Source organism: Xanthomonas sp. 1678 (assembly GCF_031455575.1).
GTDB lineage: Bacteria > Pseudomonadota > Gammaproteobacteria > Xanthomonadales > Xanthomonadaceae > Xanthomonas_A.
The window spans coordinates 112,100-340,598 of sequence record NZ_JAVDSZ010000003.1 but is presented as its reverse complement, the minus strand read 5'-3'; the positions used below and the strand labels follow the sequence as shown (position 1 = coordinate 340,598).

Genomic DNA, 228,499 nt, shown 5'->3' with positions numbered 1-228,499 from the left:
TGGGCGCCAGCGATGCCTACGCCCACGCGCAGCTGACGCCGGCGCATCTTCGCTGGCTGGCAGAGCTGCCGCCGACCCTCGCGCTGGACCAGGCCCTGCTGTGCCACGGCACGCCGCACGACGATCTGTGCTGGCTGCTCGACGAACTGGACCCGCCCCGCTTGCTGGCCGCCGACGCACGCCGCGTAAGCGAACGCCTCGGCGCCACGCCGCAGGCGACGCTGGTGCTGTGCGGACACAGCCACGTGCCGCGCACGCTGCGCCTGGACGACGGGCGGCTGCTGTGCAATCCGGGCAGCGTCGGCCTGCCCGCCTACGCCGAGACGCATCCGCGGCCGTACCGGGTCGAGACCGGCACGCCGCAGGCGCGCTACGCGATCCTGGAACACCGCGACGGCCATTGGCAGGCGCAGCTGCTGGCGGTCGACTATGACCATGCCAGCGCCGCGGCGCAGGCCGAACGCAACGGCCAACCGCTGTGGGCGCACGCGCTGCGCCACGGACGCATGCCCGGATGAGCGACGCACGGCGCGCACGCTTCTGGGATAATTCACGCATCGCGCACGCCGCGATGCCCGCCAGGCGAATGCCGCCCTCCACCTCACGAGGATCCGCAGATGAACGCCGTCCGTGAAACCAATTCGCTCGCCGTGGTCAGCCTGATCGCCGGCATCCTCGGCTGGACCCTGATGCCCGTGCTCGGCAGCCTCGGCGCGATCATCGCCGGGCACCTGGCGCGCGCCGAGATCCGGCGCCAGCCGCAGCGCTTCCAGGGCGACGGGCTGGCGGTCGGCGGGCTGCTCCTCGGCTGGCTGGCGGTGATCGTCGCCGTCGTGGTGGTGCTGGCGTTCGTGGCGTTCTTCGGCGGGCTGGCGTGGCTCGCCAGCATCCAGGGCTGAGCCGATGGACGCCTCCGCTCCGCGCGAACGCTTCAGCGACCGCGTCGCCGACTACGTCCGCTACCGCCCCGACTATCCGCCGGCACTGCTGGACTGGGTGCACGGGGAACTGGGCGTGGCGCGCGACGCGCAGGTCGCCGACATCGGCGCCGGCACCGGCATCTCCACCCGCATGTTCCTGCAGGCCGGGCATCCGGTGCTGGCGGTGGAACCGAACGCGGCGATGCGTGCGGCCGCCGAGACGCTGCTGCACGACCTCCCCGGCTTCGCCGCGGTCGACGGCAGCGCCGAGGCCACCACCCTGCCCGCCGCCAGCGTCGACCTGATCAGCGCCGCGCAGGCCTTCCATTGGTTCGACCTGGAGGCGGTGCGGCGCGAATGGGCGCGGGTGCTGCGCCCCGGCGGGCTGGCGCTGGTGTACTGGAACTCGCGGCTGCTGGAGGGCACGCCATTCCTGCACGACTACGAGCAGTTGCTGCTCGACTACGGCACCGACTACAGCGCGGTGGCCGAGCGCTACCACGACGATGCGACGATGCAGCGCTGGTTCGGCGCCGGCCTGCGCGGCACGGCCCAGTTCCCGAACGTGCAGCAGCTGGACTACGACGGCCTGCGCGGGCGCCTGCTGTCCTCCTCGTACGCGCCGCTGGCCGGGCACCCGCGCCACGAGGCGATGCTGGCCGCGCTGCGCGCGCTGTTCGATCGCCACCAGGTCGATGGCCTGGTCGATGTCCACTACCGTACCCGTGCCTTCGCCGGCACGTTGAACTGAGCTGCGCCGCATGTATTCCCTCGCCCGCCCATTCCTGTTCGCCTTCGACGCCGAGCGCGCCCATGCACTGGGCCTGCGCGCGATCGAGATGGCCTACCGCACCGGCACCAATCCGCTGCTGGCCAAGGCCATCGCGCCGATGCCCACGCGCGCTTTTGGCCTGGAGTTCCCCAATCCGGTCGGGCTGGGCGCCGGCCTGGACAAGAACGGCGAGCACATCGACGCGCTGCTGGCGCTGGGTTTCGGCTTCGTCGAGATCGGCACCATCACCCCGCGGCCGCAGCAGGGCAATCCGAAGCCGCGCATGTTCCGGCTGCCGCGCGAGCAGGCGGTGATCAACCGCATGGGCTTCAACAACCTCGGCGTGGATGCGCTGGTGCGCAACGTCGAGCGCGCGCGCCGCCGCCACGGCCTGCTCGGCATCAACATCGGCAAGAACAAGGACACGCCGAACGAGGACGCCGCGTCGGACTACCTGCATTGCCTGGAAAAGGTCTACGCGCTGGCCGACTACGTCACCGTCAACATTTCCTCGCCCAACACCGCCGGCCTGCGCGAGCTGCAGGAGGAACAGGCGCTGCGGCAGCTGGTGTCGCAGTTGCGCGAGGCGCAGGAAGCGCTGGCCGCGCGCCACGGCAAGCGCGTGCCGATGCTGGTCAAGGTCGCGCCGGATCTGAGCGACAGCGATATCGACGCGGCGGCGCGGGTGCTGTCGGACCTGCAGGTGGACGGGGTCATCGCCACCAACACCACCATCGCCCGCCCCGGCCTGGAGCGCAACCCACTGGGCGCCGAAGCCGGCGGCCTGTCCGGCGCGCCGCTGCTGGGCCAGTCCACGCTGGTGCTGCGCCGGCTGCGCGCGCGCCTGCCCGAGGCGATCCCGTTGATCGGGGTCGGCGGCATTCTTTCCGGCGCCGACGCGGTGGCGAAGATGGCCGCCGGCGCGGCGCTGGTGCAGTGCTACAGCGGGCTGGTGTTCCGCGGACCGGAACTGATCGGCGAATGCGTCGAGGCGATGCGCCGGCGCCGCGAGGCGCCCAGCCGCGGCGCGGTCGCCGCGCTATGAGCAATGCCTGGTCGCTGACCGCCAACGCGCCGCTGCAGGCGCTGAACACCTTCCATGTCGCCTCGCAGGCGCCGTGGCTGCTGCAGATCTTCGCGCCCGAGGCGCTGCCCGAGGCGCTGCTGGCGCCGGAACTGGCCGGCGCCGCGCTGCTGCCGCTGGGCAGCGGCAGCAACATGCTGTTCGCCGGCGATGCGCCCGGCGTGGTGCTGGCCTTCGCCAACCGCAGCATCGACACGCTGGAGCATCGCGCCGACTACGCCATCGTCCGCGCCGGCGCCGGCGTGGGCTGGCACGAACTGGTGATGTGGTCGCTGGCGCAGGGCCTGTCGGGCCTGGAGAACCTGGCGCTGATCCCGGGCACGGTCGGCGCCGCGCCGATCCAGAACATCGGCGCCTATGGCGCGCAGGTCGGCGAGTTCGTGCACGTGGTCGAGGCCTACGACCGCGCCGACGCGCGCTTCGTGCGGCTGGACGCGGCGGCCTGCGAATTCGGCTACCGCGACAGCCTGTTCAAGCGCCAGCCCGACCGCCATCTGATCGCCGCGGTCGAATTCAACCTGCCGCGGTTGCATGCGCTGCGCCTGGACTACGCCGGCATCGGCGAGGAACTGGAGGCGCTCGGCATCGCCATGCCCGGCGCGCCGGACGTGGCGCAGGCGGTGATCAACATCCGCCGCCGCAAGCTGCCGGACCCGGACGTGCTCGGCAACGCCGGCAGCTTCTTCAAGAACCCGCTGCTGCCGGCCGAACAGGCGCAGGCGCTGCAGCACGCCTACCCGGCGCTGCCGGTGTTTCCCGGCGACGCCGAGGACCAGCGCAAGCTCTCGGCGGCATGGCTGATCGAGGCCTGCGGCTGGAAGGGCCATCGCGACGGCGACGCCGGCGTGTCCGCCGCGCACGCGCTGGTGCTGGTCAACCACGGCCAGGCCAGCGGCGCCGAGCTGCTGGCATTGGCGCGGCGCATTTCCGCGTCGGTGCTGGAACGTTTCGGCGTGATCCTCGAACCGGAGCCGCGCATCGTCGGCGCGCAGTGGTGAACGAGGCGATGTCGCTGCGCGCGGCCATGCTGATGCTGGCCAGCACGCTGGCGTTCGGGCTGATGGTGGTGGCGATCCGGCTGGCGTCCGCGCACCTGTCCACGGTGGAGATCGCCTTCTTCCGCAACCTGTTCGGCCTGCTGTTCCTGCTGCCGATGCTGCTGCGTCCGGGCCAGCCGCAGCCGCGCACCGCGCAGCTGCCGCGCTACCTGCTGCGCACCGCGGTCGGCCTGGTGTCGATGCTGGCCGGGTTCTGGGCGATCGGCCACCTGCCGCTGTCGCAGGCGATCGCGCTGTCCTACTCCACACCGCTGTTCGTGACCCTGGCCGCGGCGTTCTGGCTGGGCGAGAACGTGCGCCTGCGGCGCTGGATGGCGGTGCTGTGCGGGTTCGCCGGCGTGCTGATCATTGTGCGCCCCGGCGCGGCCACGTTCAGCACCGGCACCCTGGTCGCGCTGCTGGCGGCGGTGATGAGCGCGCTGGTGGCGATCCAGATCAAGCAGCTGGCACGGGCGGACTCGGCCAACACGGTGGTGTTCTACACCTACGTGTTCTGGGTGCCGATGTCGTTGCTGCCGGCGCTGTTCGCCTGGACCTGGCCGCAGGGCATCGACTGGCTGTGGCTGCTCGCCACCGGCCTGTTCGGCACGCTGGGGCAATTGCTGTGGACGCGTGCATTGCGTATCGGCGAGGTCTCGGCGCTGACCCCGATCAGCTTCATCCAGCTGCCGTTCGTGGCGCTGCTGGGCTGGTGGCTGTTCGGCGAGGCGATCGCGCCGCACACCCTGCTCGGCGCGGCCATCATCATCGCCGCCAACGTCTACATCGCGCATCGCGAATCGGTGCTGGCCAAGCGCGCCGCCACGCACGCGCCGATGGAAGGCGCCAAGCCCGGGGAATGAGCGCAGCCGCACCGCGCCTGGCGGCCGCCATAATGGCCGCACGATCCACCTCGGCCCACGCCATGCGCGCCTTTCGCCTGCTCGCCATCGCCACGCTCGCCCTGCTGCTGTGGCCGGCGCTCGCCGCGCTCGCCATCGAGATTCCCGCGTACACGCCGGACGTGGTCGATCCCAGCGGCCAGTTGAGCGCGTCGGACCGGCAGCGGGTGAACGCGTCCCTGCAGCGGCTGCGCACCGACCAGGGGATCTGGGGCGCGGTCTACATCGTGCCCGCGCTCGACGGCGACAACCTCGAAAGCCTGTCCGAGCGCGCGTTCAAGACCTGGCAACTGGGCCAGAAGGACGTCGACAACGGTCTGCTGCTGGTCCTGTCGATCCAGGACCGCCGCTCGCGCTTCGAAGTCGGCTACGGACTGGAAGGCCGCCTGCCGGACGTGGTCAGCAAGCACGCGCTGGACGACTACCTGACGCCCAGGATGCGCCAGGGCGATACCGCCGGCGCCATCATCGACGCCTTCGGTTTCATGGCGCGCGTCGTTGCGCAGGACCCGGCCAGCCTCGAAGAACTGTCGCGGCCGTCGGCCGCGCCCGCCGCCGAACCGCGCCACTGGGAACGCGGCATGATCGCGTGGGCCGGGCTGGCGGCGCTGATCTGGCTGCTGCCGCTGCTGCGCCGGCTGTGGATGCGGCGCCTGCGCGCGCGGTTGCTGCGCGAGCACCCGCAACTGGCCGGCCAGGCCGAGGACATCGCCGAATCGACCCGCCGCTCGTGGTTCCTCGCGGCGTTCATCAGATTGTTCCTGACCGTCAACCCCGGCGTGTTCGTGCTGGTGCTGTCGGCGCTGTTCCCGGTGGCGTTCGCGCTTTCGCTGGCCATCGAGCTGCTGGTGCTGGGACTGGCGCTGGCGCTGGCCGGCCGCCGCTATTCCTCGCCCGAGTATTTCCGCGATTTCCTGCACGAGCAGGCGCGCGAGCGCCAGGCGCTGATGCGCAAGGGCCATGTGGTCGCGACCACGTCCGGCGGCTACGCCTATACCCCGGCGTACTACGCCAGCCGGAAATCGGCCTCGTCCTCATCTTCGTCCTCGTCGTCCTCCTCCTCGTCCAGCAGTTCGAGCGGTTCGTCCTCCTCCGGCTCCTCCGGCGGCGGCAGCTCCGGCGGCGGCGGCGCCAGTTCGAGCTGGTAGCGCTGCATCACGGAGAAGGCAGGTTCGCGGAGAAGATCCATGTGGCCTTGGCGGAGGTACGCGCGCGCCTGCAGGCCGCATGAGCGCAGAGCCGATGCCGAAGCGAGTGTCGTGACCGGCGCGGACCGGTCGCTGCGCGCGGGTATGCTTGCCGCATGCGCATCCATTTCGGGTGCCGTATGGAAAGCGGAATGAAGACCATCGGCCTGATCGGCGGCATGAGCTGGGAATCCACCGTGCCCTACTACCGGCACATCAACGAGACGATCCGCACGCAGTTGGGCGGGCTGCATTCGGCGAAGATCCTGCTGTACAGCGTGGACTTCCACGAGATCGAGCAGTTGCAGCAGGCCGGCGACTGGGACGCGGCCGGCGCGGCGATGGCCGCCGCGGCGCGCGCGCTGCACGCCTGCGGCGCCGATTTCCTGGTGCTGTGCACCAACACCATGCACTGCGTCGCCGATGCGATCACCGCCGCGGTGCCGTTGCCGCTGCTGCATATCGCCGATGCCACGGCCGCCGCCCTGCACAACGCCGGGATCCGCAGGGTGGGCCTGCTGGGCACGCGCTTCACCATGGAACAGGCCTTCTACCGCGAGCGGCTGCAGCGCCACGGCTTCGATGTGCTGGTGCCGGCGGCGGAGCAGCGCGACGAGGTGCACCGCATCATCTACGAGGAGCTGTGCCAGGGGACGATCCGCGATGCATCGCGGGCGCGCTACCGCGACGTGATCGGCGCGCTGCAGGCGCAAGGCGCCGAGGCGGTGATCCTGGGCTGTACCGAGATCTCGCTGCTGGTCGGCGCCGCCGACGCGCAGCTGCCGCTGTTCGATACCGCCGCGCTGCATGCGCATGCGGCGGCGTTGCACAGCCTGGCGTAGCGGCGCGGCAGCACACGGCCGATCGCCGGTCTTCGCTGGCCGGATCGGGTCCGGCGAGCGGCCCGCAACGCCTGCGCCGAAAGGGGATCAGCCTCGCTGAAGCGGTGTCGGCAACGAGCCGGGAATGGACTCCCTGCACACGCACGCAAGACGCTGCCGTGCAAAAAAAGCCATGTGGCCGAAACCGCACGCGGCGGCGCCAGTTCGAGTTGGCAGCCGCGGCTCGCTTCCGCTCAGGAAGCGCGGCGCTGCCGCCAGCGCGGGCGCCGTTCGCCGCGGAACATCAGCAGGTACAGCCCGACCACCCACACCAGCGCCGCGCACCAGCCGCCGAGGATGTCAGACGGGTAATGCACGCCCAGGTAGATCCGCGACACGCCGACCAGCAGCGCAAAGCTGCCGGCCAGCAGCAGCACCGGCCAGCGCCAGCGGGTGCGCCAGGCCAGCGCGACCAGCACCGCGGCCAGGGTCATCGAGCCCATCGCGTGGCCGCTGGGAAAACTGAAGGTGTGCTCGGGCGCGATCGACTCCCACAGGCTGGGCCGGTCGCGCTGGAAGAACTGCTTGGCGCCCATGTTCAGCAGCGCCGAGCCGACGAACGAAAACGCGGCGAACATGGCCTCGCGCCAGCGCCGCAGGCCCAGCAGCACCAGCACGATTACCGTATCCAGCGGGATCACGCCGTACTGGTAGCCGGCCTCGGTGACGACGGTGAAGAACCGGTCCCAGCCGGGCGCGGCCAGCGCGCGCATGCTCCACAGCAGCGGTTCGTCGAAGTAGAAGTTCTCCAGTTCGTGGACTTCGTCGGCCAGCTCGACGAACACGCCCATCGGCAGCAGCACCCCGGCAAACAGCAGGCCGATGCGCCAGGCGTTGCTGCGCAACCAATGGCGCACGCCGGCGGCGCGCTCGGCCGGAACCTCACCCGGCACGGCGGACGTACTTGGTTTCGACGTAGTCGTCGATCAGCGCGACGAATTCGTGGGCGATGTTCTCGCCACGCAGGGTGATCTTCTTCTCGCCATCGACGAACACCGGCGCCGACGGCGCCTCGCCGGTGCCCGGCAGCGAGATGCCGATGTTGGCGTGGCGCGACTCGCCCGGCCCGTTGACCACGCAGCCCATCACCGCCAGGGTCATGTTCTCGGCGCCGGGATGGGTCACCTTCCACTCCGGCATCTTCGCGCGGACGTGGTTCTGCACCACCTTGGCCAGTTCCTGGAAGAATTCGGAGGTGGTGCGGCCGCAGCCCGGGCAGGCGGTGACCAGCGGGGTGAAGGCGCGCTGGCCGGTGGTCTGCAGCAGCTCCTGGGCGACGATCACCTCCTGCGTGCGCGACTGGCCCGGCTCGGGGGTCAGCGAGATGCGGATGGTGTCGCCGATGCCTTCCTGCATCAGCACCGCCAGCGCCGCGCTGGAGGCGACGATGCCCTTGCTGCCGATGCCGGCCTCGGTCAGGCCCAGGTGCAGCGCGAAATCCGAGCGCTGCGCCAGGTCGCGGTACACCGCGATCAGCTCCTGCACGCCGCTGACCTTGCAGCTGAGCACGATGCGGTCGCGGCCCAGGCCCAGTTCCACCGCGCGCTCGGCCGAATCCAGCGCCGAACGGATCAGCGCCTCGCGCAGCACGCGGCCGGCGTCCCATGGCGTGTCGCGGCGCGAGTTCTCGTCCATCATCTGCGCCGCCAGCGCCTGGTCCAGCGAGCCCCAGTTGGCGCCGATGCGCACCGGCTTGTCGTACTTCAGCGCGAACTCAATCAGCTGCGCGAACTGGGTGTCCTTCTTCTTGCCGAAGCCGACGTTGCCGGGATTGATCCGGTACTTGGCCAGCGCCTGCGCGCAAGCCGGCTCGGCCGCCAGCAGTTGGTGCCCGTTGTAGTGGAAGTCGCCGATCAGCGGCACCTCGATGCCCATCATCCGCAGCTTGTCGACGATGCGCGGGATCGCCGCGGCCGATTCGGCGTTGTTGACGGTCAGCCGCACCAGCTCCGAACCGGCGCGCCACAGTTCGGCGACCTGCTTGACCGAGGAGGCCACGTCGGCGGTGTCGGTGTTGGTCATCGACTGCACCACGATCGGCTTGCCGCCGCCCACGACGACGCCTCCGACACGGACCGGCTGGGTGGAACGGCGCGCCCAGGGCGCGGCGTCGCTGGGGGGGGTGGGTCGGCTGACGGCGTCGTACATGCGCGCATTTTAGCGTGTGCGGCGGCCCTGCCCCACTCCCCGGCGGCACCGGTTCAGCCGAACGGCCGGCGCTGCGACGGTTTGTCGCAGACAGCCGCCGGCGCCAGCGCATACGATGCGCGCCATGACTTCCACCGACGCCTCGTTCCTGCGCACCCTGTGCAGCCTGCGCTGGCTGGCCACCGCCGGGCAGGCGGCGACGATCCTGGTCGCGACCTGGGCGATGCGGCTGCCGCTGCCGCAGGCGCCGCTGTGGTCCGGCGTGGCCGCACTGGCCCTGTTCAACCTGTATGCGCAGCTGCGCCTGCGCCATGCCGACACCGCGGCGCCGGCCACCGCCTTCGGCCACATCCTGGTCGACGTGACCGTGCTGACCTGGATGGTCGGCTGGAGCGGCGGCATCGGCAACGCCTTCGGGTCGCTGTTCCTGGTGCTGATCGCGCTGGCGGTGCTGGCCCTGCCGCTGCGCTGGGCGCTGGCGGTGGCGGTGGCCTGCGTGGCCGGTTACGCGGTCAGCGCGCTGTTCGGCCTGCCGCTGCCGCGCGGCCCGCACCAGGCGCTGGACCTGCAGCGCTGGGGCATGGCCGCCAACTTCCTGCTGTCCACCATCGTGGTGCTGGTGTTCTCCACCCGCCTGGCGCTGGCGCTGCGCGAACGCGAGCGCGAGCTGGCGCTGCTGCGCGAGCGCTTCACCCGCAACGAGGGCATCGTCGCCCTGGCCACCCACGCCGCCTCGGTCGCGCACGAACTGAACACGCCGCTGGCGACGATGACCCTGCTCACCGACGACATCGTCGAGCAGATCGAGCAGCCGGAGCTGCGCGAGGACCTGGAAACCCTGCGCGAACTGCTGGTGCAATGCCGCGAACGGGTGCTGGCGCTGGCCGCGCCGGCGCAGCGCGCCGGCGGCGGCACGGTGTCGCTGGCGCACGTGCTGCACCAGTGGCAATTGGTGCGGCCGACGGTGCAGCTGCGCCGCAACGTCGACGCGCCGCTGCAGCTGCGCCTGGAAAGCGCGATCGGGCACCTGCTGCAGGTGCTGCTCAACAACGCCGCCGATGCCGGCGAACGCGCCGGCCATCCGCAGGTGGACCTGAGCGTGCGGGTCACCGGCAGCGAACTGGTCGGCGAGGTGCGCGACTACGGCGGCGGCTTCGACGCCAACCAGGTCGCGCTGCCGGCCACCCTGTTCCGCAGCGGCAAGCCCGACAGCATGGGCGTGGGCCTGGCGCTGTCGCATGCGACCATCGAACGCCTGGGCGGCGAACTGTGGACCCAGCCCGCGCCCGGCCATGGTGCGCGGGTCGGCTTCCGCCTGCCGCTGCTCGCCCTGGAGACCCCCGCATGAACACCGACGCCCCGCTGGGCCTGCTGGTCGACGACGACCCGCTGTACCTGCGCACCCTGCAGCGCACCCTCGCCCGCCGCGGGCTGGAGACGCTCACCGCCGACAGCGGCGCCGCGGCATTGGCGCTGGCCACGGCGACGCCGCCGGACTACGCGTTGATCGACCTCAAGCTCGGCGACGAATCCGGCTTGGCCCTGATCCAGCCGCTGCGCGCGATCCGCGCCGACATGCGCATCCTGCTGGTCACCGGCTACGCCAGCATCGCCACCGCGGTGGAGGCGATCAAGCTCGGCGCCGACGACTACCTGCCCAAGCCGGCCACGGTGCAGATGATCCTGCGCGCCTTGAACCTGGACGCGGACAGCGCCGAGGACGAGGACGGCGTCGAACTGCCGGACGCGATGACCCCGCTCAGCCGCCTGCAGTGGGAGCACATCCAGCAGGCCATGCACGAGACCGGCGGCAATGTCTCGGCGGCCGCGCGCCTGCTCGGCATGCACCGCCGCTCGCTGCAGCGCAAGCTGGCCAAGCGCCCCAGCCCGCAGCGCGACCCGCCGCGCTGACGGTCTCCCTGGCAGCGCCATGCGCCGCCACCACGGCGGGCGGGCGCCGCGCCGCTGCATCCCAGCACACGCGGTCGTTCATCTTCCGCGCCGCCACCCGCACCGCGCCCCTCAAGTCGCCCATCCGCACGCCGCTACCGTGGCATGCATTCCTCTTCCCCTCCCCCGCCGCCGCCCGACGAATCGCGCAGGCTGGCCAGTCTGCGCCAGCTGTGCCTGCTCGACACGCCCGCCGATCGCGTGTTCGACCTGATCACCCAGCTGGCCGCGCGCACCCTGCACGCGCCGATCGCGCTGGTCTCGCTGATCGACGAGCAGCGCCAATGGTTCAAGGCCAGGGTCGGCCTGGATGTGCCGCAGACGCCACGCGACCAGGCCTTCTGCGCGCATGCGTTGCACAGCCCGGAGCTGCTGGTGGTGGCCGATGCGCAGCAGGATCCGCGCTTCCGCGACAACCCGCTGGTCACCGGACCGCCGTTCATCCGCTTCTACGCCGGCGCGCCGCTGCTGCTGGCCGACGGCAGCGGCCTGGGCACGCTGTGCGTGATCGACACCGAACCGCGCAGCACGTTCGACGCGCAATCGCGCCGCACCCTGCAGGACCTGCGCGATCTGCTGCTGATGCGGATCGAGACCCTGCGCAACACCAGCTTCGTCGATGCGTTGACCGGCCTGCCCAACCGCAGCCGCTTCAACGAAGACCTGACCATGTGGCTGTCGCTGCAGAGCGCCGACCATCACGATACCGGCGTGGCGATCGACGTGTGCGGCACCGAGTACTTCCGCGACATGGTCAAGGCCTTGGGCTGGGAATACGCCGAGGGCTACCTGCTGGCCGCGCGCGATCGCCTGCTCGCGGCGCTGGACGGGCCGCCCGCCTACCGCATCGACACCACCAGTTTCGCCTTCGTCGTGGAAGGCAACGACCCCGCGCGCCTGGCGCAGCGTTGCGAACACGTGTGCAGCGCCTTCGCCGAGGCGATCGAGCACCAGGGCATCCCGCACGCGGCGACGCCGTCGATCGGCGCGGTGCGCCTGGACGGCACGCTGAGCGCCAACCACACGCTGCGCTCGCTGACCACCGCGGTGGACATGGCGCGCCAGCGCGGGCTGCCGTGGAGCCTGTACGAACGCAGCCACGACGCCACCCAGCGCAACGCCTTCCGCATCCTGGCCGCGCTGCCGGAGGCGCTGGACGCGCGCGAGCAACTGAGCCTGCACTACCAGCCGCGGGTCAGCCTGCGCGACGGCGCATGCGTCGGCGTGGAAGCGCTGCTGCGCTGGCAGCATCCGCTGCTCGGCACGGTCGCGCCGAACGAATTCATCCCGCTGGCGGAAAAGACCGCGCTGATGAGCCGGATCACCGCCTGGGTCCTGCAGGCCGGCATCGCCCAGGCCGCGCTGTGGCAGCGGCAGGGGCATCATTTCAGCGTCTCGTTGAACGTCTCGGCGGTGGACCTGGAACAGGCCGACTTCATCGCCACGCTGCGCGAGCTGCTGGCGCGGCACGCGCTGGAACCGGGTCGCATCGAGATCGAATTCACCGAGAGCGCGATGATCCGGCATCCGCAACGCGTGGCCGAACAGCTGCAGGAGATCAGCGCGCTGGGGGTGAAGATCGCCATCGACGATTTCGGCACCGGCTACAGCAACCTCAGCTACCTCAAGCGCATCCCCGCCAACGCGCTGAAGATCGACCAGTCGTTCATCCGCACGCTGCCGAGCAGCCGCACCGACTGCATGATCGTGCCGTCGATGATCCGGCTCGGCCACGACTTCGGCCAGCAGGTGGTGGCCGAAGGCATCGAGACCGAAGAGATCTACGCCATGCTGCGCGAATGGGGCTGCGACGAGGGCCAGGGCTACTGGATCGCGCGGCCGATGCCGGCTGCGGCGCTGGACGCCTGGCTGGCCACGCCCTGGCGCGGCGCCTGAGGCGCGTCCGCGCCAGCGCCGGCAGCAGCCGCCGAACCCGCGGCGACCGCGGGCGCGCGGTCGCCGCCACTGCTCAGCGGTGGCTCACCAGAACACCGCGTACAGCGCGATCAGGATCGCGACCACGCCGACCGCGCCGATCTTGAAGCCGAGCGTGGTGCCGTAGCCGACGTCGTCGGTGCGGATCAGGTCGTGCGCCTGCCGGGCCGGGGTCGCCAGCGACACCGCCACCGCCAGCACCAGCGCCGCCACGAACACCACGCCGATGCGGTCCATGAACGGCAGTTCCGGCCAGGCGAACTTGAGCGCGAACGACAGCACCACCGAGCCGATCGCCGCGGTCAGCGCGCCGGCTTCGTTGGCGCGTTTCCAGAACAGGCCGAGCATGAAGATCACCACCACGCCCGGGGTGAAGAAGCCGGTGAATTCCTGGATGAACTGGAACCCCTGGTCGAAGTTGCCGAGCAGCGGCCGCGCGGTGAGGATGCCCACCAGCACCGACGCCACCGCGGCGATGCGGCCCACGCGCACCAGCTGCTTCTGTTCGGTCTGCGGGCGGAACTTGGCGTAGAAGTCCAGGGTGAAGATCGTCGCCACCGAATTGATCTTCGACGCCAGCGAGGCCACGATCGCCGCCACCAGCGCGGCGAACACCAGGCCGAGCACGCCGGTGGGCAGCAGTTGCATCATCGTCGGATACGCCTGGTCGGGCTTGGCCAGGTCCGGCGCCAGCACCACCGCGGCGATGCCCGGCACCACGATCACCAACGGCATCAGCAGCTTCAGGAACGCGGCGAACACGATGCCCTTCTGCGCCTCGCCGATGTCCTTGGCGGCCAGCGCGCGCTGGATGATGTACTGGTTGAAGCCCCAGTAGCTGATGTTCATCACCCACAGCCCGCCCAGCAGCACGCTCAGGCCCGGCAGGTCCTTGTAGAACGGGTTGTCCTTGGACAGGATCATGTGGAAGTGTTCGGGGTGCGCGTTCCACAGGTGCTTGAAGCCGGCCAGCACGCCGGCGCCGTCGCCGATGCGCGACAGCGTCAGCCCGGCCACCAGCAGGCCGCCCAGCACCAGCAGGGTGACCTGCACGATGTCGGTCAGCGCCACCGCCTTGAGCCCGCCGTACAGCTGGTAGACCAGCGCGAACACGCCGATCAGGGCCAGCGCCAGGGTCTGGTCCATGCCGGTGACCTGGCTCACCGCGATCGAACCCAGCCACAGGATCGAGGTCAGGTTGACGAACACGTACAGCAGCAGCCAGAACACCGCCATCAACGTGCGGATCCACTTGCCGTAACGCTGCTCCAGGAACTGCGGCATGGTGTAGATGCCGTTGCGCAGGAAGATCGGCAGGAAGAACTTGCCGACGATCAGCAGGGTCAGCGCCGCCATCCATTCGTAGGAGGCGATCGCCAGGCCGATCGCATAGCCGGAACCGGCCATGCCGATGATCTGCTCGGCGGAGATGTTGGCCGCGATCAGCGAGGCGCCGATCGCCCACCACGGCAGGGTCTTGCCGGCCAGGAAGTAGTCCTCGGCGCTCTTGCTGTGCCCGGCCTTTTCCCGCGATACCCACTGCGCGAGCACGAAGATGCCCGTCAGGTAGACCAATACGATCGCCACATCCAACGTCGCCAGACCCACTGCACTTTCTCCCACGGGCCGCGGCCCTTCGCCTGTGTATCGATGAACCCGTCCCGGCGGGACGGCGCGTGCTTGCACCCGATACGCCGCGACCTTCGGCGATCAGGCGATAGAGACAGGCCTGCTTCGGAGGCAGGCTGTCGTGGGAGGGGCTTCAGTGCCGACTGACCTTGTCGGTGTACTGTCGGGGCTGAAGCCCCTCCCACAGGGGATTGCCGAGTTCTTGCCAATCGGGTGCCTGAAGGCAGGAGCGCAGCCGTGGGCGGTGCGGCCGCGCGGCTTACCTGCTCCGGCGGATCCGTCTACAGCGCTGGTGTTCCTGTCTTGCCACGCTTGCGTGCGTTTCAGCAAGCGACGACGCCGTTCGACAGGAACAGCGCCGCCAGTGCTCGCTCGGCGCGCGGCTCAGCGCACCGGGCAGTCGACCACGCTCTGCGCGTCGTTGCTGGCGCCCAGCGCGATCCGCGACAGCGACAGGTCCAGCGCGCCGTCGCTCTCGATCACCGGCAGCCGCTCCAGCTTGGCCACGTCGGCACCGGCGACGCTGAAGCACTTCAACGGCACGCCCAGCGCGCGCCACTCGCCCTTGGGCAGCGCCGCCAATGCCTTGCCCAGATCGACCTGCGCCGCACAGCCGGTGCCGCAACCCACGCCGATGGTCGTGCTGCCGCTCGTCGCCGCATCCACCTTCAAGGTCAGGATCAGCTGCACGTCGCCGTTGCTCTCGCGCGACACGTCCACCGGCTTGGGCAGCACCAGCGCCATCCCCGCCTTGCCCTTGCCCGACCACTCCAGACGGCGCGCATCCTCCTGCGCCTTGTGGTCGACCGCGGTCATCCTGAGCGACCCGTCGGCCAGCGCCGCCGGCGTGGTCACCGCCGGCAGGTTGGCCTGGCTGGCGCCCTGCAGGATCAGGTTGATGCCCGCCGCCGGCTTGCCGCGCTCGAAGTACACCCCGCCCACCGCCTGCGCGCCGGACACGCCCGAGACCTCGGACAGGCGGCTCAGATCGCCCTTGTCGGCATAGCGCAGGCCGTAGCCGAACGCGAACTGCGGGTTGTAGTTCTTCTGCCCGACGTTGTTGGCGTACTGGGTCGCGCTGCGCGGCCAGGAGAAGCTGAGCTTGCCGTGGAAATCGTACTGGACGCCGCCATCGGGCTTGCGCAGCAGCACGTCGGCGATGCCGCCGCCTTCCGAGCCCGGCAGCCACGCGGCGACGAAGGCGTCGGCGGCGTTGATCTCGCGGTTCACCCACAGCGGGCGCCCGCTCAGGAACACCGCCACCACCGGAATGCCCTCGGCCTTGAGCTTCTTGATCAGTTGCAGGTCGCTGTCGTCGCCGGGCTTGTACAGCAGCGTGGCGATGTCGCCCTGGAACTCGGCGTACGGGTTCTCGCCGAACACCACCACCGCCACGTCCGGCTTGGCCTGGTACTTGCCGTCGATCGCCAGTTCGGCGCTGCCGCCGGCGGCCTTGACCTGCTCCTGCAGGCCTTCCCAGATGGTGTTGCCGTTCGGGTAGTCGGCGCGCTTGGTGCCGGTGCCCTGCCAGTTCAGCGTCCAGCCGCCGGACTGCTTGCCCATGTCGTTGGCGCCGTCGCCGGCGACCAGCACCTTGCTCTGCGGCTTCAGCGGCAGCAGCTGCTTCTGGTTCTTCAGCAGCACCAGCGACTCGCGTACCGCCTGCCGCGCCACCGCGCGGTGCTCGGGCGCGCCTAACAGTTCGAACTTGCCGCCGAGCGGGCGCTGCGACGGCTTGCCGGCCTCGAACAGCCCCAGCCGCAGCTTCACCCGCAGGATCCGCCGCACCGCCTCGTCCAGCCGCGTCATCGGGATCTCGCCCGACTTGACCGCCTTCAGCGTGCTCTCGTAGTAGCCCTTCCAGCTGTCCGGCGCCATCAGCATGTCCACGCCGGCATTGAACGAGGCCGGGCAGTCGTCGTTGCTGCAACCGGCGACCTGGCCATGGCCGTTCCAGTCGCCGACCACGAAGCCGCCGAAATGCATCTGCCCCTTCAGCACGTCGGTCAGCATCGGCTTGTTGCCGTGCATCTTGACGCCGTTGAAGCTGTTGAACGACGCCATCACCGTCTGCGCCCCGGCGGCGATCGCCGGCGGATAGCCGGCACCGTGGATGTCGCGCAGCTGCTGTTCGCTGACCCGGGTGTCGCCCTGGTCCTTGCCGTCGGTGGTGCCGCCGTCGCCGAGGAAATGCTTGACCGAGGCGATCACGTGCGAGCCGTCGAGGAAGCCGGGCTGCCCGGGCACGCCCTGCAGGCCTTCGACCACCTTGCCGGCGAAGCTGGCGACCACCTCGGGCGATTCGGAATAGCCCTCGTAGGTGCGGCCCCAGCGGTCGTCCTGCGGCACCGCCACGGTCGGCGCGAAGGTCCACTCCATGCCGGTGGTGCGGGTCTCGGCGGCGGTGACCGCGCCGATCCTGCGCATCAGCTCCGGGTTGCGGGTGGCGCCCAGGCCGATGTTGTGCGGGAACAGCGTGGCGCCGACGATGTTGCTCTGCCCGTGCACCGCATCGATGCCGAAGATGATCGGGATCGCCGGGCCGTCCTTGCTTTTCTGCATCGACGCTTCGTAGTAGGCGTCGGCCAGCTTCAACCATTCCGCGGGACTGGCGTCGTACTTGCCGCCGGGATCGGAATTGCCGCCGGCCAGCACCGAACCGATGTGGTACTTGCGCACGTCGTCCGGGGTCATGCTGGCGATGTCGCCCTGCACGATCTGCCCGACCTTCTGCTCCACCGACATCTGCGCCATCAGCTTGGAAATGCGCGCCTCCAGCGCCGCATCCTCGGCCAGCGGCCAGGCCGGCGACGGCCACAGTTGCGGATGGATCGCCGGCGGCGCGGCGGACGCGGCCGCCGTTGCCGGAGCCGATTGGCCGGGACCGGCCGCGGCCAAGGCGAGCAGGCCCAGCGCAGCGGCAGTGGCCAGCGCATTGCGAATCGGCGCGGACACGCCAGCGGACTGTTTTTGCAAGGTCTTCCCTCCCAGGAACGATGAGTGCGGCGCCCGCCGCGCCACGGCCGGAGCGGTCCGGCACGCGATCAGGCGCCTACGCTTTCGTAATCGGCGAACGGTGTCAACCGACGGCGGGCATATGCCATGAACGCACTGGCATATCGGATTGCGCTATAGCGACGGAATACCTTCTTAGCAACAGCCTCTGCGCTAGGCCGCCTGTGGGGGCCTCACTCGCGCCCAACCGGCCCGGCAAAATTGCTGCAGCACAGCATCGCAAGGGCTCTCCATTGCGCAAACCCGGGCACATGCACCGTACCGTTCCGAAGGCGTTGCGGCCCGCGAGAAACCGGGCCGCAACGCCTGCAGCACGCTCTCGATCGTGGACGCACAGAACGCGAGGAACACGGACACGGCCGGCCAAGAGGGCTATCCGGCATTCCCGACGTTGCCGCTCAATAGAGCGCGAACAGGTTCCAAGGCCTGTCGCAGCACTCAAACGACTTCAGCCGGATCGAACCACACACCTCCCGCTTGCAACCGGCCTTGTGCGTGACGTCCGCCCAGACGATCACCGGCCCGCTCAGCAGACTAGAACTGCGCTTCCTTGCTCGTTGGCTTCAACGTTTGCCAACCCAAGTCGTTACCGATGCTGAGAAATCCTGTCCCACCAGACAGTCCTTGCGCCTGCATACCCTGTGCCTGCACGACCGAAGAATACTCCGCAAAGAAATCCGGTTTGCGCCATTGCGCGGAAATCGATTCGCGGCTGCCACCCAAGTCGTTATTCCAAGCAATGGCCTTTTGCGAATTTGGCGGACCGAATTTGCGCTTGAGCAGTTCCATCACGCGCTGCTGCGCCTCAAACCCGGTCGTATTGAAGCGCAAGGCGATCACGCGCCCATTGCGCAACAAAACCAGGCCACCCGCACCTTCCAAGGAAAAGGCGTCACCTGCGCCCGCACCTATCGACAGGCCGATGGGCGCAATCCACGCCGGGAACTCGGCCTCGGCGAACACCAGGTAGCCGTATTCGCCTGGTCCGAACTCGGTGTTGCCCACTGCCATGTTCGTCGTACCGGGCGCCACGCACAGACCTGTTGCGGGCAGAACGGCCTTTGCTGGCTCGGGTGGCGGGGTCGTCAGCTTGTTGAATGCCCTAGCACCCAATCCTATGTTGCGAGGGCGAGCAGGCGGGGATGGCAAGGAAATCTGGCAAACGGGAAGCGCGAGCGGCGCTCCCAACTTGATGCCGAAGATGTCAGGTTCCGCTGCCAACACCGGCGTGCAAGAAAGAGCGGACAGGAATACGGCAAGCGAACCGATGACCGAAGAGAAACGCATATGGCAGGCATCCATGCAGCGGCAGGGTAGATGCTGTCGAGTATAGAGGGCCGTTATGATCCTGACAGACTTGGCTGATTTCGAAAGCGCGCTGGCCAGCATGGCTGGACCCCGTGATGAGCGACTTCCAGCATCCCTGCGGTCGGGAAAGCCCACCGCACTACAAGATCAAGGCACAGCTCGACCCACTGGTATGCGCCAACTACAAGAACCGCTTCGGCGCGGCAGCGAGCTATAGCGCCTGCGATCTGGCGGGCTGCGATGGGCTGAGCTGGAATCGCCTGAAACGCAGCGGGGACGCAAGTCTCCGCCGCCGAGACGCCCTGTTGCGGTGGTGCGCCTCAGCCGCGCAACCGAGCCAGCACCGCGCGCGTCACTGGGTCGGCGACCTCGGTGGTTTCGCTTTGCAGCGCAGGCAGCAGCTGGCTGGCCAGTTGCTTGCCCAGCTCCACGCCGAACTGGTCGAAGGCGTAGATGCCCCAGATCACCGACTGCACGTAGACGCTGTGCTCGGGCGGCCGCCCGGATAATCGCAGTGCGGGTCGTCGCTGCCCTACCCGTTCGCCAGCGCCTCAATATGCGCCAGATAGCTAACCAGCGATTCATCGTGTTGCAAGCTCTTGATTCGGTTTGGCTCCGTGATCCCGCCAAAGCCCCTCCACCACACATTAATAATTAATTTAAATTAATTAAATTGAATTATTCTAGAAGCATTCATCCACCGTTGCGGGAAAATATTTCATTTCCTCCCTCGCCTGGGCACTACCATTCAATGCAGCAATTCTCAGCCAAACTAGCGCCTCAACCTTAGAACTACAATCCTCCTTGTCCTTGAGATCAAACCATAAATTATACTGTGCAGCAGGAAATTCCCTGGCCGCCGCAAACAGCTGCCAATACTGCGACCGTCTGCTGTCTTGTATAGAGATGAAATGAGACGCTAACCTATATGCTGCCGCCCCATCTCCAGCTTCAGCCTTTCCCATAAATTTACTCAATTGCCTAGCATCAAGAACCGCACCATTATCTAAGGCCCTCGCATTTTCATCCACTATGACTGGCTGCGGAGGTGGCGGAGGCAATACCTTTTCCTGACAATGCCCATTTACACTAAAGGCCACCACCAAGAGCAAAAATGATCGTCTAATTCCAAACATCACTTTCCTACCGGATAAAAATATATCCATTTCCCAGGCTTGGTTTTATCTCTTTTTCCATCAAGCGTTTTTTCATAACTCCCTTGATACGGAGAAGTTGGATTTTTAGCTGTCCACACATACGAATCAGTAGCCGGCACTGGGCGTTTCAAAACTTAGCCCTACTGTAGACCAGATTCAGCTCTTTATCGTACATAACCCATCGCTCACCGCCTATCTCAGGACACAAATAAAAAATCCCAACTCTGCCCGATGCGCGAGACCAAGCATCTTGAGCGAATCGGGGAAACCGACGCATCATATATTCACTTGACTTCTCCGGCACACTTATGGGCTTACAGGTCACCGGCAAGGCCAAACTCCCACTTCTTGGATTAAAAACCAGCCAAGACTCATTTGTATCAACGTCATGCGTCTCGCGGATATTTACCGCATCTTCAGGCAACCATGTCGGCAACCACTTGGATTCACCGATTGCCTTCCTCGATTCAGCATCATGGCGGTCAATATATTCCACACTACTAACCTCAAAGCAACCAGAAACCATGGCCACTAAAAATGTCAGCAGTAAAATTTTGCGGATATTCATAAATTCCAGCCCATCAAAAGGGAAAGTCACCGCCAGGCTTATAGACGCCACACATCCTTGAACAATTCCCGCCAGGATTTTCCCTTCCCGATGACCTGCCGAGCAGATTTGCCATTTGATCATCTGCCGAATCAGAGGGCTTGTCCCCTTTTACATTCTGATCAAACCACTCTCGACCGTCGCTTATACACTGCGCAGCAGCAGATCCACCCATGCCTTTTTGTGCCGCCTGGCAATTTGCCATACAGTGAAAGTACTTGTCTTGTCCTATCCATCCATTATGCCCCCCGCCTACCACATGAGTAGCTGACCACTGCTTGGCGTATTGCGAGCCAAAATCACCAGAACCTACAATATAAGCACCAGAAAAACCAAGCGCCTCCAAGGTTCTATTCACATAATAACGCCAATTTACAGTATACCCGCCAGTTTCCGTCGCAGTTATTCCTGGCTGAGAGTTTTGCAACCCAAGGGGGTCAATATAGCCCAACGGATTTCCATTCACATAAACATATGAATTGATGCCTGCGGCCAAGCCAATAGGGTCTTCACTTATGAATCGCCCCAACGTCGGATGGTAGTAGCGAGCGCGATAGTAATAGAGTCCGCTTACGTCGTGCTCTCGACCTGTATATTGATACGGATTACTGATACCTGTAGTTGTTTGGCTGGTCTGGCCGTAGGGGCTGTAGTCGTAGCGCTGGATCAGGGCACCGCTAGTATTGGTCAAGGCACGGGTGCTGCCAAGCGCATCGCTCAGGAAATATGTACGACCACTCGCCTCATTGCGTGAATAGCGTTTATCGATACCTGGACCGGTCAGAATTGGATTGACCGTACTGCCCTGTGTCTCCTGTACCGTGTCCAGTCCATCGTACAGGTACACGCTAGTTTGACCTGCTTCAGTCTTGCCAACACGTCGACTGAGTGCATCGTAGGCGAAGCTGGCGATGCTCGCCGCGCCCTGCTTGATCTCGACAAGTTGGTTGCGGGTATTCCAGACGTAAGTCCGCACCCCATCCGAAACCAAATTGCCGTTGGCATCGTAGCTCAGCGCTTGGCCATCAGCCTGGGTCTGGCGCTGGTTGTCGTCGAAGACACCGGTGCGCGCATTCGGCAGCATCTGCGGGGCGAAGCTGCCGGTCTGGGTGACCAGACGCCCGACGCGATCATAGCCGTACCCCAAATCCCCAAGCTCCGACCCGTCAGGCTTCAGCCAGGCGATGCCGGTGGTTTGATCGGCATTGTTGTAGGCATAGCCGGTCTTGACGCCGTTCGGCAACGTGGTTTCGGTCAGGCGATCGGCATCGTCGTACTCGAAGGATACCGTCTCGCTGCCCTGCAGCAGGGCGCTCAGGCGATCAACGACGTCATAGCGGTACTCCAATGCCGCCTGGCTGGCCGCGATCATCTTGGTGCGTCGGCCGACCGCATCGTACTCATAAATGATATTGCCTTGCGGGGTTGAGGCCTTGGTCACCTGATCGAACAGGTCGTACTCCCAGCCCAGGCTTCCCGATACCGAATCGACCAGCGAGATACGGCGATTGCCGGCGTCGTAAGTGGAGGTCTGAGTGCTTCCGTCTGCCTCGGTCACCACGGCCAATCGCCCAAGTACATCATAGGTGAAGGTCTTCTTCTGGCCCTTGCGGTCGGTGTAGCTGTCCACACGATCCATCGTGTCGTAGGTCCACGATTCGGATTGGCCCAGCGCATCGGTGCGGGTCAACGGACGATTGCGGTCGTCGTAGGTGTAGGTGATGCCGTTGCCGTGCGGCAACAGGACCGCCAGGACATTGCCGTTCTTGTCGTAGCCGATTTCGGTGACCTGGCCGGATGGGTCGTAGGCTTTGCTGACCCTGCCCAGCGCGTCGTATTCCTGTCGCGACGCATTGCCCAAGTCGTCCCGTGTACCGACCACGCGCCCCAGGATGTCGTAGCGCAGCCTCGTACTGCGGCCGAGCGGATCCACCATCCTGGACAGATCGTAGCCTTCGTACTCGAATGCGACCGTCTGTCCTATTGCGTTGGTTGCGCTTAGCGGGAGCCCCGCACCATCGCAGGTGAAGTGGGCACTACGGCCGCCGGGGTCGGTGACCGACGCCAGACAACGATTGGCATCGTAGGTCATCCGCGCGACCCGCCCCAGGGCATCCGTTGCCGAAAGAACATCGCCATCGCTGCTGTAACTGAACCGGGAAACGCGCGCCTGCGTGGTTCCTGCCAAAACGGTGATTTGAACTACCCTTCCGTCCGAGTCATACAGGTATTCGGTGCGCCGCCCGAGCGGATCAACGCTGGCCGTGGTCTGACCATAGGCGTTGCGCTCGAAGCTATGCGTCTGCTGCTTCTCGGTACCAAAGGCAAGGGTGTCGGTCTTCGGATAGAGACTGTTGGTATCGAAGACGACCCTGCGCTTGCTTCCGTCGGGGCTGGTGACCAGCACTCCGGTCGTGCCGCCGTCGACGTGTGCGTAATTGATGGTGAATACGCCGCCATCTGCCTGGGTCTGCTTGATCACCCTGCCGGTAGAGACGCCATTGACGATCTCGAACTCGTTCAGCAGCACGCGTTTGCCGCGGGCATCGGTGATGGACTGCATCCGATGCTGGGCCAGCGCATTGCTTTGGATCCGGGTCTGGTAGGCATAGGACTTGCTGCCGCCATCCGGATACCCCACCGTGGCCAAAAGGCCATTGCTGTCATAGGCATAGGTCCAGGTGTTGCCGGCATTGTCGGTCGCGGCCTTGATGCGGTTGCCGGCATCGTACTCAAGACTGAAATAGCGTCCGCTGGGCGACACGATGCGCGAGACCATGCCCGCGTCGTAGAGCAATGTGGTCCGGTTGCCATACCGGTCCTCCATCCAACGCAGACGGGTGTCCATGTAGCTGGAGAACTGCATGCGGCTGCCATCGCGCAAGGTCAGACGGAAACCTCGCCCCCACGGTTGCAGCGGATCCGGATCGTAGACCGACTGCAGGACGGCACCGGAAAATTGCGTGGTGGACCCCGCTTGCCGCCACTCGCCGCGTGGACCGGTGCCTGACGCACGATCGAAACGGATCGAGGCCCCGGTCGGCAGTACCAACTCGAGCGTATTGTAGGTTCCGCCAGGATTGTGGAGGTAATAGCTCCAGTTCGAGGCGGTACCGATACCGAAATCGCGCAGCTTCATGTCGTGCGGGCGGTAGCTGCGCGACAGGCTCAGCGGTACGACGTCGGCGATACTCAGGTCGGTTTCGGAATGGACGAACTCGCCGGTCTTCAGATCGATCGGATCTGCTGCGTTGGCGATGCCGCCACTGCCGGGTGTGCCGCAACAGTGCCCGTCGGGCGGCAGGCCTGGCTCGCTGGGCGGATCGTTGCTGGGAACGCTGTACATGCCGCCCATCGTCTGATGCAACGCAACGCCGGCTTCCGGGACGAAGTGCTTGCCGTCCGCGGACACCGTGCCCTTGCCGTAGACGCGCCATCCGTCAGTGGGGTCGTACATCCAGAAATTGGCCTGCGTCCCCGCCGCGTAACCGTCGTAGTTGGGGTAATAGACCTTGATGCCGTTGTCGGCCTTGGCATTCAGGCCGCGGATCTGTGCACCGCCAGGTTCGACAGTGAATGCCATCGGGTGGTTTTCGGTCACCGGGAATGGGGCGCGGTTGACCGGGGTCGGCACGATGGCCAGTTCGGTGACCAGGCGTCCTTTGCGATCGAGGACGACGGTGCCCTTGGGGATATGCAGCTGCAGGCCGGGAATATCCGGGTGGCCTACCACGATGTCCTGCTGGGTCGGCGATGCGATCCGGATCTTGTCGCGCGCGGCGATACGCGGCAGGTGCATCAGGTAACCCAGTTCGTTCAAGCGACCAGCCGCCACCTCGGTGCCGACCACGAACTGGCCGTACTCGACGCCCGCCGCGTTGGCGGAACTGCCATCGACGTAGATTTCCTGATGGCCTGCCGGCACGTCGAACAGGGTGAACCAGCCGTTGGCATCGGTGACGGCCAGTTCCTTGCCGATGCTGACCTCCACCCCGGCCACGGGTTGCTGGTCCACGCGCACCACGCGTCCACGCACCATCGTGACATGGTAGGTCGCGGCGATATGGGCGATACGCGCGTTGTGCTCGGGCTGCTGCGAGGCGCCGTAGATCCGCCAGCGGCTGTCGGTATTGTCTTGGCCGGGGTACCAGATGCCGTCGGCGAGCAGGCCGTGGGGGCGGCAAGGCCGGTCGCCGTTCGCGCATGCTGCCGCAGCCGTTCCGGTGCCGGTCGTCTGCACGACGGGCGCAGCGGCAGCGTCCTGGGCCGGCGCGGCCAGCATGGGCGCCGCGAGCCGTCCGTTCTCGTCGTAGGCGGCGGTGCGGAAATCCAGTGCGATCAGAGGAACGGCGTCCCCCGACGCACCACGGGCACCATCGATCATCAGGGTGTAGCGGGAATCCGGGAACAATGTCTGCCGCGGTTGCACGAACAGCAAACGGCCCTGCTCCACTGGCGCGATGCGCACCGCCACCCGCCCTTCGGGGCCGATCAAGGTGACCGTGCGCTCAGACAGGGTCGGCATGTGCAGCGAACGCGAGAAGCGCAGCGCGAGCCGTGTGCTCGGCGCCACACCGTCGGCCCCCTGCGTCGGCACGCTACCGGCAAGCCGTGGCGCTCCTGGTGGATCGGACAAATTGGCCGGATACGGAAGAAACCCACCGGCTAGGGGATCGAAGACCGCAGCGGTGGCGATACGCTGCGTGTTGGTGGACGCCGGCAACGCTACACGGCCATCGGCGAGTAGACGCGATTGCCCGTTGCCACCGCCCGGCAGATCCCCCGGCAAGGTGATGGCGCGACCGCTCGCTTCATCCCATACCTGCGCACCAGCGCCGCCACCGACGCCGCCGGCGAGCAACACGCGACCGTCGGTGAGTACCGTGGCGGTATGCCCGTAGCGCGCACGCAAGCCCAGCCCCGTCGCCGGCTCCAGAGAGGCGTTGGTCGGATCGAACCACTCGCCGTCGTCCTGCAAGCGGCCCTGGGCATCGCGACCTCCCCAGACGAGCACGCGTCCGCTCGGCAGCAACGTCACGCTGGCGTCGATGCGCGCGGACGGCAGCGCGATCTGGCGCGCTTGCTGGCCAGGCTGGCGATGCCGCAGCAAGCGTCCATCGGCTGCCAGCGTCAGTTCGCTCCCGTCGGCCAGCGTGATCGCACGCGATTGCCCCACCAAGACGGGAACCGTGCCGACACCGACCGCAGGAGTGATCGCCACCGACCAGACCGGTTGCTGGGATGCCGCCGTCGACGCCAGCGCGCCCAGCACCCCACCCAGGATCACGCTCTTCCATGCGTTGCTTAACCGCGTCATATGCTCGCTCCGCTCCATGCCTGCTGCCGATCTGCGTCCTTTCATCGGGATCGCGACGGTGTTCTAGGGCGTACTGTCCAAAGTGATGTCCATCGTTGCGGCGACGCCGTCGTCGGGGACGATCCGCAATTGATAGGTTCCGGTCGTCGGCAGCGCTGGAAAACTCAGATTGCTGGAGCCGGCGCTGGCGCTGAAGGATCTGTAGAACTGGCCGTCGGGCCGGTAGAGCGCGTAGGACACCGACCGGCCAACGGGCGTGGTCACCTGATTGGCGACACGCAGCAATACACCCTGTCCGGCTGTACCGCTGAAAGACAGCCCAGCTGTCTTGCCGTGCCGGTCCAACGCTATCGACTGCGTGACATCCCAGGCCAGCGACCCGACGACCCTGCTGGAGACCGAGGCAGTCAGCGAAAACGACTGATAGTCATCCGAGGGCACGACCACGACGCCGTAGCGTCCCGCCTGAGCATTGTCGATGGAGAACCCGCAGCCATACGTGTAGAAGCAATTCGTGCCGGTGGCGATTCTGCTGCCATCCGGGCGATAGAACGTCACATAGACCCAACCAAAGCCACTGCCTGCCAGCGCGATCTGGTTGAGCCCCAAGTCGAGTTTCTGCCCCGCCTGCGCATCGAACCAGAAGAAGCGGCCTGCACCGGGCTGACCCGCAGCGAACGGTTGGCTGCTATCCACGGCCACTGCAGTACCAGTGGACAAGGTGACGGAGGTGTCGACCGTCTGCCCATACTGGGGATCGACCACCACGCTGTACTTGCCGGCCGCCGGCAGGCTGCCCAGGCCGATCGCGGTGCCGGTAAGCGTCGACCCTGAAGTGAACAGGGTTCCGTTGGGCTGATAGACGCTGTAGTAGCTGATGCCGTCCACAGGCCTGGTCGCCTGGCCCTGCACCAGCACCGCGAGCTTGTCGCCAGCCTGACCCTGGAAGCTCAGCCGTGCATTCTGTCCGCGTCGTGCAACGGAGACGACAAGCGGCGTATCGCGCTGCAGATCCAGCGGAAGATCATTGGACAGCGTCACGTCGTAAGTCGCCGCTTGGTCTTCGCCTTGGCCGATCAACACCGCGTACTTGCCGGCGGCTAGGTTGCTCAGGTCGAAGTCGCAGCCGCCGCGTTCGACGTCGCAGTATGTGCCGCTTGCCAACGCGCTGCCGTCGGCTTTGTAGATGGACACAACCACACGTTGTCCCCCCGAGCCGACGATCTGCATGTCGCTGATGCCAAGTCCAAGGTTCTGCCCCTGACTGGCGATAAAAGAGAAGTGCTTGTACTGCGCCGGCAACCGGGTCACGACGTGCGAGGCAGGCCCATCGATCGGAAGCGGGCTTCCTGTGGAAAGCGTGATCTCCGATTCCAGCGGGCTTCCTGTCTGGCTGTAGACCTGGACGATGTACTCGCCGGACGTCGGCACGTTGATCAGATTGATGGCATCGCCGACCTTCATCGTCAGCGACCTCCACACAGAGCCATCCGGCCGCAACACGCTATAGCTCACATCGCGACCCACAGGCAGCGTCGTCTGCGCGGCGATTAGCAGCATCAGCGACTCGCCGGCCTGTGCCTGGAAGCGCAACCGCGCATTCTGGCCGTATCTGGGCAGCGCCAGATGCAATGGCTGATCGCGCGACAGTTGCTCCAGCAGCTCGGACGACAGCACCGCGCGGAACTTGATCGTCTGGCCCGCCGACGCCGGCGTCACCACGACGCTGTAGCGTCCGGCCAGCGTATTTCTCAGAGGGAACGAGCAGCCGTCTTGGACGAAGCAATTGCTGCTGTACAGCGTCGTGCCATTTGGACTGAAGATCGCAATATTGATGTAGTTCGCCGAATTGACTGCGATCTCCGTGATTCCCAGACCCAGATTCTGACCGGCCTGCGTCTCGATGGAGAAATGCACGCCTTGCCCTGCGGATGTCTGGTAAGTGCCGCCCGTGCCATCCAGTTCGACATTGCCATCCTGACCCGTGGACAGCTTCAGCTTGACCGACAGCAAGGCGCCCCCGGCCGGATCGACGAACACACGGTAATTTCCGGTCTCGGGGAGATTCGGCAAAGCCAAAATGGCGCTACCACCCGACGTCACCGTTTTCCACAGCGCCCCGTTCGGCCGATACACGGAATAAACCACATCGCGCCCTGCCGGGGTGGTCGCCGTTTCTGAGACGAGCAAGGCGAGACTCTCGCCGGCGCTACCGGCGAACGTCAGGCGCGCGTTCTGGGCAAAGCGTTGGATAGCCAGCGAACTCAACGCATCCTTCTGCAGGAACCCCGACACCTCGGTGGACAGCGTCGCCTTGAACGCCATGCTCTGCGAACCCGACTGCGGGGTCACCGTTACTCCGTAGTTGCCTGCGGCAAGATTCAGGAGATTGAACGCGCAACCGCCGGCGGCATAGCAAGTGGCCGTCGTGAGCGTGGAACCGTTGGGGTTGGCGATCTTGACGCTGACGTAGGTGCCGCTGCTCAGCGTGAGCTCGCCGATGCCCAATCCCAGGTTCTGCGAGGCCGACGCGCTGAAACTGAAGAACGTGCTCTGACCGGCAGCGGCCGTGTACTCGCCGCTGCTGGCATCCAACTGCAGCCCGCCCGCGGTTCCCGCCGTCACCAGCACTTTGGAGGACACGGTTGCGCCATGGCGCGGATCCATGACCAGGCGGTACGTGCCGGCGACCGGCATGTTCATCGTCAGGGTGCCCGAAGCGGAGACCGCCATCGACGACAAGGCTGTGCCGTCGGGTCTGTACACCCGGTAGTAGACCGAGCCGTTCGCCGGCACGGTGACCTGATCCGACACCTGCAACGCCAACGCATCACCGGCGTTGGCCTGGAACGACAGGACCGCGTTCTGCCCGCGCCGGTCGATGGCCACCTGACTGACCACGTCCCGCGTCAAAGCGAGCGCCATATCGCTGGACAGCGTCGCCTTGAAGCGCACCGTCTGCGTCACGGTAGCCGGCGCGACCACCACGCCGTAATGGCCGGCCACCAGATCCGGCAGATTCACATCGCATCCGTCATTGGCGATCTCGCATACCGCACCGGCTATCGGAGTTCCGTTGGGGCCGTAGATCGTGAGGTTGAGCGGGCCGCTCTCGTTCGACTGCAGCTCGCTCATGCCAAGCCCCAGATTCTGGCCGGCGGCTGCGGAGAAGGCGAAATAAACGCTGTCACCAGGCAGTTGCGTCTCGAATGCGCTAGCGTTGCCGTCGACGCCGCCACCGGCAGTCTGTCCGGCGTTCAAGCGCGCCTGCAGCCGCACGGTTTCGCCGAATCCGGGATCGACCAGAACCTGATACGTTCCGCTGGTCTTCGCCGTCACATAGGCCGTTCCCGCCGCGCGCACCGCCATCGAAGCGACACTGGTGCCATCGGGGGCGTAAACGCGATAGTACACATCGCGCCCTGCCGGCACGGTGACCTGGTTGGCCACCTGCAACGCGAAGGCATCTCCGGCCACGGCATCGAACGACAGGCGCAGGTTCTGCCCTCTGCGTAGCGTTTCGGCCACCACGTCCTGGTCCTTCGGCAGCGCCTGAAACAGATCCGACGACAGCAGCAGATTCAGGCGCATCGTACGTGCGCCGCTCGCGGCGGGCGTCAGCAGAACCTGATACATCGCCGATCGGGGAGCGGCGATGTTGAGCGCGCACCCGCTGTTGGCCTGATGGCAGTATTGATAGCCAAGGCTGACGCCGTCGGCATCGAACACCTGCAGCAGAACAGTACCCCAGCCAGCGGCGACCGGCGCCTGCTCGGTCACCGCCAGCCCCAGCTTGCTGCCGGCCTGCGCAAAAAAGGTGTACCGCTTGGCCTGCGCAGCCACCGCGGTGGCGACCGCCGTCTCGGCACCATCCAACATCAGCGCCTTGGCGCGTTCCACCGCCATTTTCCAGCTCGCCGAAGCCGTGCTTGGCGCAAGCAACAGCAGATATGTACCGCCGGCCTTCAATCGCGGCAGGTGCAGCGTCGGCTGGTCCGCGTTCACCGAGCCGCTGGCGATCTGCGTGTTGTCGGTACCAAACACACGATAGTTCACGGTCGCCGAGCCCAGCGACTGAAACTGCACGCTGAGGTAGTCGCCGGCCATGCCGGTGACGAGGACCGCGGCATATCTACCCGTGGCGGCCACATCGACCGCCGCGGCTTCCACGGCCAGGCGCGTCACGCTGGAGACATCGGCCGACGACACGCCCGCCGGCAACACCAGCACATCCTGGCTGCTCATCGCAGTGCCGTAGGGCGTGGTGACGGTGACCGGACCGCTGCCGCTTCTATCCGGCACCGGGAAAACGACGCTGGTGCCAGTCACACTTGAGAGGGGGACGGTCCTACGATCCAGCTTGGCGGCTGTCTGCCCAGCGACAGGCGACAGGTTCTGCCCATCGACGGTGATCGGCACGCCGGCGCTGGCGACCAACGGCGACACGCCGAGGATCAACGGCTGCCTGGCATTCGCATCCACCACGAAGCGTTGCGCGCTGCTCGCGCTCTGTCCGGCGACAGCGACCGAGACGGGGCCGGTGCTGGCGCCGGCGGGCACGAGTACCGTCAATTCGCGCGTGCTGGCCGCCACCACCGTGGCCGCTTGCCCGTTGAACGCCACGCTGTTGTTTGCCGGAACCGTGGCGAACCCCTGCCCCTGGATGAGCACGCGATCGCCCGCGGCGCCGCGCGCAGGGCTGAAGCCCAGCACCGCCAGGGTTCCGCTGGCCACACGCTCGACGGCGACGATATTGCCCATCGCATCGTAGCGGTAGCGCGCACTCTCCCCGGCGTCATTGCTTGCCGCAATCAAGCGCCCTTGCGCGTCATAGACATAGGAGGTGGCGATCGCGGCACAAGACAGGGACAGCAGGAAAAATGCCAGCAGCACCCTGCGAACGACCGGTTCCCGCCAGAAAAAGATGCATGAGCGCGTCAACCTCGCGCGCAAACCCACCGCCAAGCACGTCCTTGCGCTGCGACTTCCCATCGTCTCTTCCCTGAAAGACTGGCCACGTTGGCCGGCTGTCCCTTATGCTGAGCGGGCATCGCGCACTCGGCGATGGATAAATATCCAACTATTGGAATGGAGTCAATAGTGCTATGCCAGGGACGCACCGTCATCGCTCGGCAACATTGATGTGCGTGTTACTGGCCGTCTTATTGCTGTCCACCGGATGCAGCCCCCGCCAGGAGCAATCCGAACGCGCGAGGATCGCATTAGGCGCGGTGCTGTTCCACGATACGGATCTGAGTGCCGATGGCAGGACCAGTTGCGCCAGTTGCCATCGTGCCGATCGTGCCTATACCGATGGCGCATCGGTCTCCACGGGCACCGGCGGCCGTAAAGGCACACGCAATGCAACGAGCCTGCTCGACAGCCGCTTCATGTCGCGCTTTTTCTGGGATGGACGATCGGAAACGCTGGAAGCAGCTGTCGTCCAGCCACTGACCAATTCATTGGAAATGGGAATGCCAGACGACCAGGCCGTTCTGGCCACGATCGCGCGTAAAGCGGAATATTCTCCGCTAGTGAAAGCTGCGTCTCCCGGTCGCAAACCGGACATGAACACAGTCGCCGCCTCGCTCTCGGCATATATCCGCTCGCTGCCGGCACCGCCTACTCGCTTCGAAAAATATGCTGTGTCCGAAGGCGCTTCGGCTTACATGACCGAGGATGAAGTCGAGGGCCTGAAATTATTCTCTGGAAAAGCAGGCTGCACCGATTGCCATAAGCTCGGCACTTCCCCTGCCACGACGAGCGACAATCGCTTTCACCATGCAGGCATTGGCTTCAACCAGGTCGCCGGCAACGTCTCCGCCCTGCTCGACGCATTGGAGCAGCAGAAAAAGAACGGGAAAACACTGGGAGAATCCATCCTTTCCGACGTCAAGTTCGCCGAGCTTGGACGATTCGCGATCACCCAAGAGCCACAGGACCTAGGTGCTTTTCGCACGCCCTCGTTACGAACGGTAGCGCTCACCGCTCCCTACATGCACGATGGCAGCATCGCGGACCTGGCATCGGCGGTGGAGCACGAGGTGTATTACCGTAATCTCGCGCGCGACAAACTCATCAGCCTGACAGCGGAAGAGAAGCACAAGCTGGTTCTCTTCCTGACCGCCCTCTCCAGCACCGATGACCCGCCGGACTAGGAACCAGCATTCGCCGGGCTTGTTTCTGCCCCCACCACATCCACGTCCTGCTGGGATGCGAGTTTCCCATCCAAGGTCACTTCCAGCATGTAGCGTCCGGGCTTCCAGCCTTGCGCATTCTCGAAGCGGAATGACTGCACATGCGCGGACTCGTCGATAGATCGCTCGGCCACGCCCACCTGCTGCCCATCGCGCAGGTCGAGCAGTTTCGCCCTCAGCACTTGTCCGCGCGCGGCGCCTTGTAGCTTGACGTCCGCCAATATCGGCGCATCTGCCGTCTGCGGCTTGGGCATGCCGTTTTCCGCAGTGCCGAGCCTGACTTCGACGACGCTCAGCGGCGAGACCGTGCTCGCCGATTTTGATTCAGGCTCCTTCTTTTGGCAGGCCGCCGACAGCGCACCTGCCAGCAGAATTGCGACAACCGCTACAGCTTTTGGCTTGTTCATCCATTCACTCCCGTCGGACCGATTCCCGATACCACTTCCATGCGATAGGCCAATCATAAAGGCGGCACCCCGGCTTACGCCATCGACAAGATCGCCATGGCGTTCGCAACTCCGCTTGGGATGCCGCTTCGATCCGTCTCAGCCGCGCAACCGCGCCAGCACCGCGCGCGTCACCGGGTCGGCGACCTCGGTGCCCTCGCCCTGCAGCGCCGGCAGCAGCTGGCTGGCCAGCTGCTTGCCCAGTTCCACGCCGAACTGGTCGAAGGCGTTGATGCCCCAGATCACCGACTGCACGTAGACGCTGTGCTCGTACATCGCGATCAGCGCGCCCAGCGCCTGCGGGGTCAGCGCGTCGAGCAGGATCAGCGTGCTCGGGCGGCCGCCCGGGTAGTCGCGGTGCGGGTCGTCGCTGCCCTGCCCGTTCGCCAGCGCTTCGGTCTGCGCCAGCAGGTTGGCCAGCAGCGCCTGGTGGTTGATCGTGTACGGGTCGTCGTTGCGGATGCAGCCGATGAAATCGGCCGGCACCACGCTGGTGCCCTGGTGCAGCGCCTGGAAGAAGCTGTGCTGCACGTCGGTGCCGGCGCCGCCCCACCACACCGGCACGGTATCGGCCTGCACCGGCGTGCCGTCCAGCTGCACGCGCTTGCCCAGGCTCTCCATCACCAACTGCTGCAGGTAGGCCGGCAGCAGCGCCAGGCGCTGGTCGTAGGTCATCACCGCCTGCGTGGCATAGCCGAGCACGTTGCGGTTCCACAGCGTGGTCAGCGCGTGAAGCACCGCGACGTTGCGCTGCAGCGGCGCGGTCAGCGCGTGTTCGTCGAACTGCGCGGCGCCGGCCAGCAACTGCTCGAAGCCGTCGGCGCCGATCGCCAGCGCGATCGGGAAGCCCACCGCCGACCACAGCGAATAGCGCCCACCGACCCAGTCCCACATCGGCAGCACGCGGCTGGCGGCGATGTCGAAGGCCTTGGCGGCACGCTCGGGATTGGCGCTGACCGCGTACAGGCGCTCGCTGCCGCCGAGCCAGTCGCGCAGGATCTGGCCGTTGAGCAGGGTTTCCTGGGTGCCGAAGGTCTTGGAGATCAGCACGCCGGCGGTGCGCGCCGGATCCAGCGTGGCCAGCGTGCGCTGCATCGCCGCGCCGTCGACGTTGGAGACGAAATGCACGCGGAAGCGCGCGCCGTCGACCGGACGCAGCGCGTCGGCGACCAGGCGCGGGCCCAGGTCGGAACCGCCGATGCCGACGCTGACGATGTCGGTGACCTCGGTCTGCGCCAGCGCGTCGATCAGCGCGCGCATGCGCTGCTGCACTTCGCGCGCGCTGGCGTTGGCTGCGGCCGCGACCGGCGCGCCGCTGAGATCGCCGCGCAAGGCGGTATGCAACGCGGCGCGGCCTTCGGTGACGTTGACCGTCTCGCCGCGGAACAGGCGCTGGAACGCGCCGGCCACGTCGTGTTCGGCGGCCAGCGCGAGCAGCGCGTCGAGCGCGGCGCGGTCGTACTTCTGCCGCGCGAAGTTGAAGTACAACGGCCCGACCTGCAGCGCCAGGTCGTCGACCCGGCCGGGCTCGGCGGCCAGCAGTTCGGGAAGGCGCGCCCCGCGCAGGCGCTGGGCGTGGGAATGCAGTGCGTCGAAACCGTTGGACTGTGTCATGCGGCCTGCTTCGGGATGCTGTGGTTGGTATGGGTGATCTTGTTGGCGCCGTCCACGTAGACCAGGGTCGGCTGGAAGCGCGCGGCTTCCTCTTCGCTCATGCCGGCGAAGGCGGCGATGATGATCAGGTCGCCGACCTGCACGTGGCGCGCGGCGCCGCCGTTGAGCGAGACGATGCCGCTGCCTTCGTCGGCGCGGATCGCGTAGGTGCTGAAGCGCGCACCGTTGGTGACGTCCCAGATGTGCACCTGCTCGAACTCGCGGATGCCGGTGGCGTCCAGCAGCAGCCCGTCGATGGCGATCGACCCTTCGTAGTTGAGCTCCGAATGGGTGACGGTGGCGCGGTGGATCTTGGTCTTCAACAGGCTCAGTTGCATGCTTGCGGTGCTGCGGTGGGGAAAGGTGCGCAGTTTAGCAGCCGGGGGGTTAAGCGGCAGTGGCAGCAAGGCTTGGCGGCAGGTGTATGCGTTGTCCGCTGCGCGTCCCGGCATGCCGGCCGCAGGACATGATTTGGCTGCTCGATGCGGCAATGCGCGATGCGGGCGACGCCAACCGCGGCCGGCCGAGCGGCGGCTCCCGCGGCGTGGATAGCGTCGCCAAGCGGCGTGCCTGACGGCTTCGGACAGCGTCGGGGCTGAAGCCCCTCCCACAGTGCACCCAGCTGGCTCGCCGCACGCCCCTGCAAGAGCGGCTTCAGCCGCGACAAACGAAGCGGAAGGCGCGACGGCTTCGGACACATCGGGGCTGAAACCCCCTCCTACAGCGCACCCAGCTGGCTCGCCGCAAGTCCCGTAGGAGCGGCTTCAGCCGCGACGAACGAAGCGGCAGGCGCGACGGCTCCGGACACAGTCGGGGCTGAAGCCCCTCCTACAGCGCACCCAGCTGGCTCGCCGCACGCCCCTGCAGGAGCGGCTTCAGCCGCGACGAACGAAGCGGAAGGCGCGACGGCTTCGGACACGGCCTTGGCTGAAGCCCCTCCTACAGTGCACCCAGCCGATTCACAGCAACCCCCTGTAGGAGCGGCTTCACGAAGCGGCGCGCTCGACAGCCCCCTGTGGGAGCGACTTCAGTCGCGACGCGCGAAGCCTGCCGGCGATCCACCACCTCGACCGCATTCGACGCGGTGCCGACACCGACGCCGCGGCAGCCGCACCAGCCGCCGCTCAGAACTCCAGATTGTCGATCAACCGGGTACGCCCCAGGCGCGCGGCGATCAGCGCCACGCGCGGACCGGCCTCGTCCTGCGGCTCGCTCAGATCGGGCAGGCGCAGCACGGTGTAGTCGACGTCGAAGCCGGCGTCCTGCAACTGCCTGGTCGCCGCCGCCTCGGTCTCGGCGCGCGGGTTGCCGGCCAGGTGGCCGTCGCGCATCGCCAGCAGGGTCTGGCGGATCTGCGCCGCGCGCGGCCGTTCCTCGGCCGACAGGTACTGGTTGCGCGAGCTCATCGCCAAGCCGTCGGCCTCGCGCACGATGCTGCCGCCCAGGATCTCGATCGGGAACGCCAGGTCGGCGACCATCTGCCGGATCACCGCCAACTGCTGGTAGTCCTTCTTGCCGAAGGCGGCCAGGTCCGGCTGCACCTGGTTGAACAGGCGCGCGACCACGGTGCAGACGCCGTCGAAATGGCCGGGCCGGCAGGCGCCCTCCAGCACTTCGCTGACCCCGGGCGTGTGCATGCGCAACGCCAGCTCCACGCCCAGCGGGTACATGCTCTCCACCGTCGGCAGCCACAGCGCGTCGCAGCCGGCGTCCTCCAGGCCGCTGGTGTCGGCTTCGGGGGTGCGCGGGTAGCGGGTGAAGTCCTCGTTCGGTCCGAACTGGGTCGGGTTGACGAACACGCTGGATACCACCCGGTCGGCGTATTGCCGGGCCAGCATCACCAGCGAGAAATGCCCGGCATGCAGGTTGCCCATGGTCGGCACGAAGGCCACGCGCAGGCCCTGCCGCTTCCAGCCGGAAACGACGGCGCGCAGCCGGGCCAGGTCGGTGATGGTTTCGATCATTTGGCGTAGGCGTGTTCGGCGTCGGGGAAGGTGCCGGCGCGCACGGCGTCGGCGTAGGCGCGCACGGCGCCGGCGATGGAGCCGCCTTCGGCCAGGAAATCCTTGACGAAGCGCGGGCGGCGATGACCGCTGTCCAGGCCCAGGAAGTCGTGCAGCACCAGCACCTGGCCATCGCAGTCGGGACCGGCGCCGATGCCGATGGTGGGGATGTCGACCTCGGCGGTGATCCGCGCGGCCAGCGGCGACGGCACGCACTCGAGCACCAGCAGCGTGGCGCCGGCCGCGGCCACCGCCTTGGCATCGGCCAGCAGCTTGGCCGCGGCGGCCTCCTCGCGGCCCTGGATCTTGTAGCCGCCGAAGGTCAGCACCGACTGCGGGGTCAGGCCCAGGTGCGAACACACCGGGATGTCGCGCTCGCTGAGGAAGCGGATCACCTCCAGCTTGTGCCCGGCGCCCTCCAGCTTGACCATCTCCGCGCCGGCCTGCAGCAACCGGGTCGATGCGTCCAGCGCGCGCTCGGGGGTGGCGTCGGACTGGAACGGCAGGTCGGCCACCAGCAGCGCGCGCTGCAGCACCCGCGCCACCGCGGCGGTGTGGTAGGCGATGTCGTCCACGGTCACCGGCAGGGTCGAGTCGTGGCCCTGCACCACCATGCCCAGCGAATCGCCGATCAGGATCAGGTCCACCCCGTTGGCGTCGAACGCGCGCGCGAAACCGGCGTCGTAGGCGGTCAGCATCACCAGTTTCTGCCCGCGGCGCTTGGCCTCGGCCAGGGCGGGGACGGTCCAGGGTTTGCTGTCGGCGTGGCTGCTCATAAGCTCATGCGGTGCGGTGATAAGCCGGGCATTATCTACCGATTGGCACGATCCCGTCGGTTTCGATGCGGTCGCGTATGTCACGCACCGTTCCATGGCCGGGAATGGTCGCGTCCGCCGCGATCTCGGCCAGCGGCAGCAGCACGAAACCGCGCTGGTGCAGGTAGGGATGCGGCACCTGCAGCCCGGGCAGGTCGATCACCGCGTCGGCGTACAACAGCAGGTCCAGGTCCAGGGTGCGCGGGCCCCAGCGCTCGCCGGGGGCGCGCTGGCGGCCGTGGCGCCCTTCCAGCGCCAGCAGCGCCTGCAGCAGTTCGGGCGCCGGCAGCGCGGTGCTCAGCACGGCGGCGGCGTTGATGAAGTCCGGCTGCGCCTCATTGCCCCAGGCCGGGCTGCGGTACAGCTGCGAGGCGCGCAGCAGGCGGGTGTGCGGCAGCGTGTCGAGCGCGGCGATGGCCGCGCGCAGGGTCGCGGCCGCATCGCCGAGGTTGCCGCCCAGGCCGATGCAGGCCTGCACCGGCGCGGCGGAAAGCGGCTCGCTCACTCGGCCGGGGCGGCGGCATCCGGACGCCGGCGCCGGCGCCGGCGGCGCTTGGGGGTTTCCTCGCTGTCGGCCGGGGCCATCGCCACCTCGTCGCCGACGTAGTCGATTTCCGGGTCGAAGCCGCGCGGCGGCGGCGCGTAGCCGGGCTGCTGCTGCAGTTCGCGCCAGTAGGCGATATCGGCTTCGTGCTCGGCCGAGGCCGACTGGCGCAGGATCAGGAAGTCGAACGCGGCGCGGAAGCGCGGGTGCGACAAGGTCCGCACCACCCGCTTGCGCTGGCGCGAGGTGAAGCGCGACTGCAGCAACCAGATCTCCTGCATCGGCAGCGAGAACCGCCGCGGCAACGCGACCGTGCTCAGCTGGTGCAGGGTCACCCGGTCGGCGGCGCGGCGCTGCGCCTCCTCCAGCTGCATGCCCTGCTTCTGCAGCGCCATCAGCGCGCGGCAGTAGGCCGGCCACAGCAGCAGCGCGAACAGGAACGCCGGCGACACCGGCTCGTCGTTGGCCACCCGCGCATCGGTGTTGCGCAGGCCCTCGATCAGCATCCGCCGCAGCGCGCCGCTGCGGTTGGAGGCGAGCGCCGCCGCGCTCTCCGGGAACAGCGCGGCGAGCAGGCCGTAGCGCTCCAGGCCTTCGAAGCTGGCCACGCCGTCGCCGGACAGGAACAGCTTCAGCACTTCCTCGAACAGCCGTGCCGGCGCCGCTTCGGCCAGCAGCCCGGCCAGGCGCGGGATCGGTTCGGCGGTGGTCGGCTCGATCTCGAAATCCAGCTTGGCGGCCAGGCGCACCGCGCGCAGCATGCGCACCGGGTCTTCGCGGTAGCGCTGCTCGGGGTCGCCGATCATGCGCATCAGCCGCGCCTGCACGTCGGCGAAGCCGCCGGTGTAGTCGCGCACCGAGAAGTCCTCGATCGCGTAGTACAGCGCGTTGCAGGTGAAGTCGCGGCGCACCGCATCGTCCTCGATGCTGCCGTAGACGTTGTCGCGGACCAGGCGGCCGTTGTCGAGCTCGCGGTCGCCGCTGCCGTCGTCGACGTTGGCGCGGAACGTGGCCACCTCGATGATCTCGCGGCCGTAGACCACGTGCGCCAGGCGGAAGCGGCGGCCGATCAGGCGGCAGTTGCGGAACAGCTGCTTGACCTGTTCGGGGGTGGCGTCGGTGGCGACGTCGAAGTCCTTGGGCTGCAGCTCGACCAGCAGGTCGCGGACCGCGCCGCCGACCAGGTACGCGCCGAAGCCGGCTTCGCGCAGCCGGTACAGCACGCGCAGCGCATTGGGACTGATGTCCTTGCGCGAGACGTTGTGCTGATCGCGCGGGATCAGCTGCAGAGTGAACGGCACAGGAACTGGCGGGTTGATGATGGCGCTTCCGTATCGAGTTGCGGGATTGCCGGCGAGCGGCTAGCCCCATATACTAGCGCCCTGCAATCGATGCGACCAACCTGCTCCCTTCGTCTAATGGTTAGGACGTGGCCCTCTCAAGGCTAAAACAGGGGTTCGAGCCCCCTAGGGAGCACCATCGCCGCTTCGCCTGCAGTGAAAACCACAAAAGCCCCGCATCTGCGGGGCTTTTGCGTTGTGGGACCGTCCGAGGCGGCGCCCCGCACTGGGCGAGGCACCGCGCGCTGCGAAACCGGCCGTGGCCGCGATCCGCCCCGCCGACGGCCGTCTCGCCCGGAACCGGCGCGGCCTGGGCCGCGCCGGCATGGACTCAGCCTTGCATCTGCTCCAGCTCGCGGCCCTTGGTCTCGTAGACGTACTTGAGCACGAAGAACACCGAGATGAACGCGGCCACGGTGTAGATGCCGTAGGCGCCGGCCAGGCCGATGCTGCCGAGCAGGACCGGGAACGACACGGTGATGAGGAAGTTCGAGGTCCACTGCGCCGCGCCCGCCACCGCCAGGCCGGAGCCGCGGATCTGGTTGGGGAACATCTCGCCCAGCATCACCCACATCACCGGGCCCCAGGACATGTTGAAGAAGATCACGTAGACGTTGGCCGCGATCAGCGCCAGCCGGCCCATGCCCGGCGACATCGCCAGCTTGCCGGCTTCGTCCAGCGAGGCGCTGGCGAAGGCCAGCGTGACCAGCGCCAGCGACACCGCCATGCCCGCCGAGCCGACCCACAGCAGCGGTTTGCGCCCGATCTTGTCGATCAGCATCACCGTGATCAGGCAGGCGCCGATGCTCAGCGCGCCGGACAGCACGTTGATCAGCAGCGAGTCGCTTTCGGAGAAACCCACCGCCTGCCACAGCACCGCGCCGTAGTAGAACACCACGTTGATGCCGACCAGTTGCTGGAAGGTGGCCAGGCCGATGCCGATCCACACGATTGGGCGCACCTTGCCGGTGACCTTGCTGACCAGGTCCGACAGCTTCGGCTTGTGCTGGTCGGCCGCCAGCGAGGCGGAGATCTCGGTCAGCTTGGCCTGCGCTTCGCGCGGGCCGTAGAGCTTGGTCAACACCACCAGCGCGGCGTCGCGGCGGCCCTTGACCACCAGGTAGCGCGGGCTCTCCGGGATCGCCAGCAACAGCAGCAGGAACACCAGCGAGGGGAAGGCCTGCATCCAGAACATCCAGCGCCACGCGGCCTGGCCCAGCCACAGCGGCTCGGTCGAGGCGCTGGCCAGCTTGACCAGCAGGTAGTTGCTCAGGAACGCGCTGAACAGGCCGCTGATGATGGCGATCTGCTGCACCGTGGCCAGCCGGCCGCGGTAACGCGCCGGGGCGACCTCGGCGATGTACGCCGGCGACATCACGCTGGCCGCGCCGACCGCGAAGCCGCCCATGACCCGGGCGAAGACGAAGAACAGGGAGCTGTGCGCGGCGCCGGCGCCGATCGCCGACAGCAGGAACAGCACCGCGGAAATGATCAGCACCGCGCGGCGGCCGAGCCGGTCGGCCAGCCAGCCGGCGAAGAACGCGCCGAACGCGCAGCCCAGCAGCATCGAGGCGACCTCGAAGCCGGTGCCGGCGGCGCTGGAATGGAAGGTCTGCTTGAGGCCGTCGACGGTGCCGTTGATCACGCCGCTGTCGAAGCCGAACAGGAAGCCACCGATGGTGGCGACGCAACTGATGAGGATGATGAGACGCGTGTTCTCGCCTGCGCCATCGGCGTGGCGGTCTAGGGATACGCTGGACATTGAGTCACCTGGTGTCGTGCAGAAAGGAGAACGGCCATCGCGGGAAGAGACGGCACGGCCGGCGGTCGCGCGACCGCCGGCCGTCGCGCATCAGCGGATCAGGTACTGGTTGATCAGGTTCTCGTAGGCTTCCTGGCGGCCGCTGACCTGGGTCGGTTCACCGGCCTTGGCCGCGTGCGCCGCCAGGTCCGCCAGGGTGCTGCTGCCGGCGGCGAACGCCGCGCCGGCGCCGCTGTCGAAGCTGCTGTAACGCTCTGCGCGCCACTGCTCCAGCGGCGAGGACGTCAGCAGCGCATGCGCAACCTCCAGCCCGCGCGCGAACGCGTCCATGCCGCCGATGTGCGCCAGGAACAGGTCCTGCGGATCGGACGACTCGCGCCGCACCTTGGCGTCGAAGTTCAGCCCGCCCGGCGCCAGCCCGCCCTGCCGCAGCACCACCAGCATCGCCCCCACCGTATCGTACAGGTCGGTCGGGAACTGGTCGGTGTCCCAGCCGTTCTGCGGATTGCCGCGGTTGGCGTCGATGCTGCCCAGCAGGCCCGCATCGGACGCCACCTGCAGGTCGTGCTCGAAGCTGTGGCCCGACAGCGTGGCGTGGTTGGCCTCGATGTTGAGCTTGAAGTCCTGGTCCAGCCCGTGCTGGCGCAGGAAGCCGATCACCGTGGCGCTGTCGAAATCGTACTGGTGCTTCATCGGCTCCATCGGCTTGGGCTCGATCAGGAAATTGCCGGTGAAGCCGATGCTGCGGCCGTAGTCGCGCGCGATGGTCAAAAAGCGCGCCATGTTGTCCTGCTCGCGCTTCATCTGCGTGTTGTGCAGGCTGGCATAGCCTTCGCGGCCACCCCAGAACACGTAGTTCTCCCCGCCCAGCTCCACCGTGGCGTCGAGCGCGGCCTTGACCTGCACCGCCGCGCGCGCGACCACGTTGAAGTCCGGGTTGGTCGAGGCGCCGTTCATGTAGCGCGGGTGCGAGAACAGGTTTGCGGTGCCCCACAGCAGCTTGATGCCGGTGTCGGCCTGGCGCTGCTTGGCGATGCCGACCATGTGCTGCAGATTCTTCTCGTACTGGCCGACATCGTCGGCGTCCGGCGCCAGGTCGATGTCGTGGAAGCAGTAGTACGGCACGCCGAGCTTGGTGAAGAACTCGAACGCCGCATCGGCCTTGGCTTCGGCGCGGCCCAGCGCATCGCTGCCCGCGTCCCACGGATAGGCGCGCGTGCCCGGCCCGAACGGATCGGCGCCGTTGCCGCAGAAGCTGTGCCAGTACGCCACCGCGAAGCGCAGGTGCTCGGCCATGGTCTTGTCGCCGATGCGCTTGTTCGCATCGTAGACCTTGAACGCCAGCGGGTTGTCCGAGGCCTTGCCTTCGAACGCGATGCGGCCGATGCCCGGGAAGTATTCCTTGGCGCCGATGTAGACGGAGTTGCTCATGACGAAATCCTGGTGTGCGTTTGCGGGGGAAAGTGTGGGTCAGCCGGCGTAGAGCGGGCCAATGGCGTGCAAGTGTTTCAGGAAGGTCTGGTAGTGCGCCTGGTACTGCGCGCCGCGTTGCGGATCCGGCTGCGCCGACAGCGCGGCCTCGTCCTGCTGGTGCTGCAGCACCACCTCGGCCAGGCTGGCGCGGTCGCCCTGCGCGTGGCCGTCGGCCCACAGCGCCTGCAGCGCGGCGCCGAACGCGGCGCCCTCGGCCTGCGCCGGCACGTGCACCGGCAAGCCGAACAGGTCGGCGATGAGTTGCCGCCACCCTGCGCTCTTGCTGCCGCCGCCGGTGACGTAGATCGAATCGAACGCCAGCCCGGCGTCGACGAAGGCGTCGTAGCCGTTGCGCAGGCTGTAGGTCGCGCCTTCCATCGCCGCACGGTAGAAATGCGCCGGGGTGGTGTTGTGCAGGTCCATGCCGGTCATGCAGCCACGCGCGGCCGGCAGGTTCGGGGTGCGCTCGCCGTTGAAGAACGGCAGCAGCACCAGCCCGCCGGCGCCGGGCGCGGTGGCGTCGAGCAAGGCCTCGCCCTGCCCGGTCTTGATCCCGAACAGGCGCGAGATGGTCTCGGTGGCCACGGTGCAGTTCATCGTGCAGATCAGCGGCAGCCAGCCGCCGCTGGACGAGCAGAACGCGGCCCAGCGCGCGGCATCGTCGACCACCGGCCGGTCGGCGTACGCGAACAGCGTGCCGGAGGTACCCAGGCTCATCGTCAGCCGCCCGGGCACCACGTTGCCGGTGCCGATCGCGGCCATCATGTTGTCGCCGCCGCCGGTGGCCACGCGCACGTCGCCCGGCAGCCCCAGGGTCTGCGCCGCGGCCGCGGACAGGGCGAAGGTGGTCTCGGTCGGCACCAGCGGCGGCAGCGCCGCGGCCAGGTCGCGCTGCGGATCGATCGCCTGCAGCAGCGGCGCCGACCATTGCCGTGTGCGCACGTCCAGCCAGCCGCTGCCGGAGGCGTCGCCGAACTCGGTGTAGCGCTCGCCGGTCAGCCAGAAATTGACGTAATCGTGCGGCAGCAGCACCGAGGTCATGCTGGCGTAGGCCTCGCTGCGGTGCTTGCGCGTCCACGGCAGTTTGGAAGCGGTGTAGCCGGCCAGGATCGGGTTGCCGGCCAGTTCCACGCAGCGCTGTTCGCCGCCGGCGGCCTGCATGATCTCCTCGCACTCGCGCTGGGTGCTGGTGTCGCACCACAGCTTGACCGGCGCGGTCACCTGCCCTTGCGCGTCCACCGGCACGAAGCCGTGCTGCTGGCCGGAGACCGAAATCGCGCGCACCTGCGCGCGTTGCTCGGCGCTCAGCGCGGCGAAGCAGGCGACGATGCCGTCGATCCACCACTGCGCCTGCTGCTCGCGGGTGCCGTCGTCGCGGCTGATCAGTTCCAGCGCGTGGCCGTGCGTGGCGACCACGCGGCGGCTGTCCGCATCGTAGGCCAGCAGCTTGACGCTCTGCGTGCCGACGTCCAGGCCGATGTACAGACTCATTGCCGCACCAGCCGATCGTTGCGCAAACCCAGTTCCATCGTCGCTCCAGGGGAAAGATCGGCGGTCAGGGTCTGCCCGCCGTAGACCAGAGTGTAGTGCCCGCCGCGGTCGCTGCTCAGCCGCGCATGCTGCAGGCGGCCATCGCGCCACGCCAGATCGACCCCGGCCGCGCCGCGCACGCGCAATCCGCGCACCTCGCCGCGCGGCCAGGCCTGCGGCAGCGCCGGCAACAGCCAGATGCTGTCGCCCCAACTCTGCAGCAGCATCTCGGTGATGCCGGCAGTGCCGCCGAAGTTGCCGTCGATCTGGAACGGCGGATGCGCGTCGAACAGATTCGGGTAGGTGCGCTCGGGCGACAGCAGCATCGCCAGAATACGATGCGCGTGCTCGCCGTCGTGCAACCGCGCCCACAGGTTCAGGCGCCAACCGATGCCCCAGCCGGTAGCGCTATCACCGCGGATCTGCAAAGAGCGCCGCGCCGCGGCGGCCAGCTCCGGGGTGTCGCGCAGATTGATCTGGCTGGAGGGATGCAGCGCATACAGGTGCGAGACGTGGCGATGGTGGATTTCCGGGGCCTGCATGTCCCAGTCCTGCTGCCATTCCTGCAGCTGCCCGGCACGGCCGATCCGGTCCGGCGGCAGCTGCGCGCGCAGTTCGGCCAGGCGCGCGCCGAAGGCCGCATCCACGCCCAGCAGCTCGCCCATTTTGATGCACTGCGCAAAAAGATCGCGCAACAATTGCGCATCCATCGCCGGGCCGGCGCACAGTGCGGCACCGAACGGATGCTGGTTCTCCGGCGACAGCGACGGGTTGGTCACCATCGCACCGGTGTGCGGATCGCGCACCAGGGTGGCGACGAAGAACTCGGCCGCGCCCTTGAACAGCGGATAGATGCGTCGCAGGTAGGCGCGGTCGCGGCCGTAGTCCCAGCGGTCCCACAGCTGCTGCAGCAGCCACACCCCGCCCATCGGCCACAGGCTCCACTTCACGCCGTCGATCGGCCCGGCCTGGCGCCACAGGTCGGTGTTGTTGTGCACCACCCAGCCCGGCGCGGCGTACATCGCCCGCGCGGTGCGGGCACCGGTTTCTGCCAGATCGAACAACATGGATTCCAGCGGTTCCACGCATTCGTGCAAGGCGTTGGCTTCGCTGGGCCAGTAGTTCATCTGCGTATTGATGTTGATCGTGTACTTGCTCTCCCACGGCGGCTGCATCAGGTCGTTCCAGATGCCCTGCAGGTTGGCCGGCTGGCTGCCCGGCCGCGAGCTGCTGATCAACAGGTAGCGGCCGTACTGGTGGTAGAGCGCGGCCAGCGCCGGATCGTTGCCGTCGGCGAAGCGCTGCACGCGTTCGTCGGTGGGCAGCTGCGCGGCGTCGCTGCTGCCCAGGTCGATCGCGACCCGGCGGAACAGCCGCCGGTGCGCGGCCAGGTGCCGCTCCAGCAATCGCGCGTAGGGCAATGCGGCCGCCTTGCGCAGCTGCGCGGCGCTGAGCGCGAGCGGATCGCCGCCGACGTCGTCGTAGCGGCGGTAGCTGGTGGCCGCGGTCAGCAGCAGCACCACTTCGTCGGCGCCTTCGATGCGGATCCGCCCGCGCTCGACGCGGGTCTGGCCGCCAGTGGCCTGCGGCAACACACGCAACGCAAAGCGCAGCCCGCCCTCGATGCCGGCGAATCCGGCATTGCGCCCGGCGTACAGCAGCGCGCCCTGCTCGTCGCTGACCTCGCCCGCCTGCGGACTGTCGATGCCGATGCGCAGCGAGATGCGGCCGGGTTTGTCGCAGGACAGCCGCACCACGATGCACTGCTCGGTCGACGAGACGAACACCTCGCGCAGGTGGGTGGCGCCGCCGGACGCGAAGCGGGTGCTGGCCAGCGCCGTGTCCAGGTCCAGTTCGCGCCGATAGCCGTCGATGCCGTCGGCACGGTCGTAGTCCAGCAGCAGGTCGGCCAGCGGCTGGTACGGCATCTGCTTGCGCGGGCGCGACAGCATCTTCGCGTCGGCCAATGCCTCGGCCTCGGCATAGCGGCCAGAGAAGATCAACGCACGCACCTGCGGCAGCGCCGCCAACGCCTCCGGCGAGGTCGCATCGTAGGGCTGGCCCGCATACAGCGTGTCTTCGTTCAACTGCAGGCGTTCGTGGGCGATGCCGCCCCACACCATCGCACCGAGCCGGCCGTTGCCGACCGGCAGCGCCTCCACCCACTGCGTGGCCGGGCGCGGGTACCACAGGGTCAGCGCGGCCGGATCCGCAGGCGCTGCCGCAGTCGCGGCCGCGTCCGCGGCCGCCGACGGTGTGCGCTCGGCGGCCGCGGCTGCGCCGGCCGCGACCGGCACGGACAGCCCGGTCACCAGGCCGGCGCCGATCGCCTTGCACAGTTCGCGGCGGGTCAGCGCGATGCTCATCCTGCCTCCCCGCGCGGATGGGCGTACGCCGCGGGCATCACTTCGCCTTGCCCTTGCGCTTGGCGCCCTTCGCCGCCTTGCGCGCCACGCTCAGGCTCTTGCCGCTGTACTGCACGCTGGCGTCGGCCTTGGGCTCCAGCGCGCCGGTCTCCTCGCGCACGCCGTCGACGAAGCGCACGTTGATGGTGCGCTTGGCCTGCATGCCCGGCCAGTTGCCCTGGCGTGCGCCGATGGTCAGTACGCCCTTGGCCTGGTTCCAGCTCAGCGGAATGCGGCTGAACTCGCCCTTCTCGTAGCCATAGCCCTTGCCGTCGTCCTCGTACAGCGAGAACTGGCCGTCGGCGCCGGTGTAGACGACCACGGTCAGCGGCGCGTTCGGCACCTCGTCCACGTATTGCTGCACGGTGGTGGTGGGCACGATGGAACCGGCGCGCACGAACAGCGGCATGCGCTGCAGCGGCGCGGCGGCGTCGATGCGCTGGCCGCCTTCGTAGCGCTTGCCGCTGTTGAAGTCGATCCACGAGGTACCGGCCGGCAGGTAGACCTGGCGCGAGGTGGCGCCGAAGCGGGTCACCGGCGCGACCAGGAACGCCGGCCCGAACAGGTACTGGTCGTTGATGTCGGCGACCTTGGGATCGTTGGGGAAATCCATCGGCAGGCCGCGCATCATGCTGCCGTCGCGATGGTAGGTGTCGCCGGCCAGCGTGTAGACGTACGGCAGCAACGCATAGCGCAGGCGGCTGTAGTACGCCATGCTCGCGTAGTACGGGGTGCCTTCCGGGGCGATGTTCCAGATCTCGCGGAACGGGAACTGGCCGTGCGAGCGGAACAGCGGCACGAACGCGCCGAACTGGAACCAGCGCGTGTTGAGTTCGCGCCATTCCGCCTGGTGCGCCGGCTCCTGGTCCTCGTAGCGCTTCTCCACCGCGAAGCCGCCGATGTCGAAGGTCCAGTTCGGCAGGCCCGACATGGAGACGTTGACGCCGGCGGAGATCTGGTCGCGCATGTCGTCCCAGCGCGAGACGATGTCGCCGCTCCACACCGCCACCGCGTTGCGCTGGGTGCCGGCATAGCCCTTGCGCGAGAGGATGAACACGCGCTTGCCGTCGGCGGCGCGGTCGCCCTCGTAGACGCCGTGGGTATGCGGCAACGGGTAGGAATTGAAGAACTCGGTGGACGGCCCCAGCGCGGTCGGCGTGGTGCGCGCCTTGCGCTCGCCGATGTCCAGGTTGGAATGCACGTCCGGCTCGTCGGCGTCCATCCACCACGCGTCGAAGCCCTTGCTGTTGAGCTTGTCGTTGATCTGCCGCCAGTAGATCGCCTGCGCGTCGTCGGAGTACGGGTCGTAGAACGAGTTCTTGTAGCCCTTGCCGATCCAGTCCAGCTCGCCGACCTCGACGTTGCGCTTGTACATGTGCCCGGCGGCGTCGAGTTCCTTGTAGTTGGCGGTGGTCGGATAGAACTTGGGCCAGATCGAGATCATGATCTGCGCGTGCATGTCGTGCACCGACTTGACCATGCCGTCCGGGTCCGGGAAATGGGTCTTGTCGAAGTCGTGCGAACCCCACGCGTTCTCCGGCCAGTACGACCAGTCGAGCACGATGTTGTCGATCGGCAGCTTGCGCTTGCGGTACTCGGCAAGCGCGCCGACCAGTTCGTCCTGGCTCTTGTAGCGCTCGCGGCTCTGCCAGAAACCGTAGGCCCACTTCGGCAACAGCACCGCCTTGCCGGTCAGTTCGCGGTAGCCGGCGATGACCTGATCGGCGTCGGCGCCGGCGACGAAGTAGTAGTCGATCATCTGCCCGGCCTCGGACCACAGCGACAGGTCCTTGGCTTCGGCCGCCGGCAACGGGTCGCGGTGCAGCAGCGCGATGTAGCTGGGGTCGATCAGGTCCCATTCGACCTTGACCTTGTGGCGCTGGCCCGGCTGCAGCGCGAGGGTGAATTCGTTGTGCCACGGGTTCCAGTTCTGGCGCCAGCGGTCGACCACCAGCTTGCCGTCCACGTACAGCTTGGCGTACTCGCTGGCGTACAGCGAGAAGCTGTGCTCGCCGCCGCTCTTGGCTTCGATCTCGCCTTCCCAGGTGACCTGCATGCGGCTCTTGTCGCTGGGCTTGGCCTTCTTCGGGAACTTGCCCAGGTCCTTCAGGTACTGGTAGTTGAGCTCTTTTTCGCGGCGTTCCAGCACCTGCTTGCCGTTGACCGAATAGCGCGCGGTCAGCGCGCCCGGCTTGCCCTTGGCGTCGTACAGCTTCAGCGACGCCGGCAACGGCTGCAGGCCGCGCGGGTCGCCCATGCGGGTGATCGAATTGTTGTCCCACAGGATGCCGTAGTTGCGGCTGGACACCAGGTACGGCACCGCCAGGTCGATATTGCTCTGCAGCAGCTCGACGTTGCGGCCTTTCTGGTTCATCCAGCCCTGCTGGTGCTGGCCGAAGCCGTAGAAGGCCTCGTCGTCGGGCGAGGCGAAGCGCTGGCGCGTGCTCAGGTAGGACTTGCCCTCCACCTTCAGCGGCGCGAAGCTGCGCCCGCCCGCCACTTCCGCCAGCAGCGGCTTGCCGCTGGCATCGGCGAAGCTGACGTGGCCGTCGACGGTGGACACCTGCGCGGTGACCTTGGCGGTCTTGACCCGCACCGTGCCGCCCTGCTCGTCCAGCTGGAACGCGGTATCGCCCTGCACCGGCACCCGCATCAGGCTCGGGGTGCGCTTGAAGTCGCCGTCCGGATCGGCGCTGACGCGGATGATGCCGCTGTCCACCACCTGCAGGCGCACCGGCGCGGCGCCCTTGGCGCTGGGACGCACGGTGACGCCGTCGGCGTCCTTCTTCACTTCCTGCGCGTAGGCGCCGGCGGCGAGCACCGCCAGCGACAGGGCCAGCAGGCGCGGCAGCGGCTTCAGCGCCAGGCGGACGGGACGGTTCGAGTTGTGCATGTTCACTCCCTCTGTAGCGGATGACGGCGCCGCACGCTGGCGGCGCCGAGGTGTCAGTAGGTGGCCAGCTTGATCTTCAGCAATTGCGGCCTGTCGGAGAAATTGACCCCGTAGTCGGTCTGGTCGCCGTTCCAGTTGCGCTGGAACCGCCACTGCTCGCCATCGTAGAAGCCTTCCTCGACGCGGTCGTAGACCATGTTGGCGGTGGCCTCGCTGGCCGGATGCAGGGTCACCCGCACGTGGTAGCCGGTGACCAGGAATTCGTCCGGGCCCAGCTCGGCGATCAGCGCCGCACCGCTCGGCTCGGGATTGCCGGGCGGCGTGCCCTTGAACCAGAACTGCGGCACGCCGTAGGTGATGGTCGCGCTCCAGCGCTCGTTGAGCCGCAGCTCCTGCACCGGCTGGCCCGGCTCCTCGGCGGTGCCGTGCAGCTTGCCCTGCGAGGCGGCCTTGGCGAACGGGCGCATGCCCAGGCTCACCGACTTGAAGCCCAGCGCGAACGGCGCCATGGTCGGCTCGTCCACAGTCTTGGCGCCCAACGGCCAGTTGGAATACCCGCTGTAGTCGATGCCGAAGGTCGACCAGCCGATGCCGTCATGGCCCAGCGTCGGGTACAGGTAGCGCGCGTACTCCGGGCGGTTGCCGGTCTCGGCCACGAACAGCGCGTTGTCCGGGCGCGCGTAGCGGTCCAGCACCGTGGTGTACATGCGGTACTCGGGCATGTAGATGTCCGGGGCCAGCAGGTCGATGTGCGGCGCGGCCGCCTTCCAGACGTCGAGCACGTTGTCGGTGGGGCCGCCGCTGGCGTACTGGCCCGGCTGGCCGGGATTGAACGGACCGCGCAGCGCGGCGTTGACGTACATCGGCAGCGGGTATTCGGCCTTGCCGGCCGCGGCCACCTGGTCGATGAAGCGGCCGATGTGCCAGGCATGGAAGAACTCGTCGGCATCGGCGCCGAACACCTGCGCCCAGGTGCCGGGCTGCCGGCCCAGTTTCTGCAGCAGCGCCTCGGGCACAGGACCGTCGAAGGCCTGCTGCGCCAGCGGCGAGAAGTCGCGCACGCTGCCGTAGGTGCCGGGTTCGTTCTCCGGCTGCACCATGATCACGGTGCGCTGCGGGTCGGCCTGCTTGAGGTGCTTCATGAAGGCGACGAAGGCCTTGCGGTCGGCCTCCAGCGTGGCCGGCGCCAGCGGCGACAGCGAGCCGATGTGCTTGCCGTCGCGGGTGACCACGCGCGGGAAGCGCGCGTTGTCGGTCTTGACCCAGTGCGGCGTGTAGGCCGGGCCGTTGTTCTTCCAGGTGCCGAACCACAGCAGCACCAGCCGCACCTTGCGCTCACGCGCCTGCGCCAGCAGCGTGTCGACGAAGGAAAAGTCGAACGTGCCCTCCTCCGGCTCCACCTGCTCCCAGGCGATCGGCACCTGCACGGTATTGGGACCGAGGAACTGCATCGCCGGCCATACCTGTTCCAGCGCCGCCGGGTAGTTGCTGGAATTGTTGACCTGCGCGCCGAGGATCAGGAACGGCGCGCCGTCGACCAGCAGCGTGTGCTTGCCGTCCTTGCTGACGAACTGCGGGATCGGCGCCTGTTGGGCCGGCGCAGGCGCAGGTGCCGGCGCGGCGCCGGGCTTGGCCGTGGGCGCGCCGGCGGCAGCATTGGCGGCGGGCGGCGCGGGCTGGTCGGACTGGCACGCGGCCAGCGCCAGCGACAGCGCGCAGGCCAGCAGCGGACGCCAGCGCGGGGCGGCTGCGCGAGTGCGCGGAACAGGAAATCTCATGCGGTCAGCACTCCGTGTCACCAGGTGTCGGTTCGGAAGGGGGAAACAGGCAATTGTTCGCGGTTGACCAGGTTGGCCTCGGCAGGGTTCTCGCTCCAGGCGTAGCGCAAGGCCTGCGGCTGCGCCACCTCGGCGCTCTCGACCAGCACGCGGTCGCCGTCGATGCGCGCCTGCGCCGGATGGAAGCGGCGATCGGCCCCGGCGACGCTGAAGCCCAGCAGCGGGCCGCCGCCGCGCACCGCCAGCGCGCTGCCCATCGGATCGAACTGCAGCCTCGCCGTGCGCCCATCGAACTCGGCGCGGCGCAGCGTCGGCGCGCTGTAGACCAGCGCGTCGCCGTAGGCGACGTGGCGCGCGGCCAGCGCCAGGCGATGGCCGACGTCCTGCTTGTTGGTCGGATGGATGTCGCCGGGCTCGCCGATGTCGATGGTCACCGCCTGCGCGGTCGCCGGCAGCGCCAGGGTCTTGGACTGCGACTCGCGCAGCAGCGCCCACGGACTGAGATCGCCCTTGTCGGCGCCGGCGCGGAAGTTGGCCAGCTGCACCCACAGGAACGGCAGCTGCGGCTGTCCGCGTTCGGTGCGCCAGTGCCGGATCATCGCCGCGAACTGCTCGCGGTAGCGCAGCGCGCCGCCCGCGTTGGCGTTGCTCTCGCCCTGGTACCAGATCACCCCCTTGAGCGGGAACGGCTGCAGCGGATGGATCATGCGGTTGTACAGCAGCGTCGGCTGCTGGTTGCGGCTGTCGTCCAGCGCCACCACCACCTTGGCCGGACGGAATGTCCAGCCCTGCAACGGGCGCCGCGCGCCCTCGCCCGCCTGCACGAAGCGCTCGGCGTCGTCGCCATGCAGGCCGCCGCCGCCGCTGAGGTCGGTGACCCGCACCGCGACGTGATTGACGCCGGCCTGCAGCGCCGCCGCCGGTACGCGATACACGCGCGGCAGGTTCCATTGCTTTTCGGTCTGCCCGACCGGCTGGCCGTTGACGTAGGTGACATCCGAATCGTCGATCTGGCCGACGCCCAGGGTGACGCCGGCCTTGGCCTCGGCGGCGCTGAGGGTGAACGAGGTGCGGTACCAGGCGATGCCGTCCATGCCGTCGTAGCCGCTGGCTTCCCAGTTGCGGTCGACCGGGATGCGGTCCCAGTCGCTGTCGTCGAGGTCGGCCGCGCGCCATGCCTCGGCGCCGTCCTGCACCGCCGGCCAGCGCGCGATGCGCTGCCGCACCGCGGCCAGGGTGCGCGCATCCCTGGCCTTCATTTCGGCGACGCTGCGCGCGGTCTGCGTCGCATCCATGCCCAGTGCGGACGCGTCCATCCACGCCTCGATCGCGCTGCCGCCCCAACTGCTGTCGACGATGCCGATCGGCACGCCGGTGCGCTGGCGCAGTTCGCGCGCGAAGAAATAGCCCACCGCGGAGAACGCGCCGGCGTTGTCCGGCGTGGCGGCTTTCCACTCGCCGCCGGCCAGTTGCCGTTCCGGCTGCGCCGACCACGACTTGGGGATCTTGAAATGGCGCAGTTGCGGATCGGCGGCCGCGGCCACTTCGCGCGCGCCGTCGCGCGCCTGCGCCAGCGGCCACTCCATGTTGGACTGGCCGCTGGCCAGCCACACGTCGCCGACCAGCACGTCGCCGATGCGGCGCCGCGCACCGTCGCCCTCTACTTCCAGCACGTACGGGCCGCCGGCCGCATGCGTCGGCAGTTGCGCCTGCCAGCGCCCGTCGCCGTCGGCGACGGCGCTCGCCGCGGCGCCGTCCAGGCGTACCTGGATGCGCGCGCCGGGCGTGGCCCAGCCCCACACGCGCATCGGCACATCGCGCTGCAGCACCGCGCCGTCGGCGAACAGCAACGGCAGTTCCAGCTTCGCCCAGGCCGATGCGGGCAGCATCGCCAGCGCCAGCGCGGCCAGCCATTTCGCGGTGGGAGGCAGAGGGAGGGTCATGGCGTCGATCCTGTGCTGTTCGAGACGGAGGGATGCGGACGCGGCATCGCCACGCCCGCGCGCCGGCAGGCGTCGTTGCTCGCCGGCCGCGCCATCAGGCCGCTGTGCCGCCGACTATCGCGCATCGCCATAGAAGATGCCTCGGCCACCGGTGGCGAAGTAGACGCGGCCGATCACGCGCGGGTCGCCGGTGACGGCATAGGGACGGCCGAAGCGGTGCGCGTCGTCGTCGATGCGCCGCCAGCGCCGGCCCTCGTCCTCGGAGCGGAACAGCCCGCTGACGCCATCGACGCTGCCGGCGAGGAACAGCATCGGCGGCGTGCCGTCGCGCGGCGCGCGACCCAGGCCCAGCGAACGCGCATCCACCTTCGCCAGCACCGCGAGCGTGCCGTGTTGCCAGCGCATCACGCCGCGGCTGGGGCTGGCCAGGTACACCACGCCGGCGCGCAACGGGTCCGGGCGCAGCTGCGGGCGGGTGCGCTCGGCGTCCGCCGGCACGCCGATCCCGACGCCGCTGTCGCGGAACCGGCGACCGCCGTCCTCGCTCAGATAGAAGCGCCCGCTGGCCGCATCGACCGCGTACCAGCGCTGCGCATCGACCCGGTCGGCCTCGATCAGCAGCGTGCCGGAGGAACCTTCCACCCGTTCCCAGTGCCGGCCCCAGTCGTCGCTGGCCCAGGCGCTGCCGCCGTTGCGCGGCGACCAGATCACGCGGCTGCCGTCGGCGTTGATGGCGATATGCCCGGCGCCCTCGCCCGCCGGCGGTTCGCTGGCGAATGCGCTCCAGCTGGCGCCGCCATCGCGCGACCAGGCGGCGCGGACCTCGCCGTCGCGCCGCTCGCGCAGCGTGCCGCTGCGCACCACCAGCTGCGGCGCCTGGCCAGCGGCATCGATGCTCTCGCCGTTGGTCAGCCGCGGCCCGGCGAACTGCGACTGCGCGCGGTCCAGCGTATCGTGGCGGAAACCGTCGATGTCGCCGAGCGCGCTGAGCAACGGTGCGCCCTGCGCCGGGCTCAGCAGGTCCAGCGGCACCGTCTCCTCCAGCCCCGCGTCGGCGAACCACCACTGCACCACGCCCTCGGCCGCATCGAACGCGCGCAGGTTGCGCGAGGCCCAGACCCCGTAACCGGTGACGAACCAGGCGCGGTCGCTGTCGAACGGATCGATGGCCAGCGACGCCATCCAGTGCGGGCGGGCCTGCGCGGTCCACGGGGCGGTGTCGTGGGCGAAACGCGAGCGCGGGAACATCGGCGCCCAGCGGCGTCCGCCGTCGGTGCTGCGGTAGATGTCGTCGCCCGGCGTGTAGCGGCGGAAGGTGCTGGCGATCAGCGTCTGCGGCTGGCGCGGATCCACCGCCACCGCACCCCAACCGAAGCCCGGGCCGGCATGCGGCTGCGGCACCGGGCTGATGTCGGTCCAGCGCTGCGCGGCTGGCTCGTATTTCCAGACCGCGCCGTCGGCCATCAGGTCCGGGCCCGGCTGGTCGCCGTAGCTGAGGTAGTAGATGCCGTCGCTGGAGCGCACCATGTGGCTGGGACGCAATCCAGTGGGCTGCCCAGGCACCGGCTGCCAGCTACGCCCGCCGTCCTCGGACACGAACACGCTGCGCTCCTGCGTGGACACGCCGACGTAGATCCGCTGCGAAGCGCCGCCGCCGGCGGCGCTGGCAGGGTCGAACACGACGAAGGCGATACCGACCTGCTGGCGGCGCCCGGCGTGGTTGACCGCGCTGGCGGCCGCGCTGGTGGCGACTGCCGGAAAGGACGTCACCCGCTGCCAGTGCACACCGCGGTCGTCGCTGCGCCACAGCCCGGCATCGCGCGAACCGAGCAGCAGCACGCGGCCATCGTTCGGATCCACCGCCAGCCGTTCGCCATTGCCGCGGCCCAGTTCGTTGCCGCCCAGCTTGAACGGCAGCTCGGTGCGCGCGAAGCTGCGCCCCTGGTCGTGCGAACGCAGCAACGCGGCATTGCCGGCGCGCGGGTGCAGGTAGGTGCCCGCGGCCAGGTACAGCGCCTGCGGATCGTGCGGATCGATCGCGAACGCGTCGATGCCCATCAGGTTCTGGTCGTCGGCACCGAGCCAGTCGGTCAACGCGACCCAGTGCGCGGCCGCCGCATCCCAGCGGTACGCGCCGCCGACGTCGGTGCGCGCATACAGCAGGCCCTGCTGCGCCGGATGGAACAGCAGGCCGGAGACGAAACCGCCGCCGCCGATGGCGACGCTGCGGAACTGGTACGGCAGCGGCGCCGCGGCGAGCGCCGGCAAGGCGCTCCACAACAGCGCCAACAGCAGCAGCGTCGGCCATGCCGAGCACGGCCGCACCGAGCGCTGCAACGTGCCCGGCAACGCATCAGGTTTCAGCACGCGATGTTGCCGCATCGTGCGTTGCGCTCCGATTGCAGCCGACGGCGAGGCCATCGGCAGGAACTCCCCCGCCCCGGGCGCGCGCGGCGCCGGAGCGGAGGACCGTGCCTGCGCCGTCCTCAGAAGCTGGCGCGCAGGGTCAGGCCGTAGCGACGGTCGTTGATGACGAAGTCGCGGTAGCGCGATTCCACGCCCAGGTAGCTCTCGTTGCGGGTATCGAGCAGGTTGACCCCGTCCACCGACACCGACCACACATCGTCGATGTTGTAGCGCACCGACGCGTCCAGCTGGCCGAAGCCCTTGTTGTAGACCGGCAGGTTGCCGGTGCCGTTGCCGGCCGTGGTCACCAGCCAGTCGCTGCGCCAGTTGTAGGCCACGCGCGCCTGGAAGCGCGACAGCTCGTAGCTGAGGATCAGGTTGTAGCTGTTCTTGGACAGCCCCTGCAGCGGCACCGTCAGCGCCTGGCCGTTGGTGTCGGTGGCGGTCGGGCTCGGCGCCTCGCTGTCGACGTAGGTGTAGTTGGCCTGCAGGCCGAAGCCGCTCATCCAGCCCGGCAGGAAATCGAAGAACTGCGTATAGCCCAGTTCCGCGCCCTTGATCCGGCCGTCCTTGCCGTTGACCGGGCGGGTGATCTCCCAGGTCTGGCCGCCATAGACTTCCTCGAACACAGCCTCGGCGATGAAGCCTTCGACCTTCTTGTAGAAGACCGTGCCGTACATCATCGAGCCCTTGCCGAAGTACCACTCCAGCGCGGTGTCGAACTGGTCGGCCTTCATCGGCGCCAGGTCCGGATTGCCGGCCGACCCGGTGCGCCGGGTCACGCCGTCGCCGCCGGTGGCTGTACCCAGGCTCAGGTTCGGGTTGAGCCGGTTGAGGTCCGGGCGCGAGATGCCGCGCGAGGCGGCGAAGCGCCACTGCAGGGTGTCGGTGAGCATCCAACGCAGGTTCAGGCTCGGCAGCACGTCGGTGTAGGTCTGCTGCACGTCCACCGGCAGCAGCCCGCCACCCTCGGCGTCGGTGCCGGTGCGCACGCCCTGCGAATCGACCTTGGTGCGCACGATGCGGATGCCGATGTTGCCGTCGAACGGGATCGCGCCATCGTCCACGCCGAAGCGCAGCACGCCATAGGCGGCGTAGGTCTTCTCGCCCTGGCTGTTGATGTTGTTCGGCGCGAACACCAGCGGCGAGGCGCCGAACAGCGCCAGTGTCTGCTCGTAGTTGCCGACCAGTGCATCGGAAGCGGTCAGCGTCGGGCCGAACGCGCGCGAATCGCCGCGGAAGAAGTCGGTGATCGGGTTCTGCACCAGCTCCGCGTCCGGATACTGCGAGAACGGCGCACCGATCGGCATCCAGCGCCATACGTTGCCCTTGTTCTCCGCATCGCGGTCGGTGTAGCGCACGCCGGCCTTGAAACTGCGCGCGAAGCTGTCGTCGAACGCCAGGTCCATGTCCGAGCGCCAGGCGAACTCGGTGGCCTCGTTGTCGTCCTGGTTGTCCAGGTGGAACTTCCAGCCGCTGTAGTTGGCCGCGTCGGCCAGGTAGCCCTGGTTGCCGCTGGCGTCGGTCACCGACAGCCGCGGCAGGTCGCCGCGGAAGTCGATGGTGTAGAGCGGCACGCTGGCCATGCCGGTGCCGACGATGTAGCGGGTACCCTTGGTGGTGGCGTCGATGTACTGGAAATCGGTGCTCAGGGTCAGGTTCGGGGTCACCGTCCACTTGGCGCCCAGCGAATAGTCGGTGGTCACCGACTTGCGCCGGGTCAGGCTGGTGTTGGAATCGGCCGGGGTGTTCTGGAAGGTGCCGCTGACGAACTCGTTGCGGTCGTTGACCACGATGTCGTCGAAGCCCTCCATCGCACTCTGCCCGCTGTAGGCGAAGAACGAATAGTCGTGCCAGCTGAAGTCGTAGTCCGAGCGCAGCACCTGCGCGGTGACCTCGACGTCGTCGTTCGGCCGCCACTGCAGCGCGAACGCGCCGGTCTTGCGCTTGCGCTCGCCGACCGTGGTGTTGATGCCGGCGCCGTGCGGCACCGAGATCTCCTGGCCTTCGTAGCCCGGCAAGTCTTCAGTCTGCGTGTACCACGGCTCGACCGAGATCGTGTCCTGGCGGAACGGGCTGGTCTGCTGCGAATAGTTCACCAGCAGGCCGATCTCGCCGATGCCGGTCTGCCAGCGGTCGCTGTACATGCCCGAGAACGCCGGCTTGCTGTCGTCGGCCAGGTCGTAGTGGTTGTACTGCACGCTGCCGGCGATCTTGCGTGCGTCGTAGTCGAACGGCAGGCGCGTGCGCAGGTCGACGGTGCCGCCCAGGCCGCCTTCGATCATGTCGGCGGACGGGTTCTTGTAGACGTTGACGCCGGCCAGCAGTTCGGCCGAGACGTCCTCGAAGCTCAGCCCGCGGCCGTCGTTGGCGGTGAAGATGTCGCGGCCGTTGAGCTCGGTGCGGACCTGGGTCAGGCCGCGGATGGCGATGCTGCTGCCCTCGCCGTAGTTGCGGGCGATCTGCACGCCGGAGATGCGTTGCAGCGCCTCGGCGACGTTGTTGTCGGGCAGCTTGCCGATGTCCTCGGCCACGATCGAATCGACCAGTTGCTCGGAATTCTGCTTGACCAGCTGCGCCTTGGTCACGCTGCTGCGGGTACCGCTGACCTGCACCGTGTCCAGCTGCGTGGTGGCATCGTCGGCCTGCGCAGGCGGGGCCTGCTCGGCTTGCTGGGCCTGCGCGGCGGATGCGGCGACCAGCGCGGCGACGGCCAGGGCGATCGCGGAACGGCGCACGCCGCGGTCGGAAACAACACGGGTAGAACGGAGCGCCACGGTCCGCGCAAGCGGACAATGGCTATGAGACGCTGACATGGTGCTTCCCTCCCAGGACACATGTGCAAACGGGTTCGGCGATCGCGCCAAGGGCGACGTCGCCGTGTCTGATTGTGCGGACGCACCTGCTTGATGGGTGCTGGCCGCAAGTCCGGCGCGACGGGGTGCCGCAGCGCGCATGCGATCCAAGAAGATCACGACTCGGTCACGAGAATAGGGGCCCGTAGACATGCCATCCAATGAAATATTCACAGTTAGCTATACGTTTTCCACATACGAAACGCCGGTGCGTCTGTGAATCGCGGCATCCGCCGCTGCGCCGGCGTCTCCCGCCGGCTGCGACGCCGGCGCCGCCACAAAAAAGCCCGCATGCTCAGCGCATGCGGGCCTAGGGAAACGCCTTGGGCGGCGCCGCTTACCAGTTGGCGCGCAGCACCAGCGAATAGCGGCGGTCGTTGACGAACCAACTGCGCGTGTACAGGTGGGTGTCGACTTCGCCGTCGGCATAGGAAGTCGGCCCCATCAACACCTTGGTCACCGTATTGGTCAGGTTGTTGGCCTGGATACCGAGCTGCAGGTGCGGGGTGAAACGATAGAACGCCGAGGCGTCGAGCTGGCCGTAGTCGTCCGACCAGGTCGGCAGCTTGGTCGCCACGTCGCTGGCGGTCAGCAGGTAGCGCGAACGCCAGTTGTAGGCCAGGCGCACCGACAGCGGTCCCTTCTCGTAGATGCCGGCGAAGTTGTAGCTGCGCCGCGACAGCCCTTCCAGCGGCAGGCTCACCCCGGTGACGGTGGTCTGGGTATAGGGATCGGTCGCGGAATTGACCCCGCCGCTGCTGTCGACGAAGGTGAAGTTGGCATTGACGCCGAAGCCGCTCAGCCAGCCTGGCCACGAGTCGAAGAACTGCGTGTAGCCGTATTCGAACCCGCGGATGCGGCCCTTGGCCATGTTGTACGGCCGCGTCACCAGCCAGTCCTGGCCACCGTAGCTCTCGGTGGTGGTCTGGGTGGAGAAGTAGTCCTTGACGCTCTTGTAGAACAATGTCAGGTACATCATGTCGCTGGTGTCGAAATACCATTCCAGCGCGGTGTCGTACTGGTTGGCCTTCATCGGCTTGAGGTTCGGATTGCCCGCGGTGCCGGTCCATCTGGACACCGTGCCGTCGTCCTCGGTGGTCGCTTCAAGCAGCAGATACGGCTGCAGCTGGGTGTAGTCCGGCCGCGCCATCGCCTTGGATGCGGCGATGCGCCACTGCAGCGCATCGGAGAACTTGAAGCGCATGTTGAAGCTCGGCAACACGTTGGTGTAGCTGCCCTGCGCGTTGTTGGGGAAGAACTGGCCGGTGTACTGCGCCTTGAGCGCGTCCGACGCTGCGGTGGCCGACAGGTCGGGGAACTGGCCGTAGCCGGTCGCCTCGGTCTTGGTCTGCACGATGCGCACGCCGACGTTGCCGTCCACCGGCACGCCCAGCGCTTCGTCGTTGCCGAAGTACAGCACCGCGTAGGCGGCCTGGGTACGCTCGAACTGGCGGTTGGTGTCCTGCAACTGGTACTGGTCCGGCGCCCAGCCCCAGCCGCGCAGCGCCACCAGTTGCTCGATCAGCTTGGAGGTGCCGGCATAGTCCTTGACCGCGGCATTGGTGGGGAAGTACAGGCTGTTGGGCACGCTGATCTTGCCGCGGAACAGGTTCGAGTACGAATACAGCTGCGAGGACGCGGGCGAGTAGCTGGCCAGGTCGGCCAGGCCGGTCCCGTTCGCGGTACCGGGAATCATCGCCCAGTTGTCGCTGATCACGCCCCAGTTGTAGCCGGAATTCTTGTTGGTCTGGGTGCGGTCGGTGGCGCGGATGCCGGCGCGGAAGCTGCGCAGCCACGGATTGTCGTCGTAGGTGTATTCCAGGTCGAAGCGCGTGGCCAGTTCGCGGCCGCGGTTCTTCGCCAGGTGGTCCATCGCCGCGCTCCAGAAATAGTTGGAGGGGTCGGAGGTATAGCCGGTGTCGGCGATCGACACCGCCGGGTACTTGCCGCTCAGGTCGAAGTTCAGGCCCGGCAGGTAGATCGAGCTGAACAGAGTGAAATCCAGTGCATCGCTTTCCGACCGCACCAGCTGCATGTCGCCGCGCACGGTGAGGTTGCTGGTGAGCTTGTGGCTGAAGCCGCCGGACAGATCCGAAGTGGTGGTGCTCTGCTGCGCGTAGCGGTTGTCGGTGTAGAAGCGCACGCCATCGTTGCCGGTGATGTTGCCGCGCCAGGAACTGGACACCGGCGAGCCGCTGACGAAACGGCCATCGGCGTCGTAGGTGAAGGTGCTGCCGGGCGCGGGACTGACCGCGTTGGTGTCGTCGTTGAAGAACGCCGCGCGCTCCTGCCAGTTCATGTCGTAGGTGGAGCGCATGTACTGCACGTAGATCTCGGTGTCGTCGCTGGGCCGCCACTGGAACGCCCCGGCCACGCCCTTGCGCTTGCGTTCGAAATCCAGCTGCCGCCAGTTGACGCCGCCGGGCACGTAGACCTTGTCGAAATCGGTGCCGGCCAGCAGCGCCGGATCGGTACGGCGCACGAACGGCTCCACCTGGATGCCGTCGCTGCGGGTGGCCAGTTCCGAATAGGCCAGGTCCAGCATCAGTCCCATCTCGCCGACGCCGGTGTTCCAGCGATCGCTGATCAGGAACGAACCGGACGGCTTGTAGGTCTTGCTGAAGTCGCCGTAGTTCTCGTCGGCGGTGAAGCCGATCACCCGGCCCGGCTGGTCGAACGGCATGCGCGTGCGCAGGTTGACCGTGCCGCCGAGGCCGCCTTCGATGATCTCGGCCGACGGGTTCTTGTACACGTCCACGCCGGCCATCAGTTCGGCCGGCACGTCCTCGAAGCTGAGTCCGCGGCCGCTGGCGGCGCTGAAGCTGTCGCGGCCGTTGAGTTCGCCGCGCACCTGGGTCATGCCGCGGATCATCACGCCGCTGCCTTCGGCGGAGAAATGGTCCGGGTCGTTACGCGCCATGAAGTGGTCGATGGTCACGCCGCTGACCCGCTGCAGGGTCTCGGTGACGCTGCGGTCGGGCAGCGCGCCGATGTCCTCGGCGCTGACCGAGTCGACGATCTGCTCGGCATCGTGCTTGATCGTCTGCGACTTGATCAGGCTGGCGCGCACGCCCTTGACCTCGACCGCGTCGAGCTGGATCACCGGATCGGCGCCCTGCTTCCTGGTGGCATTGTCGGCGTCCTGCGCCAGCGCTTGCGCGCTCAGCAGCACGCAGATGCTCAGCGCCATGGCCGAGCGACGCAACACGCGGGTACTGCGAACCGCTGCGGTCGGCGAGGCCGGACCACGGTAATGACGCGATGACATGACGCTTCCCTCCCAGGAGACATGCATACACGGATGACGGCCGCGCAAGCGCGACGTCCTTCAGGTTGTGACGGCGGCGCGCCATGGCCCGCTGCCGTATCGCTGGCGCGCCGGCGCGCCCCCGGTAAATGGGTGACGCGACACGGTCTGGTCACGATCGGCCGAGCCTAGGAGTGGCTTCTGCGTCAAGCAAATGAAATATTCACGCCAAGCTATGTCTTTTTCGACTAGCTGAAGACATGAATTTGATAGCACGGCGGTCAGCGATGCACGCCATGGTTGCCGTGTCCGTCATTGCCGCCGGCCATGGCGCCTTCCGATGGACGCGTCCTCGCCGCGATCGGTCGAACGACCCTGGCCCTGTTCGGGTTGCGACGGGCGACCGTCATCGCGCAACGCCGCCCGGCCGCTCAGCCCGGCGCGCGCTCCGGATACAGCCGCTTGGCCGCATTGCGCAGCGCCAGCAGGATGCGTTCGGCGCCCGGCGGCAGCATGTAGTCGCGGCGGCGGATGATGCCGAACGACTCCATCCGCACCCCCAGCGCGATCGGCAGCACGGTCAGCAGCTTGGCCTGCACGTACGGCGCCACCGCGTCGGCCGGCAGCGCCGCGAGCAGGTCGCTGCCGCGCAGCAGGCTGGTCATCACCGGCAGCGACGAGGTCTCGATGACGTTCTGCGGCGTGGGCACGCCGTGCTCCAGGAACATCGCGTCCAGCCGCGCACGCAGCACGCTGTCCACCGGCGGCAGCACCCAGCCGTAGCGCGCCAGGTCGGCATGGCGCAGGTCGGTGCGCGCCGACAGCGGATGCCCGGCGCGCGCCACCGCCGAATGCGGCTCGTCGGCCAGCGGCTCGAACTCCAGTTCGTCGCCGCCGTACGGGCCGAGGATGCGCCCGATCACGATGTCGAGCTGGCCGTCCAGCAGCTTGGCCACCAGCGGCCGGCTGTAGTCCATCTCCACCCGCACCAGAATGCCGGGGAACTCGCGCTTGACCTCGGCGATCGCCTGCGGCACCAGGTTGGTGCCGGGATTGACCACGGTGCCGATCGAGACCTGGCCCATGCGCCCCTCGCGCAGCGCGGCGATCTCCTCCTGCGCGCGGCCGATCTCCGACATCGCCGAACGCGCGCGGCGGATCAGCACCTGTCCGTACCAGGTCGGCTCCACCCCGCGCGCATGCCGCTCGAACAGCTTGACCCCGAGCAGATCCTCCATTTCCGCCAGCAGCTTGGAGGCCGCCGGCTGGGTCATGCTCGCCGCCTCGGCCGCGCGCAGCACCGAGCGGTGCTCGTGCAGCTGCAACAGCAGCAACAGGTGCCGGGTCTTCAGGCGTGCGGCGTTGAACCAGGGATTGGCGGAAGCGGTCATAGCGGAGCGAGATCCTGGGGGAAGATGCGTATTCACCAACGGAATAGCATATGTCTAAAATTTCATTTGCCGAGCATATCTCACACGCGCAGGCTATCGAACAGTCGCAGCTCCGGCCGCGATCCGTCCCACCGCCACACCCGCCTCGTGAAGGCGCCGGCGCGCCGCGCCAGCGTAGATGAGCAGGACGATCGGCCAGCGCAACGGCCGATGGCGCCCGCCAGTTCGTCGCCAACGGGACGGCCGCTCGACTGCGCGCCGCTGCGGCCGTGCGATGACGGCGTCGCGGTGGACGCCCTCCGCTCCACGCCCGTTGCCAGGTAAGCCGATGTCCGCCGTCTCCCCGTTCCAGTTCCCCCTGATCGCGATCCTGCGCGGCATCGCCCCCGACGCCGCGCTGGAGCATGTCGGCGCGCTGGCCGACGCCGGCTACGACGCGATCGAGATCCCGCTCAATTCGCCGCGCTGGGAAACCAGCATCGGCGCGGCCGCGCAGGCGTTCGGCCAGCGCTGCTGGATCGGCGGCGGCACGGTGCTGAAGATCGCCGACGTCGATACCCTCGCCGACCTCGGCGCGCGCTTCATCGTCACCCCTAACACGCGCCCGCCGGTGATCCGCCATGCGGTCGCGCGCGGCCTGCAGGTGGTGGCCGGCTTCGCCACCGCCACCGAGGCGTTCGACGCGCTCGATGCCGGCGCGCAGATGCTCAAGCTGTTCCCCGCCGCCACCTACGGACCCGGCCACCTGCGCGCGCTGCGCGCGGTGCTGCCGGCGACGGTGCCGCTGTTCGTGGTCGGCGGGGTCAGCATCGACACCCTCGGCGATTACCTGGCCGCCGGCGCGATCGGCGCCGGCATCGGCGGCGAACTGTACCGGCCCGGCCAGGCGCTCGCGCAGACCCAGGCGCAGGCCGCCGCCTTCCGCCAAGCCTACTTGGACCACGCATGAAGATCGTTCGCCTCACCACCTATCACGCCGCGCCGCGCTGGCTGTTTCTGAAGATCGAGACCGACGAGGGCATCACCGGCTGGGGCGAGCCGGTCATCGAAGGCCGCGCGCGCAGCGTCGACGCCGCGGTGCACGAGCTGGGCGGCTACCTGATCGGCAAGGATCCGTCGCGGATCAACGACATCTGGCAACTGCTGTACCGCAGCGGCTTCTACCGCGGCGGGCCGATCCTGATGAGCGCCATCGCCGGCATCGACCAGGCGCTGTGGGACATCAAGGGCAAGGCGCTGGGCGTGCCGGTGTACGAACTGCTCGGCGGGCTGGTGCGCGACCGCATGAAGACCTACCGCTGGGTCGGCGGCGACCGCCCGTCGGCGATCATCGCCCAGATCCAGGGCTACCGCGAGCTGGGCTTCGACACCTTCAAGTTCAACGGCACCGAGGAGATGAAGCTGATCGACGGGCCGCGCGCGGTGGACGCGGCGGTGGCCAAGGTCGCGCAGATCCGCGAGGCGTTCGGCAACAGCATCGACTTCGGCATCGACTTCCACGGCCGCGTCTCCGCGCCGATGGCGCGCGTGCTGCTGCGCGAACTGGAGCCGTTCAAGCCGCTGTTCGTCGAGGAGCCGGTGCTGCCGGAACTGGCCGAATACTATCCGCGCCTGGCCGCGGCCACGCCGATCCCGCTGGCCGCCGGCGAACGCATGTTCTCGCGCTTCGACTTCAAGCCGGTGCTGCAGGCCGGCGGCCTGTCGCTGCTGCAGCCGGACCTGTCACATGCCGGCGGCATCACCGAGTGCCTGAAGATCGCCAGCATGGCCGACGCCTACGACGTCGGCCTGGCCCCGCACTGCCCGCTCGGCCCGGTCGCGCTGGCCGCCTGCCTGCAGGTGGATTTCGTCTCGCACAACGCGGTGCTGCAGGAACAGAGCATCGGCATCCACTACAACGAAGGCGCCGACCTGCTCGACTACGTGATCAACAAGGACGACTTCGCCTGCGACAATGGCGGCAGTATCGCCGCGTTGCCCAAGCCCGGCCTCGGCGTGGAAATCGACGAGGAGCGCCTGCGCCATGCCAACCAGAACCCGCCCGACTGGCACAACCCCGTCTGGCGCCATGCCGACGGCAGCATCGCCGAATGGTGAACCCATGAGTGCAACCCGATCGCCCGCGCACACCGCCACGCTGGCGGTGGACAGCCGCTGCATCCACGGCGAAGGCGTGGTCTGGTGCGAGCGCCGGCAGGTGCTGTTCTGGGTCGACATCAGTGCGCGCCAGCTGTGGCGGCACGATCCGGCCAGCGGCGCCACCCGCCACTGGAACCTACCCGACCGTCCCGGCTGCCTGGGCCTGTACGACGATGGGCGCCTGCTGCTGGCGCTGGCCAAGGGCGTGTACGCGGCCGATCCCGATGCCAGCCCCGCCGACGCCACCGAACTGCCGCTGCACAAGCTCGCCGAGCTGGAGCCGGAGCGCGACGACACCCGCAGCAACGACGGCCGCGCCGACCGCCACGGCAACTTCGTGTTCGGCACCATGAGCGAACGCGCCGACCAGGCGCCGGTCGGCAGTTTCTACCAGTGGTCCACGCGCCACGGCCTGCGCCGCCTGCCGCTGCCCGGCGTGGCCATCCCCAACGCGATCTGCTTCAGCGCCGACGGCCGCACCATGTACTACTGCGACTCGGTGCGCCCGCAGATCCTGTGCTGCGACTACGACGCCGCCAACGCGCAGACCAGCAACAGCCGCGTCTTCGCCGAACTCGAACATCCCGACGCCGAACCCGACGGCGCCATCATCGATGCCGACGGCCACCTGTGGAACGCGCAATGGCGCGCCTGGCGCGTGGTCCGCTACCGGCCCGACGGCAGCGTCGAGCGCAGCGTCGCGCTGCCGGTCAAGCACCCCACCTGCCCCACGCTGGGCGGCGCCGACGGCAGCACGCTGTACCTGAGCACCTCGCGGATGGACCACAGCGACGACGAATTGGCGCGCACCCCGCAGGCCGGCGGCCTGTTCGTGGCCGCGGTCGGCGTCGCCGGGCTGCCCGAAGGACGCGTCGCCAGCGCATGATCGCCATCGATTGGGGCACCAGCAGCCTGCGCGGCTACCGGCTCGCGGCCGATGGCCGAGCACTCGAACAACGCCGCAGCGACCAGGGCATCAGCGCCTGCCAGGGCCGCTACGCCGCAACCCTGGCGGCGCTGGTCGACGACTGGCCCGGCGACGTGGTGCTGTGCGGCATGATCGGCAGCCGCAACGGCTGGATCGAACTGCCGTACGCGCCCTGCCCGGCCGACGCCGACGCGCTCGCCGCGGCCATGCAGCCGCTGCAGGATCCGGCGCTGCCCGGGCGCACGCTGTGGTTCGTGCCCGGCGTGGCCAGCAGCGCCGAGGCGGTGCCGGACGTGATGCGCGGCGAGGAGACCCAGCTGATCGGCCTGCTCGACGCGTTGGCGCAACAGGCCCAGGACGCGCACCGGCACAGCGTGTGCCTGCCCGGCACCCACAGCAAATGGGTCGACTTGGAACACGGCCGCATCGCCGCCCTGGCCACGATGATGACCGGCGAGCTGTACGCGCTGCTGCGCCAGCACAGCCTGCTGGCGCGCCTGATGGACGCCGACGACGCACATTTCGACGCGGCCGGTTTCGATGCCGGCCTGCAGCGCAGCGGCGAGCCCGGCGGCCTGCTGCACCATCTGTTCGGCGTGCGCAGCCTGGGCCTGTTCGAGCGGCTGAGCGCGGCCGCCGCGCCTTCCTACCTGTCCGGCCTGCTGATCGGCCACGAACTGCGCGCGCGCCTGCCGCTGGCGCCGCAGGTGCACCTGATCGGCGGCAGCGGTCTGCTGGACCGCTACGCGCATGCGCTGCGCGCGCTGGGCAGCCAGGTCCACACCCACCCCGAAGACCTGGCCGCGCGCGGTTTGTACCGCCTGGCGCAACGCCGCGGCGGCATCGGCGATTGATCTTGGCGCGGCCTGGGCCGCGTACCGGACCTGCGGCACAGGCTGCCGCGCCGCGGCCTGGCAAGCCGCTCCGGCGCCGGCCAACGCGCATTCTCCACGCACCGACGCCGACTGCTTTAGAATTGCGCGGTTAATCGCCGGATCGAACCATGCCTTTTGTCGTCACCGAAAACTGCATCAAGTGCAAATACACCGACTGCGTGGAAGTGTGCCCCGTGGACTGTTTCCACGCCGGCCCCAACTTCCTGGTGATCGATCCGGACGAGTGCATCGACTGCACCCTGTGCGAGCCGGAGTGCCCGGCCAACGCGATCTACCCCGAGGACGACGTGCCGGCCGGCCAGGAAGGCTTCGTCGCGCTCAACGCGGAACTGGCCAAGGCCTGGCCGGTGCTGACCACGCGCCAGGAACCGCTGCCCGACGCCGCCGACTGGGACGGCAAGCCGAACAAGCTGCCGCTGCTGCTGAAGTAACGTTCCACATCCCGCCCGGCCTCGGCCGCGCACAGCGCGCTGCCCTGCCCCGCGCACACGCTGCCGGGCCGCTCCGGCCGTTACCGCGGGACTCGCGTTACCCGCACCGCCATCGAGTCGCTTCAGCCATCACCGCGGCGCTTCGGCCGCCGATACAGGCCGGCGCATTTCCCCATCGACGCCACTAGCGCTTGTTGTGGGAGCGACTTCAGTCGCGACGGGCCTTCCCGGTAAAGCCCGTCGCGACTGAAGTCGCTCCCACAGTCTCGCGGTCAAGCACCAGCGCCGTCTGCGCAACGCTTTTACCTGTCCCCAAACGAAAACGGGCGCCCTGCGGCGCCCATTTCGTGTCACTCGTCGCAACGGCCGGCGCGAACGCCGGCCGGCGACGTCGGCTCAATGGCCGAGCTTGGCCTTCAGCGCCGCGATCAGCTTGACCGGCGCTTCGCCGCTGGCCGGCATGCCGCGCGGATCGACCGCCGACACGTAAACGCCGGATTCGACCGCGACCACACGGACCAGGAAGTTGCTGCCTTCGTAGGCCACGTCGTAGGAACCCAGCACCTGCGCGCGACTGGCGATGGTGACGCCCTCGATGCCGCCCAGCGCGTCGCCGACCTGGCCGAACACCTGGTCGCGCGCGCCCGGCACCACGAAGCCGCTGTTCGACGCCGCCGGCGCCTGGCCCGGCGCGCTGCTGGCGCCTGGGCGCGGCGCGGCAGACGCCAGCGCCGGCACCTTCATCGCCGCCGAGGTATCCGGCGTGGTCAGGTCCGGCGGCACTTCCAGCGGACGCATCTCGGGGGCCAACGCATAGTCGCCGCGCGGCTTGCCCTTGTGGAACCAGCTGCAACCGCTGGTGGCCGCGACCATGGTGGTCGCCAGCACGGCGGCCGACAGCACGCGGACGTAGGGAACGGAAGCACGCATCGATAAATCTCCTGAGGTCAGGCCGCGAGCGTTTCGCGGCTGGATAGTTCTTCCAACGCGGCTGCGTCGGTGGCGAGACGGTCGGCCGTGGCCTGGTGCGCCGCGGACAGCGGCAGCAGCGGCAGCCGCAGCCCGTGGCCGATGCCGGCGCGCTGCAGCAGCGCCTTGACCGGGATCGGGTTGGATTCGATGCCGCAGAACGCGTGGAACGGCTGCAGCCGCGCGTCCCAGGCCTGCGCCGGCTCGGTCTGGCGTGCGCGCGCCAGGTCGCACAGGCGCCGGTAGGCGGCCGGCAAGGCGTTGGAGGCGACCGAGATCAGCCCGTCGTAGCCGCCGAGCATGGCCTGCGCGGCGCTGCCGTCGTCGCCGCTGAGCACGGCGAAGCGGTCGCTGCGCAGCGCGACCAGCGCGGCGATGCGCTGCGGATCGCTGCTGGCTTCCTTGATGCCGACGATGTTCGGATGCTGCGCCAGTTGCGCCACCGTCTCCGGCAGCAGGTCGCAGCCGGTGCGCCCGGGCACGTTGTACAGCACCACCGGCAGGCCGCCGTGCTCGGCCACCTGCAGGTAGTGCGCGAGCAGGCCGGCCTGGGTCGGGCGCACGTACGGCGGCGTCACCACCAGCGCGTACTGCGCGCCGTTGGCCGCGGCGCGGCGGGTCAGCGCGACCGTCTTGGCGGTGCCGGACAGGCCGGTGCCGGCCAGCAGCGGCACGCGCCCGCCCAGCGCCTGCGCCGCTTCGCGCAGGATCAGGTCGTACTCTTCGTCCAGCAGCGTGGCCGCCTCGCCGGTCGATCCCGCCACCACCACGCCCTGCACGCCGCCGTCCAGCTGCCGTTTGAGCAGCCGCTGCCAGGCGTCGAGGTCGAGGTCGCCATTGCCCTGGAAGGGCGTGGCCAGGGCGGTGATGATGCCGGAGAGGGACAAGATGCCTGATGCTCGCTGTGAGAGAGGGCCGCGTGCGGCCTGCACGGACGGGATTCGTCCCGCATGTTACTTGCGGCCCGAAAGCGCGGGCAAGTATGCTGCATACTGCGCCGAGCGACCGCCCGGACGCCGTTCAGCCTTACGCAATCCTACGCAATGCCGGAAGCCCCTTTGACCGACACCACGCCCCGGCCCGCGCCGACCGAAAACCACCTCCTGATCAACGCCTATACGACGCATCCGGAGTCGCCGCTGTTGCCGGTGACGCGCCGTATCGCCGACAGTGGCTGCAATCTCGTCGATGCGCGCCTGGCCACGGTCGGTCGCGACGTGTCGGTGACCGCACTGGCGACCGGCTCCTGGGACGCGGTGGCCAAGCTCGAGGCCATGCTGACCCGGCTCGACCGCGAGGAAGGCATGAAGCTGGTGTGGTACCGCACCGGCGCCAAGCAGGCGCAATCCAACCTGCTGCCCTACATCGTCGAGGTCATCGCCGCCGACAAGCCGGGCATCCTGTTCCAGCTGGCGGACTTCTTCGACCGCCAGGGCATCACCATCGAGAACCTGCAGAGCACCCGCTACCGCGCGATGCAGACCGGCGCGGAGATGTTCTCGGCGCAGGTGACGATCGGGGTGCCGGCGAACATGCACATCGCCGCGCTGCGCGACGATTTCCTCGAGTTCTGCGACCACCTGAACCTGGACGCGATCATGGACCCGATGAAGTTCTGAGCCGCGCTGGACATCGACGCAGGCGAACGCAGATGATGGCGATGCACGCGGAGGACACCCGATGAAGGACGGCGACACCCTGGACCGCACCACGCTGGCGTTGCCGCTGGCGTTGTCCGGCGGCGCCAGCGCCACGCTCGGCGACTACGCCGGCCGCTGGCTGGTGCTGTATTTCTATCCGAAGGACAGCACCCCCGGCTGCACCACCGAGGGCATCGACTTCAACGCGCTGCTGCCGCAGTTCGAGCAGGCCAACGCCGCCGTGCTCGGCGTCTCGCGCGATTCGCTGAAGTCGCACGACACCTTCTGCGCCAAGCAGGGTTTCCGCTTCCCGCTGGTCAGCGACGCCGACGAGGCCCTGTGCCGCGCCTTCGACGTGATCAAGGAAAAGAACATGTACGGCCGCCAGGTGCTCGGCATCGAGCGCAGCACCTTCCTGATCTCGCCCTCGGGCCGGCTGCTGCGCAGCTGGCGCAAGGTCAAGGTTCCCGGCCACGCCCAGGCCGTGTACGACGCACTGCAGGCCGCCGCCCAGCAGTGATCATTCGCGCTTCCCGCACGCCGCATCCCCCTGCCCCGCGCAGGCGGTGATGGTCTGTCCCTGTCCCCTTCCCAGGAATCCACGATGACCCGAGGCAAGCGCATCTACGTGCTGGATACCAACGTGCTGATGCACGATCCGACCGCGCTGTTCAAGTTCGAGGAACACGACGTGTTCCTGCCGATGCAGGTGATCGAGGAGCTGGACAACGCCAAGAAGGGCATGTCCGAGGTCAGCCGCAACGCGCGCCAGGTCAGCCGTTTCCTCAACGAGCTGATCGAAGGCGCCGGCGCCGAGCAGATCGAGTCGGGCATCCCGCTCAGCCATCCGCAGGGCATCCAGCTCAAGAGCAGCGGCAGCATCGGCCGGCTGTACTTCCAGACCCGCCCGGTCGAGCCCGGGCGCAGCTTCGGCACCGTGGCGCCGGACAACAAGATCCTGGCCGCGGTGCTGGCGCTGCGCGAGGACGGCCCGGAAACGCCGGTGATCCTGGTGTCCAAGGACATCAACCTGCGGATCAAGGCGGCGATCAGCGGCCTGATCGCCGAGGATTACGAGAACGACCGCGCGCTGGACGATTTCAGCCTGCTGTACACCGGCGCGATCGAACTGCCGGAGGACTTCTGGCAGAAGCACAACCAGGACCTGCGCAGCTGGAGCGACAAGGGCCGCACCTGCTACGAGATCGCGCTGGCCGACGACGAGGACTGGTATCCGAACCAGTACCTGTACCTGCCCGGCGACGACGAGGTCGAGCTGCGCGTGGTCAAGGTCAGCGGCGAGCGCAAGGCGACGCTGGCGCTGGTCGACGATTTCCGCAGCGGCCAGCACGCGGTGTGGGGCATCGCCGCGCGCAACCGCGAACAGAACTTCGCGCTCAACGCGCTGATGGACCCGGAGATCGACTTCGTCACCCTGCTCGGCACCGCCGGCACCGGCAAGACCCTGCTGGCGCTGGCCGCCGGCCTGGCGCAGACCATGGACCAGCAGCGCTACCGCGAGATCATCATGACCCGCGCCACGGTCAGCGTCGGCGAGGACATCGGCTTCCTGCCCGGCACCGAGGAAGAGAAGATGACGCCGTGGATGGGCGCGCTGACCGACAACCTGGAAGTGCTGACCCACAACCAGGAAGGCGGCGCCTGGGGCCGCGCGGCGACCAACGACCTGCTCGCCAGCCGGATCAAGATCCGCTCGATGAACTTCATGCGCGGGCGCACCTTCCTGTCGCGCTACCTGATCCTGGACGAAGCGCAGAACCTGACCCCGAAGCAGATGAAGACGCTGATCACCCGTGCCGGCCCCGGCACCAAGATCGTGTGCCTGGGCAACGTCGAGCAGATCGACACCCCGTACCTGACCGAAACCACCTCGGGCCTGACCTACGCGGTGGATCGCTTCAAGGCCTGGCCGCACAGCGCGCACGTGACCCTGCGCCGCGGCGAGCGCTCGCGCCTGGCCGATTACGCCTCGGAGGTGCTGTGAGCGCCGCCGGCGCGCGCCTGGGCGGCGCGGCGCTGGCGCTGGCGCTGGCGCTGCTCGGCGCGTGCACCACCACGCGCGGACCGGCCAGCGTGCCGACCGCGATCAAGGCCGGGCAGTCGTGGGTCGTCACCCGCAACAGCACCGCCGCGCAGGTGCTCGACACCTGTTCGCGCGACAGCCCGGCGCGCCACGACGGCGCGGTGAGCGGTTACTGGGCGCCGAGCCTGGAGCAGATCGCGCAGCTGGAAACGCGGCTGGCGCAACTGCAGCCGAGCATCGCCGAGCCGGCCAGCTACGACCGCCAGTACGTCGGCATCCTCTACCGCGGCCAGCAGGCGATCTACGTCAACGCGTTCAAGCCGAACGACGACAGCGATCTCGACCCCAGCGTCGATGCGGTGCGCGTATGCGGCGGCGGCAGCGGCTTCTGGGGCGCGGTGTTCGACCCGGCCAGCGGCAGCTTCTCCGAGATCGCCGTCAACGGCGCGAAGTAGGCCACAGCGCATGCGCCGGCCGCCTCCGTCCAGCCCGTCGCGCGCGGCGCGCCGGTGCGGCGCCGGCGCATGAACTTCGAGCTGCCGCGCTGGGCCTGGGCGTTCGCCGGCGCGCTGGCCTGCGTGGCCGGCATGGTCAACGTGGTCGGCTATCTGGGCTTCGAACACCAGGCGGTGACCCACCTGACCGGCACCACCACCCTGCTCGGCGCGGCGCTGGCTGACGGCGACATGCGGGTGATCGGCAACCTGCTCGGCGTGGTGCTGGCCTTCCTCGGCGGCGCGGTGCTCAGCGGCATCGTGGTGCAGGACAGCCGGCTGCGGCTGGGCCGCCGCTACGGCGTGGCGCTGGCGCTGGAAGCGCTGCTGCTGCTGGCGGCGATGCAGGCGTTCAAGCAGCAACAACTGGTCGGCGCGCTGCTCGCCGCCGCGGCCTGCGGCCTGCAGAACGCGATGACCACCACCTACAGCGGCGCGGTGGTGCGCACCACCCACCTGACCGGCATGTTCACCGACCTGGGCATCGGCCTGGGCCAGGCGCTGCGCGGCCTGCCGCTGCCGCGCCGGCGCATCCGCCTGAGCCTGCTGATCATCGGCGGCTTCCTGCTCGGCGGCGTGCTCGGCGCCTGGGCCTATCGCCGCATCGGCTTCGATGCGCTGCTGGCGCCGGCGCTGCTGACCGGGCTGGTCGGCACCACCTATGCGCTGCAGGCCCATTACCGGCGCCAGCAGCGCTGAACGCGCGGTCGCCAAGCCGCGGCCGACGCTGCACAATCGGCGCATGAGCGAACCATCCGTCGTCTCCGCATTGAGCATCGCCGGCACCGACTCGGGCGGCGGCGCCGGCATCCAGGCGGACCTGAAGACCTTCGCCGCGCATCGCGTGCACGGCGTGTCGGCGATCGCCGCACTGACCGCGCAGCACACCCGCGGGGTCAGCGCCGTGCACGTGCCGCCGCTGGCGTTCCTGCGCGCGCAGATCGACGCCTGCTTCGCCGATTTCGACATCGCCGCGGTCAAGCTCGGCATGCTCGCCAATGCCGCGGTGATCCATCTGGTCGCCGACGCGCTGGAGCAGTACCGCCCGCCGTTCGTGGTGCTGGACCCGGTGATGGTCGCGACCAGCGGTGCCAAGCTGCTCGAAGACGATGCGCTGGATGCGCTGCGCAGCCGCCTGTTGCCGCTGGCGACGCTGGTCACCCCGAACACGCCGGAAGCGCAGCTGCTGCTGGGCCGCACGATCGAGAACGCCGACGATGCCGAGCACGCCACCGCCGCGCTGCTGCAGGCCGGCGCGCAGGCGGTGCTGCTCAAGGGCGGCCACCTGGCCGAAGGCCACCGGGTGATCGACCGCTACGACGACGGCGTCAGCCGCAGCGAATTCAGCCATGCGCGGCTGGCGCTGCAGGCGCACGGCACCGGCTGCACCCTCGCCTCGGCGATCGCCGCGCAGCTGTGCCAGGGCCTGGCGTTGCCGGTGGCCTGCGAAGCGGCGATCGACTACGTCGCCCGCGCGCTGCAGGGCGGCTACCGCCCCGGCCGCGGCGATGTGGTGGTGCTGGACCACTTCGGCGCAGCGCGCGGCGCATGAGCGTGCAGGCGATGACGGACCAGGCGCTGCCGGCCAGCGCCGGCGACGGCCATCGCTGGAGCGTGCTGACGCGCATTCCCGCCGCGCCGCGCCAGGCGCTGCTGTGGCTGCCTGCGCTGGGCGTGGCCGCGCGCCACTACCTGCCGTTGGCCGAGGCGCTGGCCGCACGCGGCGTGGCCGTGTTCCTGCACGAATGGCGCGGCAACGGCAGCAGCACGCTGCGCCCGTCGCGCGCCTGCGACTGGGGCTACCGGCAACTGCTGTGCGAGGACCTGCCGGCCAGCCACGCGGCGCTGGCGCAGCACAGCGCGCTGCCGCTGACCGTCGGCGGCCACAGCCTCGGCGGGCAGCTCGCCTGCTGCTACGCCGCGCTGCATCCGCAGGCCTTCGCGCAGCTGTGGCTGGTCGCCAGCGGCACGCCGTACTGGCGCCATTTCGCCGCGCCGCGTCGCTATCTGCTGCCGTTGGCGTACCGCCTGATGGCATGGCTGGCGCAGCGCCAGGGCGTGCTGCACGGACGCCGACTCGGCTTCGGCGGCACCGAGGCGCGCGGCCTGATCGCGGACTGGACGCGCGTGGGCCTGAGCGGTCGCTATGCGGCCGCGGGCATGAGCGCCGATCTGGAAGCGCGGCTGGCGCAACTCACCGCACCGGTGCGCGGCGTGCTGCTGCAGGACGACTGGATGGGACCGGAAACCTCGCTGCGCGCCTTTGTGCGCAAGCTGGCGCCGCGCAAGCTCGAGGTGCAGTCGCTGGATGCGGCGCAACTGGGCGCCACGGCCGACCATTTCGCCTGGATGCGGCGGCCGGCGGCGGTGGCGCAGGCCCTGCTCGGCGCCGCAGGATGAATTTTTTCCGCGAAGGGCATTGACGGGTCCGGGGGACTCGGTAATAATTCCGCTCCTGACGACGCGCCCGTAGCTCAGTTGGATAGAGTACCTGGCTACGAACCAGGCGGTCGGGAGTTCGAATCTCTCCGGGCGCACCAGTCAGATGAAAAACGACAAACTCGGTTTGTCGTTTTTTTTGCGTGTCCGCCGGCCATTCGCGAGCATGCGACCTACATCGCCGCGCACGGCCATCGGCCTTTCCGCGCATCGGCGCACGCCGGTGTAGACGGATCGGCAGAACTCGGGAATAATCCCGCGCCTGACGACGCGCCCGTAGCTCAGTTGGATAGAGTACCTGGCTACGAACCAGGCGGTCGGGAGTTCGAATCTCTCCGGGCGCACCAGTCAGATCAAAAACGACAAGCCTGCGCTTGTCGTTTTTTTTTGCCTTTCGATTCGCTGGTGCCCGCACTGCAAGCGCTTGCGCGCAGCCGCTTACGCAGCGACCTTGCCGCCGATGCCCGGCGCCGGCGCTGCCGTCCCGCCACCCAGCTCGATCACCGCGTAACCCGCCGCGCGCCATGCATCCAGGCCGCCGCGCAGCGGCACCACGTCCTCGTAGTGATGCTGGCGCAGGCGCGTGGCCAGCACCGCCGCCGATACTTCGTTCGGACAGGCGCAGTAGATGACGATCTTGCGATCGCGCGGCAGCGCCGCGACGATGGCGTCGATGCGGCGATCGTCCACTTCCATCGCGCCGGGAATCGCATACGGCTCGAGCGTGCGATAGCCCGGTGCGCGGATGTCCAGCACCATCGGCGTGGCCTCGCCCTGCATCAGCGCATACAGCTCGTCCACGTCAATGCGCAGCGTCTCCATCGACTTCAGCAGCGTATGCCGGCGCCACGCGCGATAGCCGATGTAGAGCACCAGCAGGCCCGCCAGCAGCAGCACCGCGCGCGTGCCGAGCAGGCTCAACCAGTCCAGCACGTCCTCCACCTGGTCGGCGAACGCCAGGCCGAGCAGCAAACCGCAGCCGGCCCACAGCGCCGCGCCCAGCGCGTCGTAGCGCAGGAACGCGCCCGGCCGCGCCCGCATCGCCCCGGCCATCGGCACCGACACCATCGACAGGCCGGGCACGAACTTGGCCACCGCCAGCACGCGCACGCCCCAGCGGGTGTAGAAGCGCTCGGTCCGCTTCATGCAGGTATCGCGCGACAGCGACAGGCGGCACAGCGACTGCAGCGTGCGGTTGCCGTAGCGGCGCCCGGCGCCGAACCAGACCAGATCACCGATCAGGCTGGCCGCGATCGACACCGACAACGCGGCCAGCAGGCTGCTCCAGACCGCGCTGCCATCGAGCAGTGCATAGGTCGCACCGACCAGGATCAGGGTCGGCAATGCCGGCACCGGCAGGCCCAGCGACAACGCCAGCACGTTGACGAAGACCAGGCCCAGGCCGTAACGCGCGATCAGTTCCTGCATGGCCATGCCCGCGCCGGGGAGAAGAAGGGATGCGGCATTATCCTCCGGTCATCGGCGTGCGGCGCGCACGACGGCGCATCACCGGCGGAACAGACCCGCCCATCGGGCGCTCACTCCAGCCGCGACTGCAGCCGCGCCAGCCACGCCTCGAACACCCCGGGCTGGCGCATGCGCGCGCGCCACCACGCCAGCGCCGCGCCCTCCTCGCCGCTGCGCCACGCCAGCTGGAACACCTCGTCCGGCTTCGGCTCCTCGACCTGCTTGCGTACCAGCGCGCCGCGCGCCAGCGCCGCCCGCGCGTAGGGCTCGGGCAGGAACCCGAAGCCCAGCCCGGCCAGCTGCAGGCGGTACTTGCTGGGCATATCCGGCACGGTCAGCGTGTCCTGGCCGAACAGCAGCCCGACCGTGCGCGGCAGCAGCCGCCGCGCCGAATCGGCGACCGCGACCGCACGGTGCTCGGCCAACTGGCTGCGGCCGAGCGGCTCGACCGCCTGCGCCAGCGGATGCGCGGGCGCGACCACGAACACGAACGGCAACGTGCCGAACGGCTCGGCGACATAGCCGCCGCCGCTGGGCCCCTCCCCGGCCGCGCCGACCAGCAGGTCCACGCGCCGGTCCAGCAGCGCCTCCCAGGTGCCGGACAGCGATTCCTGCACGATCCGCAGCCGGGTCTGGTCGGCGACCGCGTAGAACGCGGCCACGTCCTCTGCCAGGCAGTCCGGCGCGAACACCGAGTCCAGGCCCAGCGCGAACTCGGTCTCCCAGCCGGAGGCGACGCGGCGCACACGCAGTTCCAGATCGCTGGCCGCGCGCAGCAGGTGCCGGCCCTCGCGCAGCAGCTCGGCCCCGGCCGCGGTGAGCGCCACCTTCGGCCCCAGCCGCGCGAACAGCTGCACACCCAGGTCCTCCTCCAGCTTGGCCACCGTGTAGGAAATGGTCGACGGCACCTTGTACAGCGCCTTGCCGGCCGCCGAGAACGAGCCGCGGCGGTCGATGGCGTCGAGGATCTGCAAGGCGTCGAGGCTGATCTTGAGCATTCGAATTTTTCGATGATAGAGACCGAATCTATCCGTTTTTCAAATCCGGGACCAGTGCGGATACTTGTCCTCACCGCAAGGCAGCCACGAAATCCAACCGATATCGCCGCCGCCCTGCCTATCGATCCACTTGCACATACCGCCACTATCAGGAGCTTCTCATGCTGCAGATCCGCCCCAGCGACACCCGCGGCCGCGCCGAGCACGGCTGGCTGTCCTCGCGCCACACCTTCTCCTTCGGCCACTACCACGACCCGCGCCACATGGGCTTCGGCCCGCTGCGGGTGATCAACGAAGACCGGGTGCAGCCGGGCCAGGGCTTCGGCACCCATGCGCACAGCAACATGGAGATCCTGTCCTACGTGCTCGACGGCGCGCTGGAACACAAGGACAGCATGGGCAACGGCTCGGTGCTGCGCTACGGCGACGTGCAGCGCATGAGCGCCGGCTCCGGGGTCAGCCACAGCGAGTTCAATCACTCGGCCAGCGAGCCGGTGCACTTCCTGCAGATCTGGCTGATGCCGGAACGCGCCGGGATCGAACCTGGCTACGAGGAAAAGCACTTCGCGCCGGAGACCAAGCGCGGCCAGCTGCGCCTGATCGCCGCGCCGCAGGGCGAGGACGGCGCCGTGCGGATCCACCAGGATGCGCGCATCTACGCGGCGATCCTGGACGGCGACGAGCGCGTCGACTACCCGCTGGCCGACGGACGCGGCGCCTACGTGCAGGTCATCCGCGGCGCGCTCACGGTCAATGGCCAGGCACTGAAAGCCGGCGACGCGGCGCAGGCCGTGGACGAGGCGCAGCTGCACTTCGCCGATGCGCAGGACACGGAATTCCTGCTGTTCGACCTGCCGCGCTGAGCTCCGTAACGCGCGCCTTTCCGCAAGGCGAGGCGCGCAACGGAACAGACCCGCCCTCGCGGCGGGTTTGTCCGTGCGCGTGATGCGCCGGCGACGCGCTCGCCGGCGCCCGCGCAGCCCTACCCGCCTGGCGCCAGATCGGCACCACGCTGCCCAGTGCGCCGCCATGCCATAAACAAAAAGGGAGACGCCAAGCGCCTCCCCACCATGAATTTATATAACGCATGGGGGCTTGCGGCAAGGCCCTGCGCTTCATGCAGCATCGCCGACCTGTCGATACGGCAGGGAACCGGAGCAACGATGATGGACACGCAGACGTACTACCACGGCACCAAGGCCGACCTGCAGTTGGGCGATCTGATCGAGCCCGGTTACGCCTCCAACTACGGCAAAAGGAAGCCGGCCGCTTTCGTCTACCTGACCGCCACGCTGGACGCGGCCATCTGGGGAGCCGAACTGGCCATGGGCGAAGGTCGCGGCAGGATCTACCTCGTGGAACCCACAGGACCGATGGAAGACGATCCGAACCTGACCGACAAGCGCTTCCCGGGCAACCCCACCAAGTCCTATCGCTGCCGGCAACCGTTGCGCGTCCTGGGCGAGGTCGCGCAATGGGAGGGCCATTCCCCCGACAGGCTCAAGGAGATGCACGATCACCTTGAGCAACTCAAGCAACAAGGGATCGAGGCGATCGACTAGCTCAGCGCTGTTCGGCCACGGGCACTTTGCCCAGGCCGACGCGGTTCGCGGCGCGGCTTGCCCTGGCAAGCTGCAAGGCCGGCGCCCCTGGCGCCTGCAGGATCGACGCTTGAAGCGCCTGCATTCGGCGCCCTGAGTTGGAAGTGACCAGTATTCCATCCAGTCACAATTTGCCAGCCCGACTGCCCGCCGATAAAGTGCCCGCATGAGCATCGATACCGATAACCCGGCGCCCACGCGCGGTCCCGGGGACCATGAGGTCCGCGACCAGATCGTCGCCGCCGCGACCGAGCACTTCAGCCACTACGGCTACGAGAAAACGACCGTGTCCGACCTGGCACGGGCGATCGGCTTCTCCAAGGCCTACATCTACAAGTTCTTCGCTTCAAAACAGTCGATCGGAGAAGCCATCTGCGGCACCTGCCTGCGCGGCATCGAGCAGCAGATCGAGGCGGCCATCGCCAGTACCGACAGCGCACCGGAGCAGCTGCGGCGCATGTTCCGCGTCGCCGTGGAAGCGAGCGTGGAGCTGTTCAATGAGGACCGGAAGCTCTACGAGATCGCCGTCGCGGCGGCCTCCGAGGGCTGGCCCACGGCGGTGGCCTACGAGGCCCGCGTGGGTGCGCACCTGCAGAAGATCCTGGAGCGGGGCCGGGCCGCGGGCGACTTCGAGCGCAAGACACCGCTGGACGAGGCGTCTCACGCCATCTATCTGGTCATGCGCCCATACCTGAATCCATTGCTGCTGCGTCACAGCCTGCAGTACAGCGAAGAGGCGCCGACGCGGCTCTCCAGCCTGATCCTGAGAAGCCTGTCGCCTTGATCGCAAGTTAGTGACTATTGACAATATTGGTCACTAGGAACAACATTCCGGCATCGATAGTTCCTCTTCGGGTTCTTCCATGCCGCGGCACCGTTCTCCAGGCCTGCTGTCACTTTCCCTACTCTCCCTGGCCCTGGCCGCCTGCAGTGGCAAGCCGCCGCCGGATCCCAGGACCGAGCCGCCACTGGTGCGGGTCGAGGCCGTGCGTGCCGGATCCACCGAGACCCGTTCCTTCACCGGCACCATCCAGGCACGGGTGCAAAGCGACCTAGGCTTCCGCGTCTCCGGCAAGGTGCTGGAGCGGTTGGTGGATGCGGGGAAAGACGTAAAACGCGGCCAGCCGCTGATGCGCATGGACCCGGCCGATCTGGACCTGGCCACCAGTGCGCAGCGCCAAGCGGTCGCTGCCGCCAGGGCGCGCGCGACGCAGGCCGGCCAGGACGAGGTGCGGTACCGGAAGCTGGCCGCGAGCCAGGTGGTTTCGCAGTCCGCGTATGACCAGATCAAGGCCGCGGCGGACACCGCGCAGGCGGAACTGCATGCCGCACAGGCGCAGGCGGCGGTGGCCGCCAACGCCAGTGGCTATGCGACGCTGCTTGCCGATAGCGATGGCGTGGTCGCCCAGACCCTGGCCGAGCCGGGCCAGGTCGTTGCCGCCGGACAGGTGGTGGTGCGCCTGGCCCGTTCCGGTCCGCGCGAAGCGGTCGTGCAGTTGCCGGAGACAGTGCGTCCAGCGCTGGGTTCCACCGCCACGGCCAGCATCTATGGCCGCTCCGGCGCCCCGGAGACTGCGCGCCTGCGGGTGCTGTCCAGCGCGGCCGATCCGCTGTCGCGCACCTTCGAAGCGCGTTACGTGCTGGATGCGCAAGAGCAGCCGCCGCCGCTGGGCGCCACGGTGACGCTGCAGCTGCCCAACCAGGGCGCGGCGGCCGGGGCCAGCGGCGTGCTCGTCCCGCTGGCCGGGCTGAGCGACAGCGGCAAGGGCCCGGGCGTCTGGCTCATCGACGGTCAGCCGGCGAAGGCGCGCTGGCGGCCGGTAAAGGTATTGCGCATCGGCGATGACAGCGCATACGTGTCCGGCAACCTCAAGGACGGCGACCGCGTCGCCGCGCTGGGTGCGCACCTGCTGCGCGAAGGCCAGCCGGTGCGGATTCTGGAACGCGCGGCCGCCGCCCGTGCCGGAGTGCCCGCACCGTGAGCGGCTTCAATCTTTCCGCGCTGGCGGTGCGGGAACGTTCCATCACCGTGTTCCTGATCCTGCTGGTGTCGCTGGCCGGCATCGTCTCGTTCTTCAAGCTCGGCCGCGCCGAGGATCCGGCCTTCACGGTGAAGGTGATGACCGTCGTCACCGCCTGGCCGGGCGCCACGGCCCAGGAAATGCAGGACCAGGTGGCCGAGAAGCTGGAGAAGCGGCTGCAGGAACTGCGCTGGTACGACCGCAGCGAGACCTTCACCCGCCCCGGCCTGGCATTCACCACGCTGAGCCTGCTGGACAGCACGCCGCCTTCGCAGGTGCAGGACGAGTTCTACCAGGCGCGCAAGAAAATGCAGGACGAGGCGGCGAACCTGCCGGCCGGCGTGATCGGGCCGATGGTCAACGACGAATATGCCGACGTCACCTTCGCCCTGTTCGCGCTGAAGGCCAAGGGCGAGCCGCACCGTGTCCTGACCCGCGATGCGGAGACGCTGCGCCAGCGGATCCTGCACGTGCCCGGCGTCAAGAAGGTCAACATCATTGGCGAACAGCCCGAGCGCATCTTCGTCGAGTTCTCCCACGAGCGTCTGGCCACCCTGGGCATCGGCCCGCAGGACGTGTTCGCCGCGCTGAACGGGCAGAACGCGCTGACTCCGTCCGGCTCGGTGGACACCAAAGGATCGACGGTATTCGTCAGGCTCGATGGCGCCCTGGACGAGCTGGACAAGATCCGCAACACGCCGATCGTGTCTGGCGGCAAGACGGTCAAGCTGGCCGACATCGCCACCGTCAAGCGTGGCTATGAAGACCCTGCCACCTTCCTCATCCGCAACGGTGGCGAGCCTGCGCTGCTGCTTGGCGTGGTCATGCGCGATGGCTGGAATGGACTCGACCTCGGCAAGGCGCTGGACGGCGAAATGGCGGCGATCAACGGCGAGCTGCCGCTGGGCATGGCGCTGAACAAGGTGACCGACCAGTCCGACAACATCAGCGCGTCGGTCGACGAATTCATGGTGAAGTTCTTCGTGGCGCTGGTGGTGGTGATGCTGGTCTGCTTCGTCAGCATGGGCTGGCGGGTCGGCGTGGTGGTGGCCGCCGCGGTACCGCTGACGTTGGCGGCGGTGTTCTTGATCATGGCCGCCACCGGCAAGAACTTCGACCGCATCACCCTGGGCTCGCTGATCCTTGCGCTGGGCTTGCTGGTGGACGATGCCATCATCGCCATCGAGATGATGGTGGTGAAGATGGAAGAAGGCTTCAGCCGCGTGGCCGCCTCGGCCTACGCGTGGAGCCATACCGCCGCACCGATGCTGTCCGGCACGCTGGTCACCGCGGTCGGCTTCATGCCCAATGGCTTCGCCCGTTCCACGGCCGGCGAGTACACCAGCAACATGTTCTGGATCGTCGGCATTGCGCTGATCGCGTCGTGGGTGGTCGCGGTGGTGTTCACGCCGTACCTGGGCGTGAAGCTGCTGCCGCAGCTGAAACAGGTGGAAGGCGGCCACCAGGCGATGTACGACACGCCGCGCTACAACCGCTTCCGCCGCCTGCTGAACGGGGTGATCGCACGCAAGTGGCTGGTGGCGGGTTCGGTGGTGGTGCTGTTCGCGCTGGCGATCCTCGGCATGGGCGCGGTGAAGAAGCAGTTCTTCCCGATCTCCGATCGCCCGGAAGTGCTGGTGGAAGTGCAGATGCCGTATGGCACCGCGATCGCGCAGACCAGCGCGGCCACGGCCAAGGTCGAGGCCTGGCTGGCCAGGCAGAAGGAGGCCCGCATCGTTACCGCCTACATCGGCCAGGGCGCTCCGCGCTTCTTCCTGGCCATGTCGCCGGAACTGCCCGACCCCGCGTTCGCCAAGATCGTCATCCGCACCGACAGCCAGGAAGAGCGCGAAGCATTGAAGCACCGGCTGCGCACGGCAGTGGCCGCAGGCCTGGCACCGGAAGCGCAGGTGCGCGTGAGCCAGCTGGTGTTCGGCCCGTACTCGCCGTTCCCGGTGGCTTACCGGGTGAGCGGCCCGGACCCGGACGTGCTGCGCGGCATCGCCAGCCAGGTCGAAGCGCAGCTGCGTGCCAGCCCGACGATGCGCACGGTCAACAGCGACTGGGGCGCGCGCACGCCAGCGCTGCACTTCAGCCTGGACCAGGACCGCCTGCAGGCGGTCGGGCTGAGCTCCAGCAGTGCCGCCCAGCAGCTGCAGTTCCTACTGAACGGCGTGCCGGTGACCACCGTGCGCGAGGACATCCGCACCGTGCAGGTGCTGGCGCGTTCGTCCGGCACGACCCGCCTGGACCCAGCCAAGATGCAGGATTTCACCTTGACCGGTGCAGCGGGGCAGCGCATTCCGCTATCGCAGATCGGCACGGTGGACATGCGCATGGAAGAACCGTTGATGCGCCGCCGCGATCGCGTTCCCACCATCACCGTGCGCGGCGACATTGCCGAGGGCCTGCAGCCGCCGGATGTTTCCAAGGCGATGACCGCCGCGCTCGCGCCGCTGCGTGAAACGCTGCCCAAGGGCTACAGCATCACCGAGGCCGGCGCGATCGAGGAATCCGGCAAGGCGATGGCGGCGATGCTGCCGCTGTTCCCGATCATGCTGGCGCTGACCCTGCTGATCATCGTGCTGCAGGTCCGCTCGATGTCGGCGATGATCATGGTGTTCCTGACCAGCCCGCTTGGCCTGATCGGCGTGGTGCCGACCCTGCTGCTGTTCCAGCAACCGTTCGGCATCAACGCGCTGGTCGGCCTGATCGCGTTGTCCGGCATCCTGATGCGCAACACGCTGATCCTGATCGGGCAGATCCACCACAACGAACATGAAGGCATGAACGCGCGCCAGGCGCTGGTGGAGGCCACCGTGCAACGTGCGCGGCCAGTGATCCTGACCGCGCTGGCAGCCGTGCTCGCCTTCATCCCGCTCACCCACTCGGTGTTCTGGGGAACCCTGGCCTACACCCTGATCGGCGGCACGATCGCCGGCACGGTGCTGACCCTGGTGTTCCTGCCGGCCATGTATTCCATCTGGTTCAAGATCCGCGCCGATGCGGTGCAGGAAGCGAAGTGATGCGCACGGCCAACAATGCGCGAACGCGGGTAACCGGCATGAGCGGGAGCAATCGCGCCGCATCCTCTGTAGTCACAGCGCGGCTCGACGAAGCATGAATCCACATACCATTAAACCAACACAACAATCGCCAATTCCCTGCACCAATCTTAAGCGCCAATCGACTTTGGTTAGGCTATTTACCGCAAAACGGCATATCCCTTGGGACAGCGACCATGGAAAAAGCCGTTGACCAGCTGTAGTCATGAAGATTTGTCTGGGCAATCACGTCATAGCCTGCTTTTTCGAGTTCCGCTGCCCAGGCGTCTGCGGGTTGCTCATAATTTGACGGAACAATGGACCGAAGTTGCCCCAGCAGCATTGGCGCAAGAAAGCCTCCGGCTACAAGCGCAGCGTTCTGGCCATACTCAGATGCAGCGCGCTCATAGCGCTGAGCGAGCGACTTGTAATAGACCAGGCTTCCAGATGTAAGCGCCGGAACATCGAATTCAACAATGACAAGCCTTGCCACATGCCCGGCCAAGGTTGCCAATGCCTGCTCACGCGCCTTCGTCTCGATTGATTGGAGCGCGAATGTGGATTGAGCCAGATCCCAGCGATCTTCCGCACGGATATCTCCGACAAACTTCTCCAATGTCATACGATGCCCGCGTGCAAAAGGCAGAGATGCAGTGAGATTGCCCAAAAGCACGTCGTTGGGCTCAACAACGTCAAGCCGACCAAGCACGTGCACGCTGGAAGTGATCGCAGGGATCAGCGCCATGCCGTCACCCGCGCCGATATCCAGCAACGTGCTTGGCCGAACAGCGTCGTAAAGCTTGGCCAGATCGGCGCTGACCGCTGCGTACAGCGCCAGGTTGCCCCCACCGCGAATGAATACTTCAAAGGCGCGCGGTTCGTCGTAGGCGTTGCGGGAGCCCCCATGATTGAGAACATCGCTTAACGCACGACCCATGATGGATCCTTGCTGCGCAGCGCGCTCAAGAAGGCGCTTACTCTCTGCGACGTCTTTGGAACCGATGGCAAGCAACGCATCGGCAAGATCGTCACCAGAGGCAACGTCATTCATACTTTCCCACCTGATTTTTGGCCTGAAGGGAGGCGTGGCTTGGGGCAACAAAGGCAAGCTGGGTCATGGGTTGGATCGGCGGATACACAACTCGGCCTGCCCGACGCGCTGCTGACCTGCTCCGTGTTCCTACGAGCGACAGCGCCAGGGCAACGCCTCTTCTAAAACGTGATGCGTGAGCTGGGGAAGTTGCCGAAGCCTACCATGCTGGCACGTAGCCGCTCGACCCGTGGATGCGCGTGGAGACGTGGCAAACCCTTTCATCGCTGGGCGCGCAACGCCTGCAGTTTGAGACCGCAATGCTGGCGCTCGCGAGAGCACCATGGTGAAGTGATGCTGCATCACATTGAGGCGATCCATACATGAGCACAGTTTGCCGAGGCCATCGGCTTCTATCTCCACAACACGCGAGCATGACCACCGCCATGGAACGTATCCATTCCATCCGAACTCTGGTGCTTGCCTCGCTTGTGGCCATCTCGCTTGCAGGATGCGCGGCAGGTGATCCCGTCGCGAGCCGGCCTATCGAAGGCCCTGTGCGTCTGGGAGAAATTGCAGCGGTCGATGGGCCCAGGGTGCGTCCCGAACGCGTCATCGAGGACAGCCGCTGTCCGGCCGACGTTCAATGCATTCACGCTGGACGGCTGATCGTCAAGGTAACCGTGCTCGGTGGCGGCTGGTCCAAGCAGATTGACCTCACGCTGGGCGTCCCGATCCCCGTTGCCGATGGCACGTTGACGTTGGTGGACGCTACCCCCAAGCCCATCGAGGGGAACGCCGCGGCATCTGCCGCTCGCTTCACCTTCAAGTTTCAGGGCGGCCGCTAGCCAAAGCGATCGACTGTTCTGAACACGACTTTTAGTCAACGCGGGTGACTCGCTATCGCAATCCTCCTTCGTGCAGCGTGCCTGTCTGCGGCAAACTGAAAGCATGGATACGATTCGGACCTACCGTCCTGACGACTTCGGCGCCTGCCTGTCGCTGTTCGATGGCAATGTGCCGGCGTTCTTCAGCGCTGAGGAACGCCCTGACTTCGTGCGATTTCTAACGCACCATGCCACTGTCTGGCACTACCAAGTCATTGAGCGCGCGGATGAAGTGATTGCATGCGCGGGCTACTCAATCAGCACGGACGGCACGACGGCCAGCCTCTGCTGGGGCATGGTCCATCCGAAGCTGCATCGGCAAGGCTTGGGGACAATGCTGCTCTTGGCTCGGCTGGAAGCCCTGCGCCTGAGGCCGGACGTCGCGCAAGTCGTGCTGGACACCAGCCAACACACACAGGCCTTCTACGCTCGCTTTGGCTTTGTGGTGAAGCAAGTAGTGCTAGATGGCTATGGTGCGGGCCTGGACCGGTGGGATATGGCGCTCGACCTGAAGGCGCCGGCATAGCGCTGCTCAGAGGACTGATGACAGCTAGATGTGAAACGCCGGAACTGCCGAGAGCGCGGGCGAGTTCACCCTGACTCGGAACGCAATGAGCAGGCTAGCGAGGAGCATCACTGCCGCGGCAACAATGAGCACTGCAACGATGCCCCCCAGCCCGAACACCAGACCGCCCAAGGCGGCCCCCGCCGCGATGGAGGACTGCACCGCGGCGACCACCATCCCGCCGGCACTCTCGGCCTGATCGGGCACCGCACGCGCGACCCAGCTCGACCAGGCAACGGGCACACCACCGAAGGCCAGGCCCCAGAGCGCGACAAGGATCGATAGCCCGCCAACGCCCACCGGCAACAGGACCATGCCGAGCGCGGCTACGCCCACCAAGGCAGGCATGATCACCAAGGTGACTTTCAAACTGCGCTCCATGAGCCAGCCGGCCAATAGTGTGCCGACGAAGTTCGCCACGCCGAATCCGAGCAGAATCAGCGCCAGGCCGTCAGCGCTCATCTGCCCCAGGCTCTCCAACGTTGGGCGGATATAGGTAAAGAGCGAATACTGACCGGTGTGCGCCAGGACGCAGCCCAGCATTCCGACCGCAACGCCTGGCCGGCGCAAGAGTCCCACCACCGACTCTGGGAGTGCCGCCTTGCGCGGGGCCATTCGGGGCAAGGTGAACCACTGGAATACAAAAGTGAGGCCCCCCACCGCCGTCGCAGCCCAAAAGGCGCTGCGCCAGCCCAGCAGGCCTCCCAGGTAGCTCCCCAAAGGAACGGATACCACCGTGCCGACCGCAATCCCGCTGAAGATGATGGAAAGCGCGCGAGGCACGCGCTGTGGCGGCACCAACCGCATGGCCACGGCCGCTGCCATGCTCCAGAAACCGCCCAGCGCCACGCCCAGAAGGACGCGCATCATCAGCAGGACGCCCATGCTGGACGACAACGCCACCAACGCGTTGGAGAGGATCATCAGGCCCGTGAAACTCAACAGCACCAGGCGCCTGTCTATCGAACGGGTCAGCCGAGGCACAAGCAAGCCAGCGAACAGGGCCACCACAGCAGTGACCGTCACCGCTTGACCGGCCAGCGCCTCCGACACACCCAGATCCGCCGCCATGGGCGTCAACAGACTGGCAGGCAGATATTCGGCCGTGAGCAGCCCAAAGACACCCATGGCCAGCGAAAACACGGCCACCCATGCCGATGAAGATGGCTCCCCGCTACCCCATGCCACGGAATCAGGCGTGTCTGCGGCATCAACTACGTCATTCCTCATCAAAGATCCCAGTGCAATCGTGCAGCCGAGAGTCTATGGAGCCGAGTCAGGATGATCTATGATTGTCTGACCTGTATTTTTGATCGAAACCCCTGTCCGCCTCAATAAGCCACGCTCCACCCCAGCCCACCGATCTGATCAGTCAGCTGCTGACCGGCATGCGGTTACATGGCGTCCAATACCGACGCATTCAGACCGGGCCGACCTTCGGGCTTGGATTTCCCCTGAAGCCAGGGCATGCCTACTTCCACTACTTGGCGGTGGGCAATGCGATTCTTCGTGGCGCGGACGGCAGCCAACACCGTCTATCCGCCGGGGATGTCGTGCTTGTTCCCCGCGGAGAAGGCCACGCGTTGTTGTCTGGCGAGGACCATCCAGTCCAATGCTTGGAAACGATAGACGCAGCCCCACTAGGCGACGCGGTGAGCGGGATAGACACCTGCCCGAGCACACATGCCGTACCAAGCGCTGTGCTCTTCCATGGATGCATGGTGTTCGATCTAGGTGGCATGCATGGGTTGAGCAAGTTGATGCCGACCGTGATGTTGGCCGATGGCAACGCCGCTCAGTTTCCTGGGCTGTTGCCGATGGTCGACGCGATGAAGCGCGAAGTGTGCTCCGGACGTATTGGATTTGCCGGAATACTCGCCCGGCTGGCGGACGCAGTCGCCGCCATGATCGTCCGTGACTGGGTCGAGCGCGGTTGCGAAGGAGCATCAGGCTTGGTCATGGCCATGCGCGACCCTCGTCTATCGCTGTCGTTGCTTGCCCTACACAGAGATCCCGGGCGCGATTGGACCGTCGAAGCACTGGCTGCAGAATCAAACGTCTCACGATCCGTGTTTGCCGATCGGTTCCAGAGCGTCATTGGAACCGCGCCCCTGCGTTACGTGACTGAGCTGCGAATGCAGTTGGCAAGTCAGTGGCTGACCCACCAAAGCCTATCAATAGAGGTCGTGGCAGAGCGTCTTGGCTATGCGTCGCAGGCAGCATTCAGTCGCGCCTACAAGCGCGTCATGGGGCACTCTCCTGGCGCGACTCGGCGGGAGCGCCGCTTGGCCTCGCCATAGGAGGCCGCCGCACTGCCTTCGAACCATCGCCTCCCGCTTCGCGGCTCATCGCCGCTGCGCCGTCGGTGCTTGACCAGCCTTGAGCGTGGGCACGTCACTATCCGAGCCAGGGCCACCCTAACCCCAGACCAGTGTTCGTTCCACGCCCTCAACCGAGCCAGGAGCGAAGGCGCCCGGGCTGCACAGGTGATCTCGCAGAGGTAGCCGGCCCGCTCCTTGAAGCTCACGGCCAAAGCGTCGCAATACCATGCGAGCCGCTAGTGCCGGGTTGGCACCCTCGTTGAGCAGCTCAAGCGACGACTGCCCTCCAAGCTCCTTAAGAGCTCATCCAGCTCCGACCCCATGCTGCCGTTCCTGATGACTGCAAAGGACTGAGCTACGCGCTGCTGCACCAGCAGCGCGTAGCCAAGCGCGGCGCGATCGCACGTCGTCCCAGTGCTCCGTTTGACGACCTTGCGCCCGAAGCGCGCCTGCAAACCGGCCGGATGCGCAAACGAACGTAGTAGCGGCCGGTCTCGCCGCGGGTGAGGTAGTGCGCGACTCGCATGGAAGTGTCCAAGCGAGTGTCCAAGGTCGGGAAAAAGAAAAACGCCCGCAAATCGTTGATTTGCGGGCGTTTCCTTGACACTGGCGGAGTGAGAGGGACACAATTTAGATTCCTCTAACCCATTGATGCCGATCGTCTTTTCCCACCTAGACACCCGCAAATTGTGTCCAAGGGATGGTCCTGCGTCCGGGATCCTAGCCGAGGCGGAATGCAATGTGGATCCCCAGAAGTCTCATCTGAAGCGCGATGCCATGACGGCATGGTTCGTCCGTGGCATCAGCACGGCTGGTCTGAGGTGCGGTCTCCGTCCTTGAGACCAGCCGCAGGCAGCCTTGGGCTTCACAGGAGATAGCCATGACTCGCGACGACGATTTGATCCGGACCCTCATGCTGGTGCTTGAACAGGCAAGCGGCTATGTCAACGACAGCTTGGTGGTCGAGGGCTATACGAGGGACCAAGTTGCTTACCACCTGGGCCTGATAGTCAGGGCAGGCTTTGCCGAGGGGCCACAACCCCACTACTCATCTACCGGAAGTGATCCCACCATTCCTACGAGTGTGGTTGTTCTGCGCCTCTCTCCCGCTGGACATGACTTCATTGCAACCCTGCGCGATGACACCGTGTGGGCGAAGGTCAAGGACCGCTTAGCGAAGGTGGGCGGGTCAGCGAGCCTGGAAGTCATTGGCCAAGTGGGAGCTTCCGTTGCCAAGCAGATGCTTGGCCTTTCATAAGAAGCAGGAGTTGCTATGACGCAACCAGCGCGCCGCACCGGCGATGCCGATCCTTGACCGTCATCTGACCCCTTCTAGGCATCCATGGACATAGGAAAGCCAACTTTGTGGCACCTATTAATATTTGTGAAACAGCGCAGGAATTTGCGCTTGCGGTATGGCGGCTTGGTGCTTGGATGAGGGCTCCCCCACAGGCTCCAAGGAGCAACAATGCAATCCGAACTGACCCTTCATATCGCCAGTCGTCTCATCACCGGGCTCCTTTGCCAGGAGCGGCATTGCCGCCTGCCCGACCGCATCGACGACATCCGGCACGCGCTGGACGTGGCCGCCGAAATGCTGCGCCAGCACGGCGGAGGCAACGCCACGCCTTCCGTCCACGACTATGCCCCGCCCAAACCCGCGCCGACGCTGCCACCATCATCGCCACCGCAAGCACCGCGCCTGCAAGAGATTCGAACCCGGGAGGCGATCGTGGTGCGCGACATGCCGTCCGTAGAAGAGTGGCGCAAGAACCGCCGGCGCAAGGAAGCCCCGGATCCGGTGGCGAACAAGAAGAAGCCGACGCTTCACTGAAGCTCAGATCCGCCCCAACAACAAAGTGCCCCGCAAGCGGGGCACCGTTGTTTCAGTGGAGGCGTGGGCGCGGTGGACGGGGCCCACTCGGCGCACGGTCCAGGGCCGGCGGGTCGTAGAGCGGATCCGGTTGGGTGTCCTGCCCGCCAAAGACCAACGGTCGGTCGAGCTCAAGGGGATAGCGCTCAAGCATCTCCTGGCTCCAGGCTTCCAGATGGCGGCCACTCTCTCCTGCCTCCTGCTCACAGAAGGCTTGCTGCTCCGGTGTTACCCGAGCCCGCGCCGCGGCCAGCTCGGCGGTCCGACTTTCCAGGGCGCTCAAGCGCCGGCCCCGCCTCTGTTTCCAGTCCTTCTCCGTCCAAGACGTGCCTGGCTGAGGATGGTTGACGGTGAACTCCTCCCAGGCCCGCTCTGCCATGTGATGGAGCCTGGAGGCTCGCCGCTCGGCCTGCAGCCGGCGCGCGAACTTCGCCAGGCTTGCTTTGAAGCGGCGCAGTCGCTGGACCAGCTCCCGCAGGTCCGAGCGGAGCCGGGTGCTATCGGCAAAGGCGGCGGCCCGCTCCGTCGCCCAGGCCATCAGCTGCCGGGTCGCATGGAGGGTCCGTGCCAGGCTGTGGTCGACATGCTCGGCCCACTCGTTGGCCGCTTCGGCGAAGAGGGCCTGGACGGAGACCGGCTCACGGCGCGACGCCGCCCCGTCTGCCTCGTCCATCAGCCCCAGGCCCCGGGCGATGGGCGCCATGCTGCGGGGCATCTCGATGTGCCCTGCCCCTCGGCCCAGCGACAGGGAGAGCACCGCCGGAGGACGGCGAGCCTCGCGCTCGGCATGCGCCTGGCTGTGGCCGTCGGGCACCGGCATGGCGCGCCCTTCCTCTTCGAACACCGCGATGAGCTTCTGGAACGTCTCTTCGTTGGATTCTTCAATCCGACGGTTGGCGGCCGCGCGATCGGAGACACCGCCCCGCCGCTGCAAGGCGGTGCCGTTCTTCCCGACGTGCCGAGTGGGCTCGCGGGAAAAGACGGCGGCCGCCGTCACGTCACCCCGAGCAAGCGCATCGTCGGCCTGTTCCTTCAGGCTGCGGTGGTCTACCTGGATATCCAGGTCGGCGGCCTTGAGGTGAGCGTTGATGCTGGAAGCAATCAGCTCGCGCACCCACTCGATTTCTGCCCTGCCCGACGGCCCGCCGTCCAACTCGCGTGTTTTGTCTACGAGACCGTCCGGCCCGATGCGGCGCGTCGTGGCCAAGACGTGGACGTGGTAGTTCAGGCCATCCCGCGAACCGGGGCTGTGGATGCTGGCCTGGGCCGCGAAGCCATAGCGGCCGACCAGGGCACGGGTAACCTCCATGGCCAGCGCCGATCGCTGCACCTCGTCGAGCTCGTGGGGCAAGGCGAACTCGAACTCACGCGCGACCGTGGCGTCCTTGCGGCGCTCGGCCGCCTCGGCCGCCGGCCAGAGCTGAGCGGGGACGACGGCCCAGTCCGGCGCGTCCTCGGGGGCGATGCAGCGCGTTTCGACCACGCCGTCCCGGCGGCGGTAGTCGTGCCGCTGCCCTGTCTTCTCGTCCTCGAGAAGCAGGCCGGCACGGTAGGCAGCGGCAGCAATGGACGAATGTCCCTTGGCGCGGCTGAACGTCTTGATGTTGGCGTGGTAGATGGCCATGAGGCGGCGGCTCCGAAGCAGTGGGGTTGCTTGGTTTATGCCTCGGCTTTGGATTTTCGCAAGCGCCGCCGGCGCTTGGGGTTCAAGGGGCAACGCCCTTTGCGCACGCGTTCCGTAGGAACGCCTAGGTGCGCTCTTGCTTCTTTCTTTTAAGTCTTGTTTTTCAGATCTTTTCGATTTCGAGGGAGCCCAAATTTTCAAGCCGGCACGAACTTGACGCGAGCCATTTCTTTGGTTGACTCGTAAGCACGCAGAGGAGAAATCAGATGAGCGCGACAAATCAATACCACGACCGAATCCATCGAGCTACAGAGCGGCTAGCGCAGCTTCAGGCGCGCGAACTTTTAGCGAGTCAACGTCAAGCGGTGAAGGCGAAGGAAACGCAACGACGCGAAGAAGCCAAGAGACGCACGCGGGTCGCAGAGCTTGTGTTTTTAGCCGGTGCCGAAACGCTGGAGGATGCTGAGTTGGTCGGCGCGCTGTTGAGCCATGTAGAAAGCCGCAATGACCATGATGTCCGCAACCAAGCACGCTCGCGCGGGACCTTGCGGCTGACAATGGCAGACGCAGAAGACAGCCCAATCAGGCACTGACTTGGCTCTTCAGTGTTCGCACTTGCTGGCGGTCTCCGAGTTGCAGCCGTCTGAAAGTTGAGCTAAAACATGTTTGCCGGTCGCTGAGCGTCGGTGTTGTGCCCGCATGCCAAACGGCTCCGGGTGCCCGAGGTCCACCCAATGGGGGCGCGGGAATCGTCTTTTGATTCCGGAGCCTCCCATGAGCAACAAACGCCTCAAATCCCTTCGCGCCAAGGCCTTCCAATCCCAGTCCGGCCGCTGCTACTACTGCGACCTGCCGATGTGGCGTTCCTCTCCACACGAGTTGGGCCTTCGACCACGCTCTGCTGGCCCGTTCCGATGCACGGCCGAGCATCTCGTGGCTCGCCAAGACGGCGGGAAAGACGTGGTCGGCAACGTCGTGGCTGCCCACGCGGCTTGCAACCGCCGCCGGCACAAGCGGTCTGCGCCTGTGCCTTCAGCTACTGACTACCGAACATTGGTGCAACGTCAGCTGGCGAAGGGAAAATGGTGGCCGCAATGGATTCACGGGCTAGGCATCGGTGCCCCATGACGTCGAGCCCTCACCTGAGACGCCCTTTCTCCAATCAATAGGTGTCAAAAGTGAGCCGATCCATACGGGCGGTGCGTTGACGCATATAGCGGGCCATGGCAGCGGCAGCACAGGCAACCAAGTCGCTGTCTTCCCATGCCCCAACCCCCACTGCGCTCAGGGCGGTGATGACGCAGAGGTTCGTCGTCGCCACCGAATTGACTGTGGCCTGAAACAAAATGCCTGCCGGCACGTGGGCGCCGATCTGACCATTAGGATCCTGATACATAGCCCGGATTGCCTGTTCGCCATGGACCAACCCGCAAAGCGGATCCCACACATTGCTTACGGTGTGGGCCAGCTTTTGGGGCTCCTCGTCCTGACCTATCCGTGCAAGAGTCGTTTCGACGTCGGCGGCCAAGTCCTTCAATAAGATGGCCACCCACTTTCCTTTTTCATTCTTTTTCCGGGGCCCTCGGTCTTCCTGAAGAAAGTCTTGAAACTGATCCTCGTCGGCGAGGAACTGGACAAACACCGCTCGCAGGAACTGCTCAATCTGCGAGCGATGCATCCCCAACGCCACGGCCGGCAGATCGATGGGATGGGTTTCTAACAAGAAGAGCAATGCGCGGCCGTAGTCCATCGATGCCCGCAGCAACTGAAAGGCCGCCCGGTGACGCTCGCTGCCCGTCGGGATGCCGATCCGCGAGATGCACCCCATGTTGGTCTCTAAGCTTTCCCTGGCCTCCATTGCTTCTTGAGCAATGTCTTGCGCTGTGGGCGATCTCCGCTGTCGAACGGATGACAGCACGGCTTGAATCCCGCTTGTTAAAGGGTGCTCGGTCATGCCATTGGCTTGTCGTGTGGACACTCCAGCAGGTGCCTCAACGCTGCGGCCCGGTCCTCCCAGCGATCCACATTCCACGAGGGGTGGTAAACCCAAGTCATCCACGCCACACCATTGCCGTAATCAAGTGCCCACACATGCCGCTCCTCCAAGTAGCGCCGCCGGCGCCCTTCTGAGTTGACATGGCGTGCATGGAAGACGGGCTGATCGGAGCGCTCACCATGCTCGAACATGCGCCAAGCGGTCCGGCCGAGCACCAGGATCACCTCTGGCTGGAGGATCGGAAGAATGGCGCTTACCAGAACTTTCCCGCCGTCCTTGAAGTCAGAGCCCGGCGGGCGATGTCCTGCTGCGGTGCCAGCGAAACGCTGGGACAAGTTGCAGAAGGCGACGCGCTCCCAAGCCTGCGCTGCATCGGAAAGCGCTGGTGTGCCCTTGCCCGTCAGCAAACGATCCAGCTCGTCGAAGAACTTTCCCCCGCCCTTCCGTTCGCAGGTCTCCATGTCCCCGAACGTGTCACGGGTGAAAGGCCGAGTGAGGGCGGGGTCGTCGGTCCACCCGTCTTCGCGGTAGTGGGACTCGCCCAACAGCAGCACACGGCGCCCCCCAAAGCCCTCTAGATACCGGCTGCCCACGTAGGGCACAAAGGCCACCGCGTCTGGCCAGTCTTCAAATTTCAACGATGCGCTGTCTTCCATGATGGAGTCTCCTCGGTCCTCAGATCCTGCTTAGTCGTAGTCAATGCGGTCTTCGCCACTTGCCCAGGTTCTGCGGCCCACAAGCGCGCGACTTCGGGGAATAGGCGGACCAAGAGCGCGTCCCAGGATCGATCAGGCGCGAACGTGCTTTCGCCCTTGGCTAGGCTGGCGAGCACGCTTTTCATTTTGCCTTGAAGCTTTGCGGTCCGATCCTGCGGCAATACAGTCTTCAACTGGCCATGCGCCCGGAGCATGCAGCGGTAGAACCATAGGCTTTTAGGCCAAACCTTGTGGGCATGGTGTCCTAACTCGGCCAGCGTCTCAAAGCCAATGCCAATGGGCCGTCCCTGACCGTGCTTGATCGAGTAGCCGATCACCAACAAGCGCTCCAAGTCGCCGTTCCCCTTGGCATAGAGCGGCAGCGCGATCCCGACTTGAGCAAATGAGCAGCGCAACTCCCCCCATCTGCGATCCCGTTCTTTGTAGTCGACGAGCTCGCCTCGGAGCATGGCCACGTAGAACGTTTCGAAAGTCTCCCGTCGACGGCCCCACACCTGCTCCTCCTGCCAAGCCAACCGATCCGTCTGTGCTTGGGCTCTATGCCGTTCGTAGTCGAAGGCGTAGGCCCGGGGGATGCCGCGGCTGCAGGTGTCGAATATGAGCTTTTCGAACGGGATTTCATGACGCACCTCCACGTCGCGGATCGTGCCGTTCTCCAGGCGCGGCTCCAACCAAACGCCTTCAAGGTAGAAGCGACCCTCGCGTTGGGAGCGGGCCACGGTGGCGGGGGTGACCCGAAACGCGTTGCGGTTGTTGGCGAAGAACAGGTCGTCTTCGGACAGCCGGAACTGCTCCAGATTCAACTCCTTGAAGATCCAGAGCATGCGCCCCCCGTTCTTCCGGTAATGCCTCATCCGCTCGGCGATGACGTGAACGAACGTCGTGGAGAGCTGGATCTCAATGGCCCACTTCTGGCCGTCACGCTGCGTCTGCACGTCGGGCTGGCGCCACTTCACGCCGTCGATGTCCCACCACCGTTCTTCCAGTTTGGTCTCTTGGAAGGACGGGTCAGCTTCCAAGCTCTCACGCACCCATCCCTTGAACGCCTTGTGGAGCGCGCCCTCCTTACACAACCCGAACCTACGCGCCACGATGGCTTGGGGCGAGTGCCCCTTGCGACCGGTGCACGTTTCCCGATGGCGGGCCGTGAGGTGATCGAAGTAGAAGCGAAACTCGCTTCGGGCACGGATGGCTTTGGACCTCACACCCATGGCGTCCTGGCAATGAGGGCACGTGAACCGCGGGGTGCCGTCGAGCACCTCCAACTCCGCCGCCAGTCGCCCATCCCGAATAACTTCCCCGTAGTCCCGACCGTCCATGAAAGCATCCAAAGTCAGGCACTCGCCACTGTCCCGATCCCAGACCAAATCATGGGAGCGCTTTGAAGCTGGCACGTAAAGGACGGTCTTTTCCATGCAGCCACTTTACCCGTGCAGCGTATCGCGAGGGGAGCCGTGGCTACGGCTACAACCGAAACTGATAGCGACAAAGGCCAGGGTGAGCCCGGCCAACGGATCATGGACGCGGAGGACACACCTACGCCACTCACACAGCAGCAGTATCCCTGATCGCCACCAGCGCCAAGTCATGTCCCGCGAATGCATTTTAGAACGCTGGCGCTCATAAGGTCGGCATAGCAACGAAGGCAGCGGACCTCTTTTGATAGAGGTCTTCCGCCACCTGGGGCCACTCAATAAAGTCGTGCACCGGAACGCCAACCCACGCATGGTAGACGCACGGCATTGCGGGGATGGCTAAAACCAGCCAAGGCGTCCATGCATGCCATTGCGCAAGGGCCGCGATGCCGGAGCCGGCCATGTTCCAGTCCAACGCCACCAACGCCACACCGACCCAGCCCGCTGCCACCAGGGCGTGCCACCTCCCCTCGTCAATCGCGCGCTCCGCGAGTTGCTTCTCCACCGCCTTCGAGCCGGCCGACTCGGCCACTTGGGCCAACGCCTTCTCGGCCTCCCACCGATGGACATACCGCAGCGGGTCTGGGTTCTGCGGTGTGTCGCCCCCCCCCAGCCAGTGCTGAATCTTGGGCACAAACAGTTCCAGCACGGCCATTGCGGAGGAAGAAATCAACCCAGCGCCCACGGTCATCATCACGCTATAAGCAAGGACCAATAACAACCAGGGACCTGGGCGCGAGGCAATGTCGTTCCACTCAAAGGCCCACAGGTTGGATCCCGTCATCAACACCAGGAACACATCCGCGAGCGCAGCAAACGCCAACAATGCGAGAGCAAAGCGAAAATCGCGCACCTTCTCTAACAGGTTCAACTTTTCAACATCGAAAGCCATGGCAACAACTCCAAGGGTAGCCCACCCACCATGCCCCAGCGATGTCTCAATAGCCGCGACACCTTGCGCTTATGGGAGCGTCCACACCCACTCTGGGATGCCGTCGACAATGCGTCCTGTGGGGGCTGCTCCCACTCGCACAAACAGCTTTTTTCATAAGCCAAGGAGTGCTTGCGGACTCGGAAGACGATCTTCACCACCCCAAGTTCGCGCTGGGCTGCCTCAGCGAAGCCACGCAGAAGCGGTTCGCCGAACCCCTTCCCCTCCAGCTCTTTCACCACTGCAAAGTGCCCGACAATTGCGGTCGTACCTTCAACCACCCACTCGTGGACGTAGCCGGCGTGCCGCCTAGCGAAATAAACGTAGAGGTTGGGCGATTGTTCGGTGGCATTTCGGAAGTGCTTCAGCCCACGCCCCCCCGAAAGACACGAGCGTAGTTCAAGAACCGCTCCTCTAGCTCTTGCCGCATCTTCTTGGTTCCCCATGCTCGCCGCTGGCGCCACTCCCACATTCTTAGATCCCTCCCCGCATCCGCTCGGCAATCCAGTCCATCCAGCCCGACTGCGCGGCCGAGGAGTTGGCCGCCAGGGGCCCACGGCCAGGGATGACCTGAAGTGCGTCAGCCTGGGCACGGGTCTGCGGAAAGAACGGGCCGTTGACGCCGAGCACAAAGTGATCGCCTTGGATGGCAGCACACATCCCGCAGTGGTTAGCCCAGTAGATAGTGTTAGCGGTCCCCGAGCGCCCGGGCTTGAGCCACGGGGCCACATCTCGCACGTGTGCCGCCACCTGATCTTCCAGGGCATGGATGTAGCGCAGCGTCGACGTCCCACCCGCCTCAGGCTCGTCCTCGGGCTTCTTTATGTCCCCGGTATCAATGAAGGAAGGCACCCACACGGTGATGACGGACGTGGCTTGACTGCACTTCCAGCACGGCATGGTGGACAGCAGGAAGGCATAGCTGGGTGCGGTGAACGTGAGCTCGGTCATACCTGGCCTGCGGCCACGTGACGTTCCAGCTCAGCTGCGAAGTCCACACCGTTCAGGCATGCAGCTAGGTCACTTGCACACAGCGCTCGCCCGTCGCTACGAAGGTTTGCCACGGTGTGTGCCGCCAACAAAGAGGCAGACAGCATCTGCAGGCGATTACGCCCTCCTTGCTCCCAACCAGGCGGCAGCGCCTGAAAGACCGCCAGCGCTTCCTTGCCCGATAGGTATTGCATGCAAGAAAGCCAAGTCCATTGAAGGCCGATTTCCTCGCGCAAGCGGCGCCCCATATCTTGCGGGTCGATCCTCTCCTCCACCAAGTCGAGGAAGAGTTGTCCGGCCACGATGGCCTTCTTCTGCGGTGGGATCTTGGCTTTCCGCTTTGCGGGCCATGGGCTTCTCATGCGGCTTTCCTATGCTCGTAAAAGGTATGCTGCTCGTCGTCCAGCAATTCGAACAGTTCTTCCTTGCCGCCCCATTTTTTAGTTTAGCGACGCTTGCGCATTCTCGGGCTTGAGGTTGGCGACGGTTCGGTCATCTCCAGCAGAGGCTACTTCAGGCCAGTCTCGTCCTAAATTTTAACAACATATATAACGGAATTTTCCGGAATTTATTCCGGTATCAAGCATGGAATGGTGAAATGGCCGCATCAGCATCCCCAAAATGAATCGTGAAGTAGTCGTCGTCCAAGCCATCCATCTCTTCTATCTCTATCCCGACAATCATCCTCCCTTGAGCCAAAGCATCGGAGAAATAGCTTGCTATGCTTGGTGATCCTGGACGTTCATGCGCGATGATGAATTCCTTTTGCGTCACGGCACCAGAAATAAGACCCATTAAACCACGCGAAGAAATACTTACTTTACTCACATTACCACCCTCTACTGTCAATTGATACGCCCCCATTTGACTGTGACCAACACCAGGCTCTAGGCATCTCCGAATTGCGTTATAAGGCGCCTTCTGCGGCGCAGGAAAGTGCTTCATAGCCCCGCGCATCAACCCATCCAAAAGAGCATAGTTCTTTGAAAATTTGTCGCCGGGCAGCTCCCTACCCTTCACACTGACGTTGAACCTTAGCTTCCGATACGTCTTTGGATCCAGGGCCGTTCTACGCTCCTCTACACTTATCAAGGCGACAGCGTCTATGCCAGAGTGCTTCGAAAGGAAGTGATCGACGATTTGAAGTGCACTATAGGTTCCGGGCGTCCGTGACGAGGAAGAAATATTGTGCAAAAGGGCCGAGTCACCATCGCAAGCGACCAAAAGTTTAAGCGCCTGCTCTGGCGCGCCAATGAGCTGATCCTTTTTAGCCTTCAGCGCCTTATAAAGCGGATTCTTCTCCCGAGAAGCCGCAACGTCGTAGCTTAGATAACTGCCTGTTACGGAAGATGCACTCGGATCATATGCAATCGAAAACCTCAAGCTCTCGTCTACTGGCTTGTAAACGTGCTGCTCTTCTGGCGCTTGGCGCACGCCATAAAGCCAAGCGGCAACTTCAGCGCGGAGAAGTTCGATCAACTCACCGCGTTTTGGAAGAGCCAGTTGCATCCTGCCATCCCCATAGCGGCCAATACGTTCTCCTTCGACCTTATAGCTTAGCTTTACCGGGTCGACGCCATGCTTTCGCGCGATTTCGGGGACCGTCTCAAATAGAACATCCACCGGATTTTGCTCATCCAGCCCCTTGTCAGAGACAGCTAAGACATCTCCAGAAACAAGCAACACTTCTCCGTTCGGAGAAGAGTATGTCAACTCAAGGTCAGGCCTCCTGCCACTTGGAAGCGGGACTTCGTGCCTAAGCTTAGCCTCTTGGGAGAACGCGTCCAAAACGACTACCTCCCACATCGCTGGCAGCCGGTTCCAACCGGGCGCATTCAGCCGGCTTACAATTTCCACAATTTGGTTTTCGGACAAGACTCCCTTAAGGCGATCGATCCGCTTTTGTAAGTCGCGTCGGGCGAAGACGAAGTTAGTCATTGCGTGATCTTCCCCTTCAAAGCCAAAAAGTTCGATTGATAGGTCCTGCAGTCATCATTTTGCCAGTGTCATCCAAAGGGCCCGCCCCTGTTCTGAGCTGATATCAGAGAACTGATTGGGATCCCAAGAGTGATGGGTCAGCAGGAGGCCGAGCTCCGAAAGAAGCTTCAGGCATCGGTCGCCAAAATCAAAGATTCCTTGGTATGTCAGGTTCAGAGTGCTGATGTCGAATGGTTTGGGCTCTTCACCCAACTTCTGCATCTCCCAGTGCGCATGATGCTTGTCTCTAAAGGTCCTGACGCTAATGGCTACAGGATCTATCTCCAGTTCCTTCATGGCTTGACTGACCGCGCTCCATCTCTCATCGAACTGGGCCATGTTTTCGTCACGATCTCGCTGGCGCCACTCCTCCCTGGTCCCCTCGCTGACGTATTCCGTGGGGCTATCCTGAAAGGAGTCAAACATGCCGCCATAACTTGTGCGGTAGTGCTCCCGTATCCCGGGCACCTGCAGTTTGCGCCAGATGTTGGTGAGGCTGCCAGTCTTGTCCCCCTTATCAAGGAACAAACGAGCCAACTCGCGGATGAGATCTTGGCCAAGCAAAGGCGTCAAGTGGTTCCAAAGACCTGCGCCTAGGGTCTTATCAAGCTTGGTCTTCATCGCCGCCTTCACCTCTTCATCGAGAACCAAAGGCTTGAGCAAGTATGCTCTCTCGTCTAGGAAATGCGCCTCACTGGTCAGAGCCCGAATGAACCCATCGATCTGTCGGATGCGGTTCTCCAGCGTGTCTACGTTCGTCATCGCCGCCTCAAAATTTTCTTTTCAGCATCCACAGGCACCCTGTGGAAGTTCACATTCAAGCGTTTGATGAGCGCCTTGGTCTTCCTGCCAGGTGCCCTTGGGCACACAAGCACGGCCTCACCGTTGGGTATCTGGCGTGTCGCCAACTGCTCGGCGCGCAGGAGGGCCCGGTATTTCACGCACTGGTAAACGCCACGCATGAGCTCATCCTCCGAGCACTTGCTGGTCTTCACTTCTACGGCCAAACGCCGACGAGTATTGTCGAACAACACGTCCAGCCGGTCGCCACTGCTCAACACCGCTTCGTTTGTGCCAGCCTCAAAGACACCGAAGTCAAGCAGTTCCTCGGGATGCTCTCGCACCCAGAGCTTCAGCGCCTGGTGCTCGGCACTCTCTGGGCCGCCGCCGGCCTGGACTCGTGGTAGCGGCAGCACCTCGCCCTGGTCCGCCTGGACTTCGCCAGCCGCGGGTTCCAACCGGGCCACACCCAGGGCCGCAGCGATCTGATCCCATTTGCCGTAGTGGTAGACCGCATTCATGGCGGCATCGAGGTAAGAGAGCCGGTCCGCGGCCATGCCGGCGCCGTTGTCCCCGAAGAAATAATAGGCAATTTCATCGGCCCCTGTGCTGGGATAGCCGGTTTCCTTGCTCACCACGATGGTGTTGATCGGAGGAATACGCTCCCCGTGCCACTCGGGCTGCTGACCGAGTAGTTCGATGGCCTGGCCAACGGCGCCAATGGCTGGGCCGTATACCGTCTTGCGAGCCTTTGGCTCGTGCCTGAACTCCGACTCCAGTTGCTCGGCCAACTCGCCGTAGAAGATAGGCCGGCCTTCCTTCGCTCGGCGAATCAGGATCGGGAGGATGTCGGCCACGACCTGGATGCGCCAAGGGGTATTGGCGAGGGGAAGCTGGGACCAATCGAATTCCATGAGTGTCCATCCTCTAAGGTCTGAAGCACGCTCTACCAACGCGCAAGGTCTCTCTGTAAGCGACCTACCCCGCAACAAGTCGCCACAGGAGCAACAGGCCTCCCAGGATCAACAGGGAGAGGCATCCACTTTTGGAAGAAGACGCCGGGCGTGCTGCCGGCGGCGAGGGACGGGGAGGCAAGGAACGTGTAGGCGCGTGCCGCGGAGGCGCAGAGACCTGCGGGGTTTGACGCTGCATCCCGGTTAGAAGTTGCTGGTTGCGTGATTGAACGGGAGGTGGAGAGCGTGGTTGAGGCGGCGGCAACTTTGTTCCGGAAGATCCCTTAACCCCCATATCGACGAGGATGTCGCTATTGCGGGTGTTGCTGGCCGGCACACCACCAGCAACTGGTCTTCCAGCCACGGCAAGACGGAACCTGGCGTCCTTCTCGGGTAACTGCTGAAGCTGGCCAGGTGCCGTGATAGTGATGGATAGGCTGGGGTAACCACTCTTGTTGTAGGGAGGATTCACCAAGCCCGCCACGGACACCCAGCGCCCTACCCACGATGCGTCAGGAACATGCGGTTTAATTGCATCAATGCCGTCCACCCAAATTGTCAATCTAACCGATTCCCCTCTCCAATCCGAGAAATTAACGAAGACGTATGGCCTCTTGTTCTTAGTATTGGTCCATCCATTTTTAACCGAATGGATCTTTCCCACTAACTCGACGCGATTGCCCACCATACCCAGCACCTGAGCATAGTTGGTGGCATCGCAAACCACGTAGGGCCCCTGATAAACCACCACCGCATTGTTGGGACGGATGGTGATTGGTCCGATCGGGATTCCCTTGCCTTGTAGGAAATCCGCCAGTGACGGAATGCCTGCAAAAATGCCCGCTGCGACCTTTCCCAGGTTCTCAACGTGTGACTTGAGTCCAGCAATAGCCACCGCTTCTTGGAACACAGCGGAAGCGCCGGGGTTGATAAAATCATTGCGGCGAAACACTACAGCACTGGGCTCGGATCGGGACGTAGCCCAGATCTTCGGCGAAGCCATCAGCGCTTGAAGTGCGACGTCTAGTGTGAGGAACGAAAATCGATCCAGCGTGGGACTGAAGTTATTTGCTGAACGCTGAGGATGCTGGAAATTTAGCTGTCCCAACTCGGTTGCTTTAGCCCCGTTGAGGGGCTCAACGAACATACCATCGTAGTCAATCAGCTGGACGGTGGCCCCATCTGCACTGACCATGACGTTTTCCGGCTGAATGTCGCCGTGAGCAAGGTTGTTGTTCTCAAGAAATGCGGCCAAAGCCGCTAAGGCGCTACGCAACTTCCGGAGCGCTTCGATGTTGCGATGCTCGGCTTCGAGGAACTCGGCCAGCGTGCGCCCGCTGGCCCAAGCCATCTTGACGATGGGATACGCATTGCCCTGGATACGAATGCCGTTGGGGTTGAACTCAAACGGCAAGAAGTAAGGGCTATTGAGCTGCTTCAGACGAGCCGAAATCGCCTGGTAACGACGTTCCAGTTCGCGCGATTCCTTGTGAAAGCAGCGCAGCGCGAACTTCTTGGTGCCCACTGTCACTGTGTAGGTCAGCGCAAACCCGCCGCAAAGTGCCAACGGTAGTCCCAGGCCTGTGGTTTTCAGCTTTCCTTGCTTCAGCTCTGGGTCTTGCAGGACAAACTGCGGCGACTGAAGGGCCTCGTTGTATTGCTCCAAGGATGGGTAAACCATCGTCAAACACCCTAAGACCGGGTAACGGAAACGATGACCAATGTAGAGTCATCGCGTCGAAGGCGTCCGGCGCCGCGCTCCCGATCCACCAGTTCCACAAGCTCCTCAACCTCTCGGATTCCACAAAGCGCTTCCAGTGCAGATTGGTCTTCTTTTTCTTGATGGGCCAAGAGCCAAGCACCCAATGCATCGGTCATGCACAGCAGCAACCGGTAACCTTGCTCTTCGTAACCCCATTGCCAAATGCTGGCTTGCTCGTCGCCCGCAGCGTTCAAGGAGAGGCGAGTCGCTAAAAGCAAGGGCTTCTCTTGGAACTGCTCGGAATGTATATACGGAGCAGAAGCCAGCAATTGCCCCCCATCAACCCACACCGCCAAGCTGTCGCCCGCCGCGGTGATTTGAACCACGTTCCGTTCGGGATGGTCCTGGGCGATAAGGAGCGTCGCAAAGCTGCCGCGCTCGTAGGCAGCCGCTTTGGACCAAGAAAGGCGGCTAGCGTCATGCAAAGCTTCATAGCCCTCCAAGCAACTGGCTACAGCCTCCGGTGACAGCTCTTCTTCCATCATCCGGTCTACGAGCAACCGAGCCCAGTTCCGAGCGTCGAACGACTCTGATGCTCCATCGGACACCACCACACGGCCCCGCTCTGGGTCCGCGAGATAGGCATCCTCGTTGTCGTCAGGCGACTCAACGTGCTTGGGCACAGTCCCCTGAAAGAGGAAGGTCAGTGCCATAATCAGCGCAGCTGCGCAGCCCGGGTTCCAATGTCGAAGAAGTCCACGATCTCGGTAATCTCGCCGTTGAACACAAACCCCCTGGACTCCATCGTGGCCTTGATGCCCTTCTCCTCCGCGACCCTCTGCAAGTGTGGCGGCAAGGCGCTAGACATACGGAACAGCAGCTTGGCATAGGCGTCGCCCAAAGCCGCATCAGAGGTCGGGAACTTGACCGGATCGCTGCCGCTGGTGCTGACATGAAGATTGAACAGCAGCACATTGCCATCGTTCGTGCTGATCTGCTGGAGTTGCTTCGCCAGCGCCTCCGGATCGCCATCTGTCGACTCGCCGTCGGTGACATGCAAGACGGTCGGAGGATAGCTGTCAGGGTGCGCATCGCACCAAGCCACCAGTTGCTCCGCCGCGGCCGTGATGGCCGTGCACATGGGGGTGCCGCCCGATGCCTTGGCTTCAAACCATACCGGGAACTTGATGGATTGGTCGACCAAGCCGCCGGCACCATCGTCCACCCGCTTGGTGCGATTTTCCACCCGAAGCGGGTTGGCTTCGATCTGGGAGATGGGATGGAGCACGGCTGAGGCAAGGCCGCCTGTCAACCCATTCTCCGCGGAGCTGCCCATGTAACCCAGCACGCCGACCTCAAAATAGTCACGGGTGCCTTCGGACTTGGTGCATCGCGTGATCAGGGTAGCGAGGGTCCGATTGAGCACGTCTGCCACGAATTGGGCCTTTGACTTTCCATTTCCCATCGTTTCCTGCATTGAGCCGGACTGGTCGACCAGGAAAAGAAAAGCGGTCGGACTTGTTCTGCTGATCTCGGCGGTGTAGCTCATGGATATCCTCTACGCTGGGAAGATGGGGTATGGACCACCTCACGCCGATAGCGCGAAGTCCTTCCCCTTGAGCCATCATGCCGTGCGACGAATCAAATCTCCATAGCTCACTCGAAAGTCATAGGTCAGATTTTCCCCACCCTTAGTCCTATAAAATTTGTCTACAAAATTTTCTTGCCTTTGGATATGCAATGCCTTAAAGGGACGCGGAGCCGATCAAATTTTTTTCTCTGACCGTCCCCAGCCGCAATACGAAGATAGCGACACACCACCATCCGGAACCGGCATCAAGGTCTCCATTGTGAAGTTCCTATGGAACGATTGGTTCAAGGATCGACATCCACGCCGATTCAAAAGGGGCGGATAAGATGATGCGCGACCTCATCAAGCTCTACCCGAGCAAGCACGACCAAGAGTTAATACAGGCTTTTAAGGGAAGTAAGAGCGTCACGAAAGCGCGCGTCCATTCTCTTCCCACTGATCAGGCAACGCGTCGATCGCAGCCTACGCCTCCTGCCAGGGCAGGTATTGAATGCACGTCATGCAGGACCATTGGAGCGCCACTTCCTCGCGCAGACGCCTGTCGGCAGCCCTCTCGTCGAGGCCTCCCTGGGCACTGTCTAGCAACACATGAGCGGCCGCGATGGCCTCTTCCTATGGGGACAGGCGCCCCTTCTTCTTCGTAAACAATGCCTGCATATTCAAGCCTTCGGTTGTGGAGAGCGCCAGTGTTCGAGCGCCTCTAGGAAACTTATGACACCGTCCTTGCCCATGGAAAACGCTTGGGCCAAGGGCATGGTGACGCCCGACTGGGCAATGCGGTCGCGAAGCGACTGAACCCTTTTTGCCCATACAGTATCCAACAGCGCCAGGTCGCAGTAGTCCACCGCATCCACAGCATGCATTAGGTCGATAGCGTCGTTGCGCGTGAACTTTGCCTTTGGGTCGAGCACTACAACTCGCAGCAGTTCCCCGGAAATAATCTGCTTGCGGCTGCGGCCATCCTTGGGATGCGCTGCCTTTGCTCGGCTCCGGTAGGTAAGAAGCTGCCGGCTTTGAGTCATGGTCACCACCAACTTATCAGCGATTTCGTCCAAGGCCTCCGCCATTTCCATTCGTCGTTCGTGGGCCAACTGGAAGACTCCACTGAAGGCGCCAATGAACGACTGCGCCTGCGCCCACCGGCGCGAGAAGTAATCCATGTTCCGATGATCGGCCGGTGGTGTCGCGCGCTTGGCGGGGTCAGTCTCTCCCCGACGATCTCGCATATCAGCCGGATCGCTCCAAAAGAAGTAGACGTGAGGCACTACCTGAGCAAGCAGCCTTTCCGCCCGCTCAACGTGACGGGGATCGGCGAAGTGCGCGAATTCGCTTATTGATAAGGACGAGAGCAACCAAGTGCCACCGTGCGCTTTGAGGCTTTCCGCGAACCTTGCGGAGAGTTCGTCGCTCTTTGCAATCTCGCGCACACCGCATGTATCGAGGTAAATGGTCGGCGACTCAAAGCGCTGCGTCCAGGCAACGTCATCGCCGTCGAAAGAAAACGAGATTGGCATATTCCATATTCCCTATAATTAGCATCCCAGCCCATAAAATCAGATCCAACGAGATGCTCGACCGTCTCTAAGAACGGCATTGAAAGCCTCACCGATTGCTTGTTCAGTCTCTTTTATTTGAACAAGCGCATGCTTTAGTTTTTCATGCATTTCATCGTCGCCGGCCTGATCGGATGTTTCTGCGAAGAGCCTCCACATTGTATGTAAACGAGTGGTTTGCGAAAAAGCCCAAGCCAGTCGATTTGATGTGAACTGCCCGAACACATCGGCCTTATCGAAGAACTGCGTGGGAAGCTCAAATTTAACTTGAAAAGCCTTTTTTGCAAAATCTCTACGCGCCTCCTGGCTATTTATAAGCCCTAAGAGTATCGACTGATCTTCAGCTGATGGAACAACCAGCGTTCTGAACTGAGCGATTTCGATTTGAGCTACGCCAACCGGCGTGGTCATGATCTGCGCGAGAAGGCGACGAGTAGCAGTCCTTTCCTTGCGACGACGCCAACCATCGACCATCCATATCATCAGTGCGATTATGGCGGCCACAGCGGTCCAGTCGATTCTTGAGCCTTCGCAAATCCACATGACGCCGCCGCTCCCATTTATCTATATGACCGATTTTTCAAAAAGACCTGCTAGGTCCTATTTGAACTTGTGTATTTTGTTGTTGACTCATCTCTAGCTGCTGCTGGCGCACCTGATCCTGCTTAATGACCTCCGCCTGCTGCAGGCTCTGTTCCGCCGGCTGCTGCGCCGCCTCGCGTCCATCAACCCGGGCATGGAACATCGGCAGCTTGTCGCCAAACGGCGCGTAGACCGCCAGCACGTTCTCGGCCCCGTCCTTGCCCAGCGCGCCGGTGACCCGGTCCACCCGCTTCACCAATGGGTCTTCGGTTTGCTGCTTGTAGAGCGCAGCCGTGACGTTCCGGCTCTCCTCCTCGTTCCAGTTCCCTGTTCCGCTGACCCAGGAATGGATGGTCTGGTAGGTGGGATGGTCAGGGTGCGCGGGGTTGTCGGCCAGCATCGGACCCTGCGCCCTCTTCTCCTGAGCCGGTTCGGCCTCCTGCTCCTTGCTGCGGCCTGGCGCGGTGACCGATACCGCGCCCAGCGTCGGCACGCGCGCCATGGCGGGCTGGCCCAACTCGGCCTTGGCTTGGCGCAGTTCCTCGGAGGTGGTCACCGCGACCTGGTGGGCCATCCCGTCCTGGCCGACCTGGTAATGGGCAATCGGGCTGTCGTAGCCGTATTGCCCCTGCTCGTTCGGCTTCAGCTGCTGCATCGTAGGACCGGTCAGGCCTTCCGCCTCCTTCGTTCGCTGGGTGGCGAGCTCCACGGCCTGCAGGTTGTTCTCCTGGGCGTTGAGGTCGATGCCGGCGGCCCGGTAGCGATGCAGGAGCTCGTTGTGCTCCATCTGCGCCGATGTAGGCGCGGGGCGAGCCTCAATGGCCGCCAGGGTTTCCTGGGCGCGCTCCAGCGACGGCTGGCGCATCTGGTTCGTGAGCTCCAGCTCCACCGCCAGGTTGCCGGCGGCCACTCCGCCCTTGCCCGCCCACTGTCCCTCAGCAGTGCGCTGGTAGATCTGGCCGTCGTGTCCCTGCACATGATCCTGTTTGGCCCGAGCGCTCTCCACTGCCGCCGGCATCCCCACGCCGTAGTCCTGCCCGCACTGGGCGGCATGGCTTTCCAGGTAGGCCTGGGCGATGGCCTCGCGGCCGGTGGCGATGTTGTTCTCGATGCACCCCAGGGCTTCCTGGTTCAGGCGCAGCGCCTGCGCCGGGGTAGCGGTCTGCGGTGCATAGACCCCCTGATCGTTGGCGCCCGTCACGCCGGTCTTGACCTGGCGCTCCCAGGACTCGGTGGTCGGATTGCGATGCCAGTTCTGGTTGTCCAACCCAGTTCGATCGCCAGGCTGGGCCGGCAGGTTAAACGGATCCTGCGGTGGAGGCGCTTTGCCCAGCGCGAACTCGGCAGCCTTGGCATTTGCCATGGCGCCCAGCTCCTGAGACTTGATGTAGCTGGCTCCTACAGGTGCCTGTGCGGGCCTGTCGCGCCCGTCGGGCGTGCGGTCGAATGCGCCTTGGCGCTCCCAATCCCGTCCGTTGAACTGCCAGTCCACCCCCGCCTTGTCGGTCTGGTGGAAAATGTCGCGGTTGTCTTTGAGGTCGACGGCCTTGTCGAAGGCCTTGCTCATCAAGACAGCGTCGCCCACCACCAACGCCGCGGGCACAAACCCACTGCTGCTGCCCAGCGCGGCCGCGGTGGCCGCGCCGCCGGCCCAGCCGCCCGCGTTGCGCGCAATGGCGTGCTGAACCTCCGACTGCGCGGCGGTGGTGTTGCCCTGCTCCATCAACGCCGAGGCGGTGCGTGCCGTCATCACCGCATCCGCGCCCGTGGCCAGGAGACCGCCGGCACGGGTCAGGCCGCGGGCGGACGCCTCGCCCATCAACAGTTGCATCGCGACTTCGCCACGCTGTCCGCGCGGCACACGGAGGTTGCGTGCGGCTTCTTCGCCCAAGGTGTTCTCGACCACAGCAACGCCGCCCGGCGACATGGTCAAGCGGCCGTCGTGGTAAGCGCTCGAAATGGCCTGGGACAGCCCATGGCGCTGAAGATCGAGGTTGCCGCCTCCCAGCAGCGGCTGTCCCGAGCCGTGTAAGTGCTGCAAGGTAGAAACGATGCGGCCTTCGTTGTGTGTCACCCCGCTCCACTGGCGCGCATTGGCGCTGGCCTGGCCGTATGCGTCCAACTGCGTCGCGTTTTGGACGGCGTAGCCGTTCGGGTCACCGAAGAATGCCTGGGTGACAGCCCGCGTTTGGTCCATCGTCTGCCCCAGCGCAATGTTCGTGCGCAGGTCGCCATTGATGAGCGCCACCTGCGCGGTGTCGCTCAATCGCTGAACCTTGAGGGCCACTCGATCTAAGGCGTCCGGATCTGCCCTCAACGCCGCCTGGCCATCCTTCGTGGCAGCCAAGTCCTCCAGGGCATCCTTCAAACCAAGGCCATATTCCTTGATGGGGCGGCCCGTATGCGGCGTAACCCCGATGGCGTGAGCAAGTGCCTTGTCGTTGGGCAAATTGATCAGGTTGGTGGCCGCATCCTTATTGAACCGCCCGGAGTCCACAAGCGCCTGCAGCAGAGGATCACGAGTAAACGCCTGCTGCTCGATGGCGTGGTGCGGTTGGAAGAGGGGCTTGTCCGGCATGGCCTAGGATCCTTCCTTGTCGCCTGGTGGAATCAGATATCCGATACGTCAATGAAGGAGATGCCGCTGGCTTCTGCGTCGTCGGGTATCCCGGCATCGTGAACCGCCTCCTTGAACTCTCGATCGCAGAACACGGACGGGTTGAATGGCACCCGGAACACGTGCGACTCCCCCAACACCTCATGCCGGAAGGCAAGGCTGGCTCCCCCACCCAGAGAATAGAACTTCCCACGCACATACTCGTCATCGACCTTGACCTTCAGCCGCGATGACTCTTCGTCCAAAGCATCCAGCTCTCGAATCACGTCGCACAGGAAGTGACGTGGGCCCTTGATGCCATCGACCAAGCGGTAATCCACCTCGGTGAACGCAAAGGCACTGGGATCAACCGAGCACATGACGTCATGGAGTCGCTCGGACACCAACCAGTAACCGCCGAACCCTGGCTCCAGATCACGAGGTTCGGGGCCTGCGCTGGGGTCATAGGTCATCTGCGGTTGTTCGAGCATTGAAGGAAAGCCGCCTTCTTCTGGACGCAGGATCACACGCGGTGGTGACAGCACCTGACGGAGGTTGTCGAATCTCACGCCGCAGGGCTGCCTGTTGCTCTCCATGTCCGATACGACCATGTAGAAGGCACCCGGCCTGGGCTGATTGGTCATCGTTGTGTCCATGCGTTGCGTCCCATCCACCTGGGTATGGTCTCCACCTCAATCGGGCAGAGTCTACCGCCCCCCCCACCTTGCATCGGCAGCCGATTCAGTATAACAGTGACCTTGCACCGCGCCAGGGGCAGCCCGATCGCCCCACACAATTTTTCCGATGGCGCTTGCGACTTGCCTTAGTGTTCCCAGCATACGCAAATACCACCGCCAACAAAAAAGGTCGATGTCGATCATCTGTCTTGTTCGGGGATTCAAGGGCAGGCAAAAAGCAGGAACCACTCATGCGATCCGCACCACCCAAGCACTCAAGACAATCAGTGCCAACAAACATCAGTGAGGAGCATAAGCATGACTCGCAAGAACGATCTGAGGAGCGCATTGGATACCGGCGAGCAACTGGCGTCGGAAATCTTGAAACGACGCAAACCGGCAACAGCCCGGCGCAAGGCGGCCATTAAATCCGCTGACGTCAGTGCCTATGCCAAGGAAGCCTCTGCCTCAATCCGGTCCGGCATCAGCATCGGCACTTTGATCGCAGAAGGCGACTCCTGGTTTGACTACCCCTTCAATGACATCTTAAAAGGCCTGGAAGATGACTTCGGCTATGACGTAGAGTCCGTGGCCAAAGCAGGCGACCGGGTCGAAGACATGGCCTATTCCGGATCTCAGCTGAACGATCTGGTGCGTCGTATCGAAAAGGTAATTCGTCGCGGAGATACCCCCAAAGCCATCCTGCTCTCCGGCGGCGGCAACGACATCGCCGGGGAGATCGAATTGGGCATGCTGCTCAACCACGCAAACTCAAACATCGCAGGACTCAACAACAAGGTCATCGATGGGGTGATCAATGAGCGCCTGCATTACGCCTATGTCAGCATTCTCTCAGCCATTACCAAGGTTTGCACCGATATGCTGGGCAGCCCTGTGCCCATCGTGCTGCACGGCTACGACTACCCCGTGCCCGATGGGCGTGGATTTGCCGGTGGATTCTGGTTCCTACCCGGCCCGTGGCTCGAGCCCGGCTTTCGCTTGAAAGGCTATATGGCCATGCCCCAACGCCTGACCCTCATGCAGGAGATAATCGATCGATTCAATGCCATGCTCCAATCGGTAGCCAAAAGCCGCGAATTTCCGCATGTGCACTACTTGAACTTGCGTACGACCTTACAACCCAACGAAAAATGGTGGGCCAACGAGCTACACCCGACCAAAAAAGGATTTGCTGCGGTTACAGCCTTGTTCGCGGCCAAGATTGCGCCACTCTGAGCGTTCGCACTCAGCGGGAGCCAAGACCACCACATTCAAGGAAGGATTGCCGCCATGCCGATTGACTATGTTCCAAACGACCCGCGTGCGTCCAAGTTCAATACTGCACGCACGCAACCCGCTATAGCAAACCGTCCCGCCAAGTCGGCGCAGTTGCGCATCGCCAACCTACCCAAACAGAGCCCCTACCCAGTCGGCACCAAGGAGTGGTTGGCATGGCAGGTGCGCGAGTCCTCTTATCGGGCCTTGGCGGTGTTCGAAAAGATAGATGGCCCTCTGGCGAAGTGGCCTAGGTCCAGCGACTTCAAAACCCTGGAAGTGGTATTGGTGCTGGGTAACCAGGCCAATGCTTACTACGATGGCCATAAGCTGGTGTTCTGCCAAGTTAGGAAGGCAGGTAAGCTCCACTACACTGGCGCAAGCACCGATGTCGTAGCCCATGAAACAGGACACGCCATCCTTGATGCGTTGCGACCGGACCTATGGAGTTCGAAGTATCTGGAAGTGGCGGCTTTCCACGAATCCTTCGCCGACTGCATCGCCCTGCTTGCCGCTCTGGCCGATACCGATATCCGACGCGATCTCGCCCGCCCCAAGGTGCTGGATAAGCTCAACTATGTTGAAACCTGGGGCGAGCAGTTAGCATGGCTGGCCGGTCCGGGCAATTCACCCCGACACGCCCTCAATAAGCTGACTTGGCACATGCCAACCGCGAACGACGAATTTCACGATTTTGGGCAGATTTTCACCGGCTGCTTCTACGATCTGATCCGCCTTCTGTTCGCGGCTGCTAAGACCAAGAATGAAAAGACGCTGTGGAATGCAACTAAAAAGGCCGCACAGCTGCTGTTCTCCGCGGTTCGCAAGGCACCGGACACACCGCGCTACTTTCAGGCGTTAGGCCGAGTGATGGATATCGAATCTGCCGGCGATGCTAGCCTGCAGGCGGCAACGCGGGCTGCATTCGCCGCGCATGGCTTCATGTTGGGCAGTGCCGCCATTCTCAGTCCCAAGTCGCGGTTAGCCGGAGCCATTGTAAGTGCCCCCAGGAATCGTTGGGTGCCCAGCGATGATGCCATAACGGATCTGCGAGGTCGAACCGGCTTAAAGACGTCTGTGCCGATCGAGCTGCGCGCATTGCAACTAGGCGGCCGTGAATTGATCGAGGCCAGCTACCCACGCACCATCAACATCACCGGCCTTGGAGCGGACTACCTTGAAGGCGTTCAAGCCATCACACCCGAAGGCGTGCTGCTGGGACGCCTTTCGATGGCACCCGCGATACGCGCTCTAACGCCTGCCGATAAAGAGAGCGTAGCCATCATGAGTGCGTTACCGGACTCGGTGGCTACCGAGAATGAAGTAATGGAATTTGTCGGCAGCCTTGTCCGAAGCAACCAGATCGCTCCAGCTCCTAATCGCGCTCGTCATTTCTCGGCTATCTCAGCTATCGCTACAGACCTTTCGCCGGAAGAGGATGACGAGGCGCTGGCTCACGTAACCCATCAAGTAGTAGAAACTCCCGACGGTGGACGCGTGTTGGAGCGCTTACGCTTTGCTTGCCAGTGTCGTGCGCATAAAAAACTCGGCGCCTAAGGGCGCTGAGTTGTCAAATGGCTGAAAAACGACGACGAACTAGAACCTCGCCGTCCACGCCTTCGACGACAACATGTGTCACGCCGGGCTTGAGAGGCTCCGCTCCTATCTGGAGCTGGCCAGCCTTCTCCAAGGACCGCCTGAATAGATCCAGTTCCTGCTTCTTGGGCAGCTTGGCGACGGCTCGTTTTTTTGTCGGCTTGGTGACCATGGCAAGAAGTTACCTCTATCGCTGAGCAGCAAATTTCCGCTATTGACAATATAGCACAATTTGTGCTTTAAGGCAACAACCTCACTCGTGTTTACCTTCAAATGGCGGCATTGACTCCGTCAATGGACTTGAGGCTCAAGCTGGCAAAGCATAAAGCCCCTCATAACTATGCATCGACACTAAAGCTGGTCCGTTTTCCATTGGCTTAACGCTTTGCCGGCTGCCACCCTGCCCGAGCTGCCTCCTCGGGACTACAGAACATGCGCTCGCCGCGGCTCAGGTCGATGCTCGTGCGCTCATAGTCCCGCTGCCCAGGCACGTGGTAGATCTTCTTGCCCTGACGGGAGATGTTGCCTTTGATGCGGCATCCGCTCGGCGCCGGCTGCGTGGCTACCGGCTCTTGGCGTGCGACCTGCTCCCGCTTGCTGCGGCGGTAGTCCGCGGGCATCTGGAAAGGCCCTTGCCAGAGGTTGCGCCGCTGCTGGCGCGCCTCGGCTTCGTCTGCGATGAATGCCGTCGCGTATTGGCGATACGCGACCGCCCAACCGGAGTTCACCATCCAGCGGTTGACCGACTGCCCTTGGACGAAGCACTCGGCTACCACTCGGCCGTAGCGGTCCGTGTCCTTGGGTTGGCAACGAACGGTCTTGTCCAGCACATAGCCGTCCAGCGCGGCCGCAGACCGCCGGCCACAAGGCCAAGAGCGCCCTTCCTTGGTGGTGCATTGCTGGGCGCTTTCCGGGGCATCGACGCCCCACAGGCGGATGCGCTGCTTCGCCACCGTGAGGGTATCGCCGTCCGTGACGGTCGCACGCCCAACCCACTCTGCAGCCACACCAGAAACAGAGAAAAAAGCCAACAGCAGAACCACCAGACCGTTCAACACCATCAACAACGACTTCCTCTAAGCGAACGCTCGGGCTCCGAGCGCCAGTTCAAACAGGGTCCGACACTTTAGCGGAAGTGGCAAAGGGGCACCGACCAACTCGCCATCCTTCAATCCCGACTTGCGTTCCTGATGTGGTCACCGTCGGTCTCCTTTACGACAACGAAGGTGCTCACCAGCCAGCCGTATGCATCGCTGAGCGCGTCAGCAATGTGCTCTTCGCTCTCGCATTCGACCGTGGCTTCCATCGGCAACGCGGGACGCTTGCCATCGGTCTCCCAGACAATCCCTCGCACGTGAAACGCTTTCATTCCTGCTCCATGGATGTGCATCTGCCTTGGCAGTCTAGCCTCGGCAGACCGCATAGGTGAAGAGGTGGGCTATGCCCACCCCCTGCTGAGCAAACTGGTGTGCTGCCGACCACCGATGACCAGATGGTCGAGGACTCGGATGTCCAGCAGACCCAAGGCTTTCTTCAGGCGCTCGGTGACCTGGCGGTCGGCTTCGCTGGGCTCCGGATTCCCGCTCGGATGGTTGTGGAAGAGGATGACGGCGACCGCATTGAGGTCCAGGGCACGCTTGGCGACGACCCGGCTATGGACTTCGCAGCCGTCGACGGTTCCAGTGAACAGGTGCTCGGTGGCCAAGATGTGGTGCTTGGTGTCGAGGAAGATGCACCCGAAGGCCTCGTGCGACAGGTGGGCGCAGCGGGCGACCAAGTAGCTGCCGGCTTGCTCCGGGCTGCGGATCTGGCCCTGGCGCTGCAGGCGCTGCTCAAGGATGTGGGCTGCTGCGAGCAAGATGCCCTCCTCGTCCATCTGGAGTTGGTATTGGGCCTTCCGGTCTTGGGTGCGCTTCATCGGTTCTTCTCCACCAGCGCGTTGTGCGCCTCGTGGGAACCGGCAGGCGAAGCGTCCGGCCCTACCGCACCCGGGAGTGAGCACCGCGGCAGCGGCGCGCAGCGAAGGGCCGGAACAGAGCGCCAGCGTCGAGGAGGAGGCCTGTCCTTGCGGTCGGGACAGCGAAGCTAAGGTCCCTTTAAGAGGCCCAGCGCTGGTGAGAGCAAGCACGCTGCGCCAGCCCTGCCGGGGGGCCTTGGACCATGCAGTGGATGGGTGTGCGCTGACAGGAGTGCTGCCGTGCGGATGCGGACGTCGGCACTCAAACCGCCCCGTGCCTAAACGGCATTGCCAAGCCAGCCCAATCTTCACCCAAGCCATACCGGTCTGCGCGCAGCGTGGCGGTGCCCACTCACGGGCACTCACTTACTGGTGGAGTTGAACATGGACAAGAATCGCACCGAAGGCGCCAAGAACCAGGTCAAGGGCACCATCAAAGAAGTCACCGGCAAGGTCACCGGCAGCAAGACGCAGGAAGTCGAAGGCAAGCTCCAGAAGGGCGTCGGCAAGGTGCAAAGCGAAGTCGGCAAGGCGCGGGACAATGCCCGCGACTGAGGTAGGTATTCGACTCTCCCGACCAAAGTCGGGGGAGCCTTAAGTGATGGGCCGGAGCGAACCGCTCCGCACCATTAAAAAATAAACTCACACAATGTCATTGCTCCCCGGATTTCGTTCCTGCCACCCAATCAATCGGGGTAGAACTGCGCAATGTATTGAAGGCAAACCGTGCGGTAGACGTCCTGCTCGATGTTGTTGAGCTGACTCATGTTCGGCGCACTACGCGTGGGAACGATGGCGTGGTGAGGGCCGACCTTCCCGTCGTCGAACGCCCGGCAGTGGATCCTCGGGTCCGCTTGACTGGTCAGCCCAATCAGGTCCGGCATGGCCCTGGCAATGGCCCAAAGAATTTCCGAGGCGTCACTGTGCTGGCTAACGGGAAGGTAAGAGCACTTGGAGAGTGGGTAGGTGATAAAGCCTTTTTCGTAAAGCCCCTTGGTGACCTTCTGCACTTCCGGCACGCCGATGCCGTGGCGGTTGCTGATGATCGCCTGGAGCGCTGTGGCATTAAACGGGAGAGTGGCATCTCCTTTGGCAGGCTCGTCTGAGGTTGAGACGGATGGCCGGCCACGCTTTTGGAGGGAGTTCCCCACTTCAACGAGAAGCTTGCCAAGGCTGCTCAAGTTCGCATCATCAACCAGCACCGAAATAGCCACAAGATTTCCAGCTGTCACAAGGGGGATCAATTAAAGCAATATTCAAGCACCTGTCAATTTTTAAGCTAACAAATGCGCAGAATGCTTGGGCAGCACCGTAGTTATTCCAAAAATACTAACAACCATGGTGAGCCTTCGCACAAGCAATTTATAAAACTAGTTTTTGACTCGTGGATGTTCCGGTAGAGCAAGCGCCCCGTCATGGCGCTTCCGCAAGAGCACCATGGTAAAGTGATGCTGCATCCCATTAAGTCGATCGATATGCGCTTGGCTCGCTAGGCGTTAGCTCTATCCCCACAACACGCGAGCATGACCACCGCCATGAAACGAATCCATCTCGTCCGAACACTGGTGCTTGCCTCGCTTGTGGCCATCTCGCTTGGAGGATGCGCAGCAGGTGGTCCAGTCGCGAGCCGGCCCATCGAAGGCGCCGTGCGGCTGGGAGAAATTGCGGCGGTCGACGGACCCAGGGTGCGTCCCGACCGCGTCATCGAGGACAGCCGTTGCCCAGCCGACGTCCAATGCATTCAGGCCGGACGGCTGATCGTCCGGGCGACCGTGCTCGGTGGTGGCTGGTCCAAGGAGATTGACCTCACACTGGGCGTCCCGGTCCCTGTTGCCGATGGCATGTTGACCCTGGTGGATGCTACCCCCGTGCCCGTCGGCAGCGAGACCGCCGCATCCGCCGCTCGCTTCACCTTCAAGTTTCAGGGCGGCCGTTAGGGTTCCCGTCGGATGCGCCAAAGGGGCAAGCCCAGGAGAAGCCGGACTCCTCATTGCTCGGCTGGGTCTTCGTAAGCGCCTCGATCCCAAGAGCGATAGCGCCAGGGCACCACATCTTCTAAAAACGTGATGCGGGGACTTGGGAGGTTGCCGAGCCCTGCCAGGCTGGCACGCAGCCGCTCGGCATGAGCATCGGGGACAAAGAGCCAAGGCCTGACTACCCAGTCCAGCGGCACACCGCTATCCCGAGCCAATGCCGCCCTAACCCCAGGCCAGTGTTCGTTCCACGACTTCAACCGAGCCAGGAGCGAAGGCGCCCGAGCTGCATAGGTGATCTCGCAGAGGTAGCCAGCCCGCTCCTTGAAGCTCACGGCCACAGCGTCGCAATACCAATGCGGGCCGCTAGTGTCCGGGTTAGCGCCCTCGTTGAGCTGGATGCAGCACTGGCTGTTGACGAACAACGCACGGTCCGCCCGGAGGAAGTCCAATACCACGCCTTCAAAGTGATCCATGCTTTAGTTTTCTATCAGACATAGGCTCAATCCTACGTCTCATCTTGGCATGGAGACAGCTCGAGGCGCTCCGACGCGGGGCAGCCCTCACTGCATCTCAATTCCAGCACCGCCAAGTAACTAAAACAGAATAAACTAACCAATATTAGCTAACATTTAACTGGCGTTCATTTTAAAATTGAGCTATTTTCAGTTTTTAGCTAACTAATTAATTTTAAACACTACAGTAAAGTCTCAACGAAGAGCCACCCTCGCCTGTCTGAAACCCTTGCCGCATATACGAGCAAGAGTAATTTGTGAGGTTAAGTTGGGCCATCAGCCATGGCTTAATTTGACCCCGCTCCGGCAATGCCTGAGGTGATGATTGGAGGCGCAGAAAAACTCCGATTTTGGATTGACGAATTTTGAGGCCGACGTATCAAGCTTCCATCTACCGATGGAAGCACAGCAATGGCAAACGACCTCACCAATGAGCTACAGAAATACAACGACCACCCCTTCGGCGAATTGACGTTTGGCAGCGTCCGAGTCGGCCGCGTCACGTTCAACAACGTGCGCCTCCGAGGACGCGAGGCCCTCATCGGCCTGGAAGAACTTCTCCAAGCCGCCTGCGAGAAAACGCAGCGCATCCGAGTCCGGAAGGACGGCACCCGATATCCAGAACCTCTGCCCATAGCCACGCCCGGCCGGCAGCTGTCGGAAGAGATCGCCGACTACCTGCGCGACATGACCCGCCGCAACCTGCGGCCGCGCACCATCGAGGCCACCGCCCGCACGCTGGGCCTTCTGCAACGCGTCTGCGGCGACATTCGGGTCTCTCGCATCGACCACCAGCACATCTACCGCCTGTGGGATCTCATCCGCTGGGCTCCCCCAGGCGCGGCTTCGGATGCAGAGCTCAAGTCCTTGTCCGCCGAAGACCTGATCGTGCGCGGCCAAGCCATCAAGGTCGAGCCGCCGGCGCCCGCGACTCTGGAACTGCACCGCCGCTTCCTCGCCACGTTCTTCAGCATGCTGGTCAAAGCCAAGGCCATTCCCGTCTCACCGATGGAGCCCTTCCGCGAAATAAAGAAGGACTTGCTCCAGGACACCAGCAAGCCCGACCGCCTCTTCAGCGACGAGGAACTGCAGCGCATCTTCGACCCAGGCAACTTCATCCCCTGGGCCAAGAAATGGCCGCACCGGTGGTGGGGGCCAATCATCGGGCTCTATACCGGTGCCCGAGTTGGCGAGGTGGCCCAACTCAAAGTGGCGGACATCATCCAGGAGCGAGAAATGTGGTGCATTTCCATCCGCAAGACGATCGACGAGGATTTGGCCGGCAAGGTTGGCACTCGGAGCCGCCAGAGCCTCAAGGGCGACTCCGCAGTGCGGGTCATTCCCCTGGCCCAACCGGTTCTGGATGCGGGCTTCCTCGACTTCCTGGAAGACATGAAGGCGTGCGGCCACCCCCGCCTATTTCCCCACTTGTCCGCCGGCGTGAACAAGAAGACGGGGGAGACAAACTCGCGCTACAGCCAAGGGCTGCTCAACCAGTTCAGCAGCTACTTGAAGGATCTCGGCTTCCCGAAAGGAGTCGGCTTCCATGCATTCCGCCACACGATCGCCACCGAGCTCTACCACCGCGACGTGCCCCAGGAAGAGGTCGCCCTCATCACCGGGCATTCGCTGAGCAAGAAGGTGCCGGTCCTGCAGGACTACTACCTACACAAGCGACCGGACCGCATCCGGGTGAAGCAAGCCAGGGCCTTGGAGTTGTATCGGCCTTCGGTTGAGTTGCCGAAGTATCAGACGGGACAGTTCAAGGAGCGACTTGGCAAGGACGCGAAGTTCTACCCGTAGTAGAGTTGAGTCCATGTGGCAGGCAGAGAGCCGCTTCTGCCTGCTCATTTGCTCAACCTGGTTACCTCATCAAGGAGTGTGCGAGCGGAGATGGACGGCCTTTTTTCACAAGCGACACCCCTACTGATGTTCCTCCTCCCGGGCTTTCTATCAGCCTGGATCTTCTACGGCCTCACCTCACACCCGAAGCCAAGCCAGTTTGAGCGCACGGTCGAGGCTCTGGTGTTTACGTTTGTCGTTCAAGGCGCCACGAACCTAGTGAAGATTGGGTTTCTTACCTGTGGAAAGATATGGAGCATCGGGCCTTGGACCAATGATACCCAGACCATATGGTCGATCGTGGCAGCCACTGCTCTAGGGATAGGTGTCGCAGCCGCAGTCAACAAAGACACGTTCCACTCTTGGCTAAGACGCTGGGGATTCACCTCTCGAACGTCACACCCAAGCGAGTGGTTCTGTGTCCTAGACTCCAATCCAGCCTACGTCATCCTTCAGCTACAGGACGGCAGACGCCTCACCGGATGGCCAAAGGAGTGGCCCGTGAGCTCTTCGACTGGACAGTTTTACCTGCAACAACCTGCTTGGATCACTGAAGAAGGGAGTGTTGTGGACCTTGCGACCCTTGATGGCATAATCATCCACGCAACCGATGTCCGTTGGGTGGAAGTATTTCCTAAGGAGACGATTGAAGATGACAAATCTGCGAAAGGGATCTAACCCGCCGCCGCCCACGAGGCAGCATGCCTTTGATAACGCCAACCCACCCACCCGCAGCGCGCGTCCAGCACCACCACCGAACCCGCCGCCGCCGCCAAAGAAGCCCTGACATTCACTTTAAAGCCCCGCCATGGGGCTTTTTTGTGCACAGCGAGAAGGAGCGCGGTGCGCACTGAGTAAGCAGCCATCCCGTCATTGCATGAGATACAGGCGTGACCTACAACCAACTCGCCAAACTCGCCGCTTCCTTTGGGCTCAGAGATTCAATCGTCCACATCTGGGCATATGGCCTTCACGTCGGCTACGATTTCCTTCTTCCGTCAGACTATCGGCATTCGCGGCCGGGGTTACGCGAACAGATAAAGCCGCACGTCCATGAATTCTACCTGGACCTCTACCTCAGGGAGGTGCTCCTGCACGCAGGCTCCTCCAAAAGCGCGCACTCGTCCCTTCGAGATTGGAAGGATCTAGGAAAGCTCCACAATGCCATCCATGCCTACAGCGATTTCAAAGCAAGGTGCGATTTAGACATCTGGACGACGTTACATCGAATCGGACATCAACAATTTCCGCACTTTGATCGCTTTCGCCCCGCATACCTAGGGCGTTACTGGTCCCTCTACAGGCGCGGACGCCTCTCAAATGTTGTCCACAACGCGCTCGGCCTTTCGACCGAAGACTATTTCTTACTCGCCAGCGCGATGCATGCCCTCTTCATGCTAAACCATGAGGTTCCGCTTCTTCCCCAACTAACAGCTCTCGGCTTGGATCCTGCGGCGGTGGCCGCGAGAATAGAAGCGGTGACCGCGACGCCAAAGCAGTTGCGTGAGCGCTGCATAGAGGCAGGGCGATATGACTCATCTTGGGCCTACACAATCAACCCGATCATAGCGACACCGCTCATTCGACTCCGCGCCGATGTCCCTGACAGGTTGGTATGCCCGCGCCCGCCACTACTTGGCAAACGACTGCTGGCCGGCCTCTTTTATGACCTCTATGGTGCGAGCGGCTTCGCCCAGGCCTACGGAGACGCTTTTGAAGACTTGGTGGGAGATTGCTTTAGTCATCTTGCTGGCCAGACGAAAGCATATCGCCCCACCCCGTATACGGCGGGAGGCGCTGAACGCCACGGCAGCGACTGGGTTCTTTATGACGTCACCACGACAGTTTTCGTGGAATGCAAGACCATGCGAATGCCAGTCGCGGCCCAACTCGCGGCAAGCCCGGGCGACCTTGAATCCGGCCTAAGACGTTTGGCCCAAGCAGTCGTCCAGAATTACCGCAACATCCTGGACGTCGTGGCGGGTCACACCGTAGTCAAGCGAACCAACGGTTCGATCTACTCGCTCATCGTCACACTAGAAGAGTGGACCATCTTCAGCCCTAAGGCATTTGAGGCGCTCGCAAACCTTGTCGAGCAAGAACTCGTTGAACGCGGGATGGACCTTAGTCTTCCCTACCGCTACCCCTTCTCCATCATTGGTTGCGCGGCACTGCCTCAGATGGTCGATTCCATCAGCAAACATGGGCTGTCCATCTTCAAGCAGAAAACCTCTTGTCGCTTCAAGGACTACCTGTTCCCGCAGTTTTTAAGTGAGGCCAACCTAGCTGCCGAAGGCACATCTGCGGCGATGTTTAATCGCGAGTGGGAAGAACTCATGGGACGGCTCAAAGCCCGCTTCCCAATACCACAATCATAAGGTTAATGCGGAATCACGCGACCCACTCGGACACGTTCAATCTTATAGGTCTTAGCTTCGGCGCTCCACGCGAACCAGGAACTCGCAGACTCGCTATGGACATGAAACGCTTAAGTGGAACCAAAAGGCTTATGCCACAGCCGAGCCTTGTCAAGGCTCAGCGCGTCCCCCTCTCCTGCCCGCCCCTGCCACTCAGCAGTCCGCCTGCGGTTCAACAACCCTACGCGGCAGCCCTTACAGGCAACTCGAGTCAGGCGCGTCGATGACACAAGTTTTGCTTTTGTCCACTACTCGCCCCCAATCACCAGCGGACCCACTACTTCGTCACTATCCTGCCAGTTGATCGCCAAGCGGATCGGATACTTTATCTCGATGGCCTTGGGAAAGTTTCTTGCCGACCAGCGGACATGCAAGCATCCTCTCGGCTCATCTTCATTTTGAGGTAGGCATAGGATGACAGGAAGCTCTACTCTACGGATCTGATGCCGAAAATCCTCGCATGTTCCCTCAACAGACTTGCACATCAGATCGTCTTTCTCTTCGTAATCCCAATATAAGCCCTGAAGATCGCGAGCCTCTGGTGGCATTCGAATGAGGTCATGCATGCTGCTTAGATGCTCAGGCAAGGCGGGCTGCCTCAGCATACTAAGGCGTTCCATTTTTGGCGGCCTCGGCAGAACTAGGCGAGGCGAAGATGTATAGAACTCGTCCTTCAACACATGATTAACCAACATCATTGACCCTTCAACCCATACTCTGACCGATAGTCCCTCCGCTGGAGCGCCACCTGAATTGCTGACGGCAAGGGTCAAATCGAACGAGCCATGGTAGAGATTGAGTCTTGCTGGCTGTCTCTTCAGATGCTTCTCGACCTTATTCCACCATTCGCGTCGTTCGTGCTGATACTTTTCGATCGCTGCTGCTCTGGTCACCGTGACCTGCCCAGGGACACTAGTACTTTCTTCCGGATGCCGTCGTTCTATAACCTGCATCGCGTCGTCAAGGAACTCTTCGGACAATGGGCGATAACGGCAGATGGATCCTTCAACCCGTTCGATCACCTCGCCCTTACTGACCAGTTGCACCTCAAGCTGCGGTGAACGCTTGCTCAAAGTCCTCAACTCATCCTTAAGCTTAGCGATCTCCTTGTCTCGATCATCAGTCTCGGGATCGAGAAGCCAAGAGTCAGGAATCTTCCGGCAGGACAAACCAACGGCCTTGGCCATTCTTCGCGGCAACCGGTCGTTGCTCAAGAATGCAAGGTCCCCAAACATCTGCTGAAGAGCGACGGCTTGCTCCACAATCCTTCCATCGGCCGTTGAAAGATCTAAGACGGTCGACTTCTTTCGTCCTGAGTCCAAGAAGGGTGCAAGCCGCCATACAACTTGCGGCCCACTCTCTTTGACCACTAGCTCCTCAAGCTCGTCATCAATCAGGGGATCCAACTTGGAAAATACGTCACGCGCACGTCTGGCCGGGCGAGTGTTGCCATTGGCTTTATGGCGATCGAGCTCCCCCATGACTTCGTCAAGCAAAAACAGCTCGACTCTTACCGCATCGGTCAAATCCTGCCAAGGCAACTGCTCTGCCGTCTTAGCCTGGAGAAAGAAATTTGTATCGGGGGCATAACGTTGAATTCGGTCCATCCCCTATTCTCACCCTCCCAAGAGCTGGTTTCCAGCAGTTTAACAAGGGCATGGAGGGTGAGGACCTTTAGCGTCATTGGTTCTGACATACGGGCCACCCAGTTCTTGGCGGAGCGCTCCATCTCAGCTTCATTGCCGTTAACTACAACAAAGGGCGCATCACGGAAGGGCGATGCGCCCTTAAAAAACCTCTCAGCCAACCTCCAATACCAGCCTCACTTCTTCTTGCTTGGCCCGCGGGGCGGCGTCTTAATGGTTTCCACTACAGAGCCTTGCTTATCACGCTGCGCTTCTTTGACGGGCTTGAATTTACCCGTGCCTGCATCTCTCCCAATCTTCTTCGTAGCCATTCGCCGCTCTCCTTGATGAAGGAAACTACCGAATTTCAACGTTTGATCTTTTTCAACAACCAACGCGCTGCTTCCGCGCGCTCTTCTGGCGACAACTCATCTAGCGCCAAAATTACGTTTGCAGTGTGGTCATCCCCCGCCACCAGGTAGGCCATTGGCACACCCAGCGTATCGGCCAGCTTGCCTAACCCATCCAAATCAATACCGCTGGTTTCGTTCTCGTAGCGATTGACCCGGCTGCTGGCCAACTTCTTATCCAACCCCATCAGCACCCCCAGCGCTCGCTGGCTCGGGATGTCGCGCAGTTCCCGAGCCTGCTTGAGGCGGGCTGCAAAGAGAGCGCGTGGGGAAGCCTTCGGCACGTGAATGAAAGTTGAAAACTGGGTCGGACAGCATGACTTGGTCCTCCTCTGCATGGCAGACTCTTCATGAAATGTAGCACTCTCCAACCACAGACAGGGGATTTCATGAAGACCGCACGGATCGCAGGCACCGCCCTGCTCGCAGCATCGCTGGCCGTCACGGCCCAGGCCCAGGACGCCCAGCCCCAGAAGCCTGGCTTCTTCCGGCAGCTCGGCGGCAGCCTCAAGGACGCCGGCAAGCAAATGGTCGGCATGAAGCCGAACGCAGGCGGCAAATCCACCGCTCAGGCCGGCGGTAACGGCAGTGGTCCCATCTACACGCCCCTCAGTGGCACCGGGAAGCTTCCCGGGCTGTTCAAGGGCGACAACCACCAGGCCGCGCAGGCAGGCCGCCTGGAGTGGCCCCGGGTCGCGCTGACGTTCACCGAGTGGGGCGAAAAGCTGCCGTGCTGGACCGTGGAAGCCCGCATCTGGACGGGCCCTGCAGCCTCAAGCACGGAGACGTTCCGGGCCTGCGCCGACGCCCCGCTGACCGAGACCGACGCTCTGGGCGAGACGGCCGAGCTCAACACGTCTGCCATCTGGAAAGGGAGGGACACCCTCAACGGCATTCGCGTGCCGCCCAGCAAGCCCAACACGGGCGCTCAGCGCTCCACGGGTCCCAACCCGCCGGCCCAACCCTTCGTGGTCAACGTGAGCCGTCCTGGTGTCGCCGATCGCGCCGTCGACGTCGCCCTGCGGGTGGCATGGGCCTCGGGCTTCCTCCAGACCGCCGACCTGCACCCGGGGGCCAGCGGCCTGCTGACGCCCTTCAAGGACAGCCGCCTCTGGATTGCTGGCTTCAAGCCGGACGGGAACCGCGACAAGTAAGGCCCCCCGCCTCGCCAATCCTACCCACCCCTCAGCAAAGGAACGACATGAAAAAAGCATGGATTGGCCTGGTCGCGTTGACCACGGCCCTGGGCCTCACCGCCTGCAGCGGCAAGCCGTCAACCGACGACGCCAAGGAAGCATTCGTCAAGCTGCTTCAACAGAGTGGCGCTGGCCAGGTCACCGACATCCAGAACTTCGAACTCACCGGCTGCGTGGAAGCGGAGGGCGCAGACGGCTACCGCTGCGATACCCGCGGCCAAGCGGTGCTCAACATTGAGGGCCGGCAGGTGCCGATTCCGCTGAGCAAAAACCTGCGCTACGTGCGGGAATCCGGAATTTGGAGGGCCTACGCGAAATGAAGACCAACCCTGACCCGATGGCCGGCACCCCGGTGAATGCTGCGGCCGGGTTCCGTGGGGACGGCGAGCCACGCGCCGCCTCCAGGAAAGTCATGACGCCCCACAACCTTTTCTTCTGGTGGTTCTCGTGGACCCTGCTCCTGCTCGGGCCGTTTGGCTTCATCGTCGGGCCGCTGATGGCCCGGCGCGGCCTGCGGAAAGCGGAGCGGCTCCATCCGCAGGAGGCCTACGCAGCTCGGCAGCGCGACAAGGGGTTCACTGCTGGGCAGTGGTGGGTCATGACGCCGCTGGCTCTGATGGGAGCCTTCTGGATTTTCTCTCTGCTCAGCGGGCTGCCGATGGTGTTGCTGGTGCTGTGGGTGCAGCTGACCAGTTGAAGCCCATATGCACGGCTCAGGCCAAGAGCCCCGACGGCTCACGCCTACTGCCCCCCTTAGCCGATGGTTAGGTGGGGCAATGAGCTCACTCGTGAAGGAACAGCGTATCGAGCTTCTGCGCGAGAATCCCTTTTTCAACCAGAGCCTCACACCGATCCAGAATGAGCCGCCGCAGCTGCGGACTGGTGCTCCTGTAGCCGAACTTGCGAGACGCGTAGTGAACCAGCTCTTCGGGTTTAGCGCCCAAGTTCTCCCTGACGATTCCAACCACGGCGACATCCACTTCGCCTGGTGGCAAAAGCTCCGGACGGCGCAACGACAGCGAAGATACTTGGCTCCGATCGCGGACCTTCACCTCCCTGCCCTGGACCATCAGGAAAGCGCCATCGATAAGCCCGACGGTTCCTTGGCTCGCTGCCAAAGCAATGCCTTCATCAACTGCCTGCTGGATACGAGACCCCGCACGCTGCAAGCCCCAAAGCGTGCGTAGACGAGTCACCACCTCGCTTTTGTGGATGGGTCCCTCCACATCGACAATCTGAGTGACCAACTGCGCCATTTTTCCGGCCGGGCACATGTGAAGCTCAAACTGGGTGCTCGGGACGGCGAACTCGGCCTCAACGTATGCATCAGCCGCAGGCAGCGACTCCACGCCAACCAGCCCGATTTCTACGAACTCCCCTCTTTCCACCGACTCAAACTCTACGGGCACAGCACGACGCACAGGACTGATCTCCTTGTCGAAAGCATCAGGCTCCGCCTTGGCCGCCTCAATCGCGGCAATGAGCCTCTCCAGCTCTGCGTCGGGCCGATGGAACCAATCCGAACTCCAGATCCGGTAGACCTGCCATCCCTTGTCTCGAAGGACGCTCTCCCTCAATCGGTCGCGGTCCCGCGCACTCTTCGCATCCCGGTAAGACTGACCGTCGCACTCGATACCTAGGACGTAGCGGCCAGGGCGCTGAGGATCAGACACAGCGATGTCAACGAAGAAGCCTGCGATGCCTACATCCGTATGCAGGTCATACCCCCGAGACCTCAGTGCCGCTGCCACTTCCTGTTCGAACACGCTGTGCTTCACATCCCGTGCTTCCACGGCGGTGTTCAAGCGACCTGTGCGGGCGTAGTGGAGGAAGAGCTTCAAAGCCAACGTGCCCTTCCCCTTGCCACGCTCCGGGTCGATGTCCTCGTCAGAGATGGATGAAAACACCTCACAACGGGACTTCGCTCGGCTGATGAGCACGTTCAAGCGCCGCTCGCCGCCATCCTTGCTGACCGGGCCAAAGTTCATGGTGACCTGGCCGAGGCTGTCACGGCCATAGCCGATAGAGATGAAGATGACATCGCGCTCGTCGCCTTGGATGTTCTCAAGGCTCTTGACGAAGAACGGCTCGGAGGGATGACCAGCAAAGAACCCTTCCGTCTCAGGATGCTGCCTGCGCAGAACCTCTAGCTCGTCGAAGATGGCTCGGCGTTGCTGTGTCGAGAACGTCGCGATGCCGAGCGACAACTGAGGCGTCGTCTGAGCGTGCAACAACGCCGCCTGAGCCACCGCTTTGGCCTCCTTCGGATTGGTGCGCGTAAAGCCACGGTCGTAGACAGCTTCCGAGAGATGGTGGAAGCGCAGCCCCACACCCGCCTCGCTGTTGTAAGGGCTCGGCACAATGAACAGACGATTGTTGTAGAACTGGCTGTTCGACACCGCGATCAGAGATTGGTGGCGACTACGGTAGTGCCAACGCAACATGCGTTCTGGAAGCCCTCGTGCCCTACAAAGGCCGAGAATGCTCTCGACGTCCGCTGCCTGCGCACCGTCTTCGTCTTTGTCTGTGTCCGCTCCATCCCCCATGGCCTTCGCAAAGAAGCGGGTTGGCGGCAGCTGTCGCTCGTCTCCCACGATGACGAGCTGCTTAGCGCGAGCAATCGCACCGAGCGCGTCGATCGGCTGGACCTGGCTCGCCTCATCGATCACCAACATGTCGAAATCCAAGGCTCCCGGAGGCAAGAACTGAGCAACAGAGAGCGGGCTCATCATGAAGACGGGCTTGAGCGCCTGAATTGCTGGCGCACACTGCTGCATAAGTTGGCGAATGGGCTTGTGGCCCTTTTTCCTGGCCATCTCGCCCATCAGCACCGCCGTTGGACCGGTGGCGCCCCCTTGGCGTGGAATCTGCGAGTGATGGGTCTTAACCACCTGCCAGCGGGCCAGGTTCATGCGCTCGAGGTCCAGCTGCGCAAAGTTAGCGACTACCTGGGATTGTCGCTGGCCGTCGAAGTTTGCAAGCGACCGGTCTCGTTGCACCATGGCTTGAAGAACAGCCTCGTAGTAGGCGAGCTCAAATGTGCCCTTTGCGTCGCTGGGATCCATGGCGCCCTGACTGAGCTCATCGACAATAGAGCCTAGCCCCTTCTTCCGAGCATCGTTCGCGATCGCAAGATAGGCACCCCAGGCTCGTAGCCCTTCTGGGTCCGCCCGCCAGCGTGCAAGCTGGGTCGCCAAAGCCGAGAGTGGTGCCTGATTTGGATCCCGGCTGACGTCGGCGCTTCCCTCGAACTGAAGGCTGACGAGAAGATCCAAGAGATCGCTCGACAGGCGGCTTCCCGATTCGATGGACGCCTCACCCGCACGAAGCAACGCCTCCGGCTCGGCAGTTCTTGCAGCCAAGGCGCGCAACTCCGTATTGGCCAGCATCCAGCCCGCAATCCCACGCAGATCCCCCACTTTGGAAGCCAGTCCCTGCCAAAGCAGTCCAAACGCTTCCTGGCCCTCATTGGCGATAGCCTCGAAAGCTGCACGAGCAACCTGAGCCTCCCGGATGCGATCGATGGTTGAGAGCGCCCGTTCAACGGTCATCTCCGACGAACCCTGGAGCAGGAGCGACTGCGAATATGCGTCCTGCCATAGCGTCGTCTTCTCTACCAACAAGGTCAAAGGCACGCGCTTGACCACGACCTCCCCAGCCCAGGGATCCCGGTTGGCTGTCAGAAATTGTTCGTGTATGGGCGACAGTTCCCGAGAGATTTCCTCCAGCATCGGCTTAACGCGCCTGGCAATTTCGGTGGCGAGCACCTTATCCCCGATGTCCGCCAAACGTTCTCGGACGCCGCTCCCCAGTGGTCGCAGGGTGCGCATCCAGGCGACCACTCCCCTCAGGAAAGAAGCCTCGGATCGCTCCCGCTGCCAGTTGGTGCCGAAAGCTTCCAGCCCTTGTGCGTCGCGCTCTGCAATCTTCCGCTGAGCCGACTTAGCATCCAAAAGCACGTCCAACGAGCCGAGCATTTCCTCGGCTGGAAGCTTGGGTGACGAAAGCAAGGAGCGAATCAACTGATTCGAGCGACGCCAATCGCCGCTGAAGAACCGAAAGATGCTGGACCCACGAGTCGCCAAGTGACCTCGAGCTGTTTCGAGCTCAGCACTGTCTTTGCCCCAGGCCGACTCGCGGAATGTGGAGGCCAACGTGGTCTTGGCCTGTTGCACGGTCTCAACGGCCACGACGGTTTCTTCAACAACGTCGACGCCTCGATCCCATATGTGTGCCACCAGCGCGTCTCGATCGAGTTCCGGGACACTGGTTGCTCGCTCAGCGATGGCCACCAGCCGCATCGCGAGATCCAACGTGAGCGGCTCCTTTTCAGACAGGAGCTGACTCAAACGGCCCAGGTCTGGCGTGATGCCTTCCAGCTTGGTTTTGATCGCTGCGAGGACTGCTACTTCCTGCCCAAGAACGAATGAGGGCAACAGGCCTTGCAAGCGTTCCTGGGTTGGACCCCAAACAACATCCAGCGCCTGCTTCTCAGACAACGATATGGCCTCCGCAAGAGAACGCTGTGCGGCTTCCAATGCGTCACACTGAGCGGCAATACGCTCGGGTTCTTCCCAAATCGCTGAAGTCAAGGCGCTGGCGCCAATGCGAGGCGCCTCCACCAGCGCACGCGCCCGGCTCACGGCGCTACGGACATCATCGAAGCGTTCCGGCGACGGCAGGTCAAGCGCTTGATGGAGGCTGCTTGCAGCGTCCCGCCATTGCTCCAAGCGAACGGCCAAGGCAGCGACCAGCTCAATCAAGCGATCCCGCTCATTGGGGAGCAGCGCATCATTCCCTACCCCGCTCCACGCATGCTCGGCCGGCACGCCAATCTCTCCAATGCGCTGCACCAACTCCTGAAGCACAAGGTCCCTCACTTCCTTGTCGTGCGGAGCCCACTCCACAGGCCCGTCTAAAACAAAGCGTTGAGTCGTCAGCCCTTGCCGGCGCAGTCCGACCAGATGGCCAAACACTTGATACGGCGTCAGCTCGGACGGAAGGAGCGGCAAGTGCATGCGATGAGCATGAGCGTTAAGCACGTCACGCCGCTCAGTGAGCTGCTCAATGATGGGTTTGGTGTTCTCCCGCTTGGGATCGCCAAGGCTGAGCGTTTGACGGAGCTCTTCCAGCAATGTTCGCTTATTGGCTTTGTTGCTGTGCAGTTCCAGGCACGCCACGCCGACACCGACATGATCCAAGCGGCGCTTCACGACTTCCAACGCGGCCATCTTCTCCGCAACGAAGAGCACCTTCTTCTTCTCAGCAATGGCGGCAGAGATGATGTTTGCGATCGTCTGAGACTTGCCCGTTCCTGGCGGCCCTTGCACCAGGATGCTGTTGCCCCGCAGAACGTCATGGACAACAAGTGCCTGTGACGAGTCACAGTCGACAACGTGAAGCATCTTCTCGATAGAGATGATTTCATCGACGTTTGCGTCTTCGCTAGTGATTTCTGCGCCGGGGAACCCATCGGTCACCACGCCACGAAGAGACGCAATCGCCTGCATGCCGCCAGAGCTCTCCCACACCGCCGGATCCAGGTCGCGATACATCATGAACTTGGCGAAAGAGAACAAGCCAAGAACAGCATCGTTGGGGCAGACATCCCACCCGATGCGTCCTTCCGCCATCTCCTTCACAGAACCGATATACGCATCGATATCCAGGGTTTCGAATTCCTCAATGTTCGGCAAACGCAAGCCAAACTCGCGCTGCAAGAACAACTGAAGAGAGAGGTTCGCCTGGATGTCATCCCCGGACCACTTCAGGTGGAACTTCTCACCCGCTGTGCTGCGTTCGAGCTGGACAGGGATTAGAACCAGTGGCGCATAGCGATCAGTCTGCGGTGTAGACGTAGCACGCCACTTTAGATAGCCAACCGCAAGGTAGAGAACGTTGACGCCCTGCTCTTCTTGGAGGGTTCGTGAATCTGTGTAGAGGTCCAGCAAGCGCTTCTGCAACCCCGATGAGGTCAGCCTGGTCGACAGGTTGGCATCCCAGTGACTCAGGACGCGCCCTTCTTCGTCCAACTCGAAGTCAGGCTGCTCAACCAACGTCGGATCTTCCAGCTCATCCTCGAGATAGGTAATAGACTCAGATGGCAGATCGCCCAGTTCTAGACCCTCATCTTGCCCTTGCTGTGAAGAGTCTTGCTTGCCTGCGACGAAGGTGAAACGCTTGCCGTCCACGACCAAGGTTTGATACATGGCCTTGGCGAGTTCGTTTACGACCTCAATGGTGCGAGCACGGCCGCTGCGCGGCGTATGAAGAAGCCGATTGCGCGTAGACAAATCCAAGAGCTCAAGCCTGGCCCTCTCGATCTTGTCCTTCAGCGTTCCGCTGCCCCGAAGGGAGGAAGTCTCTTCCGTGCTTTGCACTGACACCTGATCCATCGCAATCCCTTCTGTGGAAGGGGGCGGAGGTGCCAACCAAACGCAGCGGTCGAAGTGCGCCGCCCCGAACGGCCCAGCCCTATAATGCGCGCAACGCCCCGCGCAATCCATACCGGGGCAAGCTGCCAGCGGGGGCGTATGGGCGAGCTTCGGAGCACCGAAATTTACTGGGTCGTGTCCAGCTACATCGGCGTGGAGGGCGGCTACCTTGGCGATTTCACCTACCGGACCCACAAAGAGTTCTACAGCGCCTACTGCGACGTGGACCTGGACCCGGAGGCTTTCCCTGGCAATACGACTCGCGAACGCTTCATCGCAGTCTTGACGGCGGCGCCTTCGCTCACACAAGCGGCGATCTTGCGCGGGATAGCAAGAAAATATCCTCCGGGAACCGAACACCAGCGGACCACCTCCGCTTATCAAAAGCTTCTCGCGCTGGCAAAGCGCTGCGCCGACGGCCTATCGGTAGAGGCCGTCAGCCCGCAAATCAGTAGCGAGCTGTTGCAGCGCGCCTTGACCGATGCGGCCACATTGATGGGCACGAGTGGCCCAACGCATGCGGTAGACCGCGTGCACACCGCGATGCACGCTTACCTCAAAGCGGTCTGCAGAGCCCAGGGCATCGAGATTCCGCCCGGCGCAACGATCACAAATCTATTCAAGTTGCTGCGGCAACAACACCCTCGCCTCAGTGATCTTGGCCCACAGCCCGACACCATGATCAAGGTGCTCACGTCCCTGAGCAATGTCATGGATTGCCTCAATCCAGCTAGAAACAACGCAAGCTTGGCTCACGCGAACGATGAGCTGCTTGAGCGCGATGAGGCGTGCCTGGTCATCAACTCCGCACGCACGATTTTTCAATACCTGGACGCGAAGCTTCGCTAACGACCAAGCAGAACTTCTCGCCGGCTGTCGTCCTCGCATGCCGCCGTGATAGCGACAGGACCGTGGCAACTGCAGAAGCGGGTCAGGCAGAAGCGTTTGCTTCACGGATGTTACTACCTCGAAGCATCTAGCTAACAATCGCCAGCACATGGAGCTTGGTCACAACTTGGCCAATCCGCGGTTGACCCCGGCGGCGCTCTGTTAGATATCTGTGATCACCGCGTGCCACTCCGTGGCAAAGGGGCGCGGTGGCTGTATCCCCCACCACACTGACCAACCGAGTCAGCTCTCGCTGTCTGCTTCACCTCCGTCAACTCGCGCGTCCCTCAACAGGCAACGGCCTCGTTCCTTGCCCGCGGGGTTCGTGCGTCCCCAAAAAACACATGGAGATGTGCCGCTATGCGATTCCGGATCTTCCTCGCCGTATTCTTGCTCACCACGTTCAGCGCTGCAGCGCAGGCCCAGGTCGTCACCCTCAACAAGGGTGGCTACACCCTGACCTACGATTGCACCGCCCACACGGCCACGCGTTACGAATACTCGCTCAACGCGGACACCGGCTCCGCGGCTCGCCCGTCCGATTTCAACCTCGACACCACACTCCCGAGCGGCTGCGGCGGCCAGACCTCCACCAAGTCCTACGCCAGCGTGCGCTCGGGCTACGACCGCGGCCACCTGGTCACATCCAACCACATGGACTACAACGCGACCTACATCGTTCGCGCCAACCTGATGTCCAACATCGTGCCGCAGGTGTCGGGCTTCAATCAGGGGATCTGGGTGCAGGCCGAGAACGTGGCCGAGTGCTACCGCGACATCAAGCCGGTGAAGGTCTACGGCGGCGTGGTCTTCGGCGACACGTCGAACGACTACTTCCTGTCCAGCCACGGCATCCGGACACCGGAATACTTCTGGAAGACCATCATCACCACCGACCCGAGCACGGGCGCTGAGAAGGCCATCAGCTGGATCATCCCGAACGAAACCGGGCTGGGTGCGCTGGACGACTACATCGTCTCGATCGCCGACCTGGAAGAGCTCATTGGCGCCAGCAACGTGGGCATCACGGCCTCGGCTACGGTGAAGAACATGCTGCCGGACTCGACGTGGGCGCTACCGAGCAACTGCGATCTGAGCTGAGCACGCGCCGGCTTCGCAGCGCGTTTCCTCGAAAGCCCTGGGTCACCACCTGGGGCTTTCTCTTTGCTCCCGTGGGGTAGCTCCAAACAGAGACCCGCTCAATCGGGAGCGTCCGCTCAACTGGTCGCGTCGCCCTTGAGCACGAGCAGCGGCTGCTTCGCGGCTGAGCCGATCGGCAGGCGGGATTCGGCGCCAGGAGTCACGACAATCACCGTGATGACGTCATCTTGAAGCGAGTTGATCTGGACAAATTTCAACCCCGCTTTCTCGAAGACGTATGCCTTGAACAGCGGCGACAGGCTGACGTTTTCCTTGCCGGGCGGCACGCGCTCCCCCATGCCCTCGATGACGTCGGCCGGGCTCAATGCAGGCTCCGCTGCCTTGGCGAGCGGGGACAACCCGGCGGCCATCATGGCCACGCCGATAGCTATTCCGGAGAAGGTTTTCATCGGTCGATCCTTGAGGTGTGCGGCCTAATAGACGCTACTGCTGGGCCGAAGGAGCCGCAAGCACCGCCCAAAGGCGTGGAAAAACCGTCTACAAGATTGGACAAATGCACCCCGAAGTCGCTGCCTCCAGCGCCTCGCTGGTCGATCTCGAAAGCCGCAATCCCGATCACGCGAAAAGCAAAGGCCCCGCATGCGGGGCCTTTGATCGTCGGCGCTTGAGTGGAGGTTCTGGCCTCCGTCCCCCTAGCCATGGCGGGTGAAGTGGCCTGGACGATGGGGCCAGTTTGGATTGGTGAGCTTTAAATACCTATCAGGTGAATTCGCACAGTGGCGTCAGAAAAACCTGAGAAGCACGACCCTTTCATTGGCTGAGCATGCATCGCCAGTCCGCTCCTACCCCTCTAGGCCCCCCGGACGATTCAAAGTTCTGATCACGTCAACAATCCTTTTTGGCTGGGCCACCGAAAAACCCCAGCTCGACCCATAACGCCAAAGCGCGCACAGCAATTTCTAGCGAGTGACTGTCTTCGTATTTGCCTAGACGCAGCGCCGCCAGTGACTGGACATCGGGCGGCATCATGATCGCCGCTTTCTTCTCACCCTTAACTCTCTTCTTGAAGACCAAGCTAAACTGCATTAAAGGCCAGTATCGAATGGTCGGCCACATATAAGTCAGGTATATCCGAGTGAGGGATGAAGGCTCCATCTGCGCCGAGATCTTGGCACCATCGCTTCCTACGCCAGAGAAGCGAAGCAACCCATCCTTTTCGCCGGCAACAGATAGCCCAATTTTCGCAAAGGCGTCCCTCGCCACCTCATTGAATATCTGCTTTCGCGCAATAACCGATTCCCCTCCTGTCAAATCGATAGCGGTTCCACGCGTGACGACACAGAGATTCTCAACCTCTTGTTCGACGCTTTCTTGATAGCCCCGCAGATGTGCAGATAGCATCTGTCCGAATTGTTCGGGAAAAAAACGCATGAGCAAATTCCGCTTTCGCAAGAAATCGAGAATAGGATCATCCAAGATAAGCCTAACAGCCTTATTCACCTCATCCCGAGAAGTGGCTTTCCCTTCCGCAAGTCGAAAGCCAAGCTCATTATCCCGTTCCTTAGCGGCAACAAAAAGTTCCGGAGAAGACTGATTTTCAATAAATTTATGGTAGCTATCGGGCCCAAAAATAGTCGCCGCGAGAGCCATCTCACCTTGAATACTAGAAAATCCCCGATCGACGAAAATTTCGTCAATCGGAGCTAGGCTTAGCTTTTCGTTTGAAATTTGCAAATGAAGATCTCTTATTTTTCCGGATACAACCGGTTTCCGAGTGTGGGCAACACATACCAAGGAGAGACGTTGTTCATGTCCCTCAAGGAACGATCAATCTCTTGACCCAAGGGGTAATCCACCAATTTCGCCCTATAAAAAACCAAGCCAGTATTACCAGGGTGCGTGTCGTGATAGAGGTTTAATTCATAGACTTGACGCAGAAATCCCCTGCCAACCTGGATGGTTCCAAGATACTCGCCTTCGCTGAAGAGCCCGCTGGTCGACTGACCGGCAGTCCAGCCGGTGCACATCTTACTCTTCTCGTCTGTGATGGGCCTGTTCGCAGATTCCAAGTAACGAGCTATCTGAGGCTGTGCTATCCGGCGGTACAGCTCTGCGTTATCACGATTCGAGATTGGCTTCAACTCAAAGACAGTCTTGCTGAATGGATCATAAGCGTCAGGGCGGCCGCTCCCAAAGGTCCCCAAATACGTGTCGTTGGCACCGTATCCCATGCTAGTGACTTTTGCACTAAAAAGATAATGAGCCGCTGTCCCCACCATCAGCTTACTCCACCAGCCGGGGACCTCATCACCCGCCCACTCCCACTCCAACCCAAACGGATCGGCCGCCGAAAACGGCTGAGAACCGGCATAGCTGAATGTGGAAATACCTCCATCTAGCCCTATTGGATCGGATTGAATGTAACGACCGCTAACCGGATCATAATCCCGAAATGCGTTTTGATTAAGACCACTGGCGGAGTCATACAGCTGACCCGGATAGCGCATGTCCAGAGAAAATCCAGCCCCGTCCATGTCCGGATCTTCGTTTGGAGGACTCACCCCAAAGGACTCGCCCATCAAATCCCACTTCCATACCGCCTTATCCTGCGCAGGATCAATGACGACCCGTGGGGAGCCGAGATGATCTGCCTCCACATACTTCAAACGATTGGTTGAAGCACTGCTGCCTTGGAGCAGACCAACCGGTTGGTCGTCAAGCCAGATCGCTTGCTGGATGGCTTGCCCGGCACCATCGAAGTCACCTAGCCAATGACCCGCAGGATCGTAAAGCCGGTGAACTGCGCCACTTGCAGTGGTGCGCTTCACCTGCTGGCCATGCCCGTTATAGACGTATGATCCACGCACGGCACCGCCGGATTTGGATTCGGACATCCGACCAGCGTCGTTGTAGATGAACTCTTTCGAAGTTCCCCCAATCGAAGTCGTGTTACCAGAGCTGTCGTAGGACCGCGCCTGACCAGCGATGCTCGATAGCCGATTGGTGTTTGCCTGATACGAGTAGGCCTGGTTTCCGGCAGCTGTTAACAGCCCGGAACGATTTCCAACCGCGTCATAAGAATAGGACTCGATCGAAACGCCCGTCGCGCCGTCTCGGAAGTGCGCGAGTCGTCCTACCCCATCGTAGTCCAGCGTAGCGCGCTGCGCCGTTCCGGCGGCATATCCAAGCCCAACCAAGCGTCCTGATGCGTCATAGCTTAGGCCGACGTCAATGCCGCCGTTCCCAGCGTCCCTGATCGATTTCGCTCTATAACTGCTGTCAAAGGTCCGCGACAAAGCTCTGCCGTTGCCGTATGACCAGCCGGTAGCGGGTCCGAAGGGCGCGTAAGTCACATCCTCAACCAGCGTTTCCACGCCGAAGCTGAGCATATCGACACTGAGCGCGGATACACGCCCCTGCGGTCCGTAGGCATAGTTAACGATTGAGCCGTCTGGATAGGTTCTCGAAGATATTCTTCCCGTGGCGTCGTAGGCGTCTACGAAACTAAGAAGCGTGCCGTCACTTGCAGTGAAAGACGTCCGCACTAGGTCTCCGAAACTGTTATAGCAGTATTTCGTCTCGCCACTCTGGTCCAGCATACGACTTAATCTTCCCACGGCGAATGTCTCCGCCTGAGCGCAGCTATTCTGCACTTCGTCATACACATACTGGATTAAAGCGTCGCTACCGGCCTTTACTGAGGTCAGACGGTTGAGCGCATCAAAAGTTCGGGTTGTAACGACTCCACGCGCGTCAGTGGTCTCAATCCTATTGCCCGCAGCATCTACGCCATGTGTGGTAACGCCAGTGTCCGGGCTCTCAAGTCCGACAGAATCACCCAGCGTATTGAACGAGTAAGTTGTGGTCAGTCCGTTGGGATCCTTCACCGAGTCCAGGTTGCCCAACGGATCGTAATGGTAGTCTGTTTTCTGATTAAGACCCGTCGCGTCCTTTACAGCCTGAGTCAGTCGTCCTAACGCATCGTAGTGCCGTTCATCGACTATGTTCAAGGCCGACGTGGTAGAGGTCAGCCGCCCCTCTGCGTCATACCCCAACTCGGTGGCGTTGCCATCATGATCTGCCTGGGTCACAGCCTGACCCAACGAGTTGTAGATCGTGGAATTCTGACGACGCACCACGTTGTTGCTGTCGGTTACGGTCTCCTGGATACGATTTCCATCGTTGTCCAATGTGTAGGCAAGCTGTGCCCCGGAATTGTCAGTAACCTTTATCAGGCGCCAAGCGGCGTCGTAGTCGAACTTTCTCCAAGTGCCATCCGGGCTTGTAATTTTCTTAACTTCCCCGGTTGGCCAATACTCATATAGCGTGACCCGATCATACGATGACGCCGCGCCTTGGGCCCGAACGGTGACGGAGGATATGTTGCCTCTCGGCGTATACGTTGTGAATGTCACAACCCCGTTTCTGTCTTTGGCTGATGTCACGCGCCCCATTGGGTCGTAAGAAAGCATCTCGGTGCTTTGCCCCAGAGCATTGACCACCTTCCATAGATCGCCCTTGCGATAAGAGCAAGCACCACCGGTCGAGCAAGAAGGATCGTCGGACGCATAGTAGAGATACTGCGTGACATCGTTCACATCGAGGCGCGGACCATCAATCGCCTTGAGCAGCCCCAAAAGCGGGCAGTTGCCAGCCGCTGCAACATCCGCAGCCTCACAGTAGGAGTAGATGGTGGTTCTTTCTCCCACCCCGCCTGCACCGATCTGGCTTGCCGCTATCAGTTGGAGCCTGCCATTTCTGATGAATTCGGTTGACCCGCCACCATCCTGCACGCTCGCCACGCGATTTGACTGGTCCATGATGCGTTCGACGACAACACGCTCTGACGGCGTCCCCGCAGCCTCGGTTCTGCTCTGCAAGCGGTAGCTCGTCCCATTTACGGACTCTGACGAATACTCATAGTTGGTCACGATCCCCGATCGACTAGTCGATGAGGATAGGCGCCCCGCGTTCGGGCTATTTGTGCCGAAATATGAATATGCCCGCGTTCCCGCCGAGTCAGCGATCGAGGTTATCTGCCGAGATCCTCCCACCGTGGTAATTGCGTAGGTTTCAACTTCACCCAACGCATTGGTGACCTGAGCACCACTTGGCGTGTAGGTGATGGAGGTCGCCCCGACACCGCCCGCCAGGTTGCTGCTTATTGCGCGCCCCTTTGCATCATAGGTGAATGTGCTTTTTCTTGATCCAGACTCGTCGGTGATTCCAGTCAAATGGCCTGGGAAGCGGCTGTCCTCATAGTGGTAGACGCGTGAGCTGCCGTCGGGGTATGACACCGACTGGAGGATCCGATCCGCATAGACGAAGGTCGCCAAGACCACCCCCGAGGATTCGATCGACGTAATCAATGCACCGCTCGAATCGTCGCTATACTTATATTCTATATACCTACCCTGCCCAGAGTGGATCTTCCAGAGCCTCGAGTATTGGTCATACTCGTAATTGAGAGTCTGTCCGTTTTCCTGGACAAACGACTGCAAGCGTCGACTCTGGTCAAACTGATAAACTCCCGAGGCCCTTCTCAGATCCCAGCCCGTGCTCGACGAGACCAATACATCTCCGCTTCCGTCAGTGGCAGAGTAGCTCGTGCTGTCTACTGGCGCGAAGGTGGTTGTGTAGCCCGCACCATTGACTAGGACGGCGCTAGCTGTGGTTACGTTTAGTCTTAATCTATGACTGTCCGACCAGCCGGGACCGTAGGCGCCAGCCTGGGTTGAGTAGCCCGAGTGGTAGGATCGAGTTAGGTCGATCCAGGCCAAACTTGCGTCACTCTCCTGCTCTACTTGCTCCCCCGTCTTGATATCGCAAGGGTCGCCTACCTGGGCACTCGGCGCGCCTTTGTCAGCTTGGCATTCGGATTTCTGGGTGACGATTGATGCGACGGCCCATTCGTTTACGCAGCCGCCGAACGCGTTCTTCCAGTTGGTAAAGTATTGTTGCGGCGGACAGTCGTAATATCTAGTCCGCACAAGTTGCATGTCATCTTGCCACAGCTCGCAATCCTCTCCTGAGTAACGTGTCAAAGTGTAATCTTTGTTCTGCGCCTGGCCTCCGTTCGTGCCATCAGAATCGGTCATATACCAGTCACTGGTTAACTGGATACTCGGATATGGGCACGTCGGCTCATTGGAGTATGTTATATCCAGCTGCTCTTGCAGTGCTTCCTGCTCAGTTGGCCAAGAGTTGGACATCTGATAGGACCATTCTTTATCATTGGGTTGCTTTATCCCAATCCAATAATTGATCTTAATGAGTCCTTGCCCCACATCCTCAACACCCCTTATCTCTTTAACATAAGAGAATATCCCATCATAAAATGATACGGGCACGGGAATAGTCGAGATGGCCGCCTCAGCTTCTTGCTGTGTTTTGTATATGCCAACTTGCTGTCCGTTAAAATCATAAAGAGTGAAAGTCTGATCACTCTCTTGCGCTAAGCCCGTCTGAGCGACAAGCAAAAGCATTAATGAAATGACAGTCAATGCCGCATTCTTGATCTTGTTCATCGCAACTCCTTTTTGCGAAGTGCCCCGTTCGATCAATTGAGATCGATAGAACAGCGCTCCTAGCAATCCATGCCATTCGGCGGGCTTAACCGCCTCTAGTGTTATCACGCTCGCGCTCGAGGATCAAGTGACCATTGTCGCATTACGAAGCGCCACACAGCCTGTCCGCAAAAAAACCCCGAGCTGATCGGGGCTTTTCGTCTACCACCTGCTGAGAAGATCAGCCCGGATACTTCGGGAACTTCTCGTCCGGGTGGCTAGCCTTCCACTGCTTGTAAGCCGCGGTGCCCTCCCAAGCCGTGAAGGCGCGCGGAGGACGGCCACGACCGCTCCAGGTCTCGTGGGTATGGGGCAGCCAATACTTGGGGGCGACTTCCTTCTTGGCCTGGGTCGGGGCAGCCTTGCGGCCACGGCCAGGGCTGCTGGCGCCAATGGCCACCGCCAGCTCGGCCTTCTGCTTCGGGGTGAAGTAGTCGCTGTATTGGCTCAGCAGGCCCGTGATTTCCGCGACAGCGGCGGCGGCCTGTTCTTGGCGGAGAGCCTGCTCCTGCTCTTCAAGCTTGCGGAGCTGCTCTTGGATCTTGGATTTAGCACTGGAGATGGTTGCGAGAGACGATTGGGTCATTGGTAATTTGACAAAGCCAAAATTCGATCTATTAAAGCCTACCCGCACTGAGAGATGGCTGCAATGACAATCGAAGAGTTCTGGAATCGCGCCTTCTTGGCTGCCTTAACGAGGCTCCCTGTTGAACAAGCGAGAGCTGAGGCCGACGCTGCCACTGATGTATGCATACATCAGTGGCAGAGCAATATTTATCGAGATGCCCCGTTGCGCCCATCAAGGTGGCAGGACCAACAAATCGGAAGTATCCCTCGAATTTGGCCCGTCGGAAGCAAGGTGACTACCGCCTCGGAGTCAAATCCAACCTCGGCGGCAGCGGATTACCAATCCTCTTAACATCAGCGGGGATCATTGCGCCAGTTGACAAAGCCAAGGCCGTGCTCCATGCCAGATTTAATGAAGAGCATGAAAACAAAGCAACTGAATTTGAGCTTTGCAGGACAAGGAACCTTCTTGGGGATTTAAATATGATTCCATTTTTCCCATAAAATAAAACTTCATACACTGAAATTCCAGCCAAGGCATCTACAACCCCCAAACTCACCAACTCTTCAAATACTCCTCTTTCGAATCCCTCATATATCTCAAAATCAACCTGAGCCTCATCATCTACAAGCTTCTGGCCCCAGTCCCAATCTGTAAGCATCCCACCTGACTGCAACTTACGGTAGTGCTTTATGATTTGAAAGGGAGAGTGAGGCGCCACCATCCATTGATTGCAACTAAACTGATCAAAGGTGGCAGCGCCCGACGTATCAATCTTTCTAATTTCCAGGCCTACACATTTTTCATTTCCGCTACCACTCATTAATCACCTCGCGCCTTGGTCATCATGATTTTCCTAATACTTCCAATTTTAACTCGTGGGAAATGGACCAATTCATCGCCGGATGGCAGGCCTCAGCCAGCGCCCTCGGACTGAACTCCGTCTCATACGCATGGGCATGCTCCTGCCGGTCCGACAGCTCATGCCCGGTGTATTCCTCCCGCATCTCTCGATGGACCCCAGCGGCTTTCAGCGCGCCGATGACGGTGTCCCGGAAGCTGTGGTGCCCCACCCTGCCACCTCCACGCGCCTTGATGCCCAGCTTGACCAGGTAGCGTGAGAAGGCGTGCTGGGTCCGGCCGGCCGGACCGTTCTTGGCGTCGAAGCTGAGTTCGGGGAAGAGCTTGGTCTCGCCGGCGGCCTTCAGGCGCGCCACACGCTCCCAGAGGCCCAACTTGATGAGGTCCGGGTGCACGGGGGTCTTCCGATCGCTGGCATCGGTCTTAAGGCTTTTGTCCTCGCCCATCCAGGTGAAGTGGAAGATGGGGATGCCGTCCTCCTCTCGGCAGTCCTCCAGCTCCAACCGGGCCACCTCGTTGGAGCGTGCGCCGGTGTAGAGCAGGATGAGCGGGAGCCACCGCGCCGCGTCGCCCTTCAACTGCTTGAAGTTCTCCGGGTCGAAGATGCGCTTGACCTGGTCCGGGGTGAATGCCTGCGAGCCATGGCTCTTCGCCCGCTGCTTCTTCAGCTGCTTGGGCACGGAGGCGTGCCCGGAAGCCGGGTTGTCGCCCTGGGGGTAGTGGCCGGCCGTCTGCGCCCACTTGATGAAATCTGCGCAGGCCGAGAACCGGTTGGTGATGTAGGTGATGACCCGCTTCTGCACGGTCTCATGTAGGAACCACTCCGAGAAGTCGGTCCGCGTCAGTTCCTTCAGCATTACCGGCTGCTTGCCCTTGCCCTTGCGCTGGCTCGCCAGGAAGGCCTCCAGGTCCTTCAGGGCCCTGGTTTTCTGAACGATGGTCTTGGCGGTGTTCTTGCCCTGGATGCTGACCAGATACTTGTCGCGCGCATCTGCGAGGGTCAGGCCGACAGGGCGAGCCTCACCGATGGGCTTGACGACCCTGCGCGGCGGGAATGGCGCCAGCGCGGGCACCGAGTGCTGCGCCGCCAGTTGCTTGAACAGCGACAGGTCCTTGTCGTCGTTGATCTCCACCTGACCGAACGAGGCCCCGCCCGGCAGCTTCACGTCCTTGAGGATCAGCTCGAGCGACGACGTGCCCTCCAGGCTCCTCAAGAGCTCATCCAGCTCCGATCCCATGCTGCCGTTCCTGATGGCTGCGAAGGCTCGAGCATAGCGCTGCTGCAGCAGCAACGCGTAGCCAAGCGCGGCGCGATCGCACGTCGTGCCGGTGCTGCGCTTGACGACCTTGCGGCCGAAGCGCGCCTGCAGATCCGCAGGAATGCGCAAACGAACGTAGTAGCGGCCGGTCTCGCCGCGGGTGAGGTAGTGCGCTACTCGCATGGAAGTGTCCAAGCGAGTGTCCAAGGTGGTCGAAAATAAAAACGCCCGCAAACCATTGATTTGCGGGCGTTTCCTTGACACTGGCGGAGTGAGAGGGATTCGAACCCTCGATAGAGCTTTTGACCCTATACTCCCTTAGCAGGGGAGCCCCTTCAGCCGCTCGGGCATCACTCCGGATTCATGCGTTGCGGATATTCCGCGACCGGGCGCGAAGGATAACGGTTTGTAGGGTCTCAGGTAAACCCTTTCGACGCATCAATCGGCAGATTGATCGCCATGGCCGCCGCCGTGCGAGGTCGGCTCATCGCCGCGCTGGATGCGCTGATAGATCTCTTCGCGATGCACCGCCACATCCTTCGGCGCGGTGATGCCGATGCGCACTTGATTGCCTTTGACCCCAAGCACCGTCACGGTGACCGAATCGCCGATCATCAAGGTTTCGCCTACCCGGCGAGTCAGGATCAACATGTTTTAAATTCTCCAGGGAACCGGTGATTCCCACCGGTACGGCGTCCGACTCGGGCGCCCCATAACGAAAGGGAAAAGAAGATCGATGTTAAGGGAAGCCGCGCCCTGCCAGCAAGGCAGTGCGGCTTCGTGTTCAGGGGAGATGTTGCTTGACCCAGTCGGGTACGCCCTCGAGCGCAAGGGCAAGGGCGGGCCCGTCCTCGCCACCACCCTGGGCGAGATCCGGGCGGCCGCCGCCCTTGCCCGAGATCTGACCGGCGATATGGCTCAGCAGTTCCCCGGCCTTGACCCGGCCCATTGGGCTGCCGTTCACCCCGGCGACCAGGGCGGCCTTGCCCTCGCTGGCCCCGGCCAGCACGATCACGCTGTCGCCCAGCTGCTGCTTCAGGCGGTCCATCGCATCGCGCAACGCCTTGGCATCAAAGCCTTCCAGGCGCACCGCAAGCACCTTCACCCCCGCCACCTCGACCGCCGCGGCGGCCAGATCGGCGGTGGCGCCGGAGGCCAGCTTGGCCTTCAGTGCCTCCAGTTCGCGCTCCAGGCGCTTGTGCTTGTCGCCCAACTGGCGAATCTTGTCGACCACGTCGCCGGCGCTGCCGCCGACCAGCTCGGCCGCCTCGCGCAGCTTGGCTTCTTCCGCCGCGACATGGTCCAGGGCGCCCTGCCCGGTCACCGCCTCGATGCGGCGCACGCCGGCGGACACGCCGCCTTCGCTGGTGATCTTGAACAGGCCGATGTCGCCGGTGCGCGCCACATGGGTGCCGCCGCACAGCTCGGTGGAGTAGTCGCCCATCCGCAGCACGCGCACGCGCTCGCCGTACTTCTCGCCGAACAGCGCCATCGCGCCGAAGTCCAGCGCTTCCTGCATGCCCATGTGATGCACTTCGACCGCATGGTTGGCGCGCACCTGCGCGTTGACCTTGCGCTCGATCACCGCCAACTCTTCGGCGCTCATCGGCTGGAAGTGCGAGAAGTCGAAGCGCAGCCGGTCAGGGGCGACCAGCGACCCCTTCTGCTGCACATGGGTTCCCAGCACTTCGCGCAACGCGGCATGCAGCAGGTGGGTGGCGGAATGGTTGAGGATGGTGGCGCCGCGGCGGTCGCTGTCGACCTGCGCCGACAACGTCGCGCCGATCTGCAGGCGGCCGCTGCGCAGCTGGCCGACATGGCCGTGGAACTGGCCGGCGAACTTCTGTGTTTCCTCGACCTGGAACAGCACGCCGTCGGCGCTCAACTGGCCCAGATCGCCGACCTGGCCGCCGGATTCGGCGTAGAACGGGGTGCGATCGAGCAGCACGATCGCCGCATCGCCAGCCTCGATCGACTCGACCGGGCGCCCATCCTTCAACAGCGCGACCACGTTCAGCGCATCGGCCTGCAAGGCGTCGTAGCCGAGGAAGCCGGTGGGCGCGAGCTGCGCCACCAGGTCGGCCGGCAGCGAGGTGCCGCCGCCGAACTTGCCGGCCGCGCGGGCAGTCTCGCGCTGGCGCTCCATGGCGCTGTCGAAACCGGCCATGTCCACGTCCATGCCGCGCTCGCGCGCGATATCCGCGGTGAGGTCCACCGGGAAGCCATAGGTGTCGTACAGGCGGAACGCGTCCGCACCGGGGATGCTGCCATTAGCGCGGGCGGCGATCTCGTCGAAGATCTTCATGCCGGCGTCGAGGGTCTCGGCGAAGCGCTCCTCCTCGGCCTGCAGCGCCCGCTGCACGGTGGACAGCGCCGCCGGCAGTTCCGGATACGCCTCGCCCATCAGCTCGGACAGGGTGGCCGCCATCTTGTGGAAGAACGGCTGGCGCACGCCCAGCATCCAGCCATGGCGCAGGGCGCGGCGGATGATCCGGCGCAGTACGTAGCCGCGGCCTTCGTTGGACGGCAGCACGCCATCGACGATCAGGAACGAGCAGGCGCGGATATGATCGGCGATCACGCGCAGCGACTTGTTCTCCAGGTCGGCCATACCGGTCAGCTCGGAGGCATGGCGGATCAGCGTCTGGAACAGGTCGATCTCGTAGTTGCTGTGCACGTGCTGCAGGATCGCGGCCAGGCGCTCCAGGCCCATGCCGGTATCCACGCACGGCGCCGGCAACGGCACCAGGGTGCCGTCGGGCTGGCGGTCGAACTGCATGAACACCAGGTTCCAGATCTCGATGAAGCGGTCGCCGTCCTCGTCCGGCGAGCCCGGGGGGCCGCCGGCGAGGTGCGCGCCGTGGTCGTAGAAGATCTCGGTGCACGGGCCGCAGGGGCCGGTGTCGGCCATCTGCCAGAAGTTGTCCGAGGCGTACGGCGCGCCCTTGTTGTCGCCGATGCGCACGATCCGCTCCGGCGGTACCCCGATCATGTCGCGCCACAGCTCGTAGGCCTGCTCGTCGGTGTGGTAGACGGTGACCAGCAGGCGTTCCGCGGGCAGCTTCCAGACCTGGGTCAACAGTTCCCAGGCCCAGGCGATGGCTTCTTTCTTGAAGTAGTCGCCGAACGACCAGTTGCCCAGCATTTCGAAGAAGGTGTGGTGGCGCGCGGTATAACCGACCGAATCCAGGTCGTTGTGCTTGCCGCCGGCGCGCAGGCAGCGCTGCACGTCGGCCGCGCGCACATAGCTGCGCTTCTCGGCGCCAAGGAACACGTCCTTGAACTGCACCATGCCGGAATTGGTGAACAGCAGCGTCGGATCGTTGCCCGGCACCAGCGGCGCGGACGGAACGATGGTATGGCCCTTCCCGTTGAAGAACTCGAGGAAGTCGCTGCGGATCTGGGAGGTGGAGAATTTGGCGGGTGCGTTCATGGGCTGGCTATAGACGAGCGGACGGATTTCCGGGCGTACCCCCTCAAGATGAGGGCGTGCGGAAACCGGACAAGACAATCCGCCAAGGTTAGCAGGCCCAGCCCGCTCAGTCCTCCGGCTCGTAGCGCGTGGCCGCGCGGATGCTGTCGCCGTCGAAACCGCGCCGCGCCAGCAGATCGGCGGCCTTGCGCCGCTGCTGCAGGTCCACCGGCCCGGCCGCGCCGAAGCGCCGCTGCACCAGATCGCGGGCGTTTTCGGTCCAATCGCCCTCGAATGCCGCCATCGCCGTGGCGACGGCCTCGCTGTCCAGGCCGTGGGTGCCCAGTTCGGCGCGAATGTGCAAAGGCCCGTAGCCGGTATTGGCGCGGCTGCGCACCAGCAGTTCGGCGAAGCGGCCATCATCCTGCCAGCCCTCGCCCGCCAGGCGCTCCACCGCAGCAGCAGCGGCGTCCGGCTCCACGCCGCGCACCCGCAATTTGCGGGTCAATTCCTTGCGCGAATGCTCGCGGCGCACCAGCAGGCCCAAGGCCTTCTGCAGCGGCGTCTGTTCCGGCTGCCGGCGGCGCCGGCGCGGTTGCTGTGCTTGTTCGTCGTCACCCATGCAGGCTCACCGCCACGATCATCAATGTGCCGTCCTTGGCACCTGCCCTCCTGGCTTGCTCAAGACTGCCGAGGGAGACGAGCGGCACTGACTCCACCGCTCCCCCGGCAGAAGACCATCACGCCTCGGCGTCGGCGTCGGCATCCTCGGCTTCGGCCGCGCTCGGCGCGATTTCCGTAGGCTGGAACTTCTCGCGCAGCTCGCTTTCCAGCTTCGCCGCCACCTGCGGGTTGTCGCGTAGGTACTGGCGCGAATTGTCCTTGCCCTGGCCGATGCGCTCGCTGCCGTAGCTGTACCAGGCACCGGCTTTCTCGACCAGTTTGGCTTCCACGCCCATGTCGATCAGCTCACCTTCGCGACTGATGCCTTCGCCGTACAGGATCTCGGTGATGACCTGCTTGAACGGCGGCGCCAGCTTGTTCTTGACCACCTTGATCTTGGTCTGGTTGCCGATGATCTCGTCGCCCTTCTTGATCGCGCCGATGCGGCGGATGTCCAGGCGCACCGAGGCGTAGAACTTCAACGCGTTGCCGCCGGTGGTCACTTCCGGGCTCTGGCCCGGCATCATCACGCCGATCTTCATGCGCAGCTGGTTGATGAACACCACCAGCGTGTTGGAGCGCTTGATGTTGCCGGTCAGCTTGCGCAGCGCCTGACTCATCAGGCGGGCCTGCAGGCCCGGCAGTTGGTCGCCCATCTCGCCTTCGATCTCGGCCTTCGGGGTCAGCGCGGCGACCGAGTCGACCACGACGATGTCGACCGAGCCCGAGCGCACCAGCATGTCGGCGATTTCCAGGGCCTGCTCGCCGGTATCCGGCTGCGACAGCAGCAGCTCGTCGACGTTGACGCCCAGCTTGGCCGCATAGATCGGGTCCAGCGCATGTTCGGCGTCGATGAACGCGGCGGTGCCGCCCTTCTTCTGGCACTCGGCGATGGCCTGCAGGGTCAGCGTGGTCTTGCCCGAGGATTCCGGGCCGTAGATCTCGACCACACGGCCCTTCGGCAGGCCGCCAATGCCCAGCGCGATGTCCAGCATCAGCGAGCCGGTCGGAATCACTTCCACGGCTTCGATGACGCGATCGCCCATCCGCATCACTGAGCCCTTGCCGAACTGCTTCTCGATCTGGCTCAGGGCAGCGGCGAGCGCGCGCTTCTTGTTCTCGTCCATTTTGGTGTCCTTCGGAGGTGAGGGTGATTTGCGGGGTAGGTTCAATTTAGCGGCCAGGTATCGCACAGGCTGAGACGGTGTGCGGCGATGAAAAAATAATCCGTCCGAGCCCGTGTACGACAGCGGCGAATGGCGATGTACCAGGTCGGAAAAATCCGGCTGGCGGTGTAGTGCATTCCTTGCTCGCGCAAGGATTTCAGCGGTTGGGCCGCAGCAGCCCGCAATACAGGCCTTCGATCGCGAAGTCCTGGTCGGGCAGGACCTCGATCGGTGCGTAGTCCGGGTTGCGCGGCAGCAGGCGGATGCGGTCCTTGCCGATCTTCAGCAGCTTGACCGTGATCTCCTCGTCGATCCGCGCCACCACGATCTGCCCGGAGCGGGCGTCGCGGGTGCGGTGCACGCCGATCAGGTCGCCGTCGAAGATGCCTTCGTCGCGCATGGAGTCGCCCTGCACCTTCAGCAGATAGTCCGGCGCCGGCGAGAAGAACACCCGGTCCAGCACCACGAAGTCGTCCGAGCCGATGTCCGCCCCGATCGGCAGACCGGCCGCGACCCGCCCCAGCACCGGCAGGCGCAGGATGTCGGCGCTGTCGACCTGCGGCGCCGGCGCCGGTGCGGCCGCGCCGGTCACCAGCCGGATCCCGCGCGCCTGGCCCGGTATGCGACGGATCGCGCCGGCCTGCTCGAGGGCTTCCAGATGGTATTGGGCGGCGCGGACGCCCTTGAAGCCGAAGGCGCGGGCGATCTCGGTCTGCGACGGCGGTGCGCCGTCGTGTTCGATGCGCTCGGCGATCAGGTCGAGGATCGCTTGCTGGGTTTCGGTCAGTTCCATGGTTAGTAGTAATACTACTAAAAACGGAAATGGGCAACTGGTGTGTGCCTGCGCAGGGCGTCCGGCGACAGAGCGGATCGGGCGAGCGGCAGGAGTGGAACCTGCCGCGCTTCAACGGAGGCGGGCGTCGCCGGCCAGGTTTGGATCGGCGATCAGGCTGTGTGGATCAACCGAAAACGCAGCCACGCGCCCCACAATGGCCGGCAAATCCTGGATCGACGGCCGCTCGCGACCAACCAGGCATCAGCCACGGAGATCATCGCGGCCGCGCACCGCACCGGCCCCTCCCGTCGGCGCACCCCGCTCCGCTCAGCGGCCGCTGCGCCAGATCGAGATCAGGATCCATACGCCCGACAGCGCCGCGCCGATGAAGCCGCCCACGCCGATCGCCAGCAACCAGCGACTGGAGACGCCGCCGACGCTGTTCATCACGATCGACGAACCGATGATCAATGCCGCGGTGACGATGCCCATGGTCAGCCGGTTGGCGGCACGGTTGACCTGGTCGCCGAAACCCTTCAGCGAGGTGGTTTCGACGTTTAGCTGCAGCCGCCCGCGCCGCGCCGCCTGCAGCAGACGGCGGGTATCGCGCGGAAGGTCGCCGAGCAGTTCCAGCGCGCCGAGCACGGTGCGGCGGCCGCGCTTGGCCATCGCGCGCGGGGCGAAGCGCTGCAGCATCACCCGTTCCAGGTACGGCGCCGCGGCGCCGGCCATGTCGAAGTCCGGATCGAGTTGGCGCCCTACTCCCTCCAGGGTCAGGAAGGTCTTGATCATCAGCGCCAGGTCGGCCGGCAGCGCCAGCGCGTGCTGGCGCAGGATCGCGGTGACGTCGCCGAGCATCGCGCCGATCCGCAGTTCCTTCAGCGGCACGCCGCGGTACTGGTCGACGAACCCGGTGATCTCCAGCTGCAGCCGCGCCTCGTCGATCTCGACGTCGCCGTCGGTCCATTCCAGCAGCACGTCGGCGACCGACTCGGCCTCCTGCGTGACCAGCCCGTGCAGCAGTTGCACGACCTGGTAGCGGCGCTGCTCGGAGATGCGCCCGACCATGCCGAAATCGATCACCGCGATGCGCTCGCCGGGCAGGTAGAAGATGTTGCCGGGGTGCGGATCGGCATGGAAGCAGCCGTCCTCGAGCACCATCTTCAGCACGATGTCGGCACCGACGCGCGCCAGCCGGCGCCGGTCCAGGCTGGCGGCGTCGACCCCGGCCAGATCGCGCCCGCCGATGCCGGCGACGAAGTCCTGCACGTTGAGGGTTTCGCAGGTCCACTGCCAGTGCACGCGCGGGATCACGATCTCGTCGTGGCCCTGGAAATTGGCGGCGATGCGCTCGGCATTGCGGCATTCGCCGGCGAAGTCCAGCTCGCGCCGCAGCGACAGGGTGAACTGGTGCACCACCTCCGCCGGGTGGTAGCGCTTGAGGTCGGCCGCACGCGCCTCGACGATCTCCGCCAGCCGCGCCAGCAGCCGCAGATCGGCCTCGATCACGTCGCGGATGCCGGGGCGGCGCACCTTCATCACCACCGGCGTGCCGTCGTGCAGCCAGGCGCGGTGGGTCTGCGCCAGCGAGGCGGCGGCCAGCGGCGCTTCCTCGACCTGGGCGAAGATCGCCGACGGCGCTTCGCCCAACGCTTCGATCAGCTGCGGCAGGATCTGTTCGTAGGGCAGCGCGGGCGCCGCGTTCTGCAATTCGCCGAGTTCGTCGATCCACTCCGGCGGCAGCAGGTCCACGCGCGTGGCCAGCACCTGGCCGAGCTTGACGAAGGTCGGGCCGAGGTCCTGCAGCGCGCGTCGCACCCGCTGCGGCGCGGACATGCGCAGCATCTCCTCGGCGTTGTGCCAGTGCAGCAGGCGCCCGGCGCGCTCCAGCACGTCGGCCATGCCGATGCGGCGGACCACGTCGCCGAATCCGTAGCGGATCAGCACCGAGGCGATTTCCTGCAATCGCCCCAGGTCGCGGACCGTGCTCAGCGCTTCCCACATCGCGGTCGCCATCTAGCCGCCGGCGCTCACAGCAGCGCGCCGAGTCCGCGCAGCGCCGCGGCGACGGTCTGCCGGCGCACCGCGTCGCGATCGCCATCGAAATGGAACAGCTGCGCGCTGGCGTAGCCGCCGCGCCGCTTCCAGCCCACCCACACGGTGCCGACCGGTTTGTCGGCGGAGCCGCCGCCGGGACCGGCGATGCCGGTCACCGCCACCGCGATGCTGGCGCCCGAATTGACCAGCGCGCCGGACACCATCTCGATCACCGTCTCGCGGCTGACCGCGCCATGGTGTTCCAGCGTCTGCGGACGCACGCCGAGCAACGCCTGCTTGGCTTCGTAGCTGTAGGCGACCATGCCGCAGTCGAACCAGTCCGAGGAGCCGGAGATATCGGTCATCGCCTTGGCGATCCAGCCGCCGCTGCAGCTCTCGGCGGTGACCAGGCGCTCGCGCGTGGTGCGCAGCTGGTCGCTGAGCGCAGTGGCGAGCTGCAGGAGTTGCGAATCGGTGGGGACGTTCATGGCGCTGCTCGGGAAACCAATGCGCTTTGTAGCCCAATTCGCTACGGCTGTCGCGCCTGCGCGGTGCGAGGCCATGCGTGGCTTCAGCGATGGCGCGCAAGTCGAGTGTCTGCCGCTTGTGGGTCAGATACAACCTCGCCGGCATGGCTGCGCCAGCGTTGTCTTCGCGGCGCAGCGAAGAAAAACAGCGACGTTCCGATTGAGAGAACGCCACTGCAGGAGCGGCTTCAGCCGCGACCGGCGCTACCGGTACGGCCTGTCGCGGCTGAAGCCGCTCCTACAGAACTTGCGCAAGCTGTAAACAACCGAGCCGAAGATGCACCTCTGCGAGTTGGCGACAACGTCATCCGCACGCGGCGACTAACGCTGCTGCCACTCCTCTTCCTCGCGCGGCGGCAGCAGCGCGCGGATCGGCGCTCCATCGGCGCTGGCGGCCAGACGTTCGGCCTCGGTGATCGGGATGTCCACCTGCAGCAGCCAACCGTCCTCGTCGGCCTGCTCGCTGCGGATCACCTGCAACTGGTGCAGTTGCGAGCGCAGGCGGCCGGCGCTGGACGGCAGGCGCAGGCTGCCCTGCACGTGCTGCAGGCCCAGGCGCTGGCCGAGCACGCTCTGCAGCAAGTCCAGGCCGCGTCCGTCGCGCGCCGAGATCCAGACGCGCTCGCGGCGCGCGGCGTCGGGCACGCCGTCCTGCGCGTCGTGGCGCACGTCGGCGCCTTCGATGCGGTCGATCTTGTTGAACACCAGCAGCTGCGGCAGATCGCCGGCACCGACCGCGTGCAGCACCTCGTCAACCTGGGCGATGCGCTCCTCGCGCAGCGGGTCGGCCGCATCGACCACATGCAGCAGGAAGTCGGCTTCGCGCGCTTCGGACAGGGTCGAACGGAACGCGGCGACCAGTTCGTGCGGCAGGTTGCGCACGAAGCCGACGGTATCGGCCAGCATCGCATTGCCGCCGGGCAGCGCGATGCGGCGCACGGTCGGGTCCAGCGTCGCGAACAGCTGGTCCGCAGCGTAGGCCTCGGCGCCGGTCATCGCATTGAACAGGGTCGACTTGCCGGCGTTGGTATAGCCGACCACCGCGATCCGCGGCAGTTCGCTGCGCACCCGCGCACGGCGCATCTGAGTGTGCTGCACCTCGACCTTTTCCAGCCGCTTCTGCAGCTGCTCGACCCGCTTCTGCAGCAGGCGGCGGTCGGTTTCCAGCTGGGTTTCGCCGGGGCCGCGCAGGCCGATCGAACCGCCGCGCTGGCGCTCCAGGTGGGTCCAGCCGCGTATCAGCCGCGTGGCCATGTGCCGCAGCTGCGCCAGCTCGACCTGCAGCTTGCCCTCGTGGCTGCGCGCGCGCTGCGCGAAGATGTCCAGGATCAACCCGGTGCGGTCGATCACCCGCCGCTCCAGGTATTTCTCCAGATTGCGCTCCTGGCCCGGGCTCAGTGCGTGATTGACCAGGATCAGGTCGGCACCGGTGGCCTCGGCCGCGGCCTTGACCTCTTCCAGCTTGCCGCTGCCGATCAGCGTCGACGGGCTCGGCTTGTCGATGCGCGCGGTCAGCGTGGCGGCGATCGTGGCACCGGCGGAGCGCGCCAGATCGGCGAACTCCTCCAGCACGTCGTCCTCCAACGGCCCTCCCGCGTAGGGCTGGATCAGCAATGCATGCTCGCCGCGGCGGGAACGGTCAAACACCCGCGGCTCCGTTCTTCAACTGCGTGCTACTCGGCTTCGTCATCTTCCGCACTGCCACCCTCGTTCTGCTGCACATAGCCACCGCCCGGTCCGACGCGCACGTTGCGCGCGGGCACCACGGTGGAAATGGCGTGTTTGTAGACCATCTGGCTCACGGTATTGCGCAACAGCACCACGAACTGGTCGAAGGACTCGATGGTACCCTGCAGCTTGATGCCGTTGACCAGGTACACCGAAACCGGCACCCGTTCGCGACGCAGCGCGTTCAGGAAAGGATCCTGCAAGGATTGCCCCTTGGACATGCTTCACTCCCGTTTATAGTTTTTATGTGCCCGGGTCGGCACTGCAGCTCCCCTGCCGTGGCCCGGACCGCCGATGTTACACAACCGCGGGCACAAGCACAGCGCGGCGCGTAGCCAATCAGCCAAGAAAGTCCGCCACCGCCCCATCCAGACGCGCGCCGTCGCGTTCGGGGTCGAACCAGCGCGCGTCCAGCTCCCCGCGCAGCCAGGTCAGCTGCCGCTTGGCCAGCTGGCGGGTGGCGAAGATCGCGCGCTCGCGGAACGTCGCCGCATCGCTGGCGCCGTCCAGGTGTTCCCAGGCCTGGCGATAGCCGACCGCGCGCACCGCCGGCAGCTCCAGCGGCTGCGCCGCCTGGCGCATCGCCGGCAGCGCGCGCAGCGTGCGTACCTCGTCGAGGAAACCTTGCATCAGCATCGCGTCGAAGCGCAGTTCGATGCGCCGGTGCAGCAGCGCGCGCTCGGTTGGCGCCAGCACCAGCTTCAGCACCCGCAACGGCAGCCGCGGCGGCCCCGGCTGCGCCTGCCATTCGCTGATCGGGCGGCCGCTGAGCTGGAATACCTCCAGCGCACGCTGGATGCGCTGGGCATCGCCGGGCCGGATCCGCTGCGCGGCCAGCGGATCGACCTGCTGCAGCTGCGCATGCAGCGCCGCCCAGCCTTCGGCCTGTCCGCGTGCGGCCAGCGCCGCGCGCAGCTGTGGATCGGCAGGCGGCATCGGCGCCAGGCCTTCCAGCAGCGCCCGGAAATACAGCCCAGTGCCACCGGCCAGGATCGGCAGACGGCCGCGGGCGACGATCGCATCCAGCGCCGCGCGCGCGTCCACCGCGAACTCGGCGGCCGAATACGGTTGCCACGGATCGCGCAGGTCCAGCAGATGGTGCGGCACCCGCGCCAACTGCTGCGCATCGGGCTTGGCCGCGCCGATGCTCAAGCCGCGGTACACCAGCGCCGAATCGACGCTGACGATCTCGCCGCCGTAGCGCTCGGCCAGGGCGATCGCCGCGGCGGTCTTGCCGGACGCGGTCGGGCCCATCAGCGCGATCGCGCGCGGGCGCCGGTCCGCCGCCATCAGTCCTCGTCCGGCCAGCGGATCGCGGCGGGCGCGGCGCCGGCGCGCGGCAGCGGCACCGCCGCCAGCGCCTGCCAGACCTTCAATGCGTCCACCGTGGCGGCGACGTCGTGCACGCGCAGCAGCAGCGCGCCGCGCTGCGCCGCCAGCAGGTGCGCCGCCACCGACCCGGCCACGCGCTGCTCCGGCGCGGTGCGTCCGGTCAGCTCGCCGATGCTGCGCTTGCGCGACAGCCCGGCCATGACCGGCACGCCGAGTTCGACCAGGCGCGACAGCTGCGCCAGCAGTTGCAGATTGTCGGCGGTGCCCTTGCCGAAGCCGAAGCCCGGATCGACCAGCAAGCGGCGCTTGTCGATACCGGCCATTTCCGCGGCGAAGATGCGCTCGGCCAGGAACCGGTGCACCTCGCCGACCACGTCGTCGTAGTGCGGCGCGCTGCCCGCGGCGTAGGCATCCTCGGGCATGTGCATCAGCACCACCGGCACCTGCAGCTGCGCCGCCGCGTCCAGCGCGCCGGGCTGGCGCAGGGCCTGGACGTCGTTGATCATGCCGGCGCCGGCGGCGACCGCCGCACGCATCACCTCCGGCTTAAAGGTGTCCACGCTCAACGGCAACGCGGTCTGCGCCGCCAGCCGCTCGATCACCGGGATGACCCGCCGCAATTCCTCTTCCACCGGCACCGGGGTGGCGCCGGGGCGGGTCGATTCGCCGCCGATGTCGAGCAGGTCGGCGCCCTCCTCCGCCAGGCGCAGCCCGTGCGCGACCGCGGCCTCCACCGTCGCATGCGCGCCGCCGTCGGAGAACGAGTCGGGGGTGACGTTGACGATGCCCATCACCCGCGGGCGATCCAGCAGCAGGCGGCGTCCGCCGCAATCCAGGCTCGGCGAAGTGTCGAACATCAGCAGTGCTCCTGGTGGTTGCCGCGATGCACGGGGATGCTGTGCGTGTCCTTGCTTGCCACCGGCGCAGCAGCGCGGAGCGTCGTGGCGACCGCGGCGTTGGCAAGCGGCGGCAGCGAAGGACAAGCGAGCGATGGCATAGGCGGACAGTGATAACGGAACGCCATTGTCGCCCAGTCGCAGCGCCTACGACGACCGGCGGCCGGGATGCGCCAAAAGATCGGCCGGAGCGATGCTATCCCTACGCCGGCTGCCCACCCTGCACCGCTAGAGGTGCAAAAGCAGACAACAAAAAAGCCAGGGATCGCTCCCTGGCTTTTTTCGGACGGACCTGATCGCGCTTAAAGTTGCTCGGCCGGCCCGGCGATCGGCGGCAGCGGCCGCGAATTGCCCTTGTCGTTGCCGCCGTCCTTGCCGGACTTGCTCCAGCCCACCGGCGGCGGCGGATCGCGGCCTTCCATGATCGCGTCGATCTGCGGCACGTCGATGGTCTCGTACTCCAGCAGCAGGTTGGCCATCACATGCAGCTTGTCGAGATTCTCGGTCAGGATCTGCGTGGTCTTCGCATAGGCCTTGTCGAGGATCGAACGCACCACTTCGTCGATGCGCCGCGCGGTGTCGTCGGACACGCTCTTGTGTTGGGTGACCGAGCGCCCCAGGAACACCTCGTCGTCTTCCTCGCCGTAGGCGATCGGCCCCAGCTCGTCGGACAGGCCCCACTTGGTGACCATGTTGCGCGCCATCTTGGTCGCGCGCTCGATGTCGTTGGAGGCACCGGTGGTGACCTTGTCGGTGCCGAAGATCAGCTCTTCGGCGACGCGGCCGCCGTACAGCGAGCACAGCTGCGACTGGATCGCGACGCGGTTGATCGAGTACTTGTCGCCTTCCGGCAGGTACATGGTCACGCCCAGCGCACGCCCGCGCGGAATGATCGTGACCTTGTAGACCGGATCGTGCTCCGGCACCAAGCGGCCGACGATCGCATGGCCGGCCTCGTGGTAGGCGGTCAGCGTCTTCTCTTCCTCGCTCATCGCCATCGAGCGGCGCTCGGCGCCCATCAGGATCTTGTCGCGGGCGCGGTCGAAGTGGTCCATGCGGACTTCCTTGACCGTCTCGCGCGCGGCGAACAGCGCCGCCTCGTTGCACAGGTTGGCCAGGTCGGCGCCGGAGAAACCCGGGGTGCCGCGCGCGATCACCATCGGCTCGACGTCGTCGGCCAGCGGCAGCTTGCGCATGTGCACCTTCAGGATCTGCTCGCGGCCGCGCACGTCCGGCAGGCCGACCACCACCTGGCGGTCGAAACGGCCCGGGCGCAGCAGCGCCGGGTCCAGCACGTCCGGACGGTTGGTCGCGGCGATCACGATCACGCCTTCGCCGCCCTCGAACCCATCCATTTCCACCAGCAACTGGTTCAGGGTCTGCTCGCGCTCGTCGTGACCGCCGCCCAGGCCGGCGCCGCGGTGACGGCCGACCGCATCGATCTCGTCGATGAAGATGATGCACGGCGCGTGCTTCTTGGCCTGCTCGAACATGTCGCGCACGCGGCTGGCGCCGACGCCGACGAACATCTCGACGAAATCCGAGCCGGAAATGCTGAAGAACGGCACCTTGGCCTCGCCGGCGATGGCCTTGGCCAGCAGCGTCTTGCCGGTACCGGGCGGACCGACCATCAACACGCCGCGCGGGATCTTGCCGCCGAGCTTGGTGAACTTGGTCGGATCGCGCAGGAAGTCGACCAGCTCGCCGACCTCTTCCTTGGCCTCGTCGCAGCCGGCGACGTCGGCGAAGGTGATCTTGATCTGGTCCTCGCCCTGCAGCTTGGCGCGCGATTTGCCGAACGACATCGCGCCCTTGGCGCCGCCGCCGCCGCCCTGCATCTGGCGCATGATGAACAGCCAGAAGCCGATGATCAGGATGACCGGCAGGAAGTTCAGTACCAGCGACCAGAAGCTCGGGCCGTTGGCCGGCTTCTGCCGGGTCATCTCCACGTTCTTGCTGTACAGCACGTCGACCAGCTTGTCGTCGCGCGGACCGTAGACCGTGCTCTCGCTGTTGTCGCTACGCTTGAAGCGGATCGCCGTGACCGACAGCCCGGTGTCGTCGGTGAAGTCGACCGACTTCACCCGCCCGGAATCCACTTCCTTGAGGAACTGGGTGTAAGTCACGGTGTCGTTGCCGGCGCCGCCGGCCAGGCGCGGTGAGAAGCTGTTGAACACCACCATCAGCACGACGGCGACGACTACCCACAGCAACAGATTCTTGGTCAAGTCGTTCATCCTCATTGGCTCCGGTGTCCCTTCAACTCGTTCTCGATGCGTGATGCGACGGGTTCAGCTTACTTGATCTGGGCACGCTTGCCCTGCCCGAGGGCATAGACCTCCGGCGAACGCTTGCGCGACGCCGCCGGTTTGCGGATGGACACCTTTTCGTAACGGCGGCGCATCTCGCGGATGTAGTCGTCGGACCCGACGCCCTGGAACAGCTTGATCAGGAACGCCCCGCCCGGTTTGAGGTGGGTATCGGCGAACGCCATCGCCAATTCGGCCAGATGCATCATCCGCGGCTGGTCCACCGCATCCATGCCGCTTTTATTGGGGGCCATATCCGACAGCACAAGGTCTACCGGGTTGCCGCCTAGCATTTCCTCGAACTGCGATAGCACCTCCTCCTCCCTGAAGTCGCCGTGAAGGAACTCCACGCCGGCCAGCGGCGGCATCTCCAGGATGTCCAGCGCCAGCACCCGGCCGCGCTCGCCCAGCGACTTGCGCACCTGCTGCGACCAGCCGCCCGGCGCGGCGCCGAGATCGACCACCAGCATGTCCGGCTTGAGCAGCTTGTCGCGCTGCAGCAACTCTTCCAGCTTGTAGGCGGCACGCGAACGCATGCCTTCGGCCTGGGCCTTCTTCACGAAGGGGTCGGCGAAATGTTCGCGGAGCCAGCGTTGGCTGCTTTTGCTGCGGGTTGCCATGGGATCGCGGTCGTGGTGGACGGCCATGATACCCTGATCGCCCTTGGCAACCCCGTTCCCGCCTGCATGTCGATCAGCCTGACCCCGTCCCAGAACCGCTTCCTGCGCGGCCTGGCGCATGACCTCAAACCCCTGCTGCAGATCGGTGGCAAGGGCGTCACACCGGCCTTCCTGGCCGAACTGGACGAGGTGCTGGAGCGCCACGAACTGGTCAAGGTGAAGGTCGGCGGCGACGACCGCGAGGCCCGCGACGCGAGCATCGCCAGCCTGGTCGAGCAATCGCACAGCGTGCTGGTGCAGCGCATCGGCCACACCGCGATCCTGTACCGCCCGGCCAAGGAAGACCGCCAGATCGTACTGCCACGCGGCTGATCCAACTGCCCGGTGACATCATGCAGCTGACCCAGGACCTGCCCGACTACGCCTACACCCTGCGCATGGCCGACGGCCGCCAGGCGAAGGTGAACGACCGCTTGCTGACCCGCAGCTTCATCCTCGCCCCGGACACTCTGGTCGAGCACTGGGACGCGCCGGCCGCGGCCGAGCTGCAGCCGCAGCAACTGCAGCCGCTGCTGGAACTGAACCCGGCGCTGGTGATCCTGGGTACCGGCGAACGCCAAGTATTCCCGCCCGCCGCCGCGCTGGCGCTGTTCCTGACCCGCGGCATCGGCATCGAAGTGATGAACAACGCCGCCGCCGCCCGCACCTACAACGTGCTGGCCGCCGAAGGCCGGCGCGTGGCGGTCGGGTTCCTGCTCGAAGGCTGAGCAAGGCCGCGGCCGCCCGCTGTGCGGGCGCGCGCCTGGTCTTTCAATTTCAATCTACCGGCGCGCTGCGCCGGGCCGGGGATCCGCCCAACGAACGACGTGCCGGTTACTTGCTGGGCAGATACAACAGCGGGTCGACCGGTTTGCCGTTGTAGCGGATCTCGAAGTGCAGCATGTCGCGCGCGGCGCCGCTGCGGCCCATCTCGGCGATCTGCTCGCCGGCCTTCACGTTCTGGCCTTCGTTGACCAGGCGCTTGCGGTTGTGGCCGTAGGCCGACAGCCATTGCTCGTTGTGCTTGATGATGATCAGTTCGCCGTAGCCGACCAGGCCGGCGCCCGAGTACACCACCACGCCGTCGGCGGCCGCGCGCACCGCCTGGCCGCTGCTGCCGGCGATGTCCACGCCCTGCTTGGTGGTCTCGCCGACGACGAAGCGGCTGACCACCGCGCCTTCGGCCGGCCAGCGCCAGTTGAAGCCGCTGCTGACCGGGGTCGGCGCCGCGACCGGCGGCCGCGCGACGGTTCCCGCGGAACTCGGCGGCGGCACCACTGCAGTGCTACCGGGTCGCGCCACGACCGCGCCACCACCAGCGCCCGGGGGATACAGCTTCAGCGACTGCCCCGGGTAGATCGTGTACGGCGGCGGCAGGCGGTTCCAGGCGGCCAGGTCCTGCGGGCTGATGTTGTTGACGCGGGCGATCGCGTACAGCGTGTCGCCGCGGCGCACGCTGACGCTGACCCCGGGCTTGGGCACCGAAGGACGCGCCACCGGTGCGCCGGACTTGCCGGGCGCCCCGGACGTGCGCACCACGGTGGCGCTGCTGCATGCGCCCAATCCTGCTGCCACCAGCAACCACACGCTGCAACGCAGGCCGTTACGCACCACCCGATCGACGCTCATCCGTACTTCGCTCTCCATAGGACCCACACCACCAGCAGCGCCAGGACCGCCATCGCGACCCAACCGAGCGGTTCGATCCAGCGGCGCAGCGCGGCTTCCGCGCGCGGCCCGCCCAGGCGGATCGCGCCGGCCACCAGATACACGCGCTTGCCGCGGCCGACCAACATGCTCGCCAGGAACGGTAGCAGCGGGATTCCCACGATGCCTGAGGCCCAGGTAAATATCTTCAGCGGGATCGGCGTGAAACCGGCCAGCACCAGCAGCCAGAAGGCGCGCCACGGCGATTCGGCGACCACTTCGCGCAGCTGGCTCACCTGCGCATCGATCTTCTGCGTCCAGCCCAGCCATTCGATCAGCGGCTGCAGCGCGGCGAAGGCGAAATGGCCGAGCATGTAGCCGACCAGCGCGCCGGCCAGCGAGCCCATCAGGCTCAGCGTGGCGAACCACAGCGCACGCCGCGGCTGCGCCAGCGACATCGGCGCCAGCATCACCTCTGGCGGCACCGGGAACACGATCGCCTCGGCGAAGCTGAGCCCGGTCAGGAACGCCGGGGCGCGGCGATGCCGCGACCAGCCGATGGCGCGTTCGTACAACGGCCCGAATATCTTCATCCAACGCAACTCCACTGATTCAATCTGGGGTGATTCAATTCAGGCTGATTCAATTCAGCATGATTCAATCCAGCATGCCCGACAGCAGCGGGACGAAGGTCACCGGCGCCAGGATGTCTTGCTCGATCCGGCCGTCGGCGTCGCGGCGCAGGCGCACCAACGATTGCGACGAAGGGCCGCCGACCGGCGCGACCAGGCAGCCGCCCGGCGCCAGCTGCGCGACCAGCGCATCGACCAGCGCCGGCGCCGCGGCGGTGACCACGATCGCATCGTAGGGGCCGTGCTCGGCCCAGCCGATGCGGCCGTCGTCGTGCTTGCTGCGCACGTTCATGCCGAGCTGGCGCAAGCGCTTGCGCGCCTGCCGCAGCAGGTCGCCGATGCGCTCCACGGTATAGACCTCCAGCCCCAGCGCGGCCAGGATCGCGGCCTGGTAGCCGGAGCCGGTGCCCACTTCCAGCACCTTCTTCGGCGCCACCTCGAGCACGGTCTCGGTCATCCGCGCCACCACCCACGGCTGCGAGATGGTCTGGCCATGGCCGATCGGCAGCGCGGTGTCCTCGTAGGCGCGCGAGGCCAGCGCTTCGTCGATGAACAGGTGCCGCGGCACGGTGCGCACTGCGTTGAGCACGGCTTCGTCGCCGATGCCGGCCTCGCGCAGGCGCTCGACCAGGCGGTCGCGCACGCGCTGCGAGGTCATGCCGATGCCGATCGCTTCCGGTTGCAGGCGCAGCCGCGGGGTCATGCCGGGTTGTCCAGCGCGGCGGTGAGGCCGCCGACCCAGCTGGCGACCGTCTCCAGCGCCTGGTAGCGGGTCAGGTCGACCTGGATCGGGGTGATCGAGATGAAGCCGGTGCGCACCGCGTGGAAATCGGTGCCGGGGCCGGCGTCCTGCTCGCGGCCGGCCGGGCCGATCCAGTACACGGTGCCGCCGCGCGGGTCCGGCTGCGGCAGGCACGGTTCGGAGCGGTGGCGGTTGCCGAGCCGGGTGACCTCGAAGCCCTTGATCTCGCTCCACGGCAGGTCCGGCACGTTGACGTTGAGGATGGTGTCCGCCGGCAGCGGATCGGCCTTCAGCCGCGCCACGATCTCCACCGCGGCGCGCGCGGCGGTCTGGAAGTGCTTCGGCTCGTGGTTGTGGGTGACCAGCGACATCGCCACCGCGGGCAGACCGAGGAAGCGGCCTTCCATCGCCGCCGACACGGTGCCCGAATAGATCACATCGTCGCCCAGATTGGCCGAGTTGTTGATCCCGGACACCACCATGTCCGGCTCGTCCTCGAGCATGCCGGTCAGCGCCAGGTGCACGCAGTCGGTCGGGGTGCCGGCGACGCTGCAGGTGTGCGGGTCGATGCGCTTGATCCGGATCGGCAGGTCCAGGGTCAGCGAGTTGCTCGCGCCGGAACGATCGCGGTCCGGTGCGACCACGGTCACCTCGTGGCCCGCGCCGCGCAGTTGCTCGGCCAGCATCTTGATGCCGGGGGCGTCGACGCCGTCGTCGTTAGAAACCAGTACGCGCATGGTGCTCCTCGGAAACCCCGGCATGATACCGGATGCATCCTGCCAGGTCGCTGACAGCGCGCTTGCGTGACGGCGTCGGCAGGTTAGGCTGTGCGCATGTCGCAGCCCGAAGACGAAGATCCCGCCGCCCTGTTCCGCGCGGCGATCGGTGCGGTCACGCCGATCAACGCGACGCCGCCGGCCAACGCCAAGCCGCGGCCGAAGCCGCGCGCGCGCATGGCCGAGCGCGACGACGCCGAGGCGCAGAGCGAGTTCCAGCGCCTGTTGCGCGACAGCGCGCCGCTGGAGGCCGGCGACGTGGCCAGTTACCGCCGCGAGAACGTGCCGGCGCGGGTGTTCCAGCGCCTGCGCCGCGGCCAGTTCTCGGCCCAGGACGAACTCGACCTGCACGGCGCCAACGCGGCGCAGGCCGAGGCGCTGCTGCGCCAGTTCATCGCCGAGGCGCACGCGCACGAGTACGGCTGCGTGCGCATCGTGCACGGCAAGGGCCTGCAGTCCGGCGGCATTCCGATGCTGAAGAATCTGGTCGACCGCCTGCTGCGTCAGCGCAACGACGTGCTGGCGTTCCATTCGGCGCCGCCCACGCAAGGCGGCACCGGAGCGATGCTGGTGCTGCTGGCGCGGCGCTGACCTAGGGCGTGTCATCAATCCCCGAGCAGGCCCGCGCCACTCTTGCGCATACGTGCGCGGGCAGGGAGAGGGAGAAAGTGAGTTACAGCGATGACACGGCACCGCGCGCGCAAGAGCGGCCCTGCGGGTTGGGCCTGTCAGGCCGCCAGCCGGCGCCGCGCGGCTTGACCTGACCGCCAGTCAGGCGCTGCGCCACGCAGCACCGACTGGCGACCTGACAGACCCAACGCGACCTGCTCGGCAATCGATGGCACGCCCTAGCGCCGCGCCGCTCATTCCTGCGCCGCCGGCTCGGTCTGCGCGCCCTGCCCCGCGTCGGCGATCTCGCCCAACTCGTGCAGCACCGCGGTGGCGTAGCTGCCCGGCGGCAATGCGAAACGCAGCTCCAGCGCGCCATCGTCCGCGTCCAGCCAACGCCATTGCAGCTCGGCCGCGCGCAACCGGGTGGCTCGCCGCTCCTGTTTCAGGCCTTCGCGCTCCAGGCCCTCGCGCAGACGCGTCGAAGTCGCATCGCCCAACGCCGCCAGCTCCAGCGCACGCGCCGCATCGGCGCTGCGCAGTTCGCCGGCGCCCCACAGCGGCGCCGATGGATGGATGTCGAAGCGCTGCAGCCGTTCGGCCAGTACATCGGACCAGGGCTCCGGACCGAACACGCTGCGGCTGCCGTCGAGCAGCCATACCTCGCCGTCGAGCGCGACGTCCCAGTTGCCCGCCGCCACGCGCGCGGCCAGTACGCGATTGAACAGCTCCGACCGCGCCGCCGACAACAGCAGCGAACGCTGCTCACGTCGGACCCTGCGTCCGTCGAACATCGCCAGCGCGGCGCCGACGTTGCCGCCGTCGCGGCCGAAGCGCTGCTCGCCGAACCAGTTGGGGATGCCGCGCGCGCCGATCTGCGCCAGCCGCGCCTCGATCGCGTCGCGCTCGCCGCGCACCTCGCGCAACACCAGCACGAAGCCGTTGCCGGCCAGCGCACCGCGCGGCAGCTTGCGGTTGTGCCACTGCGCCTGCAGCACCTGCAGGTCCTCGCTGTGCAGCGCCTCCAGCGCCGGCGCCACGCGCTTGGGCAGGTGCACCGAGAAGCGCTGGGTGGTGACCGCGTGGCGGTCCTTCATACCCGCGTAGCCGATCGCCATGTCCGCCACGCCGGCCCATTGCGCCAGGCGGCGCGCGGCGAAGGCGGTGTTCATGCCGCGCTTGCGCACGGTCAGCAGCAGGTGCTCGCCCTCGCCGCTGGGCTCGAACGCGGGCAGTTCGTCGACCTGAAAGTCTTCGGCCACGCTGCGCATGCGCGCCTGCAGCGGCGCGGCGCCGAATGCGCGCGGCAGGTCGCTCACAGCGCCACCAGCAGCACCGCCGCCTGCGCCGCGATGCCTTCGCCGCGGCCGGTGAAGCCGAGCTTCTCGCTGGTGGTGGCCTTGACGCTGATGCGGTCGACGCCGACCTGCAGCAGCGCGGCCAGGCGTTCGCGCATCGCCAGCGCATGCGGGCCGACCTTGGGCCGCTCGCAGATCACGGTGACGTCGGCGTTGCCGAGCTGCCAGCCGCGCTCGCGCAATAGCTGCTCGCAATGGCTCAGGAACTGCGCGCTGTCGGCGCCCTTCCAGCGCGCGTCCGACGGCGGGAAATGCTGGCCGATGTCGCCCAGCGCCAGCGCGCCGAGCAGCGCGTCGCACAGCGCGTGGATCACCACGTCGCCGTCGCTGTGCGCGAGCACGCCGCGTTCGTGCGCCACGCGCACGCCGCCGAGCATCACGTGGTCGCCCTCGCCGAAGGCGTGCACGTCGTAGCCCTGGCCGATGCGGAAGGGGGGAAGCGCGGCGTTGTCGGCCATATCGATCCTATGTGTGAGTGCCGGCGACCGGTCGCATCGCCATCAGGCGCGACCGTTCAACGCGAGCACGAATGCCTGAAATTCGGCGGGCGGCGCAGACCCGGAACCGGAATCGTCCTGCGCGCCCCAGGCCGGGTTGAGCCAGTCGTCGTGCACCACGCTGGCGACGACATCGCGCAGCGCCACCGCTCTGGGCGCGCGCGCGAACGGCAGGCGTCCATGCGAAGACGAGACCAGGCTGAAACGCAACTGCCGCACCTGGCGGTCGTGCCAGCAGTAAAAGGTCATCGCCGGTGCCGCGGCGTCGATCAATGCGGCATGCCGGCTGGCGGCGACCGCCTCCACGAAGCGCGTCACCGTCTCCGTGTCGATGCCTGCGTTCTGGTCCTCGCGCGGCGAGAACGCCCACAGGTTGGCCTGCGCCTCGCGCGCGATGTCCAGCGGGTCGCGCACGATCGCGTCGCATTCGGCCAGCTGCAGCCACGCATGGGCGACGGACGCTTCGAACCTCATCACCCGTTCCGCTGGAACAACGCGAACTCGAAGCGCGCCAGATCCGCCGGGGTGGTGACCTTGAAATTGTCTTCGGCGCCCTCGACCAGCAGCGGCCGCAGGCCCAGCAACTCCATCGCCATCGCATCGTCGGTGACCTCGACCCCGGCCGCCGCGGCCTGTTCCAGCGCCCGGGTCAGCTGCAGGCGCCGGAACAGCTGCGGGGTCAGCGCGCGCCACAGCCGCTCGCGCGGCTCGGTGGCGTCGATGCCGCCATCGTCGCCGGCACGTTTGAGCGTGTCGCGCACCGGTGCGGCCAGGATCGCGCCGACCGGATCGCCGCGCCCGGTTTCCAGCAGCCGGTCCAGGTCGGCCAGCGCCAGGTTCGGCCGCGCCGCGTCGTGCACCAGCACGAAATCATCCGCCTTGACCGTCTCCGGCAAGGCCTCCAGCGCGGCCAGCACCGAACCGGCGCGACTGCTGCCGCCGACGCAGGTCAGCACCGGCTTGCCGGCCACGTCGGTCCAGCCCGGCCAGTCGGCATCGTCGGCACCCAACGCGACCATCGCCCCGGCCACCGCCGGATGCGCCAGCAAGGCCTGCAGCGCATACGCGATCAACGGCTGCCCGCCGGCCTGCAGATACTGTTTGGGCACGGGACTGCCGAAGCGGGTGCCGCGACCGGCGGCCGGCACCACGGCCCAGACCGTGGCCATCAGGGTTGTTCGCTCGGCGCAGCCGGCGCCTGCGCCGGCGCGCCGTCGGCGGCCGGCGCGGTCGACACCGGCGCATCCTCGACCACGCGGTAGAACTTTTCGCCCGGTTTGATCATGCCCAGTTCGCTACGCGCGCGCTCCTCGATCGCCGCCTCGCCGTCCTTGAGGTCCTTGACCTCGGCGGCGAGTGCGGCATTGCGTTGCTGCAGGCCTTCGTTATCGCGCTTCTGGTGCTCGACCTGGCTTTCGAGCACCAGGACCTCGCCGGAATTGCCCGGACCGAACCAGAAACGGTACTGCAGCCACGCCAGCAGTCCCGCCAGCACCAGCAGCAGCCAGCGCCAGTTGCGCACGGCTTACCGCTTGAGCGAGACGAATGCGTCGCGCCCCGCGTAGCGCGCGCCGCTGCCCAGCGCTTCCTCGATCCGCAGCAGCTGGTTGTACTTGGCCACGCGGTCGCTGCGGCACAGCGAGCCGGTCTTGATCTGGGTGGCGGTGGTGGCCACGGCGATGTCGGCGATGGTGGTGTCCTCGGTCTCGCCGGACCGGTGCGAGACGATCGCCGCGTAGCCGGCCTTGTCGGCCATCGCGATCGCTTCCAGGGTCTCGGTCAGGGTGCCGATCTGGTTGACCTTGATCAGGATCGCGTTGGCGGTGCCGGACTCGATGCCCTGCCTGAAGATCTTCGGGTTGGTCACGAACAGGTCGTCGCCGACCAGCTGTACCTTGCTGCCGAGGCGGTCGGTCAGCAGCTTCCAGCCGGCCCAGTCGTCCTCGGCCAGGCCGTCCTCGATGCTGACGATCGGGTACTGCGCGGCCCAGTCGGCGAGGAAGTCGACGAACTGCTCGCTGGTCAGGCGCTTGCCCTCGCCCACCAGGTGATACTTGCCGTTGTCGTAGAACTCGCTGGAAGCCACGTCCAGGCCCAGCAGCACGTCTTCGCCTGCGGTGTAGCCGGCCTTGCCGATCGCCTCGAGGATGGTATCCAGCGCTTCCACGTTGCTGCGGAAGTCCGGCGCGAAGCCGCCTTCGTCGCCGACCGCAGTGGACAGGCCATGGCCCTTCAGCACCGCCTTGAGCGCGTGGAAGATCTCGGTACCGGCGCGCAGCGCCTCGGAGAACGAAGCGGCGCCGACCGGCAGCACCATGAATTCCTGGAAATCGACGTTGTTGTCGGCATGCGCGCCGCCGTTGATGATGTTCATCATCGGCACCGGCAGTGCCACGTTGGCGGTGTTGGCGCCGGCCAGGTACTGCCACAGCGCCTGCTTGCGCGAAGCCGCCACCGCGTGCGCGTTGGCCAGCGAGACGCCGAGCAGCGCGTTGGCGCCCAGGCGGCCCTTGTTCTCGGTGCCGTCGAGATCGATCAGGCGCCGGTCCAAGCCCTGCTGGTCGGCCGCGTCGAAGCCCTGCAGCGCGTTGGCGATGGTGGTGTTGACGTTCTCCACCGCCTTGCGCACGCCCTTGCCCAGGTAACGGGTCTTGTCGCCGTCGCGCAGCTCGACCGCTTCCTTGGTACCGGTGGACGCACCCGACGGCACCGCGGCGCGGCCCAGCGAACCGTCGGCCAGCGTGACTTCCGCTTCGAGCGTGGGATTGCCGCGGGAATCGAGGATCTCGCGGGCGTGGATCTTGGCGATAGTGGTCATAGGTCCGATCGGTTACCAGTAAGGGGGAAAGTACACCGGAAACAAGCTGCCGGATTATCGCCGCACACCGCCCCATTGCCAAATCGCACGGGGCTGAGACGCGCGACAGGCCGGCCAGTGCGCCGCTAGGCCCTCAAGCCCAGCAGCGACACGCCAAACAAAAGCGCCAACACCAGCAGCAGCGCGAGCGCGATGGCCGCTGCGGCAGGTTGGCGACGTAGCCAGAACGCCGCCGGGCTGGCGATGAGGCACGCCACGGTCAGCAGCGCGCCCACCACCAGCGTGACCAGCATCGGGATCCGCGTGGCCTGCATTGCATGGCTGCCGTCGCCCGGCATGCCGATGCTGGCGGCGACCAGGAACGCCATGACGGCCAGACAGGCCCAGGCACCGATCGACAGGGCCAACGCCATCCAGCCCCAGGGCCAATGGCGCCAGTGCCAGCGCTGCCGGCGCGACGCCGCCAGCGCCCACGGGTCGGACGTCATGCGAAGCGCGCGAACCCGTGCTTCTTGGTTACCGTGTCCAGTTCCATCAGCGTTTCGAGCAGCTCTTCCATACGGTCCAGCGGCCAGGCGTTGGGGCCGTCGGACAGGGCCTTGGACGGGTCCGGATGGGTCTCGGCGAACAGGCCGGAGATGCCCACCGCCACTGCGGCACGCGCCAGCACCGGCACGAATTCGCGCTGGCCGCCGGAGCTGCTGCCCTGCCCGCCCGGCAACTGCACCGAATGGGTGGCGTCGAACACCACCGGGCAACCGGTGTCGCGCATCACGCTGAGCGAGCGCATGTCGCTGACCAGGTTGTTGTAGCCGAAGCTGGCGCCGCGTTCGCAGACCATGATCTGCTCGTTGCCGGTCGACTTGGCCTTGTCCACCACCGGCTTCATGTCCCACGGCGCGAGGAACTGGCCCTTCTTGATGTTGACCGGCTTGCCGGCGGCGCAGACGTTCCTGATGAAGTCGGTCTGGCGCACCAGGAAGGCCGGCGTCTGCAGCACGTCGACCACCGCCGCCACTTCGTGCATCGGCGTGTACTCGTGCACGTCGGTCAGCACCGGCACGCCGATCTGCTTCTTCACCGCTTCCAGCACCTTCAGCCCTTCTTCCAGGCCGGGGCCGCGGAAGCTGGTGCCGGAGGTGCGGTTGGCCTTGTCGAAGCTCGACTTGAAGATGAAGTTGATCCCCAGCCTGCCGGTGATCTCCTTGAGCTTGCCGGCCACGTCCAACTGCAGCTGCATCGACTCGATCACGCACGGGCCGGCGATCAGGAACAGCGGCTGGTCAAGGCCGACTTCGAAGTCACACAGTTTCATCAGGTCACCTATTGATTTGAGCCCCTCTCCCGGCGGCGACCGAAGGAAGTCCCGTGGGAGAGAGAGGTTGGGGTGAGGGTACGGGCGAAGCCTCGTGGAATTTGGGTACGCGAGGCTTCGCCCGGACCCTCATCCGGCGCTTCGCGCCACCTTCTCCCGATGGGAGAAGGAATTACGCCCGCGCTTCCTTAAGCAACTTGCCGCCGGCCTTCTTCTCGCGCGCCGCGCGCACAAAGCCGATGAACAGCGGGTGGCCATCGCGCGGGGTGGACAGGAACTCCGGGTGCGCCTGGCAGGCCAGGAACCACGGGTGGGTCTCGCGCGGCAGCTCGACCATCTCCACCAGCGTGTCGTCCATCGACTTGGCCGAGACCACCAGGCCGGCGTCCTCCAACTGCGTGCGGTAGCGGTTGTTGAACTCGTAGCGGTGGCGATGGCGCTCGGACACCACGTCCTTGGCGTAGAGCTCGCGCGCCAGCGTGCCCGGCTTGAGCCGCTGTTCCTGCAGGCCCAGGCGCATGGTGCCGCCGAGGTCGGACTTCTCGTCGCGCTTCTCGACGTCGCCGGTGGCGGTGCGCCATTCGGTGATCAGGCCGATGACCGGGTACGGCGACTGGCGGTCGTTCTCGGTGCTGTTAGCGCCGTCCAGGCCGGCGACATGGCGCGCGTAGTCGACCACCGCGGCCTGCATGCCGTAGCAGATGCCGAAGTACGGCACGCCGTGCTCGCGCGCATAGCGCGAAGTCAACACCTTGCCTTCGAAACCGCGGTCGCCGAAGCCGCCGGGGACCAGGATACCGTCCACGTCGGCCAGCGCCGACAGGTCGCTGCCTTCCAGCTCCTGCGCCTCCAGCCATTTCAAGGTGACCTTGGTGCGCTGGCGCAGGCCGCCATGCTTGAGCGCCTCGCCGACCGACTTGTACGCGTCCTGGTGGTCGACGTACTTGCCGACCACGGCGATGGTGACCTCGTCGAGCGGATGCTTGGTCGCGTCGACCACCGCTTCCCATTCGGACAGGTTGGCCGGGCCGACCTTGTCGCGCAGCTTGAACTGGTCGATGACGATCTCGTCCAGGCCCTGGCGGTGCAGTTCCAGCGGCATGCCGTAGAGCACGTCGATGTCGGCGGCGCTGATCACCGCGCGCTCGGAGACGTTGGTGAACAGCGCGATCTTGCGCCGCTCCGAATCCGGGATCGCCTTCTCCGAGCGGCACAGCAGCACGTCGGGCTGGATGCCGATCGAGCGCAGTTCCTTGACCGAATGCTGGGTCGGCTTGGTCTTCAGTTCGCCGGCGGCGGCGATGTACGGCACCAGGGTGAGATGCATGAACATCGCCCGTTCCGCACCGCGCTCGGTGCGCACCTGGCGGATCGCCTCCAGGAACGGAAGCGATTCGATGTCGCCGACGGTGCCGCCGATCTCCACCAGGGCCACGTCGAAACCGGCGGTGGCTTCGTCGACGCAGCGGCGGATCTCGTCGGTGATGTGCGGGATCACCTGCACGGTGGCGCCGAGATAGTCGCCGCGGCGCTCCTTGCGGATCACGTTCTCGTAGATGCGGCCGGTGGTGACCGAATTCTTGCGCGACAGGCGGGTGCGCACGAAGCGCTCGTAGTGGCCCAGGTCCAGGTCGGTTTCGGCGCCGTCGTCGGTGACATACACCTCGCCGTGCTGGAACGGGCTCATCGTGCCCGGGTCGACGTTGATGTAGGGGTCCAGCTTCATCATCGTGACCGACAGGCCACGTGCTTCGAGGATGGACGCAAGCGAAGCGGCCGCGATGCCCTTGCCAAGCGAGGACACTACGCCGCCGGTAACGAAGATCAGGGGGGTCATGGCTCTAAGGCCTCCCGGAAAGCCATAGTTTAACGGGTGAAGCCGATTTGCCCAAGCGCTTTCGGACGAATCGACCGCACATAAAGAAAAACGCCCCGGCGGCAACCGGGGCGTCGCAAGGCAAAACAGGGCGCGCGATCAGGGCTTGCGCGCTTCCTCTTCTTCCTCTTTCTTCGGCGCGGCCGCGTCCTTGCCGGCCTTGTGCTCGGCCGCTGCGGCGGCGCGGCGCTTGGCCTTGGCGTCGGCTTCGGCCTTTTCCTTCGCGACCTGCGCCTCGTAGGCGGCAGCGCCGGAGGTGGCCGGATCGGGGCTCTGCGCCTGGGCCATCGCCACCGGGATGGCCACCGCGGCGGCGACCAGCGCGGCCAGGGTCAACAGCTTGCGAACGTTCATGGCGTACTCCTTGGGTGAGGCTGCAACGACAATGGGGATGCCGCCGCGGTTTTTCCAGAGCCAGGCTAGCCCATCGCCACGGCACCGGCCCTGAACACCGGCGACGTGCAAAAAACCGCCGCAGACCGCACACTTTCCGAATCTGCTTCGCGCCACCTGTTGAGACGCATGAATACCCGCTACAACGCTGCCGACATCGAAGTTCTCTCTGGCCTGGACCCGGTCAAGCGCCGGCCGGGCATGTACACCGACACCGCCCGCCCCAACCACCTGGCCCAGGAAGTCATCGACAACGCGGTGGACGAGGCGCTGGCCGGCCACGCCCGGCACATCGAGGTGACCCTGTTCAAGGACGGCAGCTGCGAAGTGTCCGACGACGGCCGCGGCATGCCGGTGGACATCCATCCGGAGGAGAAGATTTCCGGCGTCGAGCTGATCCTGACCCGGCTGCATGCGGGCGGCAAGTTCAACGACCGCAACTACACCTTCAGCGGCGGCCTGCACGGCGTCGGCGTCAGCGTGGTCAATGCGCTGTCGAAGAAGGTGGAGCTGTTCATCAAGCGCGACGGCAACGAATACCGGATGGAATTCGCCGACGGCTTCCCTGCGTCCAAGCTGGAGATCGTCGGCAGCGTCGGCAAGAAGAACACCGGCACGCGCCTGCGCTTCTGGGCCGACCCCAAGTATTTCGACACGCCCAAGTTCGCGGTGCGCGCGCTGCGCCACCTGCTGCGCGCCAAGGCGGTGCTGTGCCCCGGGCTGACCGTGAAGCTGCACGACGAGGCGACCGGCGAGCAGGACACCTGGTATTTCGAGGACGGCCTGCGCGATTACCTCAAGGGCGAGCTGGCCGAGCGCGAGCTGCTGCCGGCCGACCTGTTCGTCGGCAACCTGAAGAAGGACCGCGAGATCGTCGACTGGGCGGTGGCCTGGGTCGCCGACGGCGAGCTGGTGCAGGAAAGCTACGTCAACCTGATCCCGACCGCGCAGCACGGCACCCACGTCAACGGCCTGCGCAGCGGTTTCACCGACGCGCTGCGCGAGTTCTGCGACTTCCGCAACCTGCTGCCGCGCGGCGTCAAGCTGGCGCCGGAAGACGTGTGGGACCGGGTCACCTTCGTGCTGTCGCTGAAGATGACCGACCCGCAGTTCAGCGGCCAGACCAAGGAACGCCTGTCCTCGCGCCAGGCCGCCGGCTTCATCGAAGGCGCCGCGCACGACGCCTTCAGCCTGTGGCTGAACCAGAACGTGGAAACCGGCACGCGCATCGCGCAGATCGCGATCGACCGCGCCAGCGCGCGGCTGAAGACCGAAAAGCAGATCACCCGCAAGAAGGTCACCTCCGGCCCCGCCCTGCCCGGCAAGCTGGCCGACTGCATCAGCCAGGACCTGTCGCGCACCGAGCTGTTCCTGGTGGAAGGCGACTCGGCCGGCGGCAGCGCCAAGCAGGCGCGCGACAAGGACTTCCAGGCGATCCTGCCGCTGCGCGGCAAGATCCTCAACACCTGGGAAGTGGCCTCCGGCAGCGTGCTGGCCTCCGAGGAAGTGCACAACCTGGCGATCGCGATCGGCTGCGACCCGGGCAAGGACGACATCAGCGGGCTGCGCTACGGCAAGGTGGTGATCCTGGCCGACGCCGACTCCGACGGGCTGCACATCGCCACCCTGCTGACCGCGCTGTTCCTGCGCCACTTCCCCGCGCTGGTCGATGCCGGCCACGTGTTCGTGGCGATGCCGCCGCTGTTCCGCGTGGACGTGGGCAAGCAGGTGTTCTACGCGCTGGACGAGGAAGAGAAGCGCTCGCTGCTGGAGAAGATCGCGCGCGAGAAGCTCAAGGGCCAGCTCAGCGTGACCCGCTTCAAGGGACTGGGCGAAATGAACCCGCAGCAGCTGCGCGAATCGACCATCCATCCGGACACACGGCGGTTGGTGCAGCTGACCGTCGACGCAGGCGACGAGACCGCCTCGCTGATGGACATGCTGCTGGCCAAGAAGCGCGCCGGCGACCGCAAGCAGTGGCTGGAAAGCAAGGGCGACCTGGCTTCGCTGGAGGTCTGAGGCGTTTCGTCGGGATCGATGCTTCGGGATCCGGTGCGGTCGCCCGCTTCTTGCGACCCGCTGCTTGATCGCCGCTCGATGATCCGCGACCGCGATGCAATAGCGACAGGTATTGCATTGCGCGCCTGGCCTCATTGCAGTCGGGACTGAAGTCCCTCCCACAGTGCACCGGCTACACGACGAAGCACTGCAGGAGCGACTTCAGTCACACCATGCGATGCCGAAAGGCGGTGCTGCTGCAATATCGGTTGAACCCATCCAGCCAACCGCATGCCGAGCCGCCCTTTGTGGAGCGACTCCAGTCGCGACGAGCGAGCGGTAACCGCCGCGTCCTACTACATGGCTTCGGGGCCGAAGCCCTCCCACGGCAGCCGACACGCGCCTTGCTGTCGGCGAAAACGCAATGGCCCCGCCGTTGCGCTTGCATGCATCGATCAGGCGCATCAGCTCGCATTGCCTGCGCACACGCAAAGAATGGCTCGCGCGCGGCATGCGCGTACGTGATCGCAGCGCAAAGCGGCCACGCTCGGCAACACCTCCGGCCTCAAAAAATTTCGCACAGGACTGTCCGCTTTTTTTCGCATGCGGCGTTGTTGATGGGGTGGCCCGCATTGCGCCGGCCGCACCAGGAATCAACCACGAAAAGGAAGCCATCATGGGCTACAGCTCCGACACCCCGGCGTTCGACGATCTCGACCAACTCGACGCCTTGCTCACCGACACCCGCGCCAACGATACCCGCAGCGTCTCCGACATCGACGAAGCGCGCGATGTCATCGCCACCTTCCGCGACACCGACGGCAGCGGTTCCTGGAATGGACTGGATCGCACCGACGTGGCCGACCGCCTGCTCGACCTGGTCAACAACCCGCGTCTGATCCGCCAGGGCGCCTTGAACCTGTGCGGGCCGGCATCGCTGCTGCTGATGTGGGCCAGCCGCGATCCGCTCGGATTCGCCAACTTCGCCACCACGCTGTATGACGACGGCAGTGCCGATCTGGGCGATCTCTCCATCGCCCCCATGGACACGCTGCTGGCGCAGGACTACGGCAGCCTGAGCACCGGCACCTTCGGCGCGGACTGGATGCTGCTCAGCGCGATCCGCAACACCGACCAGCCGTTCTGGCAGAGCAGTTGGGTCGGCGATCCGGAGCAGCAGCTGGCCGCGCTGACCAGACCGGAAGAACTGGCAAGCTGGCTGCGCGCCACCGGCATCTATGCGCAGGTCAGCGACGAGGGCAACTGGGCCGCGCCGGCCGGTATCCCGCACGCCACCGGCATCGAGTTCCGCGAAGGCCGCGACGTATCGCTGCTGATCAACACCAATCTGCTGCACGACGCCCGGCGCAGTGCGGCGTCGATCGACGAGCGGTTTCTGCTGAACCTGTTCCCCAACCACTACATCGTCGGGCTCAACAACATCACCGTGGCGGTGATGGACGGCCCGCAGAACGATGACGGCACGCTCAAGTTCCACAAGGACGACGTGCTGCTTTCAATCTGGTCGTGGGGCGAGAACAGCGTCGACCTGGCGGTGCCGCAGCAGTCGTTCGTCGACAACTACTACGGCGCGGTGATCGCCGATCTTCCGTGAACTCCAGGGCGGCGGGAACGCCGCCCATCTTCCTATCGCAAGGAGCACTTTCATGCCACTCGTCACTCCCGACGTCATGCTCAACTCGGTCATGGGCAAGGTCTACAACGTCCTCACCAACGGCGACGATACCGTCCCCAAATCCGAGGACAATTTCTTCAGCTGGGCCACGCCCGGCATTCCGCTGCAGCCCGAGGACGTGCGCTTCATGAAGCAGGGCCTCACCGGCGTGGTGCGCAAGGCCGCGCTGGAGGAAACGCGGACGGCCCAGCCCGATGGCAGCACCACCGCACCGGAAATGACCCCTGCACAACTTGAAGAGTACAAAGGCAGCGATGCAGGGCAACTGATCCTACAGGCAGAAAATTTCGCACGTCTGGTCGACTTCGTGCCCGACTTGGCCGCCAACGTCAACAACCAGTTCGCCGCACTGAGCGTGATGAACAACGAAGGCACATTGTCCGAGCGCTACGACTACATCCTGCGCATGAGCCAGGTCATGCACAACGAGCTGCCGGATGACATCAAGAAGAAGATCGAGAAGTTCCGCGGCCTGCTGCAGACAACAACCAAGAAAAAGAACCTGATCGACGACAGCGAGGTCGAGGTCACCGAGCCAAGCCCGCTGGTCAAGGCCTACAACGAGAAGATGGTCGACTACATGAGCGCGGCGCTGGAATACAACAATCAGCGCATCGACGCCCTGGCTGCGTCCACGCAGCGCGCAGTGCAGAACTGGGCGATCAACGCCAACATCCTGCGCAACAAGGTCAAGGCGGCGATGTCCGACTGGGTGTCCAACGGCTACAAGAACGACTACGAGCAGATCGCCGCGTTCATCGACCAGGTGATGCAGCGCGACATGGCCCTGCTCAAGCAGCAGTACCGTGACGACCTGGAAAAGGCACGGTTGACCGGCGGCCCGTCCGGCAGCGACTTCTTCTACAGCTCGGTGGTGCCGGGCAACTTCATGGACAACGCCGGCTGGACCGAATTCGGCTTCAGCTCCGCCGATTACAACAACTCCAGCAACTCCAGCTATGCGATGCGCCGCTCCAGCACCAGCGCCGGCGGCGGGTTTCTGGGCATCTTTGCCGGCGGCGGCAAGGCCAGCAGCGCCAGCGGCGAAAGCCAGTCGCACGTGCAGTTCGATTCTGAGCACTTCAGCATGAAGTTCAGCATCGCGCAGATGCCGATCGTGCGGCCCTGGTTCAAGACCGCGTTCCTGATGAGCAAGAGCTGGCGCATGGACCAGAACAACCCCGAGGCCAAGGGCCAGTTCGCCTCCGACGGCGCGACCCCGGCCAAGGGCCTGCTGCCGGCCTACCCGACCTCGCTGATCCTGGTCCGCGACCTCACCTTGTGCTTCGCCAAGTCCTCCGGCTTCAGCGACATGGCCGAGTCCTGGCAGCGCTCCTCCGCCAGCGGCGGCGGCGTGTTCTCGTTCGGTCCGTTCCATATGGGCGGTTCGCACGGGCGCAGCTCGGCCAGCGGCGAGCGCTCCAGCCAGGGGCACTACGACCGCGAAAGCCAGACGATGAAGGTCGACGGCACCCAGATCATCGGCTTCAAGTGCCACGTGTTCCCGAAGTCGCCGGATCCGCTGCCCAGCATCACCGACTGGATCTGAGCGGCGCCGCGTCGCAGTGGCGGGCGGCCGAACGGCCGCCTGCCGCCTTGCGCACGCCCGATGTTCCCTTCTTCAAGGAATCGCCTGCAATGGACGCAGCCGCCCAACTGGCCTTGATGGCCAAGGCCGAACACGTATTCGGCAGCGACGACACCGACCTCAGCTTCCCGGTCACGCCGTTGGCGTTCGCGCCTGCAGCGCTGGACCTGCTCGGCGACGGCACGATGCAGCACCTGATCGAATTTTCGTTGCTGGCCAACCGTATCCCCGAAGGCCCTGCCTGGAGCGGCGACAGCCAGACGCTGCTGTGGGACATCTACGCGCAGGTGCTGCGCGAAGCCGAATTCGCCCAGTCCACCCGCAGCGCGCAGGAAGAGGCCGACTACCAGGCCGCATCGGCGGTGCTGTACCGGCAGGACGAGGACGGCCGGCGCCTGCCGACCGACGCCGCGCTCGCCTACCGCAGCTATCGCGATCGCTACCTGCTGCTGCAGCAGGACTACCTGGGGCAGCAGGCCACCGCCACCGCTGGCGACGCGGCGCAGGTGCAGGCCTGGCACGACCTGCAGCAGCCTGCCCTGCAACGCGGGCTGGACGATGCCCTGGCCGACTGGGCGGCGCTAGGCTACCGCGATGCGGTCGAACAGGCGCAGGCCCAGGTCAGCGGGCTCGGCGCAAAATCACCGTGGCAGACGCTCAGCGAATGGAAAGGGCGCTGCAATCCCGACATGGACACGCTGACCCGCGCCAGCGACCAGTTGCAGGTGTACCCGACCAGCTATGCGCCCGGAAACGCACTGGAGGAAGGGTCCTGGCGCCGCTTCGAACTCAGCGGCGCGGAAATCGATGCGGCGCTGGCCGAGGCGCCGGCAGAGATGCGCGCACGACTGGGCGCCGGCGGCGACGCGGGCATCGCCTCACTGCGCTTCGAGTTCAGTTCGGCGGCGCTGATCCGCCCCTGGTTCAGCGCGGACGCCTTCGCGGCACGCTTCTGGCGCTTCGCCGATGCCAACCGGCAACTCAGCGACGGCCAGTCTCCTGCGCAAGGCCTGTGCACCGCCTATCCGGTGGCCGTGGTGTTCGCGCGCGACATCCAGGTGCAGCGCAAGCCGAGCGCGCCGGCACCGACGGCGCCCAACGCCGCGCTGGGGTTCGACCCGATGCTGCTGCGGCAGCTGCGGTTGAGCCCGACCCGGATCGCCCGGCCGCGGCTGCTGCCGCGCGTGCCGGAGGGGCCGATCGGGATTCGCCGGCGGCCGGCGATCATGATTGCGCCGCGCGGCACCCCGGAGATGGCGGCGCCGGCCGCCGCCGCGACGCTGCGCATGCCGCTGCGTCCCGTCGCCGCACCGACGCTGCGGCCGCGCATCGCGATCGGGCGGCCGGCACCGGTCGCGGCGCAGCCGGTGGCCGCGCAGGCGACGTTGCGGCGCTTGCGCCTGGATGCGTATGCGCGCGACCTGCGCGTCGCCGAGGTCGCCCCTGTGGCTCCCACGGCGCCGGCCGTGCCCGCGCAGGCAGCGGCGCCACGCGACGACAACATCTACATCCTGGCCTTCATCTGCCGGCCGTTGCCGCGCTGCCCGGATCCGGATCCGGCGCTGGCCTGGTAGGCCCCATCGCGGCGCCGGCGCGCGGTGCCAGCGCGGTGCAGCCGTGATCCTGCAGTTCCTCCGCGCCGCCGCCGCCATCGCCCTGGTCCGCCTCCCCGGCCAGCAACAGGAACCCGGGGCGGCCGTCCCCGAAACGCGCCCCGACCACCGCCAGCGTCTGCCGCGCCATGGCCTGCGGCGTCGGCAGGCTGACCGCCAGCAACGCCAACGGGCGCGCGTCGAGGTCCGCGCCGTCCAGGCGCATCGCGCGATAGACATGGCCATGCAGGCGCTGCGGCAACGGCGCCCAATCCGGCCCGATCCGCGCCTGCAACGTGTCCAACTGTGCGCGCACCTGCGGATCCAGGCAATCGATGTGCACGTGCAACTGGTCCTGCGAGCGCGCGACCGGCGCATTGATCGCCAGGCTGGCGTAGGTGCGCGGCAATGGCCGGCGCAGCGCCCGCTCGACCCGCGACCGCGCCTGCCAGGCGAGCGCCAGCCAGTTCGGCGCGGTCGCGGCCCGCGCGCGCGGGTCTTCGATGCCGCTGACCGGCACTGTCGGGATCAACAGGTATTGAGAGGCGCCGCGCAGGTCCTTCATCAGCGCGTAGCGTTGTCCGCGTTGCGGATGCACCTCGCTGCATGGCGCCGGATCGCGGCCGGCGCGCGCGGCCGGCAGGCACTGCGTGTCCAGCAGCCGCCACAGTCGCTGGCGATCATGCGCATGCGGATCCTGTGCGGCCGGCGAGCCGGGCGACACGAGTGGCGCGGGCGGCGGCGGCGTGGCGCAGCCGACCAGCAGCAACAGCGGCAACGCGGCCTGTGGCCACGAGCGAGCGGCGAACATGACGACCGACCGGGCAGCGCGAACGACGGCGGCGATTGTAGCCGGCGCCGATGACGCTTCGCGCCGAGGCCGGCACGCACGTCGGCGACCCGCCTCGACCATGCCTTTGTGCACATCCGCCCGCGCCTCGGCGCGGCCTAGCATGCCGCCTTCCCTTCTGCCGAGCGCCCACCGTGCCGACCCTGTCCAAGCCCCTGCTGGCCGCGCTGTTGCTGGCCGTCCTGCCGATGACCGCTGCACTGGCCGCCGATGCCGACAAGACCGACAAAACGGACAAGGCCGACAGCGCCGAGCAAGCCAAGCCGGCCGCGCTGCCGGCCGATGCGAAGGTGCGCCAGGTCACCCGCGTCGACGGCAAGTCGCTCAGCTACACCGCCACGGTCGGCACGCTGCCGGTGAAGGACGCGCAGGGCAAGGTCGTCGCCGATGTGGTGTTCACCGCCTACACCGTGGACGGCAAGGACCGGCCGGTCACCTTCGCCTTGAACGGCGGCCCCGGCGCCGCGTCGGTCTACCTCAACCTGGGCGCGATCGGGCCGAAGGTGGTCGCCTTCGGCAGCGAGGGCGACAGCGCCTCGGCGCCGGCGACGCTGCACGACAACCCCGGCACCTGGCTGGATTTCACCGACCTGGTGTTCATCGACCCGGTCGGTACCGGCTTCAGCCGTTCGCGGATCGGCGACGAGGAGGCCAAGAAACAGTTCTACAACCCGCAGGCCGACGTCGAGTACCTGTCGCGCACGATCTACGACTGGCTGCTGAAGAACCAGCGCCTGCAGTCGCGCAAGTACCTGGTCGGCGAAAGCTACGGCGGTTTCCGCGGCCCACGCATCACCCATTACCTGCAGACCCAGTTGGGCGTGGCGATGAACGGCGTGGTGCTGGTCTCGCCGTACCTCAACCCGACCCTGGACGACAACGGTGACGTGTCGCCGCTGGCGTGGATGCTGACCCTGCCCTCGATCGCCGCGGCGCACCTGGAGCGCGAGCAGCGGCTGACCCCGGAAGCGATGCGCCAGGTGATCGACTACACCCGCGGCGACTACGTCACCGCGCTGCTGCGCGGGCGTTCGGACGCGGCCGGCAGCGAACGCATGGTCCAGCAGGTGGCGGCGATGACCGGACTGGACCCGGTGTACGTGCGCCGCGCCGGCGGCCGCCTGGAAACCCAGGCCTACCTGCGCGAGGTGTTCCGCGACAAGGGCCAGCTCGGCAGCCGCTACGACTCCAACGTGACCGCGTTCGATCCGTTCCCGAACGCGCCGGAGCAGCGCGCCAACGATCCGCTGCTGGACAGCATCATCGCCCCGACCACCACCGCGATGGTCGACTTCGTGACCCGCGTGGTCGGCTGGAAGGTCGATGCGCGCTACCAGGCGCTGAACTACGGCGTGAACAAGCTGTGGGACTGGAACGACGAACTGCGCAAGGGTTCGGTGACCGAGCTGCGCCAGGCGGTGGCGATCGACCCCAAGCTGCGGGTGCTGATCGTGCACGGCTGGAACGACCTGTCGTGCCCGTTCATGGGCTCGGTGCTGACCGTGGACCAGATGCCGGTGATGGGCAACGACCCGACCCGCGTGCAGGTCAAGAACTACCCCGGCGGCCACATGTTCTACAACCGCGCCGACAGCCAGCGCGCGTTGCGCGGGGATGTGCTGGCGATGTATCGCGCTAATTGAGTCGGGACTGGGGACCGGGGACCAGGGACCCGGAAAAGCGGGTTCCCGGCTTCGCTCTTCCGGGTCCCCGGTCCCTGGTCCCCGGTCCCGGCTTCACCCCGCCCAACCAAACAGCGCGAACATCCGGAAAATCAGATACGCCACGCCGGCGGCCGCCGGAATCGTCAGGATCCAGGCCCAGACGATGCGCTCGATCACGCCGAAGCGCAGCGAGCGCGGGTTCTTGGCGAAGCCCACGCCCATGATCGCGGTGGAGATGCTGTGGGTGGTGGACACCGGCATGCCGAAGTGCGCGGCCAGGGTCAGGATCGTCGCCGAGCTGGTCTCCGCGGCGAAGCCGTGGATCGGGTGCAGCTTGACCATCTTGTGGCCCAGCGTCTTGATGATCTTCCAGCCGCCCGAGGCGGTGCCGGCGGCCATCACCACCGCGCAGGTCAGCACGATCCAGGTGGCGATGCCCTGGCCCTGGCTGGCGGCCGGGTGCAGGAACGCCAGCCACCCCGGCAGGTCGTCCAGCGCGCCGGTGCTCTGCGCGCCGACCAGGGTCATGGCGATGATGCCCATGGTCTTCTGCGCGTCGTTGTGGCCGTGCGCGTAGCCCATGTACGCGGCCGAGGCGATCTGCGCCTTGCCGAAGAAGGCGTTGACCCAGCGCGGCCGCGCCAGCCGGCCGATGCGCCCGCCGACCTTGGACAGGCCGGCGATCAGCGCCCACAGCAGCAGCATCACCGCGATGCCGAGCAGGAAGCCGGCGATCGGCGAGGTGATCATCGGCACGAACACCTTCCACAGCAGGCCCTTGTTCTTGGCCCAGTCGCCCACGTTCTGCGACCAGATCAGCGCGCCCCAGTTGTTATGCGCCGCGGCCAGGCCGGCGCCGCACAGGCCGCCGATCAAGGCGTGCGAGGACGAGGACGGCAGGCCCTTCCACCACGTGATCAGGTTCCAGACGATGCCGCCGAGCAGCGCGCACAGGATCACCTGCGGGGTGACCGTCACCACGTCGGTGTTGAGCAGGCCCGAGGCGATGGTCATCGCCACCGCAGTGCCGGTCAGCGCGCCGACCAGGTTCATGCCGGCGGCCAGGGTCACCGCCCAGCCGGGGCTGAGCACCTTGGTCGCGACCACCGTGGCGATGGAGTTGGCGGTGTCGTGGAAGCCGTTGATGAACTCGAACACCAACGCGGCCAGGATCACGATCAGGACCAGCGTCAGCATCGTGCGCTCCTCGCGCCGGCGGCAGCGCCGAAGGCCGACGTCGCGGCGGCGGGCATGGCGGCACGGCCGCGCATGCAGCGGATCCGGACCGTGCCCATTACGAGTTCTTCAGCACGATCTGGTAGACCACCACGCCGGCCTCGCGGCAGCGGTCGATGGCCTTCTCCAGGATCTCGAAGAACTCCTTGAGCAGGAACATCTGCAGGTTGTCCAGGCGCCCGGAGTAGATGTCGCGGTACAGCTCCAGCATCAGCCGGTCGGCCTCGTTCTCCAGCGAGCGCAGCTTGTCGTTGAGCGCGCTCATCCGGTCCAGGTGCATGTTGCGCAGGTCGTGGACCATCTCCACCACCACCGCCGCGGCCTGCTCCAGCATCGCCGCGCGCGGGGCGAAATCGATGTGCTCCAGGTGCTGCACCGCCAGCGAATAGCGGTCGGCGAACTTCTCCACCTGCTTGGGGATCTTGTACAGCGCCGAGCCCAGCGCCTCGATGTCCTCGCGCTCGATCGGGGTCATGAAGCTGTCGACCAGCGCCTGGCCGATCTTGTCGGACGCGGCGCGCTCGCGCAGCCGCGCCAGCTTGAAGGCGTCCAGCGCCGGCTGCCGGTCCGATGCCTGGCGCATCATCGAATGCAGTGCCTTGGTGCTGTCGTAGGCGGCCTGCGCCGCTTCGTCGAGCAGGGTGTAGAACTGCTTGCCGGAACCGAAGATGGTCTGCAACGAGAACATGAAACGCGCTTCCCGCCGTCGCGGGAGGGACGGCACCGGGGCGGAATTATGACTGTTTGCTGACAAAACGGGGTAATCCGGCGACCGGCGGCGTCGCGTCAGCGCGATGTGGACGCGGCGGCCGCTCGGGTTTGCTACCATGCCGCCGCGCCGTCGCTAGGCGCACCCTATGGACGACCACCCCAGCCCCCCTCCCCCGCGCCGCCTCGGCGCCCGTGTCCTCGCCTCCCTTGCCGCCAGGGAGCGCGCGCATGCTTGAACTGTTGATCGTGGCCGCCCTGGTGCTGCTGAACGGCTTCTTCGCGATGTCCGAGATGTCGCTGATGACCTCGCGCAAGAGCCGCCTGAAGCAGATGGCGCAGTCCAGCACGCGCTCGGCCAAGGCGCTGGCGCTGGCCGAGAACCCGGAAAACTTCCTGTCCACGGTGCAGATCGGCATCACCGCGATCGGCATCCTGACCGGCGTGTTCGGTGGCGAGGCCATCGGCGAGGCGATCGCGACCAAGCTGCAGTCGCTGTTCCCGGCGTTGTCGGCCACCTTCAGCCTGGTCGGCCAGCCGCAGCCCTACTCGGCGATGATCGGCAAGACCCTGGCGATCGTACTGATCACCTTCCTGACGCTGATCTTCGGCGAACTGGTACCTAAACGCCTGGCGCTGACGCGCTCGGAAGCCATCGCCGGATTCGTCGCGGTGCCGATGAGCTGGCTGGCCCTGATCGCCGCGCCGGCGGTGTGGGTGCTGTCGCGCTCGACCCGGCTGGTGCTGCGCGTGCTCGGCCTGGGCAACGAGCAGTCGGCGTCGGTGACCGAAGAGGAAATCCGCATGCTGGTGGCCGAAAGCCACGAAGCCGGCGTGATCGACGCCCACGAGCGCGACATGATGAACCGGGTCATGCGCCTGGGCGACCGCACCGCCGACAGCCTGATGACGCCGCGCAACCGCATCGCCTGGCTCGACGCCAATGCCGAGGCCGAGCGCAATTTCCAGACCATGCGCGAGCACGAGTTCTCGCGCTACCCGGTGTACCGCGGCAGCGACCAGGACATCGCCGGCGTGCTGGAAGTGAAATCGCTGGTCACGCGCATGGACGGCAACGCCACCCAGCTGTTCCAGAGCCTGCGCGACGCCCTGTTCGTGTCCGAATCCACCCACGCGATGAAGCTGCTGGAGATCTTCCGCGAGGAACAGCAGTCGATGGCGCTGGTGGTGGACGAGTACGGCGAGATCCAGGGCCTGGTGACCATCAGCGACCTGATGGGCGCGGTGGTCGGGCGCCTGCAGTCGGTGGACAACGCCGACGAGGACGCGCTGGTGGTCACCCGCGCCGACGGCTCGCTGCTGATCGACGGCTCGCTGGCGATCGAGGATCTGCGCGAACTGCTCGGCGGCGCCGAGCTGCCCAACGCCGAGGAAGGCGACTACAACACCCTGGCCGGGCTGTGCATCTACTACTTCGGCCGCATCCCGCATGCCGGCGAGTTCTTCGACTGGGCCGGCTGGCGCATCGAGGTCGTCGACCTGGACGGCGCGCGCGTGGACAAGCTGCTGCTGAGCAAGCTGCAGGACGAGAACAGCGATGACATCACCGGGTGACACGCCCGGCGCGGAGGCCGCCGACGGCTACCGCGCCGAAGGCATTCGCACCCTGCTCGACACCTTCATCCTCGGCGATCCGGACGAGCAGCTGCGGCTGCGGGTGATCCTGGCCGACCTGCAGCAAAGCGCGTTCGGCATGTTCCTGTTCGTGGCGATCCTGCCGGCGTTCCTGCCGGTGCCGGGCCTGGCCGGCGGCATCAGCGGGGCGCTGGTGACGCTGATCGGCGTGCAGATGCTGATCGGCCTGCGCAAGCCCTGGCTGCCGCGCTTCATCGGCGAACGCGGCCCGCGCCGGCGCACCATGCAGCGCTTCGTCGGCCGCATCGCGCCCTGGCTGCGACGGCTGGACAAGCTGCTCAAGCCGCGCCTGCCGGTGCTGGTCGAGTCGCCGCCGGCACGCGCCTTCAGCGGCCTGCTGCTGGTGGTGCTGGGGATCCTGCTGTCGCTGCCGATCCCGTTCACCAACTACGCCTTCGGCGCGATGCTGCTGCTGTTTTCGCTGGCGCTGCTGGAACGCGACGGCGGGCTGATGCTGGTCTCGTGGCTGGGCGGCATCGCGGTGGCGGTCGGCCTGGGCCTGGCCTCGGACCAGGTGGTCGACCTGACCCGCGAGTGGATGCACAAGCTGTAGCCCGAGGCGCGCCGTCATAACAGCTCGCGTCGCTTCGCGGACGACCTTGCAGAGTTTTCGCCTGTATCGTTCGATGGCCCGCTGAAGCGATTCGGATAGGCCGCGCCACGTTTGAACAGACACGGGCGGCGGCGCCATCGGTGACTGCGACATGCGCACCCTCGCGCTCGCTCCCGCACACGGTCCAGGCGCCGCATGGCCTGCCAAATCGCGTCAGCGAATGCGCGTATGAGCGGCCGCGTCTCTCTCAGTCGGAACTCGGCGACTCTGCGAACACCTGCATCCGCGACGGCAGCGCAGCCCGGGCGCCGTGCGTGTCGCGCTGCAGATGTTCCAGATGCAGCGCGAGCTGCTGCAATGCGGCCTCCAGGCCGCAGCCGCGCGCTGCCGGCGGCTGGTAATCGGATTCCATGTGTCGCCCCCTGTCGCGATCCCCGTCTGCGTGCCAGGACATGGCGCGCCGTCCGATCTGATCCCAGGCGCAAGCAAGACGAAGTGAAAACCGGCGACGTGGCGCGACTTGTCTACGCCGCGCGCCGCAGCGGCAGCGGCGCAGCCATGCCGGTCGCGAACGCGGCTGTGCGAGGCTGCGGCGTCGAGCAGTGCCTACGCGGCCGCGGCCTGTGCCCAGGCCGCGGCAGCGATTTCGAACGAGCGCAGCCGCGCCGCGTGGTCGTAGATGTTGGCGGTCAGCAGCAGTTCGTCCGGCCGGTGGCGGGCGACGAAGTCGGCCATGCCGCGTGCGACCTCGGCCGGGTCGCCGAGCACGGTGCAGGCCAGCGCGCGCTCCACGCCCAGCTTCTCGTGCGGCTGCCAGAACGCCTCGATGTCGTCGATCGGCGGCGGGATCAGGCCCGGACGGCCGCGACGCAGGTTGACGAAGCTCTGCTGCTGGGTGGTGAACAGGCGCCGCGCGGCGGCGCTGGAATCGGCGCCGACCACGTTCAGCGCCAGCACCGCGTACGGATCGCGCAGCCGCGCCGATGGCCGGAACTCGCGCCGGTAGACCGCCAACGCCTCGTCCATCGCATCCGGGGCGAAGTGCGAGGCGAACGCGAACGGCAGCCCCAGCGTCGCCGCCAGGCGCGCGCTGAACAGGCTGGAGCCGAGCAGCCACACCGGCACCTCGATGCCCGCACCAGGCACCGCGCGCACCAGTTGGCCGGGTTCGGCCGGTTCGAAATAGCGCAGCAGCTCGGCGACGTCGTGCGGGAACTGGTCGGCGCTGTCGAAATAGCGGCGCAAGGCACGCGCCGTGGCCTGATCGGTGCCGGGCGCGCGGCCCAGGCCCAGGTCGATGCGTCCCGGATACAGCGAGGCCAGCGTGCCGAACTGCTCGGCCACCTGCAGCGGCGCGTGGTTGGGCAGCATGATGCCGCCGGCGCCGACCCGGATCCGGCGCGTGCCGCCGGCCACATGCCCGATCAACACCGCGGTGGCGGCGCTGGCGATGCCGGGCATGTTGTGGTGCTCGGCCAGCCAATAGCGGTGATAGCCCCATTGCTCGGCGTGCTGCGCCAGGTCCAGCATGTTGGCGAAGGCCTGGGTGGTGTCGCTGCCTTCGCAGACCGGGGCGAGATCGAGGACGGAGATCGGCATCATGGAGCGTGTTCCTGCAAGACGATCCGCCAGAACTGGGGGCGCTGGACGCCGATTGCAGCGGCCGGCGCCGGAACGCTGATTTGCGGTGGCGGCGGTAGCGGACCTGGACAGCATGTCTGCGCTGGGGCGGCGATAGGCGGCCGTACCCTCACCCCAACCCCTCTCCCGGGGGGAGAGGGGCTCAAGCATGCGCTTCCCTTCCCCCACCGGGACCATGGCCCCCTTTTGGGGGAAGGTGCCCCGAAGGGGCGGATGAGGGTACGGGCGCCCCGCTATCTGTCGTCACTACGCGCGGACGCGCAACGGCAACGCCGACTGCACGGCCGCCTGGCTACGCTAGCCGCCTTCCGCCCTGCCGGTATCCGCCATGTCCCTGATCCCTCCCCCATCCGCCGCTCCCGCCCTGCCGCTGCGCGACCGCGTGGTGCTGGTCACCGGCGGCGCGCAGGGCATCGGCCGCGGCGTGGTGCAGGCGGTGCTCGGCGCCGGCGGCCGGGTTGCGTTCGGCGACCTGGACGTCGAGGCCGGGCGCGCCTGCCTGGCCGAACTGGACGCCGGCGAGCGCGCGCTGTTCCGGCGCCTGGACGTGGCCGCCGAGGCCGGCGTACGCCGCTTCGTCGACGCCGCGCTGACGCGGTTCGGCCGCATCGACGGCCTGGTCAACAACGCCGGCATCGCCGATCCGCATACCGGCCCGCTGGAGCGCCTGTCGCTGCGCGAATGGAACCGGCGCCTGGGCGCCAGCCTGGGCGGCGCCTTCCTGTGCAGCAAGCATGCCCTGGCGGCACTGCGCGAGAGCGAGGGCGGCGGTACGATCGTCAACATCGCCTCGACCCGCGCCTACCAGTCCGAACCCGACAGCGAGGCCTACGCGGCGGCGAAAGGCGGACTGCTCGCCTTCACCCACGCGCTGGCGATCAGTGCCGGGCCGGCGGTGCGGGTCAACTGCATCAGCCCGGGCTGGATCGCCACCGACGCCTGGCGCAAGCCGAGCGCGCGGCGCAAGCCGGCGCTGTCGCGGCAGGACCATGCGCAGCACCCGGCCGGCCGCGTCGGCACGCCGCATGACATCGGCGCGCTGGCGGTGTACCTGTTGTCGAACGCTGCCGGATTCGTCACCGGCCAGGACTTCGTGGTCGATGGCGGGATGACGCGCAAGATGCAGTACGCCTGACGGCGTCGGGATTGGGGATTCGGGAATTGGGGATTCGTTAAAGCGGCTGCTGCCTGACCTGAGGGGCCGAGTGCGCCATCGCGCCACTGGCTTCCTGCTCCTGGAGAACACTACGGCTCGGAGCGCTGACCGGGCGCTTGCCAGGCCAGACCCGTTTTACGGGCTTCGTCGCTGAGGATTGGGGATTCGCTAGAGAGGATTCCTTTGAGGCGCTGATATGACGCGGCGACAACCCAGCTTGCAGAGCGCAAATTTTTGGTCAGTCGCGTGGCAGACCGCCTTTGCCAATCCCCAATCCCGGCTCCCCAATCCCTGCCGCGGCAATCAATCGCTCACCGGCGCCGCGAAATCCACCAGCGGCTGCAGCTGCGGGTCCAGCGCCACGCGTTCGTCGAACACGAAGCAGCGGCCGTCGTAGCCCTCGCCGCCCACTTCCTCGAAGTAGCCGAGGATGCCGCCGTCCAGCTGCAGCACGTTGTCCATGCCGTCGGCGCGCATCCACAGCGCCGCCTTCTCGCAGCGGATGCCGCCGGTGCAGAAACTGACCACGGTGGCGTCGGCCAGCTCGGCGCGATGCGGCGCCAGCGCCTCCGGCAGATCCGTGAACTTGACGATCGGCAGGGTCAGCGCGCCGGCGAAGCTGCCGTACGCCACTTCCTGCGCATTGCGCGTGTCCAGCAGCACCACGCGCCGACCGGCGTCGTCGTGGCCCTGGCGCAGCCAGCGCTGCAGCGTCGCCGGCGCCACCGCCGGCGCGCGCGCGGCGGCCAGCGGCGAGGCGGCATCGCGGCGGAAGCTGATGATCTCCGGCTTGACCTTGGTCTTCAGCCGCGCGAACGGCTGCTGCGCGCTGCTGCTGGTCTTGACCCGCAGCGCGGCGAAGCGCGGGTCGGCACGCAGCTGCGCGTAGAACGCGTCGATCGCCTGCGGCGCGCCGGCCAGGAACAGGTTGATGCCCTCGCCCGCGACCAGGATGGTGCCGCGCAACGCCCCGGCCTGCGCCCGCTCCTGCAATTGCGCGGCGAGCGCGTCGGGATCGGCGATGGCGACGAAGTGGTAGGCGGCGGTATTGGCGATCATCGGCGCATTTTAGCCTGCGGCGCACCGGCGAAGCCGCCGTCGCGAGCACCGGGTCTCCGCGTTCGCGTGCGAACTAAGGAGAACGAGGGAACGCAGGATGAGGCGCCGACCGACAGCCGCGCGCATGCGGCGCGACGTGTGCCCAGGATTGCCCTGCCCAATCCGATCGCGTGCCGGCCCTAGCCGCGCAACAGGAAGAACGGCAGCAGCACCAGCGAAGCGATCAGCAGCATGCCCAGCAGCGTGGCCAGCACGAACAGCGGGCGCCGCCGCAGCAGCGTGGCGAAGGTCTCGGCGCTGCCGTCGCGCAAGGCGGCGGCGCGCTCGGCGCGGGCGCGTTCGCCGCGCTGGGCCTGGTAGTCGGCCAGCAGCGCCTTGGCCCGCGCCTGTTCGGCGTCCTCGCGCAGCCACACGCCGCCGGAGGAAATGCCGAAGGTGCCGGGACGCGTCTCGTAGTAGTCGATGCGCGCGGCATCCAGCAGCGCGCGCACGTCGGCGAGTTCGTCGTCGGGGACGTTGCGCAGGTTGAGCAGCAGTTTGGCCATGCGCCGATGATAGCCGCTGCGGCGATGCGCTACCCTTGCATGCCCTGTTCGCCATGGATGACCGCATGCGCCGTGTCCTGTTGCTGTTGAGCCTGTCGTTGCCGGTGTGGCTGTTGAGCGGCTGCACGCCGCCGGGTCCGCCCGCCGGCGGCAGCATCGCCGCGTTCCAGATGATCGACGAGCGCGTCGGCAGCGGCGCCGAGGCGCGGCCGGGCAGCCAGGTGACCGTGCACTACACCGGCTGGCTGTACGACGAGAACGCCAAGGACCAGCGCGGCGAGAAGTTCGACGCCTCCGCCGACCATGGCCAGCCCTTCAGCTTCGCGCTCGGCGGCGGCCAGGTGATCCGCGGCTGGGACGAAGGCGTGGCCGGCATGCGCGTGGGCGGCAAGCGCAAGTTGATGATTCCGTCCGACTACGGCTACGGCGCCAGCGGCGCTGGCGGGGTGATCCCGCCGAACGCCTCGCTGGTGTTCGAGGTCGAGCTGCTCGACGTCAAGCCGCGTTGAGCCGGCAACGCCGATGCCCGCCAGCAAGCTCGCCGCCGCCGTGCGCGGCCGCATCGCCATCGTCGGCGGCGGCCCGGCCGGGCTGATCGCCGCCGAGACCGCGCGCGCCGCCGGCGCCGAGGTCGACGTGTACGAGGGCAAGGGCTCAGTCGGGCGCAAGTTCCTGATTGCCGGCAAGGGCGGGCTCAACCTGACCCACTCCGATCCGTTCGCGCTGTTCGTCTCGCGCTACCGCGAGCGTGCCGCGCAGGTTGGCGCGTGGCTGGCCGACTTCGATGCCGACGCGCTGCGCGCCTGGGCGCAGGCGCAGGGCGTGGAGACCTACGTCGGCAGTTCCGGTCGCGTATTCCCGCTGGACCGCAAGGCCGCGCCGCTGCTGCGCGGCTGGGTGCGGCGGCTGAAGGAGGCCGGGGTGCGCTTCCACGTGCAGCACCGCTGGCTGGGCTGGAACGGCGACGGCACGCTGCGCTTCGCCAGCGCCGAGGGCGAGCGTGCGGTCCATGCCGACGCCTGCGTGCTGGCGCTGGGCGGCGGCAGCTGGCCGCAACTGGGTTCCGACGGCGCCTGGCAGGACACGCTGCGCGCGCGCGGCGTCGAGGTCGCACCGCTGCAGCCGGCCAACTGCGGCTTCGATATCGACTGGAGCGCGCATTTCCGCGAACGCCATGCCGGCGCGCCGCTGAAGCCGGTGGTTGCGCACTGGCGGGATGCGCACGGCCGCGAACACGCCTTGCAGGGCGAGTGCGTGGTCGGCGAACACGGCATCGAAGGCAGCCTGGTCTATGCGCTGTCGGCGGACCTGCGCGAGGCCATCGCCGCGCATGGACCGGCCACATTGTGGCTGGACCTGGCGCCGGGCCGCGACCTGGCACGGCTGCAGGCCGAGCTGGGCAAGCCGCGCGGCGGGCGCAGCTTCGGCGAGCACCTGCGGCGCCAGGCCGGCATCGACGGGGTCAAGGCGGCGCTGCTGTTCGAGGTCCTCGGCAAGCAGGCCGGCGACGATCCGGCGCGCGCGGCGGCCACGCTGAAACGGCTGCCGCTGACCCTGCAGCGCCCGCGCCCGCTGGCCGAGGCGATCAGCAGCGCCGGCGGCGTGCGCCTGGAGGCGCTGGACCCGGCGCTGATGCTGCACGCCCTGCCCGGCACCTTCTGCGCCGGCGAGATGCTCGACTGGGAAGCGCCCACCGGCGGCTATCTGCTCAGCGCCTGTTTCGCCAGCGGGCTGCGCGCCGGGCGCGGGGCGGTGGCGTGGTTGGGGCGTGGATAGGCACTTCGGGACTCGGGACTCGGGACTCGGGACTCGGAAAAGCTTGCGCTTTCGCTATGGACTTGGGAATAGCGCTTTTGCAGCGCTGAAGCGGATGTCGCGCGTCCAGTGGATCGCGCGCAATAACCGTTCTTCGAGTTGAGGTGTGCGAGCGAGTGCACGCTGCCATGCTGCGGTCGCCGTGCAGCGGCGACCGATCATATTGGCCGCAACGGCTACGGGCGCCTCATGGGCTTGATGCCGCTGCGCCGAACTTTTCCATGTACACACATCCCAGCGTGATTCCGCTGGGATGCGCGTAGCTGCCCTCGCGCACCACCACGTAGCCGTGCGCACTGTAGAACGCGACCGCATTGAGCGCCGCCGCCAGGTGGATGCGCGTTGCCGGTGGCAGCTTCGCTTCCAGCGCGCGCAGCAGGCGGCCGCCCAAGCCGGTGCCCTGCGCCTCGGGCGCAACGAACAGGCCGTCGATCTCGTTGCCGGCCAGGTCGGCGACGCCGAAACCGAGCAGGCGGCCGGCGCTGTCTTCGGCGAGGACGCCGGCGCCGCTGCCGAGCACGTGCTGGTAGTTCGCCGGCGCGGGCGCCGCCGCCCAGGCCTCGATCAGCGCCGGCGGATAGTGCGAACGGCACACCTCGCGCACGCAGCGCGTGCGCAACGCCCACATCGCGTCGATGTCCGCCGGCGTCGCCGGCCGCAGCTGGAACGGCCGTGCTGGCGCGGTGTCGGCGCTCATCGCGACTTGCTCTCGCGCAGGCTGCGGATCCGCGCCGGCGGCTGGAACGAATCGCTGCGCGCGTCGGCCCAGTACTCCTGGAACACCGCGTGGTCGGGCACGCCGTCGCGCAGCAGCTCGCCCGGCTCCAGGTAGCGGTACAGCGACGCCAGCGAGCGGATCTCGACCTGCGAGATGCGGCGCAGGATGTGCTCCGGCCCCAGCTGCGACGGATCTTCCAGGCCGGCGGCGCTGAGCAGCTCGCGCAGCGCCTTCAGCGTATTGGCGTGGTAGTGCTGCACGCGCACCGCCTTGTCGGTCGGATCCAGGTGCTTCCAGCGGCGCTGGTCCTGGGTGGCGATGCCGGTCGGGCAGCGGTCGCTGTGGCAGCTCAGCGACTGGATGCAGCCCAGCGCGAACATGAAGCCGCGCCCGGCGTTGCACCAGTCCGCGCCCAGCGCCAGGGTGCGCGCGATGTCGAACGCGCTGGTGATCTTGCCGGCCGCGCCGAGCTTGATCCGCTCGCGGACGTCCAGCCCGACCAGGGTGTTGTGCACCAGCAGCAACGCCTCGTGCATCGGCACGCCGACGTGGTCGATGAACTCGGCCGGCGCCGCGCCGGTGCCGCCTTCGGCACCATCGATCACGATGAAATCCGGGTACAGCGCGCTTTCCTGCATCGCCTTGGCGATCGCGAACCACTCCCACGGATGCCCGATCGCCAGCTTGAACCCGGTCGGCTTGCCGCCGGACAGCTCGCGCAGCCGGGCCACGAACTGCAGCAGCTGCAGCGGCGTGGAGAACGCCGAATGCCGCGACGGCGACACGCAGTTCTGGCCCATCGCCACGCCGCGGGTGGCGGCGATCTCGGCGCTGACCTTGGCCGCCGGCAGCACCCCGCCATGGCCGGGCTTGGCGCCCTGCGACAGCTTGATCTCGATCATCTTGACCTGCGCCAGCGCGGCGTTGGCGACGAAGCGTTCCTCGCTGAAACGCCCGTCCGCGTCGCGGCAGCCGAAGTAGCCCGAGCCGATCTCCCACACCAGGTCGCCGCCGCATTCGCGATGGTACGGCGAGATCGAGCCTTCGCCGGTGTCGTGGTAGAAGCCGCCGCGGCGCGCGCCTTCGTTGAGCGCGCGAACGGCGTTGGCCGACAGCGCGCCGAAGCTCATCGCCGAAATGTTGAACACGCTGGCCGAGTACGGCTGCGCGCAATCGGCGCCGATGGTGATGCGGAAATCGTGGTCGGCGATCTCGCTGGTCGCCAGCGAGTGGTTGATCCACTCGTAGTCGGTGGCGTAGGCGCTGCGCAGGGTGCCGAACGGGACCACGTCCATCACGTTCTTGGCGCGCTGGTAGACCAGGGCGCGCTGCTGGCGCGAGAACGGCGCCTCCTCGATGTCGCTCTGCAGGAAATACTGGCGCATCTCCGGGCCCACCGATTCCAGCCCGTAGCGGAAATGCGCTAGGATCGGATAGTTGCGGCGCAGCGTGCTGCGGGTCTGCAGCAGGTCCCAGGTGCCGAGCAGCGCCAGGACCGCGAACGCGGCCACGCCCCAGCCCCACAGCGGCCAGATCGCGCACAGGGCGATGGACAGCGCCAGCAGCACGCAGCTGGCGACATAGGCTAGGTAGCGGTGCATCGCGTTCCTCGCGGAATTGTGAAGGCAGCGAGTGTAGGCGGTGCAGGCCGGCAATGGCGCTGGCGCGGCCTTTGGTCCGCTTGGGCGAGGTACAGCTTGGCGGTGCACAGCGCCCGGCGCTGGCGGCTACAGCCGATCGTCCACCGCCTCGCGCGGCCACACCGACTTGACGTCGTAGACCACCAGATTCGGCGTGCCCAGCGCGCGGATCTGCGCGGCATCGAAACCGCGATACTCGTCGTGCGCCACCGCCAGCACCACCGCGTCGTAACGGCCGGCTACCGGCGCCGGCGCCAGTTCCACCCCGCCGTGCTCGCGGGCCAGCTGCGGCTCGGCCCAGGGATCGCAGGCGTCGACCCGCGCTCCGCTGGCGGCCAGCGCCTGCACCAGTTCCAGCGCGCGGCTGTTGCGCAGGTCCGGGCAGTTCTCCTTGAAGGTGACGCCGAGCACCAGGATCGTGGCCGCGGCCATGTCCACGCCCTTGTCCGCCAGCAGCGCCTGCACCCGCGCGGCGACATGCGCGCCGACCCGGTTGTTGACTTGGCGCGCGGTGTGGATCAGGTCCGGGTGGTAGCCCATGCTCTCGGACTTGTGCAGCAGGTAGTACGGATCCACGCCGATGCAGTGGCCGCCGACCAGGCCGGGGCGGAACGGCAGGAAGTTCCACTTGGTGCCGGCCGCCTCCAGCACGTCCTGGGTATCGATGCCGAGGCGGTCGAAGATCAGCGCCAGTTCGTTGACCAGGGCGATGTTGACGTCGCGCTGGATGTTCTCCACCACCTTCGCCGCCTCGGCCACGCGGATCGACGGCGCGCGCCAGGTGCCGGCGGTGATGATGCTCGCGTACAGCGCATCCACCGCGTCGGCCGCTGCGGCGCTGGAGCCGGAGGTGATCTTGCGGATGTCGGCTAGGCGCCGCTGGCGGTCGCCCGGATTGACCCGCTCCGGGCTGTAGCCGCAATGGAAGTCTTCGTTGAAGCGCAGGCCCGAGCCCTGTTCCAGCAGCGGCACGCAGACTTCCTCGGTGGTGCCCGGATACACCGTGGATTCGTAGATCACCAGGTCGCCGCGCTTGAGCACGCCGGCGAGCAGTTCGCTGGCCTGGCGCAGCGGCTGCAGGTCCGGCTGCTCGTAGGCGTCGATCGGCGTCGGTACGGTGACGATGTAGACGTTGCGGTCGCGCAGCGCGGCCGCATCCTCGCTGTAGTGCAGGCGCACGCCGGCGCGCAGTTCGTCGGGTTCCATTTCCAGGGTCTGGTCGTGGCCGTCGCGCAGCTGCGCCACGCGCTGGGCGTCGATGTCGTAGCCGAGCGTGTCGTAGCGCGCGCCGAACGCCACCGCCAGCGGCAGGCCGACGTAGCCCAGGCCGATGACGGCGATGCGCAGCTGCGCGGGATCGAACGCGATATCGACGGGCATGCCGTTCCTTTCGGGGCGCCGCGGCGGCATGCGCCGACGATGCGGTGGTTGCGGGAGTGCGGATGTCCGCAACGCGGACGCATGGCCATGGTAAGCGCCGCGGCAGCGCGCTCCAAGCGCCGCCGCCGGCGGCGTCTTCACGTCTGGCGCGGCGTCGCGTGTCGCCCGGAATGTGACGCAGCGTCGCCGGCGCTGTCACGCCGTGCCAACGCGAGATGACCTGATCTTGACGTGGCCGGGTCTAGGGTGGCGAAGCGCCTCCGCGCAACCTAGCTCATCCCCAATTCAAAGCACCTCAATTACAGGAGAACTCGCCGTGAGCCATGCTCCATCCCTGCTCGTGGATGTCGAAGCCGAACTGGCGCATTGGAAGATGCTGCACGGTGAAGGCAAGCTGGGGCCGCAGTCCTTCAGCGAGCATGCGCGTCTGATCAAGATGGCGTGCGATGTGTTCCTGCAACTTCCGCGCGAATCCAACGAGGTGCGCATGCAACGTCTGCGCCAGCGCTACGACGCCGAACACCCGTGGCCGCGGATCGCCTGGAGCGACGCCGAGTCCTTCGTCCGCGCGTGCTGGGCCAGGCTGGACGGCACCGGCCAGCACGAACCCTATCCCGCGCCCGCGGGGAGCCCCGCCTGACCCTTCCGGAGACAGCGCATGTCGACCACGCGCAAGCAAGAGAACGCCCACAGTCACCAGCAGCAGAGCCACACGGCCGACAAGCTGCACAACGACGATGCGAAATGGCGGGACCGCGACCAGCCGGACAGCGATCCGGAACGCAACCACGCCGACCCCGAGCACGATTACCCGCGCCCCGACGGCAGCGAATGATCGCGGCGGCCTTTGCCGCCGCACAGTGAAGGCGCACCCGTACCAGCCGGCGCCGCGACAGGCCGGCATACAGGCCGGACCAACCCGCTGACCCCGAAAGAACTCGCCCCGGTCGGTGCCGGTCCGCTGCAGACACGCCGGCGCCGGCGCCGGCGGCTACCCTGTCGGACCACCTCCCGCGAACGCGGGAACGTCAGCGCAGGCTCGAACCGCGCACGATGCAGCGCCCGCTCAACACCACCTTGCGCATCGGCAGCGTCGGCGCATTCAGCCGCTCCAGTAGCAGCGACATCGCGGTGCGGCCCATCTCCTCCACCGGCTGCTCGATCACGGTGATGCCCGGTTCGACCAGCTCGGTCCAGCTCTCGTTGTCGAAGCCGGCCAGCGCCAGGTCCTGCGGAATGCGCAGGCCGGCGCCGCGCGCGGCCTTCAGCGCGCCCATCAGCAGCAGGCTGTTGCTGGCCACCAGCGCCTCCGGGCGTTCGGGCTGCGCCAGCCACGCCTGCACCTCGGCGGTCGCCGCCTCCGCGCTCGGCGCCACCTCGCGGTAGCTCGGCGCCAGGCCGTGCGCCTGCATCGCCGCCAGGTAGCCGTCGCGGCGCTCGGCGGCGGTGCTGCTGGTCTTGCCGAACAGCCCGCCGATGCGTTGGAACCCGCGCTCGGCCAGGTGCTCGATCAGCGCGCCCATCGCCGCGACGTTGTCCAGCACCACGCTGTCGTGCACGCCGGCCTTGCCGGCGCGGTCGATCAGCACCACCGGGTAGTCGAAATTCAACTTCGGCAACTGGCTCTGGGTGGTGCGGGTCGGCGCGAAGATCAGGCCGCTGACCCGCTCTTCCTGCATCAGCTGCAGGTACAGCGCCTCGCGCTGCGGATCCTCGTCGGTGTTGCACAGGATCACGCGCATGCCGGCGCGGTAGGCCACATCCTCGACCGCGCGGATCGCCGCGGTGAAGAACGGGTTGCGGATGTCGGCCACGATCAGCCCGACGATCCCCGAATGCTGCGAACGCAGCCGCCGCGCCATCAGGTTGGGCCGATAGCCGGTCTCGCGCACCGCCGCCTCGACCCGCGCCCGCACGTCCTCGCTGACCGGGCCCTGGCCCAGCGCTCGCGACACCGTCGAGGTGGAGACGCCGGCCACCCGTGCCACGTCGTGGATGCTGACTGTCACTGGCAACGTTCCCGCAAAATTTCCACTCCAACTCCTTTCCTGGTGGCCGCATTCGATAGTAACACCGGCATTTCCCCGATAAATTGTGCAGTGCACATTGACTCAGGAGTGGGAACGTTCCCACACTCCACCCACTCGCCGCTCCCCAGACCCGAAGGATGTCCCGCGTGACCCAGACGAATCCCCCCGTATTGGTCGCCAGCGAGCTGGTCCGCGTCAACGTCCAGGTCCGCGACAAGGCCGACGCCATCGCCCAGGCCGCGCAACTGCTGGTCGCCGCCGGCTGCGTGCCGCCGGCCTACGCGGCCAGCATGCTGCGCCGCGAAGCCCTGGCCAACACCTTCCTCGGCCACGGCGTAGCGATCCCGCACTGCACCGGCGAGGACCGCCACCTGGTCCAGCGCGACGGCATCGCGGTGCTGCAGATCCGCGACGGCGTGGAATGGAATCCCGGCCAGACCACGCACTTGGTGGTCGCCATCGCCGCGCAGTCCGACACCCACATCACCCTGCTGCGGCGCCTGACCCGGCTGATCCAGGACCAGCCGCGGCTGGACGCGCTGTTCGCCAGCGACGACCCGCAGGCGATCGTGGCCGCGCTGAGCCAGGATCCGGCCACGGTCGCGAGCGGCGCCCCGGTCGCCGACCTGGCCGAGCGCTTCGACTGGACCGTGGCCTACCCCACCGGCCTGCATGCGCGCCCGGCCACGCGCTGGGTGGAGACTGCGCGCGGCTTCGCGGCGCGGATCCAGGTGCGTGCCGGCGCGCAGACCGGCGACGCCAAGAACCTGGTGTCGCTGCTGCAGTTGGGCCTGCATGCCGGCGACACGGTGACGATCTCGGCCGAAGGCCAGGATGCCGCCGCCGCGCTGGCGCGGCTGCGCAGCGTCATCGACGGCCTCACCGCGCAGGAGAAAGCCGACGCGCAGGCCGCGGCGCAGCGCCGTGCCGCACCGGTCGCGGGCTGGACCCCGCCGCAGGCGCAACCGGCCATCGTCGGCATCGGCGCCAGCCCGGGCCTGGCGATCGGCGTGGTGCACAAGCTGGCCGGCAACGACGGCCCGGTGCCCGACGCGCCGGTGCCGCTCAGCGATGGCGGCGCGCTGCTGCACGACGCGCTGCTGCGCACCCGCCAGCAGCTGCAGGCGATCGAGGACGACACCCGGCGCCGGCTCGGCGCCGGCGACGCGGCGATCTTCCGCGCCCAGGCCGAGCTGCTCAACGACACCGACCTGATCACCCTGGCCTGCCAGCTGATGGTCGAAGGCCATGGCGTGGCCTGGTCCTGGCAGCAGGCGGTCGAGCGCATGGCCAACAAGCTGTCGGCGCTGGGCAACGCGGTGCTGGCCGGGCGCGCCAGCGACCTGCGCGACGTTGGCCGCCGGGTGCTGACCCAGATCGATCCGAGCCTGGCCAGCGGCAGCCTGGAGCACCTTCCCGATCGCCCCTGCATCCTGCTCGCCAGCGACCTGTCGCCGTCGGACACCGCGCACCTGGACACCAGCCGCGTGCTCGGCCTGGCCACCGCGCTGGGCGGGCCGACCTCGCATACCGCGATCCTGTCGCGCACCCTGGGCCTGCCGGCGCTGGTCGCCGGCGGCGCCGACCTGATGGACCTGGAGGATGGCGCCACCGTCATCGTCGACGGCAACAGCGGCCGCCTGTACCTGGCGCCATCGGAGGCCGACCTGGCCTCGGCGCGCGCCTACATCGACGACCAGCGCCAGCTGCGCGAGCGCGAGGCCGAGCAGCGCAACCAGCCGGCGCAGACCCAGGACGGCCACCGCGTGGAGATCGGCGCCAACGTCAACCTGCCCGAGCAGGTGCCGATGGCGCTGGCGCAGGGCGCCGAGAGCGTGGGCCTGATGCGCACAGAATTCCTGTTCCTGGAGCGCGGCAGCACGCCGAGCGAGGACGAGCAGTACGCCACCTACATGGCGATGGCCAAGGCGCTGGACGGCCGTTCGCTGATCGTGCGCGCGCTGGACATCGGCGGCGACAAGCAGGTCGCGCACCTGAACCTGCCGCGCGAGGACAACCCGTTCCTGGGCGTACGCGGCGCGCGCCTGCTGCTGCGCCGCGCCGACCTGCTGCAACCGCAGCTGCGCGCGCTGTACCGCGCGGCCAGGGACGGCGCCAAGCTGGCGATCATGTTCCCGATGATCACCTCGGCGGCGGAGATCGTCGCGCTGCGCGCCGAGTGCGAGCGCCTGCGTGCGGAGCTGGACGCGCCGGAGGTGCCGCTGGGGATCATGATCGAAGTGCCGGCGGCGGCGATCCAGGCCGACGCGCTGGCGCGGCATGCCGACTTCTTCTCGATCGGCACCAACGACCTGACCCAGTACACGCTGGCGATCGACCGGCAGAACCCGGATCTGGCCGCCGAGGCCGACAGCCTGCACCCGGCGGTGCTGCGCCTGATCCGCACCACCGTCGAAGGCGCCGCCACGCACGGGCGCTGGGTCGGCGTGTGCGGCGGCCTGGCCGGCGATGCGTTCGGCGCGGCGCTGCTGACCGGACTGGGCGTGCACGAGCTGTCGATGACCCCCAACGACGTGCCGGCGGTGAAGGCGCGCCTGCGCGGCAGCCGCCTGGACGCGCTGCAGGCCTTGGCGCAGCGCGCGCTGCAGTGCGAAAGCGCGGCCGACGTGCGCGCCCTGGACGGAGCCGGCGCATGAGCGTGCAGGCGCTCAGCGTGACCCTGAATCCGGCGATCGACCTGACCGTGGCGATCGACCGGCTGCAGCCCGGCCAGGTGCATCGCGCCAGCAGTGCGCACGCCATCGCCGGTGGCAAGGGCATCAACGTCGCCGCCTGCCTGGCCGATGCCGGCATCGCCACGGCTGCGCTCGGCGTGCTCGGCGCCGGCAACGCGCACCTGTTCGAAACCCTGTTCGCCGCGCGCGGCATCGACGACCGCTGCCTGCGCGTGCCCGGCGATACCCGGACCAACCTCAAGCTGGTGGCCGCCGACAGCGGCGCCACCACCGACATCAACCTGCCCGGGCTGCCGCTGGGCGCGGACGAGCTGCACGCGGTCGGCGCGCGCCTGGCCGAGCTGCTGCGCCCGGGCCTGCCGGTGGTGCTGACCGGCAGCCTGCCGGCCGGGCTGGCCGAGGACAGCTGGCGCACGCTGCAGGCGCAGGCCGTCGCCGCCGGCGCGCGGGTGTTGCTGGATACCAGCGGCGCGCCGTTGCGCGCAGCGCTGGCGGCGCCGGACGCGCAGCTGCCGTTCGCGATCAAGCCCAACCGCCACGAACTGGAGGACTGGGCCGGCACAGCGCTGCGCGAAACCGCCGAGGTGCTGACGGCGGCGCGCGCCCTGCTCGCACGCGGCATCGCACTGGTGGTGGTGTCGCTGGGCACCGACGGCGCGCTGTTCGTGCGCGGCGAGCAGGCGCTGCTGGCGCATCCGCCGCAGCTGGCCGGCGGCAGCAGCGTCGGCGCCGGCGATGCGATGGTCGCCGGGCTGGTCGCGGCGCTGCTCGCCGACGCCGACCTGACGACCTGCGCGCGCCAGGCCACCGCCTTCGCCGTGGCCACGCTCGGCAGCGGCGCGGCGCGCCGGCTGCCGCGCGAGCAGGTCGACGGCATCGCCGCCGCGGTGCGCATCGAGTCGCTGCAATGAGTCGCTCGTCGAACGCCATGTCCTCGTACTCCACGCCGCCGCCTTCGCGCGCGGCGTCCCCCTGCGTCCATCGGGAGCAAGCATGAATCCTATCTTCGTGGTGATCGTCGCCGGCGAGCGCAGCACCGAAGCCGTCCTCGCCGCCGAAGCCTTGCGCCATGCGGCCAGTGCGCGCGGCGCGGTGCTGCACGCCGAGGTGCGCACGCCGCAGGGCGTGATCGCGCCGCTGGACCTGGCCGCGGCCGGCAGCGCCTATCCGCTGCTGCTGGTCGGCGATGGCGATGCCGATGCAGCACGCTTCGACGGCGCCGCGCCACTGCGCGCCAGCCTGGATGCGGTGCTCGACGATGCCGCCGGCGTGCTGGCGCCGCTGCTGGCCGCGGCCAGCGCCGCGCCGGCGGCGACCGCCAACACGGCCACGCAGACGGATGGTCCCAAGCGCATCGTCGCGGTCACCTCCTGCCCCACCGGCATCGCCCACACCTTCATGGCCGCCGAAGGCCTGCAGCAGGCGGCCAAGTCCCTGGGCCACCGGATCCGGGTCGAGACGCAAGGCTCGGTCGGCGCGCAGGACACGCTCAGCGACGCGGAAATCGCCGAAGCCGACCTGGTGCTGATCGCCGCCGACCGCGAGGTGGACCTGTCCCGCTTCGGCGGCAAGCGCCTGTTCAAGAGCGGCACCAAGCCGGCGATCAACGACGGCCCGGCACTGATCCGCAAGGCCCTGGCCGAGGCCGGCATGCACGTGACCAGCGGCAACGGCGCCACGCCGGCGAACAGTGAGCGCGGCAGTTCGGCCGGCCCGTACAAGCACCTGATGACCGGCGTGTCGTTCATGCTGCCGTTCGTCACCGCCGGCGGCCTGCTGATCGCGCTGGCGTTCGCGCTGGGCGGCATCTACGCCTTCGACGACGCGCACAAGGGCACCCTGGCCTGGTCGCTGTTCCAGATCGGCGCCAAGGCCGGCTTCACCCTGATGGTGCCGGCGCTGGCCGGCTACATCGCCTACTCCATCACCGACCGCCCCGGCATCGCCCCCGGCATGATCGGCGGCATGGTCGCGGCCAACCTCGGCGCCGGCTTCATCGGCGGCATCTTCGCCGGCTTCATCGCCGGCTACGGCGTGGCCGCGCTGAACCGCGCGATCAAGCTGCCGCGCACGCTGGAAGGACTCAAGCCGGTGCTGATCCTGCCGGTGCTGGGCACCTTGCTGGTCGGCCTGACCATGCTGTACGTGGTCGGCCAGCCGGTCGCCGAAGCGCTGGCCTGGCTCACCGACTGGTTGCGCGGCATGCAGGGCAGCAGCGCGGTGCTGCTGGGCCTGCTGCTGGGCGCGATGATGGCCTTCGACATGGGCGGACCGGTCAACAAGGCCGCCTACGCGTTCTCCACCGGCCTGATCGCCAGCCAGGTGTACACGCCGATGGCCGCGGCGATGGTCGCCGGCATGACCCCGCCGCTGGGCATCGCGCTGGCGACCTGGGTGTTCCGCAACCGCTTCACCCGCGAGGAGCGCGGCACCAGCGCCGCCACCGGCGTGCTCGGCCTGGCCTTCGTCACCGAAGGTGCGATCCCGTATGCGGCGCGCGACCCGCTGCGCACCATCCCGGCGCTGATGCTGGGTTCGGCGCTGGCCGGCGCGATCTCGATGGCCGCCGGAGCCGAACTGAAGGTGCCGCACGGCGGCGTGTTCGTGCTGCCGATCCCCAACGCGGCGACCCATCTGGGCATGTACCTGATCGCCCTGCTCGCCGGCACCGTGCTGACCGCGCTGGCGCTGCGCGTGCTGAAGAAGCCGGTCGCCGAATAAGCCCCGCGCCGGCGCGCCGCCGGGGGCGATTCCCCTCCCCCGTCGCCCACGGCGACGCGCCGGCCTCCCCATGCCCCCAGGAGTCTCCCCCATGTCCCTCCCCCTCACCCGGCGCCTGGCGCTCACCGCCCTGGCGCTCGCCGTCGCGCCGCTGGCCCATGCCCAGGACGGCAGCGACGCGTTCAAGCTCAAGCTCGCCTACACCGGCGAGGCCGCGGTCTCGCTGGACGGCGGCAAGGAACAGGGCAGCGCCTACGCCGGCCAGCTGATGCTCGGCACCGACGTCGACCTGCAGCGCTTGCTGGGCTGGAACGGCGCCACGCTGAAGGTCTACGCGATCAACCGTCACGGCACCAACCTGGCCAACAGCGACATCGGCAACAGCACCTCGGTGCAGGAAATCTACGGCGGCCAGGGCACGCGCCTGGCCAACTTCACCCTGCAGCAGAAGCTGTTCGACGACCGCCTGGAACTGGAGGCCGGACGCAGCGTGGCCAACATCCACTTCCTCGGCTCGGAGCTGTGCGGCTATTTCCAGGGCAACTCGGCCTGCGGCAACCCGACCTACGTGTTCCGCACCAGCAACTTCACCTGGTGGCCGGTGTCCAGCTGGGCCGCGCACGCCAAGGCCTGGGTGACCCCGCAGGTGTACGTGCACGTCGGCGCCTACGAGGTCAACCCGACCCAGGCCGAGGACGGCGAGCACGGGCTGAACTGGAGCACCCGCGACCGCACCGGAGTGATCGTGCCGTACGCGGTCGGCTACAAGACCGACGCGGCGAGCGTGCGCTTGCCGGCCATGTACGAGCTCGGCGGCTGGCAGGACAACTCCGACTACAGCGATCCGCTCTACGACCGCAACGGCAACCCGGCGCGGCTCAGCGGCCTGGACCATGCCAACCGCAACGGCCGCTCGGGCGCGTTCTTCCGCTTCGAGCAGCAGGTCACCCGCCCCGACCCGGACAGCGCGCGCGGGCTGGTGCTGTTCGGCTCGGTGCTCAAGGGCACCTCCGGACAGCTGATCGAGGACCACTTCCTGGAGCTGGGCCTGGTCCAGCGCGGCACCTTCGCCAGCCGCCCGCAGGACAACATCGCCTTCGTCGTCACCCAGCAGCGCTACAGCGACGACGCACTGGAAGACCTGCGCCTGGCGCGTGCCGCGGCCGGCGGCAGCGGCACCCCGCACAGCGCGCAGACCATGATGGAACTGAGCTACGGCATCCAGGTCACCCCGCAGCTGCGCATCGCGCCGAACCTGCACTACATCGTGCATCCGGACCAGTTCAACGAACCGGCGCGCACCCGCGATCTGCCGAATGCGTTGGTGGCGGGGATGCGGGTGGATTGGGCGTTGTGAGTATTGTTCGGGACTCGGGACTCGGTGCAGGCGGCGGCTGTGTGAGCGCTGGCGGTAACCTCGTCGGCGTTTTTATCGAGAGAGATGCCGCAGCCTGCAGTAGATGGCAGGCCGCGCGGTCGAAGTCGGGAGTCGATCCCACCGCTGCCAATTCCGGTCCGAGCGCGCAGCAGCGGTACCGGCAATCCAGTTGATCCCTATCGACCGGTCGGAAGGTGGCGAGGCGAGGCGCGCCATGGCGACTGGAGCGGGCACGCGCTGACCCTTCGCCATGGTCCCTACCGTTACTGGCGGACGACCCGTCCGCCGATTCCCACGTCGGCGGGATCGGCGATCCGCAGCGCGGCAGCACGGTTGCAGGCGCGCAACCAGAACCCAAACCTAAAACGCACGACGCCCCGGCATGCCGGGGCGTCGTGCGTTCCGTCCGTGTCACTCCGTTCGCATGCTCGCGCGCCGGTCCGTCGGCGCATGCGGGAACGAAATCAGGTGGCCGGCGAATCGAGATCCGTTCGATTCCGTGCAAGTGCGCATCCCTGGCGCGGGAGCGATGACGTTGCCGACACGCACAGGATGCCCGCCGTCGCGCGCCGGCGCGATCGGCCGACACCGCGCCTTACTGTCAGAATTTCCCGACATGCGCCGACCGCCGATGAGGGCCTAGCGCTACGCGCTGCAAGTTGCCGCGCATAGCGCCATTGCGGCGGTCAGGCGCCGCAGGCAGTCGCGCGCCGCGGCGCGCTCCTTCCCGCCTCGTCCGGCGCCGGCCGCGCCGCACTGCCATGCACGGTCCGCCGCTACATAAACGGAACCCATCGCGATCCCCTGGCCAGCGCCGATTACGACGGTTTTCCAACATCGCCGTTGCAAGCATCGCGGCATGCGCATCCTGGTTGCCGAAGACGACACGTCCATTGCCATCGCCCTGCGCGACTCGCTGGCCGAGTGCGGGCACGTGGTGGACCACGTCAATGACGGCGCCGCCGCCGAGCGCGCGCTCAGCGCCGAGTGCTACCACCTGCTGGTGCTGGACCTGGGCCTGCCGCGGCGCGACGGCCTGCAGGTGCTGCAGCGCGTGCGCGAACGCCGCGACGAGGTCGCGGTGCTGGTGGTGACCGCGCGCGACGGCGTGGAGGACCGGATCCGCGCCCTCGATCAGGGCGCCGACGACTACCTGATCAAGCCGTTCGAACTGTCCGAGTTCCTGGCCCGCACCCGCGCCCTGCTGCGCCGGCGCAGCAGCGGCGGCATCCCGGAAATGGCCCTGGGCCAACTGCGGATCAACCTGGCCGGGCGCCGGGTGTGGCTGCACGACCAGCCGCTGGAGCTGACCGCGCGCGAGTTCGCCCTGCTGGAGACGCTGCTGCTGCGCAGCGGGCGCGTGGTCAGCCGCGGCCAGCTCACCGATGCGCTGTGCGACTGGCAGCACGAAATCACCGACAACGGCCTGGACATCTCCATGCACCGCCTGCGCCGCAAGCTGCACGGCTCCGGGGTCGGCATCCGCACCATCCGCGGCCTGGGCTACCTGCTGGAAGAATCCCGCGACGCCGACGCCGACGCCGCCCACGCCCCGCACGCGTCGTGAGCGCGGCGGCGGCGGGCGCGGTTCCCGCCCATCCCAGCCTGCGCCGGCGCCTGCTGGCGTTCCTGCTGATCCCGACCCTGCTGCTGATGCTGGTGGTCTCGGCGCTGTTCTACCTGCTGATGCTCACCTACTCCAACCACGTCCACGACATGGACCTGAAGGAGGACACGCTGGGCCTGGCCAAGGCGGTCAACGACGCCGGCGCCAGCCTGCCGCTGCCGCTGCAGGCGCGGCGCCTGCTCGAATACAGCAGCGACGGCCGGGTGTTCTTCGAGGTGCGCAGCCGCGACCACGGCGTGATCAGCAACAGCGCGCAGCCGATCCCGGCGCATGCCGCCCCCGCGACGCTCGGCCGGGTCGCACTGCGCGACGAACGCATGGCCGACGGCACCCCCGTGCGCGTGGCCAGCCTGATCGTGCCGTCGGCGTGGGAGACCCGCGACCGGCTGACGATCTCGGTGGCCGAGACCCTGGACGACCGCCACCGCCGCGCGCGCGAGATCCTGATGCTGATGCTGCCGATCGAACTACTGCTGACCTGCTCGTTGCTGGGGCTGGTCTGGCATGGCGTGCGCGTGGGCCTGCGCCTGCTGCAGCCGGCGGTGCGCCGGCTCGACGACAGCCAGCGCGATCTCAGCCCGGTGTCCGGCCCCGACATCCCGATCGAAGTGTTGCCGCTGACCCAGGCCATCGACGGCCTGCTGGGCCGGCTCAAGCAGCTGATGGCCTTGCAGGAGCGCTTCGTCGCCGACGCCGCGCACCAGCTGCGCACGCCGCTGGCCGGACTCAGCATGCACGTGCAGCGCGCCCAGGCCAGCACCCGCGCGCAGGACACCGCGCAGGCGCTGCAGCACATCCGCCAACTGACCGACCGCGCGATCCGCAGTTCCACCCAGCTGCTGGCGCTGACCCGCGCGCAGGCGCCGCGCGAGAGCATCCGCCCGCTGCTGCCGCTGGACCTGGCCGCGTGGCTGCCGCAGGCGCTGGCCGAACGCATTCCCGACGCGCTGCTGGCCGGGGTCGACCTCGGCTACGACGACGCCGACAGCGAACCGGCCTGGGTCGAGGCGGATGCCTGGTCGCTGCGCGAACTGCTCGACAACCTGCTCGACAACGCCTTCAAGCATGCCGCCGGCAGCATGGTCACGGTGAGCCTGCGGCGCATGCCGCGGCAGCTGCGACTGGCGATCGACGATGCCGGCCCGGGGCTGGACGACGCCCTGCTGCCGCGCCTGGGCGAGCGCTTCTTCCGCGCCCCGGACGCGCCCGAAGGCGGCACCGGCCTGGGCCTGGCGATCGTCGCCAACATCGCCGAGCGCCACCACGCCACCCTGCGCTACCAGCGCTCGGCGCTGGGCGGCCTGCGCGTGGAACTTGACCTGCCGGGCAGTGCGGCGCCGCCGGCATGAGCCGGCGCAGTTGCACGACGACGCCGACGGCGCCGGCAACGACCGCAGCGTGGCCTGCGTGCTGGCGTTCCTCCAGCCGTCGGCGCTGCGCCTGGGCCAGCGCGTGCTGGTGCGCTTCCGCACTCCGGCCGCGGCGCCACGCTGACCGGAAAGGCTGCTGAAACGCATCCGCGCCACGCTGCGCGCGATCCCCAGTCCCCCGCGCCGTGACGCCATGATCCGATCCGCCGAATTCCACTTCCAGGGCGGCCGCCACGGCGTGCTGCTGATCCACGGCCTGACCGGCACTCCCAGCGAGATGCGCCTGCTCGGCAAGTGCCTGCACCGCGAGGGCTTCAGCGTGCACGGCGTGCAACTGGCCGGGCATTGCGGCGACGAGGACGACCTGCTCGCCACCGGCTGGCGCGACTGGTCCGCCAGCGTCGAACAGGCCGCGGCGCGGATGCGTCCGCAGGTGGACAAACTGTTCGTGGCCGGGCTGTCGATGGGTGCGCTGCTGGCGCTGCAACTGGCCGAAGAGCGGCCGGAGTGGATCGACGGCGTGGGCGTGCTCGGCGCCACCTTCCGCTACGACGGCTGGAACATCCCGCGCCGCGCGCGGCTGGCGTTCCTGCTGCCGTGGTTCAAGCGCCTGGGCATCGGCCGCCGCCGCACGTTCCTGGAAGAACCGCCATACGGCCTGCGCGACGAGCGCATCCGCGCGCAGATCAGCGGCGCGATGCTCGGCGGCGACAGCAGCGCCGCCGGCCTGCCCGGCAATCCGTGGCACGCGCTGGCCGAGATGCACCTGCTGTCGCGGCGGGTGCGCCGCTACCTGGCCAAGGTGACCGCGCCGTGCCTGGTCGCGCACGCGGCCGAGGACGACATCGCGCATCTGCGCAACGCACAGCTGGTGGTGGCCGGCGTGTCCGGGCCGGTGGAACTGCTGCTGCTGCACGACAGCTACCACATGATCACCCTGGACCGCGAACGCCGCCTGCTCGGCGCGCGCCTGGCGCAGTTCTTCGCCGCGCAGGCCGCGGCGCCGCGCCAGGCCGCCTGATGGCGCTGCAGGCGCCCGTGGTCGGCGTGTGGCTGGCGACGGTGGCGCTGGACACCATCGGCCAACTGGCCTTCAAGCACGTCGCCAGCGATCCGTTGGCGAGCGGCGCGGCGCGCTGGCGGCGCATGGCGCGGCAGCCGTGGCTGTGGCTGGGCATGGGCTGCTACGCGTTCGAATTCCTGGCCTGGACCGCGTTCCTGTCGCTGGTGCCGCTGGGTCGCGGCGTGCTGCTGGGCTCGATCAACATCGTGGCGATCATGCTCGCCGGGCGCTGGCTGTTCGGCGAACGGCTGGGACGCATGCAGGTGGCCGGGGTCTGCCTGGTCAGCGCCGGCGTGGCCGTGGTCGGGCTCGGCACATGAGCCGGCCGCCGCTGCAGCGCTACGCCATCGGCTTCGCCCTGTTGCTGGGCTTCGACACCCTGGCCCAGTTCGGCTTCAAGCTCGGCGGCGCGCACGCGTTCCCGCCGCAGGCCGACTGGGCCTGGCTGCTGCGCCTGCTCGCCAGCCCCTGGCTGTACGCCGCGCTGCTGGGCTATGTCGGCGCGTTCTTCACCTGGATGAAACTGCTCGAGCACGCGCCGATCGGGCCGGCGTTCGCCGCCTCGCACCTGGAAGTGGTCAGCGTGCTGCTGCTGTCGGCGTGGTGGTTCGGCGAACCGATCGGCATGGTGCAGGCGCTCGGCGCGGTGCTGATCGTGGCCGGCATCGCCTGCCTCGCGCTCGGCGAGCGCACCGCCCCGGCCGATGCGCACTGAAGTGCCGCCCACCGCCGGCTTGCCGCTGCGCTGGCGCGACCTGTGGCCGGCGCGCGCGCCGCAACGGCTGGCCGCGCAACTCGGCCTGCCCGACGCGCTGCTGACCTGCTCCGGCACCGCCGCGCTGGTCGTCGCGCTGCGCACCCTGGCCGCGAGCAGCCGCCGCCGGCAGGTGCTGGTGGCCGCCTACACCTGTCCGCTGGTGGCGCTGGCGGTGGCCCATTGCGGCCTGCAGCTGGTGTTGTGCGATCTATTGCCCGATGCGATCGAACCGGACCCGGCGCAGCTGGCGCAGCGCTGCGGCAACGACACCCTGGCGATCGTCGCCACCCACCTGGGCGGGCGCCTGACCGACCTGGCCCCGCTGCGCGCCGCCGCCGCGGCCTGCGGCGCGATGCTGATCGAGGACGCCGCGCAGGCGCTGGGCGGCGTGCATGCCGATGGCACCCTGGCCGGCCTGGGCGGCGACATCGGCTTCTGCAGCCTGGCGGTGGGCAAGGGCCCGACCCTGTACGAAGGCGGCCTGCTGCTGTCGCGCCATGCGCCGCTGCGGCGCAGCCTAGCCGCCACCGCGGCACGCCTGGGCCAGCCCGACTGGCGCTGGGAACTGCGCCGCAGCCTGCAGTTGCTGGGCTATGCCGCGCTGTACCGGCCGCGCGCCTTGCGCTGGGCCTACGGCATGCCGCTGCGCCGCGCGCTGCGTCGCGGCGACCGCGTCGCCGCGGCCGGCGACCAGTTCGATGTGGCGATCCCGCAACACGCGGTCGGCGCCTGGCGCGAAGCCGTCGGTGCGCGGGCCAGTGCGCGCTGGCCTGCGTTCCTGGCGCAGGCGCGCGCGCAGGGCCTGCGCCGCGCCGCGCGCCTGGCCGCGATCGCCGGACTGCGGGTCGTCGCCGACAGCCCCGGCGCGCAGGGCAGCTGGCCGGCGCTGCTGGTGCTGCTGCCGGACGCGGCCGCACGCGAACGCGCGCTGGCGCGGCTGTGGCCGCGCGGGCTCGGCGTCGGCCTGCTGTTCGTGCACGCCCTGCCCGACTACGCCTACCTGCGCGACATCGTCGACGCCGCGCCGATGCCCAACGCACGCGACTTCGCCGCGCGCTGCCTGAGCATCAGCAACAGCCCGTGGCTGGACGAAGATGGGTTCGAGGCGATCGTCGCTGTGCTGCGGCTGGTGTGTGCGGAGCGCGCGGACTGACCTGGTGTTGTGTGGGAGCGACTTCAGTCGCGAGGCATTACCGGTAACGCCCGTCGCGACTGAAGTCGCTCCCACAGAGTCCTGCGGCATGCGGACAGAGCGAAGGGAACGCGCCGGCACCGTTTTCTGCCCTCTGCCTGCCTCGCCCGCCGGCCCTGCATCGGAACATTTGCCGCAATTGCCCGCACTGGCAATGCCGCTACTGCGGCATCGCAGCCTCGGCCAGAGCCTGCAACAGACACAGATTCACCTCGTGCTGCTGCGCCTGCCACGCCGGCAGCGCCTGCGGCGAAGGCGGCGGTTGCGCATCCAGCGCCGCCAGCCGCCGCTTCCACCACTGCGGATAGCGCGCTTCGGACACCTCGCCGGTGATGTCGCTGCCGAGCAGTTGCCCGTGCAGGTAGGCGATCGCGGTGAGCAGGTGCGGCACCCGCAGCTCGCCCTGGTCCCAGTTGGTGCGCGCGTCCTGCGGATCCAGCACGTCTTTGTCCAGCGACAGGTAGGTCGGCATCGGCGTACTGCGCAGATGCTGCAGGAACGCGTCGATCATCTCCATGCTCGTGGCGAAGCCGCGCACCGCACGGCCCAGTCCCAGCCGCCGCGCCCAGCCGACGTCGACGCCGCTGCACCAGTAGCGCAGCGTGCCGCGGTACAGCGGCCGCAGATGGTTCTCCCAGGCGTGCGCCGCGCCGACATCGCCCGAGGTGATGCCGATCACTTCTACTTGCGCCACCTGCGGCAGCGCCGCCACCCGCCACACCCACGAGCCGCAATGCACCCCGAACGGGAAGCGCATGTTGTCCGGGTGGTTGTCGAACACCACCACCCGCAGCGGCGCCTGCGCCCGCCGCGCCAGCCGCGCGATCAGCGGCAGGCTCAGGTGGTGGAAATCGCCGCTGCCGAGCAGCACGGTGCCGTGCTGCGCCGGCAGCATGCCGTCGAGCGCAGTGCCGAAGCGGCGTAGCCGGCGCAGCGAACAGGCGAAGCGCAGCCCGTCGCACCACGGCTGCAGCGGCAGCCGCAGCGCGCCCGGCAATGCGCCAAGCGATCCATCCAGGTCCAGCACCACCGGTGCGCTCATGTCATGGCGCCGCATCGTCGTCGGGCTCGGCGACAGCGACGTCGTCGGCTTCGAACAGCGGCCGCAGCCGCCGCAACGCGATGCGCAGCAGCGGATTGCGCAGGTACACCGCATGCCAGGTGTAGGTGAAGCTGGCGCCGAGTTGCGCCTTCACCTGCGGATCGGTCCAGCCGGCGACGTAGGCGCGCAGGCCGTGGCGGCAGGCGTAGTCCAGGTTGTGCATCCAGCTCAGCGCGTACAGGTTGTGCGCGCGCGCATCCGGATAGTGCAGGCCGATGTACTTGTCCAGCAGCCGCCCGGCGTGCACGTAGCACAGGTTCCAGCCGATCAGCCGGCCCTGGTGCCGATAGGTGAATACCAGGCCGCCCGCGTCCGCATCGGTCAGCAGCGCATCGAAGAATGCGGCGGTCAGCAGGTCGAAGTGCACCTCGCTCTGCGCGTAGACCTGCAGATACAACGCATAGCACTGCGCGCGCAGCGCCGGGTCGGCGAAGCCGGCGCCGGTCGGCAGCATCTGCACGTCCAGATCGGCGCGCGAGCGCAGCTTGCGGCGGATGTTGCGGCGGCGGCCGCGCGACAGCCGCGCCAGGTACTCGTCGATGGACGCGAAATCGATCGGCACCCAGGCCAGCGCCTGCCCGCGCAGCAGCACGTAGCCGCTGCGCGCACAGGCCTGCAGGAACACGTGCGCCCAGGCGTTGTCGGTGGCGTCGAGCAGCGGCGAGCGCTGCGGGATGTCCTTGACGATCAGCAGCGCGCGCTGCCGTCCCAACTGCGCGCGCCACTGCCGCGGCAACTGCGCCGGATCGGCCGCGCGCGGCAGCCAGGCGTATTCGCTGACGGTGCTGCCGACGAAGCTGGTGCGCGGCCGCAGCAGGCGCCGCCACAGCCGCTGCAGCGGCCAGCCGGCGACGCGTGCGCGCAATGCCGGGTCGGCGGTGATGAGCAGGTCGAACTCGGCCTCAAACGCCGGTACGCCATGCTCCAGCGTGTGCGCCACGAAGGCCTGCGGCGGATGGGCCAGGAACTGCCGCTGCAGCGCCTGCGGTTCGAGTTGGCTTACGAAAGGCATCTGCAAGATTGGCCGGCTAGCGTGGAGGATGGACGCCGCAGCCGTGGGCCGCGGCGTGCCTTCCACCGCCGGCACGCGCCGCACGGTGGCCTTTCATTTCGCGGAGGACTGCCATGACCCCGTCTATCGAGACCCAGATCCACAGCATCGTCGCCAATCACGCCGAGATCGAACCCGCCGGCCTGACCGCGGACACCAAGCTGCAGGACCTGGGCGTGGATTCGCTGGAGGCGATCGAGATCCTGTTCGACATCGAAGAACACTTCGACATCACCTTCCCGCAGCGCGACCCGAACCTGGACGACGGCTCGCTGGGCAAGCTGAGCGAGGCGGTGCGGCAGGCGCTGGCCGCCAAGGCCGCCGCCGCGCCGCTCGCCGCGGCGCACTGAGGCGGCATGGAGCGCTCGGCGCAGGGACGTCGCGTCGTCGTCACCGGCATGGGCGCGGTCAGCGCGCTCGGCCTGGGCGCCGATGCGCTGTGGCGCGGCATGTGCGAGGGCCGCAGCGGCATCGCCGCGCTGGCCTCGCCGGATCCGCAGTCCGCGCTGAAAATGCGCGTGGCCGCCACCGTGCCCGGCTTCGCGCCGCAGGCGGCGCAGCTGGGCGGCATCGCGCCGGGCCAGCTGGACCGCATGACGCAGATGGCGCTGGTCGCGGCCTGCGAGGCCGTGGCCCAGTCCGGCCTGGCGCTGGACGGCGCAGGCGCCGCACGCGCGGCGGTGGTGATCGGCACCGGCGTCGGCGCCGAACTCAGCCGCGACGAACAATCGCGGCGGCTGTACCGCGAGCAGGCCGAACGCCTGCATCCGCTGACCATCGTGCGCAGCATGAACAACGCCCCGGTCAGCCAGATCAGCATCGCCTTCGGCCTGCGTGGCCCGGCCTTCGCCGTGTCCAGCGCCTGCGCCTCGGCCAACCACGCGCTGGCGCAGGCGGCGCTGCTGATCCGCCACGGCCTGGCCGACGTGGCCATCGCCGGCGGCAGCGAAGCCTGCCTGAGCCTGCCGCTGATCCGCGCCTGGGAGGCGATGCGGGTGGTCAGCGACGACACCTGCCGCCCGTTCTGCGCGCAGCGCAGCGGCCTGGTGCTGGGCGAAGGCGCCGGCATCTTCGTGCTGGAAAGCGCCGCGCACGCGGCTGCGCGCGGCGCGGTGGCGCTGGCGGAACTGGCCGGCTTCGGCCTGGGCGCCGATGCGCACGACATCGTCGCACCCAGCGCCGACGGCGCCGCCGCGGCGATGCGCCTGGCGCTGCAGGACGCGGGACTGCAAGCGCAGCAGATCGACTACATCAACGCCCACGGCACCGGCACCCTTGCCAACGATCGCGGTGAGACGCAGGCGATCCGCCAGGTATTCGGCGCGCACGCCGATGCGCTGGCGGTGAGTTCGACCAAGGCGGTGCATGGCCATGCGCTCGGCGCTGCCGGCGCGCTGGAGCTGGTCGCGGCGATCGGCGCGCTGCGCGAGCAGACGGTGCCGCCGACCGCGAACTTCCTCGATGCCGATCCGGAGTGCGACCTGGACTACGTGCCCAACCAGGCCCGCGCGCAAGCAGTGCGCGCAGTGCTCAGCAATTCCTTCGCCTTCGGCGGACTCAACGCGGTACTGGCGCTGCGCGCGGCGGGCTGACGCGCGCGCCGCGGCGAAGGACGGGAGGCAACGCGGCGCCAACGCGCTGTCTCCCGCCATCTCATGCCACCCGCTTGGCGCGGGTCAGCAACTGGTCCAGCAGCGACAGGCCCAGGTCGATCTCGTCGTGGCTGATGTGCAGCGACGGCGCCAGCGTGATCACGTTCTTGTGGTAGCCGCCCACGTCCAGCACCAGGCCGATGCGCTTGCCGTTGTGGCGCAACTCGCCCTCCAGCCCCATGTCCACCATCGTGTCGAGCAGCTTGCGGTTCGGGGTGAAGCCGTCCGCCTGGCAGATCTCCGCGCGCAGCGCCAGGCCCAGGCCGTCGACGTCGCCGATTTCCGGATGGCGCTTCTGCAGGTCGCGCAGGCCGTCGAGGAAATGCGCGCCCTTGGCCATGACCATGGTTTCGTAGTCGGTCTCGGCCAGCATGCGCATGGTCTCCAGGCCCACCGCGGTGCCTAGCGGGTTAGAGGCGAAGGTGGAATGGGTCGAACCCGGCGGGAACACGGTCGGGTTGATCAGTTCCTCGCGCGCCCAGATCCCGGCCAACGGATTGAGGCCGTTGGTCAGCGCCTTGCCGAACACCAGCACGTCCGGAGTCACCCCGAAGTGCTCAATCGCCCACAGCTTGCCGGTGCGGAAGAAACCCATCTGGATCTCGTCGACCACCAGCAGGATGCCGTACTTGTCCAGCACTCGCTTCAGGCCGGTGAAGAAGTTCGGCGGCGGAATCACGTAGCCGCCGGTGCCCTGGATCGGCTCGACGTAGAACGCGGCGTACTCGCACTGCCCGGCCTTGGGATCCCACACGCCGTTGTACTCGGTCTCGAACAGGCGTTCGAACCTGGCCACGCACTGCTCGCCGTATTCCTCCTTGGAAATGCCCTTGGGGCCGCGGAAGTGGTACGGGAATTCGATGAACTGGGCGCGGTCGAAATGGCCGAAGCGGCGCCGATAGCGGTACGAGGAGGTGATCGCCGAGGCGCCCAGGGTGCGGCCGTGATAGCCGCCCTCGAACGCGAACACCAGGCTCTTGCCGCCGCTGGCGTTGCGCACCAGCTTCAGCGAGTCCTCCACCGCCTGCGCGCCGCCGACGTTGAAATGCACCCTGCCCTTGCGCCCCCACTTGCGCTGCGCGTCCTGGGCGATGGTCTTGGCCAGCTCGATCTTGGTCGGGTGCAGGTACTGGCTGGCGACCTGCGGCAGGCTGTCGATCTGCCGCTTCAGCGCGCCGTTCAAGCGCGGATTGGCGTAGCCGAAGTTGACCGCCGAATACCACATCTGCAGGTCCAGGTACGGCACGTCCTCGGTGTCGTACAGATAGCTGCCGTCGCAGTGCGCGAAGATCCGCGGCGGTTCGCTGTAGTGCACGGTGTCGCCGAACGAGCAGTATTCGGCCTCGTCGGCCAGCATCTGCGCATCGCCGAGGGCGGCGTGGTAGGCGGGGCCGGTACGCAGCAGCGCGTCGGGATCCGGCGCCGCCGGCTGCGGGCTGTCGTGCTCTGGAGCGTCGAGCGTGTCGAGATCGCCGTGGAGCGGCGCGAGCGCCGTGGGGAGCGGAACATTCCGATTCATGAGGATCAGGCTCGTTGGGGAACGGGGAGAGGGAGGCGCGCGGCCGCCGCGGCGGGCGCGGCGAGCTCGTGCAGCAGCGCGATCGCATCGTCGAAGCCGCCGATCGCGTGGTGGGCGATGCCGCTGGCGCGGCAATGCCGCAGCAGGCCGTCCTTGGCGAACACCAGATCGGCCTTGCCGGCCACACAGAAATCGGAGCGACCGTCGCCGATCAGCAGCGTGGAGCGCGCCGGTTGCTGTTGCGCCATGACCGCGCACTTGCAGGTGCCGCTGGCGCAGTCCGGCCGCGCGTGCGGCGAGGCCATGCGCCAATGCCCGGCATCGGTGCGCAGCAGACGGTTGGCGACGATCGGCAGCTGGTGCAGGCCGTGCCGCGCCAGGATCCGCGCAATCGGGTAGTCCAGGCCATCACTGACGATGCTCAGCGGCATGCCGAGATCGCGCGCCAGGTCGACGAAGCGCACGAACGCCGGATCGATGCGGACCTCGTCGAGCACGCGGTGCAGCGCGTCCACGTCGCCATCGAGCAGCGCCACCTGGCCGCTCATGCACGCGCGCGCGCCGATGCGCCCGGCCACCCAATCGTCCTCCAGCGCGCGCCAGCCGGGGCGGCCGAGGCGCTCGAGCAAGGTATCGGTCACGTCCTGCAGCGACACGGTGCCGTCGAAATCGCAAAGAATCTTCCACTGGACGCGCAAGGCGGCTCTCCGGCTCATTCGCGCAGAGCCTAGGCGGGCTGTCTTTCGGGTTCCTTTCGGCAAGATCCACGACAGTCGGGGACGTTCACCCGCGCCATGTAGCGCGGCGACGACGTGCGCGGTTCACAATTCGGACGCAATCAGGCACGCTAGCGGCACCAGGCCCGGATGGCGAAACTGGTAGACGCATCGGACTTAAAATCCGCCGGGGGCGACCCCATGCCGGTTCGATTCCGGCTCCGGGCACCATCCGCGTTTCGGCATAAGCGGCCGCAAATGCAGGCGTGCGCAGCGCTCACACGCCGCAGTCGACGGCCATACAGGCCGCCGCGGCGCCACAAGCGCCAAACAAAAGCCCCGGCGCCGCCGCCACGACGGAACCGGGGATGCCAGTCGGCAAACGTTGAACCTATCGGCGCGCGGTGCTCAGATCGCCTTCGAATAGCGTGCCGGCTGCGCCGGCTGCCGCAGGTAGCGGTCGAAGCACATCGCGATCAGGCGCAGCAGCGGGCGCCCGCGCGCGGTGGCCTGGATCACGCCGTCGCGGTGTTCGGCCAGGCCGTCGGCGCACAGCGGCGCCAGCGCCTGCAGTTCGTCGTGGAAATAGCGGGCGAAGTCGATGCCATGGCGCTGCGCCAGCGCGGCGACGTCGGCGCGGCCCTGGCACATCAGCTGCTGGATCAGCTCCGCGCGCAGCGCATCATCGGCGCTGAGCTGCAGGCCGCGCAGCACCGGGCTGTCGCCGGCATCCACCGCCGCCTCCCAGGCCGGCAGCTCGCGCTGGTTCTGGCTGTAGCTGTCGCCGATGCGGCTGATCGCGCTGACCCCCAGCCCGAGCAGGTCGGTCTCCGCATGCGTGGTGTAGCCCATGAAATTGCGGTGCAGCCCGCCCTGCCGCTGCGCGCGCGCCAGGTCCTCGTGCGGCAGTGCGAAATGGTCCATCCCGATGTACTGGTAACCAGCCGCCGACAGCATGCGCACCGCCAGCCCGAGCAGGGCCAGCTTCTGCTCGGCGTCGGGCAGGTCCGCATCGGCGATGCGCCGCTGCGCCTTGAACAGCTGCGGCATGTGCGCATAGCCGTAAACCGCCAGGCGGTCCGGGCGCGCCGCGATCACCGTTTCCAGGGTGCGTTCGAACCCGGCCAACGTCTGCCGCGGCAGGCCGTAGATCAGGTCCACGTTGACCGAACGCATGCCCTGCACGCGGCAGGCGCGCAGGATGTCCAGCGTTTCCTGTACGCCCTGGCGGCGGTTGATCGCCTCTTGCACCAGCGGATCGAAGTCCTGGATGCCCAGGCTGGCGCGGTTGAAGCCCAGTGCGGCCAGCGCGGCGATGTCCTGCGGCGTCACCGTGCGCGGATCCAGTTCGATGGAGATGTCGCGGTCCGGCGCGTCGCTGAAACGGAACAGCCCGCGCAGGCCGCGCAGCAGCTCGCCGAGCAGTTCCGGCGCCAGGAAATTCGGGGTGCCGCCGCCCAGGTGCAGCTGCACCACTTCGCGCTCGGCGTCGAAGCACGCGGCCATCATCGCCGCCTCGCGCAGCACCCGCTGCACGTAGGCGCGGCCCTTGCCTGCGTCGCGGGTGATGACCCGGTTGCAGCCGCAGTAGAAGCACGGGTTGCGGCAGAACGGCACATGCACGTACAGCGACAGCGGCCGCGCCGGATCGCTGGCCTGCACCGCCGCGAACAGCTGCGTCGGGCCGAAGCCGGCCTGGAAATGCGGCGCGGTCGGATACGAGGTGTAGCGCGGGCCGGGACGGTCGTAGCGGCGCAGCAGCTCGGCGTCGAAGGTCCAGGCGGCGGCGGGATCGGGAGCGGTGAGGATGTCCATGGACACGAGCTTGCGCGCGGCGGCGGCGGGCCGCCTTGACTTGGATCAATCGGACGGCGGCAACGGCGTGACCGGCTCGAACGGCCGCCAGCTCATCTGGTGGCGGCGCCAGAAGGTGTCGGCGATGCGCGCGGCGATGTCGTCGGCCAGCATGCGCATCGGCGCGTTGTCCAACTCGGCGGTGGTGGCGCGGAACAGGCTCAGCCAGCGCTGGAACAGCGCCGCGCTGAGTTCGCGCATGGCCATGTGCTTGGGCATCGGCGCGCCGCGGAAGCGCCGCGTGCCGCGCAGCATCGCCGACCAGAAGTCGCTCAGCTGCAGCAGGTGCGCGTCCCAGTCCTCGATGTGCGCGGCGAACACCGCGGCCAGTTCCGGGTCGGCGCGCACGCGGCGGTAGAACGCGTCCACCAGCGCGGTCACTTCGTCCTCGCTGCACAGGTCCGGCCCGGGCAACGGCAAGGCGGCGATGGGGTCATGCATGGCGGGGTTCCTGTTCGATGCGTCCAGTATCCGCATCGGTGCCGGCCCGGCCTTGATCAGGATCAATGTCGCCACGCGCCGCGCTGCCTAGTCTGCGTGGGCGGCATGCGCCTGCGCCGCCGTCGACGGGGGATCGGCGGCGCGGCCGTGTGCGAGGCGCGCCGGCCCGCGCGCGGCACCACCCCGGCGCATGCCGCACCTCTCCCTTCCGCCATGGAGTCCGCCCGCATGACCCCCAGCGACGATCCCCTGCTCGACCCGCTGCTCGATCCCGCCGCGCCGCGGCCGCTGGTGCAGCGGCTGGGCGTGGTGCTGTGGCCGAGCTTCCTGGTCGCCGGCGCGATGAGCGTGCTGTTCTTCGCCGTTGTCGATCCGCTGGCGCTGCGCGACATCAGTTTCCCGGGCCGCCAGCTGAGCCGCGAGTTCGGCTACACGCTGGGCTTCTTCATGTTCTGGCTGGCGACGCTGGCGTCGAGCGGGTTGACCGGGTTCCTGTCGCGACCGGCACCGCGCGCCGGCGGCGACGATGCCGAGGAGCCGTTGCCGTGAGCGGCACGCCTGCGCCCCGCGCCATTCCATCGCGCACGATCGCCACGCCCGCCGTGGCCGCCACCCACACCGTGGCACCGCTGCGCAACCGCTACACGCGCGCGCGCCGCGGCGTGCTGTGGCTGCTGTTCGCCGCGTTCTACCTGCTGCCATGGCTGCGCTGGGACGGGCGCCAGGCGCTGCTGCTCGACCTGCCGGCGCGGCGCCTGCAGTTGTTCGGTTGGACCCTGTGGCCGCACGACATCGGCTGGCTGCTGCTGGCGCTGCTCGCCGCGATGGCCGCGCTGGCGGTGACGACCACGCTGGCCGGACGGGTGTGGTGCGGCTTCGCCTGTCCGCAGACGGTCTGGAGCCAGGCCTTCGCCTGGCTGGAACGGCGCTTCGCCGCCTGGCCGGCGGCCGCGCGCCACGTGGTCTGGGCGGCGCTGGCGCTGTGGACTGGGATCAGCTTCGTCGGCTATTTCGCGCCGATCGCCGAGCTGGTCGCGCGCGTGCGCCCGTTCGCCTGGAGCGGCTGGGAAACCTTCTGGGTGCTGTTCTACGCCCTGGCCACCTGGGGCAATGCCGGTTTCCTGCGCAGCCAGGTGTGCCGCTACCTGTGCCCCTACGCGCGGCTGCAGCCGCTGCTGTGCGACCGCGACACGCCGCTGATCGGCTACGACGCACGGCGCGGCGAACCGCGCGGTGCGCGCGCCTGCGGCCAGGGCAGCGTGGCCCAGCGCGGGCGACGCCTGCTCGACGCCGGCACCGCCCGCGACTACGCGCTGCGCGCCGGCATCGCCCGCCTCGCCGGCCAGGACGGCCGGCGCAGCGAGGCACTGGCCGCCTACGCCGGCATCCTGCCCAAGTTCAGCGACGCCCAGCTCGGCGACTGCGTGGACTGCAGCGCCTGCATCGATGCCTGCCCGGCACGCATCGACCTGCGCAACGGCGCGCACTACGCCTGCACCGCCTGCGGCGCCTGCGTGGACGCCTGCGACCGCAGCATGGACGGCCACGGCTTCGCGCACGGCCTGCTGCGCGTCGCCAGCGCCAACGCGGTGGACCGCCAGCCGCGGCGCTGGCTGCGCCGACCGCGCTTGCTGGCCGGGCTTGCGCTGTTGCTGGCGACGTCGCTGGCGTGGCTGTTCGCTGCGCGCTGAGCGGCGCTGGCGTGCCGCCCCGCCCAATGACGGCGCGACCTGGCGGGACGCCTGCCGCCGGCGCGGCGGCGCGCCGTCATGCTGCAGGTGCCGCGACGCCGCTGGATGCCGAATGCGGCCTAGTCGATCGTCCGTTGGATTGAACATAGGCCTCCGATGACGGCCAGCCTGAAGCAGCACTCGCCGAGATGGGATCGCTGCAGGTGCATCACCGAATCTGCGGCCGCAGATATATGGGATGTGTTTTTCGTACGGCGCTGCCAGGAGGATGCGTCGTCCCTCTCCCCCGCGACGGGGATATTTTGGGCAGGACAGAGGTCGAAGCGTCGGTCGAACGCTGGCTAAAAGCTCAGCCCTTCTCATGCTGTCGAGTTCCTACTCTCTCACCACCTGGTCTGCCGGGACATAGATCGTGATGCCGCCCCCGTGCTGTCGCCAGTTTCCATTCGCTGCCTTGAGCACTCGAGACTGCCGCTTCGTAAGATACGTCTGCGCGCTCCCGACCATCTGCTGTGGCTGACGGTGCGGTTCACATGCGGGAAAGTACCGGTTTATGGGACCGGCTTTCTTCCTGCATAGGGGATCTCCCGGCACAGTGTCGTAGATGTACCCGTCGTACTCGATCCACATGTGGGTCGGCAAGATGTCTTCGTCCGAATCAAAGACGCCATAGACAATGCACAGCTTGTTGTGCTTCGCCGGCGGACTCCTTTGCAACGTCAAGAATGCAGCCAACTTGTCGTCAAACGATCTCTTGGTTGCGGCTCGACTCGACGCCAGCTTTGTCCCTAGAGCTGCAAGGCTGTTATTCAAAGCGCTCGCTATCGCTTCGTTTTCCCAACCGTCAATCGCCCACACTCGACAGCTGCAGCCTTGAATGAAGGCGGGCTCCTTGTTCTCGCCTTCGTGCGTGCCCATTACAGCGCTCATGCTATTTCCCTGGCAGTTCATCGACAGAGATAGCAGGATGCTTGGAGCGTACCCGGCGATTCGTCTCAAGCGCACCGCGCACTCCAGTGCAGCGGCATGTCGGAGAACCGTTAGGACCCTCGCACCGTCGACGATCCAGCAGTATCACTCACGCCCAGTGCGAGGTGGATCAGATGCCGTTTTCCCGTCGTTACCGTTCGTCGCCACGATGATCGTACACAGGCCCCGCCATAGACCGCGGCCACCAGCTTGCTGGCCGTGTTGACGTATAGCATTCAGCCACAGCTGCCGTTGATTCCGCGCGCCTAGCTGCGATGCCGGGCGGGAAACGCCCGATCCATGGCGCGCCCACAGGATGGCTGTGCATCGTGCTGGCGGAACGCCGAAGACAGCCAGACGCCGAGCGCCACGCATTCGGCTATCTGGAGCATGGCCGCTGGGCTGGTGGACGAGCGCGTGGAGCAAGCCAAGGCGGTCGCGCCCGCCGGCAGCCGTCTGCTTGCGGAAAATGACGAAGGGCCGGAGCCCTTGTCGAAGATGGAGGCCTGGGTCGGAATTGAACCGGCGTACGCGGATTTGCAGTCCGCTGCATAACCACTCTGCCACCAGGCCGGTGGACTGGATTCTAGCCGAAACCGCCAACGGCGGTCCGACAAAACAAAGCCCCGCTGACGGGGCTCTATCTGAATCTGGAGCGGGAAACGAGACTCGAACTCGCGACCTCAACCTTGGCAAGGTTGCGCTCTACCAACTGAGCTATTCCCGCTTGGGAGCCCGGCATTCTACAGCCCTCGCCCGCATTGCGCCAGCCTCCCCGGCAAAAATTTCCGGCGCACCGGTTGCCGCCCGGAATGCCGGCGGCACGGCGGCCTCCGTGCGCGCCAGCCGCGCGAACGGCGCCATCGGCTGTTTCGGGAGAGCGACCGCGCCGCGGCGCCAGGCGGACTGGAATATCGACCACAGCGGTTCGCGCGCCGAGGTAGACAAGTGCGCGGCGGCCCGGCGCGGCGGCCTTCCACGCCGGGCGCCGGCTCTAGCATGGCGGCCACACCCATTCCGGAGGCACCGCCATGAACCGATGGATACGCTGGGGCGGCGCGGTCGCCTGCCTGGCCGCGGCCAGCTGCGCGCACGCGCAGTCGTGCACGTTGCAGACGCAGACGCTGGCCTTGCCGCTGGTCTCGCGCAACATGCCGCACTACGCCTACCAGGTGCGGGTGCAGGTCGGCACAGTCCCGGCCTCGGCCAGCGCCGCTGCGGCCAGCCAGGTCCTGGAAGTGGACACCGGCTCCACCGGCGTGGTCGTGCCGCTCAGCGCGGCGATCCAGCAAGCCTGGAACGCCTCGACCAAGCTCGGCTACATCTTCTATTCCAGCAACAGCCAGTACCACCCCGGCAAGTACGTGCAGGTGCCGATGCGGCTCGGCGTGTCGCCCGACGGCAACAGCGCCGCGGCGCGCATCGACTCGATCGAGGTGCTGGCGGCGCAATGCAGTTGCGGGGTCGCCGCGATCGCGAAGGGGACACCGCCGGGTTCGCTGAAGACGCTGACCCAGGCGCCGGACGAGTGCGCCGCCTACAACAACACCCTCGCCCTGAGCAGCGGCGGCACGCAGACGCTGCAGAACTGCACAACGATCTCTTCCGACTTCGGCATGATGGGCGTGGGCTACGACCGCGGCGTCGATGCGGCGCGCAACCCGTTCCTCAACCTCGCGCAGATGCGTGCCGGCAGCATGAGCCCGGGCTACGTCGTCGGCACGTCCGGAAGATCAGCTTGCCGCGCCAGTACACGCCGCCGCGGTTGACCACGTCGCAACAGGCCACGCCCTGCGCCGCCGGCAACGGCGGCGGCGCGTACTTCCACTTCAGCGGCGCGCCCGGCTTGCCCAGGTCCAGCGCGAACACCACGTTCGGATACGGCGTGACCACGTACATGGTGTCGCCGACCACGATCGGCGCCGCCTCCTGGCCGCGGTTGATGCCGGTGGAGAAGGTGAACTCGACGCGCAGCGCCGCCACGCTGGAGGTGTCGATCGCATGCAGCGGGCTGTAGCGGGTGTTGGCGTAGTCGAGCGACGGCATCGGCCAGTCGCCGTCCGCCGGCGCCGCGACGCTCGCGCCGGGCAGCATGGCCATCATCAACGCCATCCAACGACAACGGGACTGCGGGCGCATTTCGATCCCTGCGAAGCCGATCGCGGCCGACACTAGTCCCGCCACCGTGAAGAATTTTTCAAACGTTTTGCACGCTCGCGCGGCGTGCAAAATGTGCAGGCAAGCCATGCAGACGTTGCCGTGCGCGCGACGCTACGCTGACGCGGCGATCACCCGCGCTGGGTATCGTGGCCCGGCAGTCCGCCACGGAGTTTCCTGCAATGTCCAGCGCACGCACCCTGCCCGTCTGGTCGCTCGGCAGCGACCCCACCGCACACTTCGCACCGACCCCGCCGAGCGAGGCTCAGGACGTGATCGTCGTCGGCGCCGGTGTGGCCGGGCTGACCACCGCGTTGCTGTGCGCGCAGCGCGGACGCCACGTGCTGGTGATCGACCGCGGCGGCATCGGCCAGGGCGAGTCGCTGCGCACCACCGCGCACCTGGCCTCGGCGCTGGACGACCGCTACTACGCGCTGGCCGAACTGCACGGCGAGCATGGCGCGCGCATGGCCGCCGCCAGCCACGCCGAGGCGATCGACTGGATCGAGGATTTCGTCGCCGCCAGCGCCGACCGCTGCGGTTTCCGCCGCGTCCCCGGCTACCTGTTCGCGCACGACGGCAACCCCGAGCGCCTGCGCAAGGAAGCCGACGCCGCGGCCGCCGCGGGGCTGGGCGCCGAATTCCTCGACGGCGGCATTCCCGGCCTGCCGCAGCTCGGCGGCGCTGTGCGCTTCGACGACCAGGCGCGCATCGACATGGGCCGCTTCCTGGACGCGCTGGCCGACGCGGCGCACGCCCAGGGCGTGCGCTTCTGCCTGGGCGAGGCGACCGCGGTGGACGGCGGCGCGCAGACCCGGGTCACGCTGGCGTCGGGACAGGTGCTGCACGCCAACACCACGGTGATCGCCAGCAACGTGCCGTTCCACGAGCGCGTGGCCATCCACACCAAGCAGGCGCCGTACCGCAGCTATGTCGTGGCCGGGCCGATCGCCGCCGATGCGCTGCCGGACGCGCTGATCTGGGACGACGGCGACCCGTACCACTACGTGCGCCTGACCGAAGACCGCGAGCACGGCGGCATGCTCGCCATCATCGGCGGCGAGGACCACAAGACCGGACAGAGCGACGACCCGCAGGCCTTCGTGCGCCTGCAGCAGTGGGCCGATGCGCTGCTGCCCGGTGTCACCCGCTACACGCATGGCTGGTCCGGGCAGATCCTGGAACCGAGCGACGGACTGGCCTACATCGGCGCCGATCCGGGCGGCGAGGACAACGTATACGTCGTCACCGGCGACTCCGGCAACGGCGTCACCCACGGCGTCGTCGCCGGACTGCTGCTCTCCGATCTGCTCGAAGGCCGCGACAATCCCTGGCACGCGCTCTACGACCCACGCCGCAAGCCGCTGCGCGGCGGCAGCGAATGGCTGCGCGAGAACGCCAACGTCGCCGTGCAGTACCGCGACTGGATCGCCCCCGGCCAGGCCTCCGGCGTGGCCGAACTGGCCCGCGGCGAAGGCGCGGTGCTGCGCCGCGGCCTGCACCGGGTCGCGGTGTACCGCAACGGCGAAGGCGCGCTGCATGCGTTCAATGCGCGCTGCCCGCACATGGGCTGTGCGGTGCGCTGGAGCCCGCAGGAGAAGTCGTGGGACTGCCCCTGCCATGGCTCGCGTTTCGCCGCCGACAGCGGCGCGGTGCTCAACGGTCCGGCCAGCACCGCGCTGGCGCCGTTCCCCTGGCCGCAGGACGAATGAGCCGCGCGCGCTCAGCGCCGCGGCGCGCGCCGGCTGCCGGTGTGCAGCAGCCAGTGCGCCGCGGCCAGCCCGGCGGCGAAGGCCGCGTACGTCGCGACCATGCCCGGCGCCGACAGATGCCGGTCGAAGCCGGGGGTGAGCCGCCGCGGCACCACGTGATAGTCCACCGCATAGGCCGCCGTGGCGACCGCCGCCGCGGTGGCGGCGACCCGCGCCGGCGCGTGGCTGGCGCGGGTGGCGCGGTCGAACACGCCGGCCCACAGCAGCGAACTGGCGTGGTGGATCGTGTAGCCGACCGCGGTGTAGCGCGCGCTCGGCGCGTGCCGGCGCTTGGCGCGTTCGCCCCACAGCCAGTGGCTGGTGGCATTGGCCCCGCTGCTGAGCGCGCCGGTGCGGCGCCGCGCCAGCGCCGCCACGACCACGGTGGACACGATGCTGGCGGCTGAGCCGGTCAGCAGGACGCGTTTGCAGCGCGGCCACCACCGCCGTGTCGCGGAGGCGTCGTGCGCATCCTGCTGACCGGGGCCAGCGGCATGATCGGCAGTGCGTTGGTCGACAGGCTGGCGCATCGGGGGCATGAGCTGGTCCTCGCGGTTCGCGACGAGCGGGACGCGCGCCAGCGTTGGCCGGCGGCCCGGATCGTACGGGCTGGATTCGGTGCGACCGAGCCGCCACCGTGGTCCGACTACCTGCGCGGCGTGGACGTGGTGATCAACGCGGTCGGGATCTTTCGCGAACAAGCAGGCCAGAGTTTCGATGCAGTGCATGTGAACGGCCCGCTGCAGCTGTTCCGCGCCGCCTGCGATGCCGGCGTACGCCAGGTGGTGCAGATCTCCGCGCTGGGCGCGCATCCGTCCAAGACTGCGCCCTATCTGGCCTCGAAAGGCCGCGCCGATGCCGCGCTGGCGGCGTTGCCGATCCGCTCCACCATCGTGCAGCCGTCGCTGGTGTTCGCGCCCGACGGCGCCAGCAGCCAGTGGTTCGCGGCGCTGGCGGTGCTGCCGCTGACGCCGCTGCCTGGCGACGGCAAGCAGCGCATCCAGCCGCTGCACCTGGACGACCTGTGCGAGGCGATCGTCGGCCTGCTGGAGCGTCCCGATCCGCCGCCGCGGCTGCGCGCGGTCGGCCCGGCCGCGCTGACCCTGCGCCGCTACCTGGCGCTGCTCAAGCACGGCCTCGGCGCGATCGGCGGCTGCCTGCCGATCCCGCTGGCGCCACTGCGCCTGGCCGGGCGCCTGCTGGGCCCGCGCAGCGGCTGGCTGGCGCCGGACGCGCTGGACATGCTGCAGGCCGGCTCGACCGCACCGCCGGACGACATGCACGCCGCGCTCGGGCGCGCGCCCCGCGCGCCCGAGCACTTCGTGCACGCCGGCAACCGCGCGCGCCTGCGCCAGGCGGCGCTGCTGCAATGGCTGCTGCCGGCACTGCGCTGGTCGATCGCGCTGATGTGGATCGTCACCGGCTATGTCTCGGCGTTCGCCTACCCGGTCGCCGACAGCCTCGCCCTGCTCGCGCGTACCGGCCTGCACGGCGGACTGGCCGTGGCCGCGCTGTACGCCGCGGCGGCGCTGGATGCGGCGCTGGGCCTGGCGCTGCTGTGCCTGCCGCGCTGGCGGCGCCACGTCTACGCGGCGCAACTGCTGCTGATCGGCGCATACACCGTGCTGATCAGCGCCTTCCTGCCCGAATACTGGTTGCACCCGTACGGGCCGATCCTGAAGAACCTGCCGCTGCTGGCCGCGATCGCGCTGGCCAGCGCACTGGAGCCGCAGCATGGACCTCATCGTCGTTAAGTACCTGCACGTGCTGTCGTCCACGTTCCTGTTCGGCACCGGCGTGGGCACCGCGTTCTACCTGTTCTTCGTCAGCCGCACCCGCGACGCGCGCGTGGTGGCGGTGGTGGCGCGCTACGTGGTGATCGCCGACTGGCTGTTCACCGCCACCACCATCGTGTTCCAGCCGCTCAGCGGCCTGTACCTGGCGCACAGGATGGGCTATTCGCTGCACAGCGCGTGGCTGTACTGGTCGATCGTGCTGTTCGTGATCGCCGCGCTGTGCTGGCTGCCGGTGGTGTGGCTGCAGATGCGCCTGCGCGACATCGCCGCGTCCGCCGCGGCGGACGGCCGCGAACTGCCGCTGGACTACGCACGCCACCTCGGCTACTGGACCGCGCTCGGCGTGCCGGCCTTGTTCAGTTTCCTGGCGATCTTCTACCTGATGGTGGCGCGGCCGCCGACGTTGTAGCGCGACGCGCGCTTCAGGCACTCGCAGTGCGCTGCTAAGCAACTGCGCGCGCGGCAATGGCGTTGTGGGAGAACGGCCGGCGCGTACACCGGAGCGCCACGCCAACGGCCCGGAGCGCCAGAGAGCCAGCTATCGCGGCAAGCGCGTTGCGATGCGCCTGCCGCACTTGGATGCACGCGCCGGTCTCTCGCCCACAGAGTAACGGAGAGCGAAGCGCGCTAGCCGGCCGTCGCGCCGCCGCGCGCCGCAGACACCGTGTCGTAGATGGTCTTGGCGCCGGTGAAGGTCGGATCCACGTCTTCTTCCTGGCCGTCCTGCCCGTGGTCGTTGTCGAGCCTCCAGCTGAACATGCCGCGCAAGCCGTTCTGCAGCGCGTAGCTGGTCCAGGCCGCGGTGTCTTCGAGCGAGGTCTGCGCGTCGCTGTTCTCGGTCGCCACTCCGCCCATCAGGATGTCGGCGCGCACCCCGGCCTGGATCCACACCTGCGCATCCTGCGGCGTGCCGGAGGACGAATAGTCCTGCAACTCGGCGGCATCCACGTACTGGTTGAACGCCGCCACCGCGCCGTCGCCGTAAAGGGCGACAGGGCCACCTGCGGGCCACGGCACCGACACCGCGATGCCGAGTCCGGCCGCCTTGAAGCTCGGGCTGAGCTGCGTCACCAGCTCCACGACCGAGGACATGCCGTCGCCTTCGGAATCAATGCTGATGCCGTTGAGGCCTTGCTGCTGCAGATAGGCCACGATGTTGGCGGTGGAGCGATTGGCGTTGTCGCGATTGTCCGTCACCGTCGCCACCAAGCCGGTGTCGCCGACCCCGGCATAGATCAGCGCGCCGGGCGCCTGCGCCTTGATCTGGGCGAGATTCTGCGCAGCGAATTGCGCATTGAGGTCCACGGCATAGCCGTTGCCGGACTCGACGAAGATGCCGAAGGCCAGGTTGTAGCGGCTGGCATAGCCGAGCGGCACCTTGCCCTGCGCAAGATTGTCGGCACCCGTGCCGTTCCATGTGTCGTACCAGGTTGCGATCTCGAAGTTCATGGTGGCTCCTGCAGTGGTGAGAGGGAGTTGCGGCGAGGGCGACCGGCATCCGCGCATGCGCCTGGCGCCGCGACCGCTCCGGTCCCGACGCAAACGCCTGTCGTGTCTTGCTCGTGCCCGGCCGCTGCGGCCGCGACGCCGCCGCCTTCTCCGCCCGTCTGCACGCGATGCAATGCCCCTGGCCGAACCTAGCGCAGATCGCGACGCGCGCGGTCGACACTGCGCGGCTTCGGAACAGCCATCCCAGTCGCGATTGCCGACGCGCGTGCGGGCCGGCATCGCCGGTGTGGGTGGCCGACGCTCACAACCCTGGCTAACGCTGCAAATTCATCGCTGATCTGGGCGCGGTGAACGGGACGCAGCGGGACCAGCTTGCCCGTCGAACAAGGTCCACGCCGTGGGATGCGCTCTTCTTCGTCGTGCCGGTGGCGCCCACCACCCTCGCCTCCTGCTATGTGCTCGGCGATGTGCAGCAACGGGGCGGACTGGACCATTTCCGGCAATTGCGGGAAGCCCTGCCGGTGCGGCGTATCGACTCGACGGCGGCATCGGCGCCGTAGCGGAACGCCTGCGCCGGCGAAGCGTCGCCGGCCGGGCGCGCCATGCCCGATACGGCATGGCGCCGATCTCCGCAGTGGCGCCTTAGCGAACGCATCGCACCGCGCCAAAACGAAAAAAGGACCCGAAGGTCCTGATTTCATCGTTCTGCAGGTATCCGCTGGATGCCTGCGAAACCGTCTGGAGCGGGAAACGAGACTCGAACTCGCGACCTCAACCTTGGCAAGGTTGCGCTCTACCAACTGAGCTATTCCCGCTTGAGGCCGCGAATTTTACCGGGAACCGGCAGGCTGTCAACCGTTGCCTTCGATTTTCTTCGCATTCTTGTCCGCCACCGCGGCGCGCTCGTCGGCGCGCAGGCTCGGCCAGGCCGCATGCAGGTACTGGATGCCGGACAACAGGGTCAGGATCGAG

198 protein-coding genes, 8 tRNA genes and 2 pseudogenes (2 of these 208 cut by a window edge) are annotated in these 228,499 nt (G+C 66.3%); 88 read left to right on the top strand and 120 right to left on the bottom strand.

Going from position 1 to position 228,499, the window contains the following annotated elements; all coding sequences use genetic code 11:
- The 8 genes from J2Y70_RS07735 to J2Y70_RS07700 all read left to right on the top strand — a co-directional run.
- Window positions 1-518, top strand: partial view of a metallophosphoesterase family protein gene (locus tag J2Y70_RS07735; RefSeq protein ID WP_309915492.1) — the 3' portion only. Its footprint begins 223 nt before the window's first position; only the last 518 of its 741 coding nucleotides appear in the window; its start codon lies off the left edge, out of view; the stop codon is at window positions 516-518.
- Window positions 519-617: 99 nt separating this feature from the next.
- Window positions 618-899: a DUF4190 domain-containing protein gene (locus tag J2Y70_RS07730; protein ID WP_263398146.1), complete on the top strand. Its 282-nt coding sequence runs from the start codon at window positions 618-620 to the stop codon at window positions 897-899.
- A gap of 4 nt (window positions 900-903) precedes the next feature.
- A complete protein-coding gene (locus tag J2Y70_RS07725) occupies window positions 904-1,671 on the top strand; it encodes a class I SAM-dependent methyltransferase (RefSeq protein WP_309915489.1) in 768 nt (255 codons plus the stop codon).
- 10 nt (window positions 1,672-1,681) lie between these two features.
- Entirely contained in the window at window positions 1,682-2,737 is a 1,056-nt protein-coding gene (locus J2Y70_RS07720; protein ID WP_309915486.1) for a quinone-dependent dihydroorotate dehydrogenase, read from the top strand.
- Entirely contained in the window at window positions 2,734-3,774 is a 1,041-nt protein-coding gene (murB, locus tag J2Y70_RS07715; RefSeq protein ID WP_309915483.1) for a UDP-N-acetylmuramate dehydrogenase, read from the top strand. The genes J2Y70_RS07720 and murB overlap by 4 nt, the downstream gene beginning before the upstream one ends.
- 8 nt (window positions 3,775-3,782) lie before the next feature.
- Window positions 3,783-4,676 carry a DMT family transporter gene (locus J2Y70_RS07710; protein WP_309916247.1) on the top strand — a complete coding sequence of 298 codons (894 nt, stop codon included), beginning with the start codon at window positions 3,783-3,785 and terminating at the stop codon, window positions 4,674-4,676.
- Window positions 4,677-4,708: 32 nt separating this feature from the next.
- Window positions 4,709-5,863, top strand: a complete 1,155-nt coding sequence (locus tag J2Y70_RS07705) for a TPM domain-containing protein (protein WP_309915479.1) — start codon at window positions 4,709-4,711, stop codon at window positions 5,861-5,863.
- 191 nt (window positions 5,864-6,054) lie between these two features.
- Window positions 6,055-6,744: an aspartate/glutamate racemase family protein gene (locus J2Y70_RS07700; RefSeq protein ID WP_309915476.1), complete on the top strand. Its 690-nt coding sequence runs from the start codon at window positions 6,055-6,057 to the stop codon at window positions 6,742-6,744.
- A gap of 233 nt (window positions 6,745-6,977) precedes the next feature.
- Here J2Y70_RS07700 and J2Y70_RS07695 read toward each other — a convergent pair whose 3' ends face one another.
- Both J2Y70_RS07695 and ispG read right to left on the bottom strand, forming a co-directional pair.
- On the bottom strand, window positions 6,978-7,676 hold the full coding sequence (locus J2Y70_RS07695) for a phosphatase PAP2 family protein (protein WP_309915474.1): 699 nt from the start codon (window positions 7,674-7,676) through the stop codon (window positions 6,978-6,980).
- On the bottom strand, window positions 7,666-8,931 hold the full coding sequence (gene ispG / locus J2Y70_RS07690; protein WP_309915472.1) for a flavodoxin-dependent (E)-4-hydroxy-3-methylbut-2-enyl-diphosphate synthase: 1,266 nt from the start codon (window positions 8,929-8,931) through the stop codon (window positions 7,666-7,668). The genes J2Y70_RS07695 and ispG overlap by 11 nt, the downstream gene beginning before the upstream one ends.
- 124 nt (window positions 8,932-9,055) lie before the next feature.
- Between ispG and J2Y70_RS07685 the strand changes: the two genes are divergently transcribed.
- From J2Y70_RS07685 to J2Y70_RS07675, 3 genes are all read left to right on the top strand, one after another.
- Window positions 9,056-10,279, top strand: coding sequence for an ATP-binding protein (locus tag J2Y70_RS07685; protein WP_263398137.1), 1,224 nt, complete (start codon window positions 9,056-9,058; stop codon window positions 10,277-10,279).
- Window positions 10,276-10,842: a response regulator transcription factor gene (locus tag J2Y70_RS07680; protein ID WP_263398136.1), complete on the top strand. Its 567-nt coding sequence runs from the start codon at window positions 10,276-10,278 to the stop codon at window positions 10,840-10,842. Before J2Y70_RS07685 ends, J2Y70_RS07680 begins: the two co-directional genes overlap by 4 nt.
- 144 nt (window positions 10,843-10,986) lie before the next feature.
- On the top strand, window positions 10,987-12,777 hold the full coding sequence (locus tag J2Y70_RS07675) for a sensor domain-containing phosphodiesterase (RefSeq protein ID WP_309915466.1): 1,791 nt from the start codon (window positions 10,987-10,989) through the stop codon (window positions 12,775-12,777).
- A gap of 84 nt (window positions 12,778-12,861) precedes the next feature.
- On the opposite strand, the gene J2Y70_RS07670 is transcribed toward J2Y70_RS07675, so the two are convergent.
- Window positions 12,862-14,424 carry a sodium/sugar symporter gene (locus J2Y70_RS07670; RefSeq protein WP_309915463.1) on the bottom strand — a complete coding sequence of 521 codons (1,563 nt, stop codon included), beginning with the start codon at window positions 14,422-14,424 and terminating at the stop codon, window positions 12,862-12,864.
- Window positions 14,425-14,829: 405 nt separating this feature from the next.
- Window positions 14,830-17,421, bottom strand: coding sequence for an exo 1,3/1,4-beta-D-glucan glucohydrolase (locus tag J2Y70_RS07665; protein WP_309915460.1), 2,592 nt, complete (start codon window positions 17,419-17,421; stop codon window positions 14,830-14,832).
- Window positions 17,422-17,740: 319 nt separating this feature from the next.
- On the opposite strand from J2Y70_RS07665, the pseudogene J2Y70_RS07660 reads away from it, so the two are divergent.
- A pseudogene (locus J2Y70_RS07660) lies at window positions 17,741-17,842 on the top strand (IS5/IS1182 family transposase); the annotation flags it as partial.
- A 152-nt stretch (window positions 17,843-17,994) separates the two neighbouring features.
- Here the strand turns inward: J2Y70_RS07660 and J2Y70_RS07655 are convergent.
- The 6 genes and pseudogenes from J2Y70_RS07655 to J2Y70_RS07630 all read right to left on the bottom strand — a co-directional run bounded on the left by J2Y70_RS07655 (window position 17,995) and on the right by J2Y70_RS07630 (window position 30,742).
- Window positions 17,995-18,747, bottom strand: coding sequence for a hypothetical protein (locus tag J2Y70_RS07655; RefSeq protein ID WP_309915457.1), 753 nt, complete (start codon window positions 18,745-18,747; stop codon window positions 17,995-17,997).
- Window positions 18,748-19,088: 341 nt separating this feature from the next.
- Window positions 19,089-19,339: pseudogene (locus J2Y70_RS07650) on the bottom strand (glucose-6-phosphate isomerase); the annotation flags it as partial.
- 112 nt (window positions 19,340-19,451) lie between these two features.
- A complete protein-coding gene (locus tag J2Y70_RS07645; RefSeq protein ID WP_309915454.1) occupies window positions 19,452-19,934 on the bottom strand; it encodes a hypothetical protein in 483 nt (160 codons plus the stop codon).
- Window positions 19,935-20,052: 118 nt separating this feature from the next.
- The gene (locus tag J2Y70_RS07640) at window positions 20,053-20,493 is read right to left on the bottom strand and encodes a hypothetical protein (protein ID WP_309915451.1); all 441 of its coding nucleotides are present in this window, start codon (window positions 20,491-20,493) and stop codon (window positions 20,053-20,055) included.
- 13 nt (window positions 20,494-20,506) lie between these two features.
- Complete coding sequence (locus J2Y70_RS07635) at window positions 20,507-25,849, bottom strand: RHS repeat-associated core domain-containing protein (protein WP_309915449.1); 5,343 nt, start codon at window positions 25,847-25,849, stop codon at window positions 20,507-20,509.
- A gap of 63 nt (window positions 25,850-25,912) precedes the next feature.
- The gene (locus J2Y70_RS07630) at window positions 25,913-30,742 is read right to left on the bottom strand and encodes an IPT/TIG domain-containing protein (RefSeq protein ID WP_309915446.1); all 4,830 of its coding nucleotides are present in this window, start codon (window positions 30,740-30,742) and stop codon (window positions 25,913-25,915) included.
- A 248-nt stretch (window positions 30,743-30,990) separates the two neighbouring features.
- On the opposite strand from J2Y70_RS07630, the gene J2Y70_RS07625 reads away from it, so the two are divergent.
- A complete protein-coding gene (locus tag J2Y70_RS07625; protein WP_309915443.1) occupies window positions 30,991-32,007 on the top strand; it encodes a cytochrome c peroxidase in 1,017 nt (338 codons plus the stop codon).
- On the opposite strand, the gene J2Y70_RS07620 is transcribed toward J2Y70_RS07625, so the two are convergent.
- The 7 genes from J2Y70_RS07620 to pcnB all read right to left on the bottom strand — a co-directional run bounded on the left by J2Y70_RS07620 (window position 32,004) and on the right by pcnB (window position 38,808).
- Window positions 32,004-32,453 carry a hypothetical protein gene (locus tag J2Y70_RS07620; RefSeq protein ID WP_309915441.1) on the bottom strand — a complete coding sequence of 150 codons (450 nt, stop codon included), beginning with the start codon at window positions 32,451-32,453 and terminating at the stop codon, window positions 32,004-32,006. The two genes, J2Y70_RS07625 and J2Y70_RS07620, sit on opposite strands and share 4 nt — an antisense overlap.
- Window positions 32,454-32,591: 138 nt before the next feature.
- Window positions 32,592-34,106, bottom strand: coding sequence for a glucose-6-phosphate isomerase (gene pgi / locus J2Y70_RS07615; RefSeq protein WP_309915438.1), 1,515 nt, complete (start codon window positions 34,104-34,106; stop codon window positions 32,592-32,594).
- Complete coding sequence (gene panD / locus J2Y70_RS07610) at window positions 34,103-34,483, bottom strand: aspartate 1-decarboxylase (RefSeq protein ID WP_003470181.1); 381 nt, start codon at window positions 34,481-34,483, stop codon at window positions 34,103-34,105. The genes pgi and panD overlap by 4 nt, the downstream gene beginning before the upstream one ends.
- 786 nt (window positions 34,484-35,269) lie before the next feature.
- Window positions 35,270-36,109 carry a pantoate--beta-alanine ligase gene (gene panC, locus J2Y70_RS07605; RefSeq protein WP_309915436.1) on the bottom strand — a complete coding sequence of 280 codons (840 nt, stop codon included), beginning with the start codon at window positions 36,107-36,109 and terminating at the stop codon, window positions 35,270-35,272.
- On the bottom strand, window positions 36,106-36,924 hold the full coding sequence (gene panB / locus J2Y70_RS07600) for a 3-methyl-2-oxobutanoate hydroxymethyltransferase (RefSeq protein ID WP_309915433.1): 819 nt from the start codon (window positions 36,922-36,924) through the stop codon (window positions 36,106-36,108). The genes panC and panB overlap by 4 nt, the downstream gene beginning before the upstream one ends.
- Window positions 36,925-36,955: 31 nt before the next feature.
- Entirely contained in the window at window positions 36,956-37,468 is a 513-nt protein-coding gene (gene folK, locus J2Y70_RS07595) for a 2-amino-4-hydroxy-6-hydroxymethyldihydropteridine diphosphokinase (RefSeq protein ID WP_309915430.1), read from the bottom strand.
- The gene (gene pcnB / locus J2Y70_RS07590) at window positions 37,465-38,808 is read right to left on the bottom strand and encodes a polynucleotide adenylyltransferase PcnB (RefSeq protein WP_263398126.1); all 1,344 of its coding nucleotides are present in this window, start codon (window positions 38,806-38,808) and stop codon (window positions 37,465-37,467) included. The genes folK and pcnB overlap by 4 nt, the downstream gene beginning before the upstream one ends.
- A gap of 103 nt (window positions 38,809-38,911) precedes the next feature.
- Between pcnB and J2Y70_RS07585 the strand changes: the two genes are divergently transcribed.
- Window positions 38,912-38,986, top strand: a tRNA-Glu gene (locus tag J2Y70_RS07585).
- A gap of 192 nt (window positions 38,987-39,178) precedes the next feature.
- Here J2Y70_RS07585 and J2Y70_RS07580 read toward each other — a convergent pair.
- The 11 genes from J2Y70_RS07580 to J2Y70_RS07530 all read right to left on the bottom strand — a co-directional run bounded on the left by J2Y70_RS07580 (window position 39,179) and on the right by J2Y70_RS07530 (window position 62,530).
- Entirely contained in the window at window positions 39,179-40,609 is a 1,431-nt protein-coding gene (locus tag J2Y70_RS07580) for a sugar porter family MFS transporter (RefSeq protein ID WP_309915425.1), read from the bottom strand.
- Between the two features lie 90 nt (window positions 40,610-40,699).
- Window positions 40,700-42,040: a xylose isomerase gene (gene xylA, locus J2Y70_RS07575; protein ID WP_309915422.1), complete on the bottom strand. Its 1,341-nt coding sequence runs from the start codon at window positions 42,038-42,040 to the stop codon at window positions 40,700-40,702.
- 39 nt (window positions 42,041-42,079) lie between these two features.
- Window positions 42,080-43,573, bottom strand: coding sequence for a xylulokinase (gene xylB, locus J2Y70_RS07570; RefSeq protein WP_263398123.1), 1,494 nt, complete (start codon window positions 43,571-43,573; stop codon window positions 42,080-42,082).
- Window positions 43,570-45,978 (bottom strand): glycoside hydrolase family 95 protein, encoded by a 2,409-nt coding sequence (locus tag J2Y70_RS07565; protein ID WP_309915419.1) that lies wholly within the window; start codon window positions 45,976-45,978, stop codon window positions 43,570-43,572. Before J2Y70_RS07565 ends, xylB begins: the two co-directional genes overlap by 4 nt.
- 37 nt (window positions 45,979-46,015) lie before the next feature.
- Window positions 46,016-48,910 (bottom strand): TIM-barrel domain-containing protein, encoded by a 2,895-nt coding sequence (locus J2Y70_RS07560; RefSeq protein ID WP_309915416.1) that lies wholly within the window; start codon window positions 48,908-48,910, stop codon window positions 46,016-46,018.
- A gap of 53 nt (window positions 48,911-48,963) precedes the next feature.
- On the bottom strand, window positions 48,964-50,688 hold the full coding sequence (locus J2Y70_RS07555) for a DUF5597 domain-containing protein (protein ID WP_309915413.1): 1,725 nt from the start codon (window positions 50,686-50,688) through the stop codon (window positions 48,964-48,966).
- Window positions 50,689-50,705: 17 nt separating this feature from the next.
- Window positions 50,706-52,577, bottom strand: coding sequence for a sialate O-acetylesterase (locus J2Y70_RS07550; protein ID WP_309916244.1), 1,872 nt, complete (start codon window positions 52,575-52,577; stop codon window positions 50,706-50,708).
- A gap of 168 nt (window positions 52,578-52,745) precedes the next feature.
- Window positions 52,746-54,980, bottom strand: coding sequence for a WD40/YVTN/BNR-like repeat-containing protein (locus J2Y70_RS07545; protein WP_369011080.1), 2,235 nt, complete (start codon window positions 54,978-54,980; stop codon window positions 52,746-52,748).
- A gap of 137 nt (window positions 54,981-55,117) precedes the next feature.
- Window positions 55,118-57,853, bottom strand: coding sequence for a TonB-dependent receptor (locus J2Y70_RS07540; protein ID WP_309915410.1), 2,736 nt, complete (start codon window positions 57,851-57,853; stop codon window positions 55,118-55,120).
- Window positions 57,854-58,229: 376 nt separating this feature from the next.
- On the bottom strand, window positions 58,230-61,082 hold the full coding sequence (locus J2Y70_RS07535) for a TonB-dependent receptor (protein ID WP_309916239.1): 2,853 nt from the start codon (window positions 61,080-61,082) through the stop codon (window positions 58,230-58,232).
- Between the two features lie 488 nt (window positions 61,083-61,570).
- Window positions 61,571-62,530 (bottom strand): LysR substrate-binding domain-containing protein, encoded by a 960-nt coding sequence (locus tag J2Y70_RS07530; protein ID WP_263398118.1) that lies wholly within the window; start codon window positions 62,528-62,530, stop codon window positions 61,571-61,573.
- Between the two features lie 328 nt (window positions 62,531-62,858).
- Here J2Y70_RS07530 and J2Y70_RS07525 point away from each other — a divergent pair, with 328 nt between their 5' ends.
- The 5 genes from J2Y70_RS07525 (at window position 62,859) to fdxA (ending at window position 66,924) form a co-directional block, all read left to right on the top strand.
- Complete coding sequence (locus J2Y70_RS07525; protein ID WP_309915407.1) at window positions 62,859-63,479, top strand: 2-dehydro-3-deoxy-6-phosphogalactonate aldolase; 621 nt, start codon at window positions 62,859-62,861, stop codon at window positions 63,477-63,479.
- Window positions 63,476-64,627, top strand: a complete 1,152-nt coding sequence (dgoD, locus tag J2Y70_RS07520) for a galactonate dehydratase (RefSeq protein ID WP_309915404.1) — start codon at window positions 63,476-63,478, stop codon at window positions 64,625-64,627. Before J2Y70_RS07525 ends, dgoD begins: the two co-directional genes overlap by 4 nt.
- A 4-nt stretch (window positions 64,628-64,631) precedes the next feature.
- Window positions 64,632-65,555 carry an SMP-30/gluconolactonase/LRE family protein gene (locus J2Y70_RS07515; RefSeq protein ID WP_309915400.1) on the top strand — a complete coding sequence of 308 codons (924 nt, stop codon included), beginning with the start codon at window positions 64,632-64,634 and terminating at the stop codon, window positions 65,553-65,555.
- Window positions 65,552-66,451 (top strand): 2-dehydro-3-deoxygalactonokinase, encoded by a 900-nt coding sequence (locus J2Y70_RS07510; RefSeq protein ID WP_309915397.1) that lies wholly within the window; start codon window positions 65,552-65,554, stop codon window positions 66,449-66,451. Before J2Y70_RS07515 ends, J2Y70_RS07510 begins: the two co-directional genes overlap by 4 nt.
- Before the next feature lie 149 nt (window positions 66,452-66,600).
- Complete coding sequence (gene fdxA / locus J2Y70_RS07505; RefSeq protein WP_046980845.1) at window positions 66,601-66,924, top strand: ferredoxin FdxA; 324 nt, start codon at window positions 66,601-66,603, stop codon at window positions 66,922-66,924.
- Between the two features lie 396 nt (window positions 66,925-67,320).
- On the opposite strand, the gene J2Y70_RS07500 is transcribed toward fdxA, so the two are convergent.
- Window positions 67,321-67,854, bottom strand: a complete 534-nt coding sequence (locus J2Y70_RS07500; RefSeq protein ID WP_263398113.1) for a hypothetical protein — start codon at window positions 67,852-67,854, stop codon at window positions 67,321-67,323.
- A gap of 17 nt (window positions 67,855-67,871) precedes the next feature.
- Entirely contained in the window at window positions 67,872-68,780 is a 909-nt protein-coding gene (dapA, locus tag J2Y70_RS07495; protein ID WP_309915390.1) for a 4-hydroxy-tetrahydrodipicolinate synthase, read from the bottom strand.
- A 156-nt stretch (window positions 68,781-68,936) separates the two neighbouring features.
- Between dapA and J2Y70_RS07490 the strand changes: the two genes are divergently transcribed.
- The 9 genes from J2Y70_RS07490 to J2Y70_RS07450 all read left to right on the top strand — a co-directional run bounded on the left by J2Y70_RS07490 (window position 68,937) and on the right by J2Y70_RS07450 (window position 74,857).
- Window positions 68,937-69,512 carry a glycine cleavage system protein R gene (locus J2Y70_RS07490; RefSeq protein WP_003475101.1) on the top strand — a complete coding sequence of 192 codons (576 nt, stop codon included), beginning with the start codon at window positions 68,937-68,939 and terminating at the stop codon, window positions 69,510-69,512.
- Between the two features lie 61 nt (window positions 69,513-69,573).
- Window positions 69,574-70,053, top strand: coding sequence for a peroxiredoxin (locus J2Y70_RS07485; RefSeq protein WP_309915387.1), 480 nt, complete (start codon window positions 69,574-69,576; stop codon window positions 70,051-70,053).
- A gap of 84 nt (window positions 70,054-70,137) precedes the next feature.
- Window positions 70,138-71,538 (top strand): PhoH family protein, encoded by a 1,401-nt coding sequence (locus tag J2Y70_RS07480; protein ID WP_179564215.1) that lies wholly within the window; start codon window positions 70,138-70,140, stop codon window positions 71,536-71,538.
- The gene (locus J2Y70_RS07475) at window positions 71,535-72,032 is read left to right on the top strand and encodes a hypothetical protein (RefSeq protein ID WP_309915384.1); all 498 of its coding nucleotides are present in this window, start codon (window positions 71,535-71,537) and stop codon (window positions 72,030-72,032) included. The genes J2Y70_RS07480 and J2Y70_RS07475 overlap by 4 nt, the downstream gene beginning before the upstream one ends.
- 69 nt (window positions 72,033-72,101) lie before the next feature.
- Window positions 72,102-72,770: a YoaK family protein gene (locus J2Y70_RS07470; protein ID WP_309915381.1), complete on the top strand. Its 669-nt coding sequence runs from the start codon at window positions 72,102-72,104 to the stop codon at window positions 72,768-72,770.
- 43 nt (window positions 72,771-72,813) lie between these two features.
- Complete coding sequence (gene thiD, locus J2Y70_RS07465; RefSeq protein ID WP_309915378.1) at window positions 72,814-73,623, top strand: bifunctional hydroxymethylpyrimidine kinase/phosphomethylpyrimidine kinase; 810 nt, start codon at window positions 72,814-72,816, stop codon at window positions 73,621-73,623.
- Window positions 73,620-74,471, top strand: coding sequence for an alpha/beta fold hydrolase (locus tag J2Y70_RS07460; protein ID WP_309915376.1), 852 nt, complete (start codon window positions 73,620-73,622; stop codon window positions 74,469-74,471). Before thiD ends, J2Y70_RS07460 begins: the two co-directional genes overlap by 4 nt.
- 63 nt (window positions 74,472-74,534) lie before the next feature.
- A tRNA-Arg gene (locus J2Y70_RS07455) sits at window positions 74,535-74,611 on the top strand.
- 169 nt (window positions 74,612-74,780) lie between these two features.
- Window positions 74,781-74,857 (top strand) — tRNA-Arg (locus J2Y70_RS07450).
- A 91-nt stretch (window positions 74,858-74,948) separates the two neighbouring features.
- Here J2Y70_RS07450 and J2Y70_RS07445 read toward each other — a convergent pair.
- Both J2Y70_RS07445 and J2Y70_RS07440 read right to left on the bottom strand, forming a co-directional pair.
- Complete coding sequence (locus J2Y70_RS07445; RefSeq protein ID WP_263398440.1) at window positions 74,949-75,938, bottom strand: DedA family protein/thiosulfate sulfurtransferase GlpE; 990 nt, start codon at window positions 75,936-75,938, stop codon at window positions 74,949-74,951.
- A 110-nt stretch (window positions 75,939-76,048) separates the two neighbouring features.
- Complete coding sequence (locus J2Y70_RS07440; protein WP_263398106.1) at window positions 76,049-76,975, bottom strand: LysR substrate-binding domain-containing protein; 927 nt, start codon at window positions 76,973-76,975, stop codon at window positions 76,049-76,051.
- 161 nt (window positions 76,976-77,136) lie between these two features.
- Between J2Y70_RS07440 and J2Y70_RS07435 the strand changes: the two genes are divergently transcribed.
- The 5 genes from J2Y70_RS07435 (at window position 77,137) to J2Y70_RS07415 (ending at window position 83,623) form a co-directional block, all read left to right on the top strand.
- Window positions 77,137-77,838 carry a pirin family protein gene (locus J2Y70_RS07435; protein ID WP_263398105.1) on the top strand — a complete coding sequence of 234 codons (702 nt, stop codon included), beginning with the start codon at window positions 77,137-77,139 and terminating at the stop codon, window positions 77,836-77,838.
- Between the two features lie 303 nt (window positions 77,839-78,141).
- Window positions 78,142-78,537: an NAD(+)--rifampin ADP-ribosyltransferase gene (arr, locus tag J2Y70_RS07430; protein ID WP_369011079.1), complete on the top strand. Its 396-nt coding sequence runs from the start codon at window positions 78,142-78,144 to the stop codon at window positions 78,535-78,537.
- 205 nt (window positions 78,538-78,742) lie between these two features.
- Window positions 78,743-79,360, top strand: coding sequence for a TetR/AcrR family transcriptional regulator (locus J2Y70_RS07425; RefSeq protein WP_309915369.1), 618 nt, complete (start codon window positions 78,743-78,745; stop codon window positions 79,358-79,360).
- A gap of 79 nt (window positions 79,361-79,439) precedes the next feature.
- Entirely contained in the window at window positions 79,440-80,558 is a 1,119-nt protein-coding gene (locus J2Y70_RS07420) for an efflux RND transporter periplasmic adaptor subunit (RefSeq protein WP_309915366.1), read from the top strand.
- Window positions 80,555-83,623 carry an efflux RND transporter permease subunit gene (locus J2Y70_RS07415; protein WP_309915363.1) on the top strand — a complete coding sequence of 1,023 codons (3,069 nt, stop codon included), beginning with the start codon at window positions 80,555-80,557 and terminating at the stop codon, window positions 83,621-83,623. Before J2Y70_RS07420 ends, J2Y70_RS07415 begins: the two co-directional genes overlap by 4 nt.
- 175 nt (window positions 83,624-83,798) lie before the next feature.
- On the opposite strand, the gene J2Y70_RS07410 is transcribed toward J2Y70_RS07415, so the two are convergent.
- Entirely contained in the window at window positions 83,799-84,692 is an 894-nt protein-coding gene (locus tag J2Y70_RS07410) for a hypothetical protein (RefSeq protein WP_309915359.1), read from the bottom strand.
- A 413-nt stretch (window positions 84,693-85,105) separates the two neighbouring features.
- Here J2Y70_RS07410 and J2Y70_RS07405 point away from each other — a divergent pair, with 413 nt between their 5' ends.
- Window positions 85,106-85,519: a hypothetical protein gene (locus J2Y70_RS07405; protein WP_309915356.1), complete on the top strand. Its 414-nt coding sequence runs from the start codon at window positions 85,106-85,108 to the stop codon at window positions 85,517-85,519.
- 103 nt (window positions 85,520-85,622) lie between these two features.
- Window positions 85,623-86,084: a GNAT family N-acetyltransferase gene (locus tag J2Y70_RS07400; protein WP_309915351.1), complete on the top strand. Its 462-nt coding sequence runs from the start codon at window positions 85,623-85,625 to the stop codon at window positions 86,082-86,084.
- A gap of 24 nt (window positions 86,085-86,108) precedes the next feature.
- Here the strand turns inward: J2Y70_RS07400 and J2Y70_RS07395 are convergent, their stop codons facing one another.
- The gene (locus tag J2Y70_RS07395) at window positions 86,109-87,266 is read right to left on the bottom strand and encodes an MFS transporter (protein WP_309915348.1); all 1,158 of its coding nucleotides are present in this window, start codon (window positions 87,264-87,266) and stop codon (window positions 86,109-86,111) included.
- 179 nt (window positions 87,267-87,445) lie between these two features.
- Between J2Y70_RS07395 and J2Y70_RS07390 the strand changes: the two genes are divergently transcribed.
- The 3 genes from J2Y70_RS07390 (at window position 87,446) to J2Y70_RS07380 (ending at window position 90,278) form a co-directional block, all read left to right on the top strand.
- Window positions 87,446-88,423 carry an AraC family transcriptional regulator gene (locus J2Y70_RS07390; protein WP_309916236.1) on the top strand — a complete coding sequence of 326 codons (978 nt, stop codon included), beginning with the start codon at window positions 87,446-87,448 and terminating at the stop codon, window positions 88,421-88,423.
- 901 nt (window positions 88,424-89,324) lie between these two features.
- Entirely contained in the window at window positions 89,325-89,702 is a 378-nt protein-coding gene (locus tag J2Y70_RS07385) for a DUF2513 domain-containing protein (RefSeq protein WP_309915345.1), read from the top strand.
- Window positions 89,703-89,912: 210 nt separating this feature from the next.
- On the top strand, window positions 89,913-90,278 hold the full coding sequence (locus J2Y70_RS07380) for a hypothetical protein (protein ID WP_309915342.1): 366 nt from the start codon (window positions 89,913-89,915) through the stop codon (window positions 90,276-90,278).
- A gap of 52 nt (window positions 90,279-90,330) precedes the next feature.
- Here J2Y70_RS07380 and J2Y70_RS07375 read toward each other — a convergent pair whose 3' ends face one another.
- Window positions 90,331-91,941 (bottom strand): MobA/MobL family protein, encoded by a 1,611-nt coding sequence (locus J2Y70_RS07375; RefSeq protein ID WP_309915339.1) that lies wholly within the window; start codon window positions 91,939-91,941, stop codon window positions 90,331-90,333.
- A gap of 266 nt (window positions 91,942-92,207) precedes the next feature.
- On the opposite strand from J2Y70_RS07375, the gene traD reads away from it, so the two are divergent.
- A complete protein-coding gene (gene traD, locus J2Y70_RS07370) occupies window positions 92,208-92,534 on the top strand; it encodes a conjugal transfer protein TraD (RefSeq protein WP_309915335.1) in 327 nt (108 codons plus the stop codon).
- 106 nt (window positions 92,535-92,640) lie between these two features.
- Complete coding sequence (locus J2Y70_RS07365; protein WP_309915332.1) at window positions 92,641-93,069, top strand: HNH endonuclease; 429 nt, start codon at window positions 92,641-92,643, stop codon at window positions 93,067-93,069.
- A 34-nt stretch (window positions 93,070-93,103) separates the two neighbouring features.
- Here the strand turns inward: J2Y70_RS07365 and J2Y70_RS07360 are convergent, their stop codons facing one another.
- From J2Y70_RS07360 to J2Y70_RS07285, 16 genes are all read right to left on the bottom strand, one after another.
- Window positions 93,104-93,895, bottom strand: coding sequence for a hypothetical protein (locus tag J2Y70_RS07360; protein ID WP_309915329.1), 792 nt, complete (start codon window positions 93,893-93,895; stop codon window positions 93,104-93,106).
- Window positions 93,892-94,593 carry a hypothetical protein gene (locus J2Y70_RS07355; RefSeq protein ID WP_309915327.1) on the bottom strand — a complete coding sequence of 234 codons (702 nt, stop codon included), beginning with the start codon at window positions 94,591-94,593 and terminating at the stop codon, window positions 93,892-93,894. The genes J2Y70_RS07360 and J2Y70_RS07355 overlap by 4 nt, the downstream gene beginning before the upstream one ends.
- Window positions 94,572-96,068, bottom strand: coding sequence for a hypothetical protein (locus J2Y70_RS07350; protein ID WP_309915325.1), 1,497 nt, complete (start codon window positions 96,066-96,068; stop codon window positions 94,572-94,574). Before J2Y70_RS07350 ends, J2Y70_RS07355 begins: the two co-directional genes overlap by 22 nt.
- Window positions 96,069-96,273: 205 nt before the next feature.
- Window positions 96,274-96,960 carry a hypothetical protein gene (locus J2Y70_RS07345; protein WP_309915321.1) on the bottom strand — a complete coding sequence of 229 codons (687 nt, stop codon included), beginning with the start codon at window positions 96,958-96,960 and terminating at the stop codon, window positions 96,274-96,276.
- Between the two features lie 513 nt (window positions 96,961-97,473).
- Window positions 97,474-97,950, bottom strand: coding sequence for a hypothetical protein (locus J2Y70_RS07340; RefSeq protein WP_309915318.1), 477 nt, complete (start codon window positions 97,948-97,950; stop codon window positions 97,474-97,476).
- Window positions 97,947-98,351: a hypothetical protein gene (locus J2Y70_RS07335; RefSeq protein ID WP_309915316.1), complete on the bottom strand. Its 405-nt coding sequence runs from the start codon at window positions 98,349-98,351 to the stop codon at window positions 97,947-97,949. The genes J2Y70_RS07340 and J2Y70_RS07335 overlap by 4 nt, the downstream gene beginning before the upstream one ends.
- A 217-nt stretch (window positions 98,352-98,568) precedes the next feature.
- Entirely contained in the window at window positions 98,569-99,927 is a 1,359-nt protein-coding gene (locus J2Y70_RS07330) for a hypothetical protein (RefSeq protein ID WP_309915313.1), read from the bottom strand.
- Window positions 99,928-99,981: 54 nt separating this feature from the next.
- Complete coding sequence (locus tag J2Y70_RS07325; protein WP_309915311.1) at window positions 99,982-100,728, bottom strand: hypothetical protein; 747 nt, start codon at window positions 100,726-100,728, stop codon at window positions 99,982-99,984.
- Window positions 100,725-101,660 (bottom strand): hypothetical protein, encoded by a 936-nt coding sequence (locus J2Y70_RS07320; protein ID WP_309915309.1) that lies wholly within the window; start codon window positions 101,658-101,660, stop codon window positions 100,725-100,727. Before J2Y70_RS07320 ends, J2Y70_RS07325 begins: the two co-directional genes overlap by 4 nt.
- A gap of 64 nt (window positions 101,661-101,724) precedes the next feature.
- Window positions 101,725-103,380: a protein kinase family protein gene (locus J2Y70_RS07315; protein WP_309915306.1), complete on the bottom strand. Its 1,656-nt coding sequence runs from the start codon at window positions 103,378-103,380 to the stop codon at window positions 101,725-101,727.
- 11 nt (window positions 103,381-103,391) lie between these two features.
- Entirely contained in the window at window positions 103,392-104,114 is a 723-nt protein-coding gene (locus J2Y70_RS07310; protein WP_309915303.1) for a hypothetical protein, read from the bottom strand.
- A gap of 2 nt (window positions 104,115-104,116) precedes the next feature.
- Window positions 104,117-104,950: a VWA domain-containing protein gene (locus J2Y70_RS07305; protein ID WP_309915300.1), complete on the bottom strand. Its 834-nt coding sequence runs from the start codon at window positions 104,948-104,950 to the stop codon at window positions 104,117-104,119.
- A 701-nt stretch (window positions 104,951-105,651) separates the two neighbouring features.
- The gene (locus J2Y70_RS07300; protein WP_309915297.1) at window positions 105,652-106,506 is read right to left on the bottom strand and encodes a hypothetical protein; all 855 of its coding nucleotides are present in this window, start codon (window positions 106,504-106,506) and stop codon (window positions 105,652-105,654) included.
- A gap of 39 nt (window positions 106,507-106,545) precedes the next feature.
- On the bottom strand, window positions 106,546-107,088 hold the full coding sequence (locus tag J2Y70_RS07295) for a hypothetical protein (RefSeq protein ID WP_309915294.1): 543 nt from the start codon (window positions 107,086-107,088) through the stop codon (window positions 106,546-106,548).
- Window positions 107,089-107,125: 37 nt separating this feature from the next.
- Window positions 107,126-109,705, bottom strand: a complete 2,580-nt coding sequence (locus J2Y70_RS07290; RefSeq protein ID WP_309915292.1) for an XVIPCD domain-containing protein — start codon at window positions 109,703-109,705, stop codon at window positions 107,126-107,128.
- A gap of 32 nt (window positions 109,706-109,737) precedes the next feature.
- Window positions 109,738-110,379, bottom strand: coding sequence for a DUF1629 domain-containing protein (locus tag J2Y70_RS07285; RefSeq protein WP_309915289.1), 642 nt, complete (start codon window positions 110,377-110,379; stop codon window positions 109,738-109,740).
- Between the two features lie 339 nt (window positions 110,380-110,718).
- Between J2Y70_RS07285 and J2Y70_RS07280 the strand changes: the two genes are divergently transcribed.
- Both J2Y70_RS07280 and J2Y70_RS07275 read left to right on the top strand, forming a co-directional pair.
- Complete coding sequence (locus tag J2Y70_RS07280; RefSeq protein WP_309915284.1) at window positions 110,719-111,636, top strand: SGNH/GDSL hydrolase family protein; 918 nt, start codon at window positions 110,719-110,721, stop codon at window positions 111,634-111,636.
- A 54-nt stretch (window positions 111,637-111,690) separates the two neighbouring features.
- Complete coding sequence (locus J2Y70_RS07275) at window positions 111,691-113,232, top strand: hypothetical protein (RefSeq protein ID WP_309915281.1); 1,542 nt, start codon at window positions 111,691-111,693, stop codon at window positions 113,230-113,232.
- A gap of 13 nt (window positions 113,233-113,245) precedes the next feature.
- On the opposite strand, the gene J2Y70_RS07270 is transcribed toward J2Y70_RS07275, so the two are convergent.
- The 4 genes from J2Y70_RS07270 to J2Y70_RS07255 all read right to left on the bottom strand — a co-directional run bounded on the left by J2Y70_RS07270 (window position 113,246) and on the right by J2Y70_RS07255 (window position 115,189).
- Window positions 113,246-113,443 (bottom strand): hypothetical protein, encoded by a 198-nt coding sequence (locus J2Y70_RS07270; protein WP_309915278.1) that lies wholly within the window; start codon window positions 113,441-113,443, stop codon window positions 113,246-113,248.
- 205 nt (window positions 113,444-113,648) lie between these two features.
- Window positions 113,649-114,332 carry a thermonuclease family protein gene (locus J2Y70_RS07265; protein ID WP_309916232.1) on the bottom strand — a complete coding sequence of 228 codons (684 nt, stop codon included), beginning with the start codon at window positions 114,330-114,332 and terminating at the stop codon, window positions 113,649-113,651.
- Between the two features lie 107 nt (window positions 114,333-114,439).
- Window positions 114,440-114,640 (bottom strand): hypothetical protein, encoded by a 201-nt coding sequence (locus tag J2Y70_RS07260; protein ID WP_309915275.1) that lies wholly within the window; start codon window positions 114,638-114,640, stop codon window positions 114,440-114,442.
- A 69-nt stretch (window positions 114,641-114,709) separates the two neighbouring features.
- Complete coding sequence (locus J2Y70_RS07255; RefSeq protein WP_309915271.1) at window positions 114,710-115,189, bottom strand: DNA repair protein RadC; 480 nt, start codon at window positions 115,187-115,189, stop codon at window positions 114,710-114,712.
- 423 nt (window positions 115,190-115,612) lie between these two features.
- Here J2Y70_RS07255 and J2Y70_RS07250 point away from each other — a divergent pair, with 423 nt between their 5' ends.
- Window positions 115,613-115,783: a CsbD family protein gene (locus J2Y70_RS07250; protein WP_309915269.1), complete on the top strand. Its 171-nt coding sequence runs from the start codon at window positions 115,613-115,615 to the stop codon at window positions 115,781-115,783.
- Between the two features lie 131 nt (window positions 115,784-115,914).
- Here the strand turns inward: J2Y70_RS07250 and J2Y70_RS07245 are convergent, their stop codons facing one another.
- Window positions 115,915-116,442, bottom strand: a complete 528-nt coding sequence (locus J2Y70_RS07245; RefSeq protein WP_309915266.1) for a DNA topoisomerase — start codon at window positions 116,440-116,442, stop codon at window positions 115,915-115,917.
- A 309-nt stretch (window positions 116,443-116,751) separates the two neighbouring features.
- Here J2Y70_RS07245 and J2Y70_RS07240 point away from each other — a divergent pair, with 309 nt between their 5' ends.
- Entirely contained in the window at window positions 116,752-117,165 is a 414-nt protein-coding gene (locus tag J2Y70_RS07240) for a hypothetical protein (protein ID WP_309915263.1), read from the top strand.
- Between the two features lie 50 nt (window positions 117,166-117,215).
- On the opposite strand, the gene J2Y70_RS07235 is transcribed toward J2Y70_RS07240, so the two are convergent.
- Window positions 117,216-117,677, bottom strand: a complete 462-nt coding sequence (locus tag J2Y70_RS07235; RefSeq protein WP_309915259.1) for a hypothetical protein — start codon at window positions 117,675-117,677, stop codon at window positions 117,216-117,218.
- A gap of 450 nt (window positions 117,678-118,127) precedes the next feature.
- On the opposite strand from J2Y70_RS07235, the gene J2Y70_RS07230 reads away from it, so the two are divergent.
- The 3 genes from J2Y70_RS07230 (at window position 118,128) to J2Y70_RS07220 (ending at window position 121,936) form a co-directional block, all read left to right on the top strand.
- The gene (locus J2Y70_RS07230; protein ID WP_309915256.1) at window positions 118,128-119,519 is read left to right on the top strand and encodes a tyrosine-type recombinase/integrase; all 1,392 of its coding nucleotides are present in this window, start codon (window positions 118,128-118,130) and stop codon (window positions 119,517-119,519) included.
- 90 nt (window positions 119,520-119,609) lie between these two features.
- The gene (locus J2Y70_RS07225; protein WP_309915254.1) at window positions 119,610-120,236 is read left to right on the top strand and encodes a DUF6338 family protein; all 627 of its coding nucleotides are present in this window, start codon (window positions 119,610-119,612) and stop codon (window positions 120,234-120,236) included.
- A gap of 212 nt (window positions 120,237-120,448) precedes the next feature.
- Window positions 120,449-121,936 (top strand): hypothetical protein, encoded by a 1,488-nt coding sequence (locus J2Y70_RS07220; protein ID WP_309915251.1) that lies wholly within the window; start codon window positions 120,449-120,451, stop codon window positions 121,934-121,936.
- 287 nt (window positions 121,937-122,223) lie between these two features.
- Here J2Y70_RS07220 and J2Y70_RS07215 read toward each other — a convergent pair whose 3' ends face one another.
- The 3 genes from J2Y70_RS07215 to J2Y70_RS07205 form a co-directional block, all read right to left on the bottom strand.
- On the bottom strand, window positions 122,224-123,582 hold the full coding sequence (locus J2Y70_RS07215) for a PIN domain-containing protein (protein ID WP_309915248.1): 1,359 nt from the start codon (window positions 123,580-123,582) through the stop codon (window positions 122,224-122,226).
- Window positions 123,583-123,797: 215 nt separating this feature from the next.
- Window positions 123,798-123,932, bottom strand: a complete 135-nt coding sequence (locus J2Y70_RS07210) for a hypothetical protein (RefSeq protein ID WP_309915245.1) — start codon at window positions 123,930-123,932, stop codon at window positions 123,798-123,800.
- A gap of 35 nt (window positions 123,933-123,967) precedes the next feature.
- Window positions 123,968-124,294, bottom strand: a complete 327-nt coding sequence (locus J2Y70_RS07205) for a helix-turn-helix transcriptional regulator (protein ID WP_309915242.1) — start codon at window positions 124,292-124,294, stop codon at window positions 123,968-123,970.
- A gap of 105 nt (window positions 124,295-124,399) precedes the next feature.
- Here J2Y70_RS07205 and J2Y70_RS07200 point away from each other — a divergent pair, with 105 nt between their 5' ends.
- The 3 genes from J2Y70_RS07200 to J2Y70_RS07190 are packed head-to-tail and all read left to right on the top strand — an operon-like array spanning window position 124,400 to window position 125,903.
- Window positions 124,400-125,164, top strand: a complete 765-nt coding sequence (locus J2Y70_RS07200; RefSeq protein ID WP_309915239.1) for a hypothetical protein — start codon at window positions 124,400-124,402, stop codon at window positions 125,162-125,164.
- Window positions 125,165-125,211: 47 nt separating this feature from the next.
- On the top strand, window positions 125,212-125,526 hold the full coding sequence (locus tag J2Y70_RS07195; RefSeq protein WP_309915236.1) for a hypothetical protein: 315 nt from the start codon (window positions 125,212-125,214) through the stop codon (window positions 125,524-125,526).
- Entirely contained in the window at window positions 125,523-125,903 is a 381-nt protein-coding gene (locus J2Y70_RS07190; RefSeq protein WP_309915232.1) for a hypothetical protein, read from the top strand. Before J2Y70_RS07195 ends, J2Y70_RS07190 begins: the two co-directional genes overlap by 4 nt.
- Window positions 125,904-125,988: 85 nt before the next feature.
- Here J2Y70_RS07190 and J2Y70_RS07185 read toward each other — a convergent pair whose 3' ends face one another.
- Window positions 125,989-131,601 (bottom strand): DUF3320 domain-containing protein, encoded by a 5,613-nt coding sequence (locus J2Y70_RS07185; RefSeq protein WP_309915229.1) that lies wholly within the window; start codon window positions 131,599-131,601, stop codon window positions 125,989-125,991.
- 174 nt (window positions 131,602-131,775) lie between these two features.
- Here J2Y70_RS07185 and J2Y70_RS07180 point away from each other — a divergent pair, with 174 nt between their 5' ends.
- Together J2Y70_RS07180 and J2Y70_RS07175 are read left to right on the top strand one after the other, a co-directional pair.
- Window positions 131,776-132,489, top strand: a complete 714-nt coding sequence (locus J2Y70_RS07180) for an abortive infection family protein (protein WP_230940312.1) — start codon at window positions 131,776-131,778, stop codon at window positions 132,487-132,489.
- Window positions 132,490-132,888: 399 nt separating this feature from the next.
- Window positions 132,889-133,629: a DNA/RNA non-specific endonuclease gene (locus J2Y70_RS07175; protein WP_309915225.1), complete on the top strand. Its 741-nt coding sequence runs from the start codon at window positions 132,889-132,891 to the stop codon at window positions 133,627-133,629.
- 116 nt (window positions 133,630-133,745) lie between these two features.
- Here the strand turns inward: J2Y70_RS07175 and J2Y70_RS07170 are convergent, their stop codons facing one another.
- From J2Y70_RS07170 to rlmE, 20 genes are all read right to left on the bottom strand, one after another.
- Window positions 133,746-134,078: a hypothetical protein gene (locus tag J2Y70_RS07170; RefSeq protein ID WP_309915222.1), complete on the bottom strand. Its 333-nt coding sequence runs from the start codon at window positions 134,076-134,078 to the stop codon at window positions 133,746-133,748.
- Window positions 134,079-134,514: 436 nt separating this feature from the next.
- Window positions 134,515-135,363 (bottom strand): hypothetical protein, encoded by an 849-nt coding sequence (locus J2Y70_RS07165; RefSeq protein WP_309915219.1) that lies wholly within the window; start codon window positions 135,361-135,363, stop codon window positions 134,515-134,517.
- Between the two features lie 11 nt (window positions 135,364-135,374).
- The gene (locus J2Y70_RS07160) at window positions 135,375-140,156 is read right to left on the bottom strand and encodes an RHS repeat-associated core domain-containing protein (protein WP_309915216.1); all 4,782 of its coding nucleotides are present in this window, start codon (window positions 140,154-140,156) and stop codon (window positions 135,375-135,377) included.
- Window positions 140,157-140,376: 220 nt separating this feature from the next.
- Entirely contained in the window at window positions 140,377-140,781 is a 405-nt protein-coding gene (locus J2Y70_RS07155; RefSeq protein ID WP_309915213.1) for an H-NS family nucleoid-associated regulatory protein, read from the bottom strand.
- Between the two features lie 277 nt (window positions 140,782-141,058).
- Window positions 141,059-141,586 (bottom strand): hypothetical protein, encoded by a 528-nt coding sequence (locus J2Y70_RS07150; protein ID WP_309915210.1) that lies wholly within the window; start codon window positions 141,584-141,586, stop codon window positions 141,059-141,061.
- A 22-nt stretch (window positions 141,587-141,608) separates the two neighbouring features.
- Entirely contained in the window at window positions 141,609-143,078 is a 1,470-nt protein-coding gene (locus J2Y70_RS07145) for a site-specific integrase (RefSeq protein ID WP_309915207.1), read from the bottom strand.
- Window positions 143,079-143,147: 69 nt separating this feature from the next.
- Window positions 143,148-143,240, bottom strand: a tRNA-Ser gene (locus J2Y70_RS07140).
- Window positions 143,241-143,321: 81 nt separating this feature from the next.
- Window positions 143,322-143,534, bottom strand: coding sequence for a carbon storage regulator CsrA (csrA, locus tag J2Y70_RS07135; protein ID WP_263109581.1), 213 nt, complete (start codon window positions 143,532-143,534; stop codon window positions 143,322-143,324).
- Between the two features lie 133 nt (window positions 143,535-143,667).
- The gene (alaS, locus tag J2Y70_RS07130) at window positions 143,668-146,316 is read right to left on the bottom strand and encodes an alanine--tRNA ligase (protein ID WP_309915202.1); all 2,649 of its coding nucleotides are present in this window, start codon (window positions 146,314-146,316) and stop codon (window positions 143,668-143,670) included.
- A 106-nt stretch (window positions 146,317-146,422) separates the two neighbouring features.
- Window positions 146,423-146,917: a recombination regulator RecX gene (gene recX, locus J2Y70_RS07125; protein WP_309915200.1), complete on the bottom strand. Its 495-nt coding sequence runs from the start codon at window positions 146,915-146,917 to the stop codon at window positions 146,423-146,425.
- A 118-nt stretch (window positions 146,918-147,035) separates the two neighbouring features.
- Window positions 147,036-148,085, bottom strand: coding sequence for a recombinase RecA (gene recA, locus J2Y70_RS07120; RefSeq protein ID WP_263398093.1), 1,050 nt, complete (start codon window positions 148,083-148,085; stop codon window positions 147,036-147,038).
- Window positions 148,086-148,281: 196 nt separating this feature from the next.
- Entirely contained in the window at window positions 148,282-148,917 is a 636-nt protein-coding gene (gene lexA, locus J2Y70_RS07115) for a transcriptional repressor LexA (RefSeq protein WP_263398092.1), read from the bottom strand.
- A 309-nt stretch (window positions 148,918-149,226) separates the two neighbouring features.
- Window positions 149,227-150,903 carry an AarF/UbiB family protein gene (locus J2Y70_RS07110; protein WP_309916228.1) on the bottom strand — a complete coding sequence of 559 codons (1,677 nt, stop codon included), beginning with the start codon at window positions 150,901-150,903 and terminating at the stop codon, window positions 149,227-149,229.
- A 26-nt stretch (window positions 150,904-150,929) separates the two neighbouring features.
- The gene (locus J2Y70_RS07105; protein ID WP_263398091.1) at window positions 150,930-151,424 is read right to left on the bottom strand and encodes a CinA family protein; all 495 of its coding nucleotides are present in this window, start codon (window positions 151,422-151,424) and stop codon (window positions 150,930-150,932) included.
- Window positions 151,425-151,784: 360 nt separating this feature from the next.
- Window positions 151,785-153,110, bottom strand: coding sequence for a ribosome rescue GTPase HflX (gene hflX, locus J2Y70_RS07100; protein WP_309915192.1), 1,326 nt, complete (start codon window positions 153,108-153,110; stop codon window positions 151,785-151,787).
- 26 nt (window positions 153,111-153,136) lie between these two features.
- Entirely contained in the window at window positions 153,137-153,412 is a 276-nt protein-coding gene (hfq, locus tag J2Y70_RS07095; protein ID WP_009604477.1) for an RNA chaperone Hfq, read from the bottom strand.
- Between the two features lie 118 nt (window positions 153,413-153,530).
- Window positions 153,531-154,481 (bottom strand): tRNA (adenosine(37)-N6)-dimethylallyltransferase MiaA, encoded by a 951-nt coding sequence (gene miaA / locus J2Y70_RS07090; RefSeq protein ID WP_309915188.1) that lies wholly within the window; start codon window positions 154,479-154,481, stop codon window positions 153,531-153,533.
- A complete protein-coding gene (gene folP / locus J2Y70_RS07085; RefSeq protein ID WP_309915185.1) occupies window positions 154,481-155,380 on the bottom strand; it encodes a dihydropteroate synthase in 900 nt (299 codons plus the stop codon). Before folP ends, miaA begins: the two co-directional genes overlap by 1 nt.
- Before the next feature lie 341 nt (window positions 155,381-155,721).
- Window positions 155,722-157,656, bottom strand: a complete 1,935-nt coding sequence (ftsH, locus tag J2Y70_RS07080; protein WP_309915182.1) for an ATP-dependent zinc metalloprotease FtsH — start codon at window positions 157,654-157,656, stop codon at window positions 155,722-155,724.
- 59 nt (window positions 157,657-157,715) lie between these two features.
- Window positions 157,716-158,348 carry a 23S rRNA (uridine(2552)-2'-O)-methyltransferase RlmE gene (rlmE, locus tag J2Y70_RS07075; protein ID WP_263398438.1) on the bottom strand — a complete coding sequence of 211 codons (633 nt, stop codon included), beginning with the start codon at window positions 158,346-158,348 and terminating at the stop codon, window positions 157,716-157,718.
- Between the two features lie 66 nt (window positions 158,349-158,414).
- Between rlmE and yhbY the strand changes: the two genes are divergently transcribed.
- Both yhbY and J2Y70_RS07065 read left to right on the top strand, forming a co-directional pair.
- Window positions 158,415-158,720 (top strand): ribosome assembly RNA-binding protein YhbY, encoded by a 306-nt coding sequence (gene yhbY, locus J2Y70_RS07070; protein WP_003471333.1) that lies wholly within the window; start codon window positions 158,415-158,417, stop codon window positions 158,718-158,720.
- A 20-nt stretch (window positions 158,721-158,740) separates the two neighbouring features.
- On the top strand, window positions 158,741-159,115 hold the full coding sequence (locus J2Y70_RS07065) for an Mth938-like domain-containing protein (RefSeq protein WP_263398085.1): 375 nt from the start codon (window positions 158,741-158,743) through the stop codon (window positions 159,113-159,115).
- A 106-nt stretch (window positions 159,116-159,221) separates the two neighbouring features.
- Here the strand turns inward: J2Y70_RS07065 and J2Y70_RS07060 are convergent, their stop codons facing one another.
- From J2Y70_RS07060 to surE, 4 genes are all read right to left on the bottom strand, one after another.
- The gene (locus tag J2Y70_RS07060) at window positions 159,222-160,034 is read right to left on the bottom strand and encodes a peptidoglycan DD-metalloendopeptidase family protein (protein ID WP_309915177.1); all 813 of its coding nucleotides are present in this window, start codon (window positions 160,032-160,034) and stop codon (window positions 159,222-159,224) included.
- Window positions 160,013-160,627, bottom strand: coding sequence for a YqaA family protein (locus tag J2Y70_RS07055; RefSeq protein WP_309915174.1), 615 nt, complete (start codon window positions 160,625-160,627; stop codon window positions 160,013-160,015). The genes J2Y70_RS07060 and J2Y70_RS07055 overlap by 22 nt, the downstream gene beginning before the upstream one ends.
- A gap of 64 nt (window positions 160,628-160,691) precedes the next feature.
- Window positions 160,692-161,369 (bottom strand): protein-L-isoaspartate(D-aspartate) O-methyltransferase, encoded by a 678-nt coding sequence (locus J2Y70_RS07050; protein WP_309915171.1) that lies wholly within the window; start codon window positions 161,367-161,369, stop codon window positions 160,692-160,694.
- Window positions 161,366-162,145: a 5'/3'-nucleotidase SurE gene (gene surE, locus J2Y70_RS07045; RefSeq protein WP_309915168.1), complete on the bottom strand. Its 780-nt coding sequence runs from the start codon at window positions 162,143-162,145 to the stop codon at window positions 161,366-161,368. Before surE ends, J2Y70_RS07050 begins: the two co-directional genes overlap by 4 nt.
- Window positions 162,146-162,241: 96 nt before the next feature.
- On the opposite strand from surE, the gene J2Y70_RS07040 reads away from it, so the two are divergent.
- On the top strand, window positions 162,242-162,775 hold the full coding sequence (locus J2Y70_RS07040; protein WP_309915166.1) for a Smr/MutS family protein: 534 nt from the start codon (window positions 162,242-162,244) through the stop codon (window positions 162,773-162,775).
- Between the two features lie 272 nt (window positions 162,776-163,047).
- Here the strand turns inward: J2Y70_RS07040 and truD are convergent, their stop codons facing one another.
- The 10 genes from truD to J2Y70_RS06990 form a co-directional block, all read right to left on the bottom strand.
- Window positions 163,048-164,112 (bottom strand): tRNA pseudouridine(13) synthase TruD, encoded by a 1,065-nt coding sequence (gene truD / locus J2Y70_RS07035; RefSeq protein ID WP_309915162.1) that lies wholly within the window; start codon window positions 164,110-164,112, stop codon window positions 163,048-163,050.
- Entirely contained in the window at window positions 164,109-164,609 is a 501-nt protein-coding gene (ispF, locus tag J2Y70_RS07030) for a 2-C-methyl-D-erythritol 2,4-cyclodiphosphate synthase (protein WP_309915159.1), read from the bottom strand. Before ispF ends, truD begins: the two co-directional genes overlap by 4 nt.
- Before the next feature lie 42 nt (window positions 164,610-164,651).
- Window positions 164,652-165,122, bottom strand: a complete 471-nt coding sequence (locus J2Y70_RS07025) for a hypothetical protein (protein ID WP_309915155.1) — start codon at window positions 165,120-165,122, stop codon at window positions 164,652-164,654.
- Window positions 165,122-165,820, bottom strand: coding sequence for a 2-C-methyl-D-erythritol 4-phosphate cytidylyltransferase (ispD, locus tag J2Y70_RS07020; protein ID WP_309916224.1), 699 nt, complete (start codon window positions 165,818-165,820; stop codon window positions 165,122-165,124). Before ispD ends, J2Y70_RS07025 begins: the two co-directional genes overlap by 1 nt.
- Window positions 165,817-166,170, bottom strand: a complete 354-nt coding sequence (gene ftsB / locus J2Y70_RS07015; RefSeq protein WP_309915152.1) for a cell division protein FtsB — start codon at window positions 166,168-166,170, stop codon at window positions 165,817-165,819. Before ftsB ends, ispD begins: the two co-directional genes overlap by 4 nt.
- 3 nt (window positions 166,171-166,173) lie before the next feature.
- Window positions 166,174-167,466: a phosphopyruvate hydratase gene (gene eno / locus J2Y70_RS07010; RefSeq protein ID WP_263398075.1), complete on the bottom strand. Its 1,293-nt coding sequence runs from the start codon at window positions 167,464-167,466 to the stop codon at window positions 166,174-166,176.
- A gap of 125 nt (window positions 167,467-167,591) precedes the next feature.
- Window positions 167,592-167,879, bottom strand: a complete 288-nt coding sequence (locus tag J2Y70_RS07005) for a hypothetical protein (protein WP_309915147.1) — start codon at window positions 167,877-167,879, stop codon at window positions 167,592-167,594.
- 71 nt (window positions 167,880-167,950) lie between these two features.
- Window positions 167,951-168,781, bottom strand: a complete 831-nt coding sequence (gene kdsA / locus J2Y70_RS07000; protein ID WP_309915144.1) for a 3-deoxy-8-phosphooctulonate synthase — start codon at window positions 168,779-168,781, stop codon at window positions 167,951-167,953.
- 172 nt (window positions 168,782-168,953) lie between these two features.
- Complete coding sequence (locus J2Y70_RS06995) at window positions 168,954-170,618, bottom strand: CTP synthase (protein ID WP_309915141.1); 1,665 nt, start codon at window positions 170,616-170,618, stop codon at window positions 168,954-168,956.
- Window positions 170,619-170,756: 138 nt separating this feature from the next.
- Window positions 170,757-171,011: a hypothetical protein gene (locus tag J2Y70_RS06990; protein WP_185826391.1), complete on the bottom strand. Its 255-nt coding sequence runs from the start codon at window positions 171,009-171,011 to the stop codon at window positions 170,757-170,759.
- A 168-nt stretch (window positions 171,012-171,179) separates the two neighbouring features.
- Between J2Y70_RS06990 and parE the strand changes: the two genes are divergently transcribed.
- From parE to J2Y70_RS06970, 4 genes are all read left to right on the top strand, one after another.
- Window positions 171,180-173,069 (top strand): DNA topoisomerase IV subunit B, encoded by a 1,890-nt coding sequence (parE, locus tag J2Y70_RS06985; protein ID WP_309915137.1) that lies wholly within the window; start codon window positions 171,180-171,182, stop codon window positions 173,067-173,069.
- Between the two features lie 655 nt (window positions 173,070-173,724).
- The gene (locus tag J2Y70_RS06980; RefSeq protein WP_309915134.1) at window positions 173,725-174,663 is read left to right on the top strand and encodes a hypothetical protein; all 939 of its coding nucleotides are present in this window, start codon (window positions 173,725-173,727) and stop codon (window positions 174,661-174,663) included.
- 52 nt (window positions 174,664-174,715) lie between these two features.
- The gene (locus tag J2Y70_RS06975; RefSeq protein WP_309915131.1) at window positions 174,716-176,293 is read left to right on the top strand and encodes a hypothetical protein; all 1,578 of its coding nucleotides are present in this window, start codon (window positions 174,716-174,718) and stop codon (window positions 176,291-176,293) included.
- An 89-nt stretch (window positions 176,294-176,382) separates the two neighbouring features.
- Window positions 176,383-177,906: a hypothetical protein gene (locus tag J2Y70_RS06970; protein WP_309915128.1), complete on the top strand. Its 1,524-nt coding sequence runs from the start codon at window positions 176,383-176,385 to the stop codon at window positions 177,904-177,906.
- On the opposite strand, the gene J2Y70_RS06965 is transcribed toward J2Y70_RS06970, so the two are convergent.
- Window positions 177,851-178,735 (bottom strand): CDP-diacylglycerol diphosphatase, encoded by an 885-nt coding sequence (locus tag J2Y70_RS06965; RefSeq protein ID WP_309915126.1) that lies wholly within the window; start codon window positions 178,733-178,735, stop codon window positions 177,851-177,853. The two genes, J2Y70_RS06970 and J2Y70_RS06965, sit on opposite strands and share 56 nt — an antisense overlap.
- 227 nt (window positions 178,736-178,962) lie before the next feature.
- On the opposite strand from J2Y70_RS06965, the gene J2Y70_RS06960 reads away from it, so the two are divergent.
- Window positions 178,963-180,417 (top strand): S10 family peptidase, encoded by a 1,455-nt coding sequence (locus J2Y70_RS06960; protein ID WP_309916221.1) that lies wholly within the window; start codon window positions 178,963-178,965, stop codon window positions 180,415-180,417.
- 93 nt (window positions 180,418-180,510) lie between these two features.
- On the opposite strand, the gene J2Y70_RS06955 is transcribed toward J2Y70_RS06960, so the two are convergent.
- Complete coding sequence (locus tag J2Y70_RS06955; protein ID WP_309915122.1) at window positions 180,511-181,635, bottom strand: inorganic phosphate transporter; 1,125 nt, start codon at window positions 181,633-181,635, stop codon at window positions 180,511-180,513.
- A gap of 97 nt (window positions 181,636-181,732) precedes the next feature.
- Complete coding sequence (locus tag J2Y70_RS06950; protein ID WP_263398064.1) at window positions 181,733-182,362, bottom strand: DUF47 domain-containing protein; 630 nt, start codon at window positions 182,360-182,362, stop codon at window positions 181,733-181,735.
- Between the two features lie 251 nt (window positions 182,363-182,613).
- On the opposite strand from J2Y70_RS06950, the gene J2Y70_RS06945 reads away from it, so the two are divergent.
- Window positions 182,614-183,957, top strand: a complete 1,344-nt coding sequence (locus J2Y70_RS06945; protein ID WP_309915115.1) for a hemolysin family protein — start codon at window positions 182,614-182,616, stop codon at window positions 183,955-183,957.
- Window positions 183,941-184,591, top strand: coding sequence for an exopolysaccharide biosynthesis protein (locus J2Y70_RS06940; protein WP_309915112.1), 651 nt, complete (start codon window positions 183,941-183,943; stop codon window positions 184,589-184,591). The genes J2Y70_RS06945 and J2Y70_RS06940 overlap by 17 nt, the downstream gene beginning before the upstream one ends.
- 247 nt (window positions 184,592-184,838) lie before the next feature.
- On the opposite strand, the gene J2Y70_RS06935 is transcribed toward J2Y70_RS06940, so the two are convergent.
- Both J2Y70_RS06935 and J2Y70_RS06930 read right to left on the bottom strand, forming a co-directional pair.
- Window positions 184,839-185,003: a hypothetical protein gene (locus tag J2Y70_RS06935; protein WP_309915110.1), complete on the bottom strand. Its 165-nt coding sequence runs from the start codon at window positions 185,001-185,003 to the stop codon at window positions 184,839-184,841.
- Between the two features lie 194 nt (window positions 185,004-185,197).
- Window positions 185,198-186,193, bottom strand: a complete 996-nt coding sequence (locus J2Y70_RS06930; RefSeq protein WP_309915107.1) for an LLM class flavin-dependent oxidoreductase — start codon at window positions 186,191-186,193, stop codon at window positions 185,198-185,200.
- Window positions 186,194-186,560: 367 nt separating this feature from the next.
- On the opposite strand from J2Y70_RS06930, the gene J2Y70_RS06925 reads away from it, so the two are divergent.
- Window positions 186,561-187,367 carry an SDR family oxidoreductase gene (locus J2Y70_RS06925; RefSeq protein ID WP_309915104.1) on the top strand — a complete coding sequence of 269 codons (807 nt, stop codon included), beginning with the start codon at window positions 186,561-186,563 and terminating at the stop codon, window positions 187,365-187,367.
- Between the two features lie 324 nt (window positions 187,368-187,691).
- On the opposite strand, the gene J2Y70_RS06920 is transcribed toward J2Y70_RS06925, so the two are convergent.
- Both J2Y70_RS06920 and J2Y70_RS06915 read right to left on the bottom strand, forming a co-directional pair.
- Complete coding sequence (locus J2Y70_RS06920; RefSeq protein ID WP_309915101.1) at window positions 187,692-188,447, bottom strand: sulfurtransferase; 756 nt, start codon at window positions 188,445-188,447, stop codon at window positions 187,692-187,694.
- Between the two features lie 179 nt (window positions 188,448-188,626).
- Entirely contained in the window at window positions 188,627-188,992 is a 366-nt protein-coding gene (locus J2Y70_RS06915) for a DUF6164 family protein (RefSeq protein WP_309915099.1), read from the bottom strand.
- A 65-nt stretch (window positions 188,993-189,057) separates the two neighbouring features.
- Between J2Y70_RS06915 and J2Y70_RS06910 the strand changes: the two genes are divergently transcribed.
- Window positions 189,058-189,501, top strand: a complete 444-nt coding sequence (locus J2Y70_RS06910; protein WP_309915096.1) for an FKBP-type peptidyl-prolyl cis-trans isomerase — start codon at window positions 189,058-189,060, stop codon at window positions 189,499-189,501.
- Window positions 189,502-189,514: 13 nt separating this feature from the next.
- Window positions 189,515-190,768, top strand: a complete 1,254-nt coding sequence (locus J2Y70_RS06905) for a TIGR03862 family flavoprotein (RefSeq protein ID WP_309915094.1) — start codon at window positions 189,515-189,517, stop codon at window positions 190,766-190,768.
- A gap of 226 nt (window positions 190,769-190,994) precedes the next feature.
- On the opposite strand, the gene J2Y70_RS06900 is transcribed toward J2Y70_RS06905, so the two are convergent.
- From J2Y70_RS06900 to J2Y70_RS06890, 3 genes are all read right to left on the bottom strand, one after another.
- A complete protein-coding gene (locus J2Y70_RS06900) occupies window positions 190,995-191,504 on the bottom strand; it encodes a GNAT family N-acetyltransferase (protein WP_309915091.1) in 510 nt (169 codons plus the stop codon).
- A complete protein-coding gene (locus J2Y70_RS06895; RefSeq protein WP_309915087.1) occupies window positions 191,501-193,126 on the bottom strand; it encodes an FMN-binding glutamate synthase family protein in 1,626 nt (541 codons plus the stop codon). The genes J2Y70_RS06900 and J2Y70_RS06895 overlap by 4 nt, the downstream gene beginning before the upstream one ends.
- Window positions 193,127-193,252: 126 nt before the next feature.
- Window positions 193,253-194,545 carry a nucleotide sugar dehydrogenase gene (locus J2Y70_RS06890; RefSeq protein WP_309915085.1) on the bottom strand — a complete coding sequence of 431 codons (1,293 nt, stop codon included), beginning with the start codon at window positions 194,543-194,545 and terminating at the stop codon, window positions 193,253-193,255.
- Between the two features lie 316 nt (window positions 194,546-194,861).
- Here J2Y70_RS06890 and J2Y70_RS06885 point away from each other — a divergent pair, with 316 nt between their 5' ends.
- Together J2Y70_RS06885 and J2Y70_RS06880 are read left to right on the top strand one after the other, a co-directional pair.
- A complete protein-coding gene (locus J2Y70_RS06885) occupies window positions 194,862-195,185 on the top strand; it encodes a transposase (protein ID WP_263398051.1) in 324 nt (107 codons plus the stop codon).
- Between the two features lie 18 nt (window positions 195,186-195,203).
- Window positions 195,204-195,380: a hypothetical protein gene (locus J2Y70_RS06880; protein WP_309915080.1), complete on the top strand. Its 177-nt coding sequence runs from the start codon at window positions 195,204-195,206 to the stop codon at window positions 195,378-195,380.
- 193 nt (window positions 195,381-195,573) lie between these two features.
- Here the strand turns inward: J2Y70_RS06880 and J2Y70_RS06875 are convergent, their stop codons facing one another.
- Window positions 195,574-196,554, bottom strand: a complete 981-nt coding sequence (locus tag J2Y70_RS06875; protein ID WP_309915076.1) for a LacI family DNA-binding transcriptional regulator — start codon at window positions 196,552-196,554, stop codon at window positions 195,574-195,576.
- 158 nt (window positions 196,555-196,712) lie between these two features.
- Here J2Y70_RS06875 and ptsP point away from each other — a divergent pair, with 158 nt between their 5' ends.
- The 11 genes from ptsP (at window position 196,713) to J2Y70_RS06820 (ending at window position 209,340) form a co-directional block, all read left to right on the top strand.
- Entirely contained in the window at window positions 196,713-199,232 is a 2,520-nt protein-coding gene (gene ptsP / locus J2Y70_RS06870) for a phosphoenolpyruvate--protein phosphotransferase (RefSeq protein WP_309915073.1), read from the top strand.
- Window positions 199,229-200,182 (top strand): 1-phosphofructokinase, encoded by a 954-nt coding sequence (pfkB, locus tag J2Y70_RS06865; protein ID WP_309915070.1) that lies wholly within the window; start codon window positions 199,229-199,231, stop codon window positions 200,180-200,182. Before ptsP ends, pfkB begins: the two co-directional genes overlap by 4 nt.
- A gap of 82 nt (window positions 200,183-200,264) precedes the next feature.
- On the top strand, window positions 200,265-201,992 hold the full coding sequence (locus J2Y70_RS06860; RefSeq protein ID WP_309915067.1) for a fructose-specific PTS transporter subunit EIIC: 1,728 nt from the start codon (window positions 200,265-200,267) through the stop codon (window positions 201,990-201,992).
- A 91-nt stretch (window positions 201,993-202,083) separates the two neighbouring features.
- Window positions 202,084-203,349, top strand: coding sequence for a carbohydrate porin (locus tag J2Y70_RS06855; protein ID WP_309915064.1), 1,266 nt, complete (start codon window positions 202,084-202,086; stop codon window positions 203,347-203,349).
- 880 nt (window positions 203,350-204,229) lie between these two features.
- On the top strand, window positions 204,230-204,937 hold the full coding sequence (locus J2Y70_RS06850; RefSeq protein WP_309915061.1) for a response regulator transcription factor: 708 nt from the start codon (window positions 204,230-204,232) through the stop codon (window positions 204,935-204,937).
- Window positions 204,934-206,346: a sensor histidine kinase gene (locus tag J2Y70_RS06845; protein ID WP_309915058.1), complete on the top strand. Its 1,413-nt coding sequence runs from the start codon at window positions 204,934-204,936 to the stop codon at window positions 206,344-206,346. The genes J2Y70_RS06850 and J2Y70_RS06845 overlap by 4 nt, the downstream gene beginning before the upstream one ends.
- A 10-nt stretch (window positions 206,347-206,356) precedes the next feature.
- Entirely contained in the window at window positions 206,357-206,491 is a 135-nt protein-coding gene (locus J2Y70_RS06840; protein ID WP_309915055.1) for a hypothetical protein, read from the top strand.
- Window positions 206,492-206,560: 69 nt separating this feature from the next.
- Window positions 206,561-207,388 carry an alpha/beta fold hydrolase gene (locus tag J2Y70_RS06835; RefSeq protein ID WP_309915052.1) on the top strand — a complete coding sequence of 276 codons (828 nt, stop codon included), beginning with the start codon at window positions 206,561-206,563 and terminating at the stop codon, window positions 207,386-207,388.
- The gene (locus J2Y70_RS06830) at window positions 207,388-207,750 is read left to right on the top strand and encodes an EamA family transporter (protein WP_309915051.1); all 363 of its coding nucleotides are present in this window, start codon (window positions 207,388-207,390) and stop codon (window positions 207,748-207,750) included. The genes J2Y70_RS06835 and J2Y70_RS06830 overlap by 1 nt, the downstream gene beginning before the upstream one ends.
- A complete protein-coding gene (locus J2Y70_RS06825) occupies window positions 207,747-208,145 on the top strand; it encodes a DMT family transporter (RefSeq protein ID WP_309915046.1) in 399 nt (132 codons plus the stop codon). The genes J2Y70_RS06830 and J2Y70_RS06825 overlap by 4 nt, the downstream gene beginning before the upstream one ends.
- Window positions 208,135-209,340 carry a DegT/DnrJ/EryC1/StrS family aminotransferase gene (locus J2Y70_RS06820; RefSeq protein WP_309915044.1) on the top strand — a complete coding sequence of 402 codons (1,206 nt, stop codon included), beginning with the start codon at window positions 208,135-208,137 and terminating at the stop codon, window positions 209,338-209,340. The genes J2Y70_RS06825 and J2Y70_RS06820 overlap by 11 nt, the downstream gene beginning before the upstream one ends.
- 199 nt (window positions 209,341-209,539) lie before the next feature.
- Here the strand turns inward: J2Y70_RS06820 and J2Y70_RS06815 are convergent, their stop codons facing one another.
- The gene (locus tag J2Y70_RS06815) at window positions 209,540-210,421 is read right to left on the bottom strand and encodes an arginase family protein (RefSeq protein ID WP_309915041.1); all 882 of its coding nucleotides are present in this window, start codon (window positions 210,419-210,421) and stop codon (window positions 209,540-209,542) included.
- Between the two features lies 1 nt (window position 210,422).
- Window positions 210,423-211,493 (bottom strand): GNAT family N-acetyltransferase, encoded by a 1,071-nt coding sequence (locus tag J2Y70_RS06810; RefSeq protein WP_309915038.1) that lies wholly within the window; start codon window positions 211,491-211,493, stop codon window positions 210,423-210,425.
- Between the two features lie 113 nt (window positions 211,494-211,606).
- On the opposite strand from J2Y70_RS06810, the gene J2Y70_RS06805 reads away from it, so the two are divergent.
- Complete coding sequence (locus tag J2Y70_RS06805) at window positions 211,607-211,882, top strand: acyl carrier protein (RefSeq protein ID WP_309915036.1); 276 nt, start codon at window positions 211,607-211,609, stop codon at window positions 211,880-211,882.
- Between the two features lie 6 nt (window positions 211,883-211,888).
- The gene (locus J2Y70_RS06800; protein WP_309915033.1) at window positions 211,889-213,124 is read left to right on the top strand and encodes a beta-ketoacyl-[acyl-carrier-protein] synthase family protein; all 1,236 of its coding nucleotides are present in this window, start codon (window positions 211,889-211,891) and stop codon (window positions 213,122-213,124) included.
- 61 nt (window positions 213,125-213,185) lie between these two features.
- On the opposite strand, the gene J2Y70_RS06795 is transcribed toward J2Y70_RS06800, so the two are convergent.
- Together J2Y70_RS06795 and J2Y70_RS06790 are read right to left on the bottom strand one after the other, a co-directional pair.
- On the bottom strand, window positions 213,186-214,541 hold the full coding sequence (locus tag J2Y70_RS06795) for an aminotransferase class III-fold pyridoxal phosphate-dependent enzyme (RefSeq protein WP_309916218.1): 1,356 nt from the start codon (window positions 214,539-214,541) through the stop codon (window positions 213,186-213,188).
- Between the two features lie 167 nt (window positions 214,542-214,708).
- On the bottom strand, window positions 214,709-215,401 hold the full coding sequence (locus J2Y70_RS06790; protein WP_309916215.1) for an MtnX-like HAD-IB family phosphatase: 693 nt from the start codon (window positions 215,399-215,401) through the stop codon (window positions 214,709-214,711).
- Window positions 215,402-215,563: 162 nt separating this feature from the next.
- Here J2Y70_RS06790 and J2Y70_RS06785 point away from each other — a divergent pair.
- A tRNA-Leu gene (locus J2Y70_RS06785) sits at window positions 215,564-215,650 on the top strand.
- 177 nt (window positions 215,651-215,827) lie between these two features.
- Here the strand turns inward: J2Y70_RS06785 and hemN are convergent.
- A complete protein-coding gene (hemN, locus tag J2Y70_RS06780) occupies window positions 215,828-217,234 on the bottom strand; it encodes an oxygen-independent coproporphyrinogen III oxidase (protein ID WP_309915030.1) in 1,407 nt (468 codons plus the stop codon).
- Between the two features lie 45 nt (window positions 217,235-217,279).
- On the bottom strand, window positions 217,280-217,714 hold the full coding sequence (locus J2Y70_RS06775) for a group III truncated hemoglobin (RefSeq protein ID WP_309915027.1): 435 nt from the start codon (window positions 217,712-217,714) through the stop codon (window positions 217,280-217,282).
- A 228-nt stretch (window positions 217,715-217,942) separates the two neighbouring features.
- Here J2Y70_RS06775 and J2Y70_RS06770 point away from each other — a divergent pair, with 228 nt between their 5' ends.
- Window positions 217,943-218,263, top strand: coding sequence for a hypothetical protein (locus tag J2Y70_RS06770; RefSeq protein WP_309915024.1), 321 nt, complete (start codon window positions 217,943-217,945; stop codon window positions 218,261-218,263).
- Window positions 218,264-218,343: 80 nt separating this feature from the next.
- Window positions 218,344-219,405 carry a 4Fe-4S dicluster domain-containing protein gene (locus tag J2Y70_RS06765; protein ID WP_309916212.1) on the top strand — a complete coding sequence of 354 codons (1,062 nt, stop codon included), beginning with the start codon at window positions 218,344-218,346 and terminating at the stop codon, window positions 219,403-219,405.
- A gap of 375 nt (window positions 219,406-219,780) precedes the next feature.
- Here J2Y70_RS06765 and J2Y70_RS06760 read toward each other — a convergent pair whose 3' ends face one another.
- The 3 genes from J2Y70_RS06760 to J2Y70_RS06750 form a co-directional block, all read right to left on the bottom strand.
- The gene (locus J2Y70_RS06760) at window positions 219,781-220,335 is read right to left on the bottom strand and encodes a hypothetical protein (RefSeq protein WP_309915021.1); all 555 of its coding nucleotides are present in this window, start codon (window positions 220,333-220,335) and stop codon (window positions 219,781-219,783) included.
- Between the two features lie 538 nt (window positions 220,336-220,873).
- A tRNA-Cys gene (locus J2Y70_RS06755) sits at window positions 220,874-220,947 on the bottom strand.
- A gap of 78 nt (window positions 220,948-221,025) precedes the next feature.
- Window positions 221,026-221,101 (bottom strand) — tRNA-Gly (locus J2Y70_RS06750).
- A gap of 304 nt (window positions 221,102-221,405) precedes the next feature.
- On the opposite strand from J2Y70_RS06750, the gene J2Y70_RS06745 reads away from it, so the two are divergent.
- Window positions 221,406-222,143 (top strand): hypothetical protein, encoded by a 738-nt coding sequence (locus J2Y70_RS06745; RefSeq protein ID WP_309915018.1) that lies wholly within the window; start codon window positions 221,406-221,408, stop codon window positions 222,141-222,143.
- Here the strand turns inward: J2Y70_RS06745 and J2Y70_RS06740 are convergent.
- On the bottom strand, window positions 222,043-222,477 hold the full coding sequence (locus J2Y70_RS06740) for a hypothetical protein (RefSeq protein ID WP_309915015.1): 435 nt from the start codon (window positions 222,475-222,477) through the stop codon (window positions 222,043-222,045). The genes J2Y70_RS06745 and J2Y70_RS06740 overlap by 101 nt on opposite strands.
- 236 nt (window positions 222,478-222,713) lie before the next feature.
- Between J2Y70_RS06740 and J2Y70_RS06735 the strand changes: the two genes are divergently transcribed.
- Window positions 222,714-224,243, top strand: a complete 1,530-nt coding sequence (locus J2Y70_RS06735; RefSeq protein ID WP_309915012.1) for an FAD-dependent oxidoreductase — start codon at window positions 222,714-222,716, stop codon at window positions 224,241-224,243.
- Between the two features lie 11 nt (window positions 224,244-224,254).
- Here the strand turns inward: J2Y70_RS06735 and J2Y70_RS06730 are convergent, their stop codons facing one another.
- Window positions 224,255-224,674 carry a hypothetical protein gene (locus J2Y70_RS06730; RefSeq protein WP_309915009.1) on the bottom strand — a complete coding sequence of 140 codons (420 nt, stop codon included), beginning with the start codon at window positions 224,672-224,674 and terminating at the stop codon, window positions 224,255-224,257.
- A gap of 72 nt (window positions 224,675-224,746) precedes the next feature.
- On the opposite strand from J2Y70_RS06730, the gene J2Y70_RS06725 reads away from it, so the two are divergent.
- Together J2Y70_RS06725 and J2Y70_RS06720 are read left to right on the top strand one after the other, a co-directional pair.
- Window positions 224,747-226,036 carry an SDR family oxidoreductase gene (locus J2Y70_RS06725; protein WP_309915005.1) on the top strand — a complete coding sequence of 430 codons (1,290 nt, stop codon included), beginning with the start codon at window positions 224,747-224,749 and terminating at the stop codon, window positions 226,034-226,036.
- Window positions 226,017-226,487, top strand: a complete 471-nt coding sequence (locus J2Y70_RS06720; protein WP_309915003.1) for a DUF2269 domain-containing protein — start codon at window positions 226,017-226,019, stop codon at window positions 226,485-226,487. The genes J2Y70_RS06725 and J2Y70_RS06720 overlap by 20 nt, the downstream gene beginning before the upstream one ends.
- Before the next feature lie 218 nt (window positions 226,488-226,705).
- On the opposite strand, the gene J2Y70_RS06715 is transcribed toward J2Y70_RS06720, so the two are convergent.
- Window positions 226,706-227,527: a glycosyl hydrolase family 18 protein gene (locus J2Y70_RS06715; protein WP_309915000.1), complete on the bottom strand. Its 822-nt coding sequence runs from the start codon at window positions 227,525-227,527 to the stop codon at window positions 226,706-226,708.
- 347 nt (window positions 227,528-227,874) lie between these two features.
- Between J2Y70_RS06715 and J2Y70_RS06710 the strand changes: the two genes are divergently transcribed.
- Window positions 227,875-228,087 carry a hypothetical protein gene (locus J2Y70_RS06710; RefSeq protein ID WP_309914997.1) on the top strand — a complete coding sequence of 71 codons (213 nt, stop codon included), beginning with the start codon at window positions 227,875-227,877 and terminating at the stop codon, window positions 228,085-228,087.
- 179 nt (window positions 228,088-228,266) lie between these two features.
- Here the strand turns inward: J2Y70_RS06710 and J2Y70_RS06705 are convergent.
- Together J2Y70_RS06705 and pgsA are read right to left on the bottom strand one after the other, a co-directional pair.
- Window positions 228,267-228,342 (bottom strand) — tRNA-Gly (locus tag J2Y70_RS06705).
- Between the two features lie 36 nt (window positions 228,343-228,378).
- Window positions 228,379-228,499 carry the end of a CDP-diacylglycerol--glycerol-3-phosphate 3-phosphatidyltransferase gene (pgsA, locus tag J2Y70_RS06700; RefSeq protein WP_309914994.1) on the bottom strand. The gene runs 515 nt beyond the window's last position, so 121 of the gene's 636 nt are visible here — the last part of the coding sequence; the start codon falls outside the window, past its right edge — the gene reads right to left on this strand; it ends in the stop codon at window positions 228,379-228,381.

Bases quoted from the DNA above. Each gene is read 5' to 3' on its own strand.
- J2Y70_RS07730 (WP_263398146.1), top strand. From the start codon at position 618: ATGAACGCCGTCCGTGAAACCAATTCGCTCGCCGTGGTCAGCCTGATC.
- J2Y70_RS07725 (WP_309915489.1), top strand. From the start codon at position 904: ATGGACGCCTCCGCTCCGCGCGAACGCTTCAGCGACCGCGTCGCCGAC.
- J2Y70_RS07720 (WP_309915486.1), top strand. From the start codon at position 1,682: ATGTATTCCCTCGCCCGCCCATTCCTGTTCGCCTTCGACGCCGAGCGC.
- murB (WP_309915483.1), top strand. From the start codon at position 2,734: ATGAGCAATGCCTGGTCGCTGACCGCCAACGCGCCGCTGCAGGCGCTG.
- J2Y70_RS07710 (WP_309916247.1), top strand. From the start codon at position 3,783: ATGTCGCTGCGCGCGGCCATGCTGATGCTGGCCAGCACGCTGGCGTTC.
- J2Y70_RS07705 (WP_309915479.1), top strand. From the start codon at position 4,709: ATGGCCGCACGATCCACCTCGGCCCACGCCATGCGCGCCTTTCGCCTG.
- J2Y70_RS07700 (WP_309915476.1), top strand. From the start codon at position 6,055: ATGAAGACCATCGGCCTGATCGGCGGCATGAGCTGGGAATCCACCGTG.
- ispG (WP_309915472.1), bottom strand. From the start codon at position 8,931: ATGTACGACGCCGTCAGCCGACCCACCCCCCCCAGCGACGCCGCGCCC.
- J2Y70_RS07685 (WP_263398137.1), top strand. From the start codon at position 9,056: ATGACTTCCACCGACGCCTCGTTCCTGCGCACCCTGTGCAGCCTGCGC.
- J2Y70_RS07680 (WP_263398136.1), top strand. From the start codon at position 10,276: ATGAACACCGACGCCCCGCTGGGCCTGCTGGTCGACGACGACCCGCTG.
- J2Y70_RS07675 (WP_309915466.1), top strand. From the start codon at position 10,987: ATGCATTCCTCTTCCCCTCCCCCGCCGCCGCCCGACGAATCGCGCAGG.
- J2Y70_RS07655 (WP_309915457.1), bottom strand. From the start codon at position 18,747: ATGCGTTTCTCTTCGGTCATCGGTTCGCTTGCCGTATTCCTGTCCGCT.
- J2Y70_RS07645 (WP_309915454.1), bottom strand. From the start codon at position 19,934: ATGGATATATTTTTATCCGGTAGGAAAGTGATGTTTGGAATTAGACGA.
- J2Y70_RS07640 (WP_309915451.1), bottom strand. From the start codon at position 20,493: ATGAATATCCGCAAAATTTTACTGCTGACATTTTTAGTGGCCATGGTT.
- J2Y70_RS07635 (WP_309915449.1), bottom strand. From the start codon at position 25,849: ATGACGCGGTTAAGCAACGCATGGAAGAGCGTGATCCTGGGTGGGGTG.
- J2Y70_RS07625 (WP_309915443.1), top strand. From the start codon at position 30,991: ATGTGCGTGTTACTGGCCGTCTTATTGCTGTCCACCGGATGCAGCCCC.
- J2Y70_RS07620 (WP_309915441.1), bottom strand. From the start codon at position 32,453: ATGAACAAGCCAAAAGCTGTAGCGGTTGTCGCAATTCTGCTGGCAGGT.
- pgi (WP_309915438.1), bottom strand. From the start codon at position 34,106: ATGACACAGTCCAACGGTTTCGACGCACTGCATTCCCACGCCCAGCGC.
- panD (WP_003470181.1), bottom strand. From the start codon at position 34,483: ATGCAACTGAGCCTGTTGAAGACCAAGATCCACCGCGCCACCGTCACC.
- panC (WP_309915436.1), bottom strand. From the start codon at position 36,109: ATGATCGAAACCATCACCGACCTGGCCCGGCTGCGCGCCGTCGTTTCC.
- panB (WP_309915433.1), bottom strand. From the start codon at position 36,924: ATGAGCAGCCACGCCGACAGCAAACCCTGGACCGTCCCCGCCCTGGCC.
- J2Y70_RS07580 (WP_309915425.1), bottom strand. From the start codon at position 40,609: ATGTCCAGCGTATCCCTAGACCGCCACGCCGATGGCGCAGGCGAGAAC.
- xylA (WP_309915422.1), bottom strand. From the start codon at position 42,040: ATGAGCAACTCCGTCTACATCGGCGCCAAGGAATACTTCCCGGGCATC.
- xylB (WP_263398123.1), bottom strand. From the start codon at position 43,573: ATGAGTCTGTACATCGGCCTGGACGTCGGCACGCAGAGCGTCAAGCTG.
- J2Y70_RS07565 (WP_309915419.1), bottom strand. From the start codon at position 45,978: ATGAGCATCGCGCTGACCCGCCGCGAACTGTGCAAGGCGATCGGCGCC.
- J2Y70_RS07560 (WP_309915416.1), bottom strand. From the start codon at position 48,910: ATGCACAACTCGAACCGTCCCGTCCGCCTGGCGCTGAAGCCGCTGCCG.
- J2Y70_RS07555 (WP_309915413.1), bottom strand. From the start codon at position 50,688: ATGAGATTTCCTGTTCCGCGCACTCGCGCAGCCGCCCCGCGCTGGCGT.
- J2Y70_RS07550 (WP_309916244.1), bottom strand. From the start codon at position 52,577: ATGCTGCCCGCATCGGCCTGGGCGAAGCTGGAACTGCCGTTGCTGTTC.
- J2Y70_RS07540 (WP_309915410.1), bottom strand. From the start codon at position 57,853: ATGTCAGCGTCTCATAGCCATTGTCCGCTTGCGCGGACCGTGGCGCTC.
- J2Y70_RS07535 (WP_309916239.1), bottom strand. From the start codon at position 61,082: ATGGCGCTGAGCATCTGCGTGCTGCTGAGCGCGCAAGCGCTGGCGCAG.
- J2Y70_RS07530 (WP_263398118.1), bottom strand. From the start codon at position 62,530: ATGACCGCTTCCGCCAATCCCTGGTTCAACGCCGCACGCCTGAAGACC.
- J2Y70_RS07525 (WP_309915407.1), top strand. From the start codon at position 62,859: ATGTCCGCCGTCTCCCCGTTCCAGTTCCCCCTGATCGCGATCCTGCGC.
- dgoD (WP_309915404.1), top strand. From the start codon at position 63,476: ATGAAGATCGTTCGCCTCACCACCTATCACGCCGCGCCGCGCTGGCTG.
- J2Y70_RS07515 (WP_309915400.1), top strand. From the start codon at position 64,632: ATGAGTGCAACCCGATCGCCCGCGCACACCGCCACGCTGGCGGTGGAC.
- J2Y70_RS07510 (WP_309915397.1), top strand. From the start codon at position 65,552: ATGATCGCCATCGATTGGGGCACCAGCAGCCTGCGCGGCTACCGGCTC.
- fdxA (WP_046980845.1), top strand. From the start codon at position 66,601: ATGCCTTTTGTCGTCACCGAAAACTGCATCAAGTGCAAATACACCGAC.
- J2Y70_RS07500 (WP_263398113.1), bottom strand. From the start codon at position 67,854: ATGCGTGCTTCCGTTCCCTACGTCCGCGTGCTGTCGGCCGCCGTGCTG.
- J2Y70_RS07490 (WP_003475101.1), top strand. From the start codon at position 68,937: ATGCCGGAAGCCCCTTTGACCGACACCACGCCCCGGCCCGCGCCGACC.
- J2Y70_RS07485 (WP_309915387.1), top strand. From the start codon at position 69,574: ATGAAGGACGGCGACACCCTGGACCGCACCACGCTGGCGTTGCCGCTG.
- J2Y70_RS07480 (WP_179564215.1), top strand. From the start codon at position 70,138: ATGACCCGAGGCAAGCGCATCTACGTGCTGGATACCAACGTGCTGATG.
- J2Y70_RS07470 (WP_309915381.1), top strand. From the start codon at position 72,102: ATGAACTTCGAGCTGCCGCGCTGGGCCTGGGCGTTCGCCGGCGCGCTG.
- thiD (WP_309915378.1), top strand. From the start codon at position 72,814: ATGAGCGAACCATCCGTCGTCTCCGCATTGAGCATCGCCGGCACCGAC.
- J2Y70_RS07460 (WP_309915376.1), top strand. From the start codon at position 73,620: ATGAGCGTGCAGGCGATGACGGACCAGGCGCTGCCGGCCAGCGCCGGC.
- J2Y70_RS07445 (WP_263398440.1), bottom strand. From the start codon at position 75,938: ATGCAGGAACTGATCGCGCGTTACGGCCTGGGCCTGGTCTTCGTCAAC.
- J2Y70_RS07440 (WP_263398106.1), bottom strand. From the start codon at position 76,975: ATGCTCAAGATCAGCCTCGACGCCTTGCAGATCCTCGACGCCATCGAC.
- J2Y70_RS07435 (WP_263398105.1), top strand. From the start codon at position 77,137: ATGCTGCAGATCCGCCCCAGCGACACCCGCGGCCGCGCCGAGCACGGC.
- arr (WP_369011079.1), top strand. From the start codon at position 78,142: ATGGACACGCAGACGTACTACCACGGCACCAAGGCCGACCTGCAGTTG.
- J2Y70_RS07425 (WP_309915369.1), top strand. From the start codon at position 78,743: ATGAGCATCGATACCGATAACCCGGCGCCCACGCGCGGTCCCGGGGAC.
- J2Y70_RS07420 (WP_309915366.1), top strand. From the start codon at position 79,440: ATGCCGCGGCACCGTTCTCCAGGCCTGCTGTCACTTTCCCTACTCTCC.
- J2Y70_RS07410 (WP_309915359.1), bottom strand. From the start codon at position 84,692: ATGAATGACGTTGCCTCTGGTGACGATCTTGCCGATGCGTTGCTTGCC.
- J2Y70_RS07405 (WP_309915356.1), top strand. From the start codon at position 85,106: ATGACCACCGCCATGGAACGTATCCATTCCATCCGAACTCTGGTGCTT.
- J2Y70_RS07400 (WP_309915351.1), top strand. From the start codon at position 85,623: ATGGATACGATTCGGACCTACCGTCCTGACGACTTCGGCGCCTGCCTG.
- J2Y70_RS07385 (WP_309915345.1), top strand. From the start codon at position 89,325: ATGACTCGCGACGACGATTTGATCCGGACCCTCATGCTGGTGCTTGAA.
- J2Y70_RS07380 (WP_309915342.1), top strand. From the start codon at position 89,913: ATGCAATCCGAACTGACCCTTCATATCGCCAGTCGTCTCATCACCGGG.
- J2Y70_RS07375 (WP_309915339.1), bottom strand. From the start codon at position 91,941: ATGGCCATCTACCACGCCAACATCAAGACGTTCAGCCGCGCCAAGGGA.
- traD (WP_309915335.1), top strand. From the start codon at position 92,208: ATGAGCGCGACAAATCAATACCACGACCGAATCCATCGAGCTACAGAG.
- J2Y70_RS07365 (WP_309915332.1), top strand. From the start codon at position 92,641: ATGCCAAACGGCTCCGGGTGCCCGAGGTCCACCCAATGGGGGCGCGGG.
- J2Y70_RS07360 (WP_309915329.1), bottom strand. From the start codon at position 93,895: ATGACCGAGCACCCTTTAACAAGCGGGATTCAAGCCGTGCTGTCATCC.
- J2Y70_RS07355 (WP_309915327.1), bottom strand. From the start codon at position 94,593: ATGGAAGACAGCGCATCGTTGAAATTTGAAGACTGGCCAGACGCGGTG.
- J2Y70_RS07350 (WP_309915325.1), bottom strand. From the start codon at position 96,068: ATGGAAAAGACCGTCCTTTACGTGCCAGCTTCAAAGCGCTCCCATGAT.
- J2Y70_RS07345 (WP_309915321.1), bottom strand. From the start codon at position 96,960: ATGGCTTTCGATGTTGAAAAGTTGAACCTGTTAGAGAAGGTGCGCGAT.
- J2Y70_RS07340 (WP_309915318.1), bottom strand. From the start codon at position 97,950: ATGACCGAGCTCACGTTCACCGCACCCAGCTATGCCTTCCTGCTGTCC.
- J2Y70_RS07335 (WP_309915316.1), bottom strand. From the start codon at position 98,351: ATGAGAAGCCCATGGCCCGCAAAGCGGAAAGCCAAGATCCCACCGCAG.
- J2Y70_RS07330 (WP_309915313.1), bottom strand. From the start codon at position 99,927: ATGACTAACTTCGTCTTCGCCCGACGCGACTTACAAAAGCGGATCGAT.
- J2Y70_RS07325 (WP_309915311.1), bottom strand. From the start codon at position 100,728: ATGACGAACGTAGACACGCTGGAGAACCGCATCCGACAGATCGATGGG.
- J2Y70_RS07320 (WP_309915309.1), bottom strand. From the start codon at position 101,660: ATGGAATTCGATTGGTCCCAGCTTCCCCTCGCCAATACCCCTTGGCGC.
- J2Y70_RS07315 (WP_309915306.1), bottom strand. From the start codon at position 103,380: ATGGTTTACCCATCCTTGGAGCAATACAACGAGGCCCTTCAGTCGCCG.
- J2Y70_RS07310 (WP_309915303.1), bottom strand. From the start codon at position 104,114: ATGGCACTGACCTTCCTCTTTCAGGGGACTGTGCCCAAGCACGTTGAG.
- J2Y70_RS07305 (WP_309915300.1), bottom strand. From the start codon at position 104,950: ATGAGCTACACCGCCGAGATCAGCAGAACAAGTCCGACCGCTTTTCTT.
- J2Y70_RS07300 (WP_309915297.1), bottom strand. From the start codon at position 106,506: ATGCCAATCTCGTTTTCTTTCGACGGCGATGACGTTGCCTGGACGCAG.
- J2Y70_RS07295 (WP_309915294.1), bottom strand. From the start codon at position 107,088: ATGTGGATTTGCGAAGGCTCAAGAATCGACTGGACCGCTGTGGCCGCC.
- J2Y70_RS07290 (WP_309915292.1), bottom strand. From the start codon at position 109,705: ATGCCGGACAAGCCCCTCTTCCAACCGCACCACGCCATCGAGCAGCAG.
- J2Y70_RS07285 (WP_309915289.1), bottom strand. From the start codon at position 110,379: ATGGACACAACGATGACCAATCAGCCCAGGCCGGGTGCCTTCTACATG.
- J2Y70_RS07280 (WP_309915284.1), top strand. From the start codon at position 110,719: ATGACTCGCAAGAACGATCTGAGGAGCGCATTGGATACCGGCGAGCAA.
- J2Y70_RS07275 (WP_309915281.1), top strand. From the start codon at position 111,691: ATGCCGATTGACTATGTTCCAAACGACCCGCGTGCGTCCAAGTTCAAT.
- J2Y70_RS07270 (WP_309915278.1), bottom strand. From the start codon at position 113,443: ATGGTCACCAAGCCGACAAAAAAACGAGCCGTCGCCAAGCTGCCCAAG.
- J2Y70_RS07265 (WP_309916232.1), bottom strand. From the start codon at position 114,332: ATGGTGTTGAACGGTCTGGTGGTTCTGCTGTTGGCTTTTTTCTCTGTT.
- J2Y70_RS07260 (WP_309915275.1), bottom strand. From the start codon at position 114,640: ATGAAAGCGTTTCACGTGCGAGGGATTGTCTGGGAGACCGATGGCAAG.
- J2Y70_RS07255 (WP_309915271.1), bottom strand. From the start codon at position 115,189: ATGAAGCGCACCCAAGACCGGAAGGCCCAATACCAACTCCAGATGGAC.
- J2Y70_RS07250 (WP_309915269.1), top strand. From the start codon at position 115,613: ATGGACAAGAATCGCACCGAAGGCGCCAAGAACCAGGTCAAGGGCACC.
- J2Y70_RS07240 (WP_309915263.1), top strand. From the start codon at position 116,752: ATGACCACCGCCATGAAACGAATCCATCTCGTCCGAACACTGGTGCTT.
- J2Y70_RS07235 (WP_309915259.1), bottom strand. From the start codon at position 117,677: ATGGATCACTTTGAAGGCGTGGTATTGGACTTCCTCCGGGCGGACCGT.
- J2Y70_RS07230 (WP_309915256.1), top strand. From the start codon at position 118,128: ATGGCAAACGACCTCACCAATGAGCTACAGAAATACAACGACCACCCC.
- J2Y70_RS07225 (WP_309915254.1), top strand. From the start codon at position 119,610: ATGGACGGCCTTTTTTCACAAGCGACACCCCTACTGATGTTCCTCCTC.
- J2Y70_RS07215 (WP_309915248.1), bottom strand. From the start codon at position 123,582: ATGGACCGAATTCAACGTTATGCCCCCGATACAAATTTCTTTCTCCAG.
- J2Y70_RS07210 (WP_309915245.1), bottom strand. From the start codon at position 123,932: ATGGCTACGAAGAAGATTGGGAGAGATGCAGGCACGGGTAAATTCAAG.
- J2Y70_RS07200 (WP_309915239.1), top strand. From the start codon at position 124,400: ATGAAGACCGCACGGATCGCAGGCACCGCCCTGCTCGCAGCATCGCTG.
- J2Y70_RS07195 (WP_309915236.1), top strand. From the start codon at position 125,212: ATGAAAAAAGCATGGATTGGCCTGGTCGCGTTGACCACGGCCCTGGGC.
- J2Y70_RS07190 (WP_309915232.1), top strand. From the start codon at position 125,523: ATGAAGACCAACCCTGACCCGATGGCCGGCACCCCGGTGAATGCTGCG.
- J2Y70_RS07185 (WP_309915229.1), bottom strand. From the start codon at position 131,601: ATGGATCAGGTGTCAGTGCAAAGCACGGAAGAGACTTCCTCCCTTCGG.
- J2Y70_RS07175 (WP_309915225.1), top strand. From the start codon at position 132,889: ATGCGATTCCGGATCTTCCTCGCCGTATTCTTGCTCACCACGTTCAGC.
- J2Y70_RS07170 (WP_309915222.1), bottom strand. From the start codon at position 134,078: ATGAAAACCTTCTCCGGAATAGCTATCGGCGTGGCCATGATGGCCGCC.
- J2Y70_RS07160 (WP_309915216.1), bottom strand. From the start codon at position 140,156: ATGAACAAGATCAAGAATGCGGCATTGACTGTCATTTCATTAATGCTT.
- J2Y70_RS07155 (WP_309915213.1), bottom strand. From the start codon at position 140,781: ATGACCCAATCGTCTCTCGCAACCATCTCCAGTGCTAAATCCAAGATC.
- J2Y70_RS07150 (WP_309915210.1), bottom strand. From the start codon at position 141,586: ATGAGTGGTAGCGGAAATGAAAAATGTGTAGGCCTGGAAATTAGAAAG.
- csrA (WP_263109581.1), bottom strand. From the start codon at position 143,534: ATGTTGATCCTGACTCGCCGGGTAGGCGAAACCTTGATGATCGGCGAT.
- alaS (WP_309915202.1), bottom strand. From the start codon at position 146,316: ATGAACGCACCCGCCAAATTCTCCACCTCCCAGATCCGCAGCGACTTC.
- recX (WP_309915200.1), bottom strand. From the start codon at position 146,917: ATGGGTGACGACGAACAAGCACAGCAACCGCGCCGGCGCCGCCGGCAG.
- recA (WP_263398093.1), bottom strand. From the start codon at position 148,085: ATGGACGAGAACAAGAAGCGCGCGCTCGCCGCTGCCCTGAGCCAGATC.
- lexA (WP_263398092.1), bottom strand. From the start codon at position 148,917: ATGGAACTGACCGAAACCCAGCAAGCGATCCTCGACCTGATCGCCGAG.
- J2Y70_RS07110 (WP_309916228.1), bottom strand. From the start codon at position 150,903: ATGTGGGAAGCGCTGAGCACGGTCCGCGACCTGGGGCGATTGCAGGAA.
- J2Y70_RS07105 (WP_263398091.1), bottom strand. From the start codon at position 151,424: ATGAACGTCCCCACCGATTCGCAACTCCTGCAGCTCGCCACTGCGCTC.
- hfq (WP_009604477.1), bottom strand. From the start codon at position 153,412: ATGTCCAAGGGGCAATCCTTGCAGGATCCTTTCCTGAACGCGCTGCGT.
- miaA (WP_309915188.1), bottom strand. From the start codon at position 154,481: ATGGCGGCGGACCGGCGCCCGCGCGCGATCGCGCTGATGGGCCCGACC.
- folP (WP_309915185.1), bottom strand. From the start codon at position 155,380: ATGTTCGACACTTCGCCGAGCCTGGATTGCGGCGGACGCCGCCTGCTG.
- ftsH (WP_309915182.1), bottom strand. From the start codon at position 157,656: ATGAACGACTTGACCAAGAATCTGTTGCTGTGGGTAGTCGTCGCCGTC.
- rlmE (WP_263398438.1), bottom strand. From the start codon at position 158,348: ATGGCAACCCGCAGCAAAAGCAGCCAACGCTGGCTCCGCGAACATTTC.
- yhbY (WP_003471333.1), top strand. From the start codon at position 158,415: ATGTCGATCAGCCTGACCCCGTCCCAGAACCGCTTCCTGCGCGGCCTG.
- J2Y70_RS07065 (WP_263398085.1), top strand. From the start codon at position 158,741: ATGCAGCTGACCCAGGACCTGCCCGACTACGCCTACACCCTGCGCATG.
- J2Y70_RS07060 (WP_309915177.1), bottom strand. From the start codon at position 160,034: ATGGAGAGCGAAGTACGGATGAGCGTCGATCGGGTGGTGCGTAACGGC.
- J2Y70_RS07055 (WP_309915174.1), bottom strand. From the start codon at position 160,627: ATGAAGATATTCGGGCCGTTGTACGAACGCGCCATCGGCTGGTCGCGG.
- J2Y70_RS07050 (WP_309915171.1), bottom strand. From the start codon at position 161,369: ATGACCCCGCGGCTGCGCCTGCAACCGGAAGCGATCGGCATCGGCATG.
- surE (WP_309915168.1), bottom strand. From the start codon at position 162,145: ATGCGCGTACTGGTTTCTAACGACGACGGCGTCGACGCCCCCGGCATC.
- J2Y70_RS07040 (WP_309915166.1), top strand. From the start codon at position 162,242: ATGTCGCAGCCCGAAGACGAAGATCCCGCCGCCCTGTTCCGCGCGGCG.
- ispF (WP_309915159.1), bottom strand. From the start codon at position 164,609: ATGGCCGACAACGCCGCGCTTCCCCCCTTCCGCATCGGCCAGGGCTAC.
- J2Y70_RS07025 (WP_309915155.1), bottom strand. From the start codon at position 165,122: ATGAGGTTCGAAGCGTCCGTCGCCCATGCGTGGCTGCAGCTGGCCGAA.
- eno (WP_263398075.1), bottom strand. From the start codon at position 167,466: ATGACCACTATCGCCAAGATCCACGCCCGCGAGATCCTCGATTCCCGC.
- J2Y70_RS07005 (WP_309915147.1), bottom strand. From the start codon at position 167,879: ATGGCGTTGGCCCTGTCGATCGGTGCCTGGGCCTGTCTGGCCGTCATG.
- kdsA (WP_309915144.1), bottom strand. From the start codon at position 168,781: ATGAAACTGTGTGACTTCGAAGTCGGCCTTGACCAGCCGCTGTTCCTG.
- J2Y70_RS06995 (WP_309915141.1), bottom strand. From the start codon at position 170,618: ATGACCCCCCTGATCTTCGTTACCGGCGGCGTAGTGTCCTCGCTTGGC.
- J2Y70_RS06990 (WP_185826391.1), bottom strand. From the start codon at position 171,011: ATGAACGTTCGCAAGCTGTTGACCCTGGCCGCGCTGGTCGCCGCCGCG.
- parE (WP_309915137.1), top strand. From the start codon at position 171,180: ATGAATACCCGCTACAACGCTGCCGACATCGAAGTTCTCTCTGGCCTG.
- J2Y70_RS06980 (WP_309915134.1), top strand. From the start codon at position 173,725: ATGGGCTACAGCTCCGACACCCCGGCGTTCGACGATCTCGACCAACTC.
- J2Y70_RS06975 (WP_309915131.1), top strand. From the start codon at position 174,716: ATGCCACTCGTCACTCCCGACGTCATGCTCAACTCGGTCATGGGCAAG.
- J2Y70_RS06970 (WP_309915128.1), top strand. From the start codon at position 176,383: ATGGACGCAGCCGCCCAACTGGCCTTGATGGCCAAGGCCGAACACGTA.
- J2Y70_RS06965 (WP_309915126.1), bottom strand. From the start codon at position 178,735: ATGTTCGCCGCTCGCTCGTGGCCACAGGCCGCGTTGCCGCTGTTGCTG.
- J2Y70_RS06960 (WP_309916221.1), top strand. From the start codon at position 178,963: ATGACCGCTGCACTGGCCGCCGATGCCGACAAGACCGACAAAACGGAC.
- J2Y70_RS06955 (WP_309915122.1), bottom strand. From the start codon at position 181,635: ATGCTGACGCTGGTCCTGATCGTGATCCTGGCCGCGTTGGTGTTCGAG.
- J2Y70_RS06950 (WP_263398064.1), bottom strand. From the start codon at position 182,362: ATGTTCTCGTTGCAGACCATCTTCGGTTCCGGCAAGCAGTTCTACACC.
- J2Y70_RS06945 (WP_309915115.1), top strand. From the start codon at position 182,614: ATGCTTGAACTGTTGATCGTGGCCGCCCTGGTGCTGCTGAACGGCTTC.
- J2Y70_RS06940 (WP_309915112.1), top strand. From the start codon at position 183,941: ATGACATCACCGGGTGACACGCCCGGCGCGGAGGCCGCCGACGGCTAC.
- J2Y70_RS06935 (WP_309915110.1), bottom strand. From the start codon at position 185,003: ATGGAATCCGATTACCAGCCGCCGGCAGCGCGCGGCTGCGGCCTGGAG.
- J2Y70_RS06930 (WP_309915107.1), bottom strand. From the start codon at position 186,193: ATGATGCCGATCTCCGTCCTCGATCTCGCCCCGGTCTGCGAAGGCAGC.
- J2Y70_RS06925 (WP_309915104.1), top strand. From the start codon at position 186,561: ATGTCCCTGATCCCTCCCCCATCCGCCGCTCCCGCCCTGCCGCTGCGC.
- J2Y70_RS06920 (WP_309915101.1), bottom strand. From the start codon at position 188,447: ATGATCGCCAATACCGCCGCCTACCACTTCGTCGCCATCGCCGATCCC.
- J2Y70_RS06915 (WP_309915099.1), bottom strand. From the start codon at position 188,992: ATGGCCAAACTGCTGCTCAACCTGCGCAACGTCCCCGACGACGAACTC.
- J2Y70_RS06910 (WP_309915096.1), top strand. From the start codon at position 189,058: ATGCGCCGTGTCCTGTTGCTGTTGAGCCTGTCGTTGCCGGTGTGGCTG.
- J2Y70_RS06905 (WP_309915094.1), top strand. From the start codon at position 189,515: ATGCCCGCCAGCAAGCTCGCCGCCGCCGTGCGCGGCCGCATCGCCATC.
- J2Y70_RS06900 (WP_309915091.1), bottom strand. From the start codon at position 191,504: ATGAGCGCCGACACCGCGCCAGCACGGCCGTTCCAGCTGCGGCCGGCG.
- J2Y70_RS06895 (WP_309915087.1), bottom strand. From the start codon at position 193,126: ATGCACCGCTACCTAGCCTATGTCGCCAGCTGCGTGCTGCTGGCGCTG.
- J2Y70_RS06890 (WP_309915085.1), bottom strand. From the start codon at position 194,545: ATGCCCGTCGATATCGCGTTCGATCCCGCGCAGCTGCGCATCGCCGTC.
- J2Y70_RS06880 (WP_309915080.1), top strand. From the start codon at position 195,204: ATGTCGACCACGCGCAAGCAAGAGAACGCCCACAGTCACCAGCAGCAG.
- ptsP (WP_309915073.1), top strand. From the start codon at position 196,713: ATGTCCCGCGTGACCCAGACGAATCCCCCCGTATTGGTCGCCAGCGAG.
- pfkB (WP_309915070.1), top strand. From the start codon at position 199,229: ATGAGCGTGCAGGCGCTCAGCGTGACCCTGAATCCGGCGATCGACCTG.
- J2Y70_RS06860 (WP_309915067.1), top strand. From the start codon at position 200,265: ATGAATCCTATCTTCGTGGTGATCGTCGCCGGCGAGCGCAGCACCGAA.
- J2Y70_RS06855 (WP_309915064.1), top strand. From the start codon at position 202,084: ATGTCCCTCCCCCTCACCCGGCGCCTGGCGCTCACCGCCCTGGCGCTC.
- J2Y70_RS06850 (WP_309915061.1), top strand. From the start codon at position 204,230: ATGCGCATCCTGGTTGCCGAAGACGACACGTCCATTGCCATCGCCCTG.
- J2Y70_RS06835 (WP_309915052.1), top strand. From the start codon at position 206,561: ATGATCCGATCCGCCGAATTCCACTTCCAGGGCGGCCGCCACGGCGTG.
- J2Y70_RS06830 (WP_309915051.1), top strand. From the start codon at position 207,388: ATGGCGCTGCAGGCGCCCGTGGTCGGCGTGTGGCTGGCGACGGTGGCG.
- J2Y70_RS06825 (WP_309915046.1), top strand. From the start codon at position 207,747: ATGAGCCGGCCGCCGCTGCAGCGCTACGCCATCGGCTTCGCCCTGTTG.
- J2Y70_RS06820 (WP_309915044.1), top strand. From the start codon at position 208,135: ATGCGCACTGAAGTGCCGCCCACCGCCGGCTTGCCGCTGCGCTGGCGC.
- J2Y70_RS06815 (WP_309915041.1), bottom strand. From the start codon at position 210,421: ATGAGCGCACCGGTGGTGCTGGACCTGGATGGATCGCTTGGCGCATTG.
- J2Y70_RS06810 (WP_309915038.1), bottom strand. From the start codon at position 211,493: ATGCCTTTCGTAAGCCAACTCGAACCGCAGGCGCTGCAGCGGCAGTTC.
- J2Y70_RS06805 (WP_309915036.1), top strand. From the start codon at position 211,607: ATGACCCCGTCTATCGAGACCCAGATCCACAGCATCGTCGCCAATCAC.
- J2Y70_RS06800 (WP_309915033.1), top strand. From the start codon at position 211,889: ATGGAGCGCTCGGCGCAGGGACGTCGCGTCGTCGTCACCGGCATGGGC.
- J2Y70_RS06795 (WP_309916218.1), bottom strand. From the start codon at position 214,541: ATGCTGGCCGACGAGGCCGAATACTGCTCGTTCGGCGACACCGTGCAC.
- hemN (WP_309915030.1), bottom strand. From the start codon at position 217,234: ATGGACATCCTCACCGCTCCCGATCCCGCCGCCGCCTGGACCTTCGAC.
- J2Y70_RS06775 (WP_309915027.1), bottom strand. From the start codon at position 217,714: ATGCATGACCCCATCGCCGCCTTGCCGTTGCCCGGGCCGGACCTGTGC.
- J2Y70_RS06770 (WP_309915024.1), top strand. From the start codon at position 217,943: ATGACCCCCAGCGACGATCCCCTGCTCGACCCGCTGCTCGATCCCGCC.
- J2Y70_RS06760 (WP_309915021.1), bottom strand. From the start codon at position 220,335: ATGAGCGCTGTAATGGGCACGCACGAAGGCGAGAACAAGGAGCCCGCC.
- J2Y70_RS06745 (WP_309915018.1), top strand. From the start codon at position 221,406: ATGAACCGATGGATACGCTGGGGCGGCGCGGTCGCCTGCCTGGCCGCG.
- J2Y70_RS06740 (WP_309915015.1), bottom strand. From the start codon at position 222,477: ATGATGGCCATGCTGCCCGGCGCGAGCGTCGCGGCGCCGGCGGACGGC.
- J2Y70_RS06735 (WP_309915012.1), top strand. From the start codon at position 222,714: ATGTCCAGCGCACGCACCCTGCCCGTCTGGTCGCTCGGCAGCGACCCC.
- J2Y70_RS06720 (WP_309915003.1), top strand. From the start codon at position 226,017: ATGGACCTCATCGTCGTTAAGTACCTGCACGTGCTGTCGTCCACGTTC.
- J2Y70_RS06715 (WP_309915000.1), bottom strand. From the start codon at position 227,527: ATGAACTTCGAGATCGCAACCTGGTACGACACATGGAACGGCACGGGT.